The organism is Kribbella sp. NPDC049584 (assembly GCF_040675555.1).
In the GTDB taxonomy this organism is placed as follows: domain Bacteria; phylum Actinomycetota; class Actinomycetes; order Propionibacteriales; family Kribbellaceae; genus Kribbella.
This window is the reverse complement of record NZ_JBFAPF010000015.1, coordinates 1-214765: the sequence shown is the minus strand read 5'-3', so window position 1 is coordinate 214765 and position 214765 is coordinate 1. Positions and strand designations below refer to the sequence as shown.

At 68.3% G+C, this 214765-nt stretch carries 219 protein-coding genes and 1 pseudogene; 151 read left to right on the top strand and 69 right to left on the bottom strand.

Annotated elements, in window-relative coordinates:
* Window positions 1–94, bottom strand: a pseudogene (locus AB0J62_RS38000) (amino acid--tRNA ligase-related protein); the annotation flags it as partial.
* A gap of 13 nt (window positions 95–107) precedes the next feature.
* Window positions 108–1100 carry a hypothetical protein gene (locus AB0J62_RS37995; protein WP_363881970.1) on the bottom strand — a complete coding sequence of 331 codons (993 nt, stop codon included), beginning with the start codon at window positions 1098–1100 and terminating at the stop codon, window positions 108–110.
* A gap of 164 nt (window positions 1101–1264) precedes the next feature.
* Between AB0J62_RS37995 and AB0J62_RS37990 the strand changes: the two genes are divergently transcribed.
* Window positions 1265–1975 carry a hemerythrin domain-containing protein gene (locus tag AB0J62_RS37990; RefSeq protein ID WP_363881968.1) on the top strand — a complete coding sequence of 237 codons (711 nt, stop codon included), beginning with the start codon at window positions 1265–1267 and terminating at the stop codon, window positions 1973–1975.
* Between the two features lies 1 nt (window position 1976).
* Here the strand turns inward: AB0J62_RS37990 and AB0J62_RS37985 are convergent, their stop codons facing one another.
* Entirely contained in the window at window positions 1977–5324 is a 3348-nt protein-coding gene (locus AB0J62_RS37985) for a BTAD domain-containing putative transcriptional regulator (protein WP_363881966.1), read from the bottom strand.
* 128 nt (window positions 5325–5452) lie between these two features.
* Here AB0J62_RS37985 and AB0J62_RS37980 point away from each other — a divergent pair, with 128 nt between their 5' ends.
* The 5 genes from AB0J62_RS37980 to AB0J62_RS37960 are packed head-to-tail and all read left to right on the top strand — an operon-like array spanning window position 5453 to window position 10342.
* The gene (locus AB0J62_RS37980) at window positions 5453–6748 is read left to right on the top strand and encodes a sugar ABC transporter substrate-binding protein (RefSeq protein ID WP_363881964.1); all 1296 of its coding nucleotides are present in this window, start codon (window positions 5453–5455) and stop codon (window positions 6746–6748) included.
* Window positions 6745–7608, top strand: a complete 864-nt coding sequence (locus AB0J62_RS37975; protein ID WP_363881962.1) for a sugar ABC transporter permease — start codon at window positions 6745–6747, stop codon at window positions 7606–7608. The genes AB0J62_RS37980 and AB0J62_RS37975 overlap by 4 nt, the downstream gene beginning before the upstream one ends.
* Entirely contained in the window at window positions 7605–8432 is an 828-nt protein-coding gene (locus AB0J62_RS37970) for a carbohydrate ABC transporter permease (RefSeq protein WP_363881960.1), read from the top strand. The genes AB0J62_RS37975 and AB0J62_RS37970 overlap by 4 nt, the downstream gene beginning before the upstream one ends.
* A 10-nt stretch (window positions 8433–8442) precedes the next feature.
* Window positions 8443–9351, top strand: coding sequence for a nucleoside hydrolase (locus tag AB0J62_RS37965; RefSeq protein ID WP_363881958.1), 909 nt, complete (start codon window positions 8443–8445; stop codon window positions 9349–9351).
* Complete coding sequence (locus AB0J62_RS37960; RefSeq protein ID WP_363881956.1) at window positions 9323–10342, top strand: LacI family DNA-binding transcriptional regulator; 1020 nt, start codon at window positions 9323–9325, stop codon at window positions 10340–10342. Before AB0J62_RS37965 ends, AB0J62_RS37960 begins: the two co-directional genes overlap by 29 nt.
* On the opposite strand, the gene AB0J62_RS37955 is transcribed toward AB0J62_RS37960, so the two are convergent.
* Together AB0J62_RS37955 and AB0J62_RS37950 are read right to left on the bottom strand one after the other, a co-directional pair.
* Window positions 10331–10897, bottom strand: coding sequence for an HdeD family acid-resistance protein (locus AB0J62_RS37955; RefSeq protein WP_363881954.1), 567 nt, complete (start codon window positions 10895–10897; stop codon window positions 10331–10333). The two genes, AB0J62_RS37960 and AB0J62_RS37955, sit on opposite strands and share 12 nt — an antisense overlap.
* Window positions 10898–10970: 73 nt before the next feature.
* On the bottom strand, window positions 10971–11690 hold the full coding sequence (locus tag AB0J62_RS37950) for an IclR family transcriptional regulator (RefSeq protein WP_130387568.1): 720 nt from the start codon (window positions 11688–11690) through the stop codon (window positions 10971–10973).
* 131 nt (window positions 11691–11821) lie between these two features.
* On the opposite strand from AB0J62_RS37950, the gene leuC reads away from it, so the two are divergent.
* From leuC to AB0J62_RS37925, 5 genes are all read left to right on the top strand, one after another.
* Window positions 11822–13246, top strand: coding sequence for a 3-isopropylmalate dehydratase large subunit (gene leuC, locus AB0J62_RS37945; RefSeq protein WP_363881952.1), 1425 nt, complete (start codon window positions 11822–11824; stop codon window positions 13244–13246).
* Window positions 13247–13260: 14 nt separating this feature from the next.
* Entirely contained in the window at window positions 13261–13860 is a 600-nt protein-coding gene (leuD, locus tag AB0J62_RS37940) for a 3-isopropylmalate dehydratase small subunit (protein ID WP_134111512.1), read from the top strand.
* A gap of 268 nt (window positions 13861–14128) precedes the next feature.
* A complete protein-coding gene (corA, locus tag AB0J62_RS37935; RefSeq protein WP_363881950.1) occupies window positions 14129–15295 on the top strand; it encodes a magnesium/cobalt transporter CorA in 1167 nt (388 codons plus the stop codon).
* A gap of 59 nt (window positions 15296–15354) precedes the next feature.
* On the top strand, window positions 15355–15540 hold the full coding sequence (locus AB0J62_RS37930; RefSeq protein ID WP_363881948.1) for a hypothetical protein: 186 nt from the start codon (window positions 15355–15357) through the stop codon (window positions 15538–15540).
* 212 nt (window positions 15541–15752) lie between these two features.
* The gene (locus AB0J62_RS37925; protein ID WP_363881946.1) at window positions 15753–16325 is read left to right on the top strand and encodes an HU family DNA-binding protein; all 573 of its coding nucleotides are present in this window, start codon (window positions 15753–15755) and stop codon (window positions 16323–16325) included.
* A gap of 119 nt (window positions 16326–16444) precedes the next feature.
* On the opposite strand, the gene AB0J62_RS37920 is transcribed toward AB0J62_RS37925, so the two are convergent.
* Window positions 16445–16651 carry a hypothetical protein gene (locus AB0J62_RS37920; RefSeq protein ID WP_363881944.1) on the bottom strand — a complete coding sequence of 69 codons (207 nt, stop codon included), beginning with the start codon at window positions 16649–16651 and terminating at the stop codon, window positions 16445–16447.
* A gap of 1 nt (window position 16652) precedes the next feature.
* Complete coding sequence (cofC, locus tag AB0J62_RS37915) at window positions 16653–17324, bottom strand: 2-phospho-L-lactate guanylyltransferase (protein WP_363881942.1); 672 nt, start codon at window positions 17322–17324, stop codon at window positions 16653–16655.
* A gap of 16 nt (window positions 17325–17340) precedes the next feature.
* Here cofC and AB0J62_RS37910 point away from each other — a divergent pair, with 16 nt between their 5' ends.
* From AB0J62_RS37910 to AB0J62_RS37900, 3 genes are read left to right on the top strand one after another with little or no spacing between them, the layout of a single operon-like run.
* Complete coding sequence (locus AB0J62_RS37910; protein WP_363881940.1) at window positions 17341–18156, top strand: lysophospholipid acyltransferase family protein; 816 nt, start codon at window positions 17341–17343, stop codon at window positions 18154–18156.
* Window positions 18153–19154 carry an NAD(P)H-dependent glycerol-3-phosphate dehydrogenase gene (locus tag AB0J62_RS37905; protein ID WP_363881938.1) on the top strand — a complete coding sequence of 334 codons (1002 nt, stop codon included), beginning with the start codon at window positions 18153–18155 and terminating at the stop codon, window positions 19152–19154. The genes AB0J62_RS37910 and AB0J62_RS37905 overlap by 4 nt, the downstream gene beginning before the upstream one ends.
* Complete coding sequence (locus tag AB0J62_RS37900) at window positions 19151–20050, top strand: aminoglycoside phosphotransferase family protein (RefSeq protein WP_363881936.1); 900 nt, start codon at window positions 19151–19153, stop codon at window positions 20048–20050. Before AB0J62_RS37905 ends, AB0J62_RS37900 begins: the two co-directional genes overlap by 4 nt.
* A 5-nt stretch (window positions 20051–20055) precedes the next feature.
* Here AB0J62_RS37900 and AB0J62_RS37895 read toward each other — a convergent pair whose 3' ends face one another.
* The gene (locus AB0J62_RS37895; protein WP_363881934.1) at window positions 20056–20802 is read right to left on the bottom strand and encodes a hypothetical protein; all 747 of its coding nucleotides are present in this window, start codon (window positions 20800–20802) and stop codon (window positions 20056–20058) included.
* Between the two features lie 168 nt (window positions 20803–20970).
* Between AB0J62_RS37895 and AB0J62_RS37890 the strand changes: the two genes are divergently transcribed.
* Window positions 20971–23007, top strand: a complete 2037-nt coding sequence (locus AB0J62_RS37890) for a histidine kinase (protein ID WP_363881932.1) — start codon at window positions 20971–20973, stop codon at window positions 23005–23007.
* Window positions 23004–23645: a response regulator transcription factor gene (locus tag AB0J62_RS37885; protein ID WP_363881930.1), complete on the top strand. Its 642-nt coding sequence runs from the start codon at window positions 23004–23006 to the stop codon at window positions 23643–23645. The genes AB0J62_RS37890 and AB0J62_RS37885 overlap by 4 nt, the downstream gene beginning before the upstream one ends.
* 35 nt (window positions 23646–23680) lie before the next feature.
* Here AB0J62_RS37885 and AB0J62_RS37880 read toward each other — a convergent pair whose 3' ends face one another.
* On the bottom strand, window positions 23681–24799 hold the full coding sequence (locus tag AB0J62_RS37880; RefSeq protein ID WP_363881928.1) for an ROK family protein: 1119 nt from the start codon (window positions 24797–24799) through the stop codon (window positions 23681–23683).
* A 75-nt stretch (window positions 24800–24874) separates the two neighbouring features.
* On the opposite strand from AB0J62_RS37880, the gene AB0J62_RS37875 reads away from it, so the two are divergent.
* Together AB0J62_RS37875 and AB0J62_RS37870 are read left to right on the top strand one after the other, a co-directional pair.
* Entirely contained in the window at window positions 24875–25981 is a 1107-nt protein-coding gene (locus AB0J62_RS37875; RefSeq protein ID WP_363881926.1) for a Gfo/Idh/MocA family oxidoreductase, read from the top strand.
* A gap of 11 nt (window positions 25982–25992) precedes the next feature.
* The gene (locus AB0J62_RS37870; protein WP_363881924.1) at window positions 25993–27000 is read left to right on the top strand and encodes a sugar phosphate isomerase/epimerase family protein; all 1008 of its coding nucleotides are present in this window, start codon (window positions 25993–25995) and stop codon (window positions 26998–27000) included.
* A 3-nt stretch (window positions 27001–27003) separates the two neighbouring features.
* Here the strand turns inward: AB0J62_RS37870 and AB0J62_RS37865 are convergent, their stop codons facing one another.
* On the bottom strand, window positions 27004–28185 hold the full coding sequence (locus tag AB0J62_RS37865; protein ID WP_363881922.1) for an MFS transporter: 1182 nt from the start codon (window positions 28183–28185) through the stop codon (window positions 27004–27006).
* Window positions 28186–28266: 81 nt separating this feature from the next.
* On the opposite strand from AB0J62_RS37865, the gene AB0J62_RS37860 reads away from it, so the two are divergent.
* A complete protein-coding gene (locus tag AB0J62_RS37860; RefSeq protein WP_363881920.1) occupies window positions 28267–28977 on the top strand; it encodes a FadR/GntR family transcriptional regulator in 711 nt (236 codons plus the stop codon).
* Here AB0J62_RS37860 and AB0J62_RS37855 read toward each other — a convergent pair.
* Complete coding sequence (locus AB0J62_RS37855) at window positions 28947–29489, bottom strand: GNAT family N-acetyltransferase (RefSeq protein ID WP_363881918.1); 543 nt, start codon at window positions 29487–29489, stop codon at window positions 28947–28949. The genes AB0J62_RS37860 and AB0J62_RS37855 overlap by 31 nt on opposite strands.
* 169 nt (window positions 29490–29658) lie before the next feature.
* Window positions 29659–30018 (bottom strand): MerR family transcriptional regulator, encoded by a 360-nt coding sequence (locus tag AB0J62_RS37850; protein ID WP_363881916.1) that lies wholly within the window; start codon window positions 30016–30018, stop codon window positions 29659–29661.
* Window positions 30019–30074: 56 nt separating this feature from the next.
* Between AB0J62_RS37850 and AB0J62_RS37845 the strand changes: the two genes are divergently transcribed.
* Window positions 30075–30503: a hypothetical protein gene (locus tag AB0J62_RS37845; RefSeq protein WP_363881914.1), complete on the top strand. Its 429-nt coding sequence runs from the start codon at window positions 30075–30077 to the stop codon at window positions 30501–30503.
* Here AB0J62_RS37845 and AB0J62_RS37840 read toward each other — a convergent pair.
* On the bottom strand, window positions 30412–31593 hold the full coding sequence (locus AB0J62_RS37840) for an MFS transporter (RefSeq protein WP_363881912.1): 1182 nt from the start codon (window positions 31591–31593) through the stop codon (window positions 30412–30414). The two genes, AB0J62_RS37845 and AB0J62_RS37840, sit on opposite strands and share 92 nt — an antisense overlap.
* A 52-nt stretch (window positions 31594–31645) precedes the next feature.
* On the opposite strand from AB0J62_RS37840, the gene AB0J62_RS37835 reads away from it, so the two are divergent.
* Both AB0J62_RS37835 and AB0J62_RS37830 read left to right on the top strand, forming a co-directional pair.
* The gene (locus AB0J62_RS37835) at window positions 31646–32407 is read left to right on the top strand and encodes a DeoR/GlpR family DNA-binding transcription regulator (RefSeq protein ID WP_363881910.1); all 762 of its coding nucleotides are present in this window, start codon (window positions 31646–31648) and stop codon (window positions 32405–32407) included.
* A 235-nt stretch (window positions 32408–32642) separates the two neighbouring features.
* On the top strand, window positions 32643–33836 hold the full coding sequence (locus AB0J62_RS37830) for an MFS transporter (protein ID WP_363881908.1): 1194 nt from the start codon (window positions 32643–32645) through the stop codon (window positions 33834–33836).
* Here AB0J62_RS37830 and AB0J62_RS37825 read toward each other — a convergent pair.
* Together AB0J62_RS37825 and AB0J62_RS37820 are read right to left on the bottom strand one after the other, a co-directional pair.
* Window positions 33829–34932 carry an aminotransferase class I/II-fold pyridoxal phosphate-dependent enzyme gene (locus AB0J62_RS37825; protein ID WP_363881906.1) on the bottom strand — a complete coding sequence of 368 codons (1104 nt, stop codon included), beginning with the start codon at window positions 34930–34932 and terminating at the stop codon, window positions 33829–33831. The genes AB0J62_RS37830 and AB0J62_RS37825 overlap by 8 nt on opposite strands.
* Window positions 34922–35563 (bottom strand): TetR/AcrR family transcriptional regulator, encoded by a 642-nt coding sequence (locus tag AB0J62_RS37820; protein WP_363881904.1) that lies wholly within the window; start codon window positions 35561–35563, stop codon window positions 34922–34924. Before AB0J62_RS37820 ends, AB0J62_RS37825 begins: the two co-directional genes overlap by 11 nt.
* A 107-nt stretch (window positions 35564–35670) precedes the next feature.
* On the opposite strand from AB0J62_RS37820, the gene AB0J62_RS37815 reads away from it, so the two are divergent.
* Entirely contained in the window at window positions 35671–36867 is a 1197-nt protein-coding gene (locus AB0J62_RS37815) for a cytochrome P450 (RefSeq protein WP_363881902.1), read from the top strand.
* Between the two features lie 91 nt (window positions 36868–36958).
* A complete protein-coding gene (locus AB0J62_RS37810) occupies window positions 36959–38092 on the top strand; it encodes a D-alanine--D-alanine ligase family protein (protein WP_363881900.1) in 1134 nt (377 codons plus the stop codon).
* A gap of 156 nt (window positions 38093–38248) precedes the next feature.
* On the opposite strand, the gene AB0J62_RS37805 is transcribed toward AB0J62_RS37810, so the two are convergent.
* The 4 genes from AB0J62_RS37805 to AB0J62_RS37790 all read right to left on the bottom strand — a co-directional run bounded on the left by AB0J62_RS37805 (window position 38249) and on the right by AB0J62_RS37790 (window position 40725).
* On the bottom strand, window positions 38249–39460 hold the full coding sequence (locus tag AB0J62_RS37805) for a sigma-70 family RNA polymerase sigma factor (protein ID WP_363881898.1): 1212 nt from the start codon (window positions 39458–39460) through the stop codon (window positions 38249–38251).
* Window positions 39461–39465: 5 nt separating this feature from the next.
* The gene (locus tag AB0J62_RS37800) at window positions 39466–39873 is read right to left on the bottom strand and encodes a YciI family protein (RefSeq protein ID WP_363881981.1); all 408 of its coding nucleotides are present in this window, start codon (window positions 39871–39873) and stop codon (window positions 39466–39468) included.
* 130 nt (window positions 39874–40003) lie between these two features.
* Window positions 40004–40459: a DUF3515 domain-containing protein gene (locus tag AB0J62_RS37795; RefSeq protein ID WP_363881896.1), complete on the bottom strand. Its 456-nt coding sequence runs from the start codon at window positions 40457–40459 to the stop codon at window positions 40004–40006.
* Between the two features lie 32 nt (window positions 40460–40491).
* Entirely contained in the window at window positions 40492–40725 is a 234-nt protein-coding gene (locus AB0J62_RS37790; RefSeq protein ID WP_198682133.1) for an Lrp/AsnC ligand binding domain-containing protein, read from the bottom strand.
* A gap of 151 nt (window positions 40726–40876) precedes the next feature.
* Here AB0J62_RS37790 and AB0J62_RS37785 point away from each other — a divergent pair, with 151 nt between their 5' ends.
* The 3 genes from AB0J62_RS37785 to AB0J62_RS37775 are packed head-to-tail and all read left to right on the top strand — an operon-like array spanning window position 40877 to window position 43297.
* The gene (locus AB0J62_RS37785) at window positions 40877–41839 is read left to right on the top strand and encodes a thiamine-phosphate kinase (protein WP_363881894.1); all 963 of its coding nucleotides are present in this window, start codon (window positions 40877–40879) and stop codon (window positions 41837–41839) included.
* A gap of 1 nt (window position 41840) precedes the next feature.
* Window positions 41841–42659 (top strand): bifunctional hydroxymethylpyrimidine kinase/phosphomethylpyrimidine kinase, encoded by an 819-nt coding sequence (thiD, locus tag AB0J62_RS37780; protein ID WP_363881892.1) that lies wholly within the window; start codon window positions 41841–41843, stop codon window positions 42657–42659.
* The gene (locus AB0J62_RS37775; RefSeq protein WP_363881890.1) at window positions 42656–43297 is read left to right on the top strand and encodes a DinB family protein; all 642 of its coding nucleotides are present in this window, start codon (window positions 42656–42658) and stop codon (window positions 43295–43297) included. The genes thiD and AB0J62_RS37775 overlap by 4 nt, the downstream gene beginning before the upstream one ends.
* Here the strand turns inward: AB0J62_RS37775 and AB0J62_RS37770 are convergent.
* On the bottom strand, window positions 43294–44448 hold the full coding sequence (locus AB0J62_RS37770) for an ROK family transcriptional regulator (protein ID WP_363881888.1): 1155 nt from the start codon (window positions 44446–44448) through the stop codon (window positions 43294–43296). The two genes, AB0J62_RS37775 and AB0J62_RS37770, sit on opposite strands and share 4 nt — an antisense overlap.
* Before the next feature lie 67 nt (window positions 44449–44515).
* Between AB0J62_RS37770 and AB0J62_RS37765 the strand changes: the two genes are divergently transcribed.
* From AB0J62_RS37765 to AB0J62_RS37740, 6 genes are all read left to right on the top strand, one after another.
* On the top strand, window positions 44516–45136 hold the full coding sequence (locus tag AB0J62_RS37765; protein WP_363881886.1) for an HAD-IA family hydrolase: 621 nt from the start codon (window positions 44516–44518) through the stop codon (window positions 45134–45136).
* Window positions 45133–46377, top strand: a complete 1245-nt coding sequence (locus AB0J62_RS37760; protein WP_363881884.1) for an MFS transporter — start codon at window positions 45133–45135, stop codon at window positions 46375–46377. The genes AB0J62_RS37765 and AB0J62_RS37760 overlap by 4 nt, the downstream gene beginning before the upstream one ends.
* Window positions 46378–46414: 37 nt before the next feature.
* Window positions 46415–47248 (top strand): SMP-30/gluconolactonase/LRE family protein, encoded by an 834-nt coding sequence (locus AB0J62_RS37755; protein WP_363881882.1) that lies wholly within the window; start codon window positions 46415–46417, stop codon window positions 47246–47248.
* Between the two features lie 126 nt (window positions 47249–47374).
* Window positions 47375–47857 carry a GNAT family N-acetyltransferase gene (locus tag AB0J62_RS37750; RefSeq protein WP_363881880.1) on the top strand — a complete coding sequence of 161 codons (483 nt, stop codon included), beginning with the start codon at window positions 47375–47377 and terminating at the stop codon, window positions 47855–47857.
* A gap of 133 nt (window positions 47858–47990) precedes the next feature.
* Complete coding sequence (locus AB0J62_RS37745) at window positions 47991–48203, top strand: hypothetical protein (RefSeq protein ID WP_363881878.1); 213 nt, start codon at window positions 47991–47993, stop codon at window positions 48201–48203.
* Window positions 48200–48943: a peptidoglycan-binding protein gene (locus AB0J62_RS37740; protein WP_363881876.1), complete on the top strand. Its 744-nt coding sequence runs from the start codon at window positions 48200–48202 to the stop codon at window positions 48941–48943. Before AB0J62_RS37745 ends, AB0J62_RS37740 begins: the two co-directional genes overlap by 4 nt.
* Before the next feature lie 1227 nt (window positions 48944–50170).
* Here AB0J62_RS37740 and AB0J62_RS37735 read toward each other — a convergent pair.
* The 3 genes from AB0J62_RS37735 to AB0J62_RS37725 form a co-directional block, all read right to left on the bottom strand.
* Entirely contained in the window at window positions 50171–52420 is a 2250-nt protein-coding gene (locus AB0J62_RS37735; RefSeq protein ID WP_363881874.1) for a DUF222 domain-containing protein, read from the bottom strand.
* Window positions 52421–52529: 109 nt separating this feature from the next.
* Window positions 52530–54197, bottom strand: coding sequence for a GxGYxYP domain-containing protein (locus AB0J62_RS37730; protein WP_363881872.1), 1668 nt, complete (start codon window positions 54195–54197; stop codon window positions 52530–52532).
* Window positions 54198–54283: 86 nt separating this feature from the next.
* Window positions 54284–54916: an HAD-IA family hydrolase gene (locus tag AB0J62_RS37725; RefSeq protein WP_363881870.1), complete on the bottom strand. Its 633-nt coding sequence runs from the start codon at window positions 54914–54916 to the stop codon at window positions 54284–54286.
* Between the two features lie 107 nt (window positions 54917–55023).
* Between AB0J62_RS37725 and AB0J62_RS37720 the strand changes: the two genes are divergently transcribed.
* The 5 genes from AB0J62_RS37720 (at window position 55024) to rpmB (ending at window position 60464) form a co-directional block, all read left to right on the top strand.
* A complete protein-coding gene (locus AB0J62_RS37720) occupies window positions 55024–56304 on the top strand; it encodes an extracellular solute-binding protein (protein WP_363881868.1) in 1281 nt (426 codons plus the stop codon).
* Between the two features lies 1 nt (window position 56305).
* Window positions 56306–57334 (top strand): sugar ABC transporter permease, encoded by a 1029-nt coding sequence (locus AB0J62_RS37715; RefSeq protein ID WP_363881866.1) that lies wholly within the window; start codon window positions 56306–56308, stop codon window positions 57332–57334.
* Complete coding sequence (locus tag AB0J62_RS37710; protein ID WP_134111552.1) at window positions 57324–58151, top strand: carbohydrate ABC transporter permease; 828 nt, start codon at window positions 57324–57326, stop codon at window positions 58149–58151. The genes AB0J62_RS37715 and AB0J62_RS37710 overlap by 11 nt, the downstream gene beginning before the upstream one ends.
* 30 nt (window positions 58152–58181) lie before the next feature.
* Window positions 58182–60170 (top strand): aldo/keto reductase, encoded by a 1989-nt coding sequence (locus AB0J62_RS37705; protein WP_363881863.1) that lies wholly within the window; start codon window positions 58182–58184, stop codon window positions 60168–60170.
* A gap of 72 nt (window positions 60171–60242) precedes the next feature.
* Window positions 60243–60464, top strand: coding sequence for a 50S ribosomal protein L28 (gene rpmB, locus AB0J62_RS37700; RefSeq protein ID WP_130449155.1), 222 nt, complete (start codon window positions 60243–60245; stop codon window positions 60462–60464).
* 60 nt (window positions 60465–60524) lie between these two features.
* Here the strand turns inward: rpmB and AB0J62_RS37695 are convergent, their stop codons facing one another.
* On the bottom strand, window positions 60525–61523 hold the full coding sequence (locus tag AB0J62_RS37695) for an SAM-dependent methyltransferase (RefSeq protein ID WP_363881860.1): 999 nt from the start codon (window positions 61521–61523) through the stop codon (window positions 60525–60527).
* 35 nt (window positions 61524–61558) lie between these two features.
* Here AB0J62_RS37695 and AB0J62_RS37690 point away from each other — a divergent pair, with 35 nt between their 5' ends.
* The 10 genes from AB0J62_RS37690 (at window position 61559) to smc (ending at window position 73145) form a co-directional block, all read left to right on the top strand.
* A complete protein-coding gene (locus AB0J62_RS37690; RefSeq protein ID WP_363881858.1) occupies window positions 61559–63187 on the top strand; it encodes a DAK2 domain-containing protein in 1629 nt (542 codons plus the stop codon).
* The gene (gene recG, locus AB0J62_RS37685; RefSeq protein ID WP_363881856.1) at window positions 63184–65433 is read left to right on the top strand and encodes an ATP-dependent DNA helicase RecG; all 2250 of its coding nucleotides are present in this window, start codon (window positions 63184–63186) and stop codon (window positions 65431–65433) included. Before AB0J62_RS37690 ends, recG begins: the two co-directional genes overlap by 4 nt.
* Window positions 65430–65990, top strand: coding sequence for a 16S rRNA (guanine(966)-N(2))-methyltransferase RsmD (rsmD, locus tag AB0J62_RS37680; RefSeq protein WP_363881853.1), 561 nt, complete (start codon window positions 65430–65432; stop codon window positions 65988–65990). Before recG ends, rsmD begins: the two co-directional genes overlap by 4 nt.
* On the top strand, window positions 65983–66453 hold the full coding sequence (gene coaD / locus AB0J62_RS37675) for a pantetheine-phosphate adenylyltransferase (RefSeq protein WP_363881851.1): 471 nt from the start codon (window positions 65983–65985) through the stop codon (window positions 66451–66453). Before rsmD ends, coaD begins: the two co-directional genes overlap by 8 nt.
* Before the next feature lie 129 nt (window positions 66454–66582).
* Window positions 66583–67104, top strand: coding sequence for a DUF177 domain-containing protein (locus AB0J62_RS37670; protein ID WP_363881849.1), 522 nt, complete (start codon window positions 66583–66585; stop codon window positions 67102–67104).
* A gap of 62 nt (window positions 67105–67166) precedes the next feature.
* Window positions 67167–67358, top strand: a complete 192-nt coding sequence (rpmF, locus tag AB0J62_RS37665) for a 50S ribosomal protein L32 (protein ID WP_130387616.1) — start codon at window positions 67167–67169, stop codon at window positions 67356–67358.
* A 14-nt stretch (window positions 67359–67372) separates the two neighbouring features.
* Window positions 67373–68104 carry a ribonuclease III gene (gene rnc, locus AB0J62_RS37660; protein WP_130449169.1) on the top strand — a complete coding sequence of 244 codons (732 nt, stop codon included), beginning with the start codon at window positions 67373–67375 and terminating at the stop codon, window positions 68102–68104.
* Entirely contained in the window at window positions 68105–68959 is an 855-nt protein-coding gene (mutM, locus tag AB0J62_RS37655; RefSeq protein WP_363881846.1) for a bifunctional DNA-formamidopyrimidine glycosylase/DNA-(apurinic or apyrimidinic site) lyase, read from the top strand.
* A gap of 143 nt (window positions 68960–69102) precedes the next feature.
* Complete coding sequence (locus tag AB0J62_RS37650) at window positions 69103–69303, top strand: hypothetical protein (protein WP_130449173.1); 201 nt, start codon at window positions 69103–69105, stop codon at window positions 69301–69303.
* Between the two features lie 278 nt (window positions 69304–69581).
* On the top strand, window positions 69582–73145 hold the full coding sequence (gene smc, locus AB0J62_RS37645; protein WP_363881979.1) for a chromosome segregation protein SMC: 3564 nt from the start codon (window positions 69582–69584) through the stop codon (window positions 73143–73145).
* Window positions 73146–73174: 29 nt separating this feature from the next.
* On the opposite strand, the gene AB0J62_RS37640 is transcribed toward smc, so the two are convergent.
* On the bottom strand, window positions 73175–73498 hold the full coding sequence (locus AB0J62_RS37640) for a nuclear transport factor 2 family protein (protein WP_363881844.1): 324 nt from the start codon (window positions 73496–73498) through the stop codon (window positions 73175–73177).
* A gap of 233 nt (window positions 73499–73731) precedes the next feature.
* Between AB0J62_RS37640 and AB0J62_RS37635 the strand changes: the two genes are divergently transcribed.
* The 4 genes from AB0J62_RS37635 (at window position 73732) to AB0J62_RS37620 (ending at window position 76843) form a co-directional block, all read left to right on the top strand.
* Window positions 73732–74277 carry a sigma-70 family RNA polymerase sigma factor gene (locus AB0J62_RS37635; protein WP_363881842.1) on the top strand — a complete coding sequence of 182 codons (546 nt, stop codon included), beginning with the start codon at window positions 73732–73734 and terminating at the stop codon, window positions 74275–74277.
* Window positions 74274–74969, top strand: coding sequence for a zf-HC2 domain-containing protein (locus AB0J62_RS37630; protein ID WP_363881840.1), 696 nt, complete (start codon window positions 74274–74276; stop codon window positions 74967–74969). Before AB0J62_RS37635 ends, AB0J62_RS37630 begins: the two co-directional genes overlap by 4 nt.
* A gap of 43 nt (window positions 74970–75012) precedes the next feature.
* Window positions 75013–76107 (top strand): beta-eliminating lyase-related protein, encoded by a 1095-nt coding sequence (locus AB0J62_RS37625; RefSeq protein WP_363881838.1) that lies wholly within the window; start codon window positions 75013–75015, stop codon window positions 76105–76107.
* 166 nt (window positions 76108–76273) lie between these two features.
* Window positions 76274–76843, top strand: coding sequence for a dihydrofolate reductase family protein (locus tag AB0J62_RS37620; RefSeq protein ID WP_363881836.1), 570 nt, complete (start codon window positions 76274–76276; stop codon window positions 76841–76843).
* On the opposite strand, the gene AB0J62_RS37615 is transcribed toward AB0J62_RS37620, so the two are convergent.
* Together AB0J62_RS37615 and AB0J62_RS37610 are read right to left on the bottom strand one after the other, a co-directional pair.
* Window positions 76836–77741, bottom strand: a complete 906-nt coding sequence (locus AB0J62_RS37615) for a M56 family metallopeptidase (RefSeq protein WP_363881834.1) — start codon at window positions 77739–77741, stop codon at window positions 76836–76838. The two genes, AB0J62_RS37620 and AB0J62_RS37615, sit on opposite strands and share 8 nt — an antisense overlap.
* The gene (locus tag AB0J62_RS37610) at window positions 77738–78163 is read right to left on the bottom strand and encodes a BlaI/MecI/CopY family transcriptional regulator (protein WP_363881832.1); all 426 of its coding nucleotides are present in this window, start codon (window positions 78161–78163) and stop codon (window positions 77738–77740) included. Before AB0J62_RS37610 ends, AB0J62_RS37615 begins: the two co-directional genes overlap by 4 nt.
* A gap of 82 nt (window positions 78164–78245) precedes the next feature.
* Here AB0J62_RS37610 and AB0J62_RS37605 point away from each other — a divergent pair, with 82 nt between their 5' ends.
* The 7 genes from AB0J62_RS37605 to AB0J62_RS37575 all read left to right on the top strand — a co-directional run bounded on the left by AB0J62_RS37605 (window position 78246) and on the right by AB0J62_RS37575 (window position 86801).
* Window positions 78246–79649, top strand: coding sequence for a cytochrome ubiquinol oxidase subunit I (locus AB0J62_RS37605; protein ID WP_363881830.1), 1404 nt, complete (start codon window positions 78246–78248; stop codon window positions 79647–79649).
* Between the two features lie 10 nt (window positions 79650–79659).
* The gene (cydB, locus tag AB0J62_RS37600) at window positions 79660–80649 is read left to right on the top strand and encodes a cytochrome d ubiquinol oxidase subunit II (protein ID WP_363881828.1); all 990 of its coding nucleotides are present in this window, start codon (window positions 79660–79662) and stop codon (window positions 80647–80649) included.
* The gene (gene cydD / locus AB0J62_RS37595) at window positions 80646–82271 is read left to right on the top strand and encodes a thiol reductant ABC exporter subunit CydD (RefSeq protein WP_363881825.1); all 1626 of its coding nucleotides are present in this window, start codon (window positions 80646–80648) and stop codon (window positions 82269–82271) included. Before cydB ends, cydD begins: the two co-directional genes overlap by 4 nt.
* A complete protein-coding gene (cydC, locus tag AB0J62_RS37590; RefSeq protein WP_363881823.1) occupies window positions 82268–83881 on the top strand; it encodes a thiol reductant ABC exporter subunit CydC in 1614 nt (537 codons plus the stop codon). The genes cydD and cydC overlap by 4 nt, the downstream gene beginning before the upstream one ends.
* A 46-nt stretch (window positions 83882–83927) precedes the next feature.
* The gene (ftsY, locus tag AB0J62_RS37585) at window positions 83928–85130 is read left to right on the top strand and encodes a signal recognition particle-docking protein FtsY (protein WP_363881977.1); all 1203 of its coding nucleotides are present in this window, start codon (window positions 83928–83930) and stop codon (window positions 85128–85130) included.
* A 74-nt stretch (window positions 85131–85204) separates the two neighbouring features.
* Window positions 85205–85612: a YciI family protein gene (locus AB0J62_RS37580; protein WP_363881821.1), complete on the top strand. Its 408-nt coding sequence runs from the start codon at window positions 85205–85207 to the stop codon at window positions 85610–85612.
* Window positions 85590–86801, top strand: coding sequence for a sigma-70 family RNA polymerase sigma factor (locus tag AB0J62_RS37575; protein WP_363881819.1), 1212 nt, complete (start codon window positions 85590–85592; stop codon window positions 86799–86801). The genes AB0J62_RS37580 and AB0J62_RS37575 overlap by 23 nt, the downstream gene beginning before the upstream one ends.
* Here AB0J62_RS37575 and AB0J62_RS37570 read toward each other — a convergent pair.
* Together AB0J62_RS37570 and AB0J62_RS37565 are read right to left on the bottom strand one after the other, a co-directional pair.
* Window positions 86798–87766 (bottom strand): asparaginase, encoded by a 969-nt coding sequence (locus tag AB0J62_RS37570; RefSeq protein WP_363881817.1) that lies wholly within the window; start codon window positions 87764–87766, stop codon window positions 86798–86800. The genes AB0J62_RS37575 and AB0J62_RS37570 overlap by 4 nt on opposite strands.
* A 27-nt stretch (window positions 87767–87793) precedes the next feature.
* Window positions 87794–88369 carry an XRE family transcriptional regulator gene (locus AB0J62_RS37565; protein WP_363881815.1) on the bottom strand — a complete coding sequence of 192 codons (576 nt, stop codon included), beginning with the start codon at window positions 88367–88369 and terminating at the stop codon, window positions 87794–87796.
* 75 nt (window positions 88370–88444) lie between these two features.
* On the opposite strand from AB0J62_RS37565, the gene AB0J62_RS37560 reads away from it, so the two are divergent.
* The 3 genes from AB0J62_RS37560 to AB0J62_RS37550 are packed head-to-tail and all read left to right on the top strand — an operon-like array spanning window position 88445 to window position 91143.
* A complete protein-coding gene (locus AB0J62_RS37560; RefSeq protein ID WP_363881813.1) occupies window positions 88445–89404 on the top strand; it encodes an NAD(P)/FAD-dependent oxidoreductase in 960 nt (319 codons plus the stop codon).
* Between the two features lie 48 nt (window positions 89405–89452).
* Window positions 89453–89896: a sigma factor-like helix-turn-helix DNA-binding protein gene (locus tag AB0J62_RS37555; RefSeq protein ID WP_134111576.1), complete on the top strand. Its 444-nt coding sequence runs from the start codon at window positions 89453–89455 to the stop codon at window positions 89894–89896.
* Window positions 89893–91143, top strand: coding sequence for a hypothetical protein (locus AB0J62_RS37550; RefSeq protein WP_363881810.1), 1251 nt, complete (start codon window positions 89893–89895; stop codon window positions 91141–91143). The genes AB0J62_RS37555 and AB0J62_RS37550 overlap by 4 nt, the downstream gene beginning before the upstream one ends.
* Here the strand turns inward: AB0J62_RS37550 and AB0J62_RS37545 are convergent.
* Entirely contained in the window at window positions 91072–91749 is a 678-nt protein-coding gene (locus AB0J62_RS37545; protein ID WP_363881808.1) for a TetR/AcrR family transcriptional regulator, read from the bottom strand. The genes AB0J62_RS37550 and AB0J62_RS37545 overlap by 72 nt on opposite strands.
* 271 nt (window positions 91750–92020) lie before the next feature.
* Here AB0J62_RS37545 and AB0J62_RS37540 point away from each other — a divergent pair, with 271 nt between their 5' ends.
* Genes AB0J62_RS37540 through AB0J62_RS37525 form a run of 4 tightly spaced genes read left to right on the top strand, consistent with a single transcriptional unit; the run spans window position 92021 to window position 97018 of the window.
* Window positions 92021–93358, top strand: coding sequence for an ammonium transporter (locus AB0J62_RS37540; protein ID WP_363881806.1), 1338 nt, complete (start codon window positions 92021–92023; stop codon window positions 93356–93358).
* Window positions 93355–93693 (top strand): P-II family nitrogen regulator, encoded by a 339-nt coding sequence (locus AB0J62_RS37535; protein WP_130449218.1) that lies wholly within the window; start codon window positions 93355–93357, stop codon window positions 93691–93693. Before AB0J62_RS37540 ends, AB0J62_RS37535 begins: the two co-directional genes overlap by 4 nt.
* Window positions 93694–95952, top strand: coding sequence for a [protein-PII] uridylyltransferase (locus AB0J62_RS37530; RefSeq protein WP_363881803.1), 2259 nt, complete (start codon window positions 93694–93696; stop codon window positions 95950–95952).
* 10 nt (window positions 95953–95962) lie between these two features.
* Window positions 95963–97018: a DUF2332 domain-containing protein gene (locus AB0J62_RS37525; RefSeq protein WP_363881801.1), complete on the top strand. Its 1056-nt coding sequence runs from the start codon at window positions 95963–95965 to the stop codon at window positions 97016–97018.
* Here AB0J62_RS37525 and AB0J62_RS37520 read toward each other — a convergent pair.
* The 3 genes from AB0J62_RS37520 to AB0J62_RS37510 form a co-directional block, all read right to left on the bottom strand.
* Window positions 97008–97832 carry an arginase family protein gene (locus AB0J62_RS37520; RefSeq protein WP_363881799.1) on the bottom strand — a complete coding sequence of 275 codons (825 nt, stop codon included), beginning with the start codon at window positions 97830–97832 and terminating at the stop codon, window positions 97008–97010. The genes AB0J62_RS37525 and AB0J62_RS37520 overlap by 11 nt on opposite strands.
* Before the next feature lie 144 nt (window positions 97833–97976).
* The gene (locus tag AB0J62_RS37515; protein ID WP_363881797.1) at window positions 97977–99137 is read right to left on the bottom strand and encodes a hypothetical protein; all 1161 of its coding nucleotides are present in this window, start codon (window positions 99135–99137) and stop codon (window positions 97977–97979) included.
* Window positions 99130–99576, bottom strand: a complete 447-nt coding sequence (locus tag AB0J62_RS37510) for a hypothetical protein (RefSeq protein ID WP_363881795.1) — start codon at window positions 99574–99576, stop codon at window positions 99130–99132. The genes AB0J62_RS37515 and AB0J62_RS37510 overlap by 8 nt, the downstream gene beginning before the upstream one ends.
* A gap of 107 nt (window positions 99577–99683) precedes the next feature.
* On the opposite strand from AB0J62_RS37510, the gene ffh reads away from it, so the two are divergent.
* From ffh to AB0J62_RS37465, 9 genes are all read left to right on the top strand, one after another.
* Window positions 99684–101255, top strand: coding sequence for a signal recognition particle protein (gene ffh, locus AB0J62_RS37505; RefSeq protein ID WP_363881793.1), 1572 nt, complete (start codon window positions 99684–99686; stop codon window positions 101253–101255).
* Between the two features lie 286 nt (window positions 101256–101541).
* Complete coding sequence (locus tag AB0J62_RS37500) at window positions 101542–102885, top strand: lytic murein transglycosylase (RefSeq protein ID WP_363881791.1); 1344 nt, start codon at window positions 101542–101544, stop codon at window positions 102883–102885.
* 226 nt (window positions 102886–103111) lie between these two features.
* Window positions 103112–104296, top strand: coding sequence for a lytic transglycosylase domain-containing protein (locus tag AB0J62_RS37495; RefSeq protein ID WP_363881789.1), 1185 nt, complete (start codon window positions 103112–103114; stop codon window positions 104294–104296).
* 25 nt (window positions 104297–104321) lie between these two features.
* Window positions 104322–105407, top strand: coding sequence for an amidohydrolase family protein (locus AB0J62_RS37490; protein WP_363881787.1), 1086 nt, complete (start codon window positions 104322–104324; stop codon window positions 105405–105407).
* Between the two features lie 51 nt (window positions 105408–105458).
* Window positions 105459–106283, top strand: coding sequence for a hypothetical protein (locus AB0J62_RS37485; RefSeq protein WP_363881785.1), 825 nt, complete (start codon window positions 105459–105461; stop codon window positions 106281–106283).
* Complete coding sequence (locus AB0J62_RS37480; protein ID WP_363881783.1) at window positions 106284–106853, top strand: amidase; 570 nt, start codon at window positions 106284–106286, stop codon at window positions 106851–106853.
* Between the two features lie 60 nt (window positions 106854–106913).
* On the top strand, window positions 106914–108146 hold the full coding sequence (locus AB0J62_RS37475; protein WP_363881781.1) for a histidine kinase: 1233 nt from the start codon (window positions 106914–106916) through the stop codon (window positions 108144–108146).
* Entirely contained in the window at window positions 108137–108775 is a 639-nt protein-coding gene (locus tag AB0J62_RS37470) for a response regulator transcription factor (RefSeq protein WP_363881779.1), read from the top strand. Before AB0J62_RS37475 ends, AB0J62_RS37470 begins: the two co-directional genes overlap by 10 nt.
* A 96-nt stretch (window positions 108776–108871) precedes the next feature.
* Window positions 108872–109999, top strand: coding sequence for a S1 family peptidase (locus AB0J62_RS37465; protein WP_363881777.1), 1128 nt, complete (start codon window positions 108872–108874; stop codon window positions 109997–109999).
* A gap of 48 nt (window positions 110000–110047) precedes the next feature.
* On the opposite strand, the gene AB0J62_RS37460 is transcribed toward AB0J62_RS37465, so the two are convergent.
* Both AB0J62_RS37460 and AB0J62_RS37455 read right to left on the bottom strand, forming a co-directional pair.
* Entirely contained in the window at window positions 110048–111403 is a 1356-nt protein-coding gene (locus AB0J62_RS37460) for an SPFH domain-containing protein (RefSeq protein ID WP_363881775.1), read from the bottom strand.
* 19 nt (window positions 111404–111422) lie between these two features.
* Window positions 111423–111617 (bottom strand): hypothetical protein, encoded by a 195-nt coding sequence (locus AB0J62_RS37455; RefSeq protein WP_130449247.1) that lies wholly within the window; start codon window positions 111615–111617, stop codon window positions 111423–111425.
* Window positions 111618–111744: 127 nt separating this feature from the next.
* On the opposite strand from AB0J62_RS37455, the gene AB0J62_RS37450 reads away from it, so the two are divergent.
* Complete coding sequence (locus AB0J62_RS37450; protein WP_363881772.1) at window positions 111745–112128, top strand: hypothetical protein; 384 nt, start codon at window positions 111745–111747, stop codon at window positions 112126–112128.
* Window positions 112091–114304: a caspase family protein gene (locus AB0J62_RS37445; RefSeq protein ID WP_363881770.1), complete on the top strand. Its 2214-nt coding sequence runs from the start codon at window positions 112091–112093 to the stop codon at window positions 114302–114304. The genes AB0J62_RS37450 and AB0J62_RS37445 overlap by 38 nt, the downstream gene beginning before the upstream one ends.
* On the opposite strand, the gene AB0J62_RS37440 is transcribed toward AB0J62_RS37445, so the two are convergent.
* The 4 genes from AB0J62_RS37440 to AB0J62_RS37425 are packed head-to-tail and all read right to left on the bottom strand — an operon-like array spanning window position 114270 to window position 118291.
* Window positions 114270–115097, bottom strand: a complete 828-nt coding sequence (locus AB0J62_RS37440) for a carbohydrate ABC transporter permease (RefSeq protein WP_363881768.1) — start codon at window positions 115095–115097, stop codon at window positions 114270–114272. The genes AB0J62_RS37445 and AB0J62_RS37440 overlap by 35 nt on opposite strands.
* Complete coding sequence (locus AB0J62_RS37435) at window positions 115094–116038, bottom strand: sugar ABC transporter permease (protein WP_363881766.1); 945 nt, start codon at window positions 116036–116038, stop codon at window positions 115094–115096. Before AB0J62_RS37435 ends, AB0J62_RS37440 begins: the two co-directional genes overlap by 4 nt.
* On the bottom strand, window positions 116035–117321 hold the full coding sequence (locus AB0J62_RS37430; protein WP_363881764.1) for an extracellular solute-binding protein: 1287 nt from the start codon (window positions 117319–117321) through the stop codon (window positions 116035–116037). The genes AB0J62_RS37435 and AB0J62_RS37430 overlap by 4 nt, the downstream gene beginning before the upstream one ends.
* A gap of 4 nt (window positions 117322–117325) precedes the next feature.
* The gene (locus AB0J62_RS37425; protein WP_363881762.1) at window positions 117326–118291 is read right to left on the bottom strand and encodes a PfkB family carbohydrate kinase; all 966 of its coding nucleotides are present in this window, start codon (window positions 118289–118291) and stop codon (window positions 117326–117328) included.
* A 126-nt stretch (window positions 118292–118417) separates the two neighbouring features.
* Here AB0J62_RS37425 and AB0J62_RS37420 point away from each other — a divergent pair, with 126 nt between their 5' ends.
* The 19 genes from AB0J62_RS37420 to AB0J62_RS37330 all read left to right on the top strand — a co-directional run bounded on the left by AB0J62_RS37420 (window position 118418) and on the right by AB0J62_RS37330 (window position 132014).
* On the top strand, window positions 118418–119170 hold the full coding sequence (locus AB0J62_RS37420) for a DeoR/GlpR family DNA-binding transcription regulator (RefSeq protein ID WP_363881759.1): 753 nt from the start codon (window positions 118418–118420) through the stop codon (window positions 119168–119170).
* Entirely contained in the window at window positions 119167–120519 is a 1353-nt protein-coding gene (locus AB0J62_RS37415; protein ID WP_363881757.1) for a 6-phospho-beta-glucosidase, read from the top strand. The genes AB0J62_RS37420 and AB0J62_RS37415 overlap by 4 nt, the downstream gene beginning before the upstream one ends.
* Window positions 120520–120709: 190 nt before the next feature.
* Window positions 120710–121240, top strand: a complete 531-nt coding sequence (gene rpsP / locus AB0J62_RS37410; protein ID WP_363881755.1) for a 30S ribosomal protein S16 — start codon at window positions 120710–120712, stop codon at window positions 121238–121240.
* A 5-nt stretch (window positions 121241–121245) separates the two neighbouring features.
* Entirely contained in the window at window positions 121246–121497 is a 252-nt protein-coding gene (locus tag AB0J62_RS37405) for an RNA-binding protein (protein WP_134111728.1), read from the top strand.
* Window positions 121498–121591: 94 nt separating this feature from the next.
* Window positions 121592–122134: a ribosome maturation factor RimM gene (rimM, locus tag AB0J62_RS37400; RefSeq protein ID WP_363881753.1), complete on the top strand. Its 543-nt coding sequence runs from the start codon at window positions 121592–121594 to the stop codon at window positions 122132–122134.
* A complete protein-coding gene (trmD, locus tag AB0J62_RS37395; RefSeq protein ID WP_363881751.1) occupies window positions 122124–123320 on the top strand; it encodes a tRNA (guanosine(37)-N1)-methyltransferase TrmD in 1197 nt (398 codons plus the stop codon). Before rimM ends, trmD begins: the two co-directional genes overlap by 11 nt.
* A gap of 204 nt (window positions 123321–123524) precedes the next feature.
* Window positions 123525–123884, top strand: a complete 360-nt coding sequence (gene rplS, locus AB0J62_RS37390; protein ID WP_130449271.1) for a 50S ribosomal protein L19 — start codon at window positions 123525–123527, stop codon at window positions 123882–123884.
* 145 nt (window positions 123885–124029) lie between these two features.
* The gene (lepB, locus tag AB0J62_RS37385) at window positions 124030–124659 is read left to right on the top strand and encodes a signal peptidase I (RefSeq protein ID WP_363881748.1); all 630 of its coding nucleotides are present in this window, start codon (window positions 124030–124032) and stop codon (window positions 124657–124659) included.
* Entirely contained in the window at window positions 124656–125420 is a 765-nt protein-coding gene (gene lepB / locus AB0J62_RS37380; protein WP_363881746.1) for a signal peptidase I, read from the top strand. Before lepB (AB0J62_RS37385) ends, lepB (AB0J62_RS37380) begins: the two co-directional genes overlap by 4 nt.
* A 51-nt stretch (window positions 125421–125471) precedes the next feature.
* Complete coding sequence (locus AB0J62_RS37375) at window positions 125472–126173, top strand: ribonuclease HII (RefSeq protein WP_134111609.1); 702 nt, start codon at window positions 125472–125474, stop codon at window positions 126171–126173.
* A complete protein-coding gene (locus AB0J62_RS37370; protein ID WP_012922325.1) occupies window positions 126170–126493 on the top strand; it encodes a DUF2469 domain-containing protein in 324 nt (107 codons plus the stop codon). The genes AB0J62_RS37375 and AB0J62_RS37370 overlap by 4 nt, the downstream gene beginning before the upstream one ends.
* Before the next feature lie 94 nt (window positions 126494–126587).
* The gene (locus AB0J62_RS37365; protein WP_363881743.1) at window positions 126588–126944 is read left to right on the top strand and encodes a YraN family protein; all 357 of its coding nucleotides are present in this window, start codon (window positions 126588–126590) and stop codon (window positions 126942–126944) included.
* On the top strand, window positions 126944–128518 hold the full coding sequence (locus AB0J62_RS37360; RefSeq protein ID WP_363881741.1) for a YifB family Mg chelatase-like AAA ATPase: 1575 nt from the start codon (window positions 126944–126946) through the stop codon (window positions 128516–128518). The genes AB0J62_RS37365 and AB0J62_RS37360 overlap by 1 nt, the downstream gene beginning before the upstream one ends.
* Window positions 128519–128678: 160 nt before the next feature.
* Window positions 128679–128840, top strand: coding sequence for a hypothetical protein (locus AB0J62_RS37355; protein ID WP_363881739.1), 162 nt, complete (start codon window positions 128679–128681; stop codon window positions 128838–128840).
* Window positions 128840–129004 carry a hypothetical protein gene (locus AB0J62_RS37350; RefSeq protein WP_363881737.1) on the top strand — a complete coding sequence of 55 codons (165 nt, stop codon included), beginning with the start codon at window positions 128840–128842 and terminating at the stop codon, window positions 129002–129004. The genes AB0J62_RS37355 and AB0J62_RS37350 overlap by 1 nt, the downstream gene beginning before the upstream one ends.
* Before the next feature lie 157 nt (window positions 129005–129161).
* On the top strand, window positions 129162–130367 hold the full coding sequence (gene dprA / locus AB0J62_RS37345; protein ID WP_363881735.1) for a DNA-processing protein DprA: 1206 nt from the start codon (window positions 129162–129164) through the stop codon (window positions 130365–130367).
* 761 nt (window positions 130368–131128) lie between these two features.
* Window positions 131129–131296 (top strand): hypothetical protein, encoded by a 168-nt coding sequence (locus tag AB0J62_RS37340; protein ID WP_363881733.1) that lies wholly within the window; start codon window positions 131129–131131, stop codon window positions 131294–131296.
* Window positions 131281–131529, top strand: coding sequence for a hypothetical protein (locus AB0J62_RS37335; protein WP_363881731.1), 249 nt, complete (start codon window positions 131281–131283; stop codon window positions 131527–131529). Before AB0J62_RS37340 ends, AB0J62_RS37335 begins: the two co-directional genes overlap by 16 nt.
* Entirely contained in the window at window positions 131526–132014 is a 489-nt protein-coding gene (locus AB0J62_RS37330; RefSeq protein ID WP_363881729.1) for a DUF488 domain-containing protein, read from the top strand. The genes AB0J62_RS37335 and AB0J62_RS37330 overlap by 4 nt, the downstream gene beginning before the upstream one ends.
* A 441-nt stretch (window positions 132015–132455) precedes the next feature.
* On the opposite strand, the gene AB0J62_RS37325 is transcribed toward AB0J62_RS37330, so the two are convergent.
* Window positions 132456–134087: an amino acid permease gene (locus AB0J62_RS37325; RefSeq protein ID WP_363881727.1), complete on the bottom strand. Its 1632-nt coding sequence runs from the start codon at window positions 134085–134087 to the stop codon at window positions 132456–132458.
* A 136-nt stretch (window positions 134088–134223) separates the two neighbouring features.
* On the opposite strand from AB0J62_RS37325, the gene AB0J62_RS37320 reads away from it, so the two are divergent.
* Both AB0J62_RS37320 and AB0J62_RS37315 read left to right on the top strand, forming a co-directional pair.
* Window positions 134224–135165: a tyrosine recombinase XerC gene (locus AB0J62_RS37320; protein ID WP_363881725.1), complete on the top strand. Its 942-nt coding sequence runs from the start codon at window positions 134224–134226 to the stop codon at window positions 135163–135165.
* 61 nt (window positions 135166–135226) lie between these two features.
* On the top strand, window positions 135227–135706 hold the full coding sequence (locus tag AB0J62_RS37315) for an Rrf2 family transcriptional regulator (RefSeq protein WP_134111615.1): 480 nt from the start codon (window positions 135227–135229) through the stop codon (window positions 135704–135706).
* 13 nt (window positions 135707–135719) lie between these two features.
* Here AB0J62_RS37315 and AB0J62_RS37310 read toward each other — a convergent pair whose 3' ends face one another.
* A complete protein-coding gene (locus tag AB0J62_RS37310; RefSeq protein WP_363881722.1) occupies window positions 135720–136343 on the bottom strand; it encodes a M23 family metallopeptidase in 624 nt (207 codons plus the stop codon).
* Between the two features lie 288 nt (window positions 136344–136631).
* On the opposite strand from AB0J62_RS37310, the gene rpsB reads away from it, so the two are divergent.
* The 6 genes from rpsB (at window position 136632) to AB0J62_RS37280 (ending at window position 141483) form a co-directional block, all read left to right on the top strand.
* Window positions 136632–137639 carry a 30S ribosomal protein S2 gene (gene rpsB / locus AB0J62_RS37305; RefSeq protein ID WP_363881720.1) on the top strand — a complete coding sequence of 336 codons (1008 nt, stop codon included), beginning with the start codon at window positions 136632–136634 and terminating at the stop codon, window positions 137637–137639.
* 111 nt (window positions 137640–137750) lie between these two features.
* Window positions 137751–138569 carry a translation elongation factor Ts gene (gene tsf, locus AB0J62_RS37300; protein WP_363881718.1) on the top strand — a complete coding sequence of 273 codons (819 nt, stop codon included), beginning with the start codon at window positions 137751–137753 and terminating at the stop codon, window positions 138567–138569.
* 49 nt (window positions 138570–138618) lie between these two features.
* Entirely contained in the window at window positions 138619–139380 is a 762-nt protein-coding gene (pyrH, locus tag AB0J62_RS37295) for a UMP kinase (RefSeq protein ID WP_238160771.1), read from the top strand.
* 110 nt (window positions 139381–139490) lie between these two features.
* The gene (gene frr, locus AB0J62_RS37290) at window positions 139491–140048 is read left to right on the top strand and encodes a ribosome recycling factor (RefSeq protein ID WP_134111619.1); all 558 of its coding nucleotides are present in this window, start codon (window positions 139491–139493) and stop codon (window positions 140046–140048) included.
* Window positions 140048–140896 carry a phosphatidate cytidylyltransferase gene (locus tag AB0J62_RS37285; RefSeq protein WP_363881714.1) on the top strand — a complete coding sequence of 283 codons (849 nt, stop codon included), beginning with the start codon at window positions 140048–140050 and terminating at the stop codon, window positions 140894–140896. Before frr ends, AB0J62_RS37285 begins: the two co-directional genes overlap by 1 nt.
* On the top strand, window positions 140893–141483 hold the full coding sequence (locus AB0J62_RS37280; protein ID WP_363881712.1) for a GNAT family protein: 591 nt from the start codon (window positions 140893–140895) through the stop codon (window positions 141481–141483). Before AB0J62_RS37285 ends, AB0J62_RS37280 begins: the two co-directional genes overlap by 4 nt.
* Here the strand turns inward: AB0J62_RS37280 and AB0J62_RS37275 are convergent.
* Together AB0J62_RS37275 and AB0J62_RS37270 are read right to left on the bottom strand one after the other, a co-directional pair.
* Window positions 141473–142414: an LLM class flavin-dependent oxidoreductase gene (locus tag AB0J62_RS37275; RefSeq protein ID WP_363881710.1), complete on the bottom strand. Its 942-nt coding sequence runs from the start codon at window positions 142412–142414 to the stop codon at window positions 141473–141475. The two genes, AB0J62_RS37280 and AB0J62_RS37275, sit on opposite strands and share 11 nt — an antisense overlap.
* 37 nt (window positions 142415–142451) lie before the next feature.
* Window positions 142452–142856, bottom strand: coding sequence for a MarR family transcriptional regulator (locus AB0J62_RS37270; RefSeq protein ID WP_363881708.1), 405 nt, complete (start codon window positions 142854–142856; stop codon window positions 142452–142454).
* Window positions 142857–142918: 62 nt separating this feature from the next.
* Between AB0J62_RS37270 and AB0J62_RS37265 the strand changes: the two genes are divergently transcribed.
* From AB0J62_RS37265 to pdxY, 6 genes are all read left to right on the top strand, one after another.
* On the top strand, window positions 142919–143827 hold the full coding sequence (locus tag AB0J62_RS37265) for an LLM class flavin-dependent oxidoreductase (protein ID WP_363881706.1): 909 nt from the start codon (window positions 142919–142921) through the stop codon (window positions 143825–143827).
* 109 nt (window positions 143828–143936) lie between these two features.
* Entirely contained in the window at window positions 143937–144641 is a 705-nt protein-coding gene (locus AB0J62_RS37260; protein WP_363881704.1) for a C39 family peptidase, read from the top strand.
* A 64-nt stretch (window positions 144642–144705) separates the two neighbouring features.
* On the top strand, window positions 144706–145014 hold the full coding sequence (locus tag AB0J62_RS37255) for a SelT/SelW/SelH family protein (protein ID WP_363881702.1): 309 nt from the start codon (window positions 144706–144708) through the stop codon (window positions 145012–145014).
* 41 nt (window positions 145015–145055) lie between these two features.
* Window positions 145056–146174, top strand: coding sequence for a 23S rRNA (adenine(2503)-C(2))-methyltransferase RlmN (gene rlmN / locus AB0J62_RS37250; protein ID WP_134111626.1), 1119 nt, complete (start codon window positions 145056–145058; stop codon window positions 146172–146174).
* A 16-nt stretch (window positions 146175–146190) separates the two neighbouring features.
* Window positions 146191–146661 carry a GNAT family N-acetyltransferase gene (locus AB0J62_RS37245; RefSeq protein ID WP_363881699.1) on the top strand — a complete coding sequence of 157 codons (471 nt, stop codon included), beginning with the start codon at window positions 146191–146193 and terminating at the stop codon, window positions 146659–146661.
* A complete protein-coding gene (gene pdxY / locus AB0J62_RS37240; RefSeq protein ID WP_363881697.1) occupies window positions 146658–147509 on the top strand; it encodes a pyridoxal kinase PdxY in 852 nt (283 codons plus the stop codon). Before AB0J62_RS37245 ends, pdxY begins: the two co-directional genes overlap by 4 nt.
* Here the strand turns inward: pdxY and AB0J62_RS37235 are convergent.
* Window positions 147502–148584 (bottom strand): Rossmann fold nucleotide-binding protein, encoded by a 1083-nt coding sequence (locus AB0J62_RS37235; protein WP_363881974.1) that lies wholly within the window; start codon window positions 148582–148584, stop codon window positions 147502–147504. The genes pdxY and AB0J62_RS37235 overlap by 8 nt on opposite strands.
* A gap of 75 nt (window positions 148585–148659) precedes the next feature.
* On the opposite strand from AB0J62_RS37235, the gene AB0J62_RS37230 reads away from it, so the two are divergent.
* On the top strand, window positions 148660–149961 hold the full coding sequence (locus AB0J62_RS37230; RefSeq protein ID WP_363881695.1) for an aspartate aminotransferase family protein: 1302 nt from the start codon (window positions 148660–148662) through the stop codon (window positions 149959–149961).
* 42 nt (window positions 149962–150003) lie between these two features.
* On the opposite strand, the gene AB0J62_RS37225 is transcribed toward AB0J62_RS37230, so the two are convergent.
* The 5 genes from AB0J62_RS37225 to AB0J62_RS37205 form a co-directional block, all read right to left on the bottom strand.
* A complete protein-coding gene (locus AB0J62_RS37225) occupies window positions 150004–150900 on the bottom strand; it encodes an amino acid ABC transporter permease (RefSeq protein ID WP_363881693.1) in 897 nt (298 codons plus the stop codon).
* Window positions 150870–151517: an amino acid ABC transporter permease gene (locus AB0J62_RS37220; protein WP_363881691.1), complete on the bottom strand. Its 648-nt coding sequence runs from the start codon at window positions 151515–151517 to the stop codon at window positions 150870–150872. Before AB0J62_RS37220 ends, AB0J62_RS37225 begins: the two co-directional genes overlap by 31 nt.
* Before the next feature lie 66 nt (window positions 151518–151583).
* Complete coding sequence (locus tag AB0J62_RS37215) at window positions 151584–152507, bottom strand: glutamate ABC transporter substrate-binding protein (RefSeq protein ID WP_363881689.1); 924 nt, start codon at window positions 152505–152507, stop codon at window positions 151584–151586.
* A gap of 50 nt (window positions 152508–152557) precedes the next feature.
* On the bottom strand, window positions 152558–153286 hold the full coding sequence (locus tag AB0J62_RS37210) for an amino acid ABC transporter ATP-binding protein (RefSeq protein ID WP_363881972.1): 729 nt from the start codon (window positions 153284–153286) through the stop codon (window positions 152558–152560).
* 190 nt (window positions 153287–153476) lie between these two features.
* Window positions 153477–155168, bottom strand: coding sequence for a helix-turn-helix domain-containing protein (locus tag AB0J62_RS37205; RefSeq protein WP_363881687.1), 1692 nt, complete (start codon window positions 155166–155168; stop codon window positions 153477–153479).
* Between the two features lie 142 nt (window positions 155169–155310).
* Between AB0J62_RS37205 and AB0J62_RS37200 the strand changes: the two genes are divergently transcribed.
* From AB0J62_RS37200 to AB0J62_RS37155, 10 genes are read left to right on the top strand one after another with little or no spacing between them, the layout of a single operon-like run.
* The gene (locus AB0J62_RS37200) at window positions 155311–156954 is read left to right on the top strand and encodes a hypothetical protein (RefSeq protein WP_363881685.1); all 1644 of its coding nucleotides are present in this window, start codon (window positions 155311–155313) and stop codon (window positions 156952–156954) included.
* 10 nt (window positions 156955–156964) lie between these two features.
* Window positions 156965–158005 (top strand): FAD-binding oxidoreductase, encoded by a 1041-nt coding sequence (locus AB0J62_RS37195; protein ID WP_363881683.1) that lies wholly within the window; start codon window positions 156965–156967, stop codon window positions 158003–158005.
* Window position 158006: 1 nt separating this feature from the next.
* Complete coding sequence (locus AB0J62_RS37190) at window positions 158007–159113, top strand: aromatic/alkene monooxygenase hydroxylase subunit beta (protein ID WP_363881681.1); 1107 nt, start codon at window positions 158007–158009, stop codon at window positions 159111–159113.
* A 2-nt stretch (window positions 159114–159115) separates the two neighbouring features.
* Window positions 159116–159451, top strand: coding sequence for a propane 2-monooxygenase effector subunit MimD (mimD, locus tag AB0J62_RS37185; protein ID WP_134111731.1), 336 nt, complete (start codon window positions 159116–159118; stop codon window positions 159449–159451).
* Between the two features lie 6 nt (window positions 159452–159457).
* The gene (locus AB0J62_RS37180; protein WP_363881678.1) at window positions 159458–160477 is read left to right on the top strand and encodes an amidohydrolase family protein; all 1020 of its coding nucleotides are present in this window, start codon (window positions 159458–159460) and stop codon (window positions 160475–160477) included.
* Window positions 160474–161208 carry an iron-sulfur cluster assembly protein gene (locus tag AB0J62_RS37175; RefSeq protein ID WP_363881676.1) on the top strand — a complete coding sequence of 245 codons (735 nt, stop codon included), beginning with the start codon at window positions 160474–160476 and terminating at the stop codon, window positions 161206–161208. The genes AB0J62_RS37180 and AB0J62_RS37175 overlap by 4 nt, the downstream gene beginning before the upstream one ends.
* Window positions 161205–162263 carry an NAD(P)-dependent alcohol dehydrogenase gene (locus AB0J62_RS37170; RefSeq protein WP_363881675.1) on the top strand — a complete coding sequence of 353 codons (1059 nt, stop codon included), beginning with the start codon at window positions 161205–161207 and terminating at the stop codon, window positions 162261–162263. The genes AB0J62_RS37175 and AB0J62_RS37170 overlap by 4 nt, the downstream gene beginning before the upstream one ends.
* Before the next feature lie 35 nt (window positions 162264–162298).
* Window positions 162299–163948, top strand: coding sequence for a chaperonin GroEL (groL, locus tag AB0J62_RS37165; RefSeq protein ID WP_363881673.1), 1650 nt, complete (start codon window positions 162299–162301; stop codon window positions 163946–163948).
* Window positions 163949–163958: 10 nt separating this feature from the next.
* Window positions 163959–164153: an iron dependent repressor, metal binding and dimerization domain protein gene (locus AB0J62_RS37160; RefSeq protein ID WP_363881671.1), complete on the top strand. Its 195-nt coding sequence runs from the start codon at window positions 163959–163961 to the stop codon at window positions 164151–164153.
* Window positions 164150–164539, top strand: a complete 390-nt coding sequence (locus AB0J62_RS37155) for a metalloregulator ArsR/SmtB family transcription factor (protein ID WP_363881669.1) — start codon at window positions 164150–164152, stop codon at window positions 164537–164539. The genes AB0J62_RS37160 and AB0J62_RS37155 overlap by 4 nt, the downstream gene beginning before the upstream one ends.
* On the opposite strand, the gene AB0J62_RS37150 is transcribed toward AB0J62_RS37155, so the two are convergent.
* Window positions 164475–166007 (bottom strand): amidohydrolase family protein, encoded by a 1533-nt coding sequence (locus AB0J62_RS37150; RefSeq protein ID WP_363881667.1) that lies wholly within the window; start codon window positions 166005–166007, stop codon window positions 164475–164477. The genes AB0J62_RS37155 and AB0J62_RS37150 overlap by 65 nt on opposite strands.
* Window positions 166008–166108: 101 nt before the next feature.
* On the opposite strand from AB0J62_RS37150, the gene miaB reads away from it, so the two are divergent.
* Window positions 166109–167581 (top strand): tRNA (N6-isopentenyl adenosine(37)-C2)-methylthiotransferase MiaB, encoded by a 1473-nt coding sequence (gene miaB, locus AB0J62_RS37145; RefSeq protein ID WP_363881665.1) that lies wholly within the window; start codon window positions 166109–166111, stop codon window positions 167579–167581.
* A complete protein-coding gene (locus AB0J62_RS37140) occupies window positions 167578–168270 on the top strand; it encodes a phosphotransferase (protein ID WP_363881663.1) in 693 nt (230 codons plus the stop codon). The genes miaB and AB0J62_RS37140 overlap by 4 nt, the downstream gene beginning before the upstream one ends.
* A 9-nt stretch (window positions 168271–168279) precedes the next feature.
* Here the strand turns inward: AB0J62_RS37140 and AB0J62_RS37135 are convergent, their stop codons facing one another.
* The 6 genes from AB0J62_RS37135 to AB0J62_RS37110 form a co-directional block, all read right to left on the bottom strand.
* The gene (locus AB0J62_RS37135) at window positions 168280–169485 is read right to left on the bottom strand and encodes a LamG-like jellyroll fold domain-containing protein (protein WP_363881661.1); all 1206 of its coding nucleotides are present in this window, start codon (window positions 169483–169485) and stop codon (window positions 168280–168282) included.
* A gap of 9 nt (window positions 169486–169494) precedes the next feature.
* Window positions 169495–170133 carry a hypothetical protein gene (locus tag AB0J62_RS37130; protein WP_363881659.1) on the bottom strand — a complete coding sequence of 213 codons (639 nt, stop codon included), beginning with the start codon at window positions 170131–170133 and terminating at the stop codon, window positions 169495–169497.
* A gap of 70 nt (window positions 170134–170203) precedes the next feature.
* Entirely contained in the window at window positions 170204–170659 is a 456-nt protein-coding gene (locus tag AB0J62_RS37125) for an NUDIX domain-containing protein (protein WP_363881657.1), read from the bottom strand.
* A 42-nt stretch (window positions 170660–170701) separates the two neighbouring features.
* Window positions 170702–171292: a GNAT family N-acetyltransferase gene (locus AB0J62_RS37120; RefSeq protein WP_363881655.1), complete on the bottom strand. Its 591-nt coding sequence runs from the start codon at window positions 171290–171292 to the stop codon at window positions 170702–170704.
* Window positions 171293–171402: 110 nt separating this feature from the next.
* Complete coding sequence (locus AB0J62_RS37115; RefSeq protein ID WP_134111652.1) at window positions 171403–171648, bottom strand: antitoxin; 246 nt, start codon at window positions 171646–171648, stop codon at window positions 171403–171405.
* A 120-nt stretch (window positions 171649–171768) separates the two neighbouring features.
* Window positions 171769–171993 carry a hypothetical protein gene (locus AB0J62_RS37110; protein ID WP_130449370.1) on the bottom strand — a complete coding sequence of 75 codons (225 nt, stop codon included), beginning with the start codon at window positions 171991–171993 and terminating at the stop codon, window positions 171769–171771.
* A gap of 135 nt (window positions 171994–172128) precedes the next feature.
* On the opposite strand from AB0J62_RS37110, the gene miaA reads away from it, so the two are divergent.
* The 4 genes from miaA to ggt all read left to right on the top strand — a co-directional run bounded on the left by miaA (window position 172129) and on the right by ggt (window position 176160).
* Complete coding sequence (miaA, locus tag AB0J62_RS37105) at window positions 172129–173091, top strand: tRNA (adenosine(37)-N6)-dimethylallyltransferase MiaA (RefSeq protein ID WP_363881652.1); 963 nt, start codon at window positions 172129–172131, stop codon at window positions 173089–173091.
* On the top strand, window positions 173078–173593 hold the full coding sequence (locus AB0J62_RS37100) for a SigE family RNA polymerase sigma factor (protein WP_134111655.1): 516 nt from the start codon (window positions 173078–173080) through the stop codon (window positions 173591–173593). Before miaA ends, AB0J62_RS37100 begins: the two co-directional genes overlap by 14 nt.
* Window positions 173594–173600: 7 nt before the next feature.
* Window positions 173601–174284, top strand: coding sequence for a hypothetical protein (locus AB0J62_RS37095; RefSeq protein ID WP_363881649.1), 684 nt, complete (start codon window positions 173601–173603; stop codon window positions 174282–174284).
* 70 nt (window positions 174285–174354) lie between these two features.
* Entirely contained in the window at window positions 174355–176160 is a 1806-nt protein-coding gene (ggt, locus tag AB0J62_RS37090) for a gamma-glutamyltransferase (RefSeq protein ID WP_363881647.1), read from the top strand.
* Between the two features lie 25 nt (window positions 176161–176185).
* Here ggt and AB0J62_RS37085 read toward each other — a convergent pair whose 3' ends face one another.
* Complete coding sequence (locus AB0J62_RS37085) at window positions 176186–177274, bottom strand: M20/M25/M40 family metallo-hydrolase (protein ID WP_363881645.1); 1089 nt, start codon at window positions 177272–177274, stop codon at window positions 176186–176188.
* A 68-nt stretch (window positions 177275–177342) separates the two neighbouring features.
* Between AB0J62_RS37085 and AB0J62_RS37080 the strand changes: the two genes are divergently transcribed.
* The 4 genes from AB0J62_RS37080 to AB0J62_RS37065 are packed head-to-tail and all read left to right on the top strand — an operon-like array spanning window position 177343 to window position 181377.
* A complete protein-coding gene (locus tag AB0J62_RS37080; RefSeq protein WP_363881643.1) occupies window positions 177343–178017 on the top strand; it encodes a GNAT family N-acetyltransferase in 675 nt (224 codons plus the stop codon).
* Entirely contained in the window at window positions 178010–178654 is a 645-nt protein-coding gene (locus tag AB0J62_RS37075; protein WP_363881641.1) for an SIS domain-containing protein, read from the top strand. Before AB0J62_RS37080 ends, AB0J62_RS37075 begins: the two co-directional genes overlap by 8 nt.
* Window positions 178655–178667: 13 nt before the next feature.
* Entirely contained in the window at window positions 178668–179798 is a 1131-nt protein-coding gene (gene menC, locus AB0J62_RS37070; RefSeq protein WP_363881639.1) for an o-succinylbenzoate synthase, read from the top strand.
* Between the two features lie 22 nt (window positions 179799–179820).
* The gene (locus tag AB0J62_RS37065) at window positions 179821–181377 is read left to right on the top strand and encodes a D-aminoacylase (protein WP_363881637.1); all 1557 of its coding nucleotides are present in this window, start codon (window positions 179821–179823) and stop codon (window positions 181375–181377) included.
* On the opposite strand, the gene AB0J62_RS37060 is transcribed toward AB0J62_RS37065, so the two are convergent.
* The gene (locus tag AB0J62_RS37060) at window positions 181370–181618 is read right to left on the bottom strand and encodes a hypothetical protein (protein ID WP_363881635.1); all 249 of its coding nucleotides are present in this window, start codon (window positions 181616–181618) and stop codon (window positions 181370–181372) included. The two genes, AB0J62_RS37065 and AB0J62_RS37060, sit on opposite strands and share 8 nt — an antisense overlap.
* A gap of 15 nt (window positions 181619–181633) precedes the next feature.
* Between AB0J62_RS37060 and dapF the strand changes: the two genes are divergently transcribed.
* A complete protein-coding gene (dapF, locus tag AB0J62_RS37055) occupies window positions 181634–182476 on the top strand; it encodes a diaminopimelate epimerase (protein ID WP_363881633.1) in 843 nt (280 codons plus the stop codon).
* Between the two features lie 84 nt (window positions 182477–182560).
* On the top strand, window positions 182561–184042 hold the full coding sequence (gene hflX / locus AB0J62_RS37050; RefSeq protein WP_363881631.1) for a GTPase HflX: 1482 nt from the start codon (window positions 182561–182563) through the stop codon (window positions 184040–184042).
* Between the two features lie 49 nt (window positions 184043–184091).
* On the opposite strand, the gene AB0J62_RS37045 is transcribed toward hflX, so the two are convergent.
* Entirely contained in the window at window positions 184092–186467 is a 2376-nt protein-coding gene (locus tag AB0J62_RS37045) for an immune inhibitor A domain-containing protein (protein WP_363881629.1), read from the bottom strand.
* A 204-nt stretch (window positions 186468–186671) separates the two neighbouring features.
* Between AB0J62_RS37045 and AB0J62_RS37040 the strand changes: the two genes are divergently transcribed.
* Window positions 186672–187787: a DUF5931 domain-containing protein gene (locus tag AB0J62_RS37040; protein ID WP_363881626.1), complete on the top strand. Its 1116-nt coding sequence runs from the start codon at window positions 186672–186674 to the stop codon at window positions 187785–187787.
* Window positions 187784–188416 carry a response regulator transcription factor gene (locus tag AB0J62_RS37035; RefSeq protein WP_363881624.1) on the top strand — a complete coding sequence of 211 codons (633 nt, stop codon included), beginning with the start codon at window positions 187784–187786 and terminating at the stop codon, window positions 188414–188416. The genes AB0J62_RS37040 and AB0J62_RS37035 overlap by 4 nt, the downstream gene beginning before the upstream one ends.
* A 738-nt stretch (window positions 188417–189154) precedes the next feature.
* Here AB0J62_RS37035 and AB0J62_RS37030 read toward each other — a convergent pair.
* A complete protein-coding gene (locus AB0J62_RS37030; protein ID WP_363881622.1) occupies window positions 189155–189805 on the bottom strand; it encodes a helix-turn-helix domain-containing protein in 651 nt (216 codons plus the stop codon).
* A gap of 82 nt (window positions 189806–189887) precedes the next feature.
* Between AB0J62_RS37030 and AB0J62_RS37025 the strand changes: the two genes are divergently transcribed.
* Window positions 189888–190349 carry an SRPBCC family protein gene (locus tag AB0J62_RS37025; protein WP_363881620.1) on the top strand — a complete coding sequence of 154 codons (462 nt, stop codon included), beginning with the start codon at window positions 189888–189890 and terminating at the stop codon, window positions 190347–190349.
* Between the two features lie 229 nt (window positions 190350–190578).
* On the opposite strand, the gene AB0J62_RS37020 is transcribed toward AB0J62_RS37025, so the two are convergent.
* Window positions 190579–191298 carry a hypothetical protein gene (locus AB0J62_RS37020; RefSeq protein ID WP_363881618.1) on the bottom strand — a complete coding sequence of 240 codons (720 nt, stop codon included), beginning with the start codon at window positions 191296–191298 and terminating at the stop codon, window positions 190579–190581.
* A gap of 208 nt (window positions 191299–191506) precedes the next feature.
* Between AB0J62_RS37020 and AB0J62_RS37015 the strand changes: the two genes are divergently transcribed.
* Entirely contained in the window at window positions 191507–192091 is a 585-nt protein-coding gene (locus tag AB0J62_RS37015; RefSeq protein ID WP_363881616.1) for a dihydrofolate reductase family protein, read from the top strand.
* Window positions 192092–192152: 61 nt separating this feature from the next.
* On the opposite strand, the gene AB0J62_RS37010 is transcribed toward AB0J62_RS37015, so the two are convergent.
* Window positions 192153–192419, bottom strand: coding sequence for a hypothetical protein (locus AB0J62_RS37010; RefSeq protein WP_363881614.1), 267 nt, complete (start codon window positions 192417–192419; stop codon window positions 192153–192155).
* A gap of 312 nt (window positions 192420–192731) precedes the next feature.
* Between AB0J62_RS37010 and secD the strand changes: the two genes are divergently transcribed.
* The 3 genes from secD to ligD all read left to right on the top strand — a co-directional run bounded on the left by secD (window position 192732) and on the right by ligD (window position 198090).
* Window positions 192732–195032, top strand: a complete 2301-nt coding sequence (gene secD, locus AB0J62_RS37005; RefSeq protein WP_363881612.1) for a protein translocase subunit SecD — start codon at window positions 192732–192734, stop codon at window positions 195030–195032.
* Between the two features lie 86 nt (window positions 195033–195118).
* On the top strand, window positions 195119–197116 hold the full coding sequence (locus AB0J62_RS37000; RefSeq protein WP_363881610.1) for an ATP-dependent DNA helicase: 1998 nt from the start codon (window positions 195119–195121) through the stop codon (window positions 197114–197116).
* The gene (ligD, locus tag AB0J62_RS36995) at window positions 197113–198090 is read left to right on the top strand and encodes a non-homologous end-joining DNA ligase (protein ID WP_363881608.1); all 978 of its coding nucleotides are present in this window, start codon (window positions 197113–197115) and stop codon (window positions 198088–198090) included. The genes AB0J62_RS37000 and ligD overlap by 4 nt, the downstream gene beginning before the upstream one ends.
* Window positions 198091–198248: 158 nt before the next feature.
* Here the strand turns inward: ligD and AB0J62_RS36990 are convergent, their stop codons facing one another.
* Both AB0J62_RS36990 and lexA read right to left on the bottom strand, forming a co-directional pair.
* Complete coding sequence (locus AB0J62_RS36990) at window positions 198249–198758, bottom strand: glutathione peroxidase (protein WP_363881606.1); 510 nt, start codon at window positions 198756–198758, stop codon at window positions 198249–198251.
* Window positions 198759–198806: 48 nt separating this feature from the next.
* Window positions 198807–199580, bottom strand: a complete 774-nt coding sequence (lexA, locus tag AB0J62_RS36985) for a transcriptional repressor LexA (RefSeq protein WP_363881603.1) — start codon at window positions 199578–199580, stop codon at window positions 198807–198809.
* A 368-nt stretch (window positions 199581–199948) separates the two neighbouring features.
* On the opposite strand from lexA, the gene AB0J62_RS36980 reads away from it, so the two are divergent.
* Window positions 199949–200464, top strand: coding sequence for a LysM peptidoglycan-binding domain-containing protein (locus AB0J62_RS36980; RefSeq protein ID WP_363881601.1), 516 nt, complete (start codon window positions 199949–199951; stop codon window positions 200462–200464).
* Here AB0J62_RS36980 and ubiG read toward each other — a convergent pair.
* Window positions 200424–201233, bottom strand: a complete 810-nt coding sequence (ubiG, locus tag AB0J62_RS36975) for a bifunctional 2-polyprenyl-6-hydroxyphenol methylase/3-demethylubiquinol 3-O-methyltransferase UbiG (RefSeq protein ID WP_363881599.1) — start codon at window positions 201231–201233, stop codon at window positions 200424–200426. The two genes, AB0J62_RS36980 and ubiG, sit on opposite strands and share 41 nt — an antisense overlap.
* On the bottom strand, window positions 201223–201789 hold the full coding sequence (locus AB0J62_RS36970) for a GNAT family N-acetyltransferase (RefSeq protein ID WP_363881596.1): 567 nt from the start codon (window positions 201787–201789) through the stop codon (window positions 201223–201225). Before AB0J62_RS36970 ends, ubiG begins: the two co-directional genes overlap by 11 nt.
* Before the next feature lie 75 nt (window positions 201790–201864).
* Between AB0J62_RS36970 and AB0J62_RS36965 the strand changes: the two genes are divergently transcribed.
* Complete coding sequence (locus tag AB0J62_RS36965) at window positions 201865–202455, top strand: TetR family transcriptional regulator (protein WP_363881594.1); 591 nt, start codon at window positions 201865–201867, stop codon at window positions 202453–202455.
* Here AB0J62_RS36965 and AB0J62_RS36960 read toward each other — a convergent pair.
* Window positions 202448–203398 carry a nucleoside hydrolase gene (locus AB0J62_RS36960; protein WP_363881591.1) on the bottom strand — a complete coding sequence of 317 codons (951 nt, stop codon included), beginning with the start codon at window positions 203396–203398 and terminating at the stop codon, window positions 202448–202450. The two genes, AB0J62_RS36965 and AB0J62_RS36960, sit on opposite strands and share 8 nt — an antisense overlap.
* A gap of 84 nt (window positions 203399–203482) precedes the next feature.
* On the opposite strand from AB0J62_RS36960, the gene AB0J62_RS36955 reads away from it, so the two are divergent.
* The 3 genes from AB0J62_RS36955 to AB0J62_RS36945 all read left to right on the top strand — a co-directional run bounded on the left by AB0J62_RS36955 (window position 203483) and on the right by AB0J62_RS36945 (window position 208125).
* A complete protein-coding gene (locus AB0J62_RS36955; RefSeq protein ID WP_363881589.1) occupies window positions 203483–204262 on the top strand; it encodes a glycerophosphodiester phosphodiesterase family protein in 780 nt (259 codons plus the stop codon).
* Window positions 204263–204597: 335 nt separating this feature from the next.
* On the top strand, window positions 204598–205092 hold the full coding sequence (gene nrdR, locus AB0J62_RS36950; RefSeq protein ID WP_134111681.1) for a transcriptional regulator NrdR: 495 nt from the start codon (window positions 204598–204600) through the stop codon (window positions 205090–205092).
* 111 nt (window positions 205093–205203) lie between these two features.
* Window positions 205204–208125: a vitamin B12-dependent ribonucleotide reductase gene (locus AB0J62_RS36945; protein ID WP_363881586.1), complete on the top strand. Its 2922-nt coding sequence runs from the start codon at window positions 205204–205206 to the stop codon at window positions 208123–208125.
* 158 nt (window positions 208126–208283) lie between these two features.
* Here the strand turns inward: AB0J62_RS36945 and AB0J62_RS36940 are convergent, their stop codons facing one another.
* Complete coding sequence (locus AB0J62_RS36940; protein WP_363881584.1) at window positions 208284–209108, bottom strand: aldo/keto reductase; 825 nt, start codon at window positions 209106–209108, stop codon at window positions 208284–208286.
* A gap of 211 nt (window positions 209109–209319) precedes the next feature.
* Here AB0J62_RS36940 and AB0J62_RS36935 point away from each other — a divergent pair, with 211 nt between their 5' ends.
* Together AB0J62_RS36935 and AB0J62_RS36930 are read left to right on the top strand one after the other, a co-directional pair.
* Window positions 209320–209949: a hypothetical protein gene (locus tag AB0J62_RS36935; RefSeq protein ID WP_130449426.1), complete on the top strand. Its 630-nt coding sequence runs from the start codon at window positions 209320–209322 to the stop codon at window positions 209947–209949.
* Window positions 209950–210180: 231 nt separating this feature from the next.
* Window positions 210181–211146 (top strand): hypothetical protein, encoded by a 966-nt coding sequence (locus AB0J62_RS36930; RefSeq protein ID WP_363881581.1) that lies wholly within the window; start codon window positions 210181–210183, stop codon window positions 211144–211146.
* Window positions 211147–211205: 59 nt separating this feature from the next.
* On the opposite strand, the gene AB0J62_RS36925 is transcribed toward AB0J62_RS36930, so the two are convergent.
* Window positions 211206–211499 (bottom strand): hypothetical protein, encoded by a 294-nt coding sequence (locus AB0J62_RS36925; RefSeq protein ID WP_363881579.1) that lies wholly within the window; start codon window positions 211497–211499, stop codon window positions 211206–211208.
* Between the two features lie 140 nt (window positions 211500–211639).
* Between AB0J62_RS36925 and AB0J62_RS36920 the strand changes: the two genes are divergently transcribed.
* The 4 genes from AB0J62_RS36920 (at window position 211640) to AB0J62_RS36905 (ending at window position 213925) form a co-directional block, all read left to right on the top strand.
* The gene (locus AB0J62_RS36920; RefSeq protein WP_363881577.1) at window positions 211640–211993 is read left to right on the top strand and encodes an XRE family transcriptional regulator; all 354 of its coding nucleotides are present in this window, start codon (window positions 211640–211642) and stop codon (window positions 211991–211993) included.
* 51 nt (window positions 211994–212044) lie between these two features.
* Window positions 212045–212248: a KTSC domain-containing protein gene (locus AB0J62_RS36915; protein WP_363881575.1), complete on the top strand. Its 204-nt coding sequence runs from the start codon at window positions 212045–212047 to the stop codon at window positions 212246–212248.
* Between the two features lie 68 nt (window positions 212249–212316).
* Entirely contained in the window at window positions 212317–212544 is a 228-nt protein-coding gene (locus AB0J62_RS36910) for a hypothetical protein (protein WP_363881573.1), read from the top strand.
* A gap of 67 nt (window positions 212545–212611) precedes the next feature.
* Entirely contained in the window at window positions 212612–213925 is a 1314-nt protein-coding gene (locus AB0J62_RS36905; protein WP_363881571.1) for a serine hydrolase domain-containing protein, read from the top strand.
* Window positions 213926–214765: the final 840 nt, after the last annotated feature.

Below are 214765 nucleotides of genomic sequence, written 5' to 3'. Positions count from 1 at the left end.
TCTCCCGGATACCGGTCCCGGTGAGAAGCATCACCAAGCGGTCCAGGCCCATCCCCATGCCACCGGCCGGCGGCATCCCGAATTCCATCGCCCGGCGCTTCTGCTTCTCAGACCGGTCGGCGTACCACTGGGAGCGGCTGGCGCCGGCGAGCGGCCTCGTGGGCAAGGCGAGGTGTGAGGGTCCGGCCGCTCGACAGGAGCGTCCGCAGCTGGCGGAAGCGTCCGGCCGGCAGGCTGAAGTCCGCCAGCGCTCGCTCGACCCGGACGTGGACACCGTCGGCCGTCGGAGCCGCGGTGCCGACGAACGCAGCGTTCTGCTGGCCCGTGAAGGCTTCAGCATGCGCATGGAACGTCAGGCAGGCCCGGCCGCGCGCGCCCGCGCCGAGCGAGCCGGTACGGACCACGAATCCGTCGTCGACTCGCTCCACGGCGAGCGTTCGCAGCGGCAGCGGCCAGCCGTCGGTGTCACGAACCGTCAGCACCGGGTTGCCGAGCCCCATCGCGCGGTCGGCGCCCTGCCGCCAGTCGGCCGGCGGCGCCGCCCACGGCGGTGGCGCCGATCCCTCGGGGGCCGGGTCCGACGGTGGCGCGGCCACCTCGGCCGAGGCCTCCCAGCGCAGCGGATCGCCGTCGACCCGGCCGGTCGGCCACCACGCGATCTTCAACGGAGTGACCTCGATCCACACCCGCGACCAGTACCAGACCTGCTGTCGGACGAGGAACCACGGCTGCCCGGCCACGGTCTGGGGAAGCTTCCCCAGCAGCCGACGGACATAGCGGTCCGTGTTGGCCTGCAGATCGGCGTCCCGTACGGTCGCAAGGCCCTGAACGAGCACCACTGGTGCGTCGCGGAGGCCCGAACCGGTCGGGTCGGAGAACAGCAGGGCGACGCGCGGATCACGGCGGGCCCGCTCCGCCTTGGCCGGGTAGCTGAGGCCGGTGCTCACATCGATCGTGGCTGCGCCGGCGTCGTGGTACGGCGTCAGCGGCCACGTGATCGGTGCGCCGGAGCGAGTCAGTGACGCGAACTCGCAGGTGAGCGCTCGTTCGAACAGCGGTACGACGGCCGTGGGCCAGCGTACGACGGACAACGCGGTCATCAGGTCCCCCTCGGATCGGTGATGACAGCAGCATCCGCGCGGTGCTTGGGCTGGGCTTGGGCAGGGCTTGGGATCGGCTTGGGCTCGGCTTGGGGTCCCGGCCCCAAGCGCCTTCCAAGTGCGCGGAGGCACGGTGGTCGCAGTTCGAGAAGAAGGGATCAGTCATGACCGCAACGACCGTCGAGCAGTTGATGCTGCCGGGACAGGCGGCGGCACCGCCCGGGCCGGTGGACCTGACCGCGATGTACGTGGTGCACCACGCGTTCCGCCGCGACCTGGCAGCCTTCCAGGCCGCCGTGGTGGGCACACCTGTGGAGGATCGCGCGACCTGGCGGGCACTTGCTGCCCGGTGGAACAAGTTCCTGGACATTCTGCACAAGCACCACACCGGTGAAGACACCGCGCTCTGGCCGCTACTGCTGGCCAAGGCTGACGCCGACGGCCGGGCCACGTTGGAGGCTATGGAGGGTGAACATGCCGAGATCGACCCGCTGCTGTCGTCGTGCACGACGGGGTTCGAGCGCCTGACGATGTACGCCGACGCGGACGCCCGGGATGCCTTGGAGGTACGAGTCGTTGCTCTCGGCGAGCACCTGGCGCGCCATCTGGCGCACGAGGAGCGGGATGCACTGGTGCTGGTGCAGCGGTACCTGGTCCAGGACGACTGGGACCGCCTGGAGAATGAGCACTTCAAACCGGCGCACGGCCCGCGCGCCCTACCGTTCCTCGTCCCTTGGTCGCTCTACCAGCTGCCGGCCGAGCACCTCGCCCAGATCCGTGACTCGATGGCCGGCCGTCCGATGGAGCTGGTGTGGCGGCTCTTCTGGCGGCGACCGTTCGAGCGGCGCGAGCGCATCGCCTTCCGCTACGCGTGACTCAGAAGCCGCCGCGATCCCGCTGCTCGCGCAACCACTGCGCGGCCAGCGGGATCTCCCATTCGGCGCACAACTCCAGTGCCCTGTCGGCGTGCATGCTCGCGATGTCCCGCTCGCCCGTCGCCATCGCTGCGAAGGCCAGGAAGGCGTCCACAGGACCGATCGCCACCGAGAACCCGGCGCCGCAGACCCGTCCCGCATACGGACTCAGCCACTGGTACAGAGAACGCGCCGCCGCCGGTTCGTCCAGCGCGAAGGCGACCTCGGCCGCGATGCAGTAGTGATGGATCGACAGCCAGTCATCGGTGGACGGAACCAGCTCCGTCTGGACTGCACGCGCCTCGTCCAGCCGGCCGGCCCGTACGAGCAGCCACTGGATGGTCAGGTCGAACGGCATCGGACTGACCGCCGCCAGCGCTTGGAACGCACGCACGACCGCGGCCGCGCCGCTCCGCCATACCTCGACGCAGGCGGGCGCGGAGACCATCGACTCGTCCCGCTGCGGAAGCGACGCGGTGGCGACCAGTTCGCGCCGTTGCTCGATGAGTCGCTCCGCCTCGTCGAACCGTCCTTGCATCGCCAGCCACGGCGGTTCGAGCTCGGTGAGCACGATGAGGACGTACGCCAGTCGCCGCGGCTCCGCGATCTCCCTGAGCCGACGGATCTCTGCGCGCATCTCCGCGACCATGCCAAGCTCACTGGTGACGATCACCCGCAGGGTCCGGGCCAGCGCCTCCCGGATCGGATCGCCCTGTTCGACCGCGATGGCGACGGCCTCCTCGGCCAGCCCCAGGCGGTACGGCGCGGTGGCCGCACGCAGGGTCGCCATGAACGCGGCTTGGCACGCCCACACCAGGAGGTCGGGATCGCCGATCCTGCGGGCCATGGCCATGCCCTGCTCGACCAGCGCGTCGCGGTAGGCAGGCGCGTCGGTGTGGTAGAGCTCGGTCGCCAGGACGAGAAGTGCTCGGCAGCGCAGCTCTTCGTCGGCGGCCGGCAGCTCCCGCAGTGCACGTCGCAGTACTGCGATCATGTACTGGTCAGCCTGGCCGTACGAACGGGTCAGCCACAGCGCGCCCTCTGAGCTGCTGACCGCGGCCAGCGCCATACGAGCGACGTCGCCCAACCGCTCGGCCTCCTGCGCTGCCTCAGTCAGGGCGGCGTCCAGGGAATCCCGGTCGACAGACCAGCGGCACGCATCGGCTCGAGCCATCAGCAGGTCGTATCGATCGAGCGGGGTGGCCGAGCCGTCGCTTCGTTGCGCGTCGAGTGCGGCGGCGAGCAGCGCTGCCGCTTCGTCGTACGCGTACAGCCGGATCGCGTGTTCGGCTGCTTCGGCCGCAGCCCGCCAGGCTCGTGCCGCGTGCGCCGGCCCGGCAGCCAGCCAGTGTCGCGATGTCTCGGACGGCGGCGCGCCTATACCTTCGAGCGTTCGCGCCGTCGTCGCGTGCCGGCGAGCACGGCGGGCCGCCGGCAGACCGCCGTACACGACGTCGCGGACCATCGCGTGGGCGAACCGGAACCGCTCGACCTCTTCTCCCTCGACGATCACACCGGCGGTCAGCGCGGGATCGAGCAGGTCGAGAATCTCGTCCTCGTCCAGGCCCGTGGTTGCGGCGAGAACCGTGAGGTCGAACTCCCGGCCGATCACGGCGGCCGTTCGCAACAGCTCACCGGTTGCCGTTGGCAACCGCTCTACCCGGCGCGCGACGACGTCGGTGACCGCTGCGGGTACGTCGCTGCGACCGTCACGGAGCAGTTCGACGAGGAAGAACGGGTTTCCGTCCGTCCGTGCACGTAAGGCCTCGGCTTCCCGGCTGCCGGGTTTACGATCCGTCGCGGCCTCGACCAGCGCGGCGGCTTCGGAGGTCGCCAGCCCACGCAGATCCAGGCGCAGAGCGTGCCGCCGGGCGAAGCTCTCGGCGACGGCCGCGAGTTGGCCGGAAAGCTCCGGAGCAGCCCTGCGGGTAGCGATGACGAGCAGCCGTCCGGCGTCGACCAGGTCGGCGAGATGTTTCAGCAGCTTGAGCGACGACGGATCGGCCCAGTGCAGATCGTCGAGGATGATCAGCAGTGGCCTGACCTGCGACGCGGCGACGAGGACGTCCGCTGTCGTCGTCCACAGCCGGAACCGCGCTGCGTCGACGTTCTCGCCGGGCACTCCGGCCCCGGACTCCAGCAGGGCGGTCAGCTCGAGGAGCTGACGCCGTACCGCCTCCGGGAGGTCAGCTGTGCCGGCCAGTGCTCGAAGGACACCGATCCACGGCCACAGCGGCGGTGCGCCTTCGTCGTCCGAACACCGCCCGGTGAGTACTGCGAACCCGCGCGAACGCCCGCGGGCCGCGATCTCCGCGGCGAGCCGGGTCTTGCCGATCCCGGGCTCTCCGACCAGTACGGCGAACTGCGGCGCCGCATTCACCTCGTCGAGTACCCGTTCCAGCGCCGCGAGTTCGGCGACCCGACCGACCAGCGGCCATTGCGAGGTGCCCCCGACGCCAGCCGCCACAGGCCGGGATCCGTTGCCGGGCTTCGGCCCCCAGACCAGGACTGGGTCCTGGCGAAGTACGGCGAGTTCCAGTTCGCGCAGGGTTGTCCCCGGATCCAGGCCGAGTTCGTCGGCCAGGATCCGACGCACCGCGCGCAGCGCCTCAAGCGCGTCGGCCTGCCGGCCGGCTCCCGCGAGGGCCAGGACGCGCAGTACCCACAGGCGTTCGCGGAGCGGATGCTCGGCGGTGAGCGCCTCGAGCTCGGCGGCGAGGGGCGCGTGCAGCCCGAGTGCCAGCCGAGCGACCGCACGGTCCTCGAGCGCCACCAGCCGAAGTTCTTCGAGTCGTCCGCGTTCGGCAACAGCCGTCGGGGCGTCGTCCAGGTCGAGGTACGGCGTGCCTCGCCACAACCCCAGTGCGTCGTCCAGCGAATCGATCACGGTGCTCAGCTCGTGCGGCTGGAGCTCGGGCGCCGCGATGGCGCCCGTCACCTGATCGGACCATGGACCAAGCCGGCGGTGCGCGGCGTCCACGGCAGCGGTGAAGCACGTTGCGTCGAGGCAATCCGCGGGCAGGCGTAAGGCGTAGCCCGGTGCGACGGTCAGCACCGTGGTCGGTGCCGTGCGCGCCTGCCGGTCCGGCTCCAGAGCCTTGCGTACGCCGGCCAGATACACCTGCAGCGTCGACAGCGCGCTCGGCGGTGGGCTGTCCCGCCAGAGCAGGTCGACCAGGCTGTCCACCGGCACCGGTTGCCCGCCGTACAGCGCCAGGGCGGACAGCAGCATGCGTTGCTTCCGCCCACCGAGTTCGACCGGCTCCCCGTCCCGTAAGACCTCCGCCGCCCCGAGAATCCCCACCCTCATCAGCAGAGAGTACGTCCGCGGGGCCGGATTCCGACAGCTTCGAACATGCTGGACAGCGCAGGTCTAAGCGCTTAGTCTAACCGCTTAGATAACGACAGTCGGGGGACCGTTCGACGAAAGGGATCCCAGTGAAGCGACTACTTCCCGCCGTGGTCGTCGCGGTCGCGGCGCTCGCCGGATGCGGCGGCTCGTCGGATTCCGGTGCCCCGGCCGCGACGGACAACGGTCCGCAGACCGGGACCGTCACGTTCACCGGCACCGACAACGCCGAGACCTATCAGCCGGTGATCAAGGCCTTCGAGGCGAAGAACCCGGGCATCAAGGTCGCCTACACCCAGATCCCGTTCGACCAGTTCAACGCGACGATGCAACAGCGGCTGAGCGCGAAGGACAGCGGTATCGACGTCTACACGGTCGACGAGCCGCGGGTCTCGCAGCTCGCCGCGAAGGGCTTCCTCACCGATCTCAGCGACCTCGACGGCCAGGTCAAGACGAAGTTCAGCGCCGCGGCGTACAAGACCAACCACTTCCGCGACAAGCTGTGGTCGTTGCCGATGTGGAACTCGACGCAGTTCCTCTTCTACAACAAGACCGCCCTCGCGAAGGCGAAGGTGACGCCGCCGACCGCGGACCCGCAGCAGCGCTGGACCTGGGAGCAGGTCGAGGCGGCCGGCCGCAAGGCCATGCAGTCGGGCGGTACGAAGTACGGACTGTTCATGGAGCAGCCCGAGGCGTACTACCAGCTGCAGCCGCTGGCCGAATCTCTGGGCGGCAGCTCCGGGATCGAAGGCGACGACGCACTGACCCCGGCGGTCGAGACCGACGGCTGGAAGAAGGCCATGCAGTGGTACGGCGCCACCTTCGCGAGCGGACTGTCGCCCCGCGGGATCGGCGGCTTCCAGACCGGCCCGGTGTTCGCCAACGGCCAGGTGGCGTTCTTCGTCGGCGGGCCGTGGGACCTGAAGATCTTCGGCAGCTCGAAGATCGACTGGGGCGTCGCGCCGTTGCCGTACTTCGAGGGCGGCAAGCCGGTCACGCCGACCGGGTCGTGGTCGCTCGGCATCAACCCGGCGTCGAAGCAGCAGGGGATGGCCCGCAAGTTTCTCGAGTTCGCGACGCTCGATGCCGCCGGCAATCTGGCCACCACGAGCACGACGACGATCATCCCGGCCAACCTCGAGGCGCAGAAGCAGTACACCCCGAAGATGGACGCGTTCTCCGGCACGAAGACGGCCGGCGCCGCGGCGATCACGGCGTACGAGAGTGAGCACACGGCGGTGTCGCGGCCGGTGAGTGTCGGATACATCCAGTTCGAGGAAGTCATGGGCAAGGCGTTCGCCGACATCCGCAACGGCACCAACCCCGACACCCGGCTGCAGGAGGCGACCCGCCAGCTGACCGACGCGTGGAAGTCCATCAAGTGAGGAGGCGCGGGCAAGGGCTGATCGCGCTTGCCTTCCTCGCCCCGGCGCTGCTGTGCCTCGCCGTACTGCGGATCGTGCCGGCGATCTCGGCCGTCGTCGAAAGCTTCTACACCGAGAGCCTGCTGCGCGGCGGCCGGGTGTTCACCGGGCTGAGCAACTACACGGACCTGCTGTCGAACAAGGACTTCCGGCAGGCGGTCGGCGTGACGCTGCTCTTCACGGTCCTGATCAACCCGATCCAGGTCGTCGTCTCGTTCCTGCTGGCGGTGCTTTTCACCCAGCGCGCGATGGGCTCAAAGCTGTGGCGCACCCTGGTCATACTGCCGATAGCCACGCCGCCTGCGGTGTCGGCAGTGATCTGGAGCGTCATCTACCGGCCGGACGGCCTGGCGAACGGCGTACTCGAGCGGCTCGGTCTGCCCGCGCAACCGTTCCTGACATCGTCCGGCCAGGTGCTGCCGTCGCTGATCGTGCTGCTGTCGTGGATCGGCGTCGGCTACTGGATGCTGTTCCTGATCGCGGGCATCCAGGAGGTCCCGGTCGAGGTCCGTGAGGCCGCGCTGCTCGACGGTGCGAGTGCCTGGCGCCGGATGGTCTCGGTCATCCTCCCGCTGGTACGCCGGCCGCTGGCGTTCGTACTGGTCGCCGACACGGTCTCCAACCTGCTGGTGTTCGCGCCAGTGCAGATCCTCACCAAGGGCGGCCCGAACGGCAACAGCAACCTCTTGATGTACGACGTCTACACCCGCGCCTACGCGATCGGCGACATCCACGTCGCGCAGGCCGAGGTCGTCATCCTGGTTGCGCTGACACTCGCGATCGTGGCCGGCCAGTTCCGGCTGTTGCGAGGTGACCAGTGAAGCCGCGCCTGCAGTCCCTCAGTCTGTCGGTGCTCGGCGGTGTCGTCGGCATCCTGTTCTTCCTGCCGTTGCTGTGGGTGCTGACCAACTCGCTGCGGCCGGGCTCGGAGACGTTCGCGCATCTGACGCTGTCGTGGCGGACGTTCTTCGAGTTGAAGCCGACTTTGCACAACTACTCGGCCTTGCTGAGCAGCGATGTCGGTCGCGCGACGCTCAACTCGATCCTGGTCAGCGCGGCCACGGTCGTCATCGGCCTCGCGGTCTGCGCGTCGGCGGCGTTCGGGCTGGCGGCGTTCGAGTACCGTGGCCGCGGGCTGGTGTTCGGCATCGTCGTACTGAGCTTCCTGGTGCCGTTCGACGCGATCGCGATCCCGCTGTCGACGATGTTCCGCGACTGGCAGCTGACCAACACGTTCACCGGGCTGGTGCTGCCGGGGATCGGCAACGGGATGGCGATCTTCCTGCTGCGGCAGTTCTTCCTCGGCATCCCGGCCGAACTGGTCGAGGCCGGCCGGCTCGACGGGCTGGGCTGGTTCGGCGTCTTCCGCTGGATCTACCTGCCGCTGTCGCGGCCCGCGCTGATCGGCGCCGGCCTGATGCTGTTCCTCTTCCAGTGGCAGTCCTACGTCTGGCCGCTGCTGATCGGCACCGACGCCAAGCACATCCTCGGCCCGGTGGCCCTGTCCAACCTGCAAGGTCAGAACTTCGCCGACTACGGTCTCGTGTTCGCGGGGGCCGTTGTTCTCACCGTCATTCCGCTGGTGGTCATCGCCGGCTTCCAGCGGTACTTCGTCCAGTCCGTGGCGAGCAGCGGACTCAAGTAGAAGGAATTCTGTGCGATCGATCATTCTCGATACCGATATCGGCTCCGACGTCGACGACGCCATGGCGCTGGCCCAGATCATGGGCAGCCCGGATCTCGAGCTGCTCGAGGTCCACACGGTGTACGGCGATACCCGGCTGCGCGCCCAACTCGCGCGCCGGTACGCCGCCTTGGCCGGCCGCGACCTGGTCGTCGTACCAGGTGCCGCGGAGACCTTGTCGGGACGTGAGGTCTGGTGGGCCGGTCATGAGGGCACGCTGCATGAGGACCTGGCCTCCGAGACGGTCAGTCCGGAGAGTGCGCCCCAGCGGTTGGTGGCCCGGCTACGCGAGCGACCTGGTGAGCTCGACGTGGCGGCGATCGGCCCACTGACCAACGTGGCGAAGGCGTTGCAGCTCGAGCCTGAGGTGGCGCGGTGGATCCGGCATCTGTGGGTGATGGGTGGGTCGTTCGGCGACGAGAGGTCGGAGCACAACTTCAAGTCCGACGACCTTGCAGCGCAGGTGGTGCTGAGTGCGGGGATTCCGACGACGGTCACCGGTTTGGAGATCACGCAGCAGGTGACGATCGAGGCGTCCCGGTTGGAGCGGATCCGGGCTGCTGGTCGGTTGGGGGCGGCGCTCGGGGCGGATATCGAGCAGTGGTGGGCCTATTGGAACGAGACGTGGAACGTGCCGCACGACCCGGTGGCGGTTCTCGCGCTGAGTCGCCCGGAGCTGTTCAGGTTCTCGGAGGTCGGCAGGGTCGCGATCGCGGTGGGTGGGGACAGCGCGGGGCGTAGTACGTTCACCCCGGATCCCGAGGGGACCGTGCGGATCGTGACCGGGGTTGACGCCGAGCGGGTGGCCGAGGAGATCACCGCCCGGATCGTCGCGGCATACCCTGCAGATCATGGGGAGATCGATGGCGACGGCTCGTGATGTCGCGGAGCGGGCCGGCACGTCCACTGCGGTCGTCAGCTACGTCTTCAACAACGGCCCCCGGCCCGTGTCGGCGGAGACCCGCCGGCGTGTGCTGGAGGCCGCGGCGGAGCTGGACTACCGGCCCAACATCCTCGCCCGTGCGCTGAGCGCGGGACGCACGTACTCGCTCGGTCTGCTGATCCCGCAGATCCGCAACCCGTACTTCGCCACGCTCGCGGAGCACCTGGAGAACTTCGCGCGGCAGCACGACCACCTGCTGCTGATCGGTGACTCGGCGGGCGATCCGGAGCAGGAGTCCGCCCACATCGGCTCGTTCATCGAGCGCAAGGTCGACGGCGTCGTCCTCGTCTCGCTGCTGGTAGAGCCGGCGATCCAGCGGTTCACCGCGGCCGGCGTACCGGTTGTTGCTCTGCATCCCGTGCCGGAGGGCGTGACGGTGTCGACGCTTTCGATCGACTACGTCGCGGCCGCCGAGGCGTCGGCGGATCACCTGCTCTCACACGGTTACCGCACCCTCGGCGTCGTCACTGGTCCCGAAGACTCACCCGGTACGTCGGAACATCGGCGCGGGATCGAACGGGCGCTGGAGAAGCACCCGCGGGCATCGGCGCGGTACGTCGCCAGCCCGGTGTCACGCTTCGCCGCACGTGACGCCGTACAGCCGTGGTTGCAGCAGAAGCGGCCTCCGCGGGCGATCTACTGCTCGACCGACGAGCAGGCGTTCGGCGTACTGTTCGCGGCTTGGGAGGCCGGGCTGCGGGTGCCGGAAGACGTTGCGGTGATGGGGTTCGACGGCACCAGCGAGTGCACTGTGACGATCCCGCCGCTGGCCAGCGTGCGCCAGCCGATCGACGAGACAGCCCGTCGCGCGGTCGAGTTGCTGCTGGATCGCACGAACACCGAGGCGGCTCGGCACGTCCTCGACTACACGCTGATTCCCAGCGCATCCTGCGGCTGTCACGCAGGGTCGGCCTGGTTAGGCCGGTGAGGGGCTGGGGTGGGCGGGGCCGCTGTGCAGCTCGCGTCGTACCGACCAGCCGACGCCGATCAGGACTACGCCCCACACGAGTGCGGTGACGCCCAGTACGACGGCGACGCCGACCGCGCCCGCTCCGGGATTGGCGGCGAACAGCACGCCGATCAGGATCGACAGCAGCCCGTTCAGCACCAGGAGCCAGCGCGGCATCACCTGCTGACTGCTGAAGGCCCCGGCGAGTTCGAAGACGCCGCGGATGATCAGCCAGATCCCGAGGATCCAGGTCAGCGTCGCCGCGGCCATCCCGGGGCTGGTGATCGCGAAGAACGCCGCGACCAGCGCGATCACGCCGAGCACGACCAGCCAGAGCCGGCTGCCCTTCGACTCGGGCTGGAACGCCTGGACGATCGAGCCGATGCCGTCGGTCAGGGCCCAGATGCCCCACAGCAGGGCCAGTGCGATCGCCGTGTGGATGGGCCACGCGATCGCGACGATCCCGAAGATCACGGCGATGACGCCGCGGACGAGCAACATCTTCCAGCCGAGAGTCAGCCAGTCCCGCTCCATGTCGGACCTCCTTTGAGGGGCTTCCCATCCTCATGGTGATCCTGGTTGCGGTGCGTGACAACTACCTGACGGACTACTCCGACGCGCGTCGCAGCGCTTCCGAGAGGCGCTCGGCGGCGGCCATCACGGCCGGGGCGTGCATGCGGCCGGGCTGGCGGGACAGGCGTTCGATCGGGCCGGAGACCGAGACGGCGGCGATCACCTTGCCGCTGGGGGAGCGGACCGGAGCCGAGACCGACGCGACGCCCTGCTCCCGCTCACCGACCGAGTGCGCCCAGCCGCGACGCCGTACGCCGGCCAGCGCGGCCGCGTTGAACGACGCGTTGTGGAGACCGCGGTGCATCCGCTCCGGGTCCTCCCAGGCAAGCAGTATCTGGGCGGCCGAACCGGCGGCCATGGTCAACTGGCTGCCGACCGGCACGGTGTCGCGCAGACCGGACGGACGCTCGGCGGCGGCGACGCACACGCGATACTCACCCTGGCGGCGGAACAGCTGCGCCGACTCACCGGTGATGTCCCGCAGTCGCGCCAGCACCGGGCCGGCGGTCGCGAGCAGCCGGTCCTCACCGGCGGCGGAGGCCAACTCACTGAGTCGCGGACCGAGCACGAACCGTCCCTGCATGTCGCGGCCGACCAGACGGTGGTGCTCCAGCGCCACCGCGAGCCGGTGTGCGGTCGGGCGGGCCAGCCCGGTCGCCGCGACGAGACCGGCCAGGGTCGCCGGCCCGGACTCGAGCGCGGACAGAACGAGAGCTGCTTTGTCGAGAACGCCGACTCCGCTAGAGTTGTCCATGAGACGATACTGCCGTCTCGAATCGTGGAACGCAAGTCGCTTGGACGGTCCCGTGCGGAGCACGCTGAAAAAAGCACTGCGAGAGCACAGTGAGCGGAAAGCACCCACTTCCAATCTCAAAGGAGAGTCTGATGGGTAGGACGTTGTCGGAAAAGGTCTGGGATGCGCATGTCGTGCGCCATGCCGACGGAGAACCCGACCTTCTCTACATCGACCTCCATCTGGTCCACGAGGTGACCAGTCCACAGGCCTTCGACGGTCTGCGGCTGGCCGGCCGCGGCGTCCGTCGTCCGGATCTGACGATTGCGACCGAGGACCACAACGTCCCGACGTACGACGTGGACAAGCCGATCGCCGACCCGGTGTCGCGCACCCAGGTGGACACGCTGCGGAAGAACGCCGAGGAGTTCGGCATCCGGATCCACACTCTCGGGGACCCGGACCAGGGCGTCGTGCACGTGATCGGCCCGCAGCTCGGACTGACCCAGCCCGGCATGACCGTGGTCTGCGGTGACAGCCACACCTCCACGCACGGCGCGTTCGGGGCCATTGCCTTCGGCATCGGTACGAGCGAGGTCGAGCACGTGCTGGCCACGCAGACGTTGATGCAGGCGCGGCCGAAGACGATGGCCGTCACGGTCGACGGCGTACTGCCGGACGGCGTCTCGGCCAAGGACCTGGTGCTGGCGCTGATCGCGAAGGTCGGCACCGGCGGCGGCCAGGGCTACATCGTCGAGTACCGCGGTGAAGCGATCCGTGCGCTGAGCATGGAAGCCCGGATGACGATCTGCAACATGTCGATCGAGTGGGGCGCCAAGGCCGGCATGATCGCGCCGGACGAGACCACGTTCGCGTACCTGCAGGACAAGCCGCACGCGCCGCAGGGCGTCGACTGGGAAGCCGCGGTCGAGTACTGGACGAGCCTGGCGACCGACGAGGACGCGACATTCGACCGTGAGGTCGTGCTGCGGGCCGAGGACATCGCGCCGTTCGTCACCTGGGGAACGAACCCGGGCCAGGGCATCCCGCTGTCGGAGAAGGTGCCGTCGCCGGACGACTTCGACAACGAGAACGACAAGGTCGCCGCCGAGCGGGCACTGGAGTACATGGGTCTCACCGCCGGTACGCCGATGCGCGAGATCCAGGTTGACACGGTCTTCCTGGGCTCCTGCACCAACGGCCGGATCGAGGACCTGCGCGCCGCGGCCGGGGTGCTCGCCGGGCGGAAGGTTGCCGAGGGCACCCGGATGCTCGTCGTGCCGGGCTCGGGCCGGGTCCGGCTGCAGGCCGAGGCCGAGGGCCTGGACACGATCTTCAAGGACGCCGGCGCCGAGTGGCGCGGCGCCGGATGCTCGATGTGCCTGGGCATGAACCCGGACCAGCTGGCCCCGGGCGAGCGCAGCGCCTCCACCTCGAACCGGAACTTCGAAGGCCGCCAGGGCAAGGGCGGTCGCACCCACCTGGTGTCGCCGCTGGTCGCCGCCGCGACCGCCGTCACCGGGACCCTGGCCGCACCGGCCGACCTGCCGCCCGTCGCCGTACCTGCGAACGCCTGAGGAGCAACGGAATCATGGAAGCCTTCACCCAGCACATCGGTACGGCGGCCCCGCTGCGCCGCAGCAACGTCGACACCGACCAGATCATCCCGGCCGTGTACCTGAAGCGGGTCACCCGGACCGGCTTCGAGGACGGATTGTTCGCTGCCTGGCGCAACGATCCGTCGTTCGTCCTCAACCAGCCGGAGTACGACGGCGTCTCGGTGCTCGTCGCGGGTCCGGACTTCGGCACCGGATCCTCGCGTGAGCACGCGGTCTGGGCATTGCTCGACTACGGGTTCCGCGTGGTCGTGTCGTCGCGGTTCGGCGACATCTTCCGCGGCAACTCCGGCAAGGCCGGGCTGCTCGCCGCGCTGGTGGAGCAGGACGTGGTCGAGCAGCTGTGGACCACGATCGAGAGCGACCCGGGCACCAAGGTGACGGTCGACCTGGAGAACAAGACGATCTCGGCCGGTGACGTGTCGGCACCCTTCGAGATCGACGACTACACGCGCTACCGGTTGCTGAACGGGCTGGACGACGTCGGCATCACGTTGTCGCACGCCGACGACATCGCTGCCTACGAAGCGACCCGGCCGTCGTTCAAGCCGGCAACCCTTCCGGCGAAGGCCTGATCATCGGCCAGAGTTATCGACCCCGTAACGTTCGGCGGGCCGGGGGCGATAACTCTGGTGTTACCCTTGCGTGGTTGTCAGAACAAGGCTTGCGAGACCTGGGAGGTGAGGCGCTCATGACCAACAGCAGCAGCGATCCCTCCAGACATACGGGTCTCGCTCGACCTTCGGGGGCTTACTCCTTCTAGGAGTTGCTGGGTCTCCAGCACTTGCGGGTCGGGCAGACGTGCGTTCATCACTCACCTGATCCACCGCACCTGGAGGACTCATGTCCGACCTGCGCCTTCGCACGATCCGTGCGTTCAGCCGCACCCCGTCACTGCGTGCCGCCGCGCGCAAGCACGCTGCTGCCGTCTCCGCCGCCGTGCCCGAGCAGGCCGAGAAGCAGCCCCGCGATCCGCAGATGCCCAAGGGGCACAGCGTCGTGGACAGTGCGATCTACTGCGGTGGCCGCCGGGTCGCTTCGCCGGACTCCCTGGCCGAGACCTACGGCGAGCTGCACCAGGCGCCGCACAGCCTGGCCTGGATCGGTCTGTACCGGCCGGACCGCCGCGAGCTGGCCTCGCTGGCGCAGGAGTTCGACCTGCACGAGCTGGCGATCGAGGACGCCAACGAGGCGCATCAGCGGCCCAAGCTGGAGCGGTACGGCGACACGTTGTTCGTCGTACTGAAGGCCGCGCGGTACCGGGACGCGACCGAGGAGGTCGAGTTCGGTGAGGTGCATGTCTTCGTCGGACCGGACTTCGTGGTGACGGTCCGGCACGCCGAAGCGCCCAACCTGGCAGCGGTACGGCGCCGCGTCGAGCGCGATCCCGAGCTGCTCAGCCGGGGCGCCGAAGCGGTCCTCTACGCGATCATGGACAAGGTCGTCGACGGCTACGCTCCGGTGGTCGCCGGTCTCGAGAACGACATCGACGAGATCGAGACCGAGGTGTTCCGCGGTGACCCGAAGGTGTCGCGGCGCATCTACGAACTCTCCCGTGAGGTGATCGAGTTCCAGCGCGCGACCCGGCCGCTGGTCGGCATGCTCGAGCAGCTGCGCGGCGGATTCCAGAAGTACGGCGTGGACGAGGAACTGCAACGTTCACTGCGCGATGTCGCCGACCACGTCACCGAGGTGGTGGAGAAGGTCGACGGATTCCGCGAACTGCTGCGCGACATCCTGACGGTGAACGCGACCCTGGTCGCCCAGCAGCAGAACGAGGAGATGAAGAGCCTCGCGATCGCCAGCAGCGAGCAGAACGAAGAGGTCAAGCGGATCTCTGCCTGGGCGGCGATCCTGTTCGCCCCGACCCTGATCGGGACCGTCTACGGGATGAACTTCGACAAGATGCCGGAGCTGCACTGGCAGTACGGATACCCCTTCGCGATCGGCCTGATGGCCTTGGTGTGTGGAGGTCTGCACCAGATCTTCAAGCGCCGCGGTTGGCTCTGAATGCAGGGGTTCGGCGCAGGGAACCGGTCTGCGGAGACTCCCGACCTTGGAGGCAGACCATGTGGTTGTTCCTGCGCCGGCGCCTGCTCATGTGGGTGATCCTGGTGATCGCCGTACCGCTGCTGGATTACCTGCTGGGAAAGGTGAGCGACGAACTCCGCGCCAGAAAGGGCGATTCGGCGGTCGCTCGCGGTCTGGACCGGGTGCAGTCCGCCCTGCGAACCGTCCGCGGACGGCGTTCCTGAAGCTCGCGGCGACCGGTCGCGGACGGGGTCCGATTCGTTGCTTCGCAGCGATTCAGAGGCCCGGAAGCTGCCAGATCTGGGAATTTGTGGCCTGAATCGCCCAAAACAAGGCCAAATTGCCGCGTTGGTGTTTGTGAACGGGCACTTGAGTCCATAACGTTCCTGTGAGATCGAGCGCTGTGCTCGACGTCTAGTGTTCACGGAGGGAAGCAGTGAACAAGAGCCAGTTGGTCGAAGCGCTCGCAGTGCACTTCGACGGAAACCGCCGCCAGGCCCAGCACGCGTTGGAATCGGTGATCGACACCGTCCAGCGTGAGCTGACCAAGAAGGGTGGCAAGGTCGCCATCACCGGTTTCGGTGCCTTCGAGGCCATCGAGCGTGGGGCGCGCATCGTGCGCAACCCGCGGACCGGTGAGACCAAGCGCGCCAAGAAGACCACGGTGCCGAAGTTCCGCGCTGGCGCGGAGCTGAAGGCCGTTGTCTCCGGCGCCAAGAAGCTGCCGAAGCTGGTGGCTCCGAAGCCGGCCGCGACCGCCACCAAGGCGGCTGCCCCGGCGAAGAAGGCCGCACCGGCGAAGACCGCCGCTGCGACCAAGACCGCCGCTGCGAAGAAGACGACGGTCGCCAAGAAGGCCCCGGCCAAGACGGTTGCCAAGAAGGCGCCGGCGAAGACCGTTGCCAAGAAGGCCCCGGCGAAGAAGGCCCCGGCCAAGACCGTTGCGAAGAAGGCGCCGGCCAAGAAGGCCCCCGCCAAGAAGACCGCGGCGAAGCGCACCGCTCGCTGATCTTCACGCACTGCGGCACCCGCATCACAGCGAAGGCCGGTCACCCCACACCAGGGGTTGACCGGCCTTCGCCGTTGTCCGTGGCAACTAGCGGGCAACCAGCGGGCAACCAGCTCCAGCTAGAGCCGGGTCGCGAATTCCACCTTGGTGATGGTCAGGCCGGCGCCGGAGCCGGTGGTCTCGAGCCGGACCCGCTGGCCGACCCGCAGATGGCGGACCGGGGTATCGGCGACGGCGTGCACGGTGAACGGCAGCTCGACGCCGGCGTCGGTGAGCACCGCACCGGAGAACGTCTCGCCGTCGTAGCGGCTCACTGTCGCTTGCATATCAGCAGGCTAGACCCTCGGTCCCGGTCGCGGCACCGAGAACCAGCGACATCACGTCGGCGGTCGCCGGACCCACCCCGAGCTGTACGGCATGCGCCAGATCGGCAGCGGTGTCGACATCACGACGTACCGACTCGATCCCGGTCAGCTCGATCGGCATCGCCCCGGACGCCTGGTGTGCCAGCGCGGACCCAACGCCGAAGCGCGGATCCAGCGGTACGCCGGGAGCCGCCGCGAGCAACGTCGTACCGGTGCCGGGCTGGTCGATGACGAAGGAGCGTGGCGCCGTACACGCCGCGAGTACGGCGGTCAGCTCGGCCGGACGCAGCGCGGGAAGATCCGCAGACAACGCGGCGACGCCGTCGTCCGGGAACTCGGCAGCGGCAACAGCAGCTCCGTGCAGCAGGGCCTCGTTGAGCCCGGCCGCCGGCAGATCCGGTACGACATACGCGCCGGCGGCGGTCACATCCGCCGCGACCGACGGATCGTCCGTGACGACCAGGACGGCCCGCACCAGCGGCGAGGCGAGGGCGGCCGCAGTAGTGTCGACAGCGAACGCACGGGCCAGCTCGGGACGGTGCTGCGGGTAGGCCGGAGCGAGCCGGCTCTTCGCGATCGCCGTACGCTTCACCGGGATCGCCAGGATCCAGGGAGCGACCTGTAGGTCTGCCATCAGGCAGGATTCTCCCATGACGGATGGCAGCAACGAGCAGCAGGAGGCTCCGGTGGACAGTGGGCTGGACAGCGGGCTGGACAACGGGCAGGGTGATCCGCGTCCGCCGCGGGGCTTCTGGTTCGGCATCATCGTCGCGATCGTCAAGCCGTTCATGATCGTCTTCACGAAGTGCCGGTTCACCGGCCGGGAGAACATGCCGCGCACCGGCGGCGTGATCTACGTGCCCAATCACATCTCGCACTTCGACCCGGTCCTGCTCGGGTACTTCATCTGGGAGTGCCGGCGGATCCCGCGGTTCCTGGGCAAGGCGTCGCTGTTCAAGATCCCGGTGCTCGGCAAGATCATCACCAGCGCGGGCCAGATCCCGGTCTATCGGGACTCCACCCAGGCGGCGGACGCCTTCCGGGACGCGGTGGCCGCGGTCGAACGCGGCGAGTGTGTGGGCGTTTACCCGGAGGGCACCATTACCCGTGACCCGGACATGTGGCCGATGACCGGCAAGACCGGGGCCGCCCGGATCGCGTTGATGACCGGCTGCCCGGTGATCCCGATCGCCAACTGGGGCTCACAGGAGATCATCAAGTCGTACACCGGCAAGATCCGGGTCCGTCTGCTGCCGCGCAAGACGTTGCAGGTCCGGGCCGGTGCGCCGGTCGACCTGAGCGCGTTCGAGGGCAAGCCGCTGACCAACCAGCTGTTGCACGAGGCAACCGAGGTGATCATGGCCCGGGTCGCCGAGACCCTCGGCGAACTGCGCGGAGAGACGCCGCCCAAGGAGCTCTACGACCTGCGCAAGGCCCGCAAGGCTGAAGGTGAGGAGAAAGCATGACGAAGGTTGCGGTGTTCGGTGCCGGATCCTGGGGTACGGCGTTCGCGGTGGTGCTCGCGAACGCCGGTAACCAGGTGTCCGTCTGGGGCCGGCGTGAGTCGCTCTGCGAGTCGATCAATGCCGGGCACGAGAACGCCGACTACCTTCCCGGCCTGCGGCTGCCTGATGCGATCACCGCGACGCACGACCCGGCCGCTGCGGCAGACGGCGCGGAGGCGATAGTCCTCGCAGTTCCGTCCCAGTCGTTGCGGGACAACCTGACCGACTGGGCCGGCGTGCTGCCGAACGCCGTACCGCTGGTCAGTCTGATGAAAGGCGTCGAGCTCGGTACGACGAAGCGGATGAGCGAGGTGATCGCCGAGCTCACCGGCGCGGGGCCGGAACGTATCGCGGTCGTCTCGGGGCCGAACCTGGCGCGTGAGATCGCCGAAGGCCAACCGGCCGCGTCCGTGGTCGCCTGCGCGGACGAGGGTACGGCGGCGCGCTTGCAGAAACTGTGCCATTCGCCGACGTTCCGCCCGTACACCAACAACGATGTCATCGGCTGTGAGCTCGGCGGCGCCTGCAAGAACGTGATCGCCCTCGCGGTCGGGATGGCGGTCGGGCTCGGCTTCGGCGACAACGCCCGCGCCTCGGTGATCACCCGCGGCCTCGTCGAGATCGCCCGCCTGGGTACGGCGCTCGGCGCCGACGAGCACACGTTCTCCGGTCTGGCCGGGCTCGGCGATCTGGTGGCGACGTGCTCGTCACCGCTGTCGCGGAACCGGACGTTCGGCGAGAAACTCGGCCAGGGCATGAGCGTCGCGGAGATCGCCGGCGCGACCCGACAGGTCGCCGAGGGCGTGAAGTCCTGCGCGTCGATCTCCGAGCTGGCGCACCGGCACGACGTCGAGATGCCGATCGTCGAACACGTCACCAAGGTCGTCGCCGGTGAGATGACCCCGAAGGACATGCTGTTCAGCCTGGTCTCCCGCTCGGCGAAGTCGGAGCGCTGGTGATCCCGGCCGCGTTCGCGAAGGCCACCATCGACCGTGAAGGCGCTGTCGGCGAAGCCTGGCTGGCCGAGCTGCCAGGCATCGTCGAAGACCTTCTGACCCAGTGGGACTGCGAGCCTGACGGCGAAGCCGCCCACGGGCAGGTCGGTATGGTCGTGCCGGTCCGGGACGCCGTACTCAAGGTGTCGTTCCCGCATCCGGGCAACGTGCACGAGCCGGACGCCTTCGAGGCGTGGGCCGGTGCGGGCGCGGTCAAGCTGTACGAACGCGACGACGCCCGCTACGCCATGCTGCTCGAGCGCGCGCATCCGACGACGCTGCTGGAGCACGACGAGGACGTGGTCGTCATCGCGGGCGAGCTGCATCGCCGGTTGCGGATCTCCGCGCCGGACGGCCTGCCGCGGATGTCGGAGCAGGCCGATGGCTGGGCGGAGGAGCTCCGTAAGGATGCCGCCGAGCTCGACCACCCGCTGCCGCCGTACGTCGTGGACGCGGCACTCGCCGTCGTCGACGAGCTCGGCCGCGACCAGCCGGAGATCCTGATCCACGGCGACTTCCACCCGCGCAACATCCTCTGCGCTGACCGGGAGCCCTGGCTGGCCGTCGATCCCAAGGGGTACGTCGGCGACCCGGCGTACGACGCGACCACGTTCCTGCGCACCCGCGCCGCGCACCAGCTCGGCGCCGACGACCTGATCAGTCGGTTGAACCACGAGCTCGAACTGTTCGCCGAGACCGCCGAGCTCGATCCCGAACGCATCCGCCGCTGGGCCCACCTCAACATGGTCCAGTCGGCCTTCTGGGGCCGGCGCCACGGCTTCGGCCGAGCCCGCGCCGGCAGCGAACTCGACCGATTCATCGCCCTGTGCGACGAACTCGCCCTCAGCTGGATCGCCTAGCCCGCTCAGCTGGATCGCCTGGCGAGGCCCTCAGGTGGCAGGTCGAATGCGTCGTTCGGGGTCCGCAACAGGGCGACGCTGGCCCCGGCGAAACCAACCGCGGTGACCACAAGCCCGATACCTGCGGCGACGTGGCCGGGCATGAACGGGTGGGTGAAGCCGCCGACGGCCAGAGCGATTCCCATCCAGACCGGAGCAACCCGGCTGCGCGCCAGAGCGATGCCCTGGAGCAACAGGCCGACCGTGATCGCGAGGATGAAGAGCAGGCTTCCGACGGCGAAGATCGGCAGGCTGTCCATCGCGGACCTGACCTTCTCCATCGTGCCGGGGTCGAGCCCTTCGTGGACCGTGAGGTACTCCGGGGTGACCGGACCGCCCAGCAGGAACAGGCCGGCTCCCAGACCTCCCATGGTGACGATGGCGCCGACGGTGGACAGTCGCGGCACCCGGCGGCGCGTGACCCACGCGACGGCGAAGCTCGCCGGGATCAGCAGGAACCAGGGCACCTGCAGCCACTGCATCAGCTCGAACCGGCCCTGGTGCGCAGCGACCGCCGCGACCGTCTCCTTGAACGGCGCGTTGCCGCCGACCGGGCTGATCAGGTAGACGACGCCCTGCAGCAGGATCGGCACCGGGGCGATCACGGCGAGCAGGACCCGCCAGAACCCGCGCACGTCCCGCGGTTTCCGTTCGGTCTTGCCAGTGTTGCCGGGCTTGCCGGGCTTGCCGGTCTTCGGGGCTGTGGTTGACATGAGCAACTCCTTTGCGAGTGCGCTGCCGTCAGCGCTGGAGACCTCAGCGTCCGGCCGGAGTGGCCCCAGGCGGCAGGTTCACGGCTCCCACCCGCCCCGGAGACCTTCCTGGTTGGCCTGGGGCCAGACCCCTATCCGCCTGTGGGTTCGAGGTCTGATGATGGGCTCATGAGGGCCGATCCGGATGTGACCGGTAGGACCGATCGCCGGCTGCGATCGGTGGCTCTCGCTGCACTCGGTGTGGCGCTGCTGGGCGCAGTGATCACCGTCGTCGCCGCCATGGCGTCCGGGCTGAGCTGGTCCCGGCTGGTCGACCTGTTCGTCGTGAGCAATGCGCTGATCGGGCTGTGCCTGGCGTTGGCGGGCTGGCCGATCGCGGACCGGCAGTCACGGAATCTGGTCGGCTGGTCGCTCCTCGTCGGCGGCTTGTGCTACGGCTCGACCGCGGTCGGGACCAGCGTGCTCGCGTGGCTGGGGGAGCCGCGAGGCTTCTGGCGCGGATTCGCGACGGTGACGAATGCCGGCTGGACGTGGACCTTGGCGACGCTCCTGCCGCTAGCGCTCCTCCTGTTCCCAGACGGGCGGCTGCCGAGCCGGCGCTGGCGCTGGGTTGTCGTGGTGCTGTGCTTCACCGGCATCAGCTTTACAGCCGCCGCCGTCCTGGACCCGGCCGGCGGACTGACGGCCGAGCTGGGCATTCCGGAGTACCCGGCCTGGTCCGGGTTCCGGCAGATCGTCTGGCTCCAGAACGCGAGCGCGATCGGGCTCGCGACCGGCTACCTGTCGGCGCTGGCCGCGGTGGTCGTCCGTTACCGGCGCGGCTCCGAACAGGTCCGTCGACAGGTCCTCTGGTTGCTGCTGGCAACGATCCTGATGGTCGGCTGCTTCGCCGCTTCGACCGCGGTCGGCTCGGAGTCGCTGCTGCTCGGGGTGCTGCCGATCCTGCTCGTCCCGGCGGCTGTGGCGGTCGCCATCCTGCGGTACCAGCTCCTCGACATCCGGCTGGTGGTCTCGCGGTCGGTGCTGTACCTCCTGCTCACCGGCGCGGTGGTGGCCGCCTACCTGGCTCTTGTCCTCCTCCTGGACCGAACCGTGCGCCATCAGGTTTCGCTCAACTCGTCGGTTCTCGCCACCGTGGTGATCGCGCTCGCCTTCAATCCCGCGCGGGTCTGGTTGCAGCGGCTGATCCAGCGAGCGTTCTACGGTGCGCGCCAGGATCCGGTTCGGGCGATGGTCGAGGTCGGCGCCCGGCTCGGCACGGCGGCGGGGACCGGGCTGGACGGCGTACTCGACGCCTTGTGCCGGGTGATGCGTTTCCCGGCGGCTGCTGTCCTGGTGGACGGCAAGCAGGTGTCGGCGTACGGCGAGCTGCCCGCGGCACGGCATGCGATCGCGCTCACGTCAGGGACCGAGCGGTTGGGGGAGCTGGTCGTCGGTCTGCGTTCGGGCGAACAGCGGCTCGACTCGGCCGACGAGCAGGTACTCACCTTGCTGGCTGCTCCTATTGCGGTGGCAGTGCAGGCCAGACGGCTGGCCGATCAGTTGCGGGACTCACGGGAGCGGGCTATCACCGGCCGCGAGGAAGAGCGCCGGCGGATCCGCCGCGACCTGCACGACGGCCTCGGCCCGGTGCTGACCGCGGTCGTGCTGAACGCCGAGGCGGCGTTACGCCTGCTCGACACCGATCGCGAGCGGAGTTCGTTGCTGCTGGCACGCCTGCGCGACCTGACGAGCGGGGCGGTCGACGAGATCCGCCGGCTCGTGGACCAGCTGCGGCCGGCTGCACTGGACGGACTCGGTCTGGTGGGTGCTCTCCGTGAGTACGTCGTGTCAGCGGGCCCGCGCACGGACGGTGCCGCTCTCGGCATCACTGTGGACGCGCCGCCGGAACTCGGCGAACTGCCCGCCGCCGTGGAGGTCGCGACGTACCGCATCGTCACAGAGGCCCTGACGAACGTGATCCGGCACTCGAGCGCGACCAGCGCCGGAGTCCGGCTTGCTGTCGAGCACGGACGGCTCCTGCTGGAGGTGCGCGACAACGGGCTCAACGACGGGCCGGAATGGCAACCGGGTGTCGGGCTCGCCTCTATCACCGAGCGGGCGGCCGAGCTGGGTGGCGAGTGCGACGTCCGCTACGGCCGGACCGGGTGCACGGTCAGCGTCGTACTGCCGCTGGGGCCGGCTGTACTCGAGGTGCAGCCATGACGCTGCGGATCGTGGTGGCAGACGACCACGGCATCGTGCGCGAAGGCCTGGGTGCGCTGTTGTCGGCGCATGACGGCTACGAGTTGGTCGGTACGGCGGCCAACGGCGAGGAGGCGGTTCGTGCGGCCGTGATGCTGCATCCCGACGTGCTGGTGATGGACATCCAGATGCCGGGTCTGTCCGGCATCGATGCGACCAGCGAGATCGGCCGGGTCGCGCCTGACGTGGCCGTGCTCATGCTGACGATGTTCGACGACGACGAGTCGGTGTTCGCCGCGATGCGCGCCGGCGCGCAGGGATACGTGCTGAAGGGTGCGGCGCCGGACAACGTGATCCGGGCCATCGCCGCGGTCGCCGCGGGCGAGGCGATCTTCGGACCGGGGGTCGCGCGCCGGGCGCTCGCTTACCTGTCCGGACCGCGCGTCGACCAGCCGGCCTTCCCGGAGCTGACACCCCGCGAGCGCGAGGTACTCGACCTGATCGCCGCCGGCCTCGGCAACGCCGCGATCGCCGCCCGCCTCGGACTGGCGGTAGCCACCGTCGGCAACCACATCACCAGCATCTTCGCCAAACTCCAGGTAGCCGGCCGCTCAGAGGCCATAATCCGAGCCCGCTCCGCCGGCCTCGGCGACCACTAAACTCGACCGTCCAGCAGGTGTTCGAGGGGTGGTGGTCAGTGGGCGAGCAGGTGTTGTTGGACAAGGATGGCGGCGCCGCGGAGGGCGGCGTCCTGGGGGGTTCGGGAGGTGCGGACCTGGAGGTCTGTGGTGGCCAAGGGCAACGATCTCGCGTAGATGGTCTCGCGGATGCCCGCGAGCAGGCTGTCGCCGGCCTGGGAGAGTGAGCCGCCGACCACGATCACCGAGGGGTTGAGCAGGCTGACGGCGGCGGCGAGGACCGTGCCGATCTCGCGGCCCGCCTGGCGGACGGCGGTCGTCGCGGTCGTGTTGCCCGCGCGGACGAGCTCGACGATGTCCCGGCTGGTCTCGACGCCGAGCGTAGTGGCGAGTGCGGCCGCGGAGGCGATTGCTTCGAGGCAGCCGATGTTGCCGCAGCGGCAGAGCTCCGTGTGCCCGGGCGCCTGGATATGGCCGATGTCGCCGGCCGCGCCCTGGGCGCCACGGTGCAGGCGGCCGCCGCTGATCACGCCGGCACCGATGCCGGTGGCAACCTTCACGAACAGCAGGTGCTCGACATCCGGGTACGCCGTCGCGTGCTCGCCGAGCGCCATGATGTTCACGTCGTTGTCGACCAGCACCGCGCCGGGCAGCTCACGGCGCAGCCGGCCGACCACGTCGTACGAATCCCAGCCCGGCATGATCGGTGGATGGTTCGGTCGTCCCGTGCTGTGCTCGACCGGTCCCGGCAGGCCGACGCCGGTGCCGGCCAGATCGTCAAGTGATCGGTCCGCCTCTCGCAGCAGCGCATGTCCGGCTCGCGCGACCGCTTCGAGCACGATCTCAGGCCCCTCGGCGATCTTGAGCGGTGTCGTCGACCGGTGCAGGATCTCGCCGGCCAGGTCGGTGAGAGCCACGGACAGATGCGTCGCGCCGACGTCCGCGGCAAGCACCAGCCTCGCGGCCGGGTTGAACCGGAACCGCGCCGGCGGGCGTCCGCCTGTGGACGCGGCCTCCCCGGACGGTACGACGAGACCGGCCGCGAGCAGCGCCTCGATCCGCCCGGTGACCGTCGAGCGGGCCAGGCCGGTGACGTCGATCAGCTCGGCACGGGTCCTGGCCTGCCCGTCGAGGAGCAGTCGCAGGACCGCGTCCGCCGTACCCAGATCGCTCATGTGTCGGACTTTCGTCGTACCAGCCGTGGACTTTTGCTTGACAGGGTTCAAAAGGGTCCCATAGCGTCCTACGACGTGTCCACCACTGCGCACGAGCCCAGGAAACGTCTCCGGGTCGGAATTGTCGGCGGCGGCTTCATGGGCCAGGTCCACGGCAGGTCCGCGTTGGTTTCGGGAGCGACCGTGGTGGGCGCCGTCGGCTCCTCACCGTCGAGAGCGCAGGCCGCCGCGGACGCGACCGGCGCCGAGCGCGGGTTCGAGACCCTTGACGAGCTGCTCGCCGCCGACATCGACGTCGTCCACGTCTGTACGCCGAACAACACGCATCGCGACGTCACGCTGAAGGCTTTCGAGGCCGGCAAGCACGTGATCTGCGAGAAGCCGCTCGCCACGTCCGTCGCCGATGCGACCGGTCTGACGGCTGCAGCGCAAGAGACGGGCCTCGTCGGCGCCGTGCCGTTCGTGTACCGCTACCACCCGATGGTCCGCGAGCTGCGGACCCGGATCGCGGCCGGCGATGCCGGTGTGATCACCAGCCTGCACGGCTCGTACCTGCAGGACTGGCTCGCCGGAGCGGACGACCAGAACTGGCGTGTCGACGACACCACCGGCGGTCCGTCGCGGACATTCGCGGACATCGGGTCGCACTGGTGTGACCTGACCGAATTCGTCACCGGCGACCGGATCGCCGCGATCAGCGCGCAGTTGCGCACGGTGCGAGCCCAGCGCGGCGGAGTCGAAGTGCGCACCGAGGACCTGGCGACGGCGCAGTTCCGGACCGAGGCCGGAGTGGTCGGGACGATCGTGGTCAGTCAGGTCGCGGCCGGCCGCAAGAACCGCCTGTACCTGGAGGTGTCCGGCACCGAGTCGAGCTTCGGCTTCGACCAGGAGGACCCGGACCGGCTGTGGGTCGGTCGGCGCGACGCGTCGCAGCTCCTGACCCGCGATCCCGAGACGCTGAGCCCGCCCGCCGCGCGGGTGAACCGGCTGCCGGCCGGGCACGCGCAGGGCTACCAGGACGCGTTCGACTCGTTCGTCGCCGACAGCTATGCCGCCGTACGGGGTGACCACCCGGACGGACTGCCCGATTTCGCCGCTGGAGCGCGGTCCGCTCGCGTGGTCGACGCCGTACTGCGATCTGCCGCGAGCGATTCTGCTTGGATCACCGTCGACAACTCTTAGGAGCCTGTGAGATGCCACGCCCGATCACGCTGTTCACCGGTCAGTGGGCCGACCTGCCGTTCGAGGAGGTCTGCCAGTTCGCGTCCGAGGCCGGGTACGACGGCGTCGAGATCGCATGCTCCGGTGACCACTTCGACGTCCAGCAGGCCGTCGACGACGACTCGTACGTCCAGGGCCGCAAGGACATCCTGGAGAAGTACAACCTGCAGGTCTTCGCGATCTCCAACCACCTGGTCGGCCAGGCGGTCTGCGACAACCCGATCGACTTCCGGCACCAGGCCATCGTGCCGTCCCGGATCTGGGGCGACGGCGACGCCGAGGGTGTGCGGCAGCGGGCGGCGGAGGACCTGAAGAACACTGCTCGCGCGGCCAAGAAGCTCGGCGTGAACACGGTCATCGGCTTCACCGGCTCGTCGATCTGGCAGTACGTCGCGATGTTCCCGCCGGTTCCGGCCGAGCGGATCGAAGCCGGCTACAAGGACTTCGCCGACCGGTGGAACCCGATTCTCGACGTGTTCGACGAGGAGGGCGTGCGGTTCGCACACGAAGTACACCCGTCGGAGATCGCGTACGACTACTGGACCACGACGCTGACGCTCGAGGCGATCGGCCACCGCGAGGCGTTCGGGCTGAACTGGGACCCGTCGCACATGGTCTGGCAGGACATCGACCCGGTCGCGTTCCTGTGGGACTTCAAGGACCGCATCTACCACGTGGACTGCAAGGACACCCGGATGCGGGTCGGCGGCGGCCGCAACGGCCGGCTCGGCTCGCACCTGCCGTGGGGCGACCCGCGGCGCGGCTGGGACTTCTACTCGACCGGTCACGGCGACGTGAAGTGGGAGGACTGCTTCCGGGTGCTGAACTCGATCGGTTACGACGGCCCGATCTCGGTCGAGTGGGAGGACGCCGGCATGGAGCGCAAGGTCGGCGCCGCGGAGGCGGTCAACGTCATCCGCGCGCTCGCCTTCGACAAGCCCGCTGCGGCTTTCGACGCGGCCTTCGCCACGGACAAGTAACTTTCAACGGTTGTCGCGACCGGCGACGAACCCGATCGTGACCTGCGTGGCTGAGAGTACGGCGAACACGATGAGCGTCGTACTCCAGCCGCCGGTCACCTGCGTCAGGTAGCCGGCGACGACCGGTCCGGCCGCCGCCAGCGTGTAGCCGACGGCCTGCGCCATCCCGGACAACTGGGTGGTCTCGTGGTGACCGCGGCCGCGAAGACTGATCAGCGACAGCGCGGCGACCAGCCCGGCACCCTGGCCCAGACCGCCGACGACCGCCCAGACGATCGCGAGCTGCGGCGCCAGCAGCAGACCCAGCAGTGCCACGAGGATCGGCGTACTCGCCGTCATCAGACCGGCCCGCTGATTGGTCGGGTGCCTCAGCAGGAACGGGATGCTGAGGCCGCCGATCAGCCCGAACACCTGGAACAGGAACAGGTGTACGCCGGTGACACGCTCGGAAACACCGCCGGTCGAGATCTCGATCGTGGGCAGCCAGTTCACGAACAGGTAGAAGCTGGTCGACTGCAGCCCCATGAAGCCGGTCACGAGCCACGCCGTCGGCCGCCGCCACACGCTGACCGGGGGAGCGCCGTCCTCGACGCTTGCCGCCGGCATCGGCTCCGGCGAGAGCGTCCGCGGCAGCCAGATCACAGCGACGAGTACGGCGAGACCGCCCCAGACTGCGAGCGACAACCGCCAGTCGACCGCATCAGCGATCGGTACGGCGAGGATCGACGCGATCGCCGCGCCGCTGGTGATGAACGCCGTGTAGACCCCGGTCGCGCGGGAGACATTGCCTGCGTAGTCGCGCTTGATTATCACCGGGACCAGCACGTTCCCGACCGCGATCGCGGCGCCGACCACCGCCGTACCGATCCACAAGCCCGCATGGCCTGTGTACGGACGCAGAGCACTGCTGAGCGCGAGCACGAGGAGCGAGACGAAGACGGCACGTTCCATGCCGAAGCGTCGGGATGCGAAGTGGACGAGCGGTGAGGCGACGGCGAACGCGAGCAGCGGCAGCGTGCCGAGCAGCCCCTGCGCGGCCTCGCCCAGCTGCAGGTCGAGGCCGATCCGCGGCAGCACCGGACCGACCGCGGTCAGCGCCGGCCGGAGGCTCAGCGCAACCACGAAGGCGGTCGCTGTGATCAGCGCCGACCGCTCCCGAGCCACTGGTTCGGTCAACACCGCCACGACACACCTCTCCCTATTCCTGCTCTCTGCAGATGTCCTACATTTACACACTGTACGCTAGCCCCGGACGGAGGTGGGCCGGTGTCGATCGAAGGACCTGTGCGGCAGGTGCCGCTGGTGCTGCAGGTGTCGGAGCGGTTCCGGACGCAGATCGAGTCCGGGGCGTGGCCACGCGGCTCGCGGATCCCCGGCGAGAACCAGCTCGCGACGGAGCTCGGCGTCAGCCGCGGGACGGTACGGGAGGCGCTGCGTTCGCTGAGCCTGACCGGCCTGCTCGAGCCGCGCGTCGGCGACGGCACCTACGTCCGCGCGACCAACGAGATCAGCGGCGTACTGGTCCGGGACGAGCTCTCCGCCTCGTTGACGCATGTGCTCGACGCCCGAGCCGGCATCGAGGCCGCGGCCGCCCGCCTGGCCGCGCAGCGTCCCGACCCGGACAGCCTGGCGGCCTTGTCCGCCGCGCTGGAGTCCCGGGCGGCCGCGGGCGACCTGGACGCGTTCGTTGCTGCGGACGCCGAGTTCCACCGCGGAGTCGTGGTCGCGAGCGGGAACCCGTTGCTGCTGCGTTTGTACGACGCGATCGCCGAGGTGCTGACCGAGTCGATCCACCAGACCGCGACGATGCCCGAGGACCACCGGATCCTCGACGCGCACGTCGACGTACTCGAGGCGATCCGGGCGGGCGATCCCGAGGCGGCGAGTCACGCGTCGTACGCCCTGATCGAGACCATCAAGACCGAGACCCGTCAAGATCGAGACCATCAAGCAAGAAGCGAAGGATCCGGCCAGTAATACCTGAAACAGGCCGGGTGTCCGTTGAGCCGCCGTTGCTCCCCGCCCGGCGGCGGGACGTCCTTGCGGTCGCCGCGAATGCCGCCGCGCGCTTCGTAGAACCCCTGCGCCGCGGTGTTCTGCTCGAGGACCCACAGGTAGAGCCCGGATCCGGGTGCCGCCTCCTGCAAGGCCTTGGCGGTCAACGCGAGCAGCTGGGTCCCGATGCCTTGCCGCTTGAGCGGTGCGCGGACATGCAGGTTGTCGACGAGCGCACCGTACTTCGGGTCGGCGCCGATGATCAGATGGGCCAGCCCGACCAGCTGACCGTCGTACTCCGCGAGCGTGGTCCGAGTGCCCTCCCGGGCCGCCAGCCGTTTGGTCCACATGGCATCGAGATACTCCGCCGACTCGTCGTCCAGGAAGGCGTCGGCGTACGCACCGCGATAGTGCCGCCGCCAACTGTCCCCATGCAGCTCGGCCACTGCCGCCGCGTCATCCGCCCGACCCGTCCGAAACCGCAGCTCATCCACCCCGAATTCGTATCACCCGGTACGGCTGCCACCCGGGCTTGTCCGAACCGTGAACCCCACGTCCGCCATTCGGCTCCAGCTCAACGAGTCGAGCCTTTGCCAGCCTGGTGAAGATGCGTTGAGGGTCACCGCATCAGCGACGCCGGGTACGAGGAGGCAGGCGAAGTGCTCAACCGCCTATTGGACTGAGTGGGCAGCCGGTGCCGATGCGTTCGGTGAGGTCAGCGCGGAGGGTTGCCAGGTCCGCCATCCGCTGGTCGATGACCTGGACCTTCTCGGCGAGCAGGGCAGACAGGGCTGTGGCCGAGTCGGAGGAATCGCGGAGTTGCTCGCCGTGCTTGGCGATCTCGGCGAGCGTGAAGCCGAGCGCCTGCGCCGTACGGACGTAGTGCAGCCAGGGCACCATCTCGACGGGGAAGTCCCGGTAGCCGTTCGGCCGGCGCTCACCCTCCACGAGCCCGATCCGCTCGTAGAAGCGGATGGTGTCCTTGGACAGGTTCGTCTGCTCAGCGAGCTCACCGATGCGCACGGGATCCTCCGTCGGGCTTGACCTTGGACAGCACTCCACTGTTTACCTTCAATCGCGTGTCTCCCCAAAACAGCGGCTATCTCCGCATCGTCCGCGCAAGCGCCTGGTACGACCTGATCGTCACCGTCGGCTTCGCCACGCCCTGGACCTACGTCCTCGTCCACCGCGCCCTGTCGTCACTCGGGAGCTTTCCGCAGGTCGACCCCATTCAGACGCTCTACGCGAATCTGATGGGCTCGGTCGTGGTCGTCTGGGCGCTCCTTCGCCTGTTCCGCACGCTTCCGCTCCACGGCCTGTACGACGGCATCGCGCGCATCCTGTTCGCAAGCTGGCAGACCTACGCGCTGGCGCATGGCGCGCCCAGGATCTTGGCCGTGTTTCTCGTGGTCGAGGTCAGCTTTGGAGTGGTTCAGCTCCTGCCGTGGTTGGGCGGCGGGTTGCGAGCACGCGGGCGAACACGGCCAGGCCGGCTGTCAGTGCGGTGACCACGATGAACGACATCGTGAGGTTGCTGGCCTGGGCGATGCCGCCGATGATCGACGGCGCGACCAGGCCGGACGCGTAGGTGATGGTCGCGACGCCCGCGATCGCCTGGCTGGGGTTGGGTCCGGTGTGGCCGGCGGCGGCGAATGCGAGCGGTACGGCGACCGCGATCCCCACGCCGATCAGCCCGAACCCGGCGATCGCCACCACCGCCGTGGGCGAAACGACCACGAGCAGACCGCCGAGCGTCGCGATCACACCGCTCCACCGCACCGTCCGTACGGCGCCGAACCGATCCACCACCGCATCGCCGGTCAATCGCGCGATCGCCATCGTCAACGCGAACCCGGTCGTCGCCCCGGCCGCGACAGCCGCCGAACTGTCGAGAATGTCCCGCAGATACACGGCCGACCAGTCCAGGCTCGCGCCTTCCGCGAAGACCGCGCAGAACCCGACCGCCCCGATCAGCAACGCCGACTTCGGCGGCAACGCGAACCGCGCCGGCGGCTCCTCGTCCTCATCCGGATGGATGTTCAGCACGAAATGACAGACGACGGCGCCGATCACCGTCAGTACGACGGCTGCCGTCGCGTGATGGAGTTGTGCGTTGACATTCGCATGCGCAGCGAGCGTCCCGACCGCCGAGCCGAGCAGCGCGCCCACACTCCACAGCCCGTGCAACCCGGACATGATCGACTTCTTCAGCCGGTGCTCGATCTCGACGCCGATCGCGTTCATCGCCACATCGGCCATGCCCGCCGTACCGCCGTAGATGAAGAGCGCGGCGCACAACGTGAGCAGACCCGGCGCGAGCGACGGCAGGATCAGCGCGAGCGTCCAGAGCGCGAGCAGCCCGCGCAGCGCGTTCCGCGTCCCGAACCGGTGACTGACCCGCGCGGCGAGCGGCATCATCAGCGCCGCGCCGAGCGCGGGGAACGCGAGAGCCAGCCCGAGCTGACCCGCGGACACTCCCGCATGCTCCTGGATCCACGGCACCCGGGTCGCGAACGACCCGGTCACCGATCCGTGCACGCAGAAGACGGCGGCCACGGCGTACCGGGATCGCTTGACCAGCGCGGTGTCTTCAGTCACAAGTAAACAGACAATCTGTTTGAACGATCAGGCGGATGGTAGATTTTTGCGCGTGAGAAGTGCAGAACGGCATCAAGTGATCGTAGAACGACTACGAGTCGTCGACCGAGTGTCGGTCCAGGAACTGGTCGAAGCGACCGAGGCGTCGGACATGACGGTCCGCCGCGACCTCGACTTCCTGGCGGCGCAGGGCGTGCTGAAGCGCGTCCACGGTGGCGCAGTGTCCGCGATGCCGTCCGGCCTCGAGCCGCCGTACTCGCTCCGCGCGCAGGCCGCGACCGCCGCCAAGCAGGCGATCGCCAGGGCCGCGGTCGAGCACTTGCATGACGGCGAGACGATCGTCCTCGACAGCGGTACGACGGCGCTCGAGACCGCGCGGCTGCTGCACGACCGCGCGATGACGGTCATGCCGCTGTCGCTGCACGTCGCGCACGAGCTGGCGGATGCGCCGCGGATCCGGCTGCTGATGCCGGGCGGTGAGGCGCGCAAGGGCGAGCTCTCGCTGGTCGGCCCGCTGACCGTCGCCTCGCTGCGGGCGCTGCGCTTCGACGCCGCCGTACTGAGCCCGTGCGCGTTCAGCCTCGATGCCGGGCTGACCGCGTTCGACCTGGGCGATGCGGAGGTCAAGCAGGCGGCGATGAACGTCGCCACCCGCACCGTCGTACTCGCGGACGGCGCCAAGTGGGACCGCGCCGCCCTCGCGTACGTCTGCCCCGCCGACCGCCCGGACTTGATCATCACCGACGAGTCCGCCCCCGAAGACCAGCGCACAATCCTGACCCAACGCGGCGTCCTGGTCGAGGTGGCCAGTTGACCGTGTTGATGCCGCGACTCCGTCGCGGCGGGTCATGGGGCTGTAACTCCCGGCCTTCCCTCGTCGCTCCGGTCGCTGTGCTGAATGCCGCGACTCCGTCGCGGCAGGTCATGGGGCTGGAGCTCCCGGTCTTCCCTCGTCGCTCCGGTCGCTTCGCTCCCTCCGCTCCTCAGTCCAGACCGGGAGGCCCCAGGACCGGGCTCCCTCCGCTCCTCAGTCCAGGCCGGGAGGCCCCATGACCGCGACCGACCTGCGACCGCAGGCCGCGCCGCCGCGCGCCGCTCGGGTCGCCACCTGGATGTACTTCGGTCTGAACGGGTTCGCGGTCGGGATGTGGGTCGTGCACATCCCGAGCATCGAGCAGAGGACCGGAATCACCCACAGCACGCTCGGGCTGCTCCTGCTGGTGCTCGGCGGCGCGGCGTTCACCGGCATGCAGGTTGCGGGTCCGCTGGTGGACAAGCTCGGTCAGCGCCGGCTAGTCCCGGCGGCCGGCATTCTGCTCGGCGTCGCGCTCGCCGGACCGGGCCTCGCGACGAACTGGTGGACACTCGGCCTCACGCTGATCCTGATCGGCTTCGGCAACGGTTCAATCGACGTCGGCATGAACGCACAGGCCGTGGTCGTCGAGCGCGGGTACCCGCGACCGATCATGGCCGCCTTCCATGCGATGTGGTCGATCGGCGGCGCGATCGCCGCGATCGTCGGTGCCGCGACGCTGCGGGCCGACGTACCGCCGGAGGTCACGCTCGCGTCGGCCGGCGTGCTGTGCGTCGTCCTGTCGCTCGTCGCCAGCCGGTTCTTGCTGGAGGCAACCGTTCCGCCGGAGGACGACGTCGTCGAGGGCGAGCAGCGGGCGAAGCCGTCGGCCAAGCTGGTCTGGGCTCTGGGCGGACTCGCGTTCGGCCTGATGCTGTCCGAGGGCGTCGCGAACGACTGGGCCGCGCTGCACTTCCGCGACATCCTCGGCACCTCCGTGAGTACGGCGGCCTACGCGTACGGCGCGTTCGCGGTTGCGATGACCGTCGGCCGGTTCCTCACCGACCGGGTCGCGGCCGTGGTCGGTCCGGCAGCGATCGTCCGGTGGGGCGCGGCGATGGCCGCGGTCGGTCTGACGCTGGTGATCGTCGTACCCTGGGTGCCGGTCGCGCTCGTCGGCTGGGCCGTGTTCGGGCTGGGCCTCGCGGGCGGCGTACCGCAGCTGTTCACCGCCGCAGGCAACCTCGACCCGCGGTCGTCCGGCGCGCTGATGGCACGCGTCGTCGGCCTCGGGTACGTCGGACTGCTGGCCGGGCCCGCGCTGATCGGCGGCCTCGCGCACTGGATGCCGCTGAACATCGCGTTCATCCTGCCGGTCGTGCTATGCGTGCTGACGTTCTTCGGCGGGCCTGTGCTCAAGAGCCCGGCAGCCAAGAAGGGCGTCAGCTGAGGGCTTGTTCGAGGTCCGCCCACAGGTCGTCGGGGTGCTCGATGCCGACGGACAGGCGGATCAGGTCCTCGGGGATCGTCGGGACTTCCGCCGGCCAGCGGCGTCGGCGTTCCAGCAAGGACTCGACGCCTCCGAGGCTGGTCGCGTGCAGCCAGAGCTCGGTGCGCTCGCAGACCCGTTGCGCGAGTGCCGCGTCCCCTCCGAGTTCGACGGCGAGGATCGCGCCGAAGCCGGACATCTGGGCGGCCGCGCGTTGGTGCCCGGGATCGCTCGGCAGTCCGGGGTACCGGACGCGGCTGACGCGCGGGTGTTCCAGCAGGCGCTCGGCCAGGAACGCGGCGTTCGACTGGGCGCGCGCGAGGCGGAGGGCGAGGGTGCGCAGACCGCGCAGCGCTAGCCAGGCCTCCATCGGACCCGGGATCGCGCCGAGGCTGCGACGGCGGAGTTCGATCGCGGACCACAGGTCGTCGTCCGCGGTGATGACCGCGCCGAGGATGACGTCCGAGTGGCCGGAGATGAACTTGGTGGCCGAGTGCATCACGACATCCGCGCCCAGCTGGAGCGGCTGCTGGAGCAGGGGAGTGGCGAACGTGTTGTCGACGACGACGATCGCGTCGACCGCGTGCCCGGCTTCGGCAAGTGCCGGGATGTCGGCCACCTCCATCGCGGGGTTGGTCGGTGACTCGATCCACAGCATGGCAGCTCCGTCGAGGACCTGCTTCACGGCCTCGGTGTCCGCGATGTCGACGTGTTCGACCGTCAGCCGGCCGGTCTCGGTCTGCTGATCGAGCAGCCCGACCACGCCGGAGTACGCGTGCTGCGGCGCCACGACCCGCCCGCCGACCGGGACCAGGTCGATCACCGCTGCGGCGGCCGCCATCCCCGACGCGAACGTCAGCCCGCGACCGCCCTCCAGCTCGCCGAGCGTCTCCTCGAGCGCCGACCAGGCGTCGTTGCCGAACCGCCCGTACCCGCGATCGCCGCCCGCGACGTACGTCGAGCTGAACACCGGCGACTCACCGACAGGCGCGTTCGGCACCCGCTCCGGCCGCCCCGCGTGGACGACGACCGTGGAGGGATCGAGCTCAGGAGTCATACCTCGAATTGTCGCTGACGCGATAGGTAGCGGCGGGCAGGGGGATGCCGCCGGAGCGGAGCAGACTCATCGCCTGGCGGGCGAGGGACTTCGCGTCGGTGGTGTCGGGCGTGTCGACCCAGACGCGGACGACGGTCTCGATGATGTTCATCGCGATCCCGGCCGCCAGCGCGCTGGTGAACTCGGCCCTGTTGTCGGCCCGGTTGTTGGTCGGTAGCCGCAGTACCAGCTCGTCGGCGAGGTCGGTGCGGAAGCGCCAGATCAGCTCGTTGAGATGGGCGCTCACCGACGCGGTCTGCGCGGCCAGGTCGAACACGGCCCGCACCCGCCCCGGATTGGTCTCCAGTTGCTCCAGGACGCGCTCGATCACCGCCTGCAGGCCGGCCGTCAGCTCCAGCTCGGGCTGCTCGCGGAACCAGCTGACCGCATCGCCCAGGCAATCCTCGACGAACTCGAGAACCAGCGTCTCCTTGGTCGGGAAGTACCGGTACAGCGTGCTCGGCCCGACCTCGGCCGCCGCCGCGATCTGCTCGACCGTGGTCCGGCCGAAGCCGTTGTCGTTGAACAGCTCGAACGCTTTGTCCGCGATCAGCCGGCGGGTCCGCTCCCGCTTCACCTCGCGCAGTCCCATCAGCACCTCCGCGGGCAGGGTACCGGTTCGCCGACTCGCCGGATGTGGCTTCTCTTTGGTTGACTCAGCCATATGGTAGTCACTACCAAAATCCTTTGGGAGGGTTCATGACCGAGAGCTTCCCCGTCAATCGGCCGGCCGGGTGTCCTTTCGACCCGGCGCAGGAGTACGCCGAGTTCCGCCGTACTCCCGGGCTGGCCAAGGTCTCCACCCCGGCGGGAGTCGACGCGTACGTGGTCAGCCGGTACGACGAGGTCCGCACCCTGCTCCGGGACAGCCGGCTGAGTTCGCGGTCCGCGCCGTCGGACCACGTCGTACCCGGCGCCGATCTGGAGCGGGAAGCCGACTCGGGCTCGATCCTTCATGCGGACGGTGCGGCGCACAAACGGCTGCGGCGGATGCTGGCGACCGAATTCGCGGTGAAGCGGATGGAGGCGATGCGGCCGCGGATCGCCGCGATGATCGACACCCAACTCGACTCGATGCTCGCCACCGGTGGGCCGGTCGATCTGGTGCAGGCGTTCGCGCTGCCGATCCCGTCGCTGGTGATCTGCGAGCTGCTGGGCGTTCCTTATGCGGACCGCGCCGAGTTCCAGGAGCGGAGCGCGACGCTGGTGCGCGTCGACGGCGATCGGGACGAGATCATGCGGGTCAGCGACGCGCTCAACCAGTACATGGTCGGGCTGGTCCTGGCGAAGCAATCGTCGCCGGCGGACGATCTGCTGTCGCGGCTCATCACCCGTGGCGAGCAGCTCGGCGAGCCGCTGAGCCTGCCGGAGCTGGTGTCGATCGGGATCACGCTGCTGATCGCGGGGCACGAGACGACGGCGAACATGATGGCTCTCAGCACGCTCGCGTTGCTGCGGAACCCAGCCGAGCTCGCCGCGCTGCGGGCCGATCCCACGCTGGCGCCCGCCGCGGTCGAGGAGCTGCTTCGGTACCTGTCTGTCGTCCAGTTCGGGCTGTTCCGGCACGTCACGGACGACCTGCCGGTCGGGGGCGCAACCCTGCAGGCAGGTGACTACCTGGTCGCTGCGCTGTCCTCAGCGAACCGGGACTCGCGGGTGTTCCCGGATCCCGACCGGCTGGATCTGCGGCGGTCGGCCGGGGCACACGTCGCGTTCGGGTTCGGGCCGCACCAATGCCTCGGCCAGCAGTTGGCGCGGGTCGAGCTGCAGGAGGTCTTCACCCGGCTGTACGCGCGCATCCCGACGCTGCGACTCGCCGTACCGTTCGAGGAAATCGAGTACCGGGACAACACGCTCGTGTACGGAGTGACAGCGTTGCCAGTCACCTGGGACTGAGCCGGACACCGGCCGCTACGGAGTGCGATCTGAAGGGGTCTTAACCGAACCCTGGTCGGAACCTGATCCTCGGGCCGCTACAGTCGAGCCGGTGAGTGAGTACTCGAGCGAACAACAGCGCAAGCCCCGCGTCGCCGTCGTTTTCGGTGGCCGGTCGAGCGAGCACGCCATCTCCTGCGTCACCGCGGCCAACGTCCTGCAGGTGATCGACCGGGACAAGTACGACGTGGTCCCGATCGGGATCAGCACCAGCGGCCACTGGGTGCTGGAGAGCGGCGATCCCGAGCGGCTGTCGATCACCGACGGCAAGCTCCCCGAGGTCGACGTGACCGCGATGCCGGTGCTGTTCGGCGCGAACCGCGAGCTCGTGATCAGCGAGCCCGAGCAGGTCCCGAGCACCCTCGGCCAGGTCGACGTGGTCTTCCCGCTGCTGCACGGCCCGTGGGGCGAGGACGGCACGATCCAGGGCCTGCTCGAGATGTCCGACATCCGGTACGTCGGCTCCGGCGTACTCGCCAGCGCCGTCGGCATGGACAAGCACTACATGAAGGTCGTCTTCCAGGCCGCCGGCCTCGAGGTCACGCCGTACGTCGTGATCCGCGACCGCGACTGGATGCGCGACCCGGAGGCCTGCCGCGAGGCGGTCGACGCTCTCGGCTACCCGGTGTTCGTGAAGCCGTGCCGCGGCGGTTCGAGCCTCGGGATCAGTAAGGTGAACAGCCTCGACGAGCTCGACGAAGCCGTCGCGGTGGCCCGCGCCCACGACCCGAAGGTGATCGTCGAGGCCTCCGCGAAGAACCCGCGTGAGATCGAGGTCGGCGTACTCGGCGGCCTGAACGGCGCCAAGCCCGACGTCAGCGTCTGCGGCGAGATCGCGGTCTCCGGCGGCGGCCACGACTTCTACGACTTCGAGACCAAGTACCTGCCCGAGGGCGAGGAGTACACCGCGCTCTCGGTCCCGGCCGAGCTCCCCGAGGAGATCGCCGCCGAAGTCCGCGCCAAGGCCCTGATCGCCTTCGACGCCATCGACGCCGAGGGCCTGGCCCGCGTCGACTTCTTCCTCGACGCCGACAACCGCGTGATCATCAACGAGATCAACACCATGCCGGGCTTCACCCCGACCAGCATGTTCCCCCGCCTGTGGGCGGCCTCCGGCAAGGACTATGCAGCCCTCGTCGAACACCTCCTCTCCCTAGCCATGACCCGCCCCACCGGCCTCCGCTAACCCACCAGCGCTAGACGCCCCGGGCTGGTCCGCTCCACCCGCCCGGGCCGCGCATCCGCTCCATCCGCCCAGGCCGCGCATCCGCTCAATCCGCCCAGGCGAGTCCGCTCCGCCCGCCCGGGCCGGGTCCTCTCCGCACTCTCGGCGGGTCGTCGGTCATAGGCGGCTTGCTCGGGAGCGGAGGTAGCGCTGTTGGGGGAAGCTGGTTGCCCGGCTCGCGGCCTCCTCGTAGGCGACGCGAGCACCGGCTGCATCACCCGACATCTCGAGCAGATGTGCCCGGACCGCCGCCAACCGGTGGTCCTTCGCGAGATGGTCGTCGTTCTCGATCGAGCTCAGCAGTGCGAGCCCCTCGTCCGGGCCGCGTGCCATCGCGACGGCGACCACGTGGTTGAGGGCAACCATCGGGTTGTCCGTCAGCTGGAGCAGCACCTCATACAGCGCGACGATCTGCGGCCAATCAGTCTCCTCTGCACTCGGTGACTCGTCGTGAACGGCAGCAATCGCCGCCTGCAGCTGGTACGGCCCGACCGGCCCTCGCGGCAACGTCGCCGTGATCAGCTCAACGCCCTCCCGGATCAGCTCCGGAATCCACAGCGACCGGTCCTGCTCCGCCATCGGCACAAGCTCACCAAGCGCCCCGGTCCGCGCCGGCCGACGCGCATCGGTCAACAGCATCAACGCCAGCAACCCCGCCACCTCGGTGTCGTCAGGCAGCAACCGATGCAGCATCCGCGCCAACCGGATCCCCTCGGCCGCGAGCTCCACCCGCTGCAGGCTCGGTCCCGTCGTACTCGCATAGCCCTCGTTGAAGATCAGGTACACAACCTTCAGCACCGCGCCCAGCCGCTCCTCGCGATCAGCCGGCAGCGTGAACCGCGCCCCGCTCTCCTTGATGCTCGCCTTCGCCCGGGTGATCCGCCGCGTCATGGTTGCCTCCGGCACCAGGAACGCCCGGGCGATCTCCGCCGTCGTCAGACCACCGACCGCCCGCAGCGTCAACGCGATCTGCGACGCCGGCGACAACGACGGATGACAACACAGGAACAACAGCACGAGCGTGTCGTCCGCACCCCTGACCAGCTCACCGGCCGGCTCACCCAGCGGCGCCCACTGCGCCACCCGGTCCTCCCGCCGCTGACGAGCCTGCTCCCGCCTGAGCAGGTCCGTCAGCCGGCGGGAAGCCACCGTGATCAACCACCCGCGAGGACTGTCCGGCACGCCATCCACCGGCCACTGCTCCGCCGCGGCAAGCAGCGCCTCCTGCACCGCGTCCTCAGCCGTGTCGAAGTGCCCGTACCGCCGCACCAACGCCCCCAGCACCTGCGGCGCCAACTCCCGCAGCAACTCCCCAAGCGCGACGGTCATCCCGATCACTCCACCAGTTCGTCCTGGCCTTCGACGATCGGCCGGATGTCGGCGTACGCCGTCGCGCGCAGGAACTCCGGCGCCGGCGTATCGGCGAGCCGGGCCGCGATCTCGGTCGCCCGATCGAACGACTCGCACTCCACGATCCAGTATCCGGCGAGCACCTCCTGGGTCTCCGCATACGGACCGTCCGTCACCACGGACTGCCCGTCTTTAGACCCGAACCGCCGGGTCAGCACCGGCGCCGCCAGCGCCCGTGTCTCGACCAGCTCACCCGACTCGACCAGCTCGTTGTTGAACTTCTGCATGAACGCGCCCATCGCCGCAAAGTCCTCAGGCGTCCACGCAGGCTTCCCGGTGTCCTTCCCGGCCATCCCGTCATAGTCCTGCTGCGACGCATACGTCAGGATCATGTACTTCACAGCTAGCTCCCATCGTCCGGACGCCCACCGCAGGCGCCTCCACCCGAGACGTCGCCCCGGCGGCCTCGAACCGGACACCACCTGCAGACGATTTTCGATCTCGCCAGGGAGTATGCACTCGTCAGGTACAGGGCGTGACGAGTTTGTCGTGGCTGTGGATAGCGTCGGACACGTCGGTGAGCGCGTTGGCCTCGGGGGAGTACTTCGAGGGGACTGCCATCTCGAGATAGAGCTCCCGGCCGATAGTGGTGAAGATGACGCCGTTCTTCACCTGCTTGGCGAACCAGCCGACCCCGTTGACCTGGAAGCACTGCGACTGGGCCTCGGCCATACCGGCTGGAGGCGCGACGCCGCATGTCACCTCGATGGGCGGGTCGCCGTACGCCGTGGTCAACGGGCTCTCGGGCGACGTCTTCCGCGGCTTCTGATCGAGAACCTTCGCTGGCATCGCCTGGATGAGCTGCGTGCAGGCGGCGGCGACGCCGGGCGCGGGGGAGGGGACCGGCACGGGCGTCGGACCCGGGCTGCACCCGGCGAGCACGATCACCGCGAGTGCGGCCAGAAAGATTTTGGGCATGACGAAAACAGACGAGTCCCCGGGTGGATGGCTCAGATGTGGACGACGGGACAGGTCAGCGTACGTGTGATGCCAGGAACGTTCTGGACCCGGGCAACCACCAGCTTGCCCAGTTCGTCGACGTTGCGGGCTTCCGCGCGGACGATCACGTCGTACGGACCGGTGACGTCCTCGGCCAGGGTGACGCCCTGGACCTCGGCGATCTGTGCGGCGACGTCGGCCGCGCGGCCGACCTCGGTCTGGATCAGGATGTAGGCCTGGACCACCACGTCGTTCTCCACTCAGTCGTCCTCAGCTGGCTCCGGCCGCCTGCGGACACCGCTGTGCAGCGGTACTGCGAGACAGCCGGGCGTACTCATAGTTGCCCGGTCACGGTACCGCCTAGACTCCGGTCAGCGATATGGGAGGTCTGCTGACGTGACAGAGACGTTGGGGAGCACGGGTGAGTTCGGCCTGATCGCGGCCGTCACCAAAGGGCTGTCCACAGGTGAGGACGTCCTGGTCGGTCCAGGTGACGACGCGGCCGTGATGGCGGTGCCGGACGGCCGCATGGTGATCACGACCGACCTGCTGGTGGAGGGACGCCACTTCCGCCAGGACTGGTCGTCTGCGTACGACGTGGGCCGCAAGGCCGCCGCGCAGAACCTCGCCGACGTAGTGGCGATGGGTGCGCGGCCGACTGCCCTGGTGGTCGGCTTCGGCGGTCCCGCCGACCTGCCGACTGCCTGGGCGCTGGAGCTCAACCAGGGCCTCGTCGACGAGTGCGAACTGGTCGAGGCGAGCATCGTCGGCGGCGACACGGTCCAGTCGGACAAGATCGTCGTGTCGGTCACCGCGTTCGGTTCCCTGGACGGTCGTCCGCCGGTACTGCGGTCAGGCGCCCGCCCTGGCGACGAGGTCGCGTACGTGGGCCGGCTGGGTTGGGCCGAGGCGGGCTGGGCCGTTCTGGCCCGCGGGTTCCGCTCACCACGGGCTGTCGTCGAAGCGCATCGCCGCCCGCAACCGCCGTACGCCGAAGGTCCGCGCGCCGCGCTCGCCGGTGCCTCCTCGCTGTGTGATGTGAGCGACGGACTGCTCTCCGACCTCGGTCACATCGCCGCTGCGAGCCAGGTGATCATCGACGTACACACGAAGGCGCTGACCGTGCCTGAGCCGCTGCAGGCGGTCGCTGCAGCGACCGGTGTGGACTCGCTGAAGTTCGTGCTGACCGGCGGCGAGGACCACGCCCTGGTCGGCACGTTCGAGCCGGCCGACGTGCCCGAGGGCTGGACCGTCATCGGGTCGGTTGCTGAGGGCAACGAGGAACGCCCGGCCGGGACCGTCACGGTGGACGGCTCGCCGTATGCTGACGAGACAGGCCACGCCCACTTCAGGAGTTGAGATGCCGGTCGGGAGTGCACCGCCCAGAGTGCTGACGATCGCCGGGTCCGACTCCGGCGGCGGAGCCGGGATCCAGGCGGACCTCAAGGCGATGCTCGCGAACGGCGTGCACGGCATGAGCGTGCTGACCGCGATCACCGCACAGAACAGCCTCGGCGTCCAGGGCGCCTGGGAGCTGCCGGAGGAACAGGTGCGTGCCCAGTTCCACAGCGTCGTCGACGACATCGGTGTCGACGCGGTGAAGACCGGCATGCTCGCCTCCGAGTCGATGGTGCGGGTCGTTGCCTCGCTGCTGCGCACACTGCCGGAGGGCGTGCCGATCGTCGTCGACCCGGTCTCGGTGTCGAAGCACGGGGACGCGCTGCTGGCAGCTGACGCGATGGACGCCGTACGCTCCGAGATCGTTCCGCTGGCCACCGTCCTCACTCCGAACCTCACCGAGCTCGGACCGGTCGCCGGTGTCGAGCTGGAAACCATTGAGGACCGCGAGCTGGCGGCAAAGCTGCTGCTGGACGCAGGTGCTCGCTGGGTGCTGGTGAAGGGCGGCCACGACGTGGGTACGGCGGCAGTGGACGTGCTGCACGGCCCAGGGATGCGGCGTTCGTACAGCGCGGTCCGCGCCGACAACAGGCACACGCACGGCACCGGATGCACGCTGGCGAGCACCATCGCGTCGTACCTGGCACGTGGGTACGACGTACCGAGCGCGGTTGGTGCTGCGAAGGAGTACGTGACCGGAGCGATCGCAGCCGGGTTCGCACTCGGTGGCGGGATCGGTCCGGTCGATCATGCGTGGAGATTTCGAGGGAGAAGCAGTTGACCAAGCAGCAGCCCCCGGTCGACGGGTACTGCGAGCAGTGCGGCTTCAACTACGACACCGGTGATCTGCAGGGCACTGTGACCCTGCTGATCCGGCAGTCGGCGGACTGCAGCATGGCGCTCACGAAAGCCGCGGCCGGTCCGGACGCGAGCGTGGTGCGCCTGCGACCGGAGCCAGAGGTGTGGTCCGCGATCGAGTACGCGTGCCACGTGCGCGACGTACTCGAGGTGCAGCGGCTGCGGATCGCGCAGTGCCTGGCGGAGGACCGGCCGGTGTACGCGCCGATGGACCGGACCGGTCGGGTGAAGCAGGAGAAATACGAGAACCAGGACCCGATGGAGGTGGCGGCCGCGCTGGTGCGGAACGCCAAGGACTTCGGTGCGGCTGCGCGGGTACTGCGGCCGCAGGAGCTGGGGAAGCTGGGGCTGTACAACTACCCGATGCGGGCGCCGCGCACGCTGGGCTGGATCATCCGCCACACCGCCCACGAGATCCAGCACCACCGGCACGACATCGTCGAGATCCTGGCGAAGGTGGAGCCTCCGATCGTCCCCAAGCCGAAGGTCGAAGAGGTCGAAGGGGCTGAAGAAGTCGCTGAGGTCGCTGAAAGGGCTGTGGTCGAAGAGGTAGTCGACTAGCGCTGCGCCACCCACGCGGCGATCGCAGGCTCGGTGGTGAGCTGGTCGAGCGCCAGGGCGGCCGCGCCGCGGAGCGGACCGTCGGGCAGGGTCGCAGGCAGCACCGGCGGGGGAGACCCGCGGTGGAACGTCATCAGCCCACCCTCGTAGGCCTCCTTGAACGTGCGCTCAGCAGCCGCTCGCAGTGGGATCGCCAGCCCTCCGATGGTGATCACATCCGGGTCATGCGCATTGACGAGACCGGCGATACCGCTACCCAGCGCTGACACCACTTTGGTCACTGCAGCGCGCGCATTCCGGTCGGTGCGCCGCAGTACCTCCTCGGTGTAGGCATACGGGTCGTCCGGTCGCCCCTGCTTCAGGTGCCGCGCCAGCGCGCGACCGTCGATCTCCAGGTCCCAGCACCCGCGAGCCCCGCACGGACACGCCCGGGATCGGTCGCCGAAGGGCATATGCCCGTACTCACCACCTGCACCAGACGCACCCTGCGCCGGTACGCCGTCGATCAGCAGCGTCCCGCCGATGCCGACCTCGATGATGAGGTGCAGCGCCGTACCAGCTCCCGCTGCAGCGCCCGTTCGTGCCTCTGCCACCCCACTCAGGGTCGCGTCGTTGCCGGCCAGCAGCGGCAGACCGGTGCCCTCGGTCACGGTCTCCAGATCCAGCTCGGCCCACTCCAGCGTCGGGGCCTGCATCAGGTGGTTGTCGCGGATGGTTCCTGGTACGGCGAGGCTCACCATCCGCAGCCGGTCGCCGTACTGCTGCCGAGCCTGCTCCACGTGGCGCCGCAGGTTGTTCAGCACGACCTGCGGGCGTCTGCTCCGGTGACGCCGGTACTCCGGATCCTGCAGCGACCCGTCGAGCGTCACGATCGCACTCCGCCAACTGCTCTGCCGCAGGTCGAGCGCGAGCACCACAGGTCCTTGCGGATGCGCCCGCAGCAATGTGGTCGGCCGGCCGCGCCCCTGGCTGGGCGCTGGTACTTCGGTCACCAGGTGCACGTCGCGTAGCCGAGCCGTCACCTCTGTCGCCGAACCCGTGCTCAATCGCAGCGTCCGCGCGACCGCGGCCCGGGTGATCCCGGGCTGACGGGTGAGTTGGGTCAGCACGTCCGAAGCCGTCTGCCACTGTCCCCGGCGCACAGGATTCATAGCTGCCTTTCGTTCTGTCCCCGGATCAGTTTATGCTCGTGGGACGAGTTTAATAGGGAGGAAGGTCATGGAGATCCGGGACATCCGCGCCGTCCTGTTCGACATGGACGGCACCCTGGTCGATTCCGACGCGGTCGTCGACCGGAGCTGGAGCCGCTGGGCGACGGAGTACGGCGTACCCGTCGCCGACGTGCTCGCGATCGCGCACGGGAGCCCCGCGGAGGCGACCATCACGCGGATGCGCCCTGACCTCTCGCCGGCTGAGCGTGTGGCCGCGGTCGCACGAGTGCTGGATATCGAGTGCGACGACGTGTCCGATGTCGTTGCCACGCCCGGCGCGCTCGAGCTGACCGCGCTGCTGGATCAGATGGGTCTGCCGTGGGCGGTCTACACGAGCGCCTCGACCCGGTTGGCCAAGGTCCGGCTGGGCGCGGTCGGGATCTCGCCGTCGATTCTCGTGACGCTCGACGACGTGGAGCGCGGCAAGCCGGACCCCGAGGGGTACCTGCGGGCCGCCGAGCTGCTCGGCGTACCAGCTGTGCAGTGCTTGGTCGTCGAGGACACCGTGGTCGGCCTGACGGCGGGGCGGGCTTCTGGTGCGCTGACTGCTGGGCTGAAGGGCATCGCCGCCGACATCGAATTGGCTGACCTGCACCAGCTCGGCAGGCTGTTCAAAGGCTCGGAATGACCGCGGCGACGGAGGCACCCGTCGACTCCGGAGCTCGCGGTGACGAGGTTCGGATCGGCATCGCGCTGTCGGCGATGGGGTTCGTACTGGCCGGTCTCGGCGCGTGCGTCGCCATCCTCGCCCGCGACCTGGATGAACCACCGGGCCGACTGGCGCTGTTGTCGTCAGGCTTTGCAGTCGGTCTGCTGGTCGTTGCGCTCATCGGACCGCGATTGCTGCGCTCGTGGTCGATCCCGACGGCGATGGCGTTCGGCTCAGTCGTCTGCGCGTTCGGCGCGGTCCTGATCGCAGTAGCCCCGGTGTACGCCGGTGTCATCGCAGGCACGCTGTGTGTCGGACTGGGTGGAGCGATGCTCACTTTGGTCGCACCACTGATGCTCAACGGACCAACAGCCGCAGTGCGACTGAGCCGCGTCAACGCCGTCGCCAGCGGGACAGGCATCCTGGCACCGCTCGCCATCGGCGCCCTCGACGGCCTCGGTCCCAGTGGGCGACTGGCCATGCTCGCCGCCGCGCCACCCCTGGTCCTCCTCGCCGTTCTGACCCGCCGCTTGCGCCCGGTCAGGCCTGCGGCTGTTCGACGCACTGACCCGCCGTTCCGACAGGCGGGTGGGCGGGAGGAGCAGCCGGTCGCGGTGCTGATCGATTCTGCGCCGGCAGTGGGGCTGGGGCGGAAGTGGCGGGGGCGGGTGGGGCGTCAGGTCGTCATGGATGTGGGGATCGGATGGCTGCGGGTCGTGCTGTCGGTCTCGGTCGAGTTCTGTTTCGTGGTGTGGGCCGTGGCGCGGTTGGTGGCCACCGGGTTGCCGACGGCAACGGCGGCTTTGCTCGGAAGTGCGTTCCCGATCGGGATGGCGGCCGGGCGAGCGATCGGCCCGATCCGCTGGCGCGGTTGGTCGCCCGTACTGCCCTCGGGTGCGTTCGCCGCCTGCGGCACCTTGATGGTGAGCCTGTTCGACACCCCGGCGATCGTCGCCCTCGGCCTGGTCGTGGCCGGTCTCGGCGTCGCCCCGCTCTATCCGGTCACCCTCGCCGCCCTGGTCGCCACGCCGGGCCTCAGCTCTGCCCGCCTCTCCGCGGTCGGCGCACTAGCCTCCGGTACGGCGATCCTGCTCGCGCCGGCGATCCTCGCCGTCCTGGCACGAGCCGTTGATCTGCGTACGGCGTACTTGGTGACGCTTCCGATGATCGCCATCCTTTTTCTGCTCAGCCGTCGATCCGGCCGGACCGCGTTCGTGTAGAGGGTGAAACGACCCGATCGACGAATGAGGTGACGTGATGTCCGAACCGACGATTCTGCTGGACGGTCTGGGGATGCCCGAGTCGGCCCGGTGGCACGACGGGCGGCTGTGGTTCTGCAACTGGATCGAGCAACAGGTGGTCGCCGTCGACGCCGACGGCAAAGCGGAGTACTTCTCGGTGCCGGTCGAACAGCTCATGGGCTGGTCGATCGACTGGCTCGCCGACGGCCGGTTGCTGACCACCGGTGAGAAGTTGCGGCGCTACGAGCCCGACGGATCGATCACAGTCCTGGCCGAGCAGAAGGCCAACGAGCTCGTCCTGGACGCGCACGACAACATCTATCTCAACGGCGCTGACTTCAACTTCGCCGGCGGCGAGGCGCCGAAACCCGGCTACATCAAACTGGTGACGCCTGACGGACACGTCCGCCAGGTCGCCGACGAGATCCAGTTCCCGAACGGCATGGTGCTCACGGACGACGGCCGGACCCTGGTGATTTCGGAGTCGTTCGCGGGCCGCCTGACCGCGTTCGACGTCGAGCCGGACGGCGGGTTGTCCAACCGCCGCGTGTTCGCCGATAACCTCGGACCGGACGGCATCTGCCTCGACGCCGAGGGCGCGATCTGGGTCCAGACCGGCGGCAACGGCGTCGTCCGCGTCACCGAGGGTGGCGAGATCCTCCAGCACATCGACCTCCCCGAGAACCGCGCGCCGTTCTCCCTGACCCTGGCCGACTTCAACGGGCCGACCCTCTGCATCCTCACCTCGGAGTGGCACGCGGACGACAGCATCACCGACAACCTCGACCGGCTGAGGAACGGCCCGCCCACCGGCAGCATCCTCACCGTCCCCGTCAGCGTCGGTCGATAAGATCCTCTGCATGGAGTGCTTCGCCGCCGGGCGTATTCGGCACTGACACCGGCCCGCCGCTGCCGCACGCGCGGCGCGCCGGTGACGCCTGCCCGGATTCCACCTTCGTTGTGAGAGGCACACTCCATGCAGATCCGTTCGTACGTCGACGCTGACCTGGCCCGGCTCATCGACCTGACCATTGACACCTTCGGGCCGTTCTTCGAAGAGTCGTTCCGCCCACTGGTCGGCGAGACCATCTTCAAGCACCAGCACGGGGACTGGCGGAGCGACTACCACCAGGAGGTTGCCGGGTTGCACGACCCGGCGCAGCACAAGTACGTCGCGATCGCCGAGGAGAACGGCGTACTCCTCGGGTACGTCGCCTGGAACGTCGAACCGGATCGTTCGAAAGGTACGGTCGCGCTGCTGGCGGTCTCGGCGCCGTACCGGCGGTCGAACGCCGGGACCGCGTTGTGCGAGCACGCGTTCGAGGCGATGCGCGCCGAGCAAGCGGAGTACGTCGAGATCGGCACCGGTGGCGACGACTTCCACGCGCCCGCCCGTGCGTTCTACGAGAGTCTCGGCTGCGTGAAACTCCCGGTCGCGGTGTACTTCCGCGAGCTCTAGACCCGCCTGTCGATGAGGCGCGTGAGCTAGGGCGTTTGATCATGCTCCGGCCCGTGGACGAACATCCTGGGCCGGAGCATGATGAACAGATCAAGGCTGGGGGCTCAGAACGTCTTGAGGGGGAGCTGTGACCATGGACGACGTGCGGTCGAACGACGGACCGTATCAGGACGACCCGGACGAGATGTCCCAAGAAGAGCAGGCCCGCTTGCTCACCGAACCGAGCTTCGATCATCGGCTCGACAACGAATCCGAACTGCTGGACGAGGAGTTCGGCCCACCTGAACGCGGCGGGTACGGGCGCCCGCCGGCCGACGCGGAGTACAGCGGGAGCGCCGGCTCATGAGCGGCATCGAGGACATGATCAACCAGGCCGAACTCGACCTCGGCCTCGGCGAGCCGAACAAGATTCAGAAGTGGTACCGCGACAAGAACGGCTCAGCTTTCAGCGGCAACTTCCCGTGGTGTGACGCCTCCATCACGTACTGGGCGTGGCATTCGGGCAACCAGAACGCGGTCACGTACGGCGGGTACTACGCGCTGACCACGGCCCACGCGCACGCGTTCAAGAACCACAGCCAGTGGCACAAGGACGTCGCCGGCATCCAGCGCGGTGACATCGTGTTCTTCGACTGGGGCGGCACCGACCTCAAAGCGAAGATCGACCACGTCGGCCTCGTTACCGGCGTCAGCGGCTCGAACATCTATACCATCGAGGGCAACTTCGACGACAAGTGCGACCGCCACACCCGCCGGTCGGACGTGATCGCCGGCTACGGCCGCCCGTCGTACGTCCACTCGACCGAACCACGCACCGGCTTCGTCACCTTCCCGGGCAAGTCGTTCTTCGTGATGGGCCGCAAGAGCCCGATCATCGCGGCAATGCACGCGCGGTTGGTCGCGGTCGACTGCGACAGATACGAAACCCAGACAAACAAGGACACCTGGGGCACCGGCGACCTCAAGTCGTACTCAGCCTGGCAACAAAAACTAGGCTTCCACGGCTCAGTCACCCAACCCGGCAGCGACGCCGACGGAATCCCCGGCGCCGAAACCTGGGACAAACTGAAGGTCCCCCGCACCTGAATTCGGATCCCGGCGTGACGCTTGCTCCGCTGAGGTGAGCCCGTCGCTGCTCTTCAGCGACGGACTCACCTCAGGCACGCTTGCTGACGGGTCCGACTGCCGTCCGCAAGCGCGTTGCCGACGGGTCCGGCTGCCGTCCGAACGCGATTTGCTGACGGGTGTCGACCGGACGCGATGCAGGCGTCCAGGCCGATCGGCCGGCGGGGTCAGACCCGGCGGGGTTAGACCCGGGTTGACGCCGAGCTGCCCGCATGAGCCGAGCCGTCGCGCCTACACCGCGCCCACACAGCGCGCACCGGACTGGTCGCTCGTGCCTGATGAAGACCCGCTCCGGGCTACCGTGCGTGGAGCGGCTCCGGTGGCAAGTCGTGACACCACCAGGTCGCGCCCGGGACGATACCGAGCCACCGCACGGGCCGTCAGCACGCCACGGTCCTCGCGTCTGACCACGCCGACGGTGCAGTCGTCGTGCTGGACGAGGAATGATGACCTGCGCCAGCCACCGTCCCTGGAGCGAGTCCGTCGGCAAGACCGTCGACAGCACGAGGGCAGGGACGACGACAAGCGACGGCACGAGTCGCCCGCCCACCGCGCTGGTCGCCTCACCTCTGCTGTGAACCCGGGCCAGCAGACGTGCCTGGACCGAGTCCGTCGGCTCGACCGTCGGGCCACACCGGGTCAGACCCGGCAAGCCGACCCGCACCCACGACGGCAACTTGCAGGGTCGCCGAGCAACCGCAAGGGCTAACGAGCCCACCACACCGGTCCCTCACGCCTGATGAAGACCCGCCCAGCTCTCTCCCTGGAGCGCGTCTGTCCGCACGATCGTCGGCGACCCGGGTCAGATCGGGTCAGCCCGGGCCGGATCGGGCCGGATCGGGCCGGACCGGGCCGGACCGGGCCGGACCGGGCCGGACCGGGCCACACCGAGCCACACCGGGTCTGACCGGGCCAGGCCGGGCAAGCCGACCTGCACCGACGACGGGAACGTGCAGGGTCGCCGAGCAACCGCGCGGGCTAACGTGTCACCGCGGTGATTCCTTACGCCTGATGAAGACCCGCCGCAGCTCTCCCCCGGAGAGCGTCCGTCCGCAAGATCGGCGACGACGCCGGGTCAGACCCGGGTCGAGCCGAGCAAACCTGTCGGCTGGCCCCTCACCAAACCGTTTGCAGTGCACGACGGTTGCCGAGCTGGGCGATCGGTTCCGCCCGCGTCGGTGTTGGTTGTCAGGGGATGGGCTGACGGCTTCGCGCGGGATCGACGCCGGACTCCAGCGGAGCCTCGGGCTGGGGATCCCTGATTGGGATCTGGGTAGAGGCGGTCAGTCGGTCGGTCGGCGGCGTGGTTGTCTCGCCCCAGATCGCTTGGTATGCCGCCTCGCGAAACGCGGCCGTCGACCCCTCGTCATCACTGCTCTCACCTGCAGTGCGCTTCTTGGCCGACTGGCCTCGCTGAAGCAGTTCACGCCCCAGGGCAGATCGCCGGATCACCGACGCAACAGCGGCCCTCGCCACAGAACGCTCGGTCGACGGCTGTTCTGCGCGCATGCGGTCGTTGGTCGCCTGCCCGCTGGGCAGGTGGTCAGGGGATGGCTCGGGTGGGGTGCTGTCGTGTGGTGCCGACCTGGATGGGGATTGGTCGGTGGAGGTGGCGTGGGTGTGGGTTTGATTGGCTTGGCCGTGGTGTGGCGAGGTGTTGGCCGAAGAGTTGTCATTGGGCGTGGATGAGTGACGCGCGGCATGAGGTTGTGCCGGGGCGCTCAGGGGTGTGGAGCTTGGTCTTTGGTGGGGTGGAGGGTCGGCCCAGGTGGGACGGGATACGTGGACTTCGCCGTTGGTGATGGTGATGGTCCAGTCGCCTGCGTGGAGGTCGATGTGGTGTCGGCGGCAGAGCAGGACGAGATTTGAGATCTTGGTTTCGCCGCCGTCGATCCAGGAGATGAGGTGGTGTGCGTCGCACTGGATCGGTGGGGCGCCGCACACTACGCAGCCGCGGTCGCGGGTGTTGAGGGCGCGGCGCATGGCGCGCGTCACCAGGCGCTCGGAACGTCCGACGTCTAGCGGTTCGGAATTCGTCCCGAGGACCAGGGGGATGATCTTCGCATCGCATGCGAGGCGCCGGATCGCGGCCGCCGACAAGCCGTCGCCGTACACGGTTTCGCCGATCGCGTCCGCGGCGGCCGACTTCAGGTCCTGCAGGTCGATGGTCACGGTGATGTTCGCCTTCGCGCCGAAACCCGGCACATCGCCGCCTCCGTCGGACCCACTGCCGACGCCTGCACCGTTGAGCGTCACAGCGCTTGCATCGCGCGTGGCGCCTCCAACAGCTTCCTCTTGTTCCGCCCCGCCTTCCCCCGCGCTGCTGGGGCGGTTCGCGTCACTCGCGTCATTCGTGTCGGTGTTGTGGGCCGTGCGGTTCGCGTTGCTGGTGTCGTTGCTGCTGCTCGGGCGGTTGGCGTCGCTCGTGTCGGTGTTGTGGGCCGTGCGGTTCGCGTTGCTGGTGTCGGTGCTGCCGCTCGGGCGGTTCGCGTCACTCGTGTTCGTCCTGCCGCCCGTGCGGGTTCCAATGTCTGTGCTCATCAAGCCGCGAGGTCCGATCGCGTCGCTCGTGCTGGATGCACTCGGCGTACGCGGTGGGTGGTGTCGGTCTGCTGACGATGAGGGTGTGGGGGCGGGGCGGGGGGTGCGTGGGGTGGGGGTGCCTGCGTCTAGGGCTGTGGCGGCGATGGTGAGGGTGGTGGTTAGGGCGTCGGCTTGGCGCTTTTCGCGGGAGCGGGGGTCTGGTTCGCCGTCGAGGGTTTTGTGGGGGCGGGCGCCGGCGTGGATGAGGGTGCGGAGGAGTTCGGCGTTCTCGTTGGCGAGATAGCCGCGGAACTTCACGCCTCGGTCGGCGCTCGACAGGGTGAGCGTTTCGCGTGCGTAGGCCTTGTGTTCTTCGGGTTCTGGTCCATCTGTGTCGAGGACGTCTCGGATGCGTTGTCCGGCTTTGCGTAGCTCCCACGGGGATAGGTGGCGTGCGAGGCCGATCAGTTCGCGTTCGGCCACGGCGACATCGTCGGCTGGGACCTTTGACGGGACCTGGTCGAGCGCCGACACGATCGCTTCCGCCTGCGCGGGACGCAGTACGACCTCTGTGGCTTCGTCGGTGTCGCCGTCTGCGGAATCAGGGTCGGCGTGGGGATCGGGGAGGGCGGCCGATACGGCGTCGTACTTAGGGAGGGAGCGGGCCAGGCGTACGTCGCGGAGGGCGCGGGAGCGGTCCAGGCGGTAGCGGAACTCGAGCAGTTGTGCGGTGTTGTGTGCGCCGATCTCCTGCGCGTGCTCGAGCACGTCCATCCGGGCGATCAGCTGGAGACGGTACGTTTCGCGGCGAGCGAGGTCAGCGTCCAGCCGGTCGAGAGTCGACAGCAATTCTGCGCCGCTCATCGACCATGCCGGTCGCTCGCCCAACAGTTCCATGCCGATGACTCTAGACACGGCCACCGACAGTTCTCAAACCCGAAAAGCCCTTTATTTCAAGGGAGTTCAGTTATCCACAGATTTCAATCTGTGGATAACTTTGCTGTTGTTGCTAAGGGCAACGAAGCTAGGGCTTGGCGTACTTGCCGACCATGCGGACCAGGGTGTCCGGAGGGATGACCTTGACGTGTGGGGCGAGGTTGTTGACGACGGACAGGACGTTGTCGACGGACTTGCTCCAGGCGTGCCAGACGACGATCGAGTAGCCGGCGGTCGAGTGCGGGTTGCGGGTCGCGGCATTGAGTTCGGCGGTGACGGATGCCTCGTCGGCGCCGTCGAGGCCGTCCCACAGCATGGTGCGTGCCGAAATGACCGGCTTGCCTTCGGCCCAGGCGACCTTTCCCTTGAGGCCGTCGTACCGGGAGTACTCGAGGTAGATCAGGCCGTCGATCTCGCGGCGCATGAGGTACGACGACCAGAGGCGGGTGTTCTCGAACGCGTCGAAGTCGATGATCTGGGCAACCGACAGGTCAGCTCGGCCCATCGCTTTGGCCAAAGACGCGGTGTGCTTCTCTAGGGCGGCGGTGGGGTAGCGGCTGGGGTACATGTAGCCGCCGCCGGAGGGGCCGACGACCCAGCGGTCGGTCTTGGACTGTTCGTAGAACCAGCGCATGACCGATGGGGCCAGGTCGATCAGCGAGGGGGAGATGCCCCAGCCGAGGTCCACCTCACCGCGGCGGGGGCTGCCGAACCAGCGCGGGTCGGTCGGGAAGTCGCCGAGTGCCCATTGGACGTTGTCGCCGTCGGTGATCAGGAAGCTCACGTAGTGGGCGTTGGGGTCCGGGGCTGGTTCGAGGGCCCTCCCCCCACCCCCTCCGCTCTGTGGTCCGTTCGTCGGTTGAGCGGTGGACGGCGCTGGGCGTAGGGCGGGGTCGAACGCGCGGCCTTGTTGCTGCAGGTGGTCCTCTTGGATTCCTGACAGCACGGACAGGTTGCGTGCGTGGTCGGCGGGCAGGGCTTTTACCCCCGTGCTCGAGTTGACCCCGATGAATGCGTCTTCGCCGTTCGAGGCGTCGCCCCAGCCGATGACTGTGCCGTCGTCGTCCAGGGCGCTGACTACCTGGGCGCGGAAGTCCGAGTTGCCGTCGAAGAAGGCGAGCGTCCCCGCCATCGTGACGTAGTCCCGGAGCCGCTCCGGGAAGTCGGCGCGCTGCTCGACCACGACGTCGTGTCGCAGGCGGGGCCAGTACGTCTCGAACACCCAGCGGTCGTCCTTGTCCCGCACGTCCAGGACTTTGCGCAATCTGTGCTGGACTGCCAGTGCCTCCAAGCTTTCCTCGATTGCCACAGCACCCGTCACGCCGGCGAGCGTGGTCGCGACGTTGACCGACGGAGTGCCTGTACGGAAGAGAACATATCCGCGGACGCCGGACCGCCCGACGGTTTTCCACAGGTCTTCGGTCCTGGTGCGGACGCCGTACTGCGACACGAGGCCGTCGAGCCAGTGCTGGTAACCCAAGGTCGGCAAGTTCAGGTACAGGGATTCGCCGCCGCGGCGCGCCATCAGGCCCTGCAGCGTCGTCGCGAGCGTCCGCTCAGCGGACGACAGCGAGTCCTCGGTCAGGACATTCAGAACCCGCGGCCGCTGGCCTTTGGGGTACGCCGAAGCAACTGTCGGGTACGCCGACGCGCCGGGAGAGCCGAAGGCGAGAGACGGCGAAGCAGCCACCCCGACCCCGGCCGCGGCGGTGAGGCCGAGCAGGCGCCGGCGGGAGAACGTGAAGCGATCGGACATGGAGGCCTCCAGGGAGCGGCTGGTGGTTGTCCTTCGTTGTCAACTGACCGGCGACGATGCCACAGCCATCACTCCATCACAAGACCTCAGGCCGGAATCGGCAGGTCATAACGGCGAAGCAGCTCCGCCAGCGCCGGCACGCCGGCCGACAGGTTATACAGCTCCGCCTGCAGCCCCACGCTCGAAGCGGCCGCCACGTTGGCGACGTTGTCGTCGATGAACAGCACCGACGAGGCCGGCAGGTCCAGTGAGCCGAGGATCGCGCGGAAGTACGCCGGATCCGGCTTGGCCAGCCCGAGATCGCACGAGTAGAACGTCTGGTCGAACCAGGCGCCGTACCCGCGCTCGTCCTGCATGATCGCCCGCCGGTACGCGTGCTGGTTGGTCGCGAGGTGACATGCGACACCACTGGACCGCAGCGCCCCGATCAGCGAAACAACCTCGGGCTCCGCTGCGAACCAGCTCCACGGCTGCAGTGCCTCGTCGACAGAAACCGGCGAGTTCCAGCGGCGCAGTACGTCGGCAACCGCGTCCCGGAAGTCGCCCTTCCCGACCAGCGAAGGCTTCTCGGCCGCCATCAGGTCCGCGACGAACGCCTCCCCGTCCGTGGGCACGAGCGACGTCAGCTGCGCCCACCAATCGGAGGTCGGGCGCTGGACGACACCATCCGCGTCGAAGAGGACGGCGGTGACGGCACGCATCATCATGAGTCCAATCATGTCACCGGCACCTTGACCGGTTCAGTCGGTATGCGCTTACCTAATGGCTACGTAAACATATCTGGACACCTTCCGGCGAAATCCAACAGAAAGCGCCAGGTGAGGCTATGACCTTGAGCAGAAGGCACTTCCTCGCGGTCGGCGGCTCCGCAGCCGCGGCCGCCGCGGGACTCACCGGCTGCGGCTCCCGCAGCTCACTGGGCGGATCGAACGAGCTCAGCATGTGGACCTGGGTCGGGTCTGTCAACGACGACCTGATCGCCCAGGCGGAGAAGGCGATCCCGGGGTACGACGGCATGAAGTTGTCGATGACCCGGATCGGCAGCAACTACAAGACCAAGGTGCTGACCGCCCTGGCCGGGAAGTCGCTCGTCCCGGACATCGTCGCGATCAACGACGACGTCGCGACGTACTTCCCGAACGCCGACCAGTTCCACGACCTCAACGACCTCGGCGCGAAGGATCTCGCGAAGGACTTCCTGCCGTGGAAGTGGAAGCTGGGCATCACCCAGACCGGCAAGATGATGGCCTACCCGATGGACACCGGCCCGACCGCGCTGTTCTACCGCAGCGACGTCTTCACCAAGGCCGGGATCGACATCGACCCCGCCGCCGTCGCGGAGCTGGCGCCCGACTGGGACACCTACATCGCGCTCGGCAAGAAGGTCAAGCAGGCCGTGCCCGGCTCGACGATCACCGACAACATCACCGGCATCTACGGCTACCGGATGGCGCAGCAGTCCAAGCGCTACATGACCCCTGACGGGCAGTACATCGGCGACCAGGACCACGTCCGGGAGGCCTTCGACCTCGCCGTCCGGGTGGTCAAGGAAGGACTCTCGGCCAACGCGCAGAACTCGACCGACAAGAACGCCGTCGTCACCAACGGCAAGCTCGTCGCCTACAACGCGGCCGTCTGGTGGGCGCAGCTCGGGCCGAAGAACGCGGCACCGAAGACCAAGGGACTCTGGCGGGTGACGGCGGCTCCTGGTGGCGCCGGCAACAAGGGCGGGTCTTTCCTGGCGATCACGAAGTACTGCAAGAACCCTAAGGCGGCGTTCGCGTTCATCAGCTGGCTGGAGTCGGCGAAGAACCAGGCCCAGGCGTTCCTCGACCCGGTGCTGTTCCCGTCCACGCCCGCGACGTACACGGACAAGACTCTGACCGCGCCCGACCCGTTCTTCGGCGGCCAGCAGATCGTCGACGTGTTCGCGGAATCCGCCAAGAAGTACCCCGGCGCCTTCTTCTCGCCGTACGACTCGATCATCGACACGCCCATCAGCTCCGAGCTGGTGAACGTCGAGGCAGCCGGCAAGGACCCGGACCAGGCGTGGGCCGACGCCCAGCGCCAGGTGCAGCGCGAACTCACCCGAGCGGGGGCGATCTGACATGGCTGTCACCACCAAACCCGTCACGGCGGTCACGACGGCAACGCACGCAAGCGAGAAGCCGCCGAACAAGTACCGGCAGGCACTGCCGCAGTACCTCGCCGTCTCGCCGTTCTTCATCCTGTTCGCGGTCTTCGGCGCGTTCCCGGTGCTGTTCTCGATCTGGATCTCGTTCCACTCCTGGGACGGCATCGGCCAGATGAAATGGGTCGGGCTGGAGCAGTACCACTACCTGCTCACCGACGCGACGTTCTGGAAGACGATCGGCAACACGCTGATCATCTGGGTGCTGTCGACCGTGCCGATGCTGCTGCTCGCGCTGGTGATCGCCAACGCGCTGCACAACGCCACCCGGCTCCGCACCTTCTATCGGATCGCGTACTTCATCCCCAACGTCACCTCGGTCGTCGCGATCACGCTCGTGTTCGGCTCGATCTTCAGCAACAACTTCGGCCTGCTGAACGCGTTCCTGCAGTCGATCGGAGTCGGCCAGGTCGCCTGGCTGACCTCACCGTGGGGCATCAAGATCGCGATCGCGACGATCGTCACCTGGCGATGGGTCGGCTACAACGCGATCATCTACCTCGCCGGACTCCAGGCGATCTCGGCCGACGTGTACGAGGCAGCGAAGGTGGACGGCGCGAGTCCGCGGCAGACCTTCTGGCGGATCACCGTGCCGATGATGCGCCCGGTCATCCTGTTCACCGCGGTCACCTCGACCATCGGTGGACTGCAGATCTTCACCGAGTCCCGCGTGCTGTTCGGTGACACCAGCAGCATCGGCGGCCCCGGCGACGCCGGCCTCACGATCGTCTCGTACCTGTACCAGTCGGCGTTCATCAAGAACCAGTTCGGGTACGGCGCCGCGATCGGCTGGGCGCTGTTCATCCTGATCGTGCTGTTCAGCATCATCAACTGGCGGCTGATCGGCGGCAACGACGACGAACGCCTGACCCGACGCGCCGCTCGGCGGGTGGAACGCAAGATCGCAGCCCAGAATGCCAAGAGGGAGGCCGCAGATGTCCATTGAGCGCCTACGCACCGCCGTCGGCCACGTCGTGCTGATGCTCGGCGTCCTGGTCTCGCTGTTCCCCTTCTACTGGATGGTGGTGATGGCCTCCAACACCACCCCGGACATCTTCACCTACCCGCCGAAACTGTGGATCGGATCCCACCTGTTCGAGAACATGGGCAAGGTGCTCGACAACATCGACTTCTTCGGCTCGATGCTGCTCACACTGATCGCCTCACTCGGCGTCACCGTGCTGGTGCTGTTCTTCGACTCGCTCGCCGCGTTCGCGTTCGCGAAGTACGAGTTCCCCGGCCGGAACGTCCTGTTCTCGATCCTGCTCGCGACGTTCATGATCCCGGCCCAGCTGTCGCTGGTGCCGCAGTTCGTCACGCTCGCCGAGTTCGGCTGGATCGGCTCGCTGAAAGCCCTCATCATCCCCGGCGCCGCGAACGCGTTCGGGATCTTCTGGATGCGTCAGTACGCCAAGGGCGCGATCCCCGACGAACTCATCTCCGCCGCCAAGGTCGACGGCGCGGGATTCTTCCGGCAGTACCTCACCGTCGGCCTGCCGGTACTGCGGCCCGGGCTCGCCTTCCTCGGCATCTTCACGTTCATCAACGTCTGGAACGATTACCTCTGGCCGCTGATCGTGATGACGGACCCGAACCGCCTCACCCTGCAGGTCGCCCTCGACCAGCTCAACGGCATCTACGGCACCGACTACTCGATGGTGATGGCCGGCGCCCTGATGAGCGTCGTCCCCCTGATCGGCGTCTTCCTGATCGGCGCGCGCTCGTTCATCGCCGATCTGGCGGCAGGCGCCATGAAATTCTGACCCAACCACACACCAGACACGGGACTCCCTTTGACTGACCAAACGCTCCGCTGGGGCATCATCGGCACCGGCAACATCGCTTCCCGGTTCGCCAGCCAGGTGCCGACGTCGAAGACCAACGAGGTCGTCGCCGTCGGTAGCCGGTCCCTCGACTCGGCGAACGCCTTCGCCGACAAGTGGGACATCGCCCACCGGCACGGTTCGTACGACGACCTGCTCGCCGACGACACCGTCGACGCCGTCTACATCGCCACCCCGCACCCGATGCACGTCGAGTGGGCGATCAAGACCGCCGAGGCCGGCAAGCACGTGCTGTGCGAGAAGCCGCTCGCGATCAACCGGGCCTGGTCCGAGGCGATGATCGAGGCCGCGGTACGCAACGACGTCTTCCTGATGGAGGCGTACATGTACCGGTGCCTGCCGCAGACGAAACTGGTCGCCCAGCTCGTCCGCGACGGCGAGATCGGCACGGTCCACCAGATCCAGGCGACGTTCGCGTTCGCCGCCGGGTTCCGGCCGGAGTCGCGGATCTTCGCCGACGAACTGGCCGGCGGCGGCATCCTCGACGTCGGCGGCTACCCGGTCTCGTACTCGCGGCTCATCGCCGGGATCGCGGCCGGACAGCCGTTCGCCGACCCGGCCGCGGTCAGCGCGGTCGGGCACGTCGGCGAGACCGGCGCCGACGAATGGACGGTCGCGACGCTGTTCTTCGACGGCGGCGTCACCGCACAGGTCAGCACCGGCGTACGGCTGTCCGACCAGAACCAGGTCCGGATCTACGGCAGCGAGGGGTACCTCGTCGTCGAAGACCCGTGGTTCGGCGGCGACGGCAAGCCGACCCACGTCACCCTGCACAAGGTGGGGGAGGAGCCGCGGGACATCTCCGCTGAACCCGCCCTCATCTACGCGGCCGAGGCCGAGGCCGTGCAGGCGGCGATCCAGGCCGGCGCGAAGGAAGCTCCGGAGATGAGCTGGGCCGACACGCTCGGCAACCTCACCGTCCAGGACCAGTGGCGGGCTGCGATCGGGCAGCAGTACGCGAGCGAGCGGGACGACGCAACGATCCCGACCGCGACCGGCCGTCCGCTCACCCGGCGCGACGACGCCCCGATGACCTACGGCAAGGTCCCGGGCCTCGACAAGCAGGTGTCCCGGCTCGTGATGGGCGTCGACAACCAGCAGACGCTGCCGCACGCCGCGGTGATCTTCGACGACTTCGTCGAGCGCGGCGGTACGACGTTCGACACGGCGTACATCTACGGCGGCGGACGCGGCGAGAAGCTGCTCGGGCAGTGGATGAGGTCCCGCGGCAACCGCGACGAGGTCGTTGTCATCGGCAAGGGTGCGCACACGCCGCACTGCGACCCCGAGTCGATCACCCGCCAGCTGCAGGAGAGCCTCGAACGGCTGCAGACCGACCACGTCGACCTCTACCTGATGCACCGCGACAACGAGGAGATCCCGGTCTCGGAGTTCGTCGACGTCCTCGACGAGCACTTCAAGGCCGGCCGGATCAAGGCGTTCGGCGGATCGAACTGGTCCACCGCCCGCTTCGACGAGGCCAACGCGTACGCCGAGGCGAACAGCAAGCAGCCGTTCACGCTGCTCAGCAACCACCTCAGCCTCGCCCGCGCGTACGACGTACCGTGGGCCGGCTGCCGGCATGTGTCCGACGACGCATCGCAGGCCTGGCTGCGGGAACGGCAGGTCGCGCTGTTCCCGTGGTCGAGCCAGGCCCGCGGGTTCTTCACCGGACGTGCGAAGCCCGAGGACACCTCGGACCAGGAGCTGGTCCGCTGCTTCTACTCCGACGAGAACTTCCGCCGGCTGGACCGCGCGCGGGAGCTCGCGAAGGCCAAGGGCGTCGAGCCGACCGCCATCGCTTTGGCGTGGCTGCTGCACCAGCCGTATCCTGTATTTCCGCTGATCGGGCCGCGTCACATCAGCGAAACCCGCACCTCGACACCGGGACTTTCGGTGTCGTTGACCGAGGACGAAGTGGCCTACCTCACGTCCTGAAGCCGAATTGGTGGCTCGCTGACACCCATGTAACATGGTCTGTCGGTGTCACGACCCTGAACACGGAGAATCATGTCTAAGAAGTGCGATGTCTGCGGCAAGCAGCCGACGTTCGGCAACAGCGTTGCCCGCTTGGGTAAGGGCGCGATGATCCGCCGGGTCAAGGCTCGCACGCCCCGGCGGTTCAACCCCAACATCCAGCCGGTCCGGGCGCTCATCAAGGGCACCCCGACCAAGCTGAAGGTCTGCACGTCCTGCATCAAGGCCGGCAAGGTCCAGCGCGTCGTCGGCTGATCCCCAGCTTTTACTCCGTGTAGGGCCTTTCGAAAGGCGCCCGGGACACCTCCCGGGCGCCTATTCGTGTTTGCGCGCAACGACAGTGATCTCGTTGCGGTTGTGGTGAAGCTGACGAGCATGCAGTACGTCGTACCGCTCGCGGAGGACATCGATGCCGCGCCGGGCGCCGTCGAGCGGGTTCTTGCCGCCACCCTTCAACGTGACGATCGCCAGCCCGCCGCGGCGTAGCTGAGCCGCCGCATCGAGCATCATCCGGGCGCTCATCAGCTGGTCCATCCGCATGTCGTTGACCACGACGTCGAAGCGGACCCGGTTCGACGCGAAGAAGCGGCCCGCGGTCGTGGCCTCGTGATGGATCCGCCGATCGCCGCGCAGCCGCGGGTCCAGCGAACCAGGATCCACCGACCACACCTCCTGCCCGTGCTGCCGCAGGATCCGCGTCCAGCCTCCCGGCGACGCGCCCAGATCGAGCGCCTTCCCGCCGGCCGGCAGGTCCAGCCCGAAGGTCGCGATCGCCTCCTCGAGCTTGAACTCCGACCGCGACACCCGCTCGTCGCCGCGAGCCAGCCGCATCCGTCCACCCGGCCAGTCCGACAAACTGTCCGCCACCCGGTTCACGCCGATCAGCAGCTGCTTGCCGACCGCGACGCCGGAGACGACGATTTCCTGCCCGGACCGGGTGCTCGTCACCCCGCGGCCGGCCAACGCGTCGACGATCAGATGGTGGTACGAGCTCCCGGTGCCGTCGACCCAGGTCTGCACCGCGACCGACTTGGCCGTGATCTCCTCGAGCAACGTCGTCGCGAGCTCGGACTCGGTCGGCAGGTCGTCCAACGGGTAGCCGGCGATCTCGCGGGTCAGGTGCCGGACGAACATGATGCGGCCTTCGTCACACGCCGCCGCGAACTCCTCGACCGGCACCGAGGTGTCGGCCAGCCGGGCCACCTCGGCCCCGAGCCGCTCGAACCGGTGCTCACCCGGAAACGCCTCCCGGATCTCCCGGACCGCATACCGATAACTGTCGGACGCGAACGAGAACAGAATCGAGCGGGGCACAGCACATCGTAAACGGATTCGTTAGCCTTCCGGGCGTGGAGGAATTGACGGTCGAGGTGTTGCGGGCCTGGGCCCGGACGGCGCTGGCGGAGCTGGCGCGGGCCCGGACCGAGATCGACGAGCTGAACGTGTACCCGGTGCCGGACGGCGACACCGGCACCAACCTCTACCTGACCTGGGAAGCCGCCTGCGACGCCCTGCCCAGGGGCGAACTGACCTTCACCGAGGCGATCCAGGCCTTCGGCCGCGGCGCCCTGCTCGGCGCCCGCGGCAACTCCGGAGTGATCACCTCCCAGCTGATCCGCGCCTGCGGAAACCGCCTCAACGAGAACCTCCCGCGCGACCGCACCGACCACACCGACCGCACCGACGGCGTACTCGCGGACCCCCGGATGAGCGAGGCCGCTGCCTTCGCCGACGCGCTCACGTACGCCGCCGACGCCGCGTACGGCGCGGTCGCCCAACCGGTCGAGGGCACCATGCTGACCGTCGCAAGGGCCGCCGCCACCGGCGCGATGACCGCCGCCAACGACGGCAAGGCCCTCGCCGATGTCTGCCTCGCCGCGGTCGCCTCCGCTCGGCAGGCGCTGACGAAGACGACGGAGCAGCTGGATGTACTCCGCCGTGCGGGGGTCGTCGACGCCGGGGGAGCCGGTCTGGTGGTGATCCTGGGCGCGATGGAGTCGGTGCTGACGGGCCGGCAGGTGCACGTCGACGTACCGGCGAGGGTCGAACCACAGGGCGAGAGCGCCGAGAGCCAGGACGGGCCGGCGTACGAGGTGATGTATCTGCTCGACGCGCCCGACGACAAGGTCGGCGACTTCCGGCAGAGCCTGGCCGTGCTCGGCGACTCGGTCGTCGTGGTCGGCGGCGACGGGCTCTGGAACGTGCACGTCCACACCGACGACGTTGGCGCCGCGATCGAGCAGGGCATCGACATCGGCCGCCCGCACCGCATCCGCGTCACCCACTTCGCCGACCAGAACCACCACGAGCCCGCCCCGGGCCGCGCCGTGATCGCCGTCGTCGCCGGTGACGGACTGGCCGAGCTGTACGCCGAGGCCGGCGCCCGGGTCATCCGCGGCGGCCCCGGGCGGCGATGCTCGACCGGTGAACTGCTGCAGGCGATCGAGAAGTCCCAGGCGCCCGAGATCGTGATCCTGCCCAACGACCAGGACTCGATCGCGGTCGCCGAGGCCGCCGCCACCGCCGCCCGCCAGGACGGCCTCCGGGTCGCGGTGATCCCGACCCGCGCGCAGGTGCAGGGCCTGGCCGCGATCGCCGTCCACGACCCGCAGCGCAGCTTCGACGACGACGTCGTACACCTGTCGGCGGCTGCCGGGCAGACCCGCCACGGCGCGGTGACGATCGCGATCAAGGACGCCTGGACGATGGCCGGCCGGTGCCGGATCGGCGATGCGCTCGGCGTGGTCGACGGAGACTTCGCGCTGATCACCGAGGACCTGGAGACGGCCGCCGTCGGCGTGGTCGACCGGCTGCTCGGCGGCGGCGGCGAGCTGCTGACGATCGTCACCGGCCGCGACGCGGACCCGGCGCTGGCCGAGGCGGTCGAGCGGCACGTGCGCCGGCAACGCAAAGATGTCGACGTCGTGGTGTACGACGGAGGGCAGGACAGGTACCCGCTGCTGATCGGGGTGGAATGAGGACCGACATCGACCGCAAGCTCCGCGACTTCCTCGGGGCGAAGACGGCCAAGACGTTCGCCGAGGTGCTCGAGATCGAGACCGTCGGTGAGCTGCTGCGCCATTACCCGCGGCGGTACCTGAAGAAGGGCGAGCTGACCCCGTTCGACGAGCTCGAGGTCGGCGACCAGGCCACCGTCAACGGGCGGGTCAAAAAGGTCACTGCCCGCGCGCTGGACAGCAAGATCGAGATCCGGCCGGACGAGGTCCACAAGTACCGCAAGCGGCGGACGATCACCAAGGTCGTCGTCACCGACGGCCGCAACGACCTGGAAGCCGCGTTCTTCAACCAGCCCTGGCTGCTGACCAAGCTGACGCCCGGCACCTCCGCCCTGTTCTGGGGCGAGGTGTCGATGTTCCGCACCACCATGCAGCTGAAGAATCCCGGCACCGAGATCCTCGACGAGGAGGACCTGACCGAGGCCGAGATCGAGCGCCGGGCCCGTCCGTTCCGCCCGCTCTACCCCGCGACCGCGAAGTTGCCCACCGCAACGATCGAGCGGTCGGTGAAGATCGTGCTGGACAGCCTGGACGAGCGGCTCGACGATCCGATCCCGGACCTGATCCTGCGCAACGAGAAGCTGCTCGGCCTGCGCGAAGCCCTGCAGCTGGTGCATCTTCCGGACACCGAGAAGGACATCAGCGACGCCCAGCGCCGGTTCCGGTTCGAGGAAGCGTTGGTGATGCAAACGATTCTCGCCCAGCGGCGGGCGGTGACGGACGCGCTGAACGCGGTACCGCGGCCGCGCGTCGAGGGCGGTCTGCTCGACGAGTTCGACCAGCGGTTGCCGTTCGAGCTGACCGAGGGACAGGCCGAGGTGGGGGAGGAGATCTTCGCCGACCTGGCCCGTCCGCACCCGATGCACCGGCTGCTGCAAGGTGAGGTCGGCTCCGGCAAGACCGTGGTCGCGCTGCGGGCGATGCTGTCCGTGGTCGACAACGGCGGCCAGGCGGCGCTGCTCGCGCCGACCGAAGTGCTGGCCGTCCAGCACCACAAGACGCTGACGAAGATGCTCGGTGACCTGGCGGAGCAGGGCATGCTCGGCGGTGCGGAGCAGGCCACCAAGATCGGTCTGCTGACCGGTTCGCTGAACGCTGCGGGACGCCGTACGGCGATGCTCGACGCGGCCAGCGGGGCCGCCGGGATCGTGGTCGGGACGCATGCGCTGCTCGAGGACAAGGTCCAGTTCGCGGATCTCGGGCTGGTCGTGGTCGACGAGCAGCACCGGTTCGGCGTCGAGCAGCGGGCCGCGCTGAGCGCGAAATCCGGCGACAACACGCCGCACGTGCTGGTGATGACGGCGACGCCGATCCCGCGGACCGTGGCGATGACGGTCTTCGGCGACCTCGCGGTCTCGACGCTGACCCAGCTTCCGGCCGGGCGGTCGCCCATTCAGTCCTCGGTCGTCCCCGCCAAGGAGAAGCCGGAGTGGCTGCAGCGCGCGTGGACCCGGGTCCGCGAGGAGGTCGGCAAGGGCCACCAGGTGTACGTCGTGTGCCCGCGGATCGGCGACGAGGTCAAGAACGCCGGGGACGAGGAAGGCGAGTTCGCTGCTGGCGAGGAAGAAGACGCCGGCGGCAAGAAGCAGCAGGCGCGGCCGCCGATCTCGGTCATGCAGGTGGCCGAGGCGCTGGGCGAGATCCTGCACGACCTGCGCGTCGAGATCCTGCACGGGCGGCTGCCCGCGGAGGAGAAGGACGCCGTGATGTCGCGGTTCGCGACCGGCGATATCGACGTACTGATCGCGACGACGGTGATCGAGGTCGGCGTCGACGTACCGAACGCCTCGACGATGGTGATCATGGATGCCGACCGGTTCGGCATCTCGCAGCTGCACCAGCTCCGCGGCCGCGTCGGCCGGGGCAAGGTGCCTGGGTTGTGTCTGCTGGTCACCGACCTGTGGCCGGGATCGCGCTCGTACGGGCGACTCGATGCGGTCGCGTCGACGACCGACGGCTTCGAGCTGTCCCGGATCGACCTCGAAACGCGACGTGAGGGCGACGTGCTCGGCGTGGCGCAGTCCGGACGCCGGACCAGCCTGAAGCTGCTCAGCGTGCTGCGGGACGAGGACATCATCCTCGCCGCCCGCCACGTCGCGAACGCGATCGTCTCGGTCGACGCCGAGCTCACCGACCATCCGGTACTGCGCGGCGTCGTACGAGCCGCCCTGGAATCCGAGACCACCGAATACCTGGAGAAGACTTGAGCCGGATTGTCGGGGGAGCGGCTGGCGGGCGGCGGATCGCGGTGCCGCCGGGGAGTGGGACCAGGCCGACCGCGGACCGGGTGCGCGAGGCGCTGTTCTCGTCGCTCGAGTCGGAGTTCGGCAGCTTCGACGGGCTCGCCGTGCTCGATCTGTACGCCGGATCCGGCGCGATCGGGCTCGAAGCGCTGTCGCGTGGCGCCGCGAACGTGATGCTCGTCGAGTCGGACCGGCGGGCCGCCGACGTGATCGCGGCCAACATCAAGGTCGTCGGGCTGCCCGGTGTGAAACTCGTGACACGCCCGGTGGAAAAGATCACCGCCGGTGAGGTTCCGGCCCGGTTCGACCTGGTGTTCGCGGACCCGCCGTACAAGCTGGAGACCTCCGAGCTCCAGGAGGTGCTGGTCGAGCTGGCCGCCGGCGGCTGGCTCGCCGACGACGCGATCGTGGTCGTCGAGCGGGGCAAGCGGGAGCCCTGGGAGTGGCCGGAGGGGTTCGCCGCGCTGCGGGACCGCAAGTACGGCGAGGCCCGCCTTTGGTACGGTCACCGCCATGGCTAAGGCGGTCTTTCCGGGCACTTTCGACCCCCCGACGGTCGGGCATCTCGACATCGTCACCCGGGCGGCCGCCGCCTTCGACGAGCTGATCGTCGCGACCGGGGTGAACCAGTCGAAGAACCGGCTGTTCGGGCCGCAGGAGCGGATCGAGATGCTCACCGAGCTGATCGCCCCGTTCCCGAACGTCCGGGTCGGCACCTTCGACGGGCTGCTGGTCGACTACTGCCGGGCCGAGGGCGCCGGCGTGATCGTGAAGGGCCTGCGCTCGGCCGCCGACTACGATTACGAGCTGCAGATGGCCCAGCTGAACCGGCGGATGACCGGGGTCGACACGCTGTTCTTCCCGACCGCCCCGGAGAACGCTTTCATCTCCTCCAGCTGGGTCAAGGAGATCGCCCGGCTCGGCGGCGACGTGAGCACGTTCGTGACCCCGGCTGTTCACTCCCGGTTACTGGGCAAGTTCTAGGCTCACCCCGAATTGGGTCTGCGGCCGGGGAGTTGGTAATGTAGAGCACCGGTCTCGACGAGACCGAGTTCTTGCCTGCCCACGCCTGAAAGGTTTGCTCTGAGCGTCTTGGACCCGCGGTCCCCACTCGTGATCGACACGCACGAGCTGACACGCCGCGCCGGGTCCCAACGCGAAGTCTCTTTCACGGCGCCGGCGCCGGCAGATCTCGGAATCGACGTGATCGGCGTCCCCGAAGGCGATCCGATCCAGTTCGATCTACGGCTGGAATCGGTGGTCGAAGGGGTGCTCGTCACCGGTACGGCCCGCGGCCGTCTGGTCGGGGAGTGCGCGCGGTGCCTGGTCGATATCGAGGACGAGTTCCTCGCTGACGTCCAGGAGCTGTACGTCTACCCGGAGAGCGAAGCCGAGCCGGACGAGGCCAGCCGGATGGAGGGCGATCTGATCGACCTCGAGCCGGTGCTGAGGGACCAGGTGGTGCTCGCACTACCGTTCCAGCCGCTGTGTACGGACGACTGTCCGGGTCTGTGCCCCGAGTGCGGGGCACGCCTGGCGGACGAGCCCGGCCACAAGCACGAGGACGGTGTCGACCCGCGCTGGGCCGCCCTCGGCGGTCTGCTCCAGACCGACGAACCACCGCAGCACAACTGAACACCAACGTCAGCTAGCCGGCCGGGTCCACCAGCCCCCGGCCGAACCGAGGAGTCATAACCGTGGCCGTTCCGAAGCGGAAGATGTCGCGCAGCAACACCCGTAGCCGCCGGGCCCAGTGGAAGACCACTGCCCCGTCGCTGGTGACCTGCGTGAACCCCGCCTGCCGCGCGAAGCACCTGCAGCACACCGTTTGCCCCAACTGCGGCCAGTACGGCGCCAAGGGCGAGCGTCGCCAGGTCGTCGAGAGCTAAACGGCACCAACCCAGTGAACTCTGCCAACGAAACGGGGCTCTACGCCGAGCTGAACGAACGGCTCGGCGTATCGCTGGCTGACGAATTGCTGGAGCACGCCTTCACCCACCGCTCGTTCGCGTACGAGAACGGCGGGTTGCCGACGAACGAGCGGCTGGAGTTCCTCGGGGACTCCGTGCTCGGCGTCATCGTCACGGAGTCGCTGTTCCGGAACCACCCGGACCTGTCCGAGGGCCGGCTGGCCAAGCTACGGGCCGCGGTGGTCAACATGCGTGCGCTCGCGGGTGTCGCCCGCGAGCTCAAGCTCGGCAAGTACCTGCGGCTCGGCCGCGGGGAGGAAGCCACCGGCGGCCGGGACAAGTCGTCGATCCTGGCCGACTGTGTCGAGGCGCTGATCGGCGCCGTCTACCTGGACCGCGGGTTCGAGACCGCGGGCCTGGTGGTGCACCGGCTGTTCGACGACCTGATGGAGTCGTCGGCGCGGCTCGGCGCCGGCCTGGACTGGAAGACGTCGCTGCAGGAGCTGGTCGCCCAGCTCAGCGTCGGCGTCCCGGAGTACGTGATCGCGGAGTCCGGACCGGACCACGCGAAGACGTTCGAGGCCCGGGTCCGGATCGGCTCCGACACGTACGGTCACGGCATCGGCCGGAGCAAGAAGGAAGCCGAGCAGCAGGCCGCCGAGACCGCCTGGAAGGCTCTGCGCGCCGCGCATCCGGACAGCACGGACCCCTCGCAGCAGCCGTAGGTGCCCGAGCTTCCCGAGGTCGAGGTCGTACGCCGTGGTCTGGCGGAGTTCACCACCGGCCGCACGATCGACGCGGTCGAGGTGCTGCACCCCCGCCCGGTACGGCGTCATGCCGCCGGGCCGGACGATTTCGTGGCCCGGCTGAAGGGCCAGGTCTTCGCCGAGCCGGCCCGCCGCGGCAAGTACCTGTGGCTCCCGCTGGTGTCCGGGGACGCCGTTCTGACCCATCTCGGGATGAGCGGCCAGTTCCGGGTCCAGCCGGTCGGCGCACCCGACGAACCGCACCTCCGGGTCCGGTTCCGCTTTGCGGACGACCTCGGAGAGGTCCGTTTTGTGGACCAGCGGATGTTCGGTGGTCTGTCGTACTCCGAGGGTGGCGCCGAGCTGCCCGCCGAGATCGCCCACATCGGCCGGGACCCGTTCGATCCTCTGTTCGACCCGGACGCGGTGACGGCGAAGATCCGGCGCCGCAGGACCGGGCTGAAGCGGGCGCTGCTGGATCAGACCGTGGTCAGCGGGATCGGCAACATCTACGCAGACGAAGCGTTGTGGCGGGCCAAGCTGCACTACGCCCGGGCGACGGAAACGCTGAAACCCCTGCAAATCAAGGGGATTCTGCACGCAGCCCACGAGGTGATGGCCGAGGCGCTGACCATTGGCGGCACCAGCTTTGATGCCCTCTACGTCAACGTGAACGGGGAATCGGGGTACTTCGAGCGCGGCCTGAACGTCTACGGGCAGGAGGGATCGCCGTGCCCGCGGGACGGCCGCCCGATCCGTCGCGAGCCGTTCATGAACCGTTCGTCGTACCGGTGCCCGAAATGTCAGCCCGTTCCCCGGCATGTCCGCTGGTGAGCGAGGTATCGTTAATAAACGTGGCCCAGGTTGACCCGTCGCCCCCGCCGGTGTCACCCTGAAAGACGGCACACATTTTCAGCGCTCCTTCATGACCAGGACCTGGAGCGCACCCGGCCAGAACCCTTCCGGAGGACAGCACAATGGCCAAGGCTCTTCTAGGGCATCTTGGAGGCACTGACCCGCGCATGCTCGAGCAGGTTCGTCTGCTCAACCGGCGTGTCGCCGACCTGGAGGCGCATGTGATGCGTCTGCAGGCAGAGAACGACCACCTCGTCGCACAGATTCACGAGGGTCGCCTGCTGACCGTCGACGAGGCTTTGCGCGCCCCCGCTTCGGTCTGAGGACCCTAGCCGCGACAACAGAGAATTGCATCTCGACCGTCCGCACAACCACGGCGGTGGCCCCCGTCCGGGCCTCCGCCGCCTGTGTGTACAAGCACTGTATGTTCAGCAACTGTTGCCCTTACAGCCGGCCGCGGTCTTGCCGGTCGGCCTCCACCAGTTCACGCGCATCTGTTTGTAGACTGCGCAGCGGAACTACTTCCCCCGGGTAGCGGCACGAGCAGTTACGACGGTTCCTTAGGTATCGTCTGTCCTTTCACGGGTTGGAGAGCTTCGCCTTGTACCTGAAGAGCATGACGCTCCGGGGCTTCAAGTCGTTCGCGTCCGCGACGACGATGAACTTCGAACCAGGCATCACCTGCATCGTCGGACCCAACGGCTCCGGCAAGTCCAACGTCGTCGACGCACTGGCCTGGGTGATGGGTGAGCAGGGCGCGAAGTCGCTGCGCGGCGGCAAGATGGAGGACGTCATCTTCGCCGGCACCTCCGGCCGCGCCCCGCTGGGCCGCGCCGAGGTGGTGCTCACCATCGACAACACCGACGGCGCGCTGCCGATCGAGTACGCCGAGGTGACGATCAGCCGGACGATGTTCCGCAACGGCGGGTCCGACTACCAGATCAACGGCCAGAACTGCCGCCTGCTCGACGTCCAGGAGCTGCTCAGCGACTCCGGTATCGGCCGCGAGATGCACGTCATCGTCGGCCAGGGCCAGCTCGACTCGATCCTGCGCGCCACGCCGGAAGGCCGCCGCGGATTCGTCGAGGAGGCCGCCGGCGTCCTGAAGCACCGCAAACGCAAGGAAAAGGCGATCCGGAAGCTGGAGGCCACCGAGGGCAACCTGCACCGGCTCGGGGACCTGATCGCCGAGATCCGCCGCCAGTTGAAGCCGCTCGGGCGCCAGGCGGAGGTGGCGCGCCGGGCGGTGACGATCCAGGCGGAGGTCCGCGACGGCCGCGCCAGGCTGCTCGCCGACGACATCGTCCAGGCCCAGTCCGCACTCGAGGCCGAGCTGCGGGACGAGGCCGCGCTGACCGAGCGGCGGTCCGAGACCGAGGCGAAGCTGCGGGAGGCCCGCGAGCTCGAGGCCGAGCTCGAGGACGCGCTCCGCGAGGACGCGCCGGCGCTCCAGGCCGCCCAGGACACCTGGTACCAACTGTCCGGCTTCGGCGAGAAGATCAAGGGCACGGCGCGGATCGCGGCGGACCGGATCCGCTCGCTGAACGACGAGGCCGACGACGGACCGCGCTCCGGCCGGGACCCGGAGGAGCTCGAGCTGGAGGCCGCGCGGGTCCGGGAGACCGAGGCGCAGATCGAGGCCGAGGTCGAGGCGCACTCCGAGCTGCTCGCCGAATCCGTCGAGCGCCGCCAGCAGCTGGAGGCGCAGGAGGCCGAGGAGGAGCGCCGGATCTCCGCGCTGATCCGGGCCGCCGCCGACCGCCGCGAGGGTCTGGCCCGGTTGACCGGTCAGGTGAACGCGCTGAAGAGCCGCGCGGCCGCCGCCGAGTCCGAGATCGGCCGGCTCGCCAGCAACATGCACGAGGCCGAGGTCCGCGCCGCCAAGGCGCAGCACGACTTCACCGCGCTCGAGACCCAGGTCGCCGGGCTGGACGCTGGCGAGAAGGGGCTCGACGACCAGTTCGAGGCCGCTCAGGCGGTGCTCGACGAGATGGACGAGCGGCTGGCGAAGCTGAGGGCCGAGGAGCGTGACGCCGAGCGCGAGCGCACCGGTCTGGCGGCGCGCAAGGAAGCGCTCGAGCTCGGTCTGAACCGGAAGGACGGCGCCGGCGCGCTGCTGGCCGCCTCCGAGCAGGTCAACGGCCTGATGGGCTCGGTCGCGGCGTTGCTGAGCGTGCGCGCCGGCTACGAGACGGCTATTGCGGCCGCGCTGGGCGAGGCCGCCGACGCGGTCGCAGTCACGCACGCGGACGCCGCGCTCCAGGCGGTCGGGCATCTGAAGCAGCACGACCTCGGCCGGGCCGGGATGCTGCTCGGCGACGCGCCCGCCGACGACTACTCCCTGTGGCCGGTGCTGCCGTACGGCGCGTCGTACGCCGTCGATGTCGTGGACTGCCCGGAGACGCTGCGGCCCGCTCTGCGGCGGCTGCTGCGCAAGGTCGCCGTGGTGGACGACGTACCGGCCGCCAAGTCCCTGGTGCGGAATCTGCCCGACGTCACGTGTACGACGCGCGCCGGCGACGTACTGGGTGCGCACTTCGCGTACGGCGGATCGGACGCGGCGCCGAGCCTGATCGAGGTGCAGTCCGCGGTCGACGAGGCGGCGGAGAAGCTGCTCGAGGCGACGGCGCGGAGCGAGCGGCTGCGCTTCGAGCTGCAGGGGCTGGAGGACGAGCGGGCCCGGCAGAAGGAGTCCGTCGAGATCACGCTGGCCCGGCTGCACGAGTCCGACGCGGCGATGGCCGCGGTGGCGGAGCAGTTGGCGCACTTCGGGTCGCTGGCGAAGGCGTCCCGCGGTGAGGCGCAGCGGATGCGCGAGGCGATCGCTGCGGCCGAGGAAGAGCGCGACAAGAACCTGTCCGGTCTGGCCGAGCTCGAAGAGCGGCTGATGGACGCCGAGGCGTTCGACGACGACGGTGACGAGCCGGACACGTCGGAGCGCGACCGGCTGGCCGAGGCGGCCAAGGCGGGGCGTGCGGCCGAGATGGAGGCGCGGCTGGCGCTCCGTACCACCGAGGAGCGGGCCAGGGCGCTGTCCGGTCGGGCCGACTCGCTGGAGCGCGCTGCCCGGCAGGAGCGCGAGGCGCGGGCCAGGGCGGTTGCCCGGGCGGCGCGGCGGGCACGGCAGGCGGATGCGGCTCAGGCCGTGCACCTGGCCGCTGGTCATGTGCTGGCGCGGCTGGAGTCCTCGCTGCAGCAGGCGGCGGCCGAGCGGTCGGCGATCCAGGCGCAGCGGGCCGACCGGGAGCAGGCGCTCTCACAGGCGCGGTCCGCGACGCGGAACCTGAGCTCCGAGCTGGAGCAGCTCACGAACACGGTCCACCGCGACGCGCTGGCCCGGGCCGAGCAGAAGATGCGGCTCGAGCAGCTGTACGAGAAGGCGCTGGGCGAGCTCGGTATCGAGGTCGACGCCCTCGTCGCGGAGTACGGACCCGACCAGCTGGTGCCGCCGCTGCCCAAGGACGGGGACGACGACACGCTGGAGCTCGAGGCCGAGCCGTTCGACCGGACCAAGGTCGAGAAGCGGCTGAAGCAGGCCGAGCGTGCGCTGAACCAGCTCGGCAAGATCAACCCGCTCGCGCTCGAGGAGTTCGAGGCGATGGAGGAGCGGCATCGTTTCCTGTCCGAGCAGCTCGACGACCTGAAGAAGTCCCGCCGCGACCTGATGGACATCGTCAAGGAGGTCGACGAGCGGGTCGAGCAGGTCTTCACCGAGGCGTACCGCGACGTCGAGATCGCGTTCGAGCACGTCTTCAGCCGGCTGTTCCCGGGCGGTGAGGGCCGCCTGGTCCTGACCGATCCCGACGACATGCTCGGCACCGGAATCGACGTCGAGGCCCGCCCGCCCGGCAAGAAGGTCAAGCGGCTGTCATTGCTGTCCGGCGGTGAACGCTCGCTGGTCGCGGTCGCGTTCCTGGTCGCGCTGTTCAAGGCCCGCCCGTCGCCGTTCTACATCCTCGACGAGGTCGAGGCCGCACTGGACGACACCAACCTCGGCCGTCTCCTGGAGATCTACGAGGAACTCCGCGAGAACAGCCAGCTGCTGGTCATCACCCACCAGAAGCGCACGATGGAGGTCGCCGACGCCCTGTACGGCGTCACCATGCGTGGCGACGGCGTCTCCTCGGTCATCTCCCAGCGGATCCGCGAGCCCGAACCCGTCTGAGTCCCTCCGAGCCGGTCCGGCTGAGCCGGCTAGGCCGTGATCGTCATCGAGGCGAGCTGGTCGTCCTCGACCGCGAAGGTGAAGTGGGAGGGGCCGTTGAAGCCCTTCCCGCCGACCTGGGTCAGGATCGTCAGCGGGTTGCCGGCGACGGTGACCCGGGTGTCGGTGAAGGTGGCCTGCTTGCCGATCAGTTCGTTCTCGCTCCAGGAGCGGATCTGCTCGGGGCCGCGGAACTCCCGGCCCCAGTCGTTGACGTAGCCGTCCGGGGCGAACGCTGCCACGAACGCGTCGTTGTCCTGTTCGTCGATCGCGGTGAGCGCGCGCTGGACCGCGGCTGGGATGTCCTGACTCATGACGGCGACGATAGCCGTCCCGGTTGAACCGGTCGGTGAATCCGTACGTATGACGGGGTGACGGACGCTCGACCGAGGAGGGTTGATGAAGCGACTGAGCAGTGTGGCCGAAGGGGTCGGGGCGGACGGCAACAAGATCACGTACCGGCCGTCCGGCTCCGGTCATGGCGGTTACTGAGTCGACCTGTGCCGCGCTGGTGTGGGCGCCTGCTGCGCCCGGTATCGTGCGGTCGGTGGGTGACACCCCAGAGCCGCAGGACGCCGAGACGCTGATCCGCACGCTGTACGCCGAACACGGGCGCAGCCTGTTGGCCTATGCCACCCGTCTCACCGGAGACCGGGCCGCGGCCGAGGACGTCGTACAGGAGACCTTGGTCCGGGCCTGGAAGCACGCCGGCGACCTGACCACCGGCAGAGGATCGGTGCGGGGCTGGCTGCTGACGGTGGCGCGCAACATCGTCACCGACCGTGCCCGGGCCCGGGCGGTGCGTCCGGCCGAGGTGGCGGACGTGGTGGACCAGCCGCCGGTCCAGAGCGACCACTCCGAGGCCGTGGTGAACACCATGGTCGTGATGGACGCGCTCGACAAGGTGTCGCCCGAACACCGTGAAGTACTCGTGCAGCTCTACTACCGCGGGCGGTCCGTGGCAGAGGCTGCAAAGGAACTGGGTGTACCACCCGGTACCGTGAAATCACGTTCGTACTACGCCCTCCGAGCTCTGCGCGCGGTGATGGCTGGACCAGCTGCGTTGACTGGAGACGGGGAGGTGTCCCGATGACTGAGCATGACCGCACGCAACTCGGCGCCTACGCGTTGGGCGCACTAGAACCCGGTGAGGTGGCAGAGGTGGACGCGCACCTGGCCACGTGCGCGGAGTGCCGCGCTGAGCTGGCCGAGCTCGAGGAGATGAAGGACTTTCTCGGTGAGGTCCCGCCGGAGGCGTTCCTCGACGGACCGCCGGAGGGTGGCGACCTGTTGCTGCAGCGCACGCTGCGGGCCGTCCGCGAGTCGTCGCCAGAGCCTGCCGTACAGGTTCCGGCCAAGCGCCGCAGCTCCCGCTGGCTGATGGTGGCCGCCGCACTCGTGGCGGTCGCCGGTGCGCTCGGCGGTGGGGTTGCACTCGGTCGATCGACCGCACCGCAGGCCACCACCGAACCCGCAGCCGGCTACAGGGAAGTCAAGACGACCGACTCGGTCACCGGCGCGACCATGGCGACCACCGTGGAGCCGCGGACCGGTTGGAGCTGGGTGCAGGTGCAGGTCAAGGGCCTGAGGGCCGGAGACCAGTGCCAGCTCCTCGTCACCGACAGCTCCGGCAAGACCTGGACCGCGGGCAGCTGGGTGGTGTCGGAGAAGGCAGCCAAGAACGGCAGCACGTTCGGCGGCGGTGTGCTGGTCCCGCTCGACAAGGTGCACTCGGTCGAGATCAGGACCCTGCAGGGAAAGCACGTCGTCACGGCAACCATCTGAGCAACGATCCGAAAGTAGTTGCGGGACACGAGAGGATAGGGCCGTGGCTACGACTACCTCCGAGGACCTGCGGGAGCGCCGGAAGAACGCGGCGGACAACTGCGAGCGCTGGCTCGGCAACCGGCGAGTGCCGGCGCCGGATCGGCTCCAGCGGCTCGCGGAAGTCGCCACGGACGACCTCGTCGACATGTACGGCAACGGCGGCGAGGTCGCGGCGCTGGAGCAGGAGGTCGCCGAGCTGCTGGGCAAGCCGGCAGCGGTGTTCCTGCCGACCGGCATCATGGCGCAGCAGAGTGTGCTCCGCGTGTACGCCGACCGCGCGGGGACCAGCCGCGTCGCAGTGCACGGGCTGTCTCACCTCCTGGTGCACGAGCTGAACGCGCTGGAAGAGGTGCACCACCTGCGGATCGAGCGGCTGACGTCAGAGCCACGCCAGCCCCGTCCGGACGAGCTGGCAGCGATCCCCGGCAAGCTGGCCGCGGTCACGTTGGAGCTGCCGCTGCGCGATGCCGGGTACGTGCTGCCGACCTGGGACGAGCTGGTCGTCTTCTCGGAGTACTGCGCCGAGCGCGGCGTACCGCTGCACCTGGACGGCGCCCGCTTGTGGGAGAGCACGCCGTACCTCGAACACAGCCTGGCGGAGATCGCTGCGCTGGCTTCGACCGTCTACGTGTCGTTCTACAAAGTCCTCGGCGGCATCAGCGGTGCCGCACTGGCTGGTCCCGAGGACGTCATCGCCGAAGTACGCCGATGGCAGCGCCGGCTCGGCGGCAACCTCTTCTCGCTCTTCCCGTACGCCGTGTCCGCGCGCGACGGCTTGCGCACCGTGCTCCCGCTGATGGACGACCTGCACCAGCGGGCGGTCGAGGTCGCAATGGCCTTGCAGAGCGAGGGTTTCCGCGTGTTCCCGGAGCCGCCGCACACGAACTCGTTCCGCCTCTACGCACCTCGTGCCGCGGACGCGATCGAGCGTACGACGGTCGAGCGGATGGAGCGGACCCGCGAGGCGCTGTGCCCGCCGTGGCAGTCCGCGGACGTGCCTGGATGGTCGTGGATCGAGGTCGTGGTGACGCCGCATTCGCTGACCTGGCAGGTCGACGAAATCGCCAAGGCGTTCGGGGAACTTCTGACTCGGTAAGAGCGTCAGGCCAGTGTTGGTAGTGCGTGTGGGGATTCGGGGAGAGAAGTGCTGACATTCGTTGTGACGATGGTTGTTCTGCTGGTTCTGTCGGGCCTGGTGCTGCTCGCTGTAGCGCGGGGAGAAGGCAAGCGCTTCGGCTAGTGTCGCTGTAGGGTCGCAGAGCATGAGGCGACTCATCTTCCAGGAGTACGTGACACTCGACGGGTACGCCGCCGGACCCGATGGCGGACTGGAATTCTTCGACTCCGTCGCGGACGACGGCGGCGCTGCCGACGACGACAATCTCCAGCTGCTGGAGAGCATCGACACGATGCTGCTCGGCGCCGAGACGTACCGGTTGTTCGCGAGCTACTGGCCGACCGACGCCTCCGCGGACCAGCCGATCGCGCCGAAGCTGAACGCGCTGCGCCTGGTCGTCGTGTCGACCAGGCTGAAGAGTGCGCCGTGGGGCTCCTACGAGCCGGGTCTGGTGGTCCGCGACCTCGATGCGGTGCGTGCGCTCAAGGCCGAGGACACCGGCAAGGACATCATCCTGTGGGGCAGCATCACGCTGTTCCAGTCGTTGCTGCGCGCCGGACTGGTGGACGAGGTCCAGTTGCGCATCTGCCCGATCCTGCTGGGCGCGGGCAAGGGTGCGTTCCCCAGTGGCGAGCCACCGGTCGAGCTGGAGCTGATCGAGGCGCGCCCGTGGGCCAGCGGCGGCGTACTGGTGCGCTACCGGCCAACTAGCTGACCGCGTCCACGATCGCCTTCACGATCGGGGCGGCGATGGTGATCGTGGGCAGGACCAGCAGCGTGACTGCGCCGGCGTACGTCAGTGTGGCGAGCACGCGCTCGTCAGGAGCCGGGTCGGCCAGGCGCTCGACTCGGAGGACCGTTGCGGACTTGGCTGCGGCCAGTGCTGCCTCGGGCGCCGGTGAGCCGGCCAGCGCGACCAGTGCGCGGGCCAGCGGACGTGGTCCGTTGCGGCGGCGCGCGTCGTCGTCAGCCAGGAGCTCCACCAGCGTGCGGGCCTGCTCGAGCGCCACATCGCTACGCACCCAGCGCGGGAACGCGTGGTGAAGGGCGGTGAACTCCTCCAGCACCAGATCGTGACGTGCCCGCAGGTGTGCTTGTTCGTGCGCCAGCACTGCCTTCAGCTCGCTGTCGTCCAGTCGGTCCAGCGCACCGACCGACACAACAACCCGTGCGCCTCGCAGTGCGGGCAGGCAGTACGCCAGCGGCGTCTCCTCCGCCAGCACGCGCAGTCCGGGGATCAGACCGTCCGGAGTGGCGAGGACGTCGACCAGATCGCGGTGCCGCTTACGACGTGCCCTCGTGCCGACTGCGACTTTCCCGACCGCCCAGAGCAACCTGATGACGACCGACGCAGTCATCGCGAGGATCAGCGCGGCCACCAGGTCCCGTGGTGATGACGGGTCGAACTTCGGCTGACCGGGCTCGCCCGCGATCGAGTACGAGAGCGCTATGCCGGCACCCAGTGCGGCCAGTACGGCGGCCAGCGCGATCGCCTGCCAGAGGATGACCGCGGCGCGGGGGACCCGGTAGGGCCAGGTGGAGCGAGCCAGCACGGCCGGTGCCGGGCCGGTGAGGACCAGCGCGAGGACGGCCAGCAGGACCGGGGTGATCACCCCGTTTGCTCCTCGACGTCCAACCGGGACAGCGCCTCACGCAATAGAGCCGCTTCCTCGTCGGAGACCTGCCCGACGAAGCGGACCAGCGCCTCGCGACGGTCGCCGGCGCGGTCGAGGGCGTCGCGCATCAGGTCGGCGGCCAGCTCCTCACGGGGCGCGGCCGCACGGTAGCGCCAGGCCTTGCCGTCGCGCTCGCGCTCGGTCAGCTTCTTCTTCGCAAGCCGGTCCAGAACGGTCATCACGGTCGTGTACGCGAGCTCCCGGGTGCCGGCCAGCTGCTCGTGCACCTCGCGAACGGTCAACGCAGTCGGCGCAGCCCACAGCTGCTCCATCACCAGCCGCTCCAGGTCGCCCAGAGGGCGTGGTGGCTGCGCCTGATGCCGCCCGCGTGCCACCGCCCCGATCTCCTCACTCACCACGTGACCAGTATAACTACACGTCGTAGTAGATCCGCGCTAACATCTACTACGAAACGTCGTAGATGGCTGGGGAGGCCTTCCGATGGACACGCTGGATCTGGCCAGGTGGCAGTTCGCGATCACCACCGTGTACCACTTCTTCTTCGTGCCGGTGACGATCTCGCTGGCCGCGATCACGGCCGGCCTGCAGACGGCGTGGTACCGGACGGGGAAGGAGAAGTACCTGCGGCTGACCAAGTTCTACGGGAAGCTGTTCCTGATCAACATCGCGATGGGCGTGGTCACCGGTCTGGTGCAGGAGTTCCAGTTCGGGATGAACTGGAGCGACTACTCGCGCTTCGTCGGCGACGTGTTCGGGGCCCCGCTCGCGCTCGAGGGCCTGCTCGCGTTCTTCCTCGAGTCGACGTTCATCGGTCTGTGGATCTTCGGGTGGGAGCGCCTGCCGAAGCTCGTACACCTCGGCTGCATCTGGATGGTCGTGCTCGGCACGCAACTCTCGGCGTACTTCATCCTCGCCGCCAACTCGTGGATGCAGAACCCGGTCGGGTTCCGCTACAACACGGCCCGTGGTCGCGCCGAGATGACGGATCTGTGGGCGGTGCTGACCAACAAGGTCGTGCTGGTGACCTACCCGCACACGATCTTCGCCGCGTTCATGGTCGGCGGCGGGTTCGTCGCGGGTGTCGCGCTGTGGCACCTGATCCGGCGGCCGCTGGTGGACAAGGACGTCTTCCGGTCGGCGCTGAAGATCGGAGCGTCGGTCGTGCTCGTGGCCGGCGTGGGCGTGGCGATCAGCGGCGACCTGCAGGGCAAGGTGATGACCGAAGTACAGCCGATGAAGATGGCCGCGGCAGAGGCGCTGTACAAGACCGAGAAGCCGGCGCCGTTCTCGATCTTCACCGTCGGCACGCTGGACGGATCGAAGGAGATCTTCTCGATCAAGCTGCCGTACCTGCTGTCGTTCCTGGCCACCGGGCACTTCGACGGTCAGGTCAAGGGCATCAACTCGCTGCAGGACGCGTACGAGCAGTTGTACGGCCCGGGGTCGTACAAGCCGTACGTCCCGCTGACGTACTGGACCTTCCGGCTGATGATCGGGGTCGGGATGGCGTCGGCGGCGATCGCGCTGTGGCTGCTGTGGACAACACGTCGCGGCCGGGCGCCCGCCCCGTGGCTGATCTGGCTGGCAGCGCCCTTGCCACTGCTGCCGCTGATCGCGAACACCTTCGGCTGGGTCTTCACCGAGACCGGCCGGCAGCCCTGGCTGGTGTTCGGGTTGTTGCCCACGGCATCGGGTGTGTCACCCGGTACGACGAGTGGCGAGGTGATCACGTCGCTGGCCGGATTCACTCTCCTGTACGGCGCACTCGCGGTCGTCGAGACCAAGCTGATGTTGCGGACGATCCGCGGCGGACTGGCCGGCACCGACGATCCACCGGAGACCTCACCGGATCAGCCGGACAAGCCACTGTCGTTCGCGTACTGAGGGGCTCGAGATGGAACTGACGACTGTGTGGTTCATCGCGATCGCGATGCTGTGGACCGGGTACTTCGTGCTCGAGGGCTTCGACTTCGGCGTCGGGATGCTGTTCCGGGTCCTCGGCCGCAACGAGCCCGAGCGAAGGGCCGCGATCACGACGATCGGGCCGGTCTGGGACGGCAACGAGGTCTGGCTGATCATGGCCGGCGCTGCGACGTTCGCAGCATTCCCCGAGTGGTATGCGACGCTCTTCAGCGGTTTCTACCTACCGCTGTTCATGATCCTGGTCGGGCTGATCGTGCGCGGTGTCGCGCTGGAGTACCGCGGCAAGCGGGACGATGCGGTCTGGCGCGGGCGGATGGATCTGATGATCACGATCGGCTCGCTGCTGCCGGCACTGCTGTGGGGCATTGCCTTCGGCAACATCGTGCGCGGTGTGCCGCTGGACGCGAAGCACGAGTACATCGGAAGCTTCGGAACGCTGCTCAACCCGTTCGCCCTGCTCGGCGGCCTCACGTTCGTGGCGGTGTTCGTCACGCACGGCGCGATCTTCCTCGCCCTGCGCACCACCGACGACCTGCGCGTCCGCGCCAACCGGCTCGCCACCCGCGCGGGAGTCGTCGCAGCGGTGCTCACGATCGCCTTCCTGGCTTGGGCGCAGGCACTAAGGGGCGACAGCGTTTCGATCATCGTCATGATCGCGGCCGTGGTCGCCTTCGCCGGCGGGCTCGTAGCGAACCTCCTGCGCCGCGAGGGCTGGGCCTTCATCGGTACGACGCTGGCCATCGGACTGGCCGTGGTGTCCTTGTTCGTCGCGCTGTTCCCGGATGTGATGCCGTCGACGCTGGAGCCTGGGACGACGCTGACCGCGGCGGAGGCGGCGTCCTCGGCGTACACGTTGAAGGCGATGACGATCATCACCGCGATCTTCTTGCCGCTGGTGATGGTGTATCAGGGCTGGACGTACTGGGTGTTCCGGAAGCGCGTGATGGTGGCGGCGTCGTGAAGCCGCTCGACCCGCGGTTGCTGCGGAGGGCCCGGGGCGCACGGGTCTTCCTGGCGGCGTCGGTACTGATCGGTGTCGCGAGTGGCGTGCTGATCGTCGTACAGGCTGTGCTGCTGGCGCATGGCATCACCGGCGTCGTACTGCAGGGCAGCGGGGTGGCCGGTGTGGCGCTGGCGTTGGCACTGGTAGTGGCAGGGCGGGCGTTGCTGGTCTGGGCGCAGGAGGTAGTCGCTCAGCGTGCTGCGGCAGCGGTGAAGTCGACGCTGCGGCGGCAGGTGCTGGAGCACTCGCTGAAGCTCGGACCGGTGTGGCTGAGTGGGGAACGCAGCAGTGCGCTGACCACCCTGCTCACCAAGGGACTCGATGATCTGGACCCGTACTTCGCACGGTACCTGCCGCAGCTCGTCCTGGCGTCGACGATCCCGGCCGGCGTGATCGGCTGGATGGCGACGGGCGATCTGATCGCCGCGGGGACGGTGCTGGTCACACTTCCATTGATCCCGATCTTCATGGCTCTGATCGGCTGGGCGACCCAGGCACGTAGCCGGCGACGTCAGCACGCGCTGGCAGTGCTGGCGCATCACTTCGCTGACGTGGTTGGCGGTCTGACCACGCTGAAGCTGTTCGGACGTGCGAAGGCGCAGGAGTCCGCCGTACGTCGGGTGACCGATCAGCACCGCGCCGCGTCGATGGGGAGCCTGCGGCTGGCGTTCTTGTCGTCGTTCGCGCTGGAGTTGCTGGCCAGCATCTCGGTGGCGTTGGTCGCCGTTGGCGTTGGGCTCCGACTGGTCGACGGGAAGCTGGGGCTGGAGACGGCGTTGATGGTGCTGATCCTGGCGCCGGAGGCCTACCTGCCGTTGCGGCAGGTCGGCCTGCAGTTCCACGCGAGTGCGGACGGCGTTGCGGCGGGCGAAGAGGTGTTCCGCGTGCTGGAGACGCCGCTGCCGATGCGGGGCGACCGGACCGATGTGCCTGACCTGCGGGTGAGTCCACTGCAGCTGTACGACGTGACGGTGCGGTACCCGGGGCGTGATGAGCCGGCGCTGGACGGGTTCGACCTGGAGCTGCGGCCGGGGGAGGTGGTGGCGCTCACGGGTCCCAGCGGCGCTGGGAAGTCCACCGCTCTGGCCGTGCTGCTCGGTTTTGTCGAGCCCGAACGCGGTGTGGTCGTGGCTGGTGGCAGTGCGGCCGACGAGTTCGATCCGACGGAGTGGCGACGCCAGTTCGCGTGGGTGCCTCAGCGGCCTGGGCTGCGCCTCGGCACTGTCGCCGAGAACGTGCGACTCGGACGCCCGACCGCATCCGACGACGAGGTCCGCCTTGCTCTCCTCACCGCAGGCGCTGGTGAGCTCGCGCTGGACAAGCCGGTCGGCGAGCAAGGCCAACTCCTGTCCGGCGGCCAGCAACGCCGGGTCGCTCTCGCCCGAGCCCTCCTCACCAACGCCCCGGTACTCCTCCTGGACGAGCCCACCGCTGGTCTGGACCCGGACGCCGAAGCAGCCGTCATCAACGGCCTTCGCTCGACGGGCCGCACCGTCCTGATGGTCGCCCACCGTCCCGCTTTGATAGCAGCGGCCGACCGAACAGTCTCCGTAGGAACCCGAGAGCTGGTGAACGCATGAGCACACCGTGGCAGCTGGTGCGGCCGCAGGCGGGTGTCCGCTGGCGGCTGGCTCTCGCGCTGATGCTGGGGGTTGCGGCCGCCGGCTCGGCGGTGGCTCTGCTGGCGACCGCCGCCTGGTTGATAACCGCTGCCTCGGCGCAACCTCCGATCCTGCTGTTGCTGGTGCCGATCGTGGCGGTGCGGGCGTTCGGTGTCGGCCGCGGTGTCTTCCGGTACGTCGAGCGCCTGGTCGGCCACGACGCGGCGTACCGGGTGCTGGGGGAGACGCGGGCTCGTATCACCGGCCGTCTCGAGAAGATCGCACCGACATCCCAGCGGAAAGGCGACCTGCTGGCGCGGCTCGTGCTCGACGTCGATGCAGTCCTCGACCTCTGGCTGCGCGTATTGCTGCCAGTCGCGGTAGCGGCCGTCACAGCCGCCGCGACGGTGGCTCTCCTCGCCCTGCTCCTCCCAGCAGCCGGTGCAACGGTCGCGCTAGCAGTGTTGATCGCCTGCACCGTCGTACCGTGGCTGGCTGCCCACACCGCCCAACAAGCCGAGCGCAACATCGCCGGCGCCCGCGGCAACGTAGCAGCCACCACCACCGAGACCCTGCTCACCGCGGCCGACGTGCTCGCCTACAACGCGGTCGACTCGGTCCTGGACGACTTCTCCCGCCACGACGCCCGTCTGGCCGCCGCCGAACGCCGCTCCGCCTGGAGCACCGGCCTCGGGAGCGGCCTACTCGTCCTCTGCATCGGCGGCGCCAGCATCGCCGCACTCATCCTCGGCAGTACGGCGAACATCACCGGCGCAGTGTTCGCGGTCCTGGTCCTCACGCCACTCGCCCTCGCCGACGTGCTCGGCGGGATCCCAGCCGCCGCCCAGCTGGCCATCCGAGTTCGAGCAGCACTGGGCCGAGTCCAGGAACTCGTAGACACCCCGGACTCGGTCACCGAGCCGGCCGAGCCGCTACCGCTCCCGACCGGCCGCGACCTCCAGGTGAAGCTGCTCCGCGTCGGCTACGACGACATCGACGTCCTGGACGGACTCAGCCTGGACATGCCCGCCGGGAGTCGCGTGGTGATCACCGGGCCCAGCGGATCGGGCAAGAGCACACTGGCTGCAGTACTGCTGCGGTTCCTCGACCCGCGCGGGGGAGAGGTGCTGCTGGACGGTGTGGACCTCGCCAGGCTCGAAGGCGACCAGGTGCGGTCCGTCGTCGGCCTGCTGACCCAGGAGAGCCACGTCTTCGACACGAGCATCCGGGAGAACCTGCTGCTCGCAAAGCCCGGCGTGAGCGACCTGCAGCTGTGGAAGGCGCTCTACCGCGCACGGCTCGGGCTCTTCGTCGAGAAGCTACCGGACGGCCTCGACACGATGGTCGGCGAGCACGGTGCCCGGCTGTCCGGTGGTGAGCGTCAGCGGCTCGCGTTCGCTCGGCTCCTGCTCGCGGACCGCGACGTACTCGTCCTGGACGAGCCGACGGAGCACTTGGACGAGGAGACCGGCCGGGCGTTGCTCGCCGACCTGTTCGCGGCCGCCGGCGACCGGACCGTCGTACTGCTCACCCACCGGCCGGAGTTGGTGCCTCCTCACGTACCGCGACAGCTGGTTTGCCTGACGTGACAAATGCGTGCGGCGGGCCGGGTGTCTGTCAAGATGGGGAACCGTGTTGACCCCACTGTTTGTCTCGCTCCTGCTGCCACTCGTCACAGACCAGGCCCTGATCACGATCGTCGTCCTGATCGCGGTCGTCCTCGTCGTCGGCACGACCGGTCTGGTCGTCGCCCGGCGGCGCCGTTCCGAGCTGCCCGCGGCCACCAAGCCCGCCGTGGAGGCACCGGAGCCGAAGGTCGGTGAGGACGCCGAGGAACCCCGGGACACCCCGACCCGGACGCTGGAGGACGCCGAGCTGCCGGAGGCGGAGACCGCTCCGACGACGACGCTCGAGAAGCCGGAGTCCGCGCAGGGCCGGCTGGTCCGGCTGCGTGCTCGTCTGGCGCGTTCCCAGGGCTCACTCGGCAAGGGGCTGCTCGCGCTGCTGTCGCGCGACAAGCTCGACGAGGAGGCGTGGGAAGACATCGAGACCACGCTGATCACAGCTGACGTCGGCGTCGCGCCGACACAGGAGCTGGTCGAGAAGCTGCGCACCCGGATGCGCGTGGAGGGCGTCGGCGCCGCACAGGCCCGCGACATCCTCCGCGAGGAGCTCGTCGCGCTGGTAGACCCGTCGATGGACCGGTCGCTCAAGGCGAGCCGTAAGGACGGGCAGCCCGCCGTCATGCTGATGGTCGGGGTGAACGGCACCGGCAAGACCACCACCGTCGGCCGCCTGGCCCGCGTGCTGATCGCCGAGGACAAGCACGTCGTCCTCGGTGCCGCCGACACCTTCCGCGCGGCCGCCGCCGACCAGCTGCAGACCTGGGGTGAGCGTGTCGGCGCCCGCACCGTGCGCGGTCCGGAGGGCGGCGACCCGGCGAGCATCGCGTTCGACGCGGTCAAGGAGGGCATCGCGGAGGAGGCGGACGTCGTCCTGGTCGACACCGCCGGCCGCCTGCACACCAAGACCGGTCTGATGGACGAGCTCGGCAAGGTCAAGCGCGTCATCGAGAAGACGGCCGAGGTGGACGAAGTACTGCTGGTCATCGACGCCACCACCGGTCAGAACGGCCTCACCCAGGCCCGTGTGTTCGCAGAGGTCATCGACGTCACCGGGCTGGTCCTGACCAAGCTGGACGGCACGGCGAAGGGCGGCATCGTGATCGCGGTGCAGCGGGAGCTCGGCGTCCCGGTGAAGCTGGTCGGCCTCGGCGAGGGTCCCGACGACCTGGCGCCGTTCGACGCTGAGCAGTTCGTCGACGCGCTGCTGGAATGATGACGTTGAGCTGATGTAGAGCCGCAATGACCGGCTTCGTCTCCGGGTGAAGGCCCGAACGAGAAGGAGATGACATGACCAAGTTCATGCTGCTGATGAGCCACGACGGCGGTAACACCGACATCCCGATGCTGGAATGGGACGAGGCCGACAGGAACGCCCACATGAAGCACCTGGGTGACTCGGTCGAGAGGTTGCGGCAAAGCGGCGAGCTGGTGGAGGTCAACGCGCTGACCTGGCCCAGGCACGCGAAGGTGGTCCGGGCGAACGGTGTGAGCGCGCCGGTGCTGACCGACGGCCCGTACGCCGAGGCCAAGGAGGTCTTGGCCGGCTACACGATGGTCGACGTCGAGTCGGAGGAGCGAGCGCTGGAGATCGCGGCCGAGCAGTCTGCCGCCCCCGGTCCCGGCGGCGTCCCTCTCGAGCAGCCGATCGAGGTCCGCCGAGTGATGGACGGCGATGCCGACCTGCACGACTTCTGACCCTGGTCGCGGCCTCGAGGACCTGCTGCGTGAGCTGACACCGCAGGTCCTCGGGGCGGTCGTGCGCTGGTCCGGTGACTTCGCCGCGGCGGAGGACGCGGTCCAGGAGGCGCTGCTGGCCGCCGCGACGACCTGGCCACGGGACGGCCGCCCGAACAACCCGAAGGCCTGGTTGATCCAGACGGCCTCACGGCGGCTGATCGACGAAGTACGGCAGGAGCAGGCGCGTCGCCGACGCGAGGAACGCGCCGCACTGCGCGAGGTGCCAGGTGGGGAGACCGAGGAGCACGACGACACGCTCCGGCTGCTGTTCCTGTGCTGCCATCCCGCGCTCACGCCGGCCTCGGCGATCGCGCTGACGCTGCGGGCGGTCGGCGGGTTGACGACGGCCGAGATCGCGACGGCGTACTTGGTGCCTGAGGCAACGATGGCGCAGCGGATCAGCCGGGCGAAGCAGAAGTTGAAGGGCGCCAGCTTCGAACTGGACACCGACCCGGACCGGCTGCGCAACGTGCTGCACGTGCTCTACCTGATGTTCAACGAGGGCTACACGAGTACGAGCGGCCCGGAGTTGCACCGCAGCGACCTGTCGACTGAGGCGATCCGGTTGACGCGCGCAGTACGCGCACAGCTCCCCGATGACGGTCAGGTGGCCGGACTGCTGGCGCTGATGCTGCTGACCGACGCCCGCCGTGCAGCGCGGACCGGTCAGCGCGGAGAGCTCATCCCGCTGGCAGAGCAGGACCGATCGCTGTGGGACCACGCCCACATCACCGAAGGCGTAGCACTGGCGGTCGAAGCGTTCAACACGCCGCCATTGGGCGAGTACCAGATCCAGGCCGCCATCGCAGCACTGCACGACGAGGTCGACCGCGCCGAGGACACCGACTGGCCGCAGATCCTGGCGCTGTACGGACTCCTCGAGGACCTGTCCGGCAATCCGATGGTGAAGCTCAACCGGGCGATCGCGGCCGCCATGGTGGACGGCCCCGACGCCGGTCTGAAACTCCTCGAACCACTCGACGAGGAGCTGGCCGGTCACTACCGCCTGGACGCCACCCGCGGGCACCTCTACGAGATGCGCGGCGACCGGGCGGCGGCCGCCGACCACTTCCGCGCAGCGGCCCGCGGTACGACGAGCCTCCCCGAACGCGACTACCTGATGACGAAAGCCTCGTCGCTCAGCTAGGCGTACTGCGCGAACCCCGCGGCCAGGTCGTCATCTGTTGCCAAGAGCAACCGAAGCAGCACCCGTGCCTTGTACGGGTCGAGGAATCCGCCGTCGATCAGGCCGCGCTGCAACAGGTCGGTCTCCGAGCCGGGGGAGTGGTACGTATTGCGGACCACCGAGCCGGCGCCGGTGCGCGAGGTCAGGACGACCGGTATCCGGGCAGCCAGGTCGCCGAGCACCGGGGCGAGCGCGGCCGGCACATGCCCAACGCCGTACCCGGCGACGACCAGGCCCTGATGTGTGTCGGCCAATCCCTGCAGCAGCAGGCCGTCGTCGTCCATGGTCACCGTGTAGAGCGCCACCTTGAGGTTGTCGAGCTCGGCCGGCTCAGCGCTGCCCTGAACGCCGTCAAGCCGCAGCGGGCGGGTGAGGATGCTGACCCGGTCCTCGACGACGTGACCGATCGGCCCGGTGTTCGGCGACACGAAGGTCGCCGTACTCGTGCTGTGCGTCTTGCGCACCCAGCGCGCGGCGTGGATCTCGTCCTTGAAAACGACCAGTGCCCCGAGGTCGCGCGCCGCGGGGGAGCAGGCGACCCGCAGCGCAGCCAGGAGGTTGGCGGGACCGTCGGGACCGGCCAGTGTCGGGTTGCGCATCGCACCGGTGAAGATGAGCGGTTGCGGGTGCGGCCAAACCAGATCCGCGAGAAACGCGCTCTCCTCGAGCGTGTCGGTGCCCTGCGTGACCACGGCGCCCGCAGCACCGGCGGCGACGGCCTTCGAGGCGGCGTCGACGACTTCGAGAATCTTGGCGGCGGTCAGGTTGGCGCTGGGGACCTTCTCGATGTCCTGGATCTCCACCGGGTGGCCCAGCTCGGACAGGCCGGACAGCCCAGGAATGGCCGCGGTGAGGTCGTCACCGGTCAGGCGCCGGTTGCCTGCCATCGAGATCGTTCCGCCCAACGTGAACAACGCGACGCTCACTGCGTATCTCCTGTCAATCGGTCTGTCTCATGTGGTCCGCGCTCTGACGTGCATCCGCTCCCCTTGCGGGCCGTAAAGACATAGCACCTCGGTCGGGCCAGGGCCGGGATTGGCGAACCAGTGCGGCACCCGGCAGTCGAACTCGGCCACCTCGCCCTCCTTCAGGACGAAGTCTTTGTCGCCGAGCTTCAGGCGCACCCGCCCGGACAGCACATACAGCCAGTCATAGCCCTCATGCGTCTTCTGCACGACGTCGTTGCCCGGATACCCCTCCGGCAGGATCTGCTTGAACGCCTGCAACCCACCCGGCCGCCGGCTCAGCGGGATGTGCACCGTGCCGTGGCGCTTGATCGGCTTCGCGTAGATCCGCGGGTCGCCTGTCGGCGGTGCGTCCACCAGCTCGTCCAATTGCACCTGGTGCGCGCGGGCGAGCGGCAGCAGCAGCTCCAGCGTCGGCCGGCGCTGACCGGACTCCAGCCGGGACAGCGTGCTGACCGAGATGCCGGTGACCTCGGACAGCTGGGCCAGCGTGGTCCCGCGCTCGATCCGCAACGCCCGCAGTCGCGGTCCGACCGACTCGAGCACGTCCTCGTCGTTTGCCATACCGGCAACAATACTTGTCGAAAATGAAAACCACGACGCATCCTCGGATCACATTCGAGACGAGGAGTGCGGGACATGACGAAGTACGACGTGATCGTGATCGGTGGCGGCGCCGCCGGCCTGAGTGGAGCGCTGGCCCTGGTCCGGTCCCGCCGCTCGGTGCTGGTGGTCGACGACGGTACGCCGCGCAACGCACCCGCGGAGGGCGTGCACAACTTCCTGACCCGCGACGGCACGCCGCCGGGTGAGATCTACGCGCTCGGCCGCGAGGAGGTCAGCGGGTACGGCGGTGAGATCGCCGAGGGCACTGTGACGACCGGGAGGAAGGACGACGACGGCTTCGCGGTCGAGCTGGCCGACGGCACGACGTACCGGGGCCGGCGACTGCTGGTGACGACTGGGCTGATCGACGTACTGCCGGACGTACGTGGACTGGCCGAGCGGTGGGGGAAGGACGTGATCCACTGCCCGTACTGCCACGGCTGGGAGGTGCGGGACCAGGCGATCGGCGTACTGGCGACCAGTCCGATGGCTATGCACCAGGTGCAGCTGTTCCGCCAGTTGAGCGATGACGTGACGCTGTTCCTGCACACTGCGCCTGAGCCGACTGATGAGCAGTGGGAAGAGCTGGCTGCGCGCGGCATCTCCGTAGTACAAGGCAAAGTCGAGGAGCTCGAGGTGTCCGACGACCGGATCACCGGAGTGCGGCTGGAGGGCGGCAAGGTCGTTCCGCGGCAGGCGCTGGCGATCCAGACCACTGTGCGCGCCCGCGCGGGCTTCCTGGCCGATCTGGGGCTGGAGCCGACCCTGATCGAGAACAACGGCATAGAGATCGGTACGGCGATCCAGGTCGACGGCATGGGCGCCACAGAGGTCCCCGGCGTCTTCGCGGCGGGCAACGTCACCAATCCAATGGCTCAGGTGATGCCGTCCGCGGCGGCCGGCCTGATGGCGGGTGCGGGGATCAACTTCGACCTGATCACCGAGGAGACGGCTCGGGCGCGATCGGAAACTGGCTCTGGCCGCGTGGAGTAGTTGAGGAGTTGAATAGGGGAGGAAGCGAGGGGATGGGGCGGAGGCTAGGTGCGCGACACGGTCGACCCGGATTTCGCCTCGTTCGTGGATGCACGACAAGGCAGATGGCTCCGTACGGCGTACCTGGTGTACGGCGACCTCGAACGAGCCGAGAAGACGCTCTTGCGCGCGTTCACACAGCTGTCGATGCAGTGGACCCGGGTGGACGACCCCGATGCGTTCGTGCAGCGGCTGCTGTACCTGCCCGCGCTGAAGCCGTGGAACCGGACGCCGGCGTTCCCGGACGAGGACGACCAGGTGAAGGCCGCACTGGGCGACCTGACTCCTGCGCAGCGCACTGTGTTCGTCCTGCTCCACGTGGAGGAACTCACCGAGTTCGAGGTGGGTGATCTGCTCGGGATGTCCCACACCGCCGTCCACGCGCATGGTCTGACCGCCTTCGGGCGGTTCCGGGCGGCGCTGGGCGCGGGGGACTGGCGCGATGCCCAATGAGGCGTGAGGACGTTCCACCGCTGTTGTTCCAGGCCGCCGACGACCTGCCCGAGCCAGACCTGGCCGACGCGGCCTGGGCAGCCGGCCTGAGGGTACGACGCCGTCGTCGGCGGGCTGTGCTGGTCAGTGTGCTGGTCGTGCTGGTCGCACTGCTCGTCGTCTCGATTACGATCGAGGTGGGCTCGAACGGCAATGCGGACATCACGCCTCCGGAGAGACTGCTCAACACCCCGCGCGACTACGTGGCACCGGCCGGTCAGATCTCCGGAATCGACTTCTGGCTGGCGCCTCCGCCCGGCAGCGAGCGGTTCCTCGACCGGCTCGAGACTCCGCTCGGTGATCGCCTGGAGCTCCCCGGCAAGGTTCATTCGCTGGCCAAGCACAAGCTCGATCGGGTCGCCGCGGTGGTGCTCGCTAAGAACGGCGATGTCTATGAGCCTTTGCTCCTCGGCCGCGACTCGTCGTGGTCCGAGGCAGCAGTGGGGTTGGTTGCGGTCGACGGCCGGCCGCCGTTGAGCTCCGGTGCTGTATCGCCCGACGGCACAGTCGTTGCCTTCCCACAGCCCGGTGAGCTCGTCACCGTCAACGCTTCGACCGCTCAGATCTCGCAGTACCGCTTGCCGGCCGGAGACTTCAGCAGCGTGTCCTGGCTGGACGAGGCGCAGCGCATCCTCGTGAGCGGACCAGGCGTCGCCTATCGCGTGCTGGTCGGGGAGGGCGGCGACGGCGAGCGGCAGATTGCTCGCATCGAGGCCTCGAACGACCCGGAGGCGGTCACTGCGCCGTTCCGGATCGAGACCGGCTCCGTGCAGCGCTATCAGGTCGGCGGCCAGTGGACGGAGGACAGCACGCTCACTCTGCCGGTCCAGTCGTGGGTCGGCCAGACGTTCTCGTCCGACGGCGGAGTGGCCAGGCTGTTCATCGCCAACAAGCTGCCGCAGGTCCGGACGCTGGTCTCGCAACCACAGGGTGTGGCTGCGATCTCCACGTTCCGGGCGGCGCCCAGCCGGTTGCTGATGCTGGGTGAACCGTTCGCGGGCTCCGGTCAGACGCCGAGGGGGGCAGGCGACCCCGCCTACGTGCGTCAGCCCGGCTGTTGCGCGGTACTGGGCTGGTACGACAACGACAACGTCCTGGTCCAGGTCCGAGGCTGGGTCTTGGCCTGGGACCTGAACTCAGGACAGGTCCGTAGGGTCACCGAACTCGCGGTCGGCGAGCTGGCTCTCGGACCCGGTGTGCGGCCATGAGCCGCTCCAGTCGTCGAGGATGGCCCGCAGAGTGACGTCGGCCAGGCGCTCGGCGTCCTCCGGCGGCGGCATCGGACGTCCGGTCAGTGCCCGGACGACGAAGACACCGGCCATCCACTCCACCATCACCACCGGATCCGCGCTGTCGCGAACCCGTTCTCCCCGGGCTCTGGCCCGGTCGAGTGCGGCCTCGGTCAGCTCGATCCGCCGGTCCAGGACGTCCCGGTAGATCTGCGCGGACCGCGGGTCGCGGTTCGCCTCGGCGACTGCGAGGCGGATCAGTGCGAGTCCCCTTTCACTGTTGGCGAAGGCCAGTGCGGTCCGGTAGACCTCGAGCAGGTCGCCGGCGATCGAGCCGGTATCCGCGTCCGGTATTTCCATGTCGAACAGCTCGGCCATGGCGTCGTTGGCGAGCAGCTCCTTGCTGGCCCACCTGCGATAGATCGTCGCCTTGCCGACCCCCGCGGCCTCGGCAACGTCGTCTACCGTCATTCCGTCGAATCCCCGCTCCAGCAGCAGCTGAACGGCGTACCGGCGGATCCTCGGCTCCGCCTCCGGGTCCCGTGGTCTGCCGCGGCGCGGCCTCACCCCGTAGATCGGCTCCATTTCTACGTCCCCAGCTCGGACGGGTGCAGTGGCGCGGCTGCGGGCCCGTGTGGTCCAGGCCAGAGTGCCACAAGTTGGCCTCCGGTGAGTCATGTCACCTCGATGTCACCTGGGAGCCCGCTTTGTCACATGCCTGAAACAAATGGACCGATCGGCTGAAACGGCGCGCCGACACCGTTTGCGATGTGACCGTGGCGCGGGCTCCCCGGCGTTGTGGAGTCCCCTGACTGAGGACGCGGGTCACATCGAGAACGATGGAAGGACGACGCTCATGACGATTGTGCCCGGCGATACCGCCTGGGTCCTGGCAAGCGCCGCCCTGGTGATGCTGATGACACCGGGCCTGGCCTTCTTCTACGGCGGCATGGTGCGCGTGAAGAGCGTGCTGAACATGATGATGATGAGTTTCATCACCATCGCCGTCGTCACGGTGTTGTGGGTGGTCGTCGGCTACTCGCTGACGTTCGCCGGTGACACCGGACATGTGATCGGGGACTTCTCCGAGGTCGGCCTCAAGGGTCTGCTCGCACCGGAGGCGGTGAGCGGGACGACGCCCACGCTCGCTTTCGTCGCCTTCCAGTTGATGTTCGCGATCATCACTCCCGCGCTGATCTCCGGCGCCATCGCCGACCGGGCCACGTTCCGCGGCTGGATCGCGTTCGTGGTCGGCTGGACGCTACTGGTGTACTTCCCGGTCGCGCACTCGGTCTGGTTCCTGGACGACGGCAACGGCGGCTGGATCGGTGACAAGCTCAAAGCGGTGGACTTCGCCGGCGGTACCGCGGTCCACCTGAACGCCGGTGCCGCCGCGCTCGCGCTGGCGATCGTGCTCGGCAAGCGGATCGGCTGGAAGAAGGACCCGATGCGGCCGCACAGCCTGCCGCTGGTCATCCTCGGCGCCGGTCTGCTGTGGTTCGGCTGGTTCGGCTTCAACGCCGGCTCGGCGCTGAGTGCCGGCACCACCGCCGCGGTCACCTTCGTGAACACCCAGGCCGCCACCGCCGCCGCGGTGATCGGCTGGCTGATCGTGGAGCGGATCGTGCACGGCAAGGCCACCACGCTGGGGATGGCATCCGGTGCGGTCGCCGGTCTGGTCGCGATCACCCCGTCCTGTGGCGCGGTCTCGCCGATCGGTGCTCTCATCCTCGGTCTGGCCGCCGGCGCCATCTGCTGCGGCGCGGTGTCGCTGAAGTACAGGCTCGGCTTCGACGACTCCCTCGACGTGGTCGGTGTGCACTTCGTCGGCGGTCTGTTCGGCTCGCTGGCGATCGGCCTGCTGGGTACGGCGGCGGCCCCGTCGGCCGTCGACGGTCTGTTCTACGGCGGCGGAGTGACACAGCTCGGCCGGCAGGCACTGGCCAACGTGGTGGTCGGGCTCTACTCCTTCACCGTGGCGTTCATCCTCGGCAAGGTCATCGACAAGACCATCGGCTTCCGGCTCAAGGAGGAGGACGAGGTCACCGGCGTCGACCAGGTCGAGCACGCGGAGACGGCGTACGACTACCTCGGTTCGTCGGGCCTGCGCGGCGCGCTGTCGTCCCGCCCGGCAGCGGCCGAGACCGAGAATGGCACCACTGAGCCGTCGGAGAAGGAAGGTGTCAAGGCATGAAGCTGGTCACCGCGGTGGTCAAGCCGCACAAGCTGGACGACGTCCGGGCCGCGCTGGAGACGTTCGGCGTCACCGGTATGACGGTCACCGAGGCGAGCGGCTACGGCCGGCAGAAGGGCCACACGGAGGTCTACCGTGGCGCCGAGTACGAGGTGGACCTGGTGCCGAAGGTCCGGCTCGAGGTGGTCGTCGAGGACGGTGACAGCGCCGACGTGGTCGACGTGATCGTCAAGGCGGCGCAGACCGGCAAGATCGGTGATGGCAAGGTGTGGGTCACCCCGGTCGACACGATCGTCCGGGTCCGGACCGGCGAGCTGGACGGAGACGCCCTCTAGATGGTGGACAGAGCAGAGCAGCGGCGCGTCCGTGCCGAGGAGGCCGACGCGCTGCTGTACCTGCTCCTCTCCAAGGCCTGCGACGCCCTCGGTGTGCCTACCGAGGGCGTCGCGCTGGTCGCGGTCGGCGGCTACGGCCGGGAGGAGCTGTCGCCGTACAGCGATCTCGACGTGATGCTCGTGCACGTCGAGGGGTACCCACGGGTGGACGAGCTGGCCGCACAGATCTGGTATCCGCTGTGGGACTCGCGGACCAAGCTGGACCACAGCGTCCGCACACTGGCCGAAGCACGCGAGGCCGCCGCGGCGGACGACCGGGTCGCGCTCGGTCTGCTGGACGCGCGCCATGTGGCCGGAGATTCACATCTGACGCTGCAGCTGCGGTCCGTGCTGATGGCGGACTGGCGTCGTACTGCACACACCCGGCTGCCCGGATTGGCGCAGGCGTGTCGCGATCGCGCGTCCACGGTCGGAGAGCTCGCGCATCTCGCGGAGCCCGACTTGAAGGAGGCGTACGGCGGTTTGCGGGATGCCGTCGTACTGCGTGCGTTGGTGGCGTCCTGGCTGGTCGACGTACCGCATCCGGTGGTGGAGCGGGCGCGGCGCGATCTGCTCGAGGTCCGCGACGTACTGCATGAGGTCGCTGGTCGGGCGACTGACCGGCTGGTGGCTGATCTCGCGGGTGAGGTGGCAGCTGGGCTCGGGCTGTCCGGGCGGGACGAGCTGCTGCGGCATGTGTACGCGACCGGCCGGACGCTCGCCCATGTGTGCGACGTGTCCTGGCGACGGGTCGAGAGCTTGATGACCAAGCCACCGCGTTCCCGGCGCCGTCAACGGACCGGGGGGCCGCTGCTGCTCGCGCTGGACGAGGGAGTGGGCCAGCACGAGGGCGAGGTCGTGCTGATGCCGGACGCGCGACCGGAGCGGGACCCTGTGCTCGGGCTGCGTGCTGCTGCGGTCGCTGCGGATCGTCAACTCGTGCTGTCTCCCGCTGTCTGTGCTCGACTGGCCGCGTCGGCTGCTGACTTGCCGGTGCCGTGGCCGGGGGAGGCGCGACGCCTGCTGTGCGCGCTGCTCGGTGCGGGGAGCGGACTGCTTGAAGTGTGGGAGGCCTTGGACCAGGCCGGGTACATCACACGCATCCTGCCTGAGTGGGACTCGGTGCGGTTCCGGCCGCCGCAGTCGGCGATCCACCGGTTCACCGTCGACAGGCATCTGCTGGAGACGTGCGTCGAGGCGTCGGCGATGGTCCGCGACGTACGACGGCCTGACCTGTTGCTGGTCGCCGCACTGATTCATGACCTGGGCAAGGCGCTCGACGGCGACCACAGCGTCACCGGTGCGGCCATCGCTGCGAAGGTCGCGCGGCGGATCGGGTTCAGCGAAGCGGACTCGGACACCATCGCCCTGCTCGTCCGGCAGCACCTGATGCTCGCCCAGGTCGCGACCCGGCGGGACCTCGAGGACCCGATGACCGTGGACATGGTGGCCGGCATCGTTCGCAGTACCGAGACGCTGGACCTCCTGGAAGCATTGACGTACGCCGATGCGCGGGCGGCCGGTCCGGCTGCGTCGTCACCGTGGCGGATGCGACTGGTAGGCGAGCTCTGCCGCCGGGTGCGTGGTGAGCTGTCCGGTGGTGGCGAGGGCATGTGGACCGAGGCACCGCCCGTTCCGGTGCCGGTGTTGCACCAGGTAGTCGGTGTGGGGCGGCTGGGGCTCACAGTGTCCGACCACCACGGCGATCTGCGGATCAACGTCGCCGTACCAGATCAGGTCGGCACGCTGTCGACTGTGGCCGCCGTACTGGCAGTAGAGCGGCTGGCTGTGCGGTCCGCGGTCATCACGTCTGTTGAAGGACTCGGGATCTCACAGTGGACCGTTGCTGGGTCAGCGCCTGATCCGGTGCGGTTGCGGGACAGGTTGGCTGTCGCGCTGCGGGACTCGAGCGACGTCGTACGCCGATTGGCTGCACGGGACTCGTCTGCTGCACGTGTTGCCAGCAGAGTGGACCTGCTACCGGAGGCGTCCGAGACCGCGACTGTCCTGCAGGTGCGAGCACATGACCGTCCAGGACTGCTGTACGACGTCACTGCAGCCATCGCGGCCACAGGTGCTGACATCCGCTCTGCCCATGTCAGCACGCTCGGTGCCGAGTGTGTCGACGTCTTCTACCTGACCGACCGTCACGGCGCTCCACTCGAACCTGAGGACGCGCGAACGACGGCTAAGTCCGTCCTCGATCGGTTGACGTTCTAGTCTCAGCGCTGTGCATGTCGTAGAGGCTTTACAGCGCCAAGCCGTCGCCTGCGAGGACCTCGGGTCCCCGATGTACGCCGAGCTGCTCCGGCTGCTCGTGGACGACTACGAGGTCGGTGGTGTGTCCGTCGAAGTACTGGAGGGATACGAGGACCGCTCGTTCGGTGAGGCGATCGGCCTGCGGTTGCTGGGCGCCGTACACGGTCTGGTGCTGTCCGGTACGGTGCCTGAGCTCGCGGCCTTCTACCCGAGTGTGGGCGGCGCGTGGGACCCGGTCCTCGGCTGGGAGGCGTTCGAGCAGGTGCTGCGGTCGCGAGTGGGGGAGGTGCGGTCGCTGCTCACCCAGCCGCCACAGACGAACGAGGTGGGTCGGTCAGCCTCCTTGTACGGCGGTCTGCTGCAGCTGGTCGAAGCGGTGCCGTTGCCGGTCCGGTTGTTCGAGATCGGCGCGTCGGCCGGGTTGAACCTCCGAGCGGATCGGTACCGGTACCTCGCGGACGGGACGTCCTACGGGCCGGAGGACAGCCCGGTGGTGTTCTCGTCGGCCTGGTCGGGACAGCTGCCTGCTGCGGATCTGCGGATCGTCGAACGCGTCGGGTGCGACATCGCCCCGGTCAACCCGCTGACGCCCGACGGTGCGTTGAGGCTGACGTCGTACGTCTGGCCGGACCAGACGGAGCGTTTGGAGCGGTTACGGGGTGCCTTGAAGGTCGCGCGGGAGGTGCCGGCCGACGTACGCCCGGAGGACGCCGTCTCGTTCCTGCGCGCACTGGAGCTGTCCGAGGGCCACGTGACGGTCGTGTGGCATTCGATCATGTGGCAGTACCTGCGACGCGTCGACCGGACCGCGCTGGAGGAGCGCCTCGAGGAGCTGGGTGCTCAAGCGACCGAGTCGACACCGCTGGCGCATCTCAGCCTCGAGCCGCACCACGTGATCAGCCACGACCGAGGCGCGGACGGCTGGGAGTACCGAATCGACCTCCAGATCTGGCCCGACGGATCCCGCCGAACCCTCGGCACGGCGGCGCCGCACGGCCAGGAGCTCCGGTGGTCACCTACGGAGTGAGGGCCGCGACCAAGGTGTCGGTCAGCGCGGCCGCGTAGACGCCGTCCGGGTCGAGGTCCGGGTCGAAGATGCCGATGTCGATGCCCACACACTTCGGCGCGGCAAGCAGCGGGCGCAGAAGAGCGCGCAGCTGCTCATGGTCGATCCCGCCCGGATCCGGGCTGTCGACCGCGGGCATGATCTCCGCGTCGAGGATGTCCACGTCCAGGTGCACCCAGAACCCGTCCAGCTCGTCCCGCTCGAGCTGCTCGAGTGTCCCGACCACTGCGGCGTTCACGTCCTCGGCGATCGCCAATGCCGGCCACACCGGAATCGCGGCCTTCACCGCGTCTGCTGCGTACTCGTCGTCCTCGCGGATCCCGAGCAGCACGGCGTCGGTGTCTCGCGTGTACGGCCCCAACCCTTCGAGATCGGTCAGATCGGCCTGTCCGCGTCCGGTGACCAACGCCAGCGCCTCACCACCCGCGGCTCCGACGTACGGCGCGTTGTCGACCGTCCGGAAGTCCGAGTGCCCGTCGAGGTACACCACGCCGAACCGCCCGAGTCGCTTCAACCCCAACGCCGGCCCGAGCAGATTGCTGCACTCGCCGCCCAGCAGCACGACGAACTTCCCCTGCTGCACGAACCCCGCGACCCGGTCCGCCAGCTTCGCCGTGTACGCCGCCATCGCCGGCGCGTTGAACACCCCGTCGCCCGGCTTCCAATCCCCACGGTCGTACCGCGGCGGCGTCACACACCCACCGTCCTCCGCCCCGATCCGCCCCACGATCCCTTGGTCACGCAAGGCCCCGGCCAGCTTGTAACACCCCGGCACAGCCCCCTCCGCCGGCGGCCGCAGCCCCAAGTTAGAAGGCCCATCCACCACAACCCGCACACCAGCTCCTAACCCGTGAATCCCATCCCACCGGTTAGATCCTCGACGCCCCACTCCCACCTGTCAATCAGCACGCTCCCACCTTCACCACCCCGCACCCCGCGGTCCCGACGCACCCCGCGGCGCGGAACCACCCCGCGACCCCGACGTACTCCGCCCCGCCGCCCCCGCCGCCCGAGCAGCCGCCGCCCGCGACCCATCCCCAAGCGCCGACCCCCGCCCCGCCGCCCCCGCCGCCGGCGCCACCCCACTCAAGAACCGCCCCGCCGCCACCTCCGCAGTCTCCTTCTCAGCCGCCCGCGCCGCCTGCTCAGCCGCACGGTCAGCCGGTCGCGCCGCGCCCTCAGCCGCCTGCTCAGCTGGTCGCGCCGTGCCTTCCCGCTGCAGCTCGGCGGGCTCCTGGCGCGCTGCATCAGCCAGCGCCTCGCGACCTACCTGCTGTTGCGGCACGTCGCCGCTCTGCGCACCCCGCGCCGGGTGCGGACCGCGACGCCGCATCTCGTCAACCTTCGCGTTGAGCCCCCGCCTGATCTCCTCAGCGACATGCTGCCCAGCCTCAGGCGACCGCCCCGCCAACGACTCCCACTGGGCATGCAACATCGTCTCGATCAACTCACGCCGCACCGCCTGCCGATCCGCCCCCTCAGCCGGCGCGATCTCCTCCAGCCGATTCCGTACGACAGCCTCCGCCACCTGATCGAAATGCATCACCGCCGGCCCCTGACTGAGCCGATCAATCAACTCCCGCCGGTCAACACTCACCCCCGACGCCTGCTGGATCAGACCATTCGCCGCCGCATACGCACCGCTGCGTTGCTGACCACCGAGGGACAGGCCTTCGTAGCCCGCCAACTCCGTGAAGGCCTCGAAGTCGTCGGCAGCACGAACCGCCGCCACGCCGTCGTCGAGGCCTCGTGACTGAGTCGTCCGGACTGCATTCGCCTCGCCTGGGGAGTCCTGCTTCATCCCCGCCTGCGTGGCTCGGGTCAGAACCGCGTCCAGTGCACGCGCCTGGCGCCGAGGGTTGGCTGTCGGATGCCTCGTCAGCCCTTCCCGCAGCAGCAGCTCATGAATCCCGATCGCACCGGTGTCCTGGTCGAAGCCGCCACGTCCGCTCGTTGCGTACAGCTGGCGATTCCATCGGTCGGCGGCTGGCGGCCGGAGCTGCTGGGCCAAGTCGTACAACCGGGTGAACTCGCGGTACGTCGGCGAGTTCTCGGGAACGCGCTGGGCGGACTCAGGCATCGGAGGCCGGGAACGGGGTGTCGGTCAGCGGGAACGGTGGGTCGCGGATCCAGCTCTCCATGGACTCGAGATCCTCGGTCATCGCCCGGATGTCGTCCGCTTCGTCCTCCGACGCACGGTCGGCGATCTCCCAGATCCGTCGTCGTGCGTCCGCGAGCATCGCGATCTTCTCGTCGGTGGTTCCCTTCGGTGGGTACGCAGCCGCGTGAATGCGGTCCGCCTCGTAGTACAACTCACTCCACTCACGAGGCGGAGGGGGCGGCTCCGCCAGGCGTGCGATGAGCCGGGCGGTCCAAGCGCGGTGGTCTTCCGAGGTGTCGGCCGGGACGAGCGCACGCAGCTTCTCCTGCTCGGCCGAGACGTCCACAGGTTGCCCGCCGCGGACCCGATCGCGGGCTCTGCCGAAGGCGTTGTTGAAGGCTGGGATGTCGAGGGGCATGCCGTTTACGGTAGCGAGAAAGAGTGCTTTGCCGCCGGAGTTATCCACAGGTTGCCGGGCCGGTAGACTCGGGGAGTTCATCGCTTCGACGAAACGGACTGTTTCTCGTGTTCGACACGCTTTCCGATCGGCTCTCCACCGCGTTCAAGAATCTGCGGGGCAAGGGCAAGCTGACCGACGCCGATATCGACGCGACCACCCGGGAGATCCGGATCGCGTTGCTGGAGGCGGATGTCGCGCTGCCGGTGGTGCGGGAGTTCATCGCGGCGGTGCGGGAACGCGCCGGCGGGGCCGAGGTGCGCGGCGGGCTGAACCCGGCGCAGCAGGTGATCAAGATCGTCAACGAGGAACTGGTGAAGATCCTCGGCGGCGAGACCCGCGAGCTGCGGATGGCGAAGCGGCCGCCGACGGTGATCATGCTGGCCGGTCTGCAGGGTGCCGGTAAGACCACCCTGGCCGGCAAGCTCGCCAAGTGGCTGCGGGAGACGCAGCACCAGACGCCGATGCTGGTCGCCGCCGACCTCCAGCGTCCGAACGCGGTGACCCAGCTGCAGGTGGTCGGTGAGCGCGCCGGCGTGCCGGTGTACGCGCCCGAGCCCGGCAACGGCGTCGGCGACCCGGTGGACGTCGCGCGCAAGGCGATGGACGAGGCGCGGTCCAAGCAGTACAGCGTCGTCATCGTCGACACCGCCGGCCGGTTGGGTGTCGACGAGGAGCTGATGAAGCAGGCCGCGGACATCCGCGACGCCGTCAGCCCGGACGAGATCCTGTTCGTCGTCGACGCGATGATCGGCCAGGACGCGGTCACCACCGCGCAGGCCTTCCTCGACGGCGTCGGCTTCGACGGCGTCGTGCTGTCCAAGCTCGACGGTGACGCCCGTGGTGGCGCCGCGCTGTCGATCGCGCAGGTCACCGGCCGGCAGGTGATGTTCGCCAGCAACGGCGAGAAGCTCGAGGACTTCGACGTCTTCCACCCCGACCGGATGGCGTCGCGCATCCTCGGCATGGGCGACGTGATGAGCCTGATCGAGCAGGCCGAGCGCACGTTCGACGCCGAGCAGGCGGCCAAGACCGCGGCCAAGCTGCAGAAGAAGGGTGGGAAGGACTTCACCCTGGACGACTTCCTCGCCCAGATGCAGTCGGTGCGCAAGATGGGCCCGCTGACCAAGATCTTCGGCATGCTGCCCGGTGCGAACCAGTTCAAGGACCAGCTGGAGAACTTCGACGAGCGCGAGATCGACCGCATCGAGGCGGTCATCCACTCGATGACGCCGGCCGAGCGGAACGATCCGAACATCATCAACGGCTCCCGCCGGGCCCGGATCGCGAAGGGTTCCGGCACCGAGGTCGCCACCGTCAGCGGCCTGGTCGAGCGGTTCTTCGAGGCCCGCAAGATGATGGCCGCGATGGCGTCCGGCAAGGGCATCCCGGGGATGCCGGGCATGCCAGGTATGCCGGGCGCGGGCGCGGGCGCGGGCGGCGCGCGGAAGGCCAAGCAGCAGGCGAAGAAGGGCAAGAAGCGCGGCTCCGGCAACCCCGCCAAGCGGGCGAACCAGGGCAGCCCGCAGCCGCAGGCGCCGCAGCCGGGCCAGCTCCCGGCGGCGTTCGGCGGCGGCCAGGACGGTGGCGACTTCGAGTTGCCCGACGACCTCAAGAAGATGCTCGGCGGCGGCAAGTAGCTCACCTGTACGCCTATGCCCGATCGGGCGAACTTCCCGAGCGGCCCGGCGTACGGCGACATCTGTCAGAACTGTCATCCGGTCGGCTGGTCCGGCCGGGCCTTCGTCGGCGTACGGTGAAGTCGGGGGATGAACTCTCGGTGACGTCCGACTGAAAGCCTGTTGGGTGCCCGGTTACTGCACGAAGTGGCGCACCGTTACCGGTTGTCCACGACCCTGTGACGGCTAAGATCGTGCCTACGCCCGAGAGAGACACCACCTGCGGAATGCGTCGAGGACGGTTCGGATGAGGCAGCAGTTCAAGAACCTGGACACGTGGCGGGGCAAGTTGTCCGCCGCATGTACCTGCTTGGCGCCGCCTACTGCCATGGTCGCCGTGTTCGTCGTCGGCGGCGTCACCTCGAACACGTTCATCGTCGACGCCCATGCGCTGGCCGCTCCGCGCCAGGACGCGGTCTTCGACGACCTGGCCGCCAACGTGCCGAACCAGCCCGGGGTCGACGGCAGCCTGCCGACGCAGGAGAAGTCCACGATCGGGGTCCCGGTCACCGGGACGACGAACGGCACCGTGCAGCCGATCCCCGGTGCGATCGGTGACACCTCGGGCATCCCGGGCACTGTGCTCGCGGCGTACCAGAAGGCTGCCAACGACCTGGCGCTCTCGATGCCCGGCTGCCACCTCACCTGGCCGTTGCTCGCCGGCATCGGCAAGGTCGAGTCCGCCCACGCCAGCGGCGGCAAGGTCGACGCGAACGGCAACACCCGCGGCAAGATCCTCGGCCCGGTCCTCGACGGCAGCCCCGGCATGGCGGCGATCGCCGACACCGACCAGGGCGTGTACGACGGGAACACGACCTGGGACCGCGCCGTCGGGCCGATGCAGTTCATCCCGGGCACGTGGCGGGCGTTCGGCGCGGACGGCAACGGCGACGGGATCAAGGACCCGCACAACGTCTTCGACGCGGCCCGCGCGACAGGGGATTACCTCTGTTCCGGCGGCGCGAACCTGGCCGACCCGGAGGGTCTGGTCCAGGCGGTGCTCCGCTACAACCACTCGATGGACTACGTCTCGACCGTGCTCCGGTGGATGCAGTCGTACAGCAAGGACACCGTGAGCGTGCCGGACAAGCCGGGCACGATCGACATCCCGGGCGACGGCGGCAACAACGGCGACGACGACAGCAACGGCCGGACGGCGACCACGCCGCCGCCCACCACACCGACGACAGTGCCGACGACCGCTCCGACCACGGCGCCGACGACCACCAGCCCGACGGTCGCCCCGACCACGTCACGGCCGACCAGCAGCCGGCCCAGCTCGCCGAAGCCGAGCATCCCGAGGCCGACCAACGGCCCGGGTACGACGACGACGCCCACCAAGCCGCCGTCCACCCCGCCGACCACGCCCCCGTCGACACCGCCGACGACGCCCCCGACCACCCCGCCGAGCACGCCGAACGACCCCACCTGCACGCCGACTCCGACGCCCTCGGACACGCCGACCCCGTCGCCGAGCGACCCGACGGTCACGCAGACTCCCACCCCGACGCCGAGTCCGTGCAGCTCGACCGGTGCGGAGTCCGACCCGTCGAAGACGGCGGCGAGCGACGCCCCCAAGCCGGGCAACTGAGCCCGGCTGTAGGCTCACTACCCGGACATCCGCAGGTAGCCGCGATCGTTACCTCGGTGCCGGTTTTCCGAGGGGTTTCTGTGGCCCGTAACTTTGCGTCGTCTTGATGTAACTTTGTGGCGCATGGTTCGTTGAAGGGGCTATGCGCCTAACCCGTAGTGGTAACCGTCGGGTCAAAATAATCATCGCTTCACTGTGCACGGCCCCGCTCCTGGTCGGGGCCATCGTGACAGTTGCTTCGGGCGGGGCCGGTGCCACCGGCCAGCTCGCTGGTACGAACCCGGTCGCCCCATCGCCTGGAGCCGGGCTGAACAGCGGTGAGTTCGACGAACTGACGATGATCGTCCCGCAGCGTCCGGGAGTGGACGGCCGGCTCGGATCCGACCAGCCCGCCCGCGCCGACGTTCCCGTGCAAGGGGCCACCGACGGCCGATCGGTCGTCCGTCCCGGCCCGCCGGGAGCAGTGAACGGCATTCCGCGCGGGGTGTTCCCCGCCTACCGCCGCGCCACCGCCAACCTCGCTGTCGTCCGGCCGAACTGCGGCCTCACTTGGCCGCTGCTCGCCGGCGTCGGCAAGGTCGAGTCCGACCATGCCAGCGGCGGCCGCGTCGACGTGGCCGGCACCACCCGCGGCCGGATCCTCGGCCCGGTCCTCAACGGCCGGCACGGCAACGGCCGGATCAGCGACTCCGACAAGGGCAAGTTCGACGGCGACACGACGTACGACCGCGCCGTCGGACCGATGCAGATCATCCCGCAGGTGTGGGACGAGTTCGGGGCCGACGGCAACGGCGACGGCTTCCGCAACCCCAACAACGTGTACGACGCGGTCACCACCGTCGCCGTGGTGCTCTGCGCCGAGGGTGACGACCTGAGGCAGCCGCGGGACCTGGTCGAGGCCCTGCTGCGCTACCAGCACTCCAAGGACTTCGTCGCCACCGTGCTGAAGTGGATGCGGGTCTACAGCAAGAACGCGGTCCTGATCCCGAACGCGACCGGCAACATCGCCGCCGCGAAGTGGACCGGGAACGCCGACCGCAAGGTCGACCCGCGACAGGTCCCCGACGTCCCGGACGACACCAAGACGACCGCGACGACGACCCCGACGGCAACCGTTCCGCCGCCGGTGCTGCCGTCCACGCCGCCGTCGACGGTGTGGGACAAGCCGACGGTACCGAAGCCGATCGACACCCCGACCGGGACGCCGACGCACCGGCCGACGTCGACGCCGACCAAGACCCCCACCAAGACACCGACGAAGACTCCGACCAAGACGCCCACGGACACTCCGACGCCGACACCGACGCCGACGGACACCCCGACCCCGACGGACACCCCGACCGGGACGCCGTGCGCCGGCAACGAGCCCACCACCCCGACCTGTACGCCGGGCGGCGGCTCGCACGGCTAGGAGGTCCCCGGATACGGTCGGACCTATGACCGTACTCAAGCTCGTCGGCACGGTGCTGCCGGCCGGTGAGCAGCAGGAGCTCCATCTCAGCGGTGGGCTGGTCGTCGACCGGCCCACCGCTGCTGATGTGACCACCGTGCACACCGGCGGCTGGATCGTGCCCGGCCTGGTCGACGCACACTGCCACATCGGCCTCGACCAGCACGGCGCCGTCGATACCGACGTCCAGGAGCAGCAGGCGATCGTGGACCGCGACGCCGGCGCGCTGCTGGTCCGCGACGCCGGCTCGGCCGCCGACACCCGCTGGATCGACGACCGCGAGGACCTGCCGAAGATCATCCGCGCCGGCCGCCACATCGCCCGGTCCAAGCGCTACATCCGCAACTACGGCTGGGAGATCGAGCCGGAGGAACTGGTCACGTATGTCGAGCAGGAGGCCCTCCGCGGTGACGGCTGGGTCAAGCTGGTCGGCGACTGGATCGACCGCGAGGCCGGCGACCTGACCCCGTGCTGGCCGGCCGATGCGCTGACGGCGGCGATCGCCCGCGCGCACGAGCTAGGCGCCCGCGTCACGGCTCACGTCTTCGGCGAACACGCCCTGCCCGATCTGCTTGCCGCCGGCATCGACTGCATCGAGCACGGCACCGGCCTCGAGCCGGACATGCTCGCCCACATGGCCGACCACGGAGTCGCGGTCGTCCCGACACTGATCCAGCTCGAGAACTTCCCGGAGTACGCCGAGCAGGCCGCCGCGAAGTTCCCGGTCTACTCGGCGCACATGCGCGACCTGTACGAGCGTCGTCTGCACCGGTTGCGGGACGCGTTCGAGGCCGGCGTACCGGTCTACGCGGGGACCGACGCGGGCGGGGTCCTCGGGCACGGTCTCGTCGCTCAGGAGATCCAGGCGCTGACCCAGATCGGCATGTCAGGGGAGCAGGCCCTGGCTGCCGGATCGTGGGCTGCCCGCGCGTGGCTTGGTGCGCCTAGCGAGCTCCGCCCCGGCGACCCGGCCGATCTGGTCGTGTACGACGAGGACCCGCGCGCAAACCCCGCCGTACTCAGCCACCCACGATTGATCGCATTGCGTGGTCAGGTGTTGTTCCGTCGGTGACGGGAAATAATTCACTCGAACACTGGATCGAGCGGAAGATCTTGCCCTAGCGTGGCTTCCGGGACCGCCGACGCCCCTCGGCGGACCAGCTACAGGGAAGGACCGCCGCCCACGCGGAACACCGCCACGATTCTGCTTGCTGTCGGAGCGCTCGCACTGACAGCCCTTCCGAGCAATGCAGCTCAACCACCGCAACCCACCGGTCAGCCGAACCTCGCGTCCGCGTTCCAGACCGCGGCCGCGAAGTACGACGTACCGCGTGAGGCCCTCGTCAGCGTCGGATTCGCCGAGACGCACCTCGACGGCCACAACGGCACGCCCAGCCAGGCGAACGGGTACGGCGTCATGCACCTGGCCGGTAACAACGTCAACAAGACGATGTCCGAGGCAAGCAAACTGACCGGGCTTCCGGTCGCCGAGCTCAGCAAGAACGATACGTCGAACATCCTCGGCGCCGCCGCGGTCCTCGACTCGTACGCCGACCAGGCAGGCCTGAAGGACCGCTCCGATCTCGGCAAGTGGTACTCCGTGATCGCGAAGTACTCGCACTCCGCGGACGGCCCGACCGCGCGCCTGTACACCGACGAGGTCTACCGGGTCATCGCCCGCGGCGTCAGTACGGCGAGTGTCTCGACCGACCCGAAGCAGGTCACGCCGGACCTCGGCGCCTACGCGAAGGTCTCGCCGCTCGGCACCAGGGCGAAGGTCCAGGCCACCGACTACCCGGGCGCGATCTGGAACCCGGCCTGCACCTGCAACTACCAAGCTGGCCGCACCCAGGCGATCACCACGATTGTGATCCACGTGACCCAGGGCTCGTACGCCGGCACCATCAGCTGGTTCAAGGACCCGGCGGCGCAGGTCAGCGCGCACTAAGTGGTCCGATCCAGCGACGGCCAGATCACGCAGATGGTCGCCGAGAAGGACACCGCCTGGCACGCCCGCAGTGCGAACCCGTACTCGATCGGCATCGAGCATGAAGGCTTCATCGATCAGCCGTCGTGGTTCACCGACGCGATGTACCGGTCCTCGGCCGCACTGACCGCCAACATCGCCGACCGCCGTGGCATCCCGAAGGACCGCAACCACATCAAGGGCCACAGTGAGATGCCCGGCAACGACCACACCGACCCGGGACCGAACTGGAACTGGGACTACTACATGCAGCTGGTGAACGGCGGAGACCCGAACCCGCCGCAGTACAACTTCACCACCTGGGGCAACGGCGTCAACGTCCGCTCGGCCCCGAAGCTGTCCGCCTCGGTTGTGACCACGCTGCCCGGCCCGACGCAGGTCTTCGTCCAGTGCCAGGTCCAGGGCGACACGGTGACGGCGAACGGCTACACCAACAACTGGTGGGCCAAGCTCCGCGACCAGGGCGGTTACATGACCAACATCTACATCGACGATCCGAACGCCAAACTCCCGGGCGTTCCGGACTGCTAGAGCCAGAAGGGTAGAGCCTGCTGTACCGACACGTGCCCGGCCGTCCCGCAGGATTGAGCCATGATCAACAAGATCCTGGCTCGGGGCGGACGGGCAAGTGCCTACCTGGCGGTTCGCTACCTCCGCGCGCTCCTGCTGTTGCTGGCGTTGCCGAACGGTCTCCTGCTCGGTTGGTTGATCACGCCCTTCACCGGCGCGCTGGTGAAGCTGGCCAACAGTGAGCGCCGCAGGGCCGCGAAGTACCTGGGCCTGCCCGAGGACGCGCCGCTGCCGCCCGCCACACCGCGCCGGCCGGGCGACGTCGCCACGCTGTTCAGGGACAGGTCGTTCAAGCGCAGCCTGTGGCTACTGCTGATGCCGCTGGCTATGGTCCCCGAATTGCTCGTCGCGGTCATCGGCCTGGTCGGTGCGCCCGCAGCGGTCGCTGGCATGCTGCTGTGGACGCTGGACCCGGGCAACTTCTCGCTGATGGGCGTCGAGGTCGACAGCTGGGCCGAGGCGCTCACGAACGGTCCCGTGCAGATCCTGGTCAGCCTCGCGGTCCTTGGCTGGGGAGCGCCCGCGCTGGCCCGTGGACATGCTCGTGCAGTCCGTCACCTGTTGGCTCCGAGCGGGGCCGAGGTGGAGATGCACCGGCTGACGCAGCGGGTCGAGGAGCTCACGAAGAGCCGGGCGGGTGCGGTCGACTCCCACGGCGCCGAGCTGCGGCGTATCGAACGGGATCTGCACGACGGTACGCAGGCCCAGCTGGTGTCGCTGGCGATGCGGATCGGCATCGCCAAGCAGACCATGGCAGAAGACCCGGAGAAGGCCGCCAAACTCCTCGACGACGCTCGTGACGGTGCCGAGCAAGCTATGACCGAGCTGCGCGGCGTACTGCGGACCATGTACCCACCGATCCTTGCTGACCGCGGTCTGGTGGGAGCAGTCTCCGCACTGGCGGCCCGATGCCCCCTGCCGGTCCAACTGCGCATCGGTGAGCTGGGCGAAGTCCCAGCCGCGGTAGAGGCTGCTGCGTACTTCGTGGTCGCGGAGTCGCTTACCAACGTCACCAAGCACAGTGCGGCCGGGCATGTCGACGTACGGCTCGAACGGCGTGGACAGGAGCTCTATCTGTCCGTCATGGACGACGGGATCGGTGGAGCGCGGATCAGTGAGCAGTCCGACCTGCTGGGCCGGGGGAGTGGGCTGCATGGCATCCTCCACCGCGTGCAGGCGATCGACGGTCACCTGGAGCTGCAGAGCCCGATCGGTGGGCCGACCACCGTCGAGGTGATCCTTCCGTGCGGGTGATCATCCTCGAGGACAACCCGATCCTCGCCGAAGGCCTGAGCCTGCTGCTGAACAACTCCGGCTTCGAGGTCGCCGCGGTCGCCACCGACGCGGACGAGTTCGGCAAGGCGATCGCCGAACACCCGGTGGAGATCGCAGTGGTCGACGTACGGCTGCCGCCGACCTTCACCGACGAGGGCCTGCGTGCCGCGATCGAGGCCCGCCGCGTCCGCCCGGGGCTTCCGGTGCTGGTGTTCTCGCAGTACGTCGAGGAGGTGTATGCCGCCGAGCTCCTCGCCGCCGGCAGCGAGGGCGTCGGCTACCTCCTCAAGGACCGGGTGTCCCGCGTCGACGAGTTCCTCGAAGCGGTACGCCGGGTTGCGGCCGGCGGGACCGTGCTCGACCCGGAGGTCGTCAGCCAGCTCATGGTCAAGCGGAGCAGCCCGCTCGACCGGCTCACGCCACGAGAACGCGAAGTACTCGCCCTGATGGCCGAAGGCCTCGGCAACGCGGCAATCGGGGAGAAGCTGGTGATCTCTGACGGCGCCGTGCACAAACACGTCGGCAACGTCTTCCTCAAGCTCGACCTCCCACCGACCGACTCGGGCCACCGCCGCGTCCTCGCCGTCCTCGCCTACCTCGGCCTGTGACCCGCGGTCGCCCTTGACGGACCGGTCTGAGTACGCCACCCTCGATCGCGAGAGCGCTCTCATCCACCGAACCGCCCCTAGGTGAGGAGAGTTCAGATGAAGGTCTTACTGGCCGCCGTGATCACGGCGGGTGTGTTGACCGTGCCCACACAAGCGCTGGCCGCGCCCGAGCCTCTTGCTGTGGCCGGCCAATCGGCTGCCATGCAGCGTGACTTCGGGCTGACCGATCAGCAGCTGCAGCAACGGCTCAGGGCCGAGACCTCGGCCGCCAAGCTGTTGCCCGCAGCCCAGAAGGCAGCCGGCACCGCGTTCGGCGGAGCTTGGTACGACGCGGCCACGCAGAAGCTCGTCGTCGGCATGGCAGGGCGCGTCGGGCCGGACCGTGCGGCCGCAGTACGAGCAACAGGCGCCGCGGTGACCGCCGTACCGGTGACTGCGAAGACGCTGGACCACCGGAAGGCCGCCGTCGACAAGCTGGCCGGCAAGGCTGTGCCGAATGCTGTCAGCGGCTGGTCTGCCGACCCGAAGACCGGCAGCGTGGTCATCAACGTCCAAGCAGGCAAGCGATCCCCGGCCGTCGACGCGTTCGTGTCCAAGGTCGCAAAGACCGGTGCGGTGACGGTCAGGGAGGTGGCAGCGCAAGCGCCACGTACGTACACCGCCGGCACGGTCGGCGGCGACCCGTACTACGTCAGCAACATCCGCTGCTCGATCGGCTTCTCGGTGTACGGCGGTTACGTCACCGCGGGCCACTGCGGCCGTAGCGGCATCGTGCGCGGCTGGGACGGGTCGGACCAGGGCTCGTTCCAGGGCTGGTCGTTCCCGGGCAACGACTACGCGTGGGTGGCGACCGGCTATGGCTGGTGGACCGTCCCGGTCGTCCTCGGCTGGGGACAGGTGAGCGACCAGTTGGTCCGCGGGTCGTGGGAGGCCCCGATCGGTTCGTCCGTGTGCCGGAGCGGTTCGACATCGCACTGGCACTGCGGCACGATCCTGGCCAAGAACGAGACCGTGAACTACGGCAACGGTGCACTGTTCTACGGCGCGACCAAGACCAACGTCTGTGCCGAGGGTGGCGATTCTGGTGGGTCGTTCATCACCGGCGACCAGGCGCAGGGCGTCACGTCCGGCGGCTGGGGTAACTGCACCAGCGGCGGCGAGACGTGGTTCCAGCCGGTCAACGAGATCCTGCAGGCGTACGGCCTGACTCTGCAGACCGCGTAGAAATGCCTGTGGATCCCCTTGCGTGCAAGGGGATCCACAGGTCGGCTGTCAGGCCTGGTTGTCCGCCACGGACTCCAGGACCGGCTTGTCGTCGTCGGCCTTCTTGGTGGCCAGCGACTCGATCAGCTGCTTGGCCAGCGCGAAGCCCGAGCCGCCCATCGTGATCGTCTTGACCAGGGTGTCCTCGATGCCCTGCGCGCCGTTCAGCACGACCATGTTGCCGACCTTGTCGAAGGACGACGACGCGGCCCGGACGATCTCCGGGTACGCCTCGGCCAGCTGCTGCGCGACGACCGCGTCGGTGTTCGTGGCCAGTGCCTCGGCACGCGCCTTGATACCGGCCGCCTCGGCCATCGCCTTCGCCTGGATGGCGGACGCCTCGGCCTTACCGGTGAGCTCGGTCGCCTTCGCCTGTGCCTCACCACGCAGCTGGACCTCCCGCGCGTTCGCCTCGGCGGCGGCGATCTGCGCGTCGCGGGCGGCCTGGGCCAGCGTGCGCTGCTTGTATGCCTCGGCGTCGGCCGGCTTCAGCACCGACGACTCCAGCTGCTTCTCGGCCAGCGAGGCGTTCAGCTTCGCGGTCTCCGTCTCGGCGACGACGACCTCCTGCTTGGCCAGCGCGGCCGCGAGCGGTCCGGCCTGGAACGACTTCGACGTGGCCTGGTCGACCTCGGCCTGGTATCCGGCCTTCGCGATCTCGCTCTCCCGGATCGCGGCCGCCTTCGCCGCGGCGGCGACCTGCTCGCGCTCGGTCGCCTCCCGGTCCCGCTCGGCCTGCGCGATCCGGGCCGCGGCCTCGACCGCGGCGGCCTGCGGACGGCCAAGGTTCCTGATGTAGCCGGACTCGTCGTCGATCTCCTGGATCTGCAGCGAGTCGACCACCAGGCCCAGCTTCTCCATGTCGCCGGCCAGCGAGCCGCGGATGTTCGTGGTTAGGGTCTCCCGATCGTGCAGCATCTCCTCGACCGTGGTCGAACCGACGATCGCGCGCAGGTGACCGGCGAACAGCTCGTGGATCGTGCTCATCACCTGCTCGTCGCTCTGCTCCAGGAACCGCCGGGCCGCGTTGGCGATCGAGCCGTAGTCGTCACCGACCTTGTACGCCGTGACGCCCTTGATATGCAGCGGGATGCCCTGGCTGGACACGCAGGTCACGGTCAACGGCGTTGCCCGGATGTCCAGCGGCAGGCGCCGTACGGTCTGGAAGCCCGGCAGGACAGCGGTGCCGCGGCCGACCACGATCTTGAAACCGAGGGTCTCGTTGACCTGCTCGGTGCTGGAGTGCGCGCCGAGGCCGGAGATGATCAGCGCCTCGTTCGGCTCCGCCACCCGCCAGACCATCCGGAACACGATGAGCAGGGCCACCACCGCGACGGCGGCGACGACCACGTACGTCCAGAGCATTTCCCCTCCAGGGAATGAGTTAGATAGCGCGAGCGACGTACACGGTGCGGGGTGGGTCGTAGTCGACCACGACGACCTGCGTCCCCACCTCGAGCACCTCGTCGGTCGCGGGGTAAGCGTAGAAGGCTTCGGTGGCACCGCGGACCGGCAGCATCACCTCGCCGACGATCCCGGGTGCGATCCGGCCGATCACCCGCCCCCGTTTGCCTACCATGTTGCTCCTCCGACGCGGCCCGGCCTGCTCCAGTTCCCCGAATGCTAGCTGGCCGTGAGTCTTGTCGCCGGGTCGGCGCAGGAGGATCGTGGAGGAGTCGGCACGGCCTGGGGAATGGGAGGGGGCCATGGGCGACGACGTACTGGTTGGCGTCAGCGAGGCGGGGGCCGACGACGCACGTCTCGAGGACCTCGCGCTGCTGTTGCGGCAGGAGTTGTTGTCGCTCGACGTACGCGCGGTCGAGCCGTACCGCGACGGCGAAGCGCCGGACGGGACCCGCGGCGCGCTGGCCGCGATCGCCGGCGTGCTGAGCGTTTCGCTCGCCCCTGGTCTGCAGGTGCTCGGTTCGGTGGTCGCTGTGGTGCGGGAGTGGTTGCGGCGGGCCGGGGACGGCCGGACGGTGAAGCTCACCATCGACAACGACGTGATCGAGCTGACCGGCACCACCGACGCGGTGCAGCAGCAGCTGGTCGATGCCTTCGTTCGACGGCACGCCGGAGCGGACGGGTGAGATGGACGGTTCGCGGGTCGCACTCGTGGTGGCGAACGATCAGTACGACGATCCCGGTCTGAAGCGACTCGTCGCGCCGGCGCAGGACGCGGCCGCGCTGGCCGGCGTACTCGCGGATCCGGCGGTCGGCGGGTTCGACGTGAAGGTACTGCGGAACGCGCCGGCGCAGGACATCCGGTTCGCGGTCGAGGACTTCTTCGCCGACCGCAACCCGGAAGACCTGCTGTTGCTGCACTTCTCTTGCCACGGACTGAAGAACTCGGCCGGGGAGCTGTTCCTCGCAGTCGCCGACACCAAGCCCGCGCGGCTCGCGTCGACCGCGGTGGCGGCGGACTTCGTCAACCGGCAGATGGCGGACAGCCGTGCGCAGCGGATCGCCTTGTTCCTGGATTGTTGCTACGGCGGTGCTTTCCCTCGCGGCATGGTCGTACGGGCTGCCGGTGAGGCACAGGTGCAGGACGCCTTTGCCAAGCAGGCCGAAGTGGGTGGCGGGCGCGGGCGGGTGGTGATCACCGCGTCCAGCGCGATGGAGTACGCCTTCGAAGGCGGCCAGTTGGCGTCCGACGCGTCCAAGCCGGCGCCGTCGGTCTTCACCGGCGCTGTGGTGGACGGGCTGACGACCGGCGAGGCGGACCGGGACGGCGACGGCTGGGTGGGCCTGACCGAGTTGGTCGGTTTCGTCACCGATCGGATCCACCGGGTCACGCCGAACCAGAACCCGCAGATGTGGACCTTCGGCTCGCAGGGCGAGCTGCTGATTGCTCGCAGCCGGGTACGCCGGATCACCCCGGCACCGCTCGCGCCGGAACTGACACAGGCGATGGAGAGTCCGTTGCCCGCGGCAAGGTTCGGCGTGGTCGACTACCTGCGCGAACGTCTGTACGACCAGGACCTCGGGCAGGCGTACGCCGCGTGGCAGGGCCTGCGTCAGATGATCGACGACGACAGCCGCAAGGTCTCCGAGGCCGCGTCCGAGGCATTGTCGACGGCTGAACTCAAGGTCACGCCCTCGTCGGTGGACCTGATCGGCGCGACTCCCGCCGAGCTACGCCTGTCCGGCCCGCCGATCGCGCTGACGGCGGCCGCATCGCCCAGCGACCCGTGGTTGAAGCTCTCACAGGAAGGCGACGTCATCCGGGTGCACGCCGAGCAGTCAGCTCCCGGTGTCCACGAAGGCTCGGTTGCTCTGGCGGGGCCGGCCGGGGAGCGCGTCGTACCCGTTCGTCTGACGGTCCCGGACACCGAATCCGAGCCGCCGGCTCCACCTCCCGAACCCGAACCGCAACCCGAGCCCGTGCCTGCTCCCGTCCCGGAACCGCCCCACGCCGAACCGGCCGCGGCCAAGCGGCCGACCCCGGTGGCAGCGAAACCGGTGCCAGCACAAGAGGTGGCAGCGCAACCTGAACCCGTGGCAGCCTCGCTGACCGACGGTGCACCTCGCCCGCCGTGGTGGCTGATTGCGGTGCTGATCGCCGGCAGTGCGTTTCTCGTCCTCGTGAACTGGCCCGGCGCGCCGTACTCCCGCAAGCTCTGGTACGACTCGAACCAAGGCTGGTACCTGTACCGGAACTGGTACGACCCGGCCATCTGGGGCTCGCTCGTCGCTCTCCTCGCGGCCGTCGTCGCCCGCTGGGCCGGGACGATCGCGCTCGGCGTCGTGGCCGGCTGCGCGGCGGCCGCGATCGAGGGCGCCGTACTGATCGTCGGCGGCGGGATCTCGGCCGACGAGACCTCGGCGTGGGTCGTGACGGCCGTGACGGCGATCGCGCTCGGCGTCGTACTCCTGATCGCCCTGAAACCGTCGATCGGGCCGCTGTGGCCGGTCTGGCCCCCGGCCGCCGCCACGGTTGTTGCCGGAGGCATCTTGCTGGTGCTCAGCGCGGTCGTCCCGCACGGCGACGGCGTCTCGTTCTTGATGGTCACCCCGCTGGCGCTCCTGGACGCGATCGTGTCGGTAGCCCTCGCCTGGACGGCCCTGATCGCAGCCGACGCCAGGACAAAGATCTGGCTGATCGCGACCGTGGTGACCTACTCGGCCCTCGGCATCCTCGGGGGCGTTCCGGCCCTGACCCAAGGGCACTCGGCGGCCGACTTCCTGACCGGCCTGTTCGGCAACGCACTGGTCGCGATCGGCGTCCTCATCAGCCTCGGACGGCGCCTTCCGTCGCACCCTTGATGAACTGGCGGGCGAAGATCCCGAAGACGATCACCAGCGGCACCATCGCCATCAACGCACCCGTCATCACCATGCTGTAGTCGACGCCGTGCGAGCGGTTCAGCGTCGACAGGGCGACCTGCAGCGTCAGGTGATTCGGGTTGGTCAGCACGATCAGCGGCCACATGTAGTCGTTCCACGCACCGACGAACGTGAAGATGCCGAGGAACGCGAGCGCCGGCCGCGCCGACGGCAACGCCACGTGCCAGTACGTGCCGAAGAACCCGCAGCCGTCGAGCGTCGCCGCCTCGACGAGTTCGTCGTGGATCGAGTTCTGGAAGTACTGCCGCATCCAGAAGATGCCGAACGCGTTCGCCGCACCCGGGATGATCAGCGCTTTCAGCGAGCCGACCCACCCGAGCAGCGCCATCGTCTGGAACTGCGGTACGGCGGACAACTGCGCCGGCAGCAGCATCGTCGCGAGCAGGATCACGAACAGCGCGTTCCGCCCGGGGAACCGGAACTTCGCGAACGTGAACGCCGCCAGCGAATCGAAGAACAGCACGAGCAACGTGGTCGAGATCGCCACCGTCGCGGTGTTGGCCATCGACTGGAAGAACGCGACGTTGTCCAGCACCTGCCGGACGTTGTCGCCGAAATGGCCGCCGAACGTGAACTTCGGCGGGAACCGGTAGATGTCCGCGGTCGTGTTCGACGCCATGATGATCGTCCACACGAACGGGAACATGAACACCAGCAGAGCCAGCACGAGTACGGCGTGCAGCGCGATCCCGCGCCACCGGTAACGCGTCATCGGTCGTCGCTCCGTCCGCGGAAGATCCGCCAGTTGATTGCCGTGAACAACAACACGAGCAGGAAGATGCTCAGCGCGATCGCTGCGGCGTACCCGTAGTCGTTGTCCAGGAACGCGGTCCGGTAGAACAGCAGCACCACGGTCATCCCGCTCTGCCCGGTGCCGCCGCTGTTGCCGACCATCACCTGCGGCTCGGTGAACGTCTGCAATCCACCGATGGTCGAGATGACGACCGTGAACAGGATGACCGGACGCAGTTGCGGCAACGTGATCGAGAACAGCGTCCGGACCGGACCGGCGCCGTCGACCTTGGCCGCCTCGTACTGCTCCTTCGGGATCGCCTGCAGTCCGGCCAGGTAGATCAGCGTGTTGTACCCGACCCATTGCCACACGATCATCGTCGAGATCGCGATCTTGATCCCCCACGGCTGTCCGAGCCAGTCCTGCTGCGGGATGCCGAGCGAGCGCAGTGCGGCGTTCACAAGGCCGAAGTTCGTGCTGAAGATCGAGCTGAAGAAGATCGCCATCGCGACCAGCGAGGTGACGTTCGGGATGAAGTACGCGATCCGGTACACGTTGGTGAACCGCACCGCCGACTGGAGCATCACCGCGAGCAGGAGCGCGAGCACCAGCGTCGGGACCGTCGACATGAAGAACAGCACGATGGTGTTCTCCAACGCCGTCCAGAACGTCGGATCCTGGACCAGGAACTGGAAGTTGCCCAGCCCGGTGAATCTGCGGGCGCTCAGGCCGTCCCAACGCTGGAACGCCAGCACGATGGTCGACAGCATCGGGTAGAGCCCGAACACCGCGAACAGGATGTAGAACGGCGACAGCGCCAGATAGAACCGCCAGTACGACCAGATCCGCCGCCCGGGGCGCTGTCCCTTTCCGGTCAGCGCCTCGGTCGCGGCAGCAGGCACAGTCGCCGTACCGGTCACTGAACCCCCTGCCGCTTGGCGATCGCCTTTGCCTTGGAGACTGCGCTGGCCCATGCGGCGTCGGAGGTCTTGGAGCCGGTCTGCACGGTCTTGAGCTCGTCGTGGAACGGTGCGGCGACCGAGTCGTCGTACGGGCTCTGGTAGGCGACCGGGATCGCCTTCGCGGCCGGACCGAACACGTCGATCGGCACCTGTCCGCCGAAGAACTTGTCCGCCGCCTTCAGTTGCGGCTTGTCGTACGCCGCCGGCGCGGACGGGAAGATCTGCGCGTCGGCGAACGCCTTGGCCTCGTTGTCGGCGTTGAGCATGTACTTGATCACCTCGAACGCCTTCTGCGGGTCCGCCGCGTTCTTGGTGATCGCCAGGAACGAGCCGCCGAAGTTCGCCGGTCCGCTCGGCGTCGGCGCCAGCCGCCACTTGCCGGCGCTGGTCTTCACCGCGGACTTGATGTCCAGCGCGACCCAGGCGGCGCCGATGTGGGTCGGGATCGTGCCCTGGTCGAGACCGGCGTTCCAGTCCGGGCTGCCGCTCGGCGTCTTGCCGTCGATCTTCATCGTCATCGCCTTGACCGAGGTGTCCCACGCCTTGCGGATGTGGTCCTGGTCGCCGATGAACTTGTTGTCCTTGGAGATGTACCGCTCGGTGCCCTGACCGACGACCATGTCGTAGAGGTCGGTCGCGTCCCAGACCAGCAGCGCCTTCGGGTTCTTCGCCTTCAGTTGCACACCCGCGGCGAAGTAGTCGTCCCAGGTCTTCAGCTGGTCGGCCACCTTGGCCGGGTCGCTGGGCAGACCGGCCGCGGCGAAGATGTCCTCGCGGTAGAACAGCCCGGTCGGGCCCACGTCGATCGGCAGGCCGATCACCTTGCCGTCCAGCGTCGTCGCCTGGTTGACCTTCCACTCCAGGTAGTCACCGAGGACCGAGTCCGCGCCGACCGACTTCAGGTCCACGAACCGCGACGCCTGGGGGAGCAGCGAGGCGATGTCCTCGCCCTTGATCCCGGTGATGTCGGGGATGCCGGTGCCGCCGTTGAACGTGGTGACCAGCTTCTGCTTGAAGTCGCCGCCGATCTCGGAGTACTTGATCTTCGGGTCGGGGAAGTGCGCGATCGTGTCGTCGATCACCGACTTGCCCAGACCGCCGGGCCAGCACCACATGGTCAACTCGGTGGTGGTGTTCTTCTTCGCCGTGGACCCGGTGTCCATCCCGGACGAACAGCCGACCAGAGTGCCGCCGGCTATGGCTGCGAAGCCCCCGAGCAAGGTCCGACGTGAGAGCTCCATGGTTCTACCTTCCTGAGTGTGCGCTGATCAGCGCGTGGAGGTGGTGGTCTTCGGGGTGCGCGGCCTGCCACGCGGCCAGGTCTTCCCAGCGCGGTGCAGCGTCCGCCCCACCCAGCCGGGCGACCGACAAAGCGGCCGCGAGCGCGGCGAACCGCAGCCGTTGCTCCAGCGGCAGCTCCCAGAGCGTGGCGGCGATGAAGCCGGCGGCGAACACGTCACCCGCCCCGGTGGTGTCCGCCGCCGAGACCGGATACGCAGGTACGGCGACGCGCTGGCCAGTCCTGGCGTCAAGCGCTTCGGCGCCGTCGGCGCCCTTGGACACGACCACCAGCGGGACCTGCTCCGCCAGGGCTTCGAGCGCGTCGCCGGGTGACGTCGTACGGGTGTAGGCCATCGCTTCGTCGGCGTTCGGCAGGAACACGTCGCAGTGCTCGAGCTGGTCGAGCACTGCCGGGTCCCACTGCTCGGACGGGTCCCAGCCGACGTCTGCGAACACCACGCTGCCGGCTGCCTTCGCCTTCGCCAGCCAGTCGTTCGGCCAGGGGCCGATGTGGGCGGCGACTGCTCGGGCAGTCGGCAGCGTGGTGACCAGCTCGTCGGCTGACAGCAGGGGAGAGGACCCGCGCGTGACCAGGGCCCGATCGTTGTCATAGGCAAGGGCCACGGTCAGCGGGGTCTGCCAGCCGGCGAGTCTGCGGGACAGAGTCAGATCGATGCCCTCGTCGTCGACGAGCCGGCGCCAGACACGGTCGCCCAGGTCATCGGCCCCGAAGACCGCGGCCATTCCGGTGCGCAGACCCAGCCGGGCGAGTGCGACGGCGAAGTTCGCGATGCCGCCGGGGCTCTCGTGCGACTCGGTGGCCCAGACCTCGGTGCCGGGCCGGGGTGCGGTGGGCAGGCCGAGCACCAGGTCCTCGAAGACCAGACCGGACACAAAGACATCCAGGATCGGGACGTCCAGTTCGTGCATGCTCAGCACACTCCTGCAGGGTCGATCAAACTCTTTCGTGAATCTAAGGTTGCTTGCGCAAGATCCGCAATACCTGGTCAAAGATTTGACTGAGAATGACGGAGTTTGCGTGATACCGTCTGCGATGTGTTGCCGAAGCAGCGACAGGATCAGATCGTCCGCGCGCTCCGGGCCGATGGGGCCGGGGGCGTCAAAGTGCTTGCTGCGAAGCTCGGCGTCAGCGAGGCGACCATCCGGCGCGACCTCGAGCAGCTGCACGCCGAGGGCCGGCTGACCAGGGTGTACGGCGGTGCACTCGCCGTCGACGGCGGCGACGAGCCCTTCGCAGACGTCAACGCCGTCCATGCGCAGGAGAAGGACCGGATCGCTCGTCGCGCCGCCGAGCTGGTGAGCGAGGGCGAGTCCGTCCTGCTGGACATCGGCACGACGGCACTCCGGGTCGCGCAGCACCTGCACGGGCGTTCGGTGACAGTGGTGACCAGCAACCTCGCAGTGCTGGAGGAGCTGCAGAACGACGAGCAGATCGAGCTGATCGTGCTGGGCGGCTTCGTGCGGCGCAGCTACCGGTCCCTGGTCGGATACTTGACCGAGGAGAGCCTGCGGCAGATCCACGTCGACTGGCTGTTCCTGGGGACGAGCGGGGTGCGGCCGGACGGCCGGGTGATGGACAGCACGATGATCGAGGTGCCGGTCAAGCGAGCGATGATCAAGGCGGCCGACCAGGTCGTGCTGCTCGCGGACAGGACGAAGTTCCCGGGCCATGGGGTGGCCCGGGTGTGCGAGCCGGGGGAGCTCTCCATGGTGGTGACCGAGCCAGGCGCCGACGAGGCAACCCGGACCCAATTGACCGAGGCGGGAGTACAGGTGGTGCTGGCATGAGGCTGACGATCCTGGGCGGGGGCGGCTTCCGGGTTCCGCTCGTGTACCACGCATTGCTGGGCGACCGCGGCGCCGGACGGATCACCGAAGTGGTCCTCTATGACACCGACCGCACCCGGCTCGGAGCCATCGGTGCGGTCCTTCGTCAGCAAGCGGCCACCACTGAGCATCCGCTTCCGCCTCCGGTGGTGACGGAGACGACCGACCTGGACGACGCACTGCGTGGTGCCGACTTCATCTTCTCGGCCATCCGGGTCGGCGGCCTCGAAGGACGCACCATCGACGAGCGTGTGGCGCTCGACCTCGACGTACTCGGTCAGGAGACAGTCGGCGCGGGTGGGATCGCCTACGGACTGCGGACGCTGCCGGTCGCCGTACGGATCGCTCAGCGCATCGCAGCTGTCGCACCGGAAGCGTGGACCATCAACTTCACCAATCCGGCCGGCATGGTCACCGAGGCGATGATCCCGATCCTGGGTGACCGGGTGATCGGCATCTGCGACTCGCCGTCGGGACTGGGGCGCCGGGCCGCTCTAGCGCTCGGCGTGGACCCGTCGACCGCGTTCTACGACTACGCCGGACTCAATCACCTCGGCTGGCTTCGCGGTCTGCGCTCGGGTGGTGTGGATCGGCTCCCTGACCTACTGCAGTCGGACGACGCACTGAGCTCCTTCGAGGAGGGGCGGCTGTTCAGTCCGGATTGGCTGCGGTCGATCGGCTCGATCCCGAACGAGTACCTGCACTATTACTACTTCGCGCGGGAGACGCTGGCCGCCGTACAGGCTGTGCGGCAGACGCGTGGCACGTTCTTGCTGGAGCAGCAGTCCGCGTTCTACGCGGAGACCGGGAAGCACCCGGAGGAAGCGCTCGAGCTTTGGCAGAAGACGCGGGCCGAGCGGGAGTCGACGTACGGCGTGGAGAGTCGTGAGGTCGCGGACGCGGGGGAGCGGGACGAGCGCGACATGGAGGCGGGCGGCTACGAGCAGGTCGCGCTGTCGCTGATGCGGGCGATCGCGCACAACGAGCGGGCCTCCCTGATCCTGAACGTGCGGAACCGCGGCGTACTGCATCATCTGGACGACGACGCCGTGGTGGAGATCCCCTGCACTGTGGACGCCAACGGCGCGCTGCCGGTGGCAGTGTCCCAGCTCACCGACCACCAGGCAGGTCTGGTCTGTTCGGTGAAGGCCGTCGAGCGCTCCACGATCGAGGCCGCCACGACGTCCTCGAGGTCGGCTGCGGTGAAGGCGCTCGCCTATCACCCGCTCATCGACTCGGTGACGGTCGCGCGTAGCCTCCTGGATACGTACGTCGAGAGCCTGCCGGACCTCGCCTATCTCCGAGCGTGAGGCCGATTGGCCTGAGGTCGATTGGTCCGGGACACGCCGGATCTGGCACAATGGCCTGCTGAGTCCGTCCAGGTTCTGTGCAGCCCTCTAACTCCACTGCCCGGCCGGCCCATCGAGCCGTCACTGCGTTGTCCCCACGACGCGTCGTGCTGCTCACCAAGACAGGAATTCCAAGGGAGACCACCCAAAAGTGGCAGTCAAGATCCGTTTGAAGCGCATCGGCAAGAAGCGCACCCCGCACTACCGCATCGTCGTGATGGACGCCCGCGCCAAGCGGGACGGCCGGGCGATCGAGGAGATCGGCATCTACAACCCGAAGACCGAGCCCTCGTTCATCCGGGTCGAGTCGGAGCGGGCGCAGTACTGGCTGGGCGTCGGCGCGCAGCCGAGCGAGGCCGTCGAGGCGATCTTCAAGGCCTCCGGCGACTGGCAGAAGTTCAAGGGCGAGCCGGCTCCGGCGCCGCTCCGTGTCGCCGAGCCGAAGCGGGACAAGCAGGAGATCTTCAACGAGGCGCTGGCCGAGGCCCACGGCTCGCTGAAGACCGAGGCGGTCACCGCCAAGAAGTCCGCGGCGAAGAAGTCGGCCCCGAAGGCCGACGACGCGGCCGAGGCTCCGGCGGCCAAGGCCGACGAGGCACCCAAGGCCGAGAAGGCTGACGAGGCTCCCAAGGCCGACGAGACGCCCGCCGCCGAGGCGCCGGCCGAGACCACCGAGGCCTGACGATGATGGAGACCGAGGCGCTCGAGCACCTGGTCCGAGGCATCGTGGACAACCCCGACGACGTCAGTGTCCGGTCCCGGAACCTGCGCCGCGGACGCACCCTCGAGGTGCACGTCCACCCCGACGACATCGGCAAGGTGATCGGCCGCAACGGCCGCACCGCCACCGCGATCCGCACCGTCGTCGGCGCCCTCAGCTCGGAGTCCTCACTCCGCATCGACTTCGTCGACGAGTTCAACCGGCGCCCGCGCCGCTGAGCTCAGCAGTCCTTCGAAGGGCCGCACCCGGTCTGGGGTGTGGCCCTTCGTCCTATTCTTCCCTCAGTTGATCTCCGGAGAAGGGTTTGTGCAGGTGTTGGTGACAGTCGGGCGGATCGGCCGGGCGCATGGGATCAAGGGCGAGGTCGGGATCGACGTACGGACCGACGAGCCGGACCGCCGGTTCGCCGACGGCGCGACCCTGGTGACGGACGCCAAGGTGTCCCGCACGCTGACGGTGGCGTCGAGCCGTTGGCACAGCGGGCGGCTGCTGGTGAAGTTCGCCGAGGTGCCGGACCGGACTGCCGCCGAGCTGCTGCGCAACCTGTCCGTGCAGGCCGAGGTCGACGAGGACGAGCGCCCGGAGGACCCCGACGAGTACTACGACCGCGAGCTGATCGGCCTCGCCGTACGCACCACAGACGGCGCGGACGTCGGTGAAGTGATCGACGTGGTCCACCTCCCGTCGCAGGACCTCCTGGAGATCCGCCGCCCGGCCGGCAACGCCGTGCTGGTCCCGCTGGTCGAGGAGCTGGTCCCGGAGCTCAACCTGGAGAAGCAGTACGTCGTCGTGGCCGACCGGCCCGGTCTGCTGGACCCGGACGGTGCCGAGGTGGTCCCGACCGATGAGGCTTGACGTCGTCACGATCTTCCCGGAGTACCTCGCTGCCCTCGACGTCTCGCTGGTCGGCAAGGCGGCGAAGAGCGGCCTCCTAGACGTCCACCTACACGACCTGCGCGAGTGGACCCACGACCGCCACCGAACCGTCGACGACACCCCATACGGCGGGGGAGCGGGCATGGTGATGAAGCCGGAGCCGTGGGGTCTCGCGCTCGATGCGATCGCTCCCGTGGACGGTCCGGCGCAGCCGCGGCTGATCGTGCCGACTCCGGCTGGGCGTCCGTTCACCCAGGAGCTCGCGTACGAGCTGGCGGCCGAGCCGTGGCTGGCGTTCGCCTGCGGCCGGTACGAAGGCATCGACGCGCGCGTGGCGTCGTATGCCGGTGAGCGGATGCGCGTGGACGAGGTGTCCATCGGCGACTACGTGCTGAACGGCGGCGAGGTCGCAGTACTCGTCATGGTCGAGGCAGTCGCTCGCCTCCTGCCCGGTGTCATCGGCAACCCGGAGTCCCTGGCGGAGGAGTCTCACTCGGGCGATGGCCTGCTGGAGTACCCGGTGTACACGAAGCCCCCGAGCTGGCGCGGCTACGACGTACCTGAGGTCCTGCTGTCCGGGAACCACGGGCTGATCGCCGATTGGCACCACGAAGAGTCAGTACGCCGTACTGCGGAACGCCGGCCGGACCTGCTGGCGGCGTGGGGTGACGTACTGGCGGCCAAGGACGACCCCGACGCGGTCCGCATCCTCCCGGCCACCGCGGCCGACGCAGGTGAGATCCACGTGCTGGAACTGGCCGGCTTCCTCTCCGAGGCCCGCTTGTACGACGACTACACGATCCCGCCCCTCACCGAGGACGTCGCCGACACAGCGGACCGTCTGGAGCGCTCCGTCGCCCTGAAGGCTGTCGCCGGTGCCCGCATCGTCGGCTCCGTCCAGCTGACCGTCGACGGGCCGGTGGGGCAGATAGAGCGTCTCGTCGTAGCCCCCGACTGGCAGGGGCGTGGTCTTGGTGCCCGTCTGCTCCGCGCGGCCGAACAGTTGGCTCCGTCCGATGTGACGTCATACGTCCTGAATACCGGTGCCAAGAGCGAGCGCAACCTCGCCCTGTACCGCAAGGCGGGCTACCGGGAGAGCAGCCGCCAGGCCCAGACGCCGAAGGTGGATCTGGTCTACCTGACCAAACGCCGTCGCCGGAAGTGACGGTCGTCACGCCGGGGTCACGCTCACGCTGTGCTGTGGACTCGGGCGATTTCGTCACGGTGTGGGGCGTGTGGCAAGATTGTCTGCTGCTGCCCTTCGGTGCTCCTGCCACAGGGGGTGACCACCGACCGGCAGCCTCTTGATGACTTCATCACCACCGACATTCGTGGGTGACCTGTGGCACGCGCGAGGAAGAGACACCTGATGAGCAACATCCTGAATGAGCTCGACAACGCGAGCAAGCGTGACGACATCCCCGCTTTCCGGCCCGGCGACACCGTCAATGTGCACGTCAAGGTCGTCGAGGGCAACCGGTCCCGCGTCCAGGTGTTCAAGGGTGTCGTGATCCGGCGCCAGGGTGGTGGCCTGCAGGAGACCTTCACGGTCCGCAAGGTCAGCTTCGGCGTCGGTGTCGAGCGGACCTTCCCGCTGCACACCCCGATCGTCGAGAAGATCGAGGTCGTGACCCGCGGCGACGTCCGCCGCGCCAAGCTGTACTACCTGCGCGAGCTGCGCGGTAAGGCGGCGAAGATCAAGGAGAAGCGCGAGATCCCGGCCTCCTGACGCCGCGTAACGACGACGGTCTCCGATGGCGCCGAGCACTGCGACTCGAGCTCGCCCTCGCCCGGTAGCCTCGAGGGCGCGTCGCAGCAAGGGACGTCACCGCAGGCTGAAGCAGCGGAATCCGCTGCTCAGCCTGCTCGTCGAGATGAGCACCGTGACGGTGCTCGCGCTCGTCATCACCGTGGTGCTGCGGCTGTTCGTCGCGGAGGCGTTCTACGTCCCGTCGGAGTCGATGTACGACACGCTGACCAAGGACGACCGGATCCTGGCCGAGAAGGTCAGCTACCTGCACCGGGACGTCGACCGCGGCGACATCATCGTGTTCAAGGACCCGGGCAACTGGCTGAACGAGGAGCAGGCCCAGCCGGGCACGCTGCGCCGGATCGGTGAGTTCGTCGGCATCCTGCCCCGCAGTGGCGAGGGTCACCTGGTGAAGCGGGTGATCGGCATCGGCGGCGACCGGGTGATCTGCTGCAACAAGCAGGGCCAGATCACCGTCAACGGGATCGCGCTGGACGAGCGGGAGTACCTGCTCAAGGACGCCAAGCCGTCCGAGGTGCCGTTCAACGTGCTGGTGCCGGCCGGACATCTGTGGGTGATGGGCGACAACCGCGCCGAATCCGCCGACTCGCGTGCCCATATGGGCGGCCCCGGCGGCGGATTCGTGCCGGTCGAGAACGTGGTTGGCCGGGCCTGTTGCGTAATCTGGCCGTCTGACCGGATGACGATGCTGCGTCCTCCGGAAACCTTCAAGAAGCCGGGGCTGAAGAAGTGACCGATACACCGACCAAGACGGACCCAAAACCCGCCCATCGTTCGGGCTTCGGGGCCGCAGCCCGGGAGTTCGTGCTGATCGTGGTCGGGGCCCTGATCGTCTCGTCGATCCTGCGGGCGTTCGTCGGGCAGATGTTCATCATCCCGAGCGAGTCGATGGAGAACACGCTGCTGGTCGGTGACCGGGTCGTGGTGGAGAAGCTCACCGACGTCAAGCGCGGTGACGTGGTCGTGTTCGAGGATCCGGGCGGCTGGCTCGGCCCGGAGGAGAGCGGCCAGAAGCGCGGTTCGGTCGGCCGGTTCTTCGAGATCGTCGGTCTGCTGCCGGATTCCAGCCACGGCCACCTGATCAAGCGCCTGATCGGCATGCCCGGTGACAAGGTCGCCTGCTGCGACTCCAAGGGCCGCCTGCTGGTCAACGGTCAGCCGCTCGACGAGACGAAGTACCTGTATCCGGGGGATTCCCCGTCCCAGATGGAGTTCCAGGTCACCGTCCCGGCGGGCCGGATCTTCGTGATGGGCGACCACCGCTCCGCGTCCGGGGACTCTCGCGTGCACTTGCAGGATCTCGACGCGAACGGCGGTAATCAGGGCGACGCGGCGTTCGTGCCGCTCGACAAGGTCACCGGGCGGGCGATATCGATCGTCTGGCCTGCTGGCCGCTGGAGCAAACTCGGCGTACCCGACACGTTCAAGGCGGTCCCGGCCCCCGGTCCGGCGCCTGACAAACCCTCCATATCGCTCACGCCACCACCTAAGTGAGAACCTGTCGCCTCTGACGCCTAGGGTGAGTTGTGTGATGCGGAGGGCTGAATGAGCGCGTTGCCGCGCGGGAGCACGGTACGGCGAGACGCCGGGCTGTACGGGTACGAGCGTGCCCTGCGCCGCGTCGGCCTGGACCCGATCGCCGGCGTCGACGAGGCCGGTCGTGGGCCCTGTGCCGGCCCGCTGGTGGCGGCCGCGGTGATCCTGCCGGAGGGCAAACGGGGCCAGATCCCGGAGCTCGCCGACTCCAAGCTGCTGACCGCCAAGGCGCGGGACCGGTGCTACGAGGAGATCCGTAAGCGCGCCCTGGCCTGGTCGGTGGTCTCGATCGAGGCCGCGGAGTGTGACCGGCTCGGCATGCACGTCGCGAACGTGGAGGCGCTCCGCCGGGCGCTGTTCAGGCTCGACGTGCGCCCGTCGTACGTGCTGACCGACGGGTTCGGCGTCGACGGTCTCGGCGTGCCGGGGCTGGCGATCTGGAAGGGTGATCGCGTAGCGGCGTGTATCGCCGCCGCGTCCGTGATCGCCAAGGTGACCCGTGACCGGGTGATGCAGCATTGGGACACCGTGTACCCGCAGTACGGGTTCGCGATCCACAAGGGGTACTGCACCCCCGAACACCAGGCGGCACTGGACGAATACGGCCCGTGCCCGCAACATCGACGGCGGTTTGAGAATGTCCGCCGCAGTCTGCGGCCCGATATGGGACAGAATGTGACCAGTCCCACCGGAGTGGAGAGCAATCGATGAGTGCCGATGACCTCGAGAAGTACGAGACCGATATGGAGCTGCAGCTCTATCGGGAGTACAAGGACGTCGTCGGGATCTTCAAGTACGTCGTGGAGACCGAGCGGCGGTTCTACCTGTGCAACGCGGTCGACCTGAAGGTGCGGACCGAGGGCGGCGACGTGTACTTCGAGGTGACAATGGCCGACGCATGGGTCTGGGACGTCTACCGGTCGGCCCGTTTCGTGAAGAACGCCAAGGTCGTCACCTTCCGCGACGTCAACATCGAAGAGCTCGCCAAGTCCGACCTGGAAGTCCCGAAGGACTCCGACTTCGGCCGCTGAGCTTTTCCACAGGCGGGCGGTTTTCCACATTCTGAAGGGGAGGTCCGTTTCGCAGGCCTGATCCCGGCATGTTCTCTGCCGGAGGTGGTCAACGATGCGGACCAGGAACACCGTCGGACGGTACGGCGAGGATCTCGCCGCGAGGTATCTCAGCGAGCACGGCTTCGCGGTGCTCGAGCGCAACTGGCGCTGCGAGCTCGGCGAGATCGACATCGTCGCGCGCGAAGGCGACACACTCGTCGTCTGTGAGGTGAAGACCCGGCGCGGGCTCAACTACGGCAGCCCGCTGGAGTCGATCACCTACCGGAAGCTGACCACGCTCCGGAAGCTGTCCGGCCGCTGGCTGCAGGCCCATCAGCTCAGACCGGCGGCGATCCGGATCGACATCGTCGCCGTCCTGTTCGACCAGAACACGCCACCCACCGTCGACCATGTGCGGGGTGTGGCCTGATGGCGCTCGCACAGACCTGGTCCGTCGCGCTGGTCGGCCTGGAGGGCCACCTGGTCGAGGTCGAAGCCGACATCGCCCAAGGCCTGCCGAAAACGACCCTGATCGGCCTGCCCGACACGTCCCTGTCCGAAGCTCGCGACCGCGTCCGCGCCGCCGTGGTCAACAGCGGTGAGCGATTCCCCGACCGCAAGGTCACCATCGGCCTGTCACCCGCCACCCTGCCCAAGACCGGCTCGCACTACGACGTCGCGATCGCACTCTCGCTTCTGACCGCGGCCGGTGTCGTCGATCCCAGTTCTCTCCGTCAGACGGCGATCATCGGCGAGCTCGGCCTCGACGGCCGCATCCGCGAGGTCCGCGGCGCGCTGGCCATGACCTTGGCCGCGGCCCGAGCCGGCTTCGATCGCATCGTCGTCCCAGACCTCAACGTCGGCGAGGCACGTCTGGTCCCAGGCATCGAGGTGTACGGCGCACGTTCGCTCCGTCAGGTCCTCGCTCTCCTCCGCGGCGTCGAGATCCCCGACGAAGCTCCGCCTCGCGCCGAGCCACGCCTGGTGTCGGAGTCGCTGACGCGTGTTCCGGCGGTCGATCTCGACGACGTGATCGGCCAACGCGAGGGCCGCCGCGCCATCGAAGCCGCCGCAGCCGGTGGCCATCACCTGTTCCTGCACGGACCGCCGGGCTCCGGCAAGACGATGCTCGCGGAACGGTTGGCAGGGCTGATGCCCGACCTGAGCACCGACGACTCACTCGAAGTCTCGGCCGTTCACTCACTCGCCGGCCTGCTCACCAACGACGCCGAGCTCGTCGTCCGGCCGCCGTTCATCGCGCCACACCACACTGCCTCCCTGGCCAGCCTGGTCGGCGGTGGGTCCGGTGTGCCACGGCCCGGCGCCATCAGCTGCGCCCATCGCGGCATCCTGTTCATCGACGAGGCCCCCGAGATGCATCCGCTGACCCTCGACACACTCCGCCAGCCACTCGAGTCCGGGTTCGTCGAAGTCCACCGGGCTGCTGCGGTCGCGAAGTTCCCTGCCCGATTCATGCTCGTGCTCGCGGCCAATCCGTGTCCATGCGGGCTTTCCGGCACCAATCAAGGCATCTGCAGCTGCACACCTCAGGTGCTGGCGCGCTACCGCCAACGGATCAGCGGGCCGATCAAGGACCGCATCGACATCCAACGTCAGATCCTCCCGGCGGCACGCACCATCAGCGACGGCGAGCCCGCCGAATCGACCGCCGTCGTTGCCGAACGGGTGCAGCTCGCCCGCGACCGCCAGGCTCACCGTTACCAGGGCACAGCCTGGATCCTGAACAGCGAGGTCCCCGGCCCGATCCTCCGCCGCGAACATCCCCTGGATGCCCCAAGCAACAAACTTCTCGAGGACCACTACGCAGCCGGCCGCCTCACCGCCCGCGGCTTCGACCGCGTCGTCCGCCTGGCCTGGACGCTGGCCGACCTGGCCGGCACCGGCACCCCAACCGTCGAGCTAACCCACGAAGCCTTCCAACTCCGCGCCGGCGAACCCTTGGTCCCCCTATCCGACACTCGCCCCCTCAGAGGAACCGCCTAATGCCAAACCAAGCCCCAACCACCAACCCAACCGCCTCCACCGAAGCAGCGTGCAACTCCAAGGTGATCGCCGACACCACCGGAGACCAAGAACACTTGCCCGGCGCTGCCAAGCCGTCGGCGCATTTGTCCGACGTCCGCTCAGTCAGAAGAGTCGCCTGATGACGAACCATGCCCTCACCACAGAGGCAATCGGCTCCGGGATAGGAGTACGCGGCGCCGAGGTGATCGCCGACACCAACGGAGCCTTGGAACGCCCGGCCCGCTCCGGCGAGCTGTTCGCGCCTTTGTCCAATGTCCGCTCTCTCGGAGGAATCGCCTGATGACGAACCATGCCCTGACCACCGAGGCGACCTGCTCCGGGGGAGTACCGGGCGGCTCCAAGGTGATCGCCGACGGCAACGGAGATCAAGAACGCCCGGCCCGCGCCGACGAGCCGGCGACGCAACTGTCCGACGTCCGGTCCCTCGGAGGAATCCCTCGATGACGAACCATGCACTGACCACCGACGCGACCTGCTCCGGGAGAGGAGCGGGCAGTTCCAAGGTGATCGCCGACACCGACGGAGACCAAGAACGCCTGGTCCGCGCCGGCGAGCCCATCGCGTCACTGCCCGACGTTCGCTCTCTCAGAGGAATCGCTCGATGACGAACCATGCACTGACCACCGATGCGATCGGCTCCGGGGGAGGAGCGGGCGGCGCCGAGGTGATTGCCGACGGCAACGGGGATCGAGAACGCCTGGCCCGCGCCGGCCTGTCCCGCGTCGTCGAGCCGGGCGACCTCGCCGCGCTGAAGGCCTTCGACGGGATGCCCGCCCTGGAGATCTGGGACCGCCTCCGCGAGAAGTCCTCCGGCCTCGAGCGTTGGTCGACCCGCCTGGCCGAAGTCGACCCACAGCGAGACCTCGAGCGCGCCGCTGCCGCCGGAGCCCGGTTCGTGATCCCCGGCGACGACGAATGGCCGGACGAGGTGGAGATTCTCGCCGAGGCCGGGCAGTTGACCCGGCGCGCCGGCGTCCCATTCGGCCTGTGGGTCCGTGGCCGGGCAAACCTGCGGCATGCCTTGAAGCGTTCCGTCGCCCTCGTCGGTGCACGCGCCTGCTCGTCGTACGGCGAACACGTCGCCGCCGAGCTCGCTGCCGGTCTAGCTGACTCTGGTGTGACCGTGGTGTCCGGCGGCGCCTTCGGCATCGACGCAGCTGCCCACCGCGGCGCGCTCGCAGTCTCCGGTACGACGATCGCGGTGCTCGCCTGCGGTGTCGACGTCAGCTACCCGAAACGCAACTCAGCCCTGCTCAGTCGCATCGTCGAGGAGGGTCTGGTCGTCGCCGAACTCCCGCCCGGCTGCTCGCCGACCAAGCTCCGCTTCCTCGCCCGCAACCGCCTCATCGCCGCGACCACCCAAGGCACAGTCGTCATCGAAGCCGCAATCCGCAGCGGCGCCCTCAACACAGCCGGCTGGGCCGAACAGTGCGGTCGCGCCGTCCTCGCCGTACCCGGCCCCGTCACCTCCCGCATGTCCGCCGGCAGCCACCTGCTCGTCCGAGAACGCAACGCCGTACTAGCCACCAGCGTCGCCGACATCATCGAAGCAGTCTCGCCGTACGGCGCCGGCCTCACCCAACTCCCGCGAGCCCCCCAATCCCTGACCGACACCCTGGATGCCGACCTCCAACGCACCCTCGACGCCGTCCCTGTCCTCCACCCAGCCCCCGCCACCCGCATAGCCGTCACCGCCGGCCTGGACCTCCCCACCACCCAACAATCCCTAGAAGCCCTAACCGCCCTAGCCCTAATAACCCAAACCCCCACCGGCTGGCGCCTCCCATCCCCACCCGAACCCTCGTGACTCGTACCCGTCCGGCTGGTGTCTTGCGGGCCGGGTGTGCGCCGTCGTGACCGGTACTCCGACCGGCTGGCGCCTTCCGTGCGTGTTCGCGCCGTCGTGCCCCGAGGCCCGACCTGCTGGCGCCTCCCGAGCCCGTCCGCGCCGTCGTGACCCGAGGCCCCGACCGGCTGGCGCCTTCGGTCCTCGCCTGCACCTTCGTGGCACGAACCCCGTCCGGCTGGTGTCTTGCGGGCCGGTGTGCGCCGTCGTGACCTGTACTCCGACCGGCTGGCGCCTTCCGTGCGTGTTCGCGCCGTCGAGACCCGGGCCCCCGACCTGCTGGCGCCTCCCGAGCCCGTCCGCGCCGTCGTGACCCGAGCCCCCGACCGGCTGGCGCCTCCCGTCCTCGACTGCACCTTCATGGCACGAACCCGATCCGGCTGTTTCGTCCCGTCGCCGCACGCGCTCTCGTGACCTGAACCCCGGGCGGCTGGCGTCTTCCGTCCCCACCGGCACCTTCGTGACCCGATCCCGGCCGGCTGGCGCCTCCCACCCTCGCTCCGCAGCCAACCGGGCGTATGTGGGCGGTGTTAGGAGGGGCCGGGAGGATCGCCGCGTTCCGCCGTACGTAGGGCGTGGCGGGTGGCGATTGTGGTAGCTCGGGTGTGGAGGGTGGGGACTGGGGTGCGAGGGCTGCTGCGTTAGGAGACTTTCTAGTACGACGTCAGCGCCGGCTGGCTTGGCCGGCGGACCAGCTTGTCGATCGATCGGATGGAGCTGACGTGGATGTGGAGCGAACGACGGTCAACCCGTGGAGCTGGTTGCTGGACCTGGGGTACAACCAGGCCGGGATCGGCTACGGCCAGACCCGGACGCTGTACTGCGCCGGGCAGACCGCGATGTGGGGCGACGGTAAGCCGAGCACGCCGGTGACATGGCGGCGCGGGTGAAGTCGAGCTTCGACAACCTGGAGGCCGTCCTGGGTGACGCAGGCATGTCCCTCGCGAATCTCGTCCCACTCAATGTGTGCTCCACCAAGGTCGATTTGCCGTTTCAGCGCTACGGGGTGCTGGCATCGCGATTGGGTGTTGCTGGGGTGGCGACGCCGGCTACGACGCTCGGGGAGACGGGACTTGCGATCCCCGCCCTGCTGGTCGAACTCGAAGGGATAGCCGTCGGATGAGCTTGGTGGTGGGGACGATCGGCGTTTACGGGTTTGACGTCGAGTCGTTTCTGCAACGGCTGCAGGGGGCCGGCGTTCGGTTGGTGCTCGACGTACGGCAGCGGCGTGGGGTGCGGGGAACTGAGTACGCCTGGGCGAACTCGGTTCGGCTGCAGAGGGCTCTCGCTGATGCCCGGATCGCCTACGAACATCACCCTGAACTCGCACCGACTACCGAGCTACGTGAGCTGCAGTACGCCGAGGATGAGCGGCGACGGGTGGGCAAGCGTTCGCGCCGCGAGCTCGCTGCCGAGTACGTCCGGCGCTACACGACCGAGATCCTCGACCACGCTGACCTCGCGTCGATCATGTCAGCGCTGCCGAGCGATGGGATCGCAGCGCTCCTCTGTGTCGAGCTTGAGCCCGCCGCCTGCCATCGCTCGTTGATCGCCGAGCGGTTGAGCGAGCACCACGGCGTCATGATCGAGCACCTGCGGCCGTTGTGATGTGTCGGGTCCGGTGTGTCGAGCTGTGTGGAGCGTGAGCCTGCGGTGTGTGGTCGCTTGGTGGTTGCTGGGCGGTTGAGCGGGCGGCGCGGGGTCGTGGTCGAGGACCTGCGGCTCTTGTGGTGGGTCGGGTCCGGCGTGTTGGGGTTGAGCCTGGGGTGTGTTGTCGCTCGGTGGTCGCTGCGCGGCTGGCCGAGCGGCGCGGTGTCGTGGTCGAGGACCTGCGGCGCGTGTGGTGCGTCGGGTCCGGTGCGTTGAGATTGAGCCTGCGGCGTGTCGCTTGGTGGTTGCTGGGCGGTTGAGCGGGCGGCGCCGGATCGTGGTCGAGGACCTGCGGCCCATGTGATGCGTCGGGTCTGGCGCAGCATGGCGGCAGACAGCGAACTGGATGCCGACGCGTGGGGTGCGAGCAGGAGGGGTGGGGCGGGCCGTGAAGCGGGGCTAGTTGCGCATGTGTTTGCCGCGGGTGGGTTTTTGGGGTTGGGCGGGTGGGGTGCGGATGGCGCGGAGCTCGGGTGGGCGGTCCTGGTCGGTGCGGATCGGTTGGAGGCCGCCGGTGCCGGGGTCGGTGTCGCCGAGGTCGAAGTCCCAGCTGTCCTCGTTGGCCAGGCGGCTGTGCCAGCGGCCGTAGAGTGCGTAGATCGCGATGCCGATGACCATCCAGACGCCGAACTTGGTCCAGGTGCTCGTCTTCAGGTTCAGCATCAGCCACACCGTCGCGGCGAGCGACAGGAGCGGGATCAGCGGGACCATCGGCACCCGGAAGCCACGCTCCAGGTTGGGTTCCGAGCGACGCAGCGTCAGTACGCCGACCGCGCAGAACGCGAAGCAGAACAGGGCGCCGATGACCAGCAGCTCCTCGAGCTCGAGGACCTTCGGGTACAGCGTGAGCGCCAGCGCGGCGAGACCCGCGAAGCCGGCGGCGCGGGCGGGGGAGGAGTAGACCCGGCTGACCCGGCCGAGGCTCTTCGGCAGCAGGCCGTCACGACCCATGTTGAACAGGACGCGGCTCTGCGCGATGAGGACCACCATGATCACGGTCATCAACGCGAGCAACGCGCCTAGATTGACCACCTTTGCGGCCCACCCGACGCCTACCGCTGCTAATGCTTCGGAGACCGGCGCGGCGCCGCCGAGCTTGCCGTACGGGCGCATGCCGACCAGGACGACGGCCATCGCGATGTAGAGGATCGTCACCGCGCCGACGCCGAGCAGCATCCCTTGCGGGACAGTCTTCCGCGGGCTGCGGGCGTCCTCCGATGCCGTCGCGATCAGGTCGAACCCGATATAGGCGAACACGATCGTGCTTGCGGCCGTGAAGATGCCCATCGTCCCGAACGAACCGAACGACGAGTCCAGGATCCAGCCCAGCAACGTCGGGCTCGCGGTCGCGGGCGCAGCGCGGGCCGGCGGCACGAACGGGTGGTAGTTCGCCATGTTGATGTGCGCGGCACCGACGATCACGACGAGCAGGATCACCGCGACCTTCGCGATCACGACGACGGTCAGCACCCGGGCCGACAGCTTGGTGCCGGTGACGATCAGCGCGGTCAGGACCAGCAGGAGCAACGGCGCAACGAGATTGAGCTTGGCCTCGGGACCGAAGAACTGGGCCACCCCGCTGGGCAGCGTGACTCCGAATCCGTCCAGCGTGGCCAGGAAGTACGCCGACCAGACGCGGGCGACGATCGCCGCCGCGGTGACGAGCTCGAGCACGAGCGCCCAACCGACGAGCCAGGCCCACATCTCACCGAAAGTCACGTAGCTGAAGGTGTACGCGCTACCGGAGACGGGGATCGTCGAGGACAGCTCGGCGTAACAGGCCGCAGCCAGCACGCAGACGATCGCGGCGATGACGAACGACAGGATCACTGCCGGTCCGGCGACGTTGGCCGCCTGGACGCCACTGATGCTGAAGATGCCAGAACCGATCATCACGCCCAGGCCGAGTACGACCAGGTCGCGACGACCGAACAAGCGCGGCAGACGATGCCGCGCGTCCTCGACTCGAGTGAACGCCGACTCGACCGGCAGGCGCCGGCCTACGGTCTGTCCGTTCGCTGAGGGGGCCATGGTCAGGGGTGCCTCCGTTGCTACTAGGGCAATCGGGCCGAACAGTAGTCGACCGTCGGGTTATCGACCAGACCTCCTCTCGCCGGTCTCCGCGCGGTGGCTTGCGATGCCGGGCCGCCTCACGCATCGTCAAGACATGACGCCGGACGATGTCAGTGGGAACCCTTCCTGGCCGGAAGGTTTCACTCAGTTACTGGCTGACTACGAACGGCATCTGACGGCGGAAAGAGACCTCAGCACTCACTCGGTTAGAGCCTACATCGGAGATGTCGCGGATTTACTCGAACATTTGATTCGGCTTGGTCACGATGATCTTGGCGGGCTGGACATCCGGGGGCTGCGGTCCTGGCTGGCCAAACAGCAAAGTCTGGGGAAATCCCGCAGCACGATGGCCCGGCGGGCCACGGCCGCAAGGGTGTTCACGGCGTGGGCGCGGCGGACCGGACGGATCGGTACGGATCCGGGAGCGTTGCTCGCCAGCCCCAACCCGCACAAGACCCTGCCGGGCGTTCTCGGCCAGGCGGACACGCGCGCCGTCCTCGACGCCGCTGCCGTTGCGGCGGACGACGGAAGTCCGGTCGGGCTGCGTGACCTCGCGATCATGGAGCTCCTGTACGCGACCGGGATCCGCGTCGGCGAGCTGTGCGCACTGGACGTCGACGACATCGACCGGTCGCGCCGCGTCGTCCGCGTGTTCGGCAAGGGCCGCAAGGAACGGTCTGTCCCGTACGGCGTGCCTGCTTCGGAGGCGCTCGAACGGTGGCTTGCCGAGGCGCGGCCGAAGCTGGCGCGTGAGGGGAGCGGTCCGGCCGCCTTCCTCGGCGCGCGGGGTGGCCGGATCGATCAGCGAGCGGTACGACGGATGGTGCACGAGCGGATCGCGGTCGTCGACGTACCGGATCTGGCTCCGCACGGACTGCGGCATACGGCGGCCACCCATCTCCTGGAAGGTGGCGCGGATCTGCGGAGCGTGCAGGAGTTGCTCGGGCATGCGTCGCTGGCGACGACGCAGGTCTATACGCATGTGTCCGGCGACCGGCTTCGGAAGGCCTATCAGCAGGCGCATCCGCGGGCTTGACCAGGCGTCTGTGTGCGGGGGATGCGGCGGGTGAGTGGCCGGATGCGGCAGACTGCGGGACATGCGGGTTTCGGCGAAGTCTGACTATGCGTTGCGAGCTCTGATCGAGATCACCCAACGGTGGGTGGCCAACGATCCTTCGGTGGTGTCGGCCGAGGAGCTGAGCCGGGCGCAGGGCATCCCGCACGGCTTCCTGCAGGGCATCCTCGCCGACCTGCGCCGGGCCGGCGTGCTGTCCAGCCAGCGTGGGCAGTCGGGCGGATGGCGACTGGCCGTCGACCCCAATGACATCTCTGTCGCCGACGTGATGCGGGCAGTCGACGGGCCGATCGTGAGTATCTCCGGTGTGCGGCCGGAGAGCGTTTCGTACAACGAACATGCGGTGGTCCTCCAACGGGTCTGGATCGCGGCTCGCGCCAGCCTGCGCGACGTACTCGAGAACACGACGTTGATCGATCTCGCCAAGAACAAGCTCCCGGCCGGCGTCGAGCGCCGCTCGAAGGACGAGGACGCCTGGCAGGCCCGCGTCCCCGGCAGTTGACCGGTTCGAACTGCTACTCGCGTCTGATCAACAGACCGGCGGTGAGCGTCAGCGCTGCCGTGGCGGCGATGATGAGCTTGGCCGTTTGCCGATTGGTGTCGGGCGGGGCAGGTGAGACGTCCGCGGCGCGTGGCCTTGGCGGCGGCGCCGCAGGCACCCGGGACGGAGCACGAGCAGGTTGACCCTGCTGATCGCTGAGCGGCAGTAGGCGGACCGGCCGGTCGCGGATGAGGCTCAGAGGATTGAGGTACTGCTTGCCTTGGAGCAGGCCCCAATGCAGGCACGCCCTCGGCAAGCAGTGCGAGCCGGCGGCAGACAGGCGCCCGATCACAGACCCGGCACGGACCGTGGCCCCGACCGAGACCGCCGGCACGACCGGTTCGTACGTCGTCCGACGCGCTCCGCTGGTGATCGTGATGATGCCGCGGCCGGCCAGCGGACCGGCGTACGTGATCGTGCCCGGGGTGGCGGCGAGCACGGGTTGGCCTGGGCGGCCGGCTAGATCGACGCCGCGGTGGCCGGGGAGCCACGGTTTCGCGGGCAGTTCGAAGCCGTGCACCACCTCCGGGCGCGGCTGGAGCGGCCAGTCGGAGGTGGCACCGGGCAGGATGGCGAGGGAGAGCAAGGCGAGGTTCATGCCAGGGAAGATGCCGTTGCCGGCCCCGGTTGCCGGCCCTCGAGAGCGGGTTTGTGGATAACCGGGCCCGGTTCGCATTGCCCGCGGGTGGTCACGTACACTTCCGGTGGCGCCCCATGTGAGTGGGGCGACTACGCATGCCCGCACAAGTGCTGTCGTTCCAGCGGTCCCAGAGCTTTCTGGGCGGAGCGGCGCGACGGGCATCAGGAGCGGCGGGTCATCCGATCCGGCGCGAGACAACCGAGTAGACCCGGACGAATCAGCCGGGTCGCCAAAGGAGACCACCTCATGGCCGTCGTGACCATGAAGCAGTTGCTCGAGAGCGGCGTGCACTTCGGGCACCAGACCCGTCGCTGGAACCCGAAGATGAAGCGCTACATCCTCACCGAGCGCAACGGCATCTACATCATCGACCTGCAGCAGTCGCTGTCCTACATCGACCGTGCGTACGAGTTCGTCCGCAGCACGGTCGCGTCGGGCGGGGCGATCCTGTTCGTCGGCACCAAGAAGCAGGCCCAGGAAGCGATCGCCGAGCAGGCGACCCGCGTCGGGATGCCGTACGTGAACCAGCGCTGGCTGGGCGGCATGCTGACCAACTTCCAGACCGTGAACAAGCGGCTCCAGCGCCTCAAGGAGCTCGAGCTCATCGACTTCGACGACGTCGCCGCCTCCGGTGTCACGAAGAAGGAGCTGCTGCAGAAGCGTCGCGAGCACGACAAGCTGCTCAAGACCCTCGGCGGTATCCGCGACATGGCCCGGGTTCCGGCCGCCGTGTGGATCGTGGACACCAAGAAGGAGCACCTCGCCGTCGACGAGGCGCGCAAGCTGAAGCTGCCGATCATCGGCATCCTGGACACCAACTGCGACCCGGACGAGGTCGACTACCCGATTCCGGGGAACGACGACGCGATCCGCTCGGTCGGCCTGCTGACCCGGGTCGTCGCCGACGCCGTCGCCGACGGTCTGATGGGCCGCTCCGGCCAGGGCGCCGCCGCGTCCGGCGAGGAGCTGGGCCAGGAGGAGCCGATGGCCGCCTGGGAGCGCGAGCTGCTGGAGAGCCAGAACGGCACCGCCGAGGCCAAGACCGAGAAGGCCGCCGAGGCTGCCCCGGCCGCCGAGGCCGCGCCCGCCGCTGAGGCCGCTCCGGCTGCCCCGGCTGCCGACGTCCTGACCGAGCCGGTGGCGACCGACGCCGTCGTCGAGGCCGCGCCGGAAGCCGCCGAGGCCAAGGCCGAGGAGACCCCGGCCGCGACCGAGGCGAAGGCCGAAGAGACCCCGAAGGCCGACGAGGCCTGACAGCCATGGATGCCGCCCGGTCCCGCCGGGCGGCACCCCGCTGCGTCGCACGGTCCGCAACCGGGCCTGCCCCGCCCATCCAGCCGCATCGACAAGACGAGAGAACGAGGAATGGCGAACTACACCGCCGCTGACGTGAAGAAGCTCCGCGACGCCACCGGCGCGGGCATGATGGATGCGAAGAAGGCGCTCGAGACCACCGACGGCGACTTCGAGAAGGCGATCGAGGAGCTGCGCATCCACGGCGCGGCCAAGGCCGCCAAGCGTGGCGCCGAGCGGTCCGCCACCAACGGCCTGGTGGCCGCTGCGGAGAACGCGCTGGTCCAGCTCAACTGCGAGACCGACTTCGTCGCCAAGAACGAGCAGTTCCAGCAGCTCGCCGCCGACATCGTCGCGCACGCTTCGGCGAGCAAGGTCGGCGACGTCGAGGGCCTGCTGAACGAGAAGCTGACCGACGGCAAGTCGGTCGCCGAGAACATCGAGGCGCTGGCCGCCGTCATCGGCGAGAAGCTGGAGCTCGGCAAGGTGGCCGTCTTCGACGGCAAGGTGACCGCGTACATGCACAAGCGTGCCGCGGACCTGCCGGCCCAGGTCGGCGTACTGGTCGAGTTCGAGGGCGACAACGTCGAGGCCGCCCGCGGCGCCGCCATGCAGGCCGCCGCGATGCGCCCGCTGTACACCACCCGCGACGAGGTTCCGGCCGAGACGGTCGAGAACGAGAAGCGGATCGCCGAGGCGACCGCCCGCGAGGAGGGCAAGCCGGAGCAGGCGCTGCCGAAGATCGTCGAGGGCCGGGTGAACGGCTTCTTCAAGGACGTCGTCCTGCTCGAGCAGCCGTCGGTGACCGAGAGCAAGAAGTCCGTGAAGGCCGTGCTCGACGAGGCCGGTGTGACCGTGAAGCGGTTCGCCCGCTTCGAGGTCGGCGCCTGATCCCGACGAGGATCTGAAACCGACAGCAACGAACGAGGAGGCCGGAATCGTGACGGAAACCCTGGGTACCGAGACGAATCCGGCCTCTTCGCCGTTCGCCCCGGCCTATCACCGGGTGCTGCTGAAGCTGTCGGGTGAGGTGTTCGGCGGCGGCAAGCTCGGCGTCGACCCCGACGTCGTGAACTCGATCGCCAAGCAGATCGCCGAGGTGGCCCGGGCCGGTGTCCAGGTCGCCGTGGTGGTCGGCGGCGGCAACTTCTTCCGCGGCGCCGAGCTGCAGCAGCGCGGCATGGAGCGCAACCGCGCCGACTACATGGGCATGCTCGGCACGGTGATGAACTGCCTGGCGCTGCAGGACTTCCTGGAGAAGCTCGGTATCGAGACCCGGGTGCAGACCGCCATCACGATGGGCCAGGTCGCCGAGCCGTACATCCCGCGCAAGGCCGAGCGGCACCTGGAGAAGGGCCGCGTGGTCATCTTCGGCGCCGGCTCCGGCATGCCGTACTTCTCCACCGACACCGTCGCCGCCCAGCGCGCGCTCGAGGTCGGCGCCGAGGCGCTGCTGATGGGCAAGCAGGGCGTGGACGGGGTCTACGACTCCGACCCGAAGAAGAACCCGGACGCGGTCAAGTTCGACCAGCTGTCGTACGACGACTTCCTGGCCCGCGGCCTCCGGGTCGCCGACGCCACCGCGATCAGCCTGGCCCGCGACAACGCGCTGCCGATCGTGATCTTCGGCCTCGAAGAGGGCAACATCGCCCGGGTGATCCACGGCGAGAAGATCGGCACGGTCGTCTCCCGGGGGCAATAACCCGGCGTACGGCGGCGTACCACTAGGATCGTTGGATACAGGCGCAGTAGGAGATACAGGCGCAGTAGGAGTGGCCGCACCGACGCGGCCCCGAGGAAGCGAGGAATGTCGTGATCGACGAAGCTCTCCGCGAAGCCGAGCAGAAGATGGCGAAGGCCGTGGAGGTCGCGAAGGACGACTTCGCCGCGATCCGCACCGGCCGGGCGCACCCGCAGATGTTCGCGGGCATCCTGGCCGACTACTACGGCAGCCCGACGCCGCTGCAGCAGCTGGCCGGTTTCCAGGTCCCGGAGCCCCGGACCGTGCTGATCTCGCCGTACGACAAGGGTGCGATGGCGGCGATCGAGAAGGCGATCCGGGACTCGGACCTGGGTGTGAACCCGGGCAACGACGGCGCGGTGATCCGGGTGGTGATGCCGCAGCTGACCGAGGAGCGGCGCAAGGAGTACATCAAGGTCGCCAAGACCAAGGGCGAAGAGGCGCGGGTCTCGATCCGCAACATCCGCCGGCACGCCATGGACCAGGTGCACAAGACGGTCAAGGACGGCGACGCGGGCGAGGACGAGGGCAAGAGTGCTGAGAAGCGGCTCGACGGGTTGACGAAGAAGTACGTCGACTCGATCGACGACCTGCTCAAGCACAAGGAAGCCGAACTGCTCGAGGTGTGATGGGCGTCGACAGCACGCCCGCGCCGAGTCCCAGCCCGAGCCGTGCCGGGCGCAATCTGCCCGCCGCGATCGCGGTGGGAGTCGGGCTCGGCGCCCTGATCCTCGGATCGCTGTACTGGCAGAAGGTCCTGTTCACCGTCCTGGTGCTCGCCGTCGTTCTGGTCGCCGTCGACGAGATGATGAAAGCGCTGCGGACCGGCGGTGCGGCCATCCCGCGGATCCCGCTGTTCGTCGGAACGACGGCGATGCTGGCCTCGGCGTACTTCGGTGGACCGATGGCGCTGCTGGTCGCACTGGCGCTCACGGTCCTGGGGACGATCTTCTGGCGGATGCCAGGCGGATCGGTGGGGTTCGTCCGGGACGTGAGCGCAGGGGTGTTCCTGATCGGCTACGTCCCGCTGCTGGCGGGATTCGCCATTCTGCTGGTCCAGCCGGATGCGGACGGCCCCGGGCGGGTGGTGACGTTCTTCGTGGTCGTGGTCGCCAGTGACGTCGGCGGATACGTCGCGGGCGTGCTGTTCGGCAAGCACCCGATGGCGCCGACGATCAGCCCGAAGAAGTCCTGGGAGGGCTTCACCGGCTCGGCGCTGGCGTGTATCGGCGCCGGTATCGCCGCGGTGGTCTTCCTGCTGCACGGCGACTGGTGGGCCGGCGCGATCGTCGGCGCGGTCGCCGTACTGACCGCGACGGTCGGCGACCTCGGCGAATCGATGATCAAGCGCGATCTGGGCATCAAGGACATGTCGAACCTGCTGCCCGGTCACGGCGGGGTGATGGACCGGCTGGACTCGCTGCTCGCGACGGCGCCTGTCGTCTGGCTGCTGCTGCACCTGTTGGTGAAGGCATGACGATCGCACCGGACGGGCGGTCCCTGGTCGGCGACGTCGTGCGGCTGGATCGGATGCAGGAAGCCGATATCGACGAGCTGTACGCCGCGATCGCCAACGAGCAGGTGTACGCCGGAGGCTTCGGCGGCGGTCTCGCCGCGATGCCGAAGAGCGCGGACGAGATGCGGGCGAAGTGGATCCCCGCTGCGGCCAAGCGGTTCGCGTACGTGGTCCGGACGGTTGCCGACGGCACGGTTGTCGGTACGTCGAGCCTCGCCGACGTCGACCTGGTGAACGAGCGGATCCACCTCGGCTACACCGCTTATGCGCCCGCCGTGTGGGGGACCGCGGTCAACCCGGCGGCCAAGCTGTTGCTGCTCGAGCACGCCTTCGAGGGGTGTGGATTCGGCCGGGTGAAGATCCAGACCGGCTCGAAGAACACCCGCTCGCAGGCGGCGATCGCCAAGCTCGGCGCGACCCGCGAGGGCGTACTGCGGCGGCACATGCTGATGGCCGACGGCTCGTTCCGCGACACGGTCGTGTTCTCGATCCTGGCCGGCGAGTGGCCGGATGTGCGCAAGCGGCTCGAGGCCCGGATCAGCCGATGAGCTTCGCCAGCGACCCGAGCAGATCGTCCCGGTCGTAGGTGTTGGTCGTGATCAGGACCTCGTCCGCTGCTGTGCGCTGCACGAGATCCTCCAGCGCGGTGCGCACCTCGTCCGAGGTCCCGTAGTACTGACCACGCAACGCGTTCTCGAAGAACTCCTGCTCGCGAGCATTCATGGTCGCGGGCACGTCGGGCTGCAGCGGCGGGAAGACGCCGCGGGTGCGTGAGTAGGCGCTGGCCCATGCCTCCGGCAACAACAGCTGACGGGCGGCCTCCGTCGTGTCCCCGACCGCGGCGGTGACCGCGAGGATGACGTAGGGCTCCGGCGCCCACGCTGATGGCTGGAAGGCCGCCCGGTACGCGGAGACCAGCTCCACAGAGTCAGGGCGAGCAGCCAGCACTACAGGTAGGCCGAGCGATGCAGCGATCGCCGCGCCTTCGCCGACGGCAAGGATGAACGGTGGGATGTGTAGACCCTCGCCTGGTCGGGCGTGCACGTCAAACGTGCCAGCGAGATAGCCGAGCAGTTCCTGGACCTGTGCGCTGAAGTCGTCCGCGGCGTCCTTCTCGACGCCGAGAGCACGCCGTACTCCGTTGGTGAAGCCGACCGAGCGCCCCAGGCCCATGTCGATGCGGCCCGGGTACAGCGACTCCAGTACGCCGAACTGCTCCGCTACGACGAGCGGCTTGTGGTTCGGCAGCATCACCCCACCGGTGCCGACTCGGATGTGCGAGGTGCGAGCAGCAACCGCAGCAGCCAAGACAGTCGGCGCCGAGCCGACCACTCCGGGAACGCTGTGATGCTCCGACACCCAGAAACGCTTGTAGCCAAGGTCTTCCACCTGCTGGGCGAACTTCACCGTGGCCCGCAGAGTCTCCGGCTCCGTCTCGCCGACACGCGTCCGCGAACGATCCAGGACTGACAGCGGCACGGAGAGCATGTTCAGTCCAACGGGTCCGCCGGAGCCCTCATTCCCCCAGCAACAGCCGCAGCTCGTCCCGGAAACGGTCCGGAGCAGCCAGGGGAGCCAGGAACTCGCGCTCCACCTCCAGCCGGACCCCCTCCGCCGTCTCAAAGGTCGACTGACCTAGCGACGTCAGTACGACGACATTCCGCCGCCGGTCCTCCGGGCTGCGCCGGCGCTCGACGAACCCACGCTCCTCGAGCCCGTCCAGCAGCTCGCCGATCGACGTACGGTCCACCCGCAGCCGGGCCGCGACCTCGAGCTGGGAGAGCGGTTCGCCGGAAACGATCGCGGACAGAACCGCCAGGTCGCGACCGTTCAGACCGTGCGGAGCAAGCGCCTTGGTCTGAGCCTCGGTGAGCTCCGCCAGGACGTGTTTGAGCAGATACCCCAGCCGGTCGGACGCCATACCGCCAAATCTACCGATCTGCTGATCGTCAGGAGAGCTGATCATCAGTTATCCTGACGATTATGGAACTGACCTTCGGTCTGAAGACCACCCCGATGCATGTCCCGTACGCCGACATCCGCCGCGTCTGGCTCGAGGCCGACGAGACCCCGCAGATCCGCGACGCCTGGCTGTGGGACCACTTCCTCCCGCTCGCCGGTCCGAAGAACGGCGACGTCCTCGAGGGCTGGACCCTGCTCACCGCGCTGGCCGCCCAGACCACCCGGCTCCGCCTCGGTTTGCTCGTCACGAGCAACCGGATCCGCCCGCCGGCCGTCCTCGGCAAGATCGCCAGCACGCTCGACGTGATCTCCGACGGCCGGCTGATCATGGGCCTCGGCGCCGGCGGCACCCGTCAACCGGCCGGACTGAGCGGCATCGCGGGCCCTAATCCCGCGATCGAGGAGTACGCCGCCTACGGCTTGACGCTCGTGCCGCCGGGGGAGGGGATCGACCGGCTCCGCGAGACCATCGAGATCCTGCGCCGGATGTGGACCGAGGACGAGTTCGACTTCCACGGCCGCTACTACCAGCTCGAGCGCAACCGCAACGAACCCAAACCGGTCCAGCCCGCGGGTCCGCCGCTCCTGATCGGCGGGTGGGGCAACCGGATGCTCCGCCTGGTCGCGAAGTACGCCGACGTCTGGAACATCAGCGGCCCGCCACACACCGACTTCGACACGCTCACCGAGCGGGTGCGCCGGTTGGACGCGGAATGCGCCCGGATCGGACGGGAACCGTCGACGCTGAGCCGATCGCTGCAGCAGATCGTCTCGTACGACGACCCGGCCGAAACGCGCGCGATCGTGCAACGGGCGGTCAGGCTGGGGTTCGACCACATCGTGCTGTCGCTCCCGCGTCCGTACCCAGATCACGCCGTGCGCTGGCTGGTCCGGGAGATCATCGAGCCCGTGGAGCAGGCGGCGGCCTGACCTTTCCAGCAGGCTGGAAAGGCTCGGTGATTTTTTCACTGCACCGCCGAAACCTGTGTCAGTATCAAACACAGGACGATCCGCCCCGGTCGTCCAGTGAGGAGCTGACATGACCCCCACGACGAAGTTCAAGGCCGCCCTGTGCGGTCTCGCCCTCCTTGCCGCCGCCGCCCTCCCGACGGCCGCACCGGCCAACGCCGCACCCGCCACCACCGCACCCGCCACCGAAGCAGCACAGCCGGCCATGTCGGCCGAGGTAGCGGCCGCGATCAAACCGGTGCCGAAGCTCGGCTACTCGACGCAGACCGTCCGGACGCTGAACATCGCCTTCCAGTACCAGCAGACCGGTTACTGGTGCGGCCCGGCCGCGACCCGGATCGCGCTCTCGGCCCGGATCTCGCCGCCGAGCCAGCAGCAGCTGGCCAACGAGCTCCCGACCACGACCAACGGAACGGACTGGATCGGCCAGGTCACCCGGGTGCTCAACAACCACCTCGGCACCGGCTGGTACGAGACGAAGGAGATGCCCAACGATCCGCCCACGCAGGCGCAACGTGACCTGCTCTGGCGCGACGTCGTCCTCGACATCAACAACAACTACCCGATCGTTGCCAACATCGTTGCCCCGGCGAGCAATCACCCGCCGGGCTACCCGAACTACACGATCTACCACTACTTCACGGTGATCGGGTACGACGACAGCGACCAAACCGTCCTGATCGCGGATCCGGCCGGGTTCGCCCCGACAGCGACGTACTGGCTGACCTTCAACCAGCTCGCGACCCTCATCCCGCCCAAGGGCTACTCGGCCTGACCGCGAGAACGCCGTACTCACTGTCCGCCCCCGGTGAGTACGGCGACCACGGATAATCGCGGGTGTGACCAGACAGCCGCGGTTGGAGATCGAGTACTGCACCCAGTGCCGGTGGTTGATGCGGGCGGCCTGGACCGCTCAGGAGCTGCTGACCACGTTCCCCCAGGAGCTGGGCGAGGTGGCGCTGGTCCCGGGAACGGGCGGCGTGTTCGACATCAGCCTGGACGGCGAGCTGCTGTGGTCGCGGAAGGCCGAGGGCGGGTTCGCAGAGGTGCCGCTGCTCAAGCAGATGGTGCGGGACCGGATCGCGCCGGACCGGAAGCTCGGCCACTCCGACCACAAGCCCGCGGGTGACGCGGGTCATGGGATGTGAATTTGTGAACGGTTGACCGGCCTTGCGACAATAGACCGGTTATGACTACCTCCCTTCCCCTTGTGTTCGATGAGCCGCGCCGTGCCAAGAAGCCGCCGCGGCACCTGGCCGACCTCACGGGGGAGGAGCGCCGTACTGCGGTCGCCGCGCTGGGTGAGCCCGCGTTCCGGGCCAAGCAACTGTCCAACCACTACTTCTCCCGGCTGGTGTCCGACCCCGCCGAGATGACCGACCTGCCGGCCGCGACCCGCGACAAGCTGGTTGCCGACCTGATGCCGCCACTGCTGACCCGTGTCCGTGACCTCGAGTGCGACAACGGGGAGACGCGGAAGACGCTGTGGAAGCTGCTCGACGGTTCGCTGGTCGAGTCCGTCCTGATGCGGTATCCGGGCCGCGCGACGATGTGCGTGTCCTCGCAGGCCGGTTGCGGGATGGCCTGCCCGTTCTGCGCGACCGGCCAGGGCGGACTCACGCGGAACATGTCAACCGCGGAGATCGTCGAGCAGGTCGTCGACGGTGCGCGGGCGCTGGCGCGCGGCGAGATCGCCGGCGGGCCGGGACGGGTCAGCAACATCGTGTTCATGGGCATGGGCGAGCCGATGGCCAACTACAAGGCCGTGATGGGCGCCGTACGCCGGTTCACCGATCCGTCGCCGGAGGGGCTGGGGATCTCGGCGCGTGGTGTGACGGTGTCGACGGTCGGGCTGGTGCCGCGGATCAACCAGCTCGCGACCGAGGGGATCCCGGTCACGCTGGCGCTGTCGCTGCACGCGCCGGACGACGAGCTGCGCGACGAGCTGGTGCCGATCAACAACCGCTGGAAGGTCGACGAGGTCCTCGACGCGGCTTGGGGGTACGCGCGGCAGACCAAGCGGCGCGTCTCGATCGAGTACGCGATGATCCGCGACATCAACGACCACGCCTGGCGGGCCGACCTGCTCGCGGAGAAGCTCAACGCGCGCGGCGACTGGGGCTGGGTGCACGTCAACCTGATCCCGCTGAACCCGACACCCGGCTCGAAGTGGACCGCCTCCGACCCGGCCGACGAGCGCGAGTTCGTCCGTCGCCTCGAGGCCGCGGGCATCCCCACCACCGTGCGCGACACCCGCGGCCAGGAGATCGACGGCGCCTGCGGCCAGCTCGCCGCTGCCAGCAAGTAGCCGACAGACTGGGCGCATGCGCGTTCGACGGTTCGAAGAAGCGGATCGCTCAGCCGTACTCGCCCTGGCGCCCCGCCTCACCGAGGGAGTCGCCCCCTGGCGACCGGCCGAGCTGGTGTTGTCGGCCGTCACCGGCTGGGTCGTGGAGGCACTGGCGCGAGCTGCCGAACCAGGGCGCTTCGTGTTCGTCGCTGACGAGGGCGACGCAGTCCTCGGCTTCGTGGCCGGTGAGGAGCGTCCGCACTGGTCCGGCGTCCCCGAGTTGTACGTCGGCGAGCTGGCCGTCGACCCGCGCCACGAAGGCCGCGGCGTCGGACGGGCGCTGATCGACGCCGTCGCTGCGCACGCCAACGAAGTCGGCGTCCACAGCATCACCCTCGACACCGGTGCGGCCAACAGCAACGCGCGCTCGTTCTACCGGCGCCTCGGCTTCGAAGAAGAGGACGTGAAGTTGACGATGAGGCTTGATGGGATGATCGGAGGGTGAAGATCCTTTCGATTCAGTCGGCTGTTGCGTACGGGCATGTGGGTAACTCGGCGGCGGTGTTCCCGCTGCAGCGGATCGGTGTCGAGGTGCTGCCGGTGTACACCGTGAACTTCTCGAACCACACCGGCTACGGGGCGTGGCGTGGTCCGATGATCAGCCCGGACGACGTACGCGAGGTTCTGCTCGGGATCGAGGACCGCGGTGTCCTTCCGCAGATCGACGTGGTGCTCTCGGGCTACCAGGGCGGCGAAGGGATCGCCGACGTGATCCTCGAGGCGGTGGAGCGGGTCAAGGCGGCCAATCCGACCGCCGTGTACTCCTGCGACCCGGTGATGGGCAACGCCAAGTCCGGTTGCTTCGTCGCACCCGCCATCCCGGTGCTGCTGCGGGACCGGGTGGTTCCGGCGGCCGACATCATCACGCCGAACCAGTTCGAGCTGGGCTTCTTGACCGGGACCGAGCCGGACACGCTCGAGTCCACCCTGGCCTCGGTGGAGCTGGTGCGAGCGACCGGCCCGCGGACGGTGCTGGTCACCAGCGTCGAGCGCCCCGACCGCGAGGACGGCACGATCGAGATGCTGGCCGTCGACGACAGCGGCGCATGGCTCGTGCAGACGCCGTACATCCCGATGAAGGCGAATGGCTCAGGCGACGTGACGGCCGCGCTGTTCACGGCGCACTACCGCAGTACCGGCGATCTCGCGGAGGCTCTCGCGCGGACGACGTCGAGCGTCTTCGAACTGCTCACCCGCACCCACGAGTCCGGCGAGCGCGAGCTGCAGCTGGTCGAGTCGCAGGACGCGTACGCCAACCCGAAGATGCAGTTCAAGCCTCAGCGAGTCAGCTGACCAGGTCGGCAGCCTCGTCGATGGTCTCGACGAGGTGGATCGGCATAGCGTGGTCGGCTGCGAGGGCCTGGAGGAGCGGCCAGACCGGCAGCTCGGTGGTCCAGTAGTCGGTGCCCACGAGGATCATCGGGATCTTGGTCGCCGCGTCACCGTAGTAGTTCGGGGTGACCGCCTGGAAGATCTCCTGGACCGTGCCGGCGGCGCCGGTCAGGTAGACGATGCCGCCACGGGCCCGGCCGAGCAGAACGTCCTCGCGCTGGGCGTTCGAGAAGTACTTCGCGATCGCCGACGCGAACACGTTCGGCGGCTCGTGGCCGTAGAACCAGGTCGGGATCGACACGCCGCCGTCGCCGGGGTAGCGGGCGCGGACGTTCAGGCCGGCGGTCGCCCACGCGCCGACAGACGGGCGGAAGGACGGTACGGCGGCCAGCTCGGCGAGAGCGCCGTCGACAGCGGCATCGTCGTACGACGCCAGCGATGCGCCGAGGTTGGCGGCCTCCATCGCGCCCGGACCGCCGCCGGTCACGACCCTGCGGCCCGCGCGGGAGAGCGCTCGGCCGAGCAGTACGGCGGAGCGGTAGTCGTCGGTGCCTCGCAGTACGCCGTGGCCGCCCATGACGCCGACCCACGGCTTGTCGTCGGGTAGTTCGCTGAGGGCGTCCGCGATGGCGTGGTCATGGAGGGCCGCGGCCAGGGTGCGGCTGGTGTCGCCCTTCTCGTCCTGCTGGCGGGACCAGGCGTAAATGCGGGCGTCCGGCGTGGCGTCGTACCCGTGCTCCAGGCCGGCGTACAGCTCGTCGGCGTCGTACAGGCGCCCGCGGTACGCATCGAAGGGGAGTGCCGGGATCGCCGGGAACACCAGTCCGCCGCCGTCGCGGACCCAGGCGTCCGCCTTCTCCTCCAGCACGCAGCCGAGGAACAGCGAGCCCATCGGCTTCAGTCCGATGATCTCCGCCGTACGCCGGGTCAGATCCACCGACTGCACCCGCCACCCTGCCATCGCGGTAGCCCCCGCGGCGAGCAGGCGGTCGAAGTGCTCCAGGGACTCGATATCCACATGCGGGATGCTCGGCATGGTCACGCAGAGCACCCTAACCTCCCCTGACGTCATAGACCTGCGCTATCGGGGAAGCGGTGTAATGCTTGGCCCATGACACACGCACGGACACATGCGGAGCTCTGGGAGCGTCACAAGGCCGTCATGCCGGCTTGGCTCGCGTTGTACTACGAGGAGCCGATCGAGATCGTGGAAGGGTCCGGCCGCCGGGTCACCGACGGTGAGGGCAACACCTACCTCGACTTCTTCGCCGGCATCCTGACCAACGCGATCGGGTACGACATCGCGGAGATCTCGGACGCGGTGCGTGAGCAGCTCGGCACCGGGGTCGCGCACACCTCGACGGTGTACCTGATCCGCAAGCAGATCGAGCTGGCCGAGCAGATCGCCGAGCTGTCCGGGATCCCGGACGCGAAGGTGTTCTTCGCCAACTCCGGCACCGAGGCGAACGAGACGGCCCTGCTGCTCGCCACCCAGAACCGCCGCTCGAACCAGGTCCTGGCGATGCGGAACTCGTACCACGGCCGCGCGTTCGGCACGGTCGCGATCACCGGCAACCGCGGCTGGTCCGCCAGCAGCCTGTCGCCGGTGAACGTGCAGTACGTCCAGGGTGCGTACCGCTACCGCAGCCCGTTCCGGGACCTTTCGGACGCCGACTACATCAAGGTCTGCGTCGACGACCTGCGCAACGTCATCGAGACCACGACCTCCGGCGACGTCGCCTGCCTGATCGCGGAGCCGATCCAGGGCGTCGGCGGGTTCTCGTCACCGCCCGACGGGCTGTACGCCGCGTTCAAGGAGGTCCTGGACGAGTACGGGATCCTCTTCATCTCCGACGAAGTACAGACCGGATGGGGCCGGACCGGTGATCACTTCTGGGGCATCCAGGCGCACGACGTCGTACCGGATGCGATGACGTTCGCGAAGGGCCTCGGCAACGGGTTCGCGATCGGCGGTGTGGTCGCCAGGGCCGAGCTGATGGACAGCGTCAAGGCGAACTCGCTGTCCACCTTCGGCGGCAACCCGATCTCGACCAGCGCGGCGAAGGCAACGATCGACTACCTGCTCGACAAGGACCTGCAGGCGAACGCGGCCAAGCGCGGCGCCCAGTTGGTCGACGGCCTGCGCGGGATCTCCGACGAGTACCCCGAGCTCGGCGACGTCCGCGGCAAGGGCCTCATGCTCGCCGCCGAGATCGTCAAGCCGGACGACAACACCCCCGACGCGGCAAGCACCGCCAAACTCCAGCAGGAGACGAAGAACCGCGGCCTCCTGGTCGGCAAGGGCGGTCTCTACGGCAACGTGCTCCGGATGGCGCCGCCGATGACGCTGACCGAGGACGAAGCCGCCGAAGCCCTGGAAATCATCCGCGAATCTTTCGGCACTCTGCGCTGACCACACAACAGCGCCCCGGTTCAGGACCGGGGCGCTGTTGTGTCAGAGCGGGGCTTCCGCCGAGGTGGCTGCCTCGGCGGCCGACGGCGGTGGCGCGCCGGTGATCCTGCGGCGGCGCCGGGAGCGGCCCTCGAGGTAACGGGCCAGCAGCGACAGCAGCGAGCACAGGCCGATGTAGATCACCGCGACGACGATGTACGTCGGGATGTACGGGAACCCGTACTGCAGCCGGCCGCCCATCTGCTTGGCGACGTACAGCAACTCGGCGTACGTGATGATGAAGCCGAGTGCGGTGTCCTTCAGCAGCACGACCAGCTGACTGACGATGGCCGGCAGCATCGCACTGATGGCCTGCGGCAACAGTACGAGCCGGACCACCTGGTTCTTCCGCAGTCCGATCGCGTACGACGCCTCACGCTGGCCCTTCGGCACCGCCGCGATGCCGGCCCGGAAGATCTCCGCGAGCACCGAGCCGTTGTAGAGCGTCAGACCGAACACGACTGCCCAGAACGGCGTCAGGCCGAGGTGGTACTGCAGGCTGCCGTAGTAGAAGAAGAACATCAGGATCAGCAGCGGGATCGCGCGGAACAGCTCGACGACGAACGTCGCCGGCACCCGGACCCACTTGTGATCGCTGATCCGGGCCGCGGCGAACACCGCACCCATGAGCATCGCCAGCACCGCGGCGAGACCGGCCGCCTTCAGCGTGTTCAGCAGGCCGTCCAGCAGCTGGTTCTGGATCGCCGTGTACTGGAACTGGACCCATCGGCGGCTCTCGAACTGGCCGGTCGCGTTCAGCCGGTAGACGACCCAGGCGACGGCGCCGGCCACCAGCAGGATCACGACCACGTTCAGGACCCGGTTGCGGAGCTGCGCCCGCGGTCCGGGAACGTCGTACAACGCGCTCATCAGGCCACCGCCGTCCGTCGTTCGGCCCATCGCTGCAGGAAGATCAGCGGGACGATGAGGATCAGGAAGCCGATGGTGATCCACACCAGCGTGAGCATCTGGTTCTCACCGCGCTCGGCCATCGCCGCCGGGATCGCACCTGCCTCGGCGACCGAGAAGCCGGCCGCGATCGTGGTGTTCTTCAGCAGCGCGATCAGCACGCTCATCAGCGGCGGCTGGATCGCCCGGAACGCCTGCGGCAGCACGATCACCGACAGCACCTGGATGAACGACATGCCGATCGCCCGGCCGGCCTCGGTCTGCCCGGGCGGGATCGTGTTGATGCCGGACCGGACGACCTCGCAGATGAACGCCGATGTGTAGATCGTCAGCGCGACCACCGCGGACCAGAAGAACGACGGCAGTTCGATGTTCATCTTCGGTGCGCCGAAGACCAGGAACGCGAACACCAGGGTCAGCGGGGTGTTCCGCAGTACGTTCACGTAGCCGGTGCCGACGCCCCGCAGGGCCGGCACCGGGGAGACCCGGAAGGTGCCGAGCAGGGTGCCGAGCACCAGGCTCAGCACGCCGGAGATCAGGAACAACTTGATCGTGGTCCAGAAACCGTGTCCGAACAGATCCCAGTTGTCGGTGAGAACCGAGAACATCGCGACCTTCCTGCAAAGACGTGGTCCGGCCGCGGCGCCCGAACGGACGCCGCGGCCGGATCTGGATCAGTACTTCTCGAGCGGCGGCGGGGTCGAGGTCGAACCCGACTTGCCGAGCGTCTCGTCGTAGATCGCCTTCCAGGTGCCGTCGGAGGCCGACGTCTCCAGGATCGAGTTCATCTTGTCGCGCAGCGCCTTGTCGGCCAGCGGCAGGCCGATGCCGTACTTCTCGGTGCTGAACGGCTTGCCGACCACGCGCAGCTGGTCGGGCGCGGTGGCCGCGTAGCCCTTGAGGATCGCGTCGTCGGTGGTGACCGCGTCGGTCTTCTTGTCCAGCAGCTGCGAGACGCACTCCGAGTAGGTCTTGAACTCGGAGATGTTGCTCGCCTCGGTGAGCTGCTCGTCCTTGACCCGCTGGATCGGCGTCGAACCGGTCGCCGAGCAGACCTTCTTGCCCTTCAGCGCGGTCTTGCCGGCGTCCATCGAGGTGTCGTCCTTGCGGACCAGCAGGTCCTGCCCGGCGATGAAGTACGGGCCGGCGAACGAGACCTGCTTCTTGCGCTTGTCGGTGATCGAGTAGGTGCCGACGTAGTAGTTGACCTCACCGCCGGCGATCGCGGTCTCGCGGTTCGCGGACGGGATCTCCTTGTACTCGATCTTGTCCGGGTCGAAGCCGAGGCCGGCCGACATCATCCGGGCGATCTCGATGTCGAAGCCGCAGCGCTTGCCGTCGGCGTCCTTGTAGCCGAGGTTCGGCTGGTCGGCCTTGACGCCGACGGTTACCTTGCCGGCGGACTTCATCTTGGTGAAGGTCGGGCTGCCGGCCACATCCACGCCGGACGCGGTGGTGAACTTGTGCAGGTCGCCGCAGGAGTCGGACGCGTTGCCGCCACCGCCGCCACTGGCGGCAGGCTCGTCCTTGCCACAGGCAACGGCGGTCAGCGCGAGCGCACCGACGCCGAGAGTGGCGACGAGGTTGCGCATTCTCATGATCTGGTTCCCCTTCGTTGGTTACTACAGCTACAGCCGCGGGCGGGAGCTCAGTGCTTCAGGATCTTGCCGAGGAAGTCCTGGGCCCGCCGGGAGGTCGGGTTGGTGAAGAAGGTCTCCGGGTCGGACTCTTCGACGATCTCGCCGTCGGCCATGAATACCACCCGGTTCGCCGCGGTGCGGGCGAAGCCCATCTCGTGCGTGACCACGACCATCGTCATGCCCTGCTTGGCCAGATCGATCATCACCTCGAGGACCTCCTGGATCATCTCCGGGTCGAGCGCCGAGGTGGGCTCGTCGAAGAGGATGACTTTGGGGTCCATGGCCAGCGCCCGCGCGATCGCGACGCGCTGCTGCTGGCCGCCGGACAGCTGAGCCGGGAACTTCGAGGCCTGGTTCGCGACCCCCACCCGCTCCAGCAGTTCCATCGCCCGCTTCTCGGCCTGCTTCGGGTCGGTCTTGCGAACCTTGAGCGGGCCGAGGGTGACGTTCTCCAGGATCGTCTTGTGCGCGAACAGGTTGAACGACTGGAACACCATGCCGACGTCGGCACGCAGCCTGGCCAGCGCCTTGCCCTCGCTGGGCAGCGGCTCACCGTCCAGCAGGATGCTGCCCGAGTCGATGGGTTCCAGCCGGTTGATGGCGCGGCACAGTGTTGATTTCCCAGATCCGGACGGACCGATCACGACCACGACCTCGCCCTTGGCGATGGACAGGTCGATGTCCTTCAGGACGTGCAGTTCGCCGAAGTGTTTGTTGACACCGGACAGTGCCACCAACCCGGCCCTGTTCTGAGTGTCTGGCGTGAGAGTGCCGGAATCGCTCATGGCCAGAACCTACTGGAGCCGGGGGTGCGGTCGCAGGCCCGGGTGGTACCCCCTTGGTAACGATCTGCAATAAACCCGCGCTGACCGTAGCCCGGCGGTCACGGACTGCTCGCGATTGTTCGTTTGTGAGCGGCTCGCCCGCTCAGGTGACGATTCCGTACTCCCGGATCTTGCGATAGATCGTCGCGCGTGACATTCCCAACGCTGCCGCGGCAGCCTTCTTGTCGCCGTCGTACGTCGACAGCGCGTCGACGATCGCGTCCCGTTCGAGGGCCTCGATCGGGGTCAGCTGCCGGCGTGTGGTGGCCCTGCACTCGGGCGGCAGGTCGGCCAGCTCGACCACCCCCGACCGGCGTCGCCTGGCGACCGCGGTGAGGACAGCGCGCAGATGGGTGATGTTTCCCGACCACGGCAGCCGCATCAACTGGTTCATCGTGGCCGCCGAGAAGGTGAGCCCGCTGATGCCCGCCTTCGCAAGCAACGACCGGACCAGCGCGGGAATGTCCTCGACATGGTGCCGCAGTGGCGGCACCTCGACGGCCCGGGGGAAGAACGCGAGCAGCTCGTCGGCGATCTCGGACCGGTCGGCCGGCAACGTGAGCGCGACCCACGCGCCGCCGGCGATCGCGCCGTCGCGGACGCTCTGCAGCAGTTCGGTCAGTCCGTCGAGGACCTCGCCGGTCATCACGTGCGCCCGCCGGACGATCAGGTCGGCGCCGGAATCCAGCTCGGCGCGTGCCTCGGTCAGCAGATCGTCGCCCATCGCCTCGGGATCGAGTACGACGAGCCGGCGCTCAGGCGCCACATGCCGGCGTACCGCGCGCAGCATCGACAGCTTGCCCGTCCCCGCCTCGCCGTCGGCGATCAGCCACTCGGACCGGCTGCATGCCTCCAGCAGCTCCTGCGTGACGTGCTGCCAGACCGCGCTGGTCCCGGTCGTGCCGGGAATCAAGGGCGCCCGGGCGGCCTGGGGACTGCGGGCCGGCGCCCGTTGCTCCTTGATCTGGATGACGCCGCCGGCCAGCGTGTCGCCGAGAAAGGTCGGGCGATAGGCCAGTCGCGCGGTGGTCCCGCTGGGTAGATCGGTAATGAATACAAGCGGTTTGGTGCCGCCGCGCGCATCCCGGGTGCGGTCGATGAGCGCCGCTTGGTCGATGGCGTCGAACCGTGCCTGGGCATAGGCGTTCATCATGAACACCTCGTCGCCGAGCGCCAGCACCGGACCGCCGCTGTGCCGGCAGGCCGCGTAGTAGTCGCTCAGCAAGGCGTGGTCGAGCGCGTTCGCCTCCTCGACGACGCGGTCGTGGATGCGCCGCGCGGCGAGTTTGGCGAACGACAGCAGGATCGAGTTCGAGTTCCTGGCCTGGGTGGTGATGTCGAGGACGCCGAGCAGGCCCCCGGTGACGGGATGCGTGATCGGGGCGCCGGCGCACGAGAACATCCGCAGCTTGCCGTTGTAATGCTCGGCTCCGTCGATCTGGATCGGTCCGCCGACTTCGAGCGCAGTACCGATCCCGTTGGTGCCGACCGCCGATTCGGCGTACTGGAACCCGGGCGCCAGGTCGACCGAGTCGAGCCTGCGGAGCAACGACGGGTCGCCGCCGCGGCGGTCGAGGACCACGCCCTTGGCGTCGGTCAGGATGATGCAGACCGGCTCGTTGTGCAGCTCCGACGACAGTGCGTCGATCACCGGCCGGGCCGCCCGCATCAAGGTGGTCTCGCGGTCGATCCGGTCGAAGTACTTCGGGGTGGGGCGGTCGACGTCGACCTGCGACGCCTGTGAGCGCTCCCACGACACTCGGATGGGATCTCGGACCGGCTGTGCAGCGCCCATAGCGGTCTCCTTCACGTCCGTCACCAGCGGAACTTCGACCAACGGTAGCCCGCCCCGCTGTGACCGCCATCTCACATTGAGACACGGAGACGTCCGTCAGGCGGCTTTCATCTCCTATCAACCCCGATGATGGAGGCCCACATTGAGCAGGCAGAGTCTTACCAAGGCCCACGCCAAGATCACCGAGTTGTCCTGGGAACCGACGTTCGCGACCCCGGCGACCCGCTTCGGCACCGACTACACCTTCGAGAAGGCGCCGAAGAAGGATCCGCTGAAGCAGATCATGCGGTCCTACTTCCCGATGGAGGAGGAGAAGGACAACCGCGTGTACGGCGCCATGGACGGCGCGATCCGCGGCAACATGTTCCGCCAGGTGCAGCAGCGCTGGCTGGAGTGGCAGAAGCTGTTCCTCAGCATCATCCCGTTCCCGGAGATCTCCGCGGCCCGGGCGATGCCGATGGCGATCGACGCCGTACCGAACCCGGAGATCCACAACGGGCTCGCGGTGCAGATGATCGACGAGGTCAGGCACTCGACGATCCAGATGAACCTCAAGCGCCTGTACATGAACAACTACATCGACCCGGCCGGTTTCGACATGACCGAGAAGGCGTTCGCGAACAACTACGCGGGCACCATCGGCCGGCAGTTCGGCGAGGGGTTCATCACCGGTGACGCGATCACCGCGGCGAACATCTACCTCACCGTCGTCGCGGAGACCGCCTTCACCAACACCCTGTTCGTGGCGATGCCGGACGAGGCCGCGGCCAACGGCGACTACCTGTTGCCGACGGTGTTCCACTCGGTCCAGTCCGACGAGTCGCGGCACATCAGCAACGGGTACTCGATCCTGCTGATGGCGCTGGCCGACGAGCGCAACCGGCCGCTGCTGGAGCGCGACCTGCGGTACGCGTGGTGGAACAACCACTGTGTCGTGGACGCGGCCATCGGCACGTTCATCGAGTACGGCACGAAGGACCGGCGCAAGGACCGGGAGAGCTATGCGGAGATGTGGCGGCGGTGGATCTACGACGACTACTACCGCAGCTACCTGCTGCCGCTGGAGAAGTACGGCCTCACGATTCCGCACGACCTGGTCGAGGAAGCGTGGAACCGGATCACCACCAAGGGCTACGTGCACGAGGTCGCGCGGTTCTTCGCCACCGGCTGGCCGGTGAACTACTGGCGGATCGACGCGATGACCGACAAGGACTTCGAGTGGTTCGAGGAGAAGTACCCAGGCTGGTACTCGAAGTACGGCAAGTGGTGGGAGAACTACAACCGGCTCGCGTACCCCGGCAAGAACAAGCCGATCGCGTTCGAAGAGGTCGGCTACCAGTACCCGCACCGCTGCTGGACCTGCATGGTGCCGGCGCTGATCCGCGAGGACATGGTCACCGAGAAGGTCGACGACCAGTGGCGCACGTACTGCTCGGAGACCTGCTACTGGACCGACGCGGTCGCGTTCCGCGGTGAGTACGACGGCCGGCCGACCCCGAACATGGGCCGCCTGACCGGCTTCCGCGAGTGGGAGACGCTGCACCACAACAAGGACCTGGCCGACATCGTGCAGGACCTCGGGTACGTGCGCGACGACGGCAAGACCCTGATCGGCCAGCCCCACCTGGATCTGGACCCGAAGAAGATGTGGACCCTCGACGACGTCCGCGGCAACACGTTCATGAGCCCGAACGTGCTGCTCAACGAGATGTCCGACGCCGAGCGCGAGGCCCACATCGCGGCCTACATGGCCAACGGAACTGCCTCCACCCACCCGGCAGCCTGAGGAGGACCCGGTGGCCGACAAGCACCGTATCCAGTTCGAACCGGTCGGCATCGAGATGGAGGTCGGCGAGGAGGAGAAGATCCTCGACGCCGCGTTCCGGCAGGGGATCCATCTGATGCACGGCTGCCGGGAAGGGCAGTGCTCGGCGTGCAAGTCGTACCTGCTCGAGGGTGACATCCAGATGGAGCGCTACTCGACGTTCGCCTGCAACGACGCGGAAGTGGCCGAGGGTTACGTGCTGCTCTGCAAGTCGCACGCCTACAGCGACTGCACGATCGAGCTGCTGAACTACGACGAGGACGAACTGCTCGGCGGCATCCCGATCCGGACCGTCGGCACACGGGTCGCGGCGATCGAACCGGTCACCCGCGACATCGTGTCGCTGCGGCTCGAACCCGCCGAGCAGTTCGACTTCAAGCCGGGGCAGTACGTCGACATCACCATCCCCGGCACCGACGAACACCGCTCGTTCTCGATGGCCACAACACCTGGGACACCATCGAGTGAGATCGAGTTCCTGATCAAGAAGTACCCGGGCGGCCGGTTCTCCGCCCTGCTCGACGGCGAGCTCGCGGTCGGCGACGAGCTGTCGCTGACCGGGCCGTACGGCTCGTCGACGCTGAAGGACGGCCACGTGCTGCCGGTGGTCTGCGTGGCCGGCGGGGCGGGGATGGCGCCGATCCTGTCGATACTGCGGCACCTGAAGGAGAGCGGCAGCACCCGCCCGGTCCGGTTCTACTACGGCGCGCGGACGGCGGCCGACCTGTTCTACCTGGAGGCGATCAAGGAGCTCGGTGCGGATCTCACCGGCTTCGAGTTCATCGCCTGCCTGTCCGAGTCGGCTCAGGACTCGGACGGACTCCAGGTGGAGGAGGGCAACGTCACCGACATCGTCGAACGGCGCGAGCCCGAGCTGCACCGCAGCGAGGTCTACCTGTGCGGGCCACCGCCGATGGTCGACGCCGCCCTGACGTTGCTGGAGGCAAGCAACGTGCCGAAGGACCAGGTCTTCTACGACAAGTTCACCAGCCCAGCTACCGATGGAGCCTGAGATGACCGAAACCACACCGACGAAACAGCGCAGTTTTCCGAGCATAGAGTTCACCGACTCCGAGGCCGGCGCGCTGGAGTTCCCGAGCTCGCAGAGCCGGTCGTACAACTACTACAAGCCGGCCAAGCTGCGGGCGACGATGTACGAGGACGTCACGGTCGACGTCCAGCCGGACCCCGACCGGCACCTGAGCCAGGGCTGGATCTACGGCTTCGGGAACGGCCCCGGCGGCTACCCGAAGGAGTGGACCGCCGCGAAGTCCTCGAACTGGCACGCGTTCCTCGACCCGAACGAGGAGTGGAACCAGACGATCTACCGGAACAACTCCGCGGTCGTCCGCCAGGTCGACCTCGGCCTGCAGAACGCCAAGCGGGCCCGGGCGTACGACGCCTGGAACCCGGCGTGGCTGAAGTTCGTCGAGCGGAACCTCGGCGCCTGGATGCACGCCGAGAACGGGCTCGCGCTGCACGTCTTCACCAGCATCCAGCGCTCCGGGCCGACAAACATGATCAACACCGCGGTCGCCGTGAACGCCGCGCACAAGATGCGGTTCGCCCAGGACCTCGCACTGTTCAACCTGGACCTGGCGGAGGCCGACGTACCGTTCGACGGCTCGGCGCACAAGGAGGTCTGGCAGAGTGCGCCGGAGTGGCAGCCGACGCGTGAGGTGGTCGAGCGGCTGACCGCCGTCGGCGACTGGTGCGAGCTGCTGTTCGCCACCAACATCGTGTTCGAGCAGCTGGTCGGGTCGTTGTTCCGGACCGAGCTGGTGATGCAGATCGCGGCTCGCAACGGCGACTACATCACGCCGACGATCGTCGGCACCGGCGAGCACGACTACGACCGCGACCTCTCGTACAGCCGCAACCTGTTCCGGCTGCTGACCCGGGACGCGGAGTTCGGCGAGACCAACAAGGCGCTGTTCGGCGAGTCGCTCGCGACCTGGGTGCCGCGCTGCCTGGACGCCGCCCACGCGCTGCAGCCGATCTGGTCGCAGCCGGCCGAGAAGTCGGTCACGTTCGCGGACAGCCTGGACGCGGCCAAGCAGAAGTTCCGTTCCGTGCTCGAGGACCTCGGGCTCGACACTCCGAAGGAGCTGGACCAGTGAGCATGCAGTTCGGATCTGAAGCCGAGTTCTCCAACAAGACCGGCGTGACCTTGATGAACACCCCGATCGGCCGCGTCGTCGCCCAGGTGATGGGCGCGAAGGACGGCGTCGAGCTGACGGAGTACCCGTCGATGATCCGCGTCGACGGGACCGGGCTGCTCGACTTCGACTACGCCGAGCTGTCCGACGCGCTCGGGATGGACTTCGACGGGTCGGTGTTCGAGGAGATCTCGTCCACCCACTACGGCCGGATGGTGCACCTGGACGACAAGACCATCCTGTTCGCCAGCCCCGAGGACGCCGCCGAGTACATCGGCTTCGACCTCACCACGAAGTGAGCGCGCATGTACGAGAAGAACGGTGAGAAGTACTACATCTGCGACGCGCACATCGCGTTGTGGGACGCGCGGGCCGAGAACCAGCGCAACATCCACGGCAAGCAGTTCATCGACTGCTTCTACGACTACCACAAGAACCTCAGCCCGGCCGAGGTCGTGTGGGACTACGACACCTACACCTACTACGGCGAGCAGCGGCTGCTGAAGGACCTGTTCGAGGACGGGTACGTCGATCACGCGATCTTCCAGCCCGCGATCCTGAGCGACTTCTACAAGCGCGGGTTCGGTCAGACCGAGGACGCGCTCGCGCTGACGCGGGCGCATCCGGACAAGCTGACCTACAACCACGCGTGGGATCCGCGCCACGAGGAGGCCGGCCTCGAGCAGCTCCGCAAGGACGCCGACCGGATGGGGCTGAAGGGCGTCAAGCTCTACACCGCCGAGTGGTACGGCGACTCCCGCGGCTGGAAGCTCGACAGCTTGTGGTCGCGGCGCTATCTCGAGGAGTGCCTGAAGCTCGGCATCAAGAACATCCACGTCCACAAGGGCCCCACCATCAGGCCGCTGGACCGGGACGCCTTCGACGTCGCCGACATCGACCAGGTGGCGACCGACTACACCGAGCTGAACTTCATCGTCGAGCACGTCGGACTGCCCAGGCTCGAGGACTTCTGCTGGATCGCCACCCAGGAGCCCAACGTGTACGGCGGTCTCGCGGTCGCGATGCCGTTCATCCACAGCCGGCCCGGGTACTTCGCGCAGATCATCGGCGAACTGCTCTACTGGATCGGCGAGGACCGGATCCTGTTCTCGTCCGACTACGCGCTCTGGACGCCGAAGTGGCTGGTCGAGCAGTTCGTCGACTTCCAGATCCCGGCGGACCAGACCGAGTACGCGCCGCTCACGACGGCCCAGAAGAAGAAGATCCTCGGGCTGAACGCGGCCGCGCTGTACGACCTCGACGTACCCGAAGAACTGCGGCTGCCGGCCGGCGTCGGGTCGACCGAAGAAGCAGTGGCGTCATGATCGCGGTCGCCGCATCGCTGGAGTTGGAGGCCGAGGTCGTGGCGGCGCTGGCGACCGTCATCGACCCTGAGCTGGACCAGCCCATCACCGACCTCGGCTTCGTCCGGTCGATCCGGATCGACGATGCCGGCGTGACCGTGCACCTGCGGCTGCCGACCTCGTTCTGCGCGCCCAACTTCGCCTACCTGATGGCATCCGACGCAGTCGACGCGCTGCGTCGGGTGCCGGGCGTAGGTGCGGTGAGTGTGCTGCTCGACGATCACCACGACTCGGACAAGATCAACGCCGGCCTGGCCGCGAACGCGGGCTATGTCGGCACGTTCGGCAACGAGGCCGACCAGGACCTCGACGAACTGCGCCGTACCTTCCAGCGCAAGGCGCACACGGCGGCGATGGAGCGGTGCGTGATGGCGCTGCTCCGGTCCACCGGCAAGACCATCGAAGAGCTGCCGGGGCTCACGCTCTGGCACCTGCCCGGCGGTCCGCAGAAGGACGCACTACTTCGCAGGCGGACAGATATCGGGCTCGGGATCCGGCCGGAGGATCTCGTGCTGGTCGACGACGAGGGCGTACCGGTGCCGCCGGAGGCCGCGCCACTGCGACTGCGGTTCGCGAAGGCCGTCCGGATCTCGGTCGAGGGCAACGCGCACTTCTGCCGCGGCCTGCTCAAGACCCGGTACGACGACGAGCCGCTGGCAACCCGGATCACCAACACAAGGAGGAGTCGATGAAGGCCGTCCAGGTCACCGGCTACCACACGGTACTGAATTCCTCGCCCACCCCACCGCCCCGGTCACTTCAACTGGCCGATGTTCCTGAGCCGAAGATCACCGGGCCGCTCGACGTGGTCGTGCGGATCGGCGGGGCCGGGGTCTGCCGGACCGACCTGCACATCCTCGAAGGACAGTGGGCCGAGAAGAGCGGCGTGATGCTGCCGTACACGATCGGGCACGAGAACGCGGGCTGGGTGCACGCGATCGGCGACGCCGTCACGAACGTTGCCGTCGGCGACAAAGTGATCCTGCACCCGTTGATCACCTGCGGACTCTGCCGGGCCTGCCGGTCCGGCGACGACGTGCACTGCGTGGCGTCGGCGTTCCCGGGGATCGACACCGACGGCGGGTACGCCGAATACCTGCGGACGACGGCCCGCAGCGTCGTCAAGATCGACGACTCGCTGGAGCCGGCGGACGTGGCCGCCCTCGCGGATGCCGGCCTGACCGCGTACCACGCGGCGGCAAAGGCGGCGCGCACGCTCCGGCCGGGCGCGGTCTGCGTCATCATCGGGGCGGGCGGTCTCGGTCACATCGGCATCCAGGTGATGAAGGCGATCTCGGCCGCCACTCTGGTCGTCGTCGACCGCAACCAGGCCGCGGTCGACCTGGCCGTCGAGATCGGCGCCGACCACGGAATCGTTGCTGACAGCACGCACGTGGAACAGGTCCGGGCCTTGACCGGACGGCACGGCGCGGAAGCGGTGATCGACTTCGTCGGCGAGGGCGGCGCCACCTCCGACGGGATCGAGATGCTGCGGCGGGCCGGCAACTACTACGTGGTCGGGTACGGCGAGAACCTCGACGTACCGACCATCGACGTGATCTCCACCGAGATCAACTTCATCGGCAACCTGGTCGGGTCGTACAACGACCTGCAGGACCTGATGGAGCTCGCCGCGCAGGGCAAGGTCGCGCTGCACACCACGAAGTACCCGCTGGAGGAGTTCCAGCAGGCTCTCGACGACCTCGACCGCGGCCAGGTCCGCGGCCGGGCGATCCTCATCCCGTGAAATAACCCGGCACATTCCCCAGCAGGAGGCAGACGATGGCGAAGGAACTGCGGTTCAACACCGACGCCCGGCGGTTGCTCGAGTCCGGCGTGAACGCGCTGGCCGACGCGATCAAGGTGACGCTCGGACCCAAGGGCCGCAACGCGGTGCTGGAGAAGCTGACCGGCCCGCCGACGATCACCAACGACGGCGTCACGATCGCCCGCGAGATCCAGCTGCGCGAACCCTTCGCGAACATGGGCGCCCAGCTGGTCAAGGAAGTCGCGATGAAGACCAACGGCGTGGTCGGCGACGGCACCACCACGGCCACCGTGCTGGCCCAGGCGATGGTCCGCGAAGGCCTGCGCGAGGTCGACGCGGGCGCCAACCCGATGCGGGTACGCCGTGGCATCGAGCGGACCGTGCCGGTGGTGGTCGAGGCGCTGCGCAGCCGGGCCGTCGAGGTTCACGGACGCGAGCAACTGCAGCACATCGCGACCCTGGCGGCCAGCGACGACGAGATCATCGGCGAGGTGATCGCGAACGCGGTCGACTGGGTCGGCCGCAACGGTGTCGTCACCACCGAGGAGTCGGACACGCTCGGGATGTCGGTGGAGGTTGTCGACGGCATCGAGTTCGACCACGGGTACGTGTCGGCGTACATGGTCACCGACCGGGAGCGGATGGAGACCGTCTACGACCGCCCGCTGATCCTGCTGACCAACAAGAAGATCACGCAGGTGCAGGAGATCATGCCGACCCTCGAGGTGGCGCAGCGCGCGGACCGTCCGCTCGTGGTGCTCGCCGAGGAGGTCGACGGTCCGGCGCTGCAACTGCTTGTCGGCGGCAACATGCACAACACGATGCGGTCGGTCGTCGTGCGGGCGCCCGGGTTCGGCCACCGGCGGATCGCCGAGCTGGAGGATCTCGCGACCGCGCTCGGCGGTTCGGTGATCGCCAAGGACACCGGGCTCGACCTCACGGACGTGACCCGCGAGCACCTCGGCTCGTGCGACCGGATCACGATCACCGAGGACACCACCACGATCGTCGGTGGGCACGGGGACGCGTCGCTGGTGGAGGCGCGGATCTCCCAGCTGGAGAAGCAGTTCGAGCGGGCCAAGATCGACGCGGACCAGGACAGCCTGCAGTTGCGGATGGCACGGCTGGCCGGCAAGGTCGCGGTGATCCGGGTCGGCGGCGCGACGAGTGTCGAGCTGAAGGAACGGATGCTGCGCGTCGAGGACTCGCTCGCCGCGACCCGGGCCGCGCTCGAGGAAGGCATCGTGGCCGGCGGCGGGACGGTCCTGGTGCAGGCCCAGGCTGCGCTCTCGGAGCTGGAGCTGTCCGGTGACGAGGCGATCGGACGCGAGGTCGTACGCCGTGCGCTGCCGGAGCCGCTGCGCTGGATCGCGATCAACGCCGGGTACGACGGCGACGAGGTCGTGGCACAGGTCGCGTCGTTGCCCGCGGGGCACGGTTTCAACGCGCTCACCGGTCAGTACGGCGATCTCGTCGAGGACGCCGTGATCGATCCGCTGAAGGTCACGCGTGCGGCGCTGGAGAGCGCGGCCTCGATCGCCGCGCTGATCCTCACCACCGAGACCGCGGTCGTCGAGGAGATCATCGGCAACCCCGGCGCGATCATGGCGCCCGGCTTCGGCGATCTGGCCGAGGGCATGGTCCGTCCGTCGAACATCTATTGAGGAGCCGGCCATGAACCGACGGCACCAACTCCTGGAGACCTTCCTGCACCGGGTTCTCGGCGTACCCCTGGACGAGGTGCACGGGGAGGCGCTCCTGCTCGAGCACGGATTGAGTGACCGGCTCGAGGAGTTGATCGACGCGGCGCTCGGGCATCCGACGCGGGATCCGTTCGGGGAGCCGATCCAGCCGAAGGTGCGGGCGTGATCGAGCCGACCCCGCCGCAGCTGGCTACCGCGGCCAGGACGTTCGGCCTGTTGCTGGCGCCGGTCCGGCTGCACCTGGTCGCGTTGGCGAGTGGTGGTGAGTACGACGTCGGCACGCTGGCCGCCAGGGTGGGTGTCAGCGTGCCGACGGCGAGCCAGCACCTGGCCAAGCTCCGCCTGGCCGGGCTGGTCAGCGCACGACGCGAGGGGCGGCGGCAGTTCTACACCGTCGACGACCCCCACGTCGTGGCCCTCGTCGAGCAGATCTTCGAGCATGTCGCGCCAGACGGCACGCTCGCACCCGATCCGCCCCGACGAGCGCTCAGTGGTTGGATCGGCCGCAGCAGCCGCCGGCTGCGAGTGCCTTCGCCGCGGGCGGCGCCTTGACGGCTGCCTCGACGTCGGCGAGCATCCGCTCGCGCTGCGCGGGGCAGATGACCCGGCCGCGGGTGACCACGGTGTGGATCTTGCGGCTGTTGCGGATGTCGGTCAGCGGGTCGGCATCCAGCACCACGAGGTCGGCGATCTTCCGCGGTTCGACCGAGCCCAGGTCTCTCGACAGTCCCAGGAACTTGGCCGGTTCGACGGTCGCGGCGTACAGCGCCTGACGCGGGGTGGCCCCGGCACCGACCAGGTGCTCGAGCTCGTCATGCAGCGCGAACCCCGGCACGGAGTACGGCGTGCCCGTGTCGGTGCCGGCCAGGATCGGTACGTCGTGCGCGAACAGCTCCCGGACGAACCTCTGCCGCCACGCCCACATCTGCTTCTGGTGGGAGATCTCCTCGGCGGTGCGGTTGGCGCCGTACAGGAACTGGATCACGTAGTCGTAGGTGCCGATCGAGTCCTCGCTCAGGTACTTCTTGAGGTTGGGGTCGAGTTGCGTGTAGTCGATCTGGTCGAGCACGTTGTGCATGGTCAGCGTCGGCGTGACCCGGGTGCGGTTGCGCCGCAGCGTGCCGAACACGTCGGCCGCGCGGGCCGGGCTGTAGGTGTTCGCGGCGATCCACTCGATCGCGTGCATCTGGCGGAACCAGGAGTTGTAGTCGCCGGTCTGCACGCTGATCGCCCGGACCATCCGCCGTACCTCGGCTTCGCGCGTGGAGACGTTCAGGCCGAGCGAGTGGATGTGCTCGATGCTGCGCTGGCCGAGGTTGCTGACCTCCTTCGAGGTGAGCTCGTCCGGCCCGTGGCCGTGCACGGTCAGACCCTGCTTGCGGGCCTCGTCGATGATCGCGGCGTACGACTCCTTGTTCAGGCGCGAGTACACCTTGATGAAGTCGGCGCCGCCGGACTTGCTCTGCTGTACGGCGGCGCGGGCCTCGGCGGCGTCGCCGACAACCAGGACGTGCAGCAGGTTCGGATCCCAGAGTGTCGGGTCGCCGTCGATGATCGGGCTGGCGACGACCATCCGCGGCCCGAGCAGGGTCCCGGCCTCGATCCGGTCCCGCCAGTCGTAGACGATCGGATCCGGAGCGGCCATCTCGCGGACCATGGTCAGACCGTTCGCGAGGTACAACGGCGGCGAGACGTCCTCGTCACCGAGGCTGTGAACGTGCATGTCGGCGAGCCCGGGGATCACGTACTTGCCGCTGAGATCGATCTCGACGGCGCCCTGCGGCACCGGCATCCGGCCGACCCCGACGATACGCTCGCCGCTGATCAGGACGGTCTGGTTGCGATCACGACGTCCGGTGGCGACATCGATGACGGTGACGTTGGTGAGCGCGGTGATCCTCGGTGGCTTCCCCACCAGCGCGGAGGCCGTGCTGGTGGTGAAGGTCCCACCAGCGAGGACGGCGGCCCCGACGGCTCCGGCGGCGGTGTGAGCGAGGAACTGACGGCGAGAACTGTTCATACCCCTCACTATTCTCTGCGTGCTCCCGGTGGTCAGGGGTCGCAGGCCGCCGGTCCCAGGTAGGTTTTTGTCTACCCCGGCACGTACTCTTGGTGGCTGTTATGCGTACTTACGAGGTCCGCACTTACGGGTGCCAGATGAATGTCCACGACTCCGAGCGGCTGCGCGGGCTGCTGGAGGATGCGGGCTATGTCCGCGCGCCCGAGGGTGACGAGGCCGACGTGGTCGTCTTCAACACCTGCGCGGTGCGGGAGAACGCCGACAACAAGCTGTACGGGAATCTCGGTCACCTGGCGCCGGTGAAGGCCCGTAAGCCCGGGATGCAGATCGCCGTCGGCGGGTGCTTGGCGCAGAAGGACAAGGCGTCGATCACCAAGAAGGCCCCGTGGGTCGACGTCGTGTTCGGCACCCACAACATCGGCTCGCTGCCGGTGCTGCTGGAGCGCGCGCGGGTCGCCGAGGAGTCCCAGGTCGAGATCCTGGAGTCGCTCGACGTCTTCCCGTCGACCTTGCCGACGCGGCGCGAATCGGCGTACTCCGCCTGGGTTTCGGTCAGCGTGGGCTGCAACAACACCTGCACTTTCTGCATCGTCCCGTCGCTGCGCGGCCGCGAGAAGGACCGCCGCCCCGGGGACGTGCTCGCCGAGGTCGAGGCGCTGGTCGCCGAGGGCGTGCTCGAGGTGACGCTGCTCGGGCAGAACGTGAACTCGTACGGCGTGGAGTTCGGCGACCGGTTCGCGTTCGGCAAGCTGCTGCGTGCCTGTGGGGAGATCGACGGGTTGGAGCGCGTGCGCTTCACGTCGCCGCACCCGCGGGACTTCACCGCGGACGTGATCGAGGCGATGGCCGAGACGCCGAACGTGATGCCCTCGCTGCACATGCCGCTGCAGTCCGGTTCGGACACCGTGCTGAAGGCGATGCGTCGTTCCTATCGCCGGGACCGGTACCTGAAGATCATCGAAGACGTGCGGGCCGCGATGCCGGATGCGGCGATCACGACCGACATCATCGTCGGGTTCCCGGGGGAGACCGAGGAGGACTTCCAGGGCACGCTCGACGTGGTCCGGCAGGCCCGGTTCGCCGGCGCGTTCACCTTCCAGTACTCGAAGCGTCCCGGTACGCCGGCCGAGTCGATGGAGGATCAGGTCCCGCGCGACGTCGTCCAGGATCGGTACGAGCGGTTGGTCGCGCTGCAGGACGAGATGGCCTGGGACGAGAACAAGAAGCTGGTCGGCCGGACGGTCGAGGTGCTCGTCGCGGAGGGGGAGGGGCGCAAGGACGCCACCACCCACCGGCTCAGCGGTCGTGCCCGGGACAACCGGCTCGTCCACTTCGCGTTGCCGGCGGAGGTCGAGACGCCGCGACCGGGCGATGTGGTCACGGTCGAGGTCACGTACGCCGCACCCCATCATCTGAACGCGGACGTGTTCGGCGCAGTACGTCGCACGCGCGCGGGCGACGCGTGGGAGCGAGCGCAGGACGCTCCGGCCCCTTCGCCTGGTGTAATGCTCGGCATGCCAACCCTTGGTGCCAAGCCCTTCGAACCAGCAGCCGGCGGCTGCCAGGTCGGATGACGGACGGATCGCAGCCCGGGCTCTCGGCGCTGCTTCCTCCGGACGCTCAGCCGTTCGCCGCCGGCCGGGACGCCGACGTCTACGCCATCGACGACCAGTGGGTGCTGCGGCGCTACCGCAACAGCCACCCGGTCCGCGACGAGGCCGACTTCATGCGGCACGTGGCGAAGTACGACTACCCGGTCCCGGATGTCCGCGAGGTCAGCGGTCCGGACATGGTCGTCGAGCGCCTCGACGGCCCGACGCTGGGTGACGCCGCCATCGCCGGCGACCTGACCGCGGCGGAGATCGGCCTGATCCACGCCGACCTGCACCGCCGTCTGCAGGCCATCCCCGCACCCAGCGGTACGCCGGGCCTGGTCGTCGTCCACGGCGATCTGCATCCGCTGAACGTGATCGCCACCCCGGCCGGCCCGGTCGTCATCGACTGGCGCAACGCGGAGGAAGGCATTCCCGAGTTCGACGTGGCGTTGACCGCGATCATCTTCGCCCAGGTCGCACTCGACCCGGGTTTCGAGGACCTCACCGACTTGCTGCGTGAGGCCCTCGGCGTCTACCTCGCCAACTCCATCGACCCGACGCCGGGCCTGCCCGCCGCGCTCGAGTACCGCGGCGACAACCCGACCCTCACCCCCGACGAGCTGGCCCTTCTCCCCGCGCAGGAGAAGCTGATCCGCTCTCTGCTGTAGGCGCGTTTCCTACGCGTTGAGGAACTGGGACGGCTTCAATGCGCGGGTGACGATGCGGAGTTCGCCGATGTTGCCGGCGAAGCCCTGGTCGACTGTGTTCGCGTAGTGGCCGGCGCCGACCAGCCACGGCTTGCCGGCGGTTGCGAGGCCGTTGGACGGGGTTGCCGGGTTGCGCAGCAGCTCCGACGAGTCGACGTACACGATGCTGTGCCGGCCGTCGTTCACGATGGCCAGGTGGAACCAGCGGCCGGCCACCTGCTCGTGGCCCCAGTTCGTGAACGTGTCGTTCTTGTCGAACGGGTACACCGCCCACTGCACCTGCCGACCGCCGGAGAACCCGAGCTTCGCCGCCGGCTCATCCGGGTCGCTGCCGGTCTTGCCCGCGTCGCGTCCGGTGCCGAGCCGCGTGAGCAGTCCCTCCCACGAATGGTCCTGCCCGTCGTCGGCCAGCTTCACGAATGCCTCGATCGTGTAGCCGCCCTTGAACGTCATCGCGTTGAGCGGCGCGTTGTCGACGGTCTGCAGGTACCCGCCGCGGGCAGGGTTCTTGTTGCCCGGGAACAGCCAGCTCGCGTGGCCCGGCTGATTCGGGTGGAACTCGCTGCTCGCGGTCGGTACGTCGCTCGACAGCTGCTTGCGGACGAGGTGGTTGCCCTTACCCGACTGGTCGATCACCTGATCCGTGACCGGTCCGTCGAAGCGCCAGTACGCCGCCGTACCGGGGATGAGCAGCTGCGACGCCGGCCGCGCCGGGCGGACCGGCACCGGGGCGAATCCGGCGAACCGCTGGTCGAAGTCGATCGGGATGCTGAAGCGGTTGACGTCATCGGTCAGCTCGATCTCGAGCTCTTCGAGTTCGTTGCGCTTGGCCGGGTCCTGGCCCATGATCCACGGCGAGATCGTCTCGACGTCGATCGTGTTCCGGGCCAGGTCGAAGTGGTACAGCCGCACCATGCCCGAGCCGCCGTAGAACCGATCCTGGTAGTTGGTGATGTGCAGGTGCACATCGTTGCCGGCCGCGTTCTTCCGGGTGACCCGGCCGGGCGGCCAGTAGTGCCCGTTCATCGTGATGAAGATCTGGTCGTTGCCGTCGATCAGCTGGTCCCAGACCCGGTTGCCCTGGTCGCTGAAGTAGGCGGTCGGATCGCCCGCGTCGGCGTACACGATCTCGTGCGTGGTCAGGACGACCGGCAGCTTCGGGTGCTTGGCGATCACGTCGCGGGCCTACGCGAAGCTCGCGTCGGACGGCCGCCAGTCCATTGCCAGCAGCAACCATTGCCGCCCGCCCGCGCGGAACACGTGGTACGAGTTGTACCCGTTCGCCGTCGATCCGCCGTACGTCGGCATCCAGCGGAACCGCCGCGGGCTGAACGTGTCGAGGTACGGCGACGGGCCGCGCGTGTCGTCCTTCGACCCGTCGATGTCGTGGTTGCCGGCCAGCACGGAGTACGGGAAGCGGGCGCGGTCGAGGATCTTGAAGACCGGGTCGGCCTGCGCGAACTCCATCGCCAGCGCGTTCTCCGTGACGTCGCCGAGGTGCGCCATGAACACGATGTTCTCGTCGGTGCGGTTGTCGATCAGCCAGTTGAACGTCGCCGTGAGCGGCGCCGGGTCGCCCCGGTCCTGGTCGAACTGGTACTGCGTGTCCGGCACGATCGCGAGCGTGAACCGCGGGTGCTCGGTGTCGATCCGACCAGCTTCCTTGCTGCTTGCCGCAGTTGCGCTGGCGCCGCCCGTCTCACCGGTGCCGGTCGCCGCGGCGTTCCCCGCGCTCAGGGCGCCTGAGGTGAAGACCGCACCCGCGCCGAGCGCCCCCGCCTGCAACAGCTTCCGCCGGCTCGTCTCGTCGTACCGTTCGTTCATCGCCCCACGCTCCCAAGCTCGCTGACACCGCAGCGAACACTAGAGCGCAGCGAGGCAAAGAACGGTGAACTCAGGCGAAACCCTGGGCGATCACCGCAGGAAGCCCACGCCCGTCCGCCACCGCAGCCAGCACGCGCGCCTCATGCGGCACCAACGGCTCAGGCAACTTGTCCAGCGAATACCACTCCAGGGCCGCCGCCTTCTCCGGCTCCATCAACCGCGGCTCGCCTGTCCACTTCGACGCCATGAAGAAGAAGTCCACCCGCTCATCGATCGGATCGCCGTTCCCACCCGTCCGATGCATCGCCGTCACCGGCACCAGCTCCGCCGGGTCGACGTCCAGCCCCACCTCTTCCTTCAACTCCCGCACCGCCGCGGCGATCGCCGACTCACCCTGCTCCACATGCCCCGCCGGCACCGCCCAATACCCGTCCATGTAGCCGGTATTGGCCCGCAGCAACAACAACACCTCGTCCCCTCGCCGCACCACCACATACGCCGCCGGCACCACCCGAAACCGATCCATGCAAGCACCCTAAACACCCCCACCGACACGGGGGCATGAAGGTCACTCGGCGGTGACCGTTCTGCTCATCACGCAGTGGTTCTTGCCCTTGGGGCGCAGGTAGGTGAAGCCGGCTTGTTCGAAGAGGGAGCGAGTGCCGTTGTAGAGGAACGAGGCGGTGATCTTCTTGCCCTCCGTGTCCTGGGGGTAGGCCTCGACGACCCCGCCGCCGGCCTGGGCGATCAGTTCCAGGGCGCCGCGAAGGGCTACGGCTGAGACGCCTTGGCGGCGGTAGTTGCGGTCGGTGAAGAAGCAGGTGAGGCGGTAGTCCGGCGGGCGGTCCATGCCGGTCTCGTACTCCTTGCGGTGGTTGATGTTCGGCAGTTCGACCGGCGGGCCGTACTCGAGCCAACACACCGCGAGCTCACCGTCGAACACGAGCGCCGCATGCGCGCGCCCCTCCATCACCAGCCGATGCTTGAGCTCGCGGTTGCTGTCCGCCTCGAACGTCTTCTGGTTGTGCATGGTGTGGAAGTACGTGCACCAGCAGCCACCCCACACCCCGTTGTGGCGTTCCGCCAACGCCGCGAACGCATCCCACGTCTCGGGCCCGAGCGCCCGGACCGTCAACTGCTCGACGTCCACCTTGACCATGAACTGAGCGTACGACCGTATCCGGACGATCTACGTCCGGAAGTCACCTGATTGAGCGGTAGGCACGGCGAAGGGCCGCAAGCTGGGTGCTTGCGGCCCTTCGGGGGAGATCAGGCGGACTGGTTCGGCTTGTCCGGGATGTCGTCGTTCTGGCCGTCCAGGTTGTCCAACCCGTCCTTGGCCTTCTCGACGCCGGTGTCGATCTTGTCGCCGTACTTGCCGCCCGTCTTCTCGTCGACGAAGTCACCGGCCTTGTCCAGACCTTCACCGACCTTGTCGCCGTGCTCGTTGACCAGGTCAGTGGCCTTGTCCTTCAGGTCCTCGGCCTTGCCCTTGAACTTGTCGAAGATGCCCATCTCGGGGGCTCCCATTCCTGCGTAGTTGAGTGCTTACAGACAGCTAGCGGTGATCTTCGCACCTGCAACACCCGAACTGTGGGACCTCCGCGAGCGCCATGCTGACGCGTCGAACGGCTCTCAGACGCCGTCGCCCGACGGCTCCGACTCTACGTCGCCGCCGCTGTCTTCACTCTCGTCACCGGTGGATTCGACATCGCCACCGCTGAACTCGACGTCGCCGCCGCTCTTCTTCGCCTCGACATCGCCGCCGCTGCGCTTCGCGGCCGCCAGGTCGTCGACTTCCTCCCCCAGGCCGAGCGCGTCCTTGGCCGCGTCCGACTCTTCCTCGAACCCATTCGTCACGTGCGTTCCTCCCGTAGAAATGTTTCGAACTCCAGGTGTTTCCTACCGAACTTCCCGGGTCAACCACAAGGCTGGTCCATACCTCTTGGTCAACTCTTGGCAACACATCACGAAGACAACTGACAGACTGGAGCGATGCCTGATCCACTCGTCGTCGCGGTCGTCGGCCCCACCGCGGCCGGGAAGTCCGACCTGGCTGTCGCGCTGTCCAAGCACCTCGACGGCGAGGTTGTGAACGCGGACGCCATGCAGGTTTACCGCGGCATGGACATCGGTACGGCGAAGATCAGTCCGACGGAACGCGCCGGCGTACCGCACCATCTGCTCGACATCCTCGACGTGACCGAGACCGCGACGGTGGCCGAGTTCCAGCAACTGGCCCGCGCGGCCATCGACGATTGCATCGACCGGCAGCGCACCCCGGTCCTCGCCGGCGGATCCGCGCTCTACATTCGCGCGATCCTCGACGACTTCGTCTTCCCCGGCACCGACCCCGTCGTCCGCGCCCGACTCGAGGCCGAGCTCGAAGCGCACGGCTCCGGAGCACTGCACAGCAGACTGCAGGCGATCGACCCGAAGGCCGCCGAGCAGATCCTGCCGAGCAACGGCCGGCGGATCGTCCGCGCGCTCGAGGTCGTGGAGATCACCGGCGGCCCGTACGTCGCCACGCTGCCCGAGCACCGCTACGTGTATCCGGGCGCGGTCCAGCTCGGTCTCGACGTACCGCGGCCCGAACTGGACGCGCGGATCGACCTCCGGGTGGACCGGATGTTCGACGCGGGGTTCGTCGCCGAGGTGCGCGGACTGCTGGACAAGGGTTTGATTGAGGGGAAGACAGCCAACCGCGCACTCGGGTACTCGCAGGTGATCGCGTTGCTGAACGGTGAGATCGACGAGACGCAGGCCCGGGAGCGGACGGCCCAGGCCACGCGCCGGTTCGCGCGCCGGCAGGACTCGTGGTTCCGTAAGGACCAACGCATCACTTGGCTCCCGTACGACGCCCCCGACCTGGTGGAGAAGGCAATTCAAGTGTTAGCCCAAGGCAACCGCAGGGGGACCGGCGGCGTAGTCGGGGTGGAATCGAATGCGAGGGGGTGACCGTGAGGCCGAGTTCCGTGAGTACCTGCTCGCGGACCGCACGAGGCTGATGAGGACGGCGCTGCTGCTCACCGCGGGCGACGTGCACACGGCCGAAGATCTGGTCCAGACCGCCTGCACGCGGGTTTACGTGCATTGGCACCGGATCAAGCACGAAGGCGCAGGCCCGTATGCACACCGCATCCTGGTCAACGCGTTCCTGGACGAGCGCCGCCGCGCCGGCCGCCACCCCGAGGTGGTGACCGCGGAGACGCTCGAGCCGCGCCTGACCGACGTACCTGATCAGACCGACACCCTCGCCATCCGGGACGCGTTGCTGGATCTCGCGCCGCGGCAGCGGGCGGTGCTGGTACTGCGGTACTTCCAGGATCTCGATGTCGCGACCTGTGCACGGATCCTGGAGTGCACCGAGGGCACGGTGAAGAGCCAGACGGCGAAGGCGCTGAAGCGGTTGAAGGACCTGATGTCCGAAGAGACGGATCGTACGACGGGGAGTGGCTGAAACACCGATGGACGACGTGAAGAGGCTGTTGGAGGGCTTCGCGGACCGCGCGGCCGAGGCGCTGCCGGAGACTGACATCGAGGCCGATGTCACCCGCGGCCGCCGCGCGCTGCGCCGGGTCAAGCGCCGGCGTCGCGTCACCGGTGTGCTCTGCGTCGCCGCCGTGTCGGCCCTCGCGCTTGCGGTCGGCAACCAGGTGAAGTGGTGGGGGAATGCCAGCGAGGTCGCCGGCGGCACGAGCGAGCCGGAAAAGACCGCCGCGCCGCCCACGACCGCACCCGCGGCCAAGCCGTCGACTGGCGAGACGATGTCGATGTTCGGAGCGTCCGTCGTCGAGCTGGTCGCCAACAAGCAGCCGTGGAACACGATCGACTGCACGCTGACGCCGAAGGGCTGGACCGCGGAGACGCCGATCGCCGCCAACCGCGTCGTGCTCTCCCAGCCGAAGACGCGTACTGCGGACTCGGCCGCCAAGGTGGTCCTGCAAGCGGCACCGCAGGCCCGCAGCCTGTCGGCGGTACGCGTTGCCGACGGCAATGGCAAGACCTTCCACATCGGCACCCTCGACGGTCGCCCGACCGGTCAGGTGAAGCTGACCGACCAGTGGCTGCTGGTCGAGCTCCCGACCGGCTCAGTCGACTGGCCCGACGACGTACTGCGACGTTTCATGGACTCCTGCACGGTGAACTAGTACTGGCGTGAAGCCTTTGAGTGGGATAGCAAGGGCATGTCCACGTCGCCGACGCCCCGCGGGAGTACTGGTGAAGAAGCTGGTCGCATCGCTGTCTGCAGGTGCCCTTGTTCTGGCTGGTCTGAGTACGAGCGCCGCCGCGAATCCACCGAAGCCGCCGGAGAAGCAACCGACCGCGATCGGGTACGGCGGAGCGGTGTCCTCGGTCGACGCCGACGCGACGGCCGCCGGTCTCGGCGTACTGCGCCGCGGCGGCAACGCGGTCGACGCAGCCGTCGCCACCGCGGCCGCCCTTGGCGTGACCGAGCCGTACTCCGCAGGTATCGGCGGCGGCGGGTACTTCGTCTACTACAGCGCCAAGAACCACAAGGTCTACACGATCGACGGCCGCGAGACCGCGCCTGCGGCGATGCCGTCGGACGCGTTCATCGACCCGGCAACCGGCAAGCCGTACAACTTCACGCCCGAGCTCGTCACGTCGGGCGTGTCCGTCGGCATCCCCGGCACGCTGGCGACCTGGGACTCGGCCCTGCGCCAATGGGGTTCGCTGTCGCTCGGCAAGGCGCTCACCCCGGCCGCCGACCTGGCCGATCGCGGCTTCGTGGTGGACAGCACGTTCAACCTGCAGACGCAGGAGAACAAGGCCCGGTTCTCGGCGATCGTCCCGACCGCCAAGCTGTTCCTGCCCGGCGGTGACGCACCCAAGGTCGGCACGGTGTTCAAGAACCCGGAGCTCGCCGACACGTACCGGATGCTTGGCAAGAAAGGCCTTTCGACGTTCTACGGCGGGGAACTCGGCGCGGAGATGACCGCGGTGGTCAAGAACCCGCCGAAGACCGCGACGACCACTCTGCCGGTGATGCCGGGCTACATGACCACCGCCGACCTCAAGAAGTACAAGCCGCTGGACCGCGTCCCGACGAAGGTCCGATACGACGGCCTGAACGTCTACGGAATGGCGCCGTCGTCGTCCGGTGGCACCACGGTCGGTGAGGCGCTCAACATCCTCCAGCCGCTGCACCTCAGGCAGCAGAGCACTCCGCAGTACCTGCACAGCTACCTCGAGGCGTCCGCGCTCGCGTTCGCGGACAGGGCGGCGTACGTCGGTGATCCCGCGTTCGTGGACGTGCCGACGAAGGAGCTCACCTCCCGTGGGTTCGGTGCCGAGCGGTCCTGCCAGATCAACCCGGCCAAGGCGGCCGTCAAGCCGGTGCCGGCCGGATCGCCCGACGGCAAGTACCACCACTGCGCGAAGGGTGCCGCGACGACGCAACGACCAGACACCGAGGGCAAGTCGACCACGCATCTGGTCACGGCCGACAAGTGGGGCAACGTCGTCTCGTACACGTTGACCATCGAGCAGACCGGTGGCAGCGGCATCACCGTTCCGGGCCGTGGTTTCATTCTGAACAACGAGCTGACCGACTTCTCCGCGGTCTACGACCCCGCCGACCCGAACCGGATCCAGCCGGGCAAGCGGCCGCGGTCGTCGATCTCGCCGACGATCGTGCTGCGCGGCGACAAGCCGTTGCTCGCGCTCGGTTCGCCGGGTGGCTCGACGATCATCACGACCGTCCTGCAGACGCTGACGAACCGGCTCGACCGCGGCATGACGCTGCCCGAGGCGATCGCGGCGCCGCGGGCGTCGCAGCGCAACACCGCGTCCGTGACCGCGGAACAGTCGTTCATCGACAAGTACGGCGCTGTGCTGGCGAAGTACGGGCACACCTTCACGCCTGCCGGTGCTCCCGGATCCTCGGCGGCCGAGATCGGTGCGCTCGAAGGACTGGAGTTCCTGCCCGGCGGCGCGATCCTCGCTGCTGCGGAACCGACGCGACGCGGCGGCGGATCTGCCGGGGTCGTGTGGCCCAGATAGCGGCTAGATAGCGGCTGGATGGTGCCTAGATAGTGCTGATGATCGCGGCGACCAGGGCGACTCGTTCGCCCAGGCTCGCCGCGATCACCTGCTCGTGGACGGCGTGGGCGCCCTTGCCTACCGGGCCCAGGCCGTCCAGGGTCGGGACCCCGAGCCAGCCGGTCAGATTGGTGTCGGCCGCACCGGAGGCGGCCGCACCACCGATCTCCTGACCAACAGATCGGCCGGCCTCGATCACCTTTGCCAGTAGCTCGTCGGTTGCCGGCGATGGCTGCCAGGCCGGGCGATTCGACATCACCCGGACGTTCAGCTGAGCCTCCGCGCGCACTGGCTGCAGTTCGGCAACTGCCTTGAGCACGGCCTGTTCTGTCGACGGATCGACAAAGCGGAACCCGATATCGGCCGCCGCAGATCCCGGTACGACGTTCGTCCGCCCGCCACCCGTAATGGTGCCGACGTTGCACAACACCTCGTCATGCTGCGCAACGATGTGCCGTACTGCGATCAACTGGTCGACCAGCTCGTCGATCGCGGAGATCCCGCTCTCCGGATCGAGCGCGGCGTGCGCCTCGCGGCCGGTGATCTCGAGGCGCACCCGCGTGCTGCCCCAGCGCGAGGTCTTCAGGTCACCGTTGGGGTGGGGAGGTTCGAGTCCGAAGGCGGCGTACACGCCGGCCGACTCCGCGGTCACGAGCTCCCGTGCGGATGGCGAACCGATCTCCTCGTCCGCGACCACCACGACGCGTACCGGCCGACGGTCGTGCACTTGCTCCAGGGCGGTCTCGAGGATGACGAGTCCGCCCTTCATGTCGAAGACGCCCGGTCCATGGATCACGCCGTCCGCTTCGCGCCACGGCATCGCGCCCGCCAGTTGCCCGATCGGCCAGACGGTGTCGTGGTGGCCGAGGAAGAGCAGGGGCGCCTCGTCGGCCCGCGACCCGCGACCGGGGAAATCCGCGACCAGGTGATCGCCGGTCGGCGCCGGCACGCGGCGGACGGTCGCGCCGAGTCCGGCGTACCGCTCGGCGAGGCGGTCGGCGAAGGCGTTCAGCGCGACCGCGTCACCGGTCGGGGTCTCCGCGCCGACGTACTCCTGGAGTCGCTCGATGATCATGGATAGTCAACGTATCATCATCTGATCATCGTTTGACTCGCTTGAGAACAATGGGATCTACTCAAGATATGAATCGTATCTCCGAGGTGAGCTTCCGTGCGGTCTCGCTCACCACGGCGTCCAGGTTCGCCGAGGCCTCGGAGCTGTACCGCGCGGTCTTCGGCTACCTCGACCCGGCGTACGGGCTGAATCCGCGACTGCTTGGCGCGCTGGCGAGCAACGGCGGATCGGTGGTCGGCATCCTCGACGAGAGCGACAAGCTGGTCGCGTTCGCGTACGGCTTCTGCGGCACCGACCGGCGCGGCTTCTACCACTACTCGCAGTCGGCCGTGGTCGCCGCCGACCACCAGGGGCACGGTCTCGGCCGGATGCTCAAGCAGGCCCAGCGAGAAGTTGCCCTCAGCCACGGTATGTCGCGGATGCGCTGGACGTACGACCCGATGCAGGTGCGGAACGCGCACTTCAACCTCGACGTCCTCGGCGCCCGCGGTCGTTGGTTCGCTCCGGACATGTACGGTCCGGGCACCGACCGCGTGATTGTCGAGTGGGACCTGACCCGCGAGCAGCCCGCTGCCGTCGACCAGGCCGAGCTGACCGAGCTGACCGAGCTGATCCTGCCGGCCGACCCGGCCGAGCTCCGCACATCCTTCGAAGGACTGCTCGCCAAGGGACTGGCCGCTGTTTCGTGCCGCCGCCTGCCGGACGGGAACGGCGCCTACTACTTCGGGCCGGCCGATGCCTGACGATCCGCGTAACCGCGAGCTCTCCAGCCCGCGCGAGCGGTACGACGCCCGCCTGCAACGGCGATCGTCGACGCTCCTGCAGCGTCGCGTCGTCGAGCAGGAGCGCGCCTCGATCGACGAGGCCCTCGACCAGATCCTCGCCGACGAGTCGATCGCGCAGGCAGCGGCGCGGATCGTCGCCGCCCGCCGGCGCTTCATCGTCGGTTCGGCGAAGTCGTTCTCGTACGCGTCGTTGCTGGCCTTCGACCTCGGCGCCGGCCTGTCGCAGGTGACGCTGATCGACGGCACCGTCGTCCGCGGTGTCGACGTACTGTCCGACGTCCGGTCGAACGATCTGATGGTCGCGTTCTCGTTCCGCCGGTACCGGCGCGACACGGTCGAGATCGCGCGCCGGTTCGTGGAGGCCGGCGGTGAGCTGGTCGCGGTCACGGATTTCGAGGACGCGCCGCTGGCCAAGATCGCCGACCAGAGCATCTACGTCGCGACCGGGAGTGCGTCGTACGTCGATTCGCCGACCGTCGTGGCTTCCGTGCTGCATGTGCTCGCGACGCTGACGACGGCGAGCGCGAAGGGCGCGCGGCGGCGGCTGCTCGAGCGCGACCGGCTGAACACGGAGCTGGGGCTGTATGTCACCTGAGATGTCACCTGAGATGTCACCTGAATTGAAGATCGTGGCGGCACGGTTGCACCGGGTGCGGATGCCGTTGGTGCACGAGTTCCAGACCAGCTCACACCGTAAGGCGTTCCTCGACCACATCCTGGTCGAGCTGGAGGACGCGTCCGGCGCGATCGGCTGGGGCGAGATCGCGTCGTCCTCCGACCCGTACTACGCCCCGGAGACCGTCGAGTCCTGCTGGCACATCGCCTCGCGCTACCTTGTGCCTGCCATCCTCGGCCGCCCGTGGACGCACCCTGACGAGCTGGCCGCGGTCTGGTCGAAGGTCCGGGGCAACAACTTCGCGAAGGCCGGCGTGGACACCGCGGCCTGGGTGCTGTTCGCCGAGGCCCGGTCAATGCCTTTGGCAACAGCTCTGGGCGGCACCCGGACCGAGGTGGTCGCGGGGGTATCGCTGGGAATCGAGCCGACGATCGACGACCTGCTCACCCAGGTCGCCGCCCAGTTGGCCGCCGGTTATCCCAGGGTCAAGCTGAAGATCGCCCCCGGCTGGGACGTCGAGCCGGTGCGGGCGGTGCGTACGGCGTACCCCGACCTCGATCTGCATGTGGATGCCAACGGCATCTATACCGCGGACGATCTCAAGCTCTTGCAAGCGCTGGACGGGTTCGGCCTGACGATGATCGAGCAGCCGTTCGCACCTCGCGACCTGCTGACCCATGCGCGGCTGCAGCGCACGATCGAGACGCCGGTCTGCCTCGACGAGAGCATCGAGACGGTCGACGACCTGCGGACGGCGCTCCAGCTAGAAGCGTTGCAGGTCCTCAACATCAAGGTGTCGCGGATGGGCGGGCTGACCCCAGCGCGTGAAGCGCACGACCGGGCGCAGGCCGCCGGCATCCCGGTCTGGTGCGGCGGCATGCACGAGTTCGGCATCGGCCGGCTCGCGAACGTCGCACTCTCCAGTCTCGCTGGATTCACCCTCCCATCGGATGTGTCCGCCTCGGAGAAGTACTACGCCCGGGACGTCGTCGAACCCGCCGTCGTCGCGGTCGACGGCGTCGTACAGGTGCCTGGCGGAACCGGTCTCGGCCACGCCGTGGACCGTGCGCTGATCGAGGCGAACACCGTCGCCGAGCTCGCCCTCGAGCCAGAACAGGACTGACCCAGTGCGGATGACAGGGCGGATGACGGGGCCCATCACGGGGCGGGTCGTGGTGACCGGCGGCCTGGTTGCCGACGGCACCGGCGCGGAGCCCGTGCCCGGCACCGTGCTGATCGACGGCGAGCGCATCACCGCGGTGCTGCCACCCGGTGCGACGCCGTCCGGGGCAGAGGTCATCGATGCCACAGGCAACATTGTTGCACCGGGATTCATCGATCTTCACTCACATGCGGATTTCAGTCTGCGTACAAGTCCGGCCGCCGAGTCCCAGCTCGCGCAGGGGGTGACGACGCTGGTCGCGGGCAATTGCGGCTGGTCGCCGTTCCCGATCACCGACCTCGAAACCCTGCGCGCGGGTACGGCGTTCCTCGGGCCGGAGCACGACTGGTCGTGGAACGATCTCGCCGGCTTCGGTGCAACGTTGGAGTCCGCGGTGAACCTGGCTCTTCAGGTCGGTCACTGCACGCTGCGGATCGCGGTGATGGGGAACGCGCGGCGGGCACCCTCGCCGGACGAGCTCCGGCAGATGCAGGAGCTGCTCCGGGCCGCTGCGGACCAGGGTGCGGTCGGTTTCTCCACCGGGCTGATCTACGCGCCGGGTGCGTACGCGTCGCCGGAGGAGGTGGCCGCGCTCGTCGCCACCGCCGCCGAATGCGGCCTGCTCTACTCGACCCACATCCGCAACGAGGGCGCCGGCCTGCTCGCTGCACTGGACGAGGCGATCTCAGCCGCCCGCGCCGGCGGCGCTCGCCTCGAGGTCTCGCATTTGAAGGCCGTCGGCAAGGCGAACCACGGTCTGGTCGCCACGGCGCTCGAACGCCTCGAACAGGCCGATGATCTCGATGTCGGCTGGGACGCCTACCCGTACACCGCGACCAGCACCACGCTCACCACCCGCCTGCCCACCTGGGCCTTGGCCGACGGTGCCCTCCTCGACCGCTTGGCGGATCCAGCCGAACGCAAGCGGATCGCCGAAGCTCTTCGCTCCGACAGCGTCCTGTCGCCGGACTCGGTCGTCATCGCCTCGCTGCCACCCGGGCCCTACGAGGACAGCCGCGGCCTGAGCCTCACCGAGATCGCCCGGCGCGACGAGGTAGACGCCGCCGAGATCGTCCTCCGCATCCTCGAGAACCACCAGGCCGCCGTCAGCGTCGTCAACCACGCAATGAGCGAGGACGACGTCATCACCGTCCTGGAGCATCCCCGCACTGCAATCGCCAGCGACGGCTGGATCATGGACGCCACCGGCCCCGGCCACCCCCACCCGCGCAACTTCGGCACCTTCCCCCGAGTCCTGGGCCACTACAGCCGCGACCTCCGCATCATGTCCCTCGCGGAGGCCATCCGCCGGATGACCTCCCTCCCCGCTTCCCGCCTGGGCCTGGCCAACCGCGGCACGATCACCCCTGGCGCCATAGCCGACCTCGTAGTCCTCAACCCGGCCACGATCGCCGACAAGTCGACGTACGCCGCTCCCTGGCAACTTTCGGTCGGCGTAGAACACGTCCTGGTGGGAGGGCAACCGGTCCTGATCAACGCTGAACCCACCGGCCGGCGGCCCGGCCGCGTGCTTACTTGAAGCGTTTGGGTTCCTGGGGGAGCGGTGCGGGGACCCCACCTGTCTCAGGCGTCTCCGTCTCGAGCCATCCGTCATGCTCGGCCACCACCCGCTCGACGTCCTCACCGGCCGTCAGCACGACGACCCACGGGTGATCTTCGTCGTCGTCCTCCCCGTGAAAGCGCCCACGCCGTACCTCACCGCCGAGTAGCTCGGCGACGGCCTCGGCGTCCTCCTGCTCCCAGAAGTAGGCGAGTTGCACCGTACGATCTCCTTCATGAGCACGTTTCCCTGGTTGAAGGGTCATGGTACGGAGAACGACTTCGTGATCCTCCCCGATCCCGATGGATCGCTCCACGGTGAGTTGGACACCGGTTTGGTGCGGTTCCTCTGCGACCGCCACGCGGGTCTTGGCGCCGACGGCGTGCTGCGGGTGATCCAGGGCGACAAGCAGTCGTACGTCGAGGACGGTGGCGACTGGTTCATGGACTACCGGAATGCGGACGGTTCGATCGCGGAGATGTGCGGGAACGGCGTCCGCGTCTTCGTGAAGTACCTCGCGGACGCCGGGCTGATCGACGACAAGCCCGTCCGCGTCGGCACCCGCGCCGGTATCAAGGAGGTCTCCCAGAACGACGACGGCACCCTCACCGTCGACATGGGCGAGCCGACGCTGCCCGGTCCGGCCGGAATCGTGGTCGAGTCCAACGGTCACCAGTGGCCCGCGGTCCACGTCGACATGGGCAATCCGCACGCGGTCGCGTTCGTCGACAACCTGAGCGAGCCGGGGAATCTGTGCGACCAGCCGACCTGGTCGCCCACAAGCGCTTTCCCTCACGGCGTCAACGTCGAGTTCGTCGTACGCCGGGGTTCGCACGACGTACAGATGCGGGTCCACGAGCGTGGGTCGGGGGAGACCCGGTCCTGCGGCACCGGCACCTGCGCGGTGACCGTGGCGGCGGCGCGACAGGCGCGTGACGAGCTGCCGGTGACGTACCGCGTCGGCGTACCAGGCGGTGAAGTGAGCGTCACGTGGCGTACGGACAACCACCTGGAGCTCACGGGACCTGCGGTTTTGCATGCTCGCGGGGAGTTCGACCGGGCCTGGCTACCTGCCTAGACCGGGAATCCCGATGCCGCGTGGGGCGTTGACGTGGTTAAACGGGTCGCCTGTACTGGAGGCCCGTGCCACCATGGAAGGTATATGACGACCCATTCACATGCATACGACGAGACCACCGACGTCGAACTTGACCTGACTCAGGGCGAGGACTCCGGCGATTCGTTGACGGGTCACGATGAGTATGACCACGAGCTGAGCACCGAGGGCCTCGACCTGGAGGAGCGCCAAGCGCTTCGCCGCGTGGTCGGGATGTCCACCGAGCTGACCGACATCAGCGAGGTCGAGTACCGCAAGCTGCTGCTCGAGCGGGTGCTGCTGGTCGGCGTCTGGACCGAGGGCAGCGCCGAGGACGCGGAGAACTCGCTGGCCGAGCTGAAGCTGCTCGCCGAGACCGCCGGTTCCGAGGTGCTCGACGGCGTGATCCAGCGGCGGAAGAAGCCGGATCCCGCGACGTTCATCGGCTCCGGCAAGGTGTCCGACCTGCGCAGCCTGGTCGCGTCGCTCGGCGCGGACACGGTGATCGCCGACGGTGAGCTGGCTCCCGCGCAGCTGCGCAACCTGGAGGACAAGCTCAAGGTCAAGGTCGTCGACCGGACCGCGCTGATCCTGGACATCTTCGCGCAGCACGCGAAGAGCAAGGAAGGCAAGGCCCAGGTCGAGCTGGCGCAGCTGCAGTACATGAAGCAGCGCCTGCGTGGTTGGGGTGGCAACCTGTCCCGCCAGGCCGGTGGACGCGTCGGTGCGGCCGGTGGCGGTATCGGTGGTCGTGGTCCCGGTGAGACCAAGATCGAGACCGACCGGCGCCGGATCAACACCAAGATCGCCAAGCTGCGCCGCGAGCTGAAGAGCCTCAAGGGCAAGCGTTCGACCCTGCGCCAGGAGCGTCGCCGCAACCTGGTCCCGTCGGTCGCGATCGCCGGGTACACCAACGCCGGCAAGTCCTCGCTGCTGAACAAGATCACCGGCGCGGGCGTGCTGGTCGAGGACGCGCTGTTCGCGACGCTGGATCCGACCACTCGTCGTACGACGGCCTCGGACGGGCGCGTGTACACGCTGACCGACACGGTCGGGTTCGTCCGGCACCTGCCGCACGACATCGTCGAGGCATTCCGCTCGACGCTGGAGGAGGTCGCGGACGCGGACCTGCTGCTGCACGTCGTCGACGGTTCGCACCCTGACCCGCTGGCGCAGATCCAGGCCGTGCGCGAAGTACTGGCCGAGATCAACGCGATCGACGTGCCGGAGATCATCGTCATCAACAAGGCCGACCTGGCCGACCCGATGGCGCTGGCGCCGATCCTGCACCGTGAGCCGCACGCCATCGTGGTGTCGGCCCGCACCGGTGAGGGCATCGACAAGCTCCGCGAGCTGATCGAAGGCGGGCTGCCGCAGCCGCACGTGGCGCTCGACGTCCTGCTGCCGTACGACCGCGGTGACCTGGTCTCCCGGATCCACTCCGAGGGCTCGGTCGAGCAGCTCGAGCACACCGCTGACGGCACGAGGGTCACGGCCCGGGTCCACCCGGCGCTGGCCGGTGACCTGACGCCGTACCAGACGGCCTGAGACAAAGAAACAGCCCCCGAGGTCAGTGACATCGGGGGCTGTTCTTTGCTCACTTACGCTTCGAGACCTGGACCCTCATCGAGGTGCCGGTCTTGGAAACGACCTTGATGTTGACCCCATTGTTCGGGACCTTGACGCTGCTCGTTGGCTGGTCCGCGGTCCAGTACGACTTGCTGTCGTTGAACACCGGAACGGCGTTCTGGCCACGGATGTAGCTCGCCTGTCCGTTGACGTGCAGGCTGAACGAGTCGGCCTTCTCCAGGCTGAACGGAGCGTCGTACGCCGCGACCCGCGGGCGCCAGAGCTGCCCGTCGAGACGGTTGATCGGCGTCGGGTGCGAGTCGATCGGCAGGATCAGACCCTCACCGGGGTGCTCGTTGGTGTTGTTGTCCTCTTGCGAGGTGTCCCAGTACCAGATCAGCAGACCGTCCTGGTACGGGAAGTGCTCGACCTTGTCGGGCAGCGTGCTCGCCCAGCCGAAGTTGTACGGGCCGGTCTGCAGGTTCTTGTCGTAGTCGACGTAGTTGATGTTCGACGCCAGGTAGTAGTTGTCGTGCTGGGTGGTGAACGACGAACCTACCGCCGCGAAACCGTTCAGCGTCCAGCCGTCCGGCGACGTCTCGGCACCGGAGGTCACCACCGTGGTGGAGCCCGACGTCACCTTGATGTCGTCGGCGAAGAACCCGATCCCGCCCGCCGCCGGGTCGGTGGCGTAGCGGAACTGCAACGTGATCGTCTTGCCGGCGTACGCCGACAGGTCGAAGGTCGCCGGCACCCAGCCGTTGCTCTTGCCGTCGATCCCGTTGCCTTCGGCATCCTTCGTGATACTGCCCTTGATCGTCTTGAACCCGCTGCCGTCGTTGACGTCGACGTACGCGTAGTCACACGGGTCCGGACCGCAGTCCTCGATGTCCCAGTTGGCCTGGAACGTGAGGCTCGCGGGCTGACCGGCCGGGAGCGTGACCTGACGGCTCATCGTGTGCGTGAAGTTGTTGCCCTCACCGCTCCACCAGTCCTTGGTGCCGACGGGCGGCTGGACGAGTTGGTGCTCGACCTGCTTCTTCGGCAGCGTCACCACCAACCCCTGGGCCTTCTTCGAGTTGTACTCGTGCGGGCCGAGGTCGACGGTCCGGTTCTGGCCGGCGTTCACGATCTCGTAGTCCAGCCAGCCGAGCTGCAGCTTGTCCCACGCGTTGAAGTCGGCCGCCTGCTCGCCGATGCCGCCGTCGCTGGGCTTACTGACGCGGCTCTGGGACATGATCGTCCACCAGTTCACGCCGTTCTCGACCGCTGCGCCGGACGTGTCGTACTCGTCCGGCAGACCGAGGTCGTGGCCGTACTCGTGCGCGAAGACGCTGATGCCGCCGTTCTCCGGCTGGATCGTGTAGTCACCGACGTACATGCCGGTGTCGCCGATCTGCGCGCCGCCGCCCGGGTTGTTCGCCGGGCCGCCCGGGAAGCCGGCGAACCAGCGGTGCGACCAGATCGCGTCCTCGCCCTGCCACGGGTCGCCGTCGGCCTGGTCGCCGCCGGCGTGCACGATCTGGAAGTGGTCGATGTAGCCGTCCGGCTCGTTGAAGTTGCCGTCACCGTCGTAGTCGTAGCGGTCCCACTGGTCGAACGACTTCAGGTCCGCGGTGATCTGCGCCTTGGTCCGGCCCTTGGCCTCCTGGTCGGTGACCCACTGGTTGACCGCGTCCTGGATCAGGTTCCAGGTGTTGTTGCAGACGTTCCCGCCGCACGGGTAGCCGTTCGAGCGGCCGTACCGCGCCTCGTTGTACTTGACCTTGACCCAGTCGGTGACCTCGCCGGACACCGAGTACCGGCCGGACGACTGCTTCTCGTAGTACTTCTTGACCGAGTTGCCGTTGCCGAAGTACAGGTCCTGGAAGTGCTGCTGGGTGTAGTCGGGCTGCCAGACGGTCGAGTTGTCGACCGAGCGGTCCGGCGCCGGGATCTGGTTGTGCAGCGGGCCGTCGAAGCGCGCCGGGCCCGGGACCGACGGCGCCGTGTCCTTGTCCGGGTAGTTCGGGTGGCGCTCGTTGCCGAACTCCGCGAGGACGACGAAGATCCGGTCGGTCTTCTCCCGGCTGAGCTCGACGTACTGGTCGACCTTGCCCTTGGCGTTCTTGGTGCCCTTGGCGCCGGCGGCCTTGGTACCGAGCTTGACGACCGTGCTGCCGTCGCGCTGCTCGGGCTTGGCCTGTCCGTTGATGACCTGGGTCAGGGCCTCCTGCCGCAGCTCGCGACGCTTGTCCTCCTGCGGGCTGGACAGCTCGTCCGGCGCGGGCGCGGCCTCACTGGCGATCGGCGCCGACCCTTGCTTGGGCGGTGTGGCGGCGTTGGTTGCCGAGGCGGCGGCCAAGCCGAGCCCGGTCGTCGCCGCCAGAGCCAGGCTGAACAGCCCGGCGGGTAGCTTGCGCACGATTCCCCTCCGTGTCTTGGTGACGCAGTGTGATCAAAGCTCCCCCGAGCGTGTTTTGCGCGAGAGTACGGGGATAATCCGCTCAGCTGAAGGAGAAACTGAGGAAAACCTGTGAAGGTGCGGGGAAACCTGCACCCTGAGTACCTGTGTCTTGAGTAGTAGGGCTCACGCGCCGCGGTCGCGGTCCTTGGCAGACTGTGGCGCGTGGAACGCGAGACCGTCGACCTGCTGCAGCCGCTGTGGCGTGCGCTGGTGGTGTTCCGCATCATCACCTGGGGTTTCGCCTGCTTCGGCGTGTGGACCCGGTGGGACGGCATCGTCCGGCCGACCGGTGCGGTTCTCCAGCTGGCGGTGATGGGAATCTGGACGCTGATCTCGTCGATCGGCTACAGCCGGCGCTGGGGCCGCCGCAACACCCGGCTCGCATTCGCCGACCTGATCGTCACGGTCGGCTGCATGTACGCGACCCTGTGGGCGCAGCCGCTGATCGACATCCGCGGAGGAGCCTCCGTGCTGACCTCGGTCTGGGCGGCCGGGCCCGTCCTCGCGCTGGCAATCTCGCGCGGCCGCGACGGTGGGCTGCTGGGCGCGGCGACGATCAGCCTGGCGCTGCTGTCGCTGCGCGGCGTCGACAACGCGTCGAAGATCCTCAGCAACGTCCAACTGCTCCTGGTGGCCGGTCTGGTCGTCGGGTACGCCGCCTCGACTATGCGCCGCGCCGGTGCCCGGCTCCGGTCGGCGATCGCTGCAGAGAGCGCGACCGCCGAGCGGCTGCGGCTCAGTCGCTCGATCCATGACGGCGTACTGCAGGTGCTGGCGCAGGTCCAGCGCCGCGGTATGGCGATCGGCGGCGACGCGCTCGAACTTGCCCAACTGGCCGCCGAGCAGGAAGTTGCCCTCCGCACCCTGATGTCGACGCGGCCGGCCGTCGCGGACGGCGATCGCGTCGATCTGTGCGGCCTGTTGTTGCCGCTGGCCACGACGCGGGTGGATGTCGTCGTACCGGCCGCGCAAGTACTGTTGCCCGCAGCCACGGCTGGGGAGCTGGTTGCCGCGGTCAAGGAAGCGCTGAGCAACGTGTCCAAGCACGCCGGTCCGGACGCCCGCTCCTGGGTGGTCGTCGAGGAACTGGGGGACGGGGTCGTGGTGTCGATCCGCGACGACGGAATCGGCACGACACCCGCCCGGCTCGAACAGGCCCACGCCGACGGCCACCTCGGCGTCAGCCAGTCGATCCGCGGCCGCATCACCGACCTGGGCGGCACCGTCACCGTCCGCACCGCCCCCGGCGAAGGAACCGAATGGGAGCTGAAGGTATGACACGCGTCATGATCGTGGACGACCATCCCATGTGGCGCGAGGGCGTCGCACGGGACCTGGGAAGCCGCGGGTACGACGTCTGCGCGACCGCCTCGGACGTCGCGAGTGCGGTGAAGATCGCGCTGGCGACCCGCCCGGACGTGGTGGTGATGGATCTGCAGCTGGGCTCCGGCTCAGGCGTGGACGCGACGCGCGAGATCACCACGGCCCTGCCTGACACGCGCGTGTTGGTGCTGTCGGCCAGCGCCGAGCAGGACGACGTACTCGCGGCCGTGAAGAACGGGGCGTCCGGGTATCTGGTGAAGTCCGCGTCCCTGGACGAGTTCGACGAGGCAGTACGCCGTACCGCCGAAGGCGACGCGATCTTCAGCGCCGGGCTGGCCGGGCTCTTGCTGGGCGAATACCGCCGCCTGGGCGCCACCGGCCCCGAGGTCCCTCAACTCACCGACCGCGAAACCGAAGTCCTGCGCCTGGTAGCCCGAGGCCTCACCGCCAAACAAATCGCCACCCGCCTGGTCCTCTCCCACCGCACCGTCGAGAACCACGTCCAAAACACCCTCCGCAAACTCCAACTCCACAACCGAGCCGAACTAGTCCGCTACGCAATAGAACACGGCCTGGACACCTAACCCCCGCGCGACCAACGCGCCGATGGGGAACCGCGGTCAATCCCACGCGCCCTACGCAGCCGCTCCCTTCCTCACTACGCTCCTCAGCGCACCTGCTCCGCGCGCTCCCACCCGCCCCCGGCTGATCGCCGTACATCCCTTTCGGCTACCGCCGCGACTTTCCGGCTACCGCCGCGACTTTCCGGCTACCGCCGCGACTTTCCAGCTGTCGCCGCGACTTTCCAGCTGTCGCCGCGACTTTCCAGCTGTCGCCGGGACTTTCCGGCTGTCGCCGGTGTTGCGGGCTGCCGCCCGCGCTCGACGGCGCTGGGGCGGCGTGCTGCATGAGCCAACTGTCGGGCTGGGGGTGGTTGGTCCCTACGCGTGCTGCGCAGCCGCTTTCTTCGTCACTACGTTCCTCAGCGCGCCTGCTCCGCGCGCTCCCACCCACCCCCGGCTCATCGCCGTACATCCTTCCGGCTACCGCCGGGACCTTCCGGCTGTCGCCGGTGTTGCGGGCTGCCGCCCGCGCTCGACGGCGCTGGGGCGGCGTGCTGCATGAGCCAACTGTCGGGCTGGGGGGTGGTTGGTCCCTACGCGTGCTGCGCAGCCGCTTTCTTCGTCACTACGTTCCTCAGCGCGCCTGCTCCGCCCGCTCCCACCCACCCACGGCTCATCGCCGTGCGCCCGACGACCAGGCGGCCGACGGATCGGGAGAGGATCAACAAGTCGCGTGACGCGCCGATTCAGTCTTGCCTACTACTTCGACTGCTGCGGAGCGAGGAGCAATTCGGGCAGCACCGACGAGAGGTACTCGATGCACTCCTCGTGTGGCCAGCCGCGGTCACGGAAGGCCTGGTAGCCCTCGTCGCCCCCGAGCACGAGGAGTATGTCGGTGCCGCTGTCGAGGCTGACGCCCTCTCGCAATCGGCCCTTGGTGGCGAGGTCCTCAATGACTTGGCGGTAGGCCTGATGGCGCATCCGCTCGTGCTTCGCCTGCACCCGCTGCGCTTCGGGATCGACGGTCGCCGCAGCACGCACGATCGCCTTGAGCGGCGCAGCCCTGGCGAGCACGTCCGCGACCCCACGCATGAAGATGTGAAGGGAGGCGACGGGGTCGGGCTCGGCCTCCATAGCCTGGTACCACGGTGCGTCCTGAGGCGCGATGGGGTCTTCTGTCCCCAGCACCGCAGCGTCGATGACATTGCTGAGTAGCTCGGCCTTCGTGTGGAACACGAAGTAGACGGTCTGCTCGGCGAAGCCGGCCCGCCTCGCGATTGCAGCCATGGTGGCGCCCTGGTAGCCCGCCGCGCGGAACTCCTCGTCGGCGGCTCGCACGATCTTCTCGCGGGTCCGCCGTGCGCGTTCGCGTCGAGATGTCGTCGAGCCGCCCTTGACCTCGTCCTTCACGGCACATACCTTACGAGTTATTCACTAGTGGAAGTCACTAGTGAACAACTATAGCGAATGTCGTAGTCATGGGCGGCGAGCGATGATCAACATTGAAGAAAGCACCATCATCAACAGACCCGCGCCCGACGTCTTCGCATTCGTCGGCGACCAGACCAACGCCCCACGCTGGCAGCGCGGGCTCGCATCTGTTCGGAGACTCGGCGTCGGCCCAATCGAGGTGGGGACGAAACACGAATTCGTGCGCACGATGATGGGACGCCGGATGTCGGGGGAAAACGAGTACACCCACTTCGAGCCGGACCGGTACGTCGCCTTCACCGCGACATCGGGAGGATGGCCACTCGAGGCCTCATACGAAGTTGAGCCGGCCGGAGAGCATGCCACGCGGCTCGTCTCGCGCATTGCACTGCAGCCATCAGGAGCGTTCCGAGTCCTCCAGCCCTTGTTCGCAGCCGCCATGAGACGGGATGTGCGAGCCAACCTCGGCACCCTCAAGGCACTCCTCGAGGCCAACGACGGGCGCCAGTCCCCGTCGGCATAGCCGGACCAGGCCAAACCGCGCGACAAACCTCCTCCCACCGGAGACTTGGGTCGCAAGCTCATTGGAACTACCCGCGATTCTGGGTCGCGAGGCATGGCGGATTGACGGTGCGCTGTAGATGGGCCCGCTACTCACTCCAGGGCGCCGATGAGAAGGCCCCTACGCGGTGTGTCCTGCCTCTCGTCGCGCCGTCTACAAAGAACCGAGGCGACCAGCAGATCGTGGATCGTCAGTTGTCAGTGGCGGTTGGTGGTGTGCTGGCCGCCTCGGGCGCAGGTCCAGCCTGCGTCGGGATGATCGGCGTCGGTGCAGCATTTCGCGCGGCGCGCAGTACGCCTACGACTGCGCCGATTAGCCACAGTCCGAACGCAACGGATGCGATCCCCCCGCTCCAGAAGCCGGACAGGCACAGTAGGACGACCGCGTACGACGCCCAGGTCGCCCATGTCGGCAGCACGCCCGCCTGACGGGTGATGCGTGTTGTGACGGCTACGATCACGCCGCAGCCGATTAGGCCGGTGAGGGCGAGGATCTGGCCGGCCATGCCGAGGGCGCGGACGGTGTTCGGGTCGGGGGTGAACTCGGCGGACCAGGCCGCGAACGCACTCCCGAGGTCGAGTGAGACACCGGTGATCATCAGCCCGCCGAACATTGCCGCGGCCGGCACGATCACATGCGTGAGCGGGTCGCCGCCGGACAGCCGGTCCAGCACCCGTCGCAGACCGGCGGCGAACCAGAGCAGCAGCGCGACCCCCGCAGCGAGCACGGGCGGCGCGAAGCCGGCGGCGGTCTGGCGGCCGTTGTCGTTGAGCCTCTCGAGGATGTCCGAGTCCGACATGCTTGGGTCGTCGACTCCGACCAGGTAGCCCAGCGCCACCGCAGCAACGAGCAGTACGAGCGAAGCAGCACCCGCCCACCCCGCACGCCGAAGTGCCCGTGACTCGTCCATCCCGCCCTCCCCGGTGGAGTACCGGGCGCAACCACCACGACCCACCCCGCGTCACGAAGTACCCCAGTCCGAGTGTGCACCCGTCTCCGACCGCCAACAAAGAGCCCATCAAGACCAGATGGGCGCAGTGTCGGATCGGAGGAGATGTGTTCGTGGAAGGTGTGAGAGGCCGCCGACAACGGCGCCCACTGAACTCGAGGAGAGCACCATGAGCGCCACCTTCACCTTCGACATCTTCTCCAGCTTCGACGGCTACGGTTCCCCGACCGGCACGTACGGCGGCTACTGGGGCAAACAGGGCCCGGAGTTCCTCGAACACCGCTTCGCCCAGTACGGCGAGGAGCAGCGTCTGGTGCTCGGCGCCGGCACCTATCGGCTGATGGCAGCCATGCTGGCCTCGAGCCCCGCGGGAGCCGAAGTGCACGACGCATGGGTCACCCGGATGCGGAACCTGCCGACGACGGTGGTCTCGAACACACTGCAAGGACCGCTCGACTGGCCGGATGCGACTGTTCTGAACGGCGACCCGCTGGAGGCGATAGCGCGACTCAAGGAGGAGTCCGACCTGCCGCTGCGCTCACACGGCAGCCTGACGCTGAACCGGGCGCTGCTCGCAGCCGGTCTGGTCGACCGCGTCCAGGTGACGATCTTCCCGGTGATCAACAGCCGCGGCCAAAGTGCGGAGGACCGGATCTTCGACGGCACCGGCGACTTCGACCTCGAACTGATCGAGAGCAACACCCTCGACGGTCACACACAAGAGCTGATCTACCGCCCCACCCCACACGAATAGGAGGCGGGTGGCATCCCACGTCCGAAAGGGGATGCCACCCGCACCGGGTCCAGCGCCTAGGTCATTCCTCCCACTGGAACTGCCAGCCCGGAGCGCAGGGCCACTCCGGCGCACAGGTCGAGTTCGGATCCCGGTACCAGACGTCGGACACCGCGTACCCGTAATGCCGGAACACGTTGTGCTTCTGAATGCACTCGTCCTGGGTCGCGCAGGTGACGGTGTGGATGCTCTGCGTCTGCGCCTGCGCCACCGTTGCCCCACCGGCAACCACAGCCATCACACCCACCGCAGCCGTACCCATCGCAACCATTCGCCCGATCGATCTCATGAAGCATCCGCCTTCCACATCGAACATATCGTTGCCTTATGCAACGCATCTTCACGCTAGTGCCGTCCTGGAAAGCCGGACGAACGATTCGATCCCAACCGGATCCCGGTCATTAAACGGATGCCGTGGGCAACGGGTGGCACCGGCAAACCTCGGCGACGGCCAGGGGAGCGGACCAGCACCCGCGACCCAGTCGCTTGTGCATTTGTTCGTCGTACGGCTTGAATGGGTTCGTACACTGTGCGTCCACGCTTGCGTGGGTGCTCTCTGTCACGACATCCGCACCGCGGGTGCCCACCTCCGGAGGCTTCGGTGAACCGGTCGTCCCTTGTCCGTGCACTCCTCGCGTTCTTGGTCCTCGCGGCGTCGACGTACGTCACGCTGACCGCGAAACCACAGCTCGGTCTCGACCTGCGCGGCGGGACGCAGATCGTGCTCGAGGCCAAGGACTCTCCGACGGTCAAGGCGACCAAGGAGACCACCGACAAGGCCACCCAGGTGCTGCACCGGCGGATCGACGCGCTCGGGGTCAGCGAGCCGAACGTGACCCGCCAGGGCGAGAACCGGATCATCGTCGAGCTGCCTGGCGTGCAGGATCCGCGCGAGGCCGCGAAGGTGATCGGCAAGACCGCGCAGCTGACGTTCCATGAGGTCCTCGACCAGGTGGCGCAGAAGCCTGCCAAGCCGGCGGCAGGCGACCTCTATCTGCCCAGCGAGAGCGGTCAGGGCTTCCTGAAGCTCGCCAAACCCGCGATGACCGGCGAGCTCGTGTCCGGCGCGGAGGGCCGGCTCGACCCGCAGCAGGTCGCGCAGGGCTGGTTCGTCGAGATGAACTTCAAGGGCGACGGCGGCAAGATCTGGTCGTCGATCACTGGCAAGGCCGCGTGCAACCCGGTGAACACTGCGCCGCGGCTGATCGCGATCGTGCTGGACAACGAGATCATCAGCTCGCCGCAGGTCGACCCGAACGGCGGCAACCAGCTCTGCAACGTCGGTATCACCGGCGGCAGCACGACGATCTCGGGCGCCTTCACCGAGGAAGAGGCAAAGGATCTCGCCGCGCTGATCTCCGGCGGGGCGCTGCCCGTCCCGGTCCAGGTGATCGACCAGCGGACGGTCGGCCCGTCGCTCGGCCAGGACGCGATCCAGGCCAGCGCCCTCGCCGCGATGATCGGCCTCGCGCTGACCGCGCTGTTCATCGTCGTGGTCTATCGCCTCGTCGGACTGATGGCGGTCGTCGGCCTCCTGGGGTACGCCGCGATGTCGTACGCCGCCCTGACCGCGCTCGGAGCAACCCTGACGTTGCCCGGCCTGGCCGGCTTCGTGCTGGCGATCGGCATGGCCGTCGACGCCAACGTGCTGGTCTTCGAACGTGCCCGCGAGGATTACATAGCCGGCCGGACCGACGGCCTGCGCAGATCGCTCCGCAGCGGCTTCCAGAACGCCCTGTCCGCGATCGCCGACTCCAACATCACCACGCTGCTCGCGGCTGGTCTGCTCTTCTTCCTGGCAGCCGGTCCGGTCCGCGGGTTCGGCGTCACCCTGTCGATCGGCGTACTCGCATCGATGCTGTCCGCGCTCGTCGTGACGCGAGTGCTCGCCGAATTCGCGGTGTCGCGCGGCTTCGTACTGCGGCGCCCGCGCCTGAGCGGAATCGCCGGCCACGGCAAGGTCCGGACCTGGCTGGAGTCGAGGCAGCCGGCGTTGATGAAGCACAGCCGCCGCTGGCTGGTGATCACAGCCGTCGCGATCATCGTGAGCGTTGCCGGCGTCGCCGTACGCGGCCTCAACCTCGGCATCGAGTTCACCGGCGGCCGGCTGATCGAGGTCAGTACGACGCAACCGGTCACGCCCGACCAGGCACGTGCCGCGGTGGGCGAAGCGGGGTACCCGACCGCGGTCGTGCAGGCATCCGGGACCGACGACATCACCGTCCGGACCGGGACGATCAGCGATGACGAAGCCGAGAAGATCAAGGAGTCGATCTCGCGGATCGGTGGCGGCGCCGAGGTGATCCGCAACGAGAGCATCGGCCCGTCGCTCGGTGAGGAACTGCGCAACAAGGGCCTGATCGCGCTGGGCATCGCCCTGCTGGCCCAGTTGGCCTACCTCGCCGCTCGGTTCCGCTGGACCTTCGGCGCGGGCGCAGTGCTCGCGCTCGTGCAGAACGTCGCGGTGGTGGTCGGCGTCTTCGCCTGGACCGGGAAGCCGATCGACGGCATCTTCCTGGCCGCGATCCTGACGATCATCGGCTACACGGTGAACGACTCGGTCGTCGTGTTCGACCGGATCCGGGAGACCCGCAACGCCCGCGCCACCGAGAACCTCGGCAAGGTCATCGACACCGCGATCGTCAACGTCCTGCCGCGGACGATCAACACCGGTATCTCGACCCTGTTCATCCTCAGCGCACTGCTGTTCCTGGGCGGCGATTCGCTGGCCGACTTCGCCCTGGCGCTGCTGCTGGGCATCCTGGTCGGCACCTACTCGTCGAACCTCACCGCAGCGCCGCTTCTGCTCGAGCTCGAACGCCGCTACCCGGCCCCGCCGCCCCGCCCTAAGCGGCCCCAGGTCGACCGCGACGCCCAACCAGACCGCGGCGCCGTCGTGTAACCCGAGGTACCAGGCGCGGTACCAGGCGGGGTTATCCACACCCCCGCCCGCCGGACCGGAAATCTGTCGGTCCGTCGGGCTAGGGTGTGGCGGTGGGTGTTGATGTGCGGGAACTGCTGGAAGCTGCCGTGGCCGGGATCGCCGGTCAGACCCGGCCGGGGCAGGTGGAGATGGCGCAAGCCGTGGACACCGCAATGCACGACGGATCGCATCTGCTCGTGCAGGCCGGCACCGGCACCGGCAAGTCCCTCGGGTACCTCGTGCCCGCGCTGCTGCACGCGATCGAGGACCGCCGCGTGGTCGTCTCCACCGCCACGCTCGCGCTGCAGTCGCAGCTCGTCGATCGTGATGTCCCGGCGCTCCTCGACGCGACCGAGAAGCTCCTCCCGCGCAGACCGAAGTACGCGATCCAGAAGGGGCGGAACAACTACGCCTGCCTGCACCGGATCCGCGAGGGCGCGCCGGACGACGACGGGATGCTCGTCGACGTGCCGCCGCCCGGTGAGGTCGGCCGCCAGGTCATCGAGCTCCGCGACTGGGCCGAGCAGCAGCTGGCCGACGGCGAGGCCGGCGACCGCGACCACGCGCCCTCCCACCAATACCAGGCCTGGCAGCAGGTGGCGATCGCCGCGCGCGAGTGCCTCGGCGCGCAGAAGTGCCCGTACGGCGAGGAGTGCTTCGCCGAGAAGGCCAAAGAACACGCCCGCAAGGCCGACATCGTCATCACCAACCACGCACTGCTGTCGATCGACGCCTTCGAGAACCGGACCGTCCTGCCCGAGCACGACGTCGTGATCGTCGACGAGGCGCACGAGCTGCCCGCCCGGGTCACGGGTGCCGCGGGTGACGAGCTGTCGCCGCAGATGGTCGAGCGCGCCGCCAAGCGGGGCCGCCGGTTCGTGGACGACGACAAGGCCGACGACCTGATCGACGCCTCCGACGCCCTCCGCGCGGCCCTCGACGGCACCCGCGAGGGGCGGATCGAGGCATCGAACGGCCCGGTCCTCGAGGCCGCGGCCCTGGTCCGCGACGCCGCTCGCGCGATGTACTCCGACCTGAACAAGAAGTCCGACGACAAGGACGATGACCCGGACGGCGCCAAGCGGCAGTCCAAGGGTGCGGTCAAGGAGATCTTCGACGTCGCCGAACGGGTCGCCGCGCTGAGCGATCTCGACGTCGTCTGGATGATCGACCGCGACCGCTTCGGCCGCGAGCTCCGGATCGCCCCGCTGACCGTGGCCGGGCTGCTGCGCGAGCTGGTACTGCGCGACCGCACGGCCATCCTCACCTCCGCGACGCTGACGCTCGGCGGTGACTTCGACGCGATCGCCCGCCAGGTCGGTCTCCGGCCCGCGGACAAGCTCGCTGACGACGACGAGATGCCGGAGATCGACTCCGACGACGAGACGGCCCCGCTGCCGTGGCGCGGCCTCGACGTCGGCTCCCCGTTCGAGTACGAGAAGCAGGCGATTCTGTACGTCGCGAAGCACCTGCCGCCGCCGCACCGTGACGGGCTGGGCAAGAAGCAGTTCGACGAGATCATCGACCTGATCACTGCGGCGGGCGGCCGGACGCTCGGCCTGTTCTCGTCCCGTCGCGCCGCCGAGGCAGCGACAGCCGCCGTCCGCGAGGCCACCGACCTCAAGGTGCTGTGTCAGGGCGATGCGCAGCTCGGTGAGCTGGCCCGTGAGTTCGTCGACGATCCTGAGACCTCGCTGTTCGGGACGCTCTCGCTGTGGCAGGGGATCGACGTGCCGGGTTCGACCTGCAACCTGGTGATCATCGACCGCGTCCCGTTCCCGCGGCCCGACGAGCCTCTGATGGCGGCCCGTCAACGCGCGGTCGACGAAGCGGGCGGCAATGGCTTCATGGCCGTGGCCGCCACACACGCTGGGTTGCTGCTGGCGCAGGGGACCGGCCGGCTGATCCGCCGCAGTACCGATCGCGGTGTCGTCGCGATCCTCGACCCCCGCATCGTCACCCAGCGGTACGGCGCGTTCCTGCGCGCCTCCTTGCCTCCGATGTGGCCGACCGCCGATCGTGAGAAGGTGCTTGGCGCCTTGAAACGACTGCAGTCCACATGAGTCCGGCCGGTCCGCCCGTGCTGCCGATGATGGCGTCGCTGGGGCAAATGCCGTCGGGTTCGGGCTGGTCGTACGAACTGAAGTGGGACGGCATCCGCGTCATCGCCGAGGTCGACGACGGCGTGTGCCGGCTCTGGTCGCGCAACAGCCACGATGTCTCCGGCGGGTATCCGGAGCTCCTCGGTCTCGCCGAAGCGCCGGGCCTGCGCCTGCCCGCCGTGCTCGATGGTGAGATCGTCACGCTCGACGAGAACGGCGCACCGTCGTTCGGCCTGCTGCAGCGGCGGATGCACGTGCGCGATCCGCGCCAGCTCCGGCACCTGATCACCGAGGTGCCGGTCTCGGTCCGCCTCTTCGACGTGCTCCGCTTCGACGGTGAGTGGTTGCTAGAGGCAACGTACGACGATCGCCGCGGACTGCTCGACTCGCTGGACATCGGCGACCCGTTCTGGGAGACCCCGCCCGCGCTGCACGACGGTTCGGAAGCACTGGACCGGTCGGCCGCGGAAGGACTCGAAGGCGTCGTCGCGAAGCGCCGCAAGTCGCGATACCTCCCCGGCCGTCGCAGCTCCGACTGGATCAAGATCAAGCCGGTGCAGACCAGGGATGTCGTGCTGTTGGGGTGGCATCCGGGGGAGGGCAACCGCGAAGGGATGATCGGCTCGTTCTACTGCGGCGCGTACGCCGAACCCGGCGGCGAGCTCGTGCTGATCGGCAAAGTCGGATCCGGCCTGGACTTCGCGACCTTGGACATGCTCAGCGCCGAGCTGGCCGGTCTGGAGATCGACCGCCCGTCGTTCGACCCGTCGGGCATCCCGATGACCGACCGGCGGCGGGCGCACTGGCTCGACCCTGTCCTGGTCGCCGAGGTCACCTTCTCCGGCTGGGGCGGCGACGGGCGGCTCCGGCATCCGGTCTGGCGTGGATTGCGCCTCGACATCAACCCGGAAACGGTTCTCGTCGCGCGCGACTGACTGTGCAGCTGCATTTGCAGGAGGCCGCGACATGCAGGCGGCAGCAGAAACTGTTCGAAATGCGGAGAAGATTCTGAGGTGCTGCGACGCCTTCTGTTCACCTGTCGCAGGAATTCAGCAAGCCAACAGTTGCGCACGGCCCCGAATCGCGGTCAGGGTCAGTCGTTCGTTTCCCTCGACGGTGCGGGCACCGCCAGCGCGGCCTCGATCTTGTCGGCCAGCTTCTCCGGCGAGTGGGTGGGCGAGTAACGCGCGATCACCCCACCGTCACGGCCGACCAGGAACTTGGTGAAGTTCCACTTGATCCGGCCGCCCAGCAGGCCGCCCTGCTCGCGTTTCAGCCAGTTGTACAACGGGATCGTCCTCGATCCGTTGACATCGATCTTGGCGAACATCGGGAACGTGACGTGGTAGATCGTCGAGCAGAAGTTCGCGATCTCGTTCTCGTCGCCGGGCTCCTGGTGGCCGAACTGGTCGCAGGGAAAGCCGAGCACCGAGAAGCCCTGCCGGCGATATGTCCGGTAGAGCTTCTGAAGACCCGTGTACTGCGGAGTCTGGGCACACTGCGACGCCGTGTTCACCACCAGGAGCACCTGGTCGCGGAAATCGGCAAGAGACTGTTCATTGCCTTCGATCCGCGTGGCGCTGAAGTCATAGACAGTCGTCATAGCTCAATGCTGACACGACACGCCGGACTTCGCTCGCCGTCTGACATGTCAGACTCGGCGCAGAACTGTTACGACCTTTCCGAGAATGACGGCGTCCTTCCCGTCGATCGGCTCGAACGCCGGGTTGTGCGGTAGCAGCAGGATCTCGGTCTTGGTCTTCTTGAACGTCTTCACGGTCGCCTCGCCGTCGATCATCGCGGCCACGATGTCGCCGTTCTCCGCGGTCTGCTCCTGCCGGACGACGACCCAGTCGCCGTCGCAGATCGCGGCGTCGATCATCGACTCGCCCTTGACCTTCAGCATGAACAGCGTGCCCTCGCCGACCATTGCCTTAGGCAACGGGAAGACCTCTTCGATCTCCTGCTCGGCCAGGATCGGATTACCGGCGGCGATCTGGCCGACGACCGGCACGTAGACCGCGTCCGGATGCGCATCGCCCGCGCCGGTCTCGTCGTACGTCGTCTGCCGCACCGAGCCCAGCGCCGAACGGCGGGCCGCCGCGTCGACCTCACCCGGGTAGCGGACCTCGATCGCCCTTGGCCGGTTGGGATCGCGGCGGAGCAGGCCCTTCTGCTCGAGCACGCGAAGCTGGTGTGACACCGAGGAGGAGCTGGTCAGGCCGACCCGCTCGCCGATCTCGCGCATCGAGGGCGGGTAGCCGCGGCTGTCCACCGAATCGCGGATCACGTCCAGCACGCGGCGCTGGCGCGGGGTCAGTCCGGTCGCGTCGGCCGGCCCGTCGGGCAGCTCGGTCACGGTCCGGTCCGCCTTGTCCGCACCGGTGCGCTCGTCCTTGCTGGAACCGCTCGGCGTCCTGGCCATCGGTGGTTGCTCCTCGGGTCGGGCCGGTGATCACACCACCGGCCGAAGCTTGCTCGACTGTGATGACCGTAGACCGAATCCTGAGATTCTTCAAACATCTGTTCGAAGGCGTGTCGGTTCGCACGTCTGTTCGTGTGTCAGGTTATAAGCCGCACGCGGGCAACTTCGGCGTCAGGGAATTTCGCGGGCGTGTCCTGGTTGGAAGTGGTTGCGCGACGGGTGCCTGTCGGTTAATCATTCGTACAGACGTTCGATCGAACAGGTGTTCGGTCGGGTCGGATCGGCCGCTTTCCAGAAACTGTCGGAGGCGGCCGGTAGACAGGACTCAACACCGCAGGACGCGCACCGACCGAGGTCTGGAGGATCCGATGAGCACAGCAGCTCTGGCGGCAAACCGACTGGCACCACACCGCTCACCCGAGCCCGCCGTGGCGCCGGTGACGACGCCCGTGCCGGTGACGGCGCCGCGGCGCCGGCCGCGCATCGACGGTGCGACCGACTCCCTTCCGGTCCGGGCCTGCTCCGGCGAGGCGCTCGGCCGCCATGCCACGCCGACCCGTCAGCGTCCCGAGGTCGAGCCGTCCGCGCTCCGCCTGACCCGCCGCGGCCGCATGCTGCTGACCGCCGTGTCGGTCCTGATCTTCGGCTCGGCGATCGTCGTCCTGGGCCTCCGGGTCACCGGCGTCCTCGAGCCCGGTCCGCACTTCACGCACACGGTGCCGGTCCAGGTGGCGCCCGGCCAGACGCTGTGGTCGATCGCCCAGAACACCAACCCCGCCGAGGACCCGGCGACGATCGTCGAGAAGATCGCCGACCTCAACAAACTGTCCAGCCCGGCCGACATCACGCCTGGTGAGACTCTCCAGATCCCGATCGCCGGCTGACCTTGGTGGCATACCCCAGGTAGGACAGGTCGATCCGCCGGACCGGACCGATGTCCATCCGCCGACTCGCCTCGCCGAACGAGAGCTGCCCGAGTCGCATCCGCACGAAGTTCCACCCCAGTGACGCCCGACCGGCTCGTGGCCCGAGCCCGACGATCTCGCCCAACCGCAGGCCATGCCGCCGCAGGATCTCCTCGAGTTCGAGCGGCTTGATGAACATCGCCCAGGAGTGCACGCCGGAGTCGACGACCCGCGTCAATCGCCACTCCTGCAGCAGCTTGATGAAGAACAACCTCGACGCCCGCGTCCGATTGATCGTGTCGAACAGGTAGACCCCGCCAGGCTTCAAAACCCGGGCGGTTTCCGCGACAACTCGATCCAGATCCGCGAGATGCTCGAGGACGTCACAGCAGTAGGCGATATCGACGCTCTCGTCCTTCAGCGCAAGCTGTTCGCCCGCATTCACGACGTACCCGATCGTGAGTCCGTACGCCGTTGCGTGCTGCCGCGCCGTCGTGATCGAAACCTCCGACGGATCGACGCCGACGACTCGGCATCCGATGCGCGCGAACTCCTCGGCCAGGAAGCCGCCGCCGCATCCGACGTCGACCGCACGCAGGCCGGCCGGATCACGTCCGAGGCGATCGAGCACGTCGCGGAAATATCCGAACCGCGCAGGCGTGAAGCTGCCGTTCAGCGCATTCAGTGGATTCGACTCGTCCCACCAGCCGCTGCCCAGCCGGTCGTAGATCGCGTTGTCAATCGGCATCACGCCAATCGTCCTCCAGTAACGCGTAGACGTACTCGTTCGCCCATTCGCCCTTGAACTGGAGCGCGTCGATGAAATGCGCCTCCCGGCGCATCCCCAGCCGCTCGAGCAACCGAGCCGACGCGACGTTCCGATCGTCGAGCACTGCGACGATCCGATGCAGGCCGAGCTCCTCGAACCCGACCCGCAACATCTCCCGTGCCGCCTCCGCCGCCAGACCTTTCCCCTGGTACGCCGTGTGCAGCGCGAAACCGATCTCGCCCTGCCGGTCGACCTCGCTCGCCCACTTCAGCAGGACCTCGCCGATGACGGTCCCGGTCTCGAGGAGCTCGATCGCGAGCACCAGCCACTGACCCGGCTCCGTCAACTCGCCTTGCGAGAGCTTCTCCTCCAGCGCGACCCGCGTCTCCTCGCGATCGCGCACCGGCCACGGCGTGTACCGCACCACCTCCGGCCGCGAGTGGAAGGCGTAAAGATCATCCAGGTCGCCCATCCGATGCGGCCGCAGCTCCAGCCGCTCGGTCCGCAGTGGGTACGCGGGTCGGAATCCAGTCACGGCACCATCCTCGGCTACGCTGTCTAATGACGTTAGACACTACCTGTGCCCGACCACACCGGACAACGAGATTTCATGCCCAGACGCGACCCGTCGTCCCATGCCGCGGCCGGCATCACCGTGCCTGCGATCGCCGATGCCGCCCTCGCTGTTATCCGCACGAACGGCGTCGACGGACTCACGATGCGGGCGGTCGCCGAGCGCCTCCACGTCCGCGCGCCCACCCTCTACCACCACGTCCGCAACAAGTCCGACCTGCTCGACCTGGTGGCCCGCAACGCGTTCGATCAGTTCGCCGCGGACAACGCGGCGTACGAGAAGTTGCAGACCATCGACGAATGGATCGCGCTGACGAGATCCGGCTCGCTCGAACTGCGCGCCTTCTACGCCGCCCACCCCGGTCTGGCCGGACTGATCCAGTCAAAGGCCACGCCGGATCGCGACCAGGGCGACGGATCCCGCGCCGAACTCATCCGCGCCCAGATCGACGCCCTCGTCCGACTCGGCGTACGAGAGCCTGAAGCGCGTCACCTGTTCGAAGTCACCGCTCGGTGGAGCCTGGCCGCAGTCGTCGCGGAGTTGCCCGACAGCCCGGACGTGTTCACTGACGGCCTCGACCTTTTCCTGTACGGCGTGCGGGCCCGCCTGGTCGATCTGGTCAGCTGACGGTCGCGAGCCACAACTCGGCATACCGCTTGCCGTCCACCGCCGTCGCGACCTGAACCTTCGTCGGCGACAACCCATGCGGATCGCTGGTCAGATCGGCCGACCAGTCCCGCGTGTCGACGATGGTCCGCCCGCGCGACCAGCTTCCCGACAGCTCGATCCGCACCGGGAACGGCTGCGTCGTCAGACCGGACGGGTCGATCACCGCACACACCGCGCCGCCGTCGCCGATGCTCGCTCCATCGGACTGGTACAGGCTGCTGCGCTTCTCGATCAGCTTCCGCGCCAGCTCGGCCGACTGCGATCCGCTCAGCCCACGTGCCTGCTCCAGCGTGACCACCACGTCGTAGAAGACATCCAGCCCGTACATCGTCGTCGGTACGCCGAGTTCACCGGCCGCGGTCAGCACGATCGCGGCCGCCTCCGGGTCGGTCCAGATGTTGAACTCCGCCGATGCCGTCGCGTTCCCGATGCCCGCGGCGCCACCCATGAACACGATCTCGCGCAGTCCAGCTGCCGCATCCGGATACGTCCGCAGCAAGAGCGCGATATTCGTCAGCGGCGCCAACGGGATCAGCGTGATCAGCTCACCGGTCGCCGCCGCCTCCCGCAGTACGTCGCGCAGCAGCTCGACCGCATGCCGCGGATCCGTCGTCCGCGTCGACGGCGGCCAGTCGATGTCGCCGAGCCCGTCGGCCCCGTGGACGTGTCGCGCCATCCGGACCGGCTGCAGCAGTGGTACGGCGGCCCCGCGCGCGACCGGCACATCCGGCCGGCCCGCGGCGTCGAGCACAGTCAGCGTGTTCCGGACGACGTCGTCAAGTCCGACGTTTCCGCCGGCGCAGGTCACGGCCTTGAGGTCGAGCTCGGGGTGCCGAGCGGCGAGCAGCAGCGCACAGGCGTCGTCCAGGCCCGTGTCGACGTCGAGAATCACCGGCTTCATGCCGACATCCTCACATCCGGCGTTGGCCGTCGCTTCATCATCGGCTCGGCCGCCGTTCGTCTCGGCGGGCTTAGGTCCGTGCTGATGTCTCGGACCGAGTCGTTCCTCCGCGCGCCCGGCACGCAGTTGCGGATCTGGGCACACCGCGGCAATTCCTCCGCCGCCCCCGAGAACACCGCGGCCTCCGACGAGGCCGCCCGTCGCGCCGGCGCCGAGTGGATCGAGAACGACGTACGGACGACGAAGGACGGCGTACCCGTCGTTCTGCACGACGAGACGGTCGACCGCACCACCGATGGTGCCGGGCCGATCCGGTCATTCACGGCGGCTGAGGTAGCGCAGCTCGACGCCGGCTCGTGGTTCGCACCGGCGTTCGCGGGGCAGCGGGTACGCACGCTCGGAGCCCAGCTGGACGGCCTCAAGACCCGCGGCGGCAATCTGCTGCTCGAGATCAAGGGCGAGCACGTGCGGTCCTCCGTCGTACGGATCGTGCAGGAGATCCAGGTGCACCGGATGAGCGGCCGCGTGTTCGTCCAAAGCTTCGAACCGCAACACCTGCGCTGGGTCCGCGAACTCGCCCCCGAACTGCCGCTCGGCCTGCTCCGCGTCGCACTCGACCCGGACCCGGTCGCGATCGCGAAGGACCTCGAGCTGACGTCGTACAACCCGTCCGATGCGGCGCTGCAGACCCGGCCCGCGATGGTCCGCGAGCTGCACGCGGCCGGCGTCGCGGTCAATGTCTGGACGGTCGACGAACCGACCCGCTGGGACGCGCTCGAGCGAGCCGGCGTGGACGGCATCATCACCAACTGCCCGGCCGAACTCGCCGGCTGGAACGCCGCACGGTTCGCGCTCGCGGGCTGAGCGATTCGGGCCGTCCGCCGCCCTCTCACCGCCCTCATACCGCCCTCGTGCCGCCCCATCGTGGAGGCCGTAGTTTGCGCCTCGAAAGGGTCATTCCGGCGACGCCACGCGGGAGTACACGAGCCCGCGCGAGTGTTGAAACCTAGACACGCGCGGGCGATCGGGGCGTGCTTGCAAACTGTCGGAGCAGCGATCTAGGATCCCTAGATGTAGTGGTTACACGGGTGTAATTTTCCACAGGTAGTGGTTGGTTGCACACAGGTTCTACACAAGTTGTCCCCAGGCTGATCCACAACCTGCCCCCTCGGGGGCAGTCACGGGAGGAGTGATTCGTCGTGCACTGTCCGTATTGCCGGCACGCCGACTCACGGGTGGTCGACAGCCGGGTGGCCGAGGACGGCGGAGCGATCCGTCGCCGGCGTCAGTGCCCGGTCTGCGAGAAGCGGTTCACCACTGTCGAGCAGATGCAGCTCACGGTCGTGAAGCGCTCCGGCGCGACCGAGCCGTTCAGCCGGGAGAAGGTCATCAACGGGGTCGGGAAGGCGTGCAAGGGCCGGCCGGTGAATGCCGACCAGCTCGCCCGCTTGGGTCAGAAGGTCGAGGACGCGCTGAAGGGCAGCGGCTCGCCGGAGGTTCCCGCGCACGAGGTCGGACTCGCGATCCTCGGGCCGCTGCGGGAGCTGGACGAGGTGGCGTACCTGCGGTTCGCGAGCGTGTACCGGCAGTTCGAGTCCGCCGACGACTTCGAGACCGAGATCGCGCTGCTGCGGGCCGAGAAGGAGCCGCGGGGCACCGAACCGGGTCAGCTCAAGCCGACCCAACAGACGTAAACCGGGGGAACGGCAGTTCCAGGAAATTCAGGCGGTATGTGGCGTTCACGCAGTACTCCAACGGGGCGGTCCCGACAGACCGCGGCAGTAGACACAGGGCGAGGAGCAACCATGACAGAGACGGTGACCGGCCACTCGGGGTCGACCAAGCGGTCGGCGGCCGGGTTCCGCGGGCGGAAGAACGCGCCCACGGGACTCACCATCGAGCGCGTCTTCAGCACCGAAGGCATCCACCCGTACGACGAGGTGACGTGGGAGCGTCGCGACGTCGTGCAGCAGAACTGGAAGACGGGTGAGACGGTCTTCGAGCAGCGCGGGGTCGAGTTCCCCGACTTCTGGAGCGTGAACGCCTCGACCATCGTCACCACCAAGTACTTCCGTGGCGCGGTCAGCCACGACAACCGGGAGTGGAGCCTCAAGCAGCTGCTCGACCGGGTCGTGAAGACGTACCGCCGCGCCGGCGAGGAGCACGGCTACTTCGCCTCGCCCGCCGACGCCGAGGTCTTCGAGCAGGAGATCACCTGGCTGCTCCTGCACCAGTACTTCAGCTTCAACTCGCCGGTCTGGTTCAACGTCGGGACGTCCTCGCCGCAGCAGGTGTCGGCCTGCTTCATCCTCGCCGTGGACGACTCGATGGAGTCGATCCTGAACTGGTACAAGGAAGAGGGCCTGATCTTCAAGGGCGGCTCGGGCGCCGGCCTGAACCTGTCCCGGATCCGCTCGTCGAAGGAGCTGCTGCAGTCCAGCGGCGGCACCGCCTCCGGCCCGGTCTCGTTCATGCGCGGCGCGGACGCGTCGGCAGGCACGATCAAGTCCGGCGGCGCCACCCGGCGTGCGGCCAAGATGGTCGTGCTCGATGTCGACCACCCCGACATCGAGGAGTTCGTCGACACCAAGATGCGCGAGGAGGAGAAGATCCGCATCCTGCGTGACGCGGGCTTCGACATGGACCTCGGCGGTCGCGACATCACCTCCGTGCAGTACCAGAACGCGAACAACTCGGTCCGGGTCTCGGACGAGTTCATGCGTGCGGTGGAGGAGAAGGGCGAGTTCGGGCTGCGGGCGCGGCTCGACAACTCGGTGATCGAGACCGTCGACGCGCGGAACCTGTTCGACAAGATCGCCCAGGCCGCCTGGGCCTGCGCCGACCCGGGTCTGCAGTACGACGACACGATCAACGACTGGCACACCACGCCGGAGACGGGCCGGATCACCGCGTCCAACCCGTGCTCGGAGTACATGCACCTGGACAACTCGTCCTGCAACCTGGCCTCGCTGAATCTGATGAAGTTCCTCCGCGACGACGACCTCTTCGACTCGGAGAAGTTCGTCAAGGCGGTCGAGCTGATCATCACCGCGATGGACATCTCGATCTGCTTCGCGGACTTCCCGACCGAGGCGATCGGCGTCACCACCCGCGCGTACCGGCAGCTCGGTATCGGCTACGCGAACCTCGGTGCGTTGCTGATGGCAACCGGCCACGCGTACGACTCCGACGGTGGTCGCGCGCTGGCGGGCGCTATCACCTCGCTGATGACCGGTACGTCGTACAAGCGCTCCGCGGAGCTGGCCGGCATCGTCGGCGCGTACGACGGCTTCGAGCGGAACAAGGACGCCCACACCCGGGTGATGCGCAAGCACGCTGCGGCCAACGACGCGATCCGGACGATCCACGAGATCGACAAGGACGTCCACAAGCACGCGGCCGAGGCGTGGGACGGCGTACTGAAGATCGGCGCGAAGAACGGCTGGCGGAACGCCCAGGCCTCGGTGCTCGCACCGACCGGCACCATCGGCTTCATGATGGACTGCGACACGACCGGTATCGAGCCGGACTTCTCGCTGGTCAAGTTCAAGAAGCTGGTCGGCGGCGGCTCGATGCAGATCGTCAACCAGACCGTCCCGCGGGCGCTGCGGCAGTACGGCTACACCGAGGAGACGATCGAGGCGATCGTCGAGTACATCGCGGAGAACGGTCATGTCGTCGACGCCCCGGGCCTGAAGCCGGAGCACTACGAGATCTTCGACACCGCGATGGGTGAGCGCGCCATCAAGCCGATGGGCCACGTGCGGATGATGGCGGCGGCGCAGCCGTTCCTGTCCGGCGCGATCTCGAAGACGGTGAACCTGCCGGAGACCGCGACGGTCGAGGAGATCGCCGATGTCTACTTCCAGGGCTGGAAGCTGGGCCTGAAGGCGCTCGCGGTCTACCGCGACAACTGCAAGGTCGGTCAGCCGCTGGCGGACGCGAAGGCGAAGAAGGCCTCCGAAGCCGACGCCGCTGTGGCTGCCGAGGCCGCGGTTGCCGAGAAGATCGTCGAGAAGGTCATCGAGTACCGGCCGACTCGCAAGCGCCTGCCGAAGTCGCGTCCGTCGCGTACGACGTCCTTCACGGTCGGCGGCGCCGAGGGCTACATGACGGCCGGCTCCTACCCGGACGACGGTCTCGGCGAGGTCTTCCTGAAGATGGGCAAGCAGGGTTCGACGCTTGCCGGTGTGATGGACGCCTTCTCGATCGCGATCTCGATCGCCCTGCAGCACGGCGTGCCGCTGGAGACCTACGTCCAGAAGTTCACCAACCTGAAGTTCGAGCCGGCCGGTCTGACCGACGACCCGGACGTCCGGATGGCGCAGTCGATCATGGACTACATCTTCCGCCGCCTGGCCCTGGACTACCTGCCCTTCGACGAGCGGGCCGCCCTGGGCATCTACTCGGCGGACGAGCGGTCCCGGCAGCTCGACACCGGTTCCTACGAGCCGGCCCCGGTCGAGGTCTCCGAGGCCGAGTCCTTGAAGTCGGTCGAGCCGGTCGAGCTGGCCGAATCGTCTGAGGTGTCTGCAGCCGACAAGCCGGTCGAGGCGGCCTCCGCCAAGCCGGTCAAGGGCGAGGCCCACACGACCGCCGAGATGCTCGAGCTGATCACGGGCACCTCGGTCGACGCGCCGCTCTGCTTCACCTGCGGCACCAAGATGCGCCCCAGCGGCTCCTGCTACGTCTGCGAAGGCTGCGGCAGCACCTCCGGCTGCAGCTGACCCGATGGCTGGTAGCTGGCTGCCGTCGTAGCGCTGTCCATGTACAGCGGCACTTGAAGAGCTCACCGCAGCCAGCCACCTCCGTAGCTGATAGCGCCACGGCCCCCGGGAACTTCCCACTTCCCCCGGGGGCCGAGGTGCGTCCGCCTGCTACCTGATCAGTGGCCGGCGTGGTCGGAGTCGGCGGGGGGTTTCGCCGTGCCGTCCAGGTCCGACAGTGCGGTCAGCTCGTCTGCGGTCAGGTTGAAGTCGAAGACTGCGAGGTTTTCGGCGAGGCGGCCGCGGTCGGCTGACTTTGGGATGGGGACGATGTGCTGCTGGGTCTCCCAGCGCAGTACGACCTGGCCCGGCGTCCGCTCGTACTTCTTCGCGAGCTCCTGCACCGTCGGATGGCTCAGGAGGTCGGTGCCCTTGCCGAGCGGACTCCACGCCTCCGTGACGATCCCGTGCTTGGCATGGAACTCGCGCTCGGCCGCCTTCGCCCAGACCGGGCTCAGCTGCACCTGGTTCACTTCGGGCGCGACGCCGGTCTCGTCGATCAGCCGTTGCAAGTGCGCCGGCTTGAAGTTCGACGTACCGATGGCGCGGACCAGCCCGGCGTCCCGGAGCGCGATCAGCCCTCGCCAGGCGTCGACGTACCGATCCTGGTCCGGATTCGGCCAGTGGATGAGCAGCAGGTCCAGATATTCGACGCCGAGCTTCTCCGCGCTCGCCTCGAACGCCGTACGCGCGCCCTCGACGCTGTGCCACTTCTTGTTGAACTTCGAGGTCACGAACACCTCGTCGCGCGACGCACCCTTCAGCGCCCGTCCGACGCCGACCTCGTTGCGGTAGTTCTCCGCCGTGTCGATCAGCCGATACCCGAGCTCGAGCGCCGTACTCACCGCCCGCTCGGCATCCGCGTCGTTCATCGGCGACGTCCCGAGCCCGATCCGCGGCATCGCAGATCCGTGACTCAAAGTGACGGTTGGGGTCTGGCTCATCCCACTCCTCCTTCGGCTGACGCTGCCCCGACACCGTACGCCGATCACAGTCCGCACCCTCCGTGCCGACCGCCCGAAACCAGCCGGATCCGCCGTACGCCGTACGGCCCGCACCGCCCGTCTCAGCCCGGGGAAACCACCCTGCGGACTGTCGGATGCGTGGTTCATGATGGTCCCGTGGGGCCTCGAAACACGTTGGAGGGGTGGGCAAATGAAGAACCGTCTGATCACTCTGGTGGACCTCGGTCTGGACAGCTCGTTCGACGCGTCGATGACGTTCGTCCAGGGCATCACCGGGAACATCAACGCAGGCTGGAACCGGCCGGTGATCGACGTGAACTTCATCCGCAGTCGTGATCACGAGACTGCCTTCTCCGCCCTGACCACCCCGTCCTCGGTCCTGCACGTGATGGCACACGGTGACCACAGCGAGGAGCCCTCGTTTCTATCCACCGACGGCCAGACCCAGGTTTCGCTCCGGTCGCTGGCCGACTGGTTTCTGGATCGCCAGTGGGGAATCGCCAGCGGTGTGGTGATCGCCGACGGCTGCAAAACCGGCATCGGCAAGTGGCAACGCGCCATCCGCGACTGCCTCCAGGACGACATCACCTACATCGGCACGAGCACGGTCATCGGCTGGTATGAAGCGACCGTCTTCTGCTCCGCGTTCTACGGCGCCCTGGTCCGCAACCGAGGCCTCGGCCGCACTCCCGCCGAGCAAGGCTGGGACGCCGCCAACCGTGCCATCCGCGCCTACGAAACCCTCACCGACCAACGCTGCCCCTACAAACCGGTCCTTCTCACCCCCTCCCGCCAGGCCCTCCGTTCGCTGACGGGCTGATCTGGTTGTCCCAGAGAGGCGGGCAGGCGCCGGCCCGTCCAGGTCGTGGGCGGCGACACGCTCCTGGCGGCTACTTTGGGTGAGGCATGTGAGACTTTTTGTGGACTCGTCGTGTGGCGCAGTCTGTGGTCTGGGTTGCCGGTGGCTCGGATGGTGTGAGGACGGGGAAGCCGTCTGACGTGCATTGGCCGACCTGCTGACCTCCGCCCGACGCGGTGAAGGAACGCGCCCATGAAGCTCGACCGGAACTCCCTCCTCACTGCTGCCGCGATCGTGCTGGTGCTGTACCTGGTGTCGCTGGTCATCGGCCTGCCGGGCTGGTCGGCCGTCGTCCTCACCGTGGTGCTCCTGGTCCTCCTGGCCGTCGTCTGGAAACAGCCCGACGAACCCCGTCCAGTCGTTCCCAAGGCGGCGCAGCCCTCCGTGGTCCTGCCGGATCCGGACCCTGTCTTCACCGGCCCGCCGTCGCGCACGGTGAGCGACGTACGGCTGCCGTCCGCTTCGCCCGACTTCCAATTCAGCTTCTCGGCCGTCGTCCAGTGGTCGACCGTTCTGTCGGGCTCGCGCCACGCGGACCTCGGCGCGGTGGCGGTCGACGCCTTGCTGGAGCGGGCGCGATCGCTGACCGCGAGGCAACAGGTGACAGAGGAGTCCCTCAACCAGCACCGCCTGGCTGCCCTTCTCGGCGAACCCGCGCTCGACGAGAAGGGCCTCGTGCGCAGCTGGGCGACCGAGGTGCGGCTGCGACTGCCGGATGCGGATCACAAGCACCTGCTGCATCTGGCCGCACTGCATCGGCGCGAGCAGACCACTCTGCTCGAACGCCGGATGGAGCAGGACAAACGCGCCTACTTGAAGGACGACGTCTTCGCCACGCCTGGCTCGGCCGCGGTCTGGTGGCTGGTCAACCACCCGGGTGACGTGGAGGCGGCACTTGGTCTCCTCGACACCCTCGCCGAGTTGTCGGCCGCGGCGAACGATCTCCCGATCCGCCGTACCTCGGCAGAGGAAATCGAACGCCAACGGCCGACCCGCGCCGAACTCGCCTTCAGCGCGGCAGTCGACGATCTGACCGACCTCGACGACTCCGAGGGCGTGGAGCCGGAACAGAACGGCGCGAAGAGCCCCACAGATGAGTCGCACCAGCGTCCTGTCCCACGGCCCGCCCCGTGCCGAGAGCAGTTCTACTCGGAGTAGGCCGGTGAGGCGGGCCGGCTGCAGGGTGGGCCCGCCCCACCGAGATCGGCTACGCATAGCTACTCGTCCAGCCAGCGGATCGTGCTCGATCCACTGTGGCCGTGGATCGTCAGCAGTGCGTCGATGCCGTCCGGCCACACAGTCGTGGTTGCGAACCGGCCGCCCCAGTGCAGCGCGACAGTGCCGTCGCTCCACTCGACTCCTTCGGCGATCACGCCCGTACCGCTGACGCCGGAGGGGTCCGAGTGGCGGACCAGTTCGAAGCAGCGTGGTCCCGACTTGCTCGCGACCTTCAGATGACGCCGCCGTGTGGCCCGCGGCAGCGTTGCGGTTCTCCCGCTGATCTCGTCCATGCGTCAAGTCAACGCGTGACCGGGTGTCCTCACCAGGAACTCAACCGGTATCCACAGCGCACAAATTCTGCCCACCGGCGGTCACCGAATCACCATATTCTGATAGCGGGGAGTAACCGACAGGCAAGGGAGCGACAAGGATGACAGTCATCGACGAGTGGACCGGTCGGCACGCGCATGCCTTGCGTACGGCGCTGCGGCTGACCAACGAAGCCTTTGCCGAGCAGCTCGGCATCTCGCCGCGCACGCTGACGAAGTGGCGGGAGAGACCGGACGTCGTGCCGAGTCCGTTTCTCCAGGAGGCGCTCGACACCTTCCTCAAACAGGCGCCGCCCGACGCCCACCTCCGCTTCGCCGCCAACCTCGGTCTGGACGAGCGCCGGATGCCGATCGACGACACCGTGCTGACCCAGCTCAACACGGCCCTCGGCGACCTGGCCCGCGCCCTCGCGCGGCTGCAGGCCGACGATCCGGAGCGATCTCGCACGGCTTGACACCGACCGGCAGACTGGGCGCCGCAGCGCGAGGTGCGGAAGGAGCCACGCATGAGGCGACGCCCGGTGAATTCGTCGAGTGTGCGGTCGGTCGGATGGTCCGACGGCACGTTGGAGCTCGAGTACGTGAACGGTTCCGTCTACCAGTACCTCGACGTTCCACAGCCGACGTACGCCGCGCTCCTGGCCGCGCCCAGCATCGGCGCGTACATCAACAAGCACATCAAGCCGTACTACGAGTTCCGCGAGATCTGAGTTTCTGTCAGGTTCGGCGCGGGCACCTGAGAAGCGCAGCACGGGGGCACGCCGAACAGGAGATGGACATGGCTACCCGAAGAGCTTCTGCGACCCGTTCCCGCGCGATCACGATCTTCCTCGTCGTCTGGCTGCTGATCGGTCTGGCGGCCGCCGCACAACGCCACTACTTCGAGAGTTCGCGGACTTCATGTGCCAAGGTCGGCACCGTGCTCGTCACGATCGTCGCCGGCCCGCTGAACTACATCGGCGCCAACCCGAAGATCGACTGCAGCGCACCCCAGCCGTCGCGGTAATACCGCTCCGGCGAGCCGTGTCCGCCGTACCGTGCCAGCACAGGACGGGATCGGGAGGGACACGGACATGCTGGAAGAGGAGATCAAGGCGGATCTCGAGAGGTTCAACGTGCCCGGCGCGAGCTGGGTGGTGATCGAGGACGGTGCCATTCACGAGACCGGCGTGGCCGGTCTGGTGGAGGCCGGCGGATCTCAGGCCGTCGCGCCGGACACGTTGTTCCAGGCCGCGTCGATCAGCAAACCGATCGCCGTACTGGCGATACTGCGGCTGGTCGATCGGGGCTTGCTCGATCTCGACGAGGACGTCAACGAAAAGCTCACGTCGTGGCAGGTTCCACCGACCGGAGCGTGGCAACCCGTCGTGACACTGCGGCAGCTGGCCAGCCACAGCGCCGGACTGACCGTGCACGGCTTCCCTGGGTACGCCGAGGGAGCCGCGCTACCCACAACAGTGCAGATCCTCGACGGCGTTCGACCGACCAACACCTTCGGCGTACGCGTCGACCTCGTGCCAGGCACACAGTTCCGGTACGCCGGCGGCGGCACGATCGTCATGCAACAACTCCTGGAAGACGTGACGGGTACGCCGTTCCGCGAACTTGCTCGTGAGCTTGTCCTGGAACCTCTCGGCATGTCCGACAGCGACTATGCCCAACCGCTGCCGCGAGAGCTCCACAGCAGGGCTGCCGTCGCGCATGACGAACGTGGTCGTCCGATCGAAGGCCGCTGGCATGCGTACCCCGAGTTGGCGGCCGCCGGGCTCTGGACTACACCAACAGATCTCGCCAAGGCAGCCATCGGCGTGCAGAGGATGTACACCGGCGCCGACGACGCACTGCTGCCGCGTGAGCTCGCCCGGGAGATGCTGACGCACCAGATCCCTGCAGGACAGCGGATCGGTGGGCTCGGGCATCTGGGACTCGGATTCTTCCTGGATGACGCCGGCCGGCGGTTCGGGCACAGCGGGGGCAACGCCGGATTCAGCTGTCACTTGCTGGCAGATCGGGACGCCGGCCAGGGCGCCGTGGTGATGACGAACAGCGACAACGGCGGCTGGGTCGTGCAGAGGGCATTCGCGGCGGTCGCCGCGGCCTACGGCTGGGAGGGGTACCCGGCTGAGGTAGATGCTCCGAATCTGCCGAACGAGGAGGTCGTGGCGCGGTTGGTCGGCGCGTACCGGCTGGACGGCAGGGTGCGGTTCACCGTTGAGCGTTGGGGGAGGGGGATCGAAGTGACGTTCGACCGCCAGCCTCCGCAGCTGTTCATGGCTCGGTCGGCGACAACCTTCAACGCGAAGGAGACTGAGTCGGGGTTCGAGGTACGCGACGGCGGACTGGTCTTCGTGCAGGAGGGAGTCGTCCTCGACTGCGTGCGGGAATAGGTGCTGGGGCCGTCGGGTTACACCTGATGCCGTCCGGTTCGTGACCCCGGGCCTCAACCTAAGCCGCTACGAGCGGCCACTCGCCGAGAGGCGTTTGCTGGACGGTGCGGTACTTGACGAGGTGGGAGCCGGCTGGCCGGCTCCCACCTCGTTGTCACCCTCGCGATAACCGCTTGTGTGGGTGCGGCATGATGGAAGTGTCGCTCGCGGAGACGCGAGTGAGTGATGTGACCAGAGGGATCTGCACTGCTTCCCTCGACACCGGTTCGCCGGCGCCGAGGACGGGTGCCGAGGAGCTCGGACGAGGGTCCGGGACCCCGATTTGCATCCGCACCATGAATGTCAGTAATGTTCTTCTTGTTGGAGCGAGGCGCAGGACGCGAAAGCGGCCGGCCCTTCAACAAACTCCCTGAAGGTCTCGGAAGCCGAAACACGCCTCGGCGGGTTTCGGACACTGAGTCGCGCAGGGAGACTGGATCGAAAAAGGCCGATTTGACCGGCTGGAAGCGAAACAGTAAAGTTGGGCGAGTTGCCCCGGAGCTTCAAACGAAAGTCTGAAGCGCGGTGTGCGTCCGATTCTTGAGAACTCAACAGCGTGCCGAAAGTCAATGCCGAAAGATGCATTAACCCCGTTCATAGGCATTGAACACTTCTCCTAGCCCTGGGTCTTTGATCTTGGGGTTCGGGTTTTGTTTTGTCTGTGACGGATTCCTTTGAAGATATACGGATGACAAGCCAGTAATGGTTTGTTTCTGATTCAAAGGATCACTCAATGTAGTCTGTTTTCCGCGATCTTCGGGTTGTGGTTGACATATAGATTTCAACGGAGAGTTTGATCCT

What these genes read in the sequence shown, in the direction of transcription:
- AB0J62_RS37995 (WP_363881970.1), bottom strand. Translation starts at nt 1,100, where the DNA reads ATGACCGCGTTGTCCGTCGTACGCTGGCCCACGGCCGTCGTACCGCTG.
- AB0J62_RS37990 (WP_363881968.1), top strand. Translation starts at nt 1,265, where the DNA reads ATGACCGCAACGACCGTCGAGCAGTTGATGCTGCCGGGACAGGCGGCG.
- AB0J62_RS37985 (WP_363881966.1), bottom strand. Translation starts at nt 5,324, where the DNA reads ATGAGGGTGGGGATTCTCGGGGCGGCGGAGGTCTTACGGGACGGGGAG.
- AB0J62_RS37960 (WP_363881956.1), top strand. Translation starts at nt 9,323, where the DNA reads ATGGGGAGATCGATGGCGACGGCTCGTGATGTCGCGGAGCGGGCCGGC.
- AB0J62_RS37955 (WP_363881954.1), bottom strand. Translation starts at nt 10,897, where the DNA reads ATGGAGCGGGACTGGCTGACTCTCGGCTGGAAGATGTTGCTCGTCCGC.
- AB0J62_RS37950 (WP_130387568.1), bottom strand. Translation starts at nt 11,690, where the DNA reads ATGGACAACTCTAGCGGAGTCGGCGTTCTCGACAAAGCAGCTCTCGTT.
- leuC (WP_363881952.1), top strand. Translation starts at nt 11,822, where the DNA reads ATGGGTAGGACGTTGTCGGAAAAGGTCTGGGATGCGCATGTCGTGCGC.
- leuD (WP_134111512.1), top strand. Translation starts at nt 13,261, where the DNA reads ATGGAAGCCTTCACCCAGCACATCGGTACGGCGGCCCCGCTGCGCCGC.
- corA (WP_363881950.1), top strand. Translation starts at nt 14,129, where the DNA reads ATGTCCGACCTGCGCCTTCGCACGATCCGTGCGTTCAGCCGCACCCCG.
- AB0J62_RS37930 (WP_363881948.1), top strand. Translation starts at nt 15,355, where the DNA reads ATGTGGTTGTTCCTGCGCCGGCGCCTGCTCATGTGGGTGATCCTGGTG.
- AB0J62_RS37920 (WP_363881944.1), bottom strand. Translation starts at nt 16,651, where the DNA reads ATGCAAGCGACAGTGAGCCGCTACGACGGCGAGACGTTCTCCGGTGCG.
- cofC (WP_363881942.1), bottom strand. Translation starts at nt 17,324, where the DNA reads ATGGCAGACCTACAGGTCGCTCCCTGGATCCTGGCGATCCCGGTGAAG.
- AB0J62_RS37910 (WP_363881940.1), top strand. Translation starts at nt 17,341, where the DNA reads ATGACGGATGGCAGCAACGAGCAGCAGGAGGCTCCGGTGGACAGTGGG.
- AB0J62_RS37905 (WP_363881938.1), top strand. Translation starts at nt 18,153, where the DNA reads ATGACGAAGGTTGCGGTGTTCGGTGCCGGATCCTGGGGTACGGCGTTC.
- AB0J62_RS37895 (WP_363881934.1), bottom strand. Translation starts at nt 20,802, where the DNA reads ATGTCAACCACAGCCCCGAAGACCGGCAAGCCCGGCAAGCCCGGCAAC.
- AB0J62_RS37890 (WP_363881932.1), top strand. Translation starts at nt 20,971, where the DNA reads ATGAGGGCCGATCCGGATGTGACCGGTAGGACCGATCGCCGGCTGCGA.
- AB0J62_RS37885 (WP_363881930.1), top strand. Translation starts at nt 23,004, where the DNA reads ATGACGCTGCGGATCGTGGTGGCAGACGACCACGGCATCGTGCGCGAA.
- AB0J62_RS37880 (WP_363881928.1), bottom strand. Translation starts at nt 24,799, where the DNA reads ATGAGCGATCTGGGTACGGCGGACGCGGTCCTGCGACTGCTCCTCGAC.
- AB0J62_RS37870 (WP_363881924.1), top strand. Translation starts at nt 25,993, where the DNA reads ATGCCACGCCCGATCACGCTGTTCACCGGTCAGTGGGCCGACCTGCCG.
- AB0J62_RS37830 (WP_363881908.1), top strand. Translation starts at nt 32,643, where the DNA reads ATGACCGCGACCGACCTGCGACCGCAGGCCGCGCCGCCGCGCGCCGCT.
- AB0J62_RS37825 (WP_363881906.1), bottom strand. Translation starts at nt 34,932, where the DNA reads ATGACTCCTGAGCTCGATCCCTCCACGGTCGTCGTCCACGCGGGGCGG.
- AB0J62_RS37820 (WP_363881904.1), bottom strand. Translation starts at nt 35,563, where the DNA reads ATGGGACTGCGCGAGGTGAAGCGGGAGCGGACCCGCCGGCTGATCGCG.
- AB0J62_RS37815 (WP_363881902.1), top strand. Translation starts at nt 35,671, where the DNA reads ATGACCGAGAGCTTCCCCGTCAATCGGCCGGCCGGGTGTCCTTTCGAC.
- AB0J62_RS37805 (WP_363881898.1), bottom strand. Translation starts at nt 39,460, where the DNA reads ATGACCGTCGCGCTTGGGGAGTTGCTGCGGGAGTTGGCGCCGCAGGTG.
- AB0J62_RS37800 (WP_363881981.1), bottom strand. Translation starts at nt 39,873, where the DNA reads ATGATCCTGACGTATGCGTCGCAGCAGGACTATGACGGGATGGCCGGG.
- AB0J62_RS37795 (WP_363881896.1), bottom strand. Translation starts at nt 40,459, where the DNA reads ATGCCCAAAATCTTTCTGGCCGCACTCGCGGTGATCGTGCTCGCCGGG.
- thiD (WP_363881892.1), top strand. Translation starts at nt 41,841, where the DNA reads ATGCCGGTCGGGAGTGCACCGCCCAGAGTGCTGACGATCGCCGGGTCC.
- AB0J62_RS37770 (WP_363881888.1), bottom strand. Translation starts at nt 44,448, where the DNA reads ATGAATCCTGTGCGCCGGGGACAGTGGCAGACGGCTTCGGACGTGCTG.
- AB0J62_RS37765 (WP_363881886.1), top strand. Translation starts at nt 44,516, where the DNA reads ATGGAGATCCGGGACATCCGCGCCGTCCTGTTCGACATGGACGGCACC.
- AB0J62_RS37760 (WP_363881884.1), top strand. Translation starts at nt 45,133, where the DNA reads ATGACCGCGGCGACGGAGGCACCCGTCGACTCCGGAGCTCGCGGTGAC.
- AB0J62_RS37755 (WP_363881882.1), top strand. Translation starts at nt 46,415, where the DNA reads ATGTCCGAACCGACGATTCTGCTGGACGGTCTGGGGATGCCCGAGTCG.
- AB0J62_RS37750 (WP_363881880.1), top strand. Translation starts at nt 47,375, where the DNA reads ATGCAGATCCGTTCGTACGTCGACGCTGACCTGGCCCGGCTCATCGAC.
- AB0J62_RS37745 (WP_363881878.1), top strand. Translation starts at nt 47,991, where the DNA reads ATGGACGACGTGCGGTCGAACGACGGACCGTATCAGGACGACCCGGAC.
- AB0J62_RS37740 (WP_363881876.1), top strand. Translation starts at nt 48,200, where the DNA reads ATGAGCGGCATCGAGGACATGATCAACCAGGCCGAACTCGACCTCGGC.
- AB0J62_RS37730 (WP_363881872.1), bottom strand. Translation starts at nt 54,197, where the DNA reads ATGTCCGATCGCTTCACGTTCTCCCGCCGGCGCCTGCTCGGCCTCACC.
- AB0J62_RS37725 (WP_363881870.1), bottom strand. Translation starts at nt 54,916, where the DNA reads ATGATTGGACTCATGATGATGCGTGCCGTCACCGCCGTCCTCTTCGAC.
- AB0J62_RS37720 (WP_363881868.1), top strand. Translation starts at nt 55,024, where the DNA reads ATGACCTTGAGCAGAAGGCACTTCCTCGCGGTCGGCGGCTCCGCAGCC.
- AB0J62_RS37715 (WP_363881866.1), top strand. Translation starts at nt 56,306, where the DNA reads ATGGCTGTCACCACCAAACCCGTCACGGCGGTCACGACGGCAACGCAC.
- AB0J62_RS37710 (WP_134111552.1), top strand. Translation starts at nt 57,324, where the DNA reads ATGTCCATTGAGCGCCTACGCACCGCCGTCGGCCACGTCGTGCTGATG.
- rpmB (WP_130449155.1), top strand. Translation starts at nt 60,243, where the DNA reads ATGTCTAAGAAGTGCGATGTCTGCGGCAAGCAGCCGACGTTCGGCAAC.
- recG (WP_363881856.1), top strand. Translation starts at nt 63,184, where the DNA reads ATGAGGACCGACATCGACCGCAAGCTCCGCGACTTCCTCGGGGCGAAG.
- coaD (WP_363881851.1), top strand. Translation starts at nt 65,983, where the DNA reads ATGGCTAAGGCGGTCTTTCCGGGCACTTTCGACCCCCCGACGGTCGGG.
- AB0J62_RS37650 (WP_130449173.1), top strand. Translation starts at nt 69,103, where the DNA reads ATGGCCAAGGCTCTTCTAGGGCATCTTGGAGGCACTGACCCGCGCATG.
- AB0J62_RS37640 (WP_363881844.1), bottom strand. Translation starts at nt 73,498, where the DNA reads ATGAGTCAGGACATCCCAGCCGCGGTCCAGCGCGCGCTCACCGCGATC.
- AB0J62_RS37630 (WP_363881840.1), top strand. Translation starts at nt 74,274, where the DNA reads ATGACTGAGCATGACCGCACGCAACTCGGCGCCTACGCGTTGGGCGCA.
- AB0J62_RS37620 (WP_363881836.1), top strand. Translation starts at nt 76,274, where the DNA reads ATGAGGCGACTCATCTTCCAGGAGTACGTGACACTCGACGGGTACGCC.
- AB0J62_RS37605 (WP_363881830.1), top strand. Translation starts at nt 78,246, where the DNA reads ATGGACACGCTGGATCTGGCCAGGTGGCAGTTCGCGATCACCACCGTG.
- cydB (WP_363881828.1), top strand. Translation starts at nt 79,660, where the DNA reads ATGGAACTGACGACTGTGTGGTTCATCGCGATCGCGATGCTGTGGACC.
- cydC (WP_363881823.1), top strand. Translation starts at nt 82,268, where the DNA reads ATGAGCACACCGTGGCAGCTGGTGCGGCCGCAGGCGGGTGTCCGCTGG.
- AB0J62_RS37580 (WP_363881821.1), top strand. Translation starts at nt 85,205, where the DNA reads ATGACCAAGTTCATGCTGCTGATGAGCCACGACGGCGGTAACACCGAC.
- AB0J62_RS37575 (WP_363881819.1), top strand. Translation starts at nt 85,590, where the DNA reads ATGCCGACCTGCACGACTTCTGACCCTGGTCGCGGCCTCGAGGACCTG.
- AB0J62_RS37565 (WP_363881815.1), bottom strand. Translation starts at nt 88,369, where the DNA reads ATGGCAAACGACGAGGACGTGCTCGAGTCGGTCGGACCGCGACTGCGG.
- AB0J62_RS37560 (WP_363881813.1), top strand. Translation starts at nt 88,445, where the DNA reads ATGACGAAGTACGACGTGATCGTGATCGGTGGCGGCGCCGCCGGCCTG.
- AB0J62_RS37550 (WP_363881810.1), top strand. Translation starts at nt 89,893, where the DNA reads ATGAGGCGTGAGGACGTTCCACCGCTGTTGTTCCAGGCCGCCGACGAC.
- AB0J62_RS37545 (WP_363881808.1), bottom strand. Translation starts at nt 91,749, where the DNA reads ATGGAGCCGATCTACGGGGTGAGGCCGCGCCGCGGCAGACCACGGGAC.
- AB0J62_RS37540 (WP_363881806.1), top strand. Translation starts at nt 92,021, where the DNA reads ATGACGATTGTGCCCGGCGATACCGCCTGGGTCCTGGCAAGCGCCGCC.
- AB0J62_RS37535 (WP_130449218.1), top strand. Translation starts at nt 93,355, where the DNA reads ATGAAGCTGGTCACCGCGGTGGTCAAGCCGCACAAGCTGGACGACGTC.
- AB0J62_RS37530 (WP_363881803.1), top strand. Translation starts at nt 93,694, where the DNA reads ATGGTGGACAGAGCAGAGCAGCGGCGCGTCCGTGCCGAGGAGGCCGAC.
- AB0J62_RS37515 (WP_363881797.1), bottom strand. Translation starts at nt 99,137, where the DNA reads ATGCCTGAGTCCGCCCAGCGCGTTCCCGAGAACTCGCCGACGTACCGC.
- AB0J62_RS37510 (WP_363881795.1), bottom strand. Translation starts at nt 99,576, where the DNA reads ATGCCCCTCGACATCCCAGCCTTCAACAACGCCTTCGGCAGAGCCCGC.
- AB0J62_RS37500 (WP_363881791.1), top strand. Translation starts at nt 101,542, where the DNA reads ATGAGGCAGCAGTTCAAGAACCTGGACACGTGGCGGGGCAAGTTGTCC.
- AB0J62_RS37490 (WP_363881787.1), top strand. Translation starts at nt 104,322, where the DNA reads ATGACCGTACTCAAGCTCGTCGGCACGGTGCTGCCGGCCGGTGAGCAG.
- AB0J62_RS37475 (WP_363881781.1), top strand. Translation starts at nt 106,914, where the DNA reads ATGATCAACAAGATCCTGGCTCGGGGCGGACGGGCAAGTGCCTACCTG.
- AB0J62_RS37465 (WP_363881777.1), top strand. Translation starts at nt 108,872, where the DNA reads ATGAAGGTCTTACTGGCCGCCGTGATCACGGCGGGTGTGTTGACCGTG.
- AB0J62_RS37460 (WP_363881775.1), bottom strand. Translation starts at nt 111,403, where the DNA reads ATGCTCTGGACGTACGTGGTCGTCGCCGCCGTCGCGGTGGTGGCCCTG.
- AB0J62_RS37455 (WP_130449247.1), bottom strand. Translation starts at nt 111,617, where the DNA reads ATGGTAGGCAAACGGGGGCGGGTGATCGGCCGGATCGCACCCGGGATC.
- AB0J62_RS37450 (WP_363881772.1), top strand. Translation starts at nt 111,745, where the DNA reads ATGGGCGACGACGTACTGGTTGGCGTCAGCGAGGCGGGGGCCGACGAC.
- AB0J62_RS37445 (WP_363881770.1), top strand. Translation starts at nt 112,091, where the DNA reads ATGCCTTCGTTCGACGGCACGCCGGAGCGGACGGGTGAGATGGACGGT.
- AB0J62_RS37440 (WP_363881768.1), bottom strand. Translation starts at nt 115,097, where the DNA reads ATGACGCGTTACCGGTGGCGCGGGATCGCGCTGCACGCCGTACTCGTG.
- AB0J62_RS37430 (WP_363881764.1), bottom strand. Translation starts at nt 117,321, where the DNA reads ATGGAGCTCTCACGTCGGACCTTGCTCGGGGGCTTCGCAGCCATAGCC.
- AB0J62_RS37425 (WP_363881762.1), bottom strand. Translation starts at nt 118,291, where the DNA reads ATGCACGAACTGGACGTCCCGATCCTGGATGTCTTTGTGTCCGGTCTG.
- AB0J62_RS37415 (WP_363881757.1), top strand. Translation starts at nt 119,167, where the DNA reads ATGAGGCTGACGATCCTGGGCGGGGGCGGCTTCCGGGTTCCGCTCGTG.
- AB0J62_RS37405 (WP_134111728.1), top strand. Translation starts at nt 121,246, where the DNA reads ATGGAGACCGAGGCGCTCGAGCACCTGGTCCGAGGCATCGTGGACAAC.
- trmD (WP_363881751.1), top strand. Translation starts at nt 122,124, where the DNA reads ATGAGGCTTGACGTCGTCACGATCTTCCCGGAGTACCTCGCTGCCCTC.
- rplS (WP_130449271.1), top strand. Translation starts at nt 123,525, where the DNA reads ATGAGCAACATCCTGAATGAGCTCGACAACGCGAGCAAGCGTGACGAC.
- lepB (WP_363881748.1), top strand. Translation starts at nt 124,030, where the DNA reads ATGAGCACCGTGACGGTGCTCGCGCTCGTCATCACCGTGGTGCTGCGG.
- AB0J62_RS37375 (WP_134111609.1), top strand. Translation starts at nt 125,472, where the DNA reads ATGAGCGCGTTGCCGCGCGGGAGCACGGTACGGCGAGACGCCGGGCTG.
- AB0J62_RS37370 (WP_012922325.1), top strand. Translation starts at nt 126,170, where the DNA reads ATGAGTGCCGATGACCTCGAGAAGTACGAGACCGATATGGAGCTGCAG.
- AB0J62_RS37365 (WP_363881743.1), top strand. Translation starts at nt 126,588, where the DNA reads ATGCGGACCAGGAACACCGTCGGACGGTACGGCGAGGATCTCGCCGCG.
- AB0J62_RS37360 (WP_363881741.1), top strand. Translation starts at nt 126,944, where the DNA reads ATGGCGCTCGCACAGACCTGGTCCGTCGCGCTGGTCGGCCTGGAGGGC.
- AB0J62_RS37355 (WP_363881739.1), top strand. Translation starts at nt 128,679, where the DNA reads ATGACGAACCATGCCCTCACCACAGAGGCAATCGGCTCCGGGATAGGA.
- AB0J62_RS37350 (WP_363881737.1), top strand. Translation starts at nt 128,840, where the DNA reads ATGACGAACCATGCCCTGACCACCGAGGCGACCTGCTCCGGGGGAGTA.
- dprA (WP_363881735.1), top strand. Translation starts at nt 129,162, where the DNA reads ATGACGAACCATGCACTGACCACCGATGCGATCGGCTCCGGGGGAGGA.
- AB0J62_RS37335 (WP_363881731.1), top strand. Translation starts at nt 131,281, where the DNA reads ATGGCGGCGCGGGTGAAGTCGAGCTTCGACAACCTGGAGGCCGTCCTG.
- AB0J62_RS37330 (WP_363881729.1), top strand. Translation starts at nt 131,526, where the DNA reads ATGAGCTTGGTGGTGGGGACGATCGGCGTTTACGGGTTTGACGTCGAG.
- AB0J62_RS37325 (WP_363881727.1), bottom strand. Translation starts at nt 134,087, where the DNA reads ATGGCCCCCTCAGCGAACGGACAGACCGTAGGCCGGCGCCTGCCGGTC.
- AB0J62_RS37320 (WP_363881725.1), top strand. Translation starts at nt 134,224, where the DNA reads ATGACGCCGGACGATGTCAGTGGGAACCCTTCCTGGCCGGAAGGTTTC.
- AB0J62_RS37315 (WP_134111615.1), top strand. Translation starts at nt 135,227, where the DNA reads ATGCGGGTTTCGGCGAAGTCTGACTATGCGTTGCGAGCTCTGATCGAG.
- AB0J62_RS37310 (WP_363881722.1), bottom strand. Translation starts at nt 136,343, where the DNA reads ATGAACCTCGCCTTGCTCTCCCTCGCCATCCTGCCCGGTGCCACCTCC.
- rpsB (WP_363881720.1), top strand. Translation starts at nt 136,632, where the DNA reads ATGGCCGTCGTGACCATGAAGCAGTTGCTCGAGAGCGGCGTGCACTTC.
- tsf (WP_363881718.1), top strand. Translation starts at nt 137,751, where the DNA reads ATGGCGAACTACACCGCCGCTGACGTGAAGAAGCTCCGCGACGCCACC.
- AB0J62_RS37285 (WP_363881714.1), top strand. Translation starts at nt 140,048, where the DNA reads ATGGGCGTCGACAGCACGCCCGCGCCGAGTCCCAGCCCGAGCCGTGCC.
- AB0J62_RS37280 (WP_363881712.1), top strand. Translation starts at nt 140,893, where the DNA reads ATGACGATCGCACCGGACGGGCGGTCCCTGGTCGGCGACGTCGTGCGG.
- AB0J62_RS37270 (WP_363881708.1), bottom strand. Translation starts at nt 142,856, where the DNA reads ATGGCGTCCGACCGGCTGGGGTATCTGCTCAAACACGTCCTGGCGGAG.
- AB0J62_RS37265 (WP_363881706.1), top strand. Translation starts at nt 142,919, where the DNA reads ATGGAACTGACCTTCGGTCTGAAGACCACCCCGATGCATGTCCCGTAC.
- AB0J62_RS37260 (WP_363881704.1), top strand. Translation starts at nt 143,937, where the DNA reads ATGACCCCCACGACGAAGTTCAAGGCCGCCCTGTGCGGTCTCGCCCTC.
- rlmN (WP_134111626.1), top strand. Translation starts at nt 145,056, where the DNA reads ATGACTACCTCCCTTCCCCTTGTGTTCGATGAGCCGCGCCGTGCCAAG.
- AB0J62_RS37245 (WP_363881699.1), top strand. Translation starts at nt 146,191, where the DNA reads ATGCGCGTTCGACGGTTCGAAGAAGCGGATCGCTCAGCCGTACTCGCC.
- AB0J62_RS37235 (WP_363881974.1), bottom strand. Translation starts at nt 148,584, where the DNA reads ATGCCGAGCATCCCGCATGTGGATATCGAGTCCCTGGAGCACTTCGAC.
- AB0J62_RS37230 (WP_363881695.1), top strand. Translation starts at nt 148,660, where the DNA reads ATGACACACGCACGGACACATGCGGAGCTCTGGGAGCGTCACAAGGCC.
- AB0J62_RS37225 (WP_363881693.1), bottom strand. Translation starts at nt 150,900, where the DNA reads ATGGGCCGAACGACGGACGGCGGTGGCCTGATGAGCGCGTTGTACGAC.
- AB0J62_RS37220 (WP_363881691.1), bottom strand. Translation starts at nt 151,517, where the DNA reads ATGTTCTCGGTTCTCACCGACAACTGGGATCTGTTCGGACACGGTTTC.
- AB0J62_RS37215 (WP_363881689.1), bottom strand. Translation starts at nt 152,507, where the DNA reads ATGAGAATGCGCAACCTCGTCGCCACTCTCGGCGTCGGTGCGCTCGCG.
- AB0J62_RS37205 (WP_363881687.1), bottom strand. Translation starts at nt 155,168, where the DNA reads ATGGGCGCTGCACAGCCGGTCCGAGATCCCATCCGAGTGTCGTGGGAG.
- AB0J62_RS37190 (WP_363881681.1), top strand. Translation starts at nt 158,007, where the DNA reads ATGACCGAAACCACACCGACGAAACAGCGCAGTTTTCCGAGCATAGAG.
- mimD (WP_134111731.1), top strand. Translation starts at nt 159,116, where the DNA reads ATGCAGTTCGGATCTGAAGCCGAGTTCTCCAACAAGACCGGCGTGACC.
- AB0J62_RS37180 (WP_363881678.1), top strand. Translation starts at nt 159,458, where the DNA reads ATGTACGAGAAGAACGGTGAGAAGTACTACATCTGCGACGCGCACATC.
- AB0J62_RS37175 (WP_363881676.1), top strand. Translation starts at nt 160,474, where the DNA reads ATGATCGCGGTCGCCGCATCGCTGGAGTTGGAGGCCGAGGTCGTGGCG.
- AB0J62_RS37170 (WP_363881675.1), top strand. Translation starts at nt 161,205, where the DNA reads ATGAAGGCCGTCCAGGTCACCGGCTACCACACGGTACTGAATTCCTCG.
- groL (WP_363881673.1), top strand. Translation starts at nt 162,299, where the DNA reads ATGGCGAAGGAACTGCGGTTCAACACCGACGCCCGGCGGTTGCTCGAG.
- AB0J62_RS37160 (WP_363881671.1), top strand. Translation starts at nt 163,959, where the DNA reads ATGAACCGACGGCACCAACTCCTGGAGACCTTCCTGCACCGGGTTCTC.
- AB0J62_RS37150 (WP_363881667.1), bottom strand. Translation starts at nt 166,007, where the DNA reads ATGAACAGTTCTCGCCGTCAGTTCCTCGCTCACACCGCCGCCGGAGCC.
- miaB (WP_363881665.1), top strand. Translation starts at nt 166,109, where the DNA reads ATGCGTACTTACGAGGTCCGCACTTACGGGTGCCAGATGAATGTCCAC.
- AB0J62_RS37140 (WP_363881663.1), top strand. Translation starts at nt 167,578, where the DNA reads ATGACGGACGGATCGCAGCCCGGGCTCTCGGCGCTGCTTCCTCCGGAC.
- AB0J62_RS37130 (WP_363881659.1), bottom strand. Translation starts at nt 170,133, where the DNA reads ATGAACGAACGGTACGACGAGACGAGCCGGCGGAAGCTGTTGCAGGCG.
- AB0J62_RS37125 (WP_363881657.1), bottom strand. Translation starts at nt 170,659, where the DNA reads ATGGATCGGTTTCGGGTGGTGCCGGCGGCGTATGTGGTGGTGCGGCGA.
- AB0J62_RS37120 (WP_363881655.1), bottom strand. Translation starts at nt 171,292, where the DNA reads ATGGTCAAGGTGGACGTCGAGCAGTTGACGGTCCGGGCGCTCGGGCCC.
- AB0J62_RS37115 (WP_134111652.1), bottom strand. Translation starts at nt 171,648, where the DNA reads ATGGGCATCTTCGACAAGTTCAAGGGCAAGGCCGAGGACCTGAAGGAC.
- miaA (WP_363881652.1), top strand. Translation starts at nt 172,129, where the DNA reads ATGCCTGATCCACTCGTCGTCGCGGTCGTCGGCCCCACCGCGGCCGGG.
- AB0J62_RS37100 (WP_134111655.1), top strand. Translation starts at nt 173,078, where the DNA reads ATGCGAGGGGGTGACCGTGAGGCCGAGTTCCGTGAGTACCTGCTCGCG.
- AB0J62_RS37095 (WP_363881649.1), top strand. Translation starts at nt 173,601, where the DNA reads ATGGACGACGTGAAGAGGCTGTTGGAGGGCTTCGCGGACCGCGCGGCC.
- AB0J62_RS37085 (WP_363881645.1), bottom strand. Translation starts at nt 177,274, where the DNA reads ATGATCATCGAGCGACTCCAGGAGTACGTCGGCGCGGAGACCCCGACC.
- AB0J62_RS37080 (WP_363881643.1), top strand. Translation starts at nt 177,343, where the DNA reads ATGAATCGTATCTCCGAGGTGAGCTTCCGTGCGGTCTCGCTCACCACG.
- AB0J62_RS37075 (WP_363881641.1), top strand. Translation starts at nt 178,010, where the DNA reads ATGCCTGACGATCCGCGTAACCGCGAGCTCTCCAGCCCGCGCGAGCGG.
- menC (WP_363881639.1), top strand. Translation starts at nt 178,668, where the DNA reads ATGTCACCTGAATTGAAGATCGTGGCGGCACGGTTGCACCGGGTGCGG.
- AB0J62_RS37065 (WP_363881637.1), top strand. Translation starts at nt 179,821, where the DNA reads ATGACGGGGCCCATCACGGGGCGGGTCGTGGTGACCGGCGGCCTGGTT.
- dapF (WP_363881633.1), top strand. Translation starts at nt 181,634, where the DNA reads ATGAGCACGTTTCCCTGGTTGAAGGGTCATGGTACGGAGAACGACTTC.
- hflX (WP_363881631.1), top strand. Translation starts at nt 182,561, where the DNA reads ATGACGACCCATTCACATGCATACGACGAGACCACCGACGTCGAACTT.
- AB0J62_RS37035 (WP_363881624.1), top strand. Translation starts at nt 187,784, where the DNA reads ATGACACGCGTCATGATCGTGGACGACCATCCCATGTGGCGCGAGGGC.
- AB0J62_RS37025 (WP_363881620.1), top strand. Translation starts at nt 189,888, where the DNA reads ATGATCAACATTGAAGAAAGCACCATCATCAACAGACCCGCGCCCGAC.
- AB0J62_RS37020 (WP_363881618.1), bottom strand. Translation starts at nt 191,298, where the DNA reads ATGGACGAGTCACGGGCACTTCGGCGTGCGGGGTGGGCGGGTGCTGCT.
- AB0J62_RS37015 (WP_363881616.1), top strand. Translation starts at nt 191,507, where the DNA reads ATGAGCGCCACCTTCACCTTCGACATCTTCTCCAGCTTCGACGGCTAC.
- AB0J62_RS37010 (WP_363881614.1), bottom strand. Translation starts at nt 192,419, where the DNA reads ATGAGATCGATCGGGCGAATGGTTGCGATGGGTACGGCTGCGGTGGGT.
- ligD (WP_363881608.1), top strand. Translation starts at nt 197,113, where the DNA reads ATGAGTCCGGCCGGTCCGCCCGTGCTGCCGATGATGGCGTCGCTGGGG.
- AB0J62_RS36990 (WP_363881606.1), bottom strand. Translation starts at nt 198,758, where the DNA reads ATGACGACTGTCTATGACTTCAGCGCCACGCGGATCGAAGGCAATGAA.
- lexA (WP_363881603.1), bottom strand. Translation starts at nt 199,580, where the DNA reads ATGGCCAGGACGCCGAGCGGTTCCAGCAAGGACGAGCGCACCGGTGCG.
- AB0J62_RS36980 (WP_363881601.1), top strand. Translation starts at nt 199,949, where the DNA reads ATGAGCACAGCAGCTCTGGCGGCAAACCGACTGGCACCACACCGCTCA.
- ubiG (WP_363881599.1), bottom strand. Translation starts at nt 201,233, where the DNA reads ATGCCGATTGACAACGCGATCTACGACCGGCTGGGCAGCGGCTGGTGG.
- AB0J62_RS36965 (WP_363881594.1), top strand. Translation starts at nt 201,865, where the DNA reads ATGCCCAGACGCGACCCGTCGTCCCATGCCGCGGCCGGCATCACCGTG.
- AB0J62_RS36960 (WP_363881591.1), bottom strand. Translation starts at nt 203,398, where the DNA reads ATGAAGCCGGTGATTCTCGACGTCGACACGGGCCTGGACGACGCCTGT.
- AB0J62_RS36955 (WP_363881589.1), top strand. Translation starts at nt 203,483, where the DNA reads ATGTCTCGGACCGAGTCGTTCCTCCGCGCGCCCGGCACGCAGTTGCGG.
- AB0J62_RS36945 (WP_363881586.1), top strand. Translation starts at nt 205,204, where the DNA reads ATGACAGAGACGGTGACCGGCCACTCGGGGTCGACCAAGCGGTCGGCG.
- AB0J62_RS36940 (WP_363881584.1), bottom strand. Translation starts at nt 209,108, where the DNA reads ATGAGCCAGACCCCAACCGTCACTTTGAGTCACGGATCTGCGATGCCG.
- AB0J62_RS36935 (WP_130449426.1), top strand. Translation starts at nt 209,320, where the DNA reads ATGAAGAACCGTCTGATCACTCTGGTGGACCTCGGTCTGGACAGCTCG.
- AB0J62_RS36930 (WP_363881581.1), top strand. Translation starts at nt 210,181, where the DNA reads ATGAAGCTCGACCGGAACTCCCTCCTCACTGCTGCCGCGATCGTGCTG.
- AB0J62_RS36925 (WP_363881579.1), bottom strand. Translation starts at nt 211,499, where the DNA reads ATGGACGAGATCAGCGGGAGAACCGCAACGCTGCCGCGGGCCACACGG.
- AB0J62_RS36920 (WP_363881577.1), top strand. Translation starts at nt 211,640, where the DNA reads ATGACAGTCATCGACGAGTGGACCGGTCGGCACGCGCATGCCTTGCGT.
- AB0J62_RS36915 (WP_363881575.1), top strand. Translation starts at nt 212,045, where the DNA reads ATGAGGCGACGCCCGGTGAATTCGTCGAGTGTGCGGTCGGTCGGATGG.
- AB0J62_RS36910 (WP_363881573.1), top strand. Translation starts at nt 212,317, where the DNA reads ATGGCTACCCGAAGAGCTTCTGCGACCCGTTCCCGCGCGATCACGATC.
- AB0J62_RS36905 (WP_363881571.1), top strand. Translation starts at nt 212,612, where the DNA reads ATGCTGGAAGAGGAGATCAAGGCGGATCTCGAGAGGTTCAACGTGCCC.